The organism is Actinoplanes palleronii (assembly GCF_016862315.1).
GTDB classification, from domain to species: domain Bacteria; phylum Actinomycetota; class Actinomycetes; order Mycobacteriales; family Micromonosporaceae; genus Actinoplanes; species Actinoplanes palleronii.
On record NZ_BOMS01000014.1, the window covers coordinates 287,023 to 452,198 of the forward strand.

Below are 165,176 nucleotides of genomic sequence, written 5' to 3' on the forward strand. Positions count from 1 at the left end.
TCAGTCGCGTCGAGCCCGTTGTCCCGTCGCCCGCGACGAGCGCCGCCCGTTGTCACCGATGCACACCCCCCTTGCCGACCGTGCCTTGAATGGTGACACGGCAGACGCCTGTTGCGGGAGTGCGTTGTGGCGTGCCGCCCGCGCTTCGTACGCTTCTGTTCGCCCCGGGACGCCGGTGGCCTCCGCTGAAAGGACCGCAGTGTTCTACTGGCTGCTCAAGTTGGTGGTTCTCGGACCCGTGCTGAAGCTCTTCTTCCGTCCCAAGGTCGAGGGGCTGGAGAATGTTCCGCGTTCCGGCCCGGTGATCCTGGCCTGCAACCATCTCTCCTTCTCCGACTCGATCTTCACCCCATTGGTGATGAATCGGAAAGTGACCTTCGTCGCCAAAGCCGAATACTTCACCGGCAAGGGGATCAAGGGCTGGCTCTCCCGGATGTTCTTCGTCGGCGCCGGGACGATCCCGGTGGACCGTTCGGGCGGGGAGGCCGCCCAAGCGGCCCTGGACACCCTGCTGCGCGTGCTGAAGGAGGGGAACGTCGCCGGGATCTACCCGGAGGGCACCCGCTCGCCTGACGGCCGGCTGTACCGCGGCAAGACCGGGGTGGCCCGGCTGGCCATGGAGAGCGGCGCGGTGGTGGTGCCGGTGGCGCTGCTGAACACCGACGAGATCCAGCCGACCGGCACGCTGATCCCGACGGTCAAGCGGGTCCGGATGCGGATCGGCAAGCCGCTCGACTTCTCCCGGTACGCCGGCTCACGCGGCGACCGGTTCGTCGAGCGGGCCATCACCGACGAGGTGATGTTCGAGCTGATGGCCCTGTCCGGCCGCGAGTACGTCGACGTCTACGCCGCGAAGCTCAAGGAGCCCGCACCCGTGGCGCAGGCCGCCTAGCTCATCCCCGCCCGGCGACGCAGGGCCTGCACATCGGTCACGACGATGCGCCGGCCCTCGGTGCGCAGCCAGCCCCGGTTGGCGAACGAGCCGATCGCCTGGTTGACGCTCTGCCGCGAGCCGCCGGCCATCTCGGCCAGCTGGCTCTGGTTCAGCTCGATGGTGATCATCGGGGCCTGGCTCTCCCCGGAGAGCCGGACCAGCGTCTTGGCCACCCGCCCGGGCAGGTCGAGGAAGACGTGATCGGCGTTCTGCTCGGTGAGGCGGCGGATCAGCCCGCCCACCGAGCGCATCACCGCGTCCAGGATGCGCGGGTTCGAGTGCACCAGGTCCATGAAGGCCGCCCGGGACAGTGAGAGCGCCTGTGAGTCCTCGATGGCCTCGGCCGAGGCGCTACGGGTCGACGCGTCCAACAGGGACACCTCGCCCAGCACGTCGGGCGGACGGACCACGGTGAGCACGGCGCGCTCCCCGGTCGGCGCGGTGCGGAAGACCGCGACCGCGCCACGTTTCATGATGATCAGCGAATCCCCTGGGTCGTGCTCGACGAAGAGGATCTGTCCCTTGCGGTAGTGACGCGGAACCGCCGTGGCGATGACCCGCTGCCGCACATCCGGCTCGAGCCCGGCGAACATCTCCACGCCGGTTAGCGCGTCGCCGGAATCCGGCATGCGATGGTCCACGGCGTTATCCCTCCCCCGATGGGGACCCACGTCGACCCGGCCGGCGCCGGCCCCACGACGCGAACGATCACTAATAGCATGAAGCAGGCTCCGAGCGCCATTTCTACTACAGACATCGAAGCTTGCCCCGTACGATCATGTCCCTTCGGTTGCTATCTGTAAACACCCCATCGCCTTCTGTGATTGTCGCCCAGGGTGTCCGTCGGATTTGAGTGGTGTGCCGAGATAATCCCGCGGTGCCGGAAGACGACATTGTGCGAACTGTGCTGCGCGACCAGTGGCACCTCGCGACCTTCGAGATGATCGAGCTGCCGATGGCGTTGATGTCACGCGGCTGGGAGATCACCGCGGGGCGCGACCGCTACGTGGCCCGCTTGGCCGAGGCCACCGCGAGGCTGCCGGTCGAGGCCGGGCTGGCCGCCGCCGAGCATCTGCGCGGCGTGCGGATCGAGGCGGGTGAACCGGTCCGCACCCTGGCCGGTGCGCTCACCGTGGAGACGCCGCACGGCGCGCTCGCTGTGCTGCGGCGGCCGCCCGGGCGTCACCTGGACGGCGCGGACCCGGTCGACCAGCAGTGGTGGGGCGAGCGGCTGGGCGCCGTACACCGGGCTCTTGAAGGTTTTCGGCATCCGGGCCTGCGACCGTGGCAGCCGATCGATCTGGACGCCCAGCATCTTGATGCGGAGCCCTGGCTCCGCGGTGCGGTCGCCGCCGCGGTTGCCGCGGCGATCCGGCTCACCGTCACCGACCGGCTGACCTACGGCGTCCTGCACGGTGATCCCGCGCCCGAGGCGTTCGTGCTGGACGTAGCGACCGGCCGTGCCGGCCTGATGCACTGCGGCGCCTGCGGCACCGGCCCCCTGGTGTACGACGTGGCCGCCGCGATCATCTACGTGGGCGGCCCGGAGCACGCGGCCGAGATGCTCGACGGGTACCGCTCGGCCGGCCCGGTCGCGCCCGATGAACTGGAGGTCGCGCTGCCGGTCCTGCTGCGCCTGCGCTGGGCCGTGCTGGCCGAGCGATCGGCGCGTTGGGGCTGCGCGGAGGGCCTGGTGATGGCGAGGCAGGCCCTGGAGTCCATGCCCGGGTGACGATGAGTGAAAATGTAAGGAGAGTCTTCAGTCCGGTCTATGGGTGGTGGGTGGGGAGGTCGGATGGGGGTTTACCGGTATTTTTATGACTGCGAATTCATCGAGGACGGTCGGATCGTCGACCTGGTCTCGATCGGTGTCGTCGACGAGTTCGGCCGCGAGTTCTACGCGGTCAGCACCGAGTTCGACGACAGCCGCGCCGTGCCCTGGGTGCGCCGCAACGTCCTGGACAAACTCCCCTCGCCGGCCGACAAGTCCTGGCGCAGCCGGGAGCGGATCCGCACCGACCTCTACGAGTTCCTGATGGAGCCGCTGCGCGGGCGCAGCGAGCAGATGGAGCTCTGGGCCTGGTACGCCGCGTACGACCACGTGGCGCTCGCCCAGCTCTGGGGCGCCATGCCGGCCCTGCCCCGGGAGATCCCGCGGTTCACCAAGGACCTGCGGCAGCGCTGGGACGACCAGGGGCGCCCGCCGCTGCCGGAGATGAGCGGCCGCCACGACGCGCTCGTCGACGCGCGCCACAACCTGGCGCGGTGGAACACGATGACCTCGGAGAAGTCCTAGTTTCGCTTGCGGCCCTCGAACGGGGGCACGCAGTCGTGCACGATCGCCTCGACGTCGGCCTGGGTCAGTGACGGGCCGAGATCGCCGTTGGCCGGGTCGGCCCGCATGCCGTCGATGATCAGCTCCAGGAACCGCCGGTAGACGGCCGGCCGGTCGCCGCCGGTGTGCCGGGCCAGGTCGGTGACCGACGCCATGATCACCGGGAAGTCGTGCATCCCGATGTCGGCGCGCAACATGCCCTCGGCGTGCGCCCGGTCGATCAACTCCTGCAGCAGGGGCACCAGCTGCTCGCCGACCTTGGCGAAGTGGTGTTTCTCGACACCCACGCAGAGCGCGGCGTCGCGCAGCCCGCGGTCGACCGCGTGCATCTCGACCGAGCGCCGCAGCATCATGGTGAGCCCGTCCCAACCGGACGGGAGCGCCGCGGCGTCCTCGGCGAGGGACACCAGGTCCTCCAGCCGATCCGCGAAGAGCGCCTCGATCAGCGCCTCCTTGGTGGGGAAACGCCGGTAGACGGTGCCGACGCCGACCCCCGCGTGATGCGCCACGTCGTCGAGCGTGGCGGCGAACCCGCGGGCGGCGAAGACGTCACCCGCGGCGGCCAGGATCCGCTCCCGGTTGCGCTGGGCGTCACGGCGCAGGGGACGGGCGGTGGTCTCGGTCATGTGGCCAAGGGTACAAGAAAGTGGAGGTAGTTCCTCAACTTCCCCTGCTAGCCTGCCGAAGTGGAGGCTGTACCTCAACTTCTCGAAAGGCCATGATGAGCACCCTTACTGATCGACCCCGCGGTGCCGGACGTGAGGCGCCCGTCGTCTCCCCGCCATCCGACGGCCGCTGGTGGGCGCTGGTAGTGCTCGCGATGGCCCAGCTGATGGTGGTGCTGGACGCCACGATCGTGAACATCGCACTGCCCACCGCGCAGGCCGACCTCGGCTTCTCGGACGCCAGCCGCCAGTGGGTGGTCACCGGTTACGCCCTCGCCTTCGGCAGCCTGCTGCTGCTCGGCGGCCGGCTCTCGGACTTCTTCGGCCGCAAGCGGATGTTCCTCATCGGCTTGATCGGCTTCGCCCTGGCCTCGGCGCTCGGCGGCGCGGCCAACGGCCTGGAGATGCTGATCGTCGCCCGTGCGCTGCAGGGTGCCTTCGGCGCGGCGCTCGCCCCGGCGGCCCTCTCGCTGCTCTCCACGACGTTCACCCAGCCCGCTGAGCGCGGCAAGGCGTTCGGCATCTTCGGCGCCATCTCCGGTGCCGGCGGTGGCATCGGCCTGCTGCTCGGCGGCGTGCTCACCGAGTACGCGTCGTGGCGCTGGTGCCTCTACGTCAACCTGGTGATCGCCGCGCTGGCCGTGGTCGGCGCGATGTTCAAGCTGAAGGACGAGCCGGTCGGTGCGCACGGCAAGATCGACGTGCCGGGCACCATCGCCGCCGTCATCGGTCTGGTCGGCCTGGTCTACGGCCTCGGCAAGGCGGAGACCGACGGCTGGACCGCGGGCTGGACCCTCGGCCCGATCGCCGTCGGCGTGGTCTCGCTCGTCGCGTTCGTGCTGATCGAGCGCCGGGTGGACAACCCGCTGCTGCCGCTGCGCGTGGTCCTGGACCGCAACCGGGGTGGCTCGTACGCCTCGATCGCGATCGCCGGCGCCGGCATGTTCGGCCTCTTCCTCTTCCTGACCTACTTCCTGACCGCGGTGCTGCACTTCACCCCGGTCAAGACCGGTCTGGCCTTCCTGCCGATGCTCGGTTCGGTCATGCTCACCGCCACCACGGCCGGCTCGATGCTGACCCCGAAGATCGGCCCGCGTCCGCTGGTCCCGCTCGGCGCGCTGATCGCGGCCGGCGGCATGCTCTTCCTGACCCGCCTGCAGCTCGACTCCAGCTACGCCTCCGGCGTCCTGCCCGGTCTGATCATTGTCGGCCTCGGCCTCGGCCTGGTCTTCGCGCCGACCCAGAACGCCGCCACCTCGGGCGTCGAGCACCACGACGCGGGTGTCGCCTCCGCAATGATCAACACGGTCCAGCAGATCGGCGGCTCGATCGGCACGGCCCTGCTCAGCTCGTTCGCCGCCACCGCGGCCAGCGACTACCTGGTCGGCAAGGAGCCCACCGCGCAGGTCGTCGCCCAGGCCCAGCTGGCCAGCTATCACACCGTCTTCTGGTGGTCGACCGGCTTCTTCCTGCTGGCCGCCGTCGTCGCCGCGGTCCTGTTCCGCACCGGCCCGCTCGACGTCGACCCGGACGCCCCGCCCGCCATGGCCCACTGACCCCGTTCCTGTAGCCGAGAGCCAGCCGGTCCGTCCGGCTGGCTCTCGCCATGTCCGGACCTCGCCGAGGCCGCTGCCGCTCCGGACCGCGGCGCGTCTCCCGGCACCGCCCGGCGCAGCGCGCGCTGCTGGACGCCGGTCGCCTGATCGGGCGAACCGTGACGGTGGTCTGCGACGTGCTGAACCCGGCCGTGGTGGTGGTCGGCGGGCGCTTCACCGAGCCCGGGGCGTACGTGATCGACGGCGTCCGGGAGGCGTTGCAGCGGCACCGCGCACCGCGCGCCGCGGCGGGCCTGACCGTGGTCCGCGCCCAACTGGGTGCCGAGGCCGAAGCGCTCGGGGCGGTCGAGTCGTTCCTTTGACCGGAAGGGGCGCTTTCAGCAGCCCCGGGGACGGAGACTAGAGTTCGGCCTGCGGCTCTCCCCGGGCCGGCAACGCTGCCGATGAGGACGTTCCCGGGGATTCTTCGAGCTATCTGCATCTCGCTACCCGTTCAGGGGAAGGACGAGGAGAAACATGCGTATCGGCGTGCTCACCGGCGGCGGCGACTGCCCCGGTCTCAACGCGGTCATCCGGGCCGTTGTCCGCAAGGGCGTCACCGCTTACGGCCACGAGTTCGTCGGGTTCCGCGACGGCTGGAAGGGCCCGCTGGAGGGTCTGACGAAGCCGCTGGGCATCGCGGAGGTCCGTGGCATCCTGCCGCGCGGCGGCACGATCCTGGGCTCCTCCCGCACCAACCCCTTCAAGATCGAGGGTGGCGTCGAGCGGATCAAGGCCAACCTGGCCGAGCAGGGCGTCGACGCTCTGGTCGCGATCGGCGGCGAGGACACCCTCGGCGTCGCGACCAAGCTGAACGACCTCGGCGTGAACGTCGTCGGCGTGCCGAAGACGATCGACAACGACCTCAACGCGACCGACTTCACCTTCGGTTTCGACACCGCGGTGAACATCGCGATGGAGGCCATCGACCGGCTGCACACCACCGCCGAGTCGCACCACCGCACCCTGGTCGTCGAGGTCATGGGCCGGCACGCCGGCTGGATCGCGCTGCACGCCGGCCTCGCCGGTGGCGCGAACGTGATCCTCCTGCCGGAGCGCAAGTTCGACGTCGACCAGGTCGCGACGTACGTGACCAAGCGCTTCCAGGTCGAGTACGCGCCGATCGTCGTGGTCGCCGAGGGCGCCCAGCCGCTGGACGGCCAGATGGTCACGCACAACCAGGAGCTCGACAGCTTCGGCCACGTCCGCCTCGGCGGCATCGGCCAGTGGCTGGCGCAGCAGTTGGAGGAGAAGACCGGCAAGGAGGCCCGCACGGTCGTCCTCGGTCACATCCAGCGCGGTGGCACCCCGACCGCGTTCGACCGGGTGCTCTCCACCCGCTTCGGCCTGCAGGCGATCGACGCGGTGCACGAGGGCGACTTCGGCAAGATGATGGCGCTGCGCGGCACCGACATCGTCCGAGTCCCGCTGATCGACGGCACCGGCGAGCTCAAGACCGTTCCGCTGGAGCGGTACCAAGAGGCCGAGGTCTTCTTCGGCAACTGATCGTGCTGTGATGAATGCCGGGGGCGGCTCGCCCCCGGCATTCATTTTTGTGAACGGAGCTTCGCGTTGACCAAGCACACCGTCGCGGTCCTCGGCACCGGCAAGATGGGCGAGGTCGTCCTCGCCGGCCTGCTGCGATCCGGCTGGCCGGTCGACCGGCTGCTGATCACCGCCCGTCGTCCGGAGCGTGGCGCGGAGCTGTCCGGAAAATACGGTGTTGCGGTGGTCGGCAACGTGGAGGCGGCCGCCCGTGCCGACATCCTGGCGATCGGGGTCAAGCCTCAGGACGCCGGGAAGCTGCTGGACGAAATCGGTCCCGCGCTCCCCGCCGGGAAGCTCGTCGTCTCGCTCTGCGCCGGCCTGCCGACCGGGTTCTTCGCGGCCCGGCTGCCCGAGGGCACCCCGGTGATCCGGGTGATGACCAATACCCCGGCGCTCGTCGACCAGGGGATGACCGCGATCTCCGCGGGTCCGCACGCCACCGAGGAGCACCTGGCGCTCGCCGAGGAGATGTTCCGGCCGGTCGGTTCGACCGTCCGGGTCCCGGAGTCCCAGCAGGACGCGGTCACCGCGCTCTCCGGCTCCGGCCCGGCCTACTTCTATCTCCTGGTCGAAGCCATGATCGACGCAGGTGTCCTGCTCGGTCTGCCTCGCCCGGTCGCACACGAGCTGATCGTCCAGACCGCGATCGGCTCCGCGACGATGCTCCGCGACGCCGGCGAACACCCCGTCAAACTCCGCGAAGCGGTCACCTCACCGGCCGGCACCACGGCCGCCGCGCTCCGCCAACTGGAGATCCACGGCGTCCGCGCCGCGATGTCCGCCGCCCTCGAGGCCGCCCGGGACCGTGCCCGCGAGATCGCCGCGCAAGCCGTCTGATCAACCCCTATTCGGTACGAACAACGGAGCTCCCGCCGGAGGCTACGAGCCACGCCCCGGGGGAGGGGCCGCGCGACGCCGCGGCCGGTCGGGACCGCAGCGCGGCTGCTGGCCGCGAGCGTGTGGAGTTCGGGCGCGCAGCGCGCCCGAACTCCACACGCAGCGCCAGACGGCGGCCCGCTCCGGAGAGCGGCGCGGTGAGGGGTTCCGGCTGGTTCTCAGGGGTGTCTCCGCGCTGCGGAGACACCCCTGAGAACCAGCCAAAGTCTGTGGGCGCGGCCGGGCGGTGCGTGGCTGCGGTCCGGCGTGCGCGGAATCTTCTGGGGGGCGAGGCTGGGCCGGGAGCAGCCGCGGTCTGGCGCGGGTGTGCACAGCTGGTTCTGAGGGCCGTTATCCCGGTCTGATAAGGGCGCTGGGAGCCAGCCGAAGTCTGGGGGCGCGGCTGGGCGGTGCGTGGCTGCGGTCTCGCGTGGCCGCTGCCCGGGGGCGTGGCTGGTAGCCTCCGGCGGGGACTCCTTTATTCGTACAAAATAGGGTTTAGTACCAAATAGCGATCTGGCTGTCGCCGTCTTCCTCGGGTGGGGAGGGGTAGGACAGGGCGGTGCCGGTGGCGACGCGGTGGGCGGTCCAGGCGACCGCGGCGGCGTCCAGGATGTCGTCGGGCGGGGCCTGGCCGGCCGGGCCGAGCTGGTCGGGCAGGACGATGCCGTGGCGGGCCAGGAGTTCGCGGCGGCGGGCCTGACCGGCCCAGGTCTTCTTGGCGAACGGGAGCGTCTCGCCGGCCATGGTCCGGAACGACACCTCCGGGTGGGCCTCGAAGAGCAGCTTGGGGTGACGTTCCCAGAGCGCGTTGGCCTCGAGCAGCTTGGGCCGCAGCGCCCAGGACTGGCGGCTGAGGCCGGCGCCGGTGAGTTCACGGCACAGGCGGTTGGCGGTGGCGAAGTCCGGTTCCATCCAGACCGCGCGTGGCGGCACCCGGAACACGCTGCCGCGGCGGGGGCCGAGCTGGTCGGCGGCGAGCGTGTCGGCGCTGCGCCAGCGGTCGGGCAGCATGCCGAGCGGGATGTCGACACCGATCACCGCGGCGCCGGAGCTGCCCGCGACGATCTCGTAGAGCGTGGAGGCGAGCACCGCACGGCCGAAGGCGCCGTCGCGGAGCTCGACGCCTACCCAGCCGAGGGCGTAGGCGTCGACGCCGATCACGTGAAGGCTCATCGGCAGCTCAGCGGAGCAGCGGCCGCACGACGGCCGGGACCGGCTCGCGACCGGGCCGGACCGGCTCGGAAACGTCGATTTCCGCGGCGGGGCCGGGCTGCCGGTGGGCAGACTGGGTGCCGGACCGCGGGGTCGGTCCGTGGTGCGAGGCCACATTGACCACCGGCGGGACCGGGCCGCGGTGGCGGTCCAAATCGGTCACGCCACCGGTGGGGGCGTCAATGCTGACGTCGAAGATGGTCATGACCGAAGACTACTGGGTGTGGTGGGTTGAATGCACGCCGTGTTTGCGCCCAAGCGTCTGTTAAAGAGACCTTAAAGCTGTTCACCTCGCTTGACTGTTGTTAATCGATGTGACTACGGTCTCTGCATCCCTCCCTCTGGAAAGTTTCTTAAATAAAACTGAGGAGACCGTAGTGGGCAAAACCCTCCGCCGGGCGCTGCTCGTCAGCGCGGTCGTGATCGGGGCCTCCGCCTCGGTCCCGCTCGTGCAGGCGAACGCCGCGACCGCGTGTGCCACCGCCTGGTCTGCCACGGCCACCTATGTGAAGGACAACACCGCCTCACAGAGTGGCCACAACTACACCGCCAAGTGGTGGACCCAGAACGAGTCCCCGGCCACCCACAGTGGTGCCTGGGACGTCTGGATCGACAGCGGCGTGTGTGGCGGTACGACCACCCCGACCACCGCTCCGACCACCACCCCGCCCACCACCACCCCGACGACGGCACCCACCACGACGCCGCCGACCACCACCCCGACCACGGCACCGACCACGACGCCGCCGGGAACCTCGGGCAAGAACGTCGTCGGCTACTTCGCCGAGTGGGGCGTGTACGGCCGCAACTACCACGTCAAGAACCTGGTCACCTCGGGTTCGGCCGCGAAGCTCACGCACATCCTGTACGCCTTCGGCAACACCACCGGCGGCCAGTGCTCGATCGGTGACTCGTACGCCGACTACGACCGCGCGTACTCCGCGGCCGAGAGCGTCGACGGCGTCGCCGACACCTGGGACGCGGGCGCGCTGCGCGGCTCGTTCAACCAGCTGCGCAAGCTGAAGAAGCAGTACCCGAACATCAAGATCATCTGGTCGTTCGGTGGCTGGACCTGGTCCGGTGGCTTCACCCAGGCCGCCGCGAACCCGACCGCGTTCGCGAACTCCTGCTACAACCTGGTCAAGGACTCCCGCTGGTCCGATGTCTTCGACGGCATCGACGTGGACTGGGAGTACCCGAACGCCTGTGGCCTGAGCTGCGACGCGAGCGGCCCGGACTCCTACAACAAGGTGATCTCGGCGCTGCGCACCAAGTTCGGCTCGAGCTTCCTGATCACCTCGGCCATCTCCGCGGACGGCTCCAACGGCGGCAAGCTCGACGTCGCCGACTACGCCTCCGGCATCGCGAAGCTGAACCTGGTCTTCCCGATGACGTACGACTACTTCGGCGCGTTCGCCGCGCAGGGCCCGACCGCCCCGCACTCGCCGCTGACCTCGTACACCGGTATCCCGCAGGCCGGGTTCTACTCGGACGCCGCGATTCAGAAGCTGAAGAGCAAGGGCGTTCCGGCCAGCAAGATCCTGCTCGGCATCGGCTTCTACGGCCGTGGCTGGACCGGGGTCACCCAGGCCGCTCCGGGTGGCAGCGCGACCGGCGCCGCTCCCGGCACGTACGAGGCGGGCATCGAGGACTACAAGGTCCTCAAGTCCAGCTGCCCGGCCAACGGCACGGTGGCCGGCACCGCGTACGCGTACTGCGGCACCAACTGGTGGAGCTACGACACCCCGTCGACGATCGCCGGCAAGATGACCTACGCCAAGAACCAGGGTCTCGGCGGCGCGTTCTTCTGGGAGTTCTCCGGCGACACCAGCAACGGTGAGCTGATCAGCGCCATCAAGGGCAACCTGTAGATTTTTGAGAATGCGGGGCACCGGGTCCAGGCCCGGTGCCCCGTTTTCGTAGGCTCTTACCATGCGCCGTGAGTGGCACCAGCTCAGTCATCCGGGAGTGGCGACCTCCCGCCCGTCCACCGACTCCGCCGAGGACGAGGCCCTGGGCCTCGATCGCTGGCGGGACCTGCCCCGGGTGCAGATGCCCCCCTGGCCGGACATGGGTGAGGTCGCCTCGGTCTGCAAGGTCCTGGAGAACGTCCCGTCGATCGTCGCGCCGTACGAGGTCGACCAGCTCCGCGCCCGGCTCGCCGAGGTGTGCGAGGGCAAGGCGTTCCTGCTCCAGGGCGGCGACTGCGCCGAGACGTTCGCCGACAACACCGAGAGTCACCTGCTCGCCAACGCGCGCACGCTGCTGCAGATGGCGGTGGTGCTGACGTACGGCGCGTCGATGCCGGTGGTCAAGGTGGCCCGGGTGGCCGGTCAGTACACCAAGCCCCGGTCGTCGCTGACCGACTCGCTCGGGCTGGCGGCCTACCGCGGCGACATGATCAACTCGCTGGATCCGGATGACGCGGCCCGGGTGTCCGACCCGCAGCGGATGATCCGGGCGTACGCGAACTCCGCGGCCGCGATGAACATGCTCCGGGCGTACCTGGCCGGTGGCCTCGCCGACCTGCACGGGCTGCACGACTGGAACAAGGACTTCGTCCGGGCCTCGCCGGCCGGTGAGCGCTACGAGGCGATCGCCCGCGAGATCGACCGGGCGCTGGACTTCATCCGCGCCTGCGGGATGACCGACGCCGAGGCCCTGCGTACGGTCAGCCTGTACTGCTCGCACGAGGCCCTGGCACTGGAGTACGACCGGGCGCTCACCCGGGTCTCCGGCGACAAGGCGTACGGGCTCTCCGGCCACTTCCTCTGGATCGGCGAGCGCACCCGCCAGCTCGACCACGCGCACATCGACTTCATCAGCCGGATCGCCAACCCGATCGGCGTGAAGCTGGGCCCGTCCACCAGCCCGGAGACCGCGATCGAGCTGTGCGAGAAGCTCAACCCGGAGAACATCCCGGGCCGGCTCACCCTGATCAGCCGGATGGGCAACGGCAAGGTGCGCGACGCACTCCCGCCGATCGTGGAGAAGGTGCACGCCACCGGCGCCAAGGTGGTCTGGCAGTGCGACCCGATGCACGGCAACACCCACGAGTCCTCGAACGGGTACAAGACCCGGCACTTCGACCGGATCGTCGACGAGGTGCTCGGCTACTTCGAGGTGCACCGCGGCCTCGGCACCCACCCGGGTGGCATCCACATCGAACTGACCGGCGAGGACGTCACCGAATGCCTCGGCGGCGCACAGGGCATCGAGGACCTCGACCTGCCCGACCGGTACGAGACCGCCTGTGACCCCCGCCTGAACACCCAGCAGAGTCTGGAACTGGCCTTCCTGGTGGCGGAGATGCTCCGTGGTTGATCTGCGATCCGACACCGTCACCCGGCCCACCCCGGCGATGCGCGAGGCGATGGCGTCCGCCGAGGTGGGCGACGACGTGTTCGGCGACGACCCGACCGTCAACGCGCTGGAGCGGCACGTCGCCGACCTGTTCGGGCACGAGGCGGCACTGTTCGCCCCGTCCGGCACGATGGCCAACCAGATCGCCCTGCAGCTGATCGCCCCGCCCGGCGGTGAGCTGCTCGCCGGTGCGGACGCGCACGTGGTGACGTACGAGCTCGGCGCGGCCGCGCTGCTCGGCGGGATCTCCACCCGGACCTGGGGGTCGACCGGCGCCACGCTGAACGTGGACCGGATCGCCGACATGATCCGCCCGGCCGGCTTCCCGTCGGTGCCGACCGCGGCGATCGCCGTCGAGCAGACCCACAACCTGGGCGGCGGCGGAGTGATCCCGCTGGCCACCCTGCGGGACCTGCGCGCGGTCGCCGACGCCAACCGGGTCGCGCTGCACTGCGACGGCGCCCGGATCTGGCACGCGCACGTCGCCGACGGGGTGCCGCTGGCCAGCTACGGCGCGCTCTTCGACACCCTCGCGGTGTGCCTGTCCAAGGGCCTCGGTGCCCCGGTCGGCTCGCTCGTGGTGGGCAGCCGGGAGCACATCGCCCGGGCCCGGGTGATCCGCAAGCGGATGGGCGGGGGCATGCGGCAGTCAGGCATCCTGGCCGCCGCCGGCCGGTACGCCCTGGACCACCACGTGGAGCGGCTCGCCGAGGACCACGCCCGGGCCCGCCGGCTCGCCGAGGGCCTGGCGCCGCTCGGTGTGGTCGACCCGGCCAAGGTGCGGACCAACCTGGTGCCGCTCGACCTGACCAAGTCCCCGCTGGACGCCGTCGAGCTGGCCGCCGCGGCGGCCGAGCGTGGTGTGCTGATCGCGGCGATGCTGCCCCGCCTGGCCCGCCTGGTGGTGCACCTGGACGTGGACGACGCGGACATCGACGAGGCGACCTCGGTGCTAACCGTTCTGCTCTCGTAATTTCCCACAGGCGTGGCCCGGCGGTCCCGATGAATCCTTCGTGATGGCGAAGACTTCTCGGGCCCGCAGGGCCACTACCGCATTCGCGGCCACCGCTGTTGTCGTAGCCGGCAGCGTGGCAGTGACCCTTGCCGAGCCGGCCGCGGCCTTCTCGGCGACCGGAGCCTTCCAGGCCGTTGTCTCGACGGCACCCACGATCTCCAGCAGCTCGCCGACGGTGGGCGAGACCGAGGGCGGCACGGCTGTCGTCCTGCTGGGGACGGGCTTCAAGAAGGTCGACACCACCGACCCCGAGTCGGTCCTCTTCGGGGTGATCCCGGCGACCCGGATCGAGGTCGTCTCCGACACCAAGATGATCGCGGTCAGCCCCCCGGGCACCGGCACGGTCGTGATCACGGTGAAGACCAGCGGCGGCACCAGCCGCTCCGCCCCGAAGTTCGGGTACCGGATGCTGCTGACCGCCACCTTCGACAGTGTCGCTGCCAAGGCGATCGGCGGCACCGAGATCCCGGTCGAGGTCGGCGGGGGCTCGGTCGGCGTGTCGGCGACCGCGTTCGCGTCCATGAAGATCACCGCGACCGTCGGCGGCCTGGCCGCGAAGGTCAAATGGGTGGACGAGACGCACGTCAAGGTGGTCACCCCGGTGTCGATGAAGACCGGCCCGGCCGTCATCCAGTTCAACCACGACGGTTACGCCGGCACCCCGTCCACCTCGGTGGTCAACGTCTTCCCCTGGGTCAGCTCGACCGCGCCGACCGCGGCCAACGTCATCGGCGGCGACACCATCAAGATCGCTGGGGCCGGCTTCCTCAGCGTGGACGAGACGAACGCCGACGCGGTCACCATCGGCGGCGCCCCGGCGACCTCCTTCGAGGTCACCTCCGGAACCCTGATCACGGCCGTCGTACCGGCCACCAGCACCATCGGGACCGCAGTGGTCAAGGTGACCACACCGGACGCGTCCAGCGCGGACGACGGGCCGCTGCTCAGCTACCGCGGACCGCTCGCCGTCGACATCGCCGACGACCAGTTCCTCCGGGCCGGCGGCGGCACGCACGTGCTGGCCGTCACCGGCGGCTCGCTCGGCGACAGCACCAAGGACTTCGCCGCCGCGCAGATCACCGTGCAGCTCGGCAAGACCAAGCTCACCCCGACCTACGTGGACGCCACCCACCTGCGGGTCACCGTGCCGGCCTCGAACGCGGAGTCGGCCGAGGTGCGCCTGTTGCAGGGTGTCGTCCCCGGACCGGCGGTGACCGTGCCGATCGCGCCGGTGGTGACCGCTCTCTCGCTGATCGCCTCACCGATCACCGGTGGCAAGAGCATTCAGGTCAAGGTGGCCGGCCTGGGCGCCGCCACCGCGACCGACTTCACCTTCGGTTCGAACGCGGCGACCTGCCAGAAGGGCAGCGCCAGCGCGACCGTGACGTACGTCTGCACCGTCCCGTCGGCGACCGATGCCGGTCCGGTGCAGGTGCGCTTCACCTCGGGTAGCGGTGCCGCGAGCCGGTACAGCGCTGCCGCCACGTTCAGCTACACGGACCTCGACTGACGATGGAGATGGCCATGACGCACTCGAAGAAGTCCCGTCGTGCCGCCGGTATCGCCGTGGCGGCCGTGGTCGTGGTCGGCGGCGTGTCGGCGGCCGGCAGTGCCTTCGCGGCGCCGGCCCGGGTCCTCCCGTCCGGCACGGTGTCGGTGCTCGCCGAGAGCGACGCGCTGACCGTGGAGTTCGAGGACAAGGTCTCGGCCAAGCTGGCCGGTGGCACGGTCATCCCGGTGACCGTCGGCGGCGGCACGGTGGGCGCCACGGCGGCCGCGTTCGGCGCCCTGAAGATCACCGCCAAGGTCGGTGGCACCGCCGCCAAGATCGCCTGGGTGGACGAGACCCACCTCAAGGTCATCGCGCCGTCGTACTCCAAGGCTGCCGCGGTGTCGATCCAGCTGTTCGTCAAGGGTGTCGCGCAGACCGAGTCGACCACGCTGGTGGCGTACCGCCCGACCGTCGCGACGGTGGCGCCCGCCAAGGTCAGCGCGGCCGGCGGCGCGCTCGTGACGATCAACGGCGCGGGCTTCCTCGCCGTCGACCCCGACGACCCGGACGCGGTCACCTTCGGCGACACCGCGGCGACCTCGTTCACCGTGCTCTCCGGCACCCGGATCACCGCCATCGCCCCGGCCGGGGTGGCCGGCGCCGCCGCGGTGACGATCAAGACCGACGGCGGCAGCAGCGAGGCCGGCGCCAAGACCAGCGTCACCTACGCGACCCCGCTGGGTGTCGACGTCAGCGACGAGCCGGCGTTCAAGGCCAGTGGCGGACCGCTGGTCCTCACCGTCACCGACGGGACGCTGGGCGACACCGCCAAGGAGTTCGCCACCCAGAAGCTCACCGTGCTGGTGGACAAGCGGGCGTTCAGCGCGACCTACGTCGACGCCACCCACCTGAAGATCGTCACCGGGGCCAGCGCGGCGGACACCGCGCAGGTCGCGGTCGCCCGGGACGGCATCGTCGGCGCGGAGGCCACCGTGTCGGTCGTGCCGGTGGTGACCGCCCTCTCGGCGAACACCTCCACGCTGGCCGGCGGCGTCAAGGTCACCGTCAAGGTGGCCGGCACGAGCATCGGCGACTCGACCGGCATCATGTTCGGCGAGAACGAGGCGGTCTGCCTGAAGCAGGGCGCCGGCGCGACGACGACGTTCGCCTGCGTCGCGCCGCCGGCCACCGCGGCCGGGCCGGTCTGGGTCAGCTTCACCTCCGGTTCCGGCAAGGCCAGCCGGTTCACCAGCGCGGCGGCGTTCAGCTACACCGACAACTGACGGCCCGCCGCGGCGGCGGCGGAGCACGACAAGGGGTGGCCGATCTTCGGCCACCCCTTCTCAGCGTGACAGGTTCGCGATGGTGTCGATCTCCGCAGCCGGCACGACCTCCTGGTACGCCCGCACGTCGGCGATCGCGCCGGCGAAGCGGTCGGTCCAGGCGCCGTCGTACCAGGAGCGGGCGACCTGCACCGGGCCGGTGGCGTTCCAGGACTGCGGGTGCGCGACGGTGTCCTCGGCGGTGCCGTCGACGTAGAGGGTGATCTGCCGCGCGCCGGCGTCGTAGACCGCGGCCAGGTGGGTCCAGGCGCCGACCACCGGTTTGGTGGTCGAGGACGGGCCGTCCACCACCGGCGACGCGACGTCGGTGCGCGGCATGATCAGCCGCCAGGAGTCGGTCCGCTTCTCGTACTTGAGGATGAAACCGCTGCTCGTCGAGCCGGGCTGGGACAGCACGCCGTGCGTGGCGTCGGTGTCGGTCAGGAAGACCCGGGCCATCACGGTGAAACTCTGGTCGGTGCGGACCGCGGGCGCGGAGCCGGAGGCGTAACTGCCGGCGGTGTCCGCGGTCAGCCGCAGCGCGGTGGGTACGACCGTGCGCCAGCCCGCGCCGGCGCTCAGCGTGGCGGTGTCACTGCCGGCGGCGTCGCAGCCGACAGTGCCGGTGCCCTCGTCGAACGGCCACCACAGGGTGGCCGGGCGGCTTCCGTCGGCGACCTCGGTGGTGGCCGGCGGGCAGGTCGGGGTGACGGCCGCGCCGCCGGTTCCGGTGGCGGGCGCGGTGGCGGGCAGCGCACTGGGCGTTTCGGTGCCACCCGAGGCGAGGTGGACCGCGCCGACGGCGCCGGCGACCGCCACGACCAGCCCGACGGCGGTGAGGCCGGCGCGGCGGCGGCCGGTGGCCGGGCGCTTCCGGGCGTACAGAAGCGGATTCTCCTGGGTCGGCGCGCGATGCGTCGCGGTCGGGACCGTGAGGCGGGCGGACGTCGCGGACGGCGCGGTGAGAGCCGGGTAGGCGCCCGAGGGCGCGGTCAGCGCGGGGTAGGCGCCGGACGGGGCGGACAGCGCGGGTTGCTGCAGGCGGGCGGCGATGTCGCGGAGACGGTACGCGAACTCGGCGGCCGACGCCGGCACCTGCCCGTCGGCGAGCAACCTGATCAGGCCCGGTACGGCGGCCAGCCCGGGATACCGGGCCAGCTCCGGTGTCGTGGTGCCGGGCCGGCCGGTCAGCAGGTGCACCAGCAGCACGGCCAGCGCGGACACGTCGGCACGCGGCGACTGCTCGGCCGCGGCGAGGGCGAAACCGGTCAGCATCGGTTGCCCGTCCGCGGCCAGCAGCACGTGGTCGGCATCCAGTCGCCCGTGCGTCACCGGTGTCGCATGCGCCCAGGCCAGCGCGTCGGCCAGCACCGCGGCCAGGGCGAGCGCCCGTTCGGGCGGGAACGGGCCGGACCGCAACGCGTCGGCCAGGGTGCCGCCCCGGACCAGGTCGGTGGCCAGCCAGGCGCGACCAGTAGCGGTCACTCCGCCGGAACGCACCCCGACGATGCCCGGGTGGGCGCCGAGCCGGGCGGCCGACTCGTACCGATCGGCGAAGTCGGCCTCCTGGCGGCGGCCGGACACGTAGCCGTGGAAGATCCGCAGCACCACCCACTCCTGGGCGTGCTCCTCCCAGGCCTGGAAGACGTCCGCCTCGGCACCCGCGCCGATCCGGCGCAGCCGGGTGTAGCCGGCCGGAGTGTCGATCCCCGGTCCGCGCGCGCCATCCACCTTCGCCGGCCTCCCTCGGTCCCGCCGGGGACGGGCCCCAGGCTCCCACGAGGTAACGCGACGAACAGCGGTCCGGCCAACCCCCGTCCGGCCACTTCAAGATCACCGAACGGGGCTGTTGTCAGACCTTCCGCAGGCCCTTGAGCAGCGCGATGTCGGCCGCGTGACCCTCGTGCTCGACCGACGGGGTCTCCACGATGATCGGCACCCCGGCGGTGGCCGGGTGCTGGAACAGCTCGGCGAACGGCGCCGAACCGATCTTGCCGGCGCCGATCGTCTCGTGCCGGTCCCGGGTCGACCCGCAGTCGTCCTTCGAGTCGTTCGCGTGGATCAGCTGCAACCGGCCCGGGCCGGCCGCGGTGACCAGCGCGTCGAGCGTCGCGGTCATCCCGCCCGGGGTGGCCAGGTCGTGACCGGCCGCCCAGGCGTGGCAGGTGTCGAAGCAGACGCCCAGCCAGGGGTGCCCGTCGACGGCGGCCAGGTAGGCCTCCAGATCCTGGACCTTGGAGGCCAGGCTGCGGCCACCCCCGGCGCTCGGCTCGACCAGCAGCCGCGGCAGACCCTCGGCGGCGGCCGTCTCGAGCAGCGGCAGCAGCTGCTCGTGCAGCTGGTGCATGGCCTTCTCGGCGTGCGCCTCGTCGACCGAGCTGCCGGCGTGGTAGACCACCGCGGTCGCGCCGATCGCCTTGCCCCGCCGCAGCGCGTGCTCCAGCGTGGCGATCGAGCGCTCCACCGTCAGCTCGGTCGGCGAACCGAGGTTCACCAGCAGCGACGCGTGGATGTAGGCGGGCATCTCGCGCTCGCCGATGCCGTCGCGGAACAGCACGTCCTGCTTCGGGTCACCGGCCGGCAGCGCCCAGCCACGCGAGTTGGACACGTACACCTGCAGCGTTTCCGAGCCCGCCGCGTCGACGTACGGGAGGGCGGCCTTGGCCAGCCCACCCGACGTCTTCGTGTGCGACCCGATCCGGCGGTCTAGAAGCACTGCAACTGCACCGGTGACTGCGGGGCGACCTGCGCGTTCGGCTGCGGGTTCTGCGCGAACACGGTGCCGTTCGGGTTGAGGCCGCCGATCTGCACGGTCAGGCCGGCGCCCTCCAGCGTGGCCTTCGCCTGCTGGCACGGCTGCTGGGTCACGGCGGGCACGGTGACCAGCGGCGGGCCCTTGCTGATGTCGAGGGTGATCTCGGCGTTCTTCTCCACCCCGGAGCCCGGTTTCGGCGTCTGGGCGAGCACCTGGTCGGTCGGCTGGTCGCTGTCCTTCGAGCGTTCCAGCGCGGTCAGACCGAGCGCCTGCAGCTTGCCGCGGGCCTCGTTGATGTTCAACCCGACCAGGTTGGGCACGGTGATCGGCGCGCGACCCTTGCTCAGCACCACGGTGACCGTGTCGCCGGGCTTGAGCTCGGTGCCGGCCTTCGGGCTGGTGGAGATCACCACGCCTTCCGGCACGGTGTCGCTGTACTGGCCCTTGCCTTCCTTGTATTTCAGGTTGAGCTCTTCGAGGGAGCCCTTGGCGTTCGCCGCCTCCTGGCCGCCCAGGTCCGGGACCGCGTGCACCTCGGGACCGAGGGACAGGATCAGGGTCAGCGTCTCGCCCTTCACCACGCTCTCGCCGGGCGCCGGGTTCTGGCTGACCACCGAGTCCTTGGCGACCGTGTCGCTGTAGGCGCCCGCGTCGGCGTAGAGGACACCGAAGCCGGCGTCCTTGGCGGTCGCCTCGGCCTGCGCCTTGGGCAGGTTCACCAGGCTCGGCGCGTCGGTGTACCGGCCCAGGGTCAGCCACCAGGTGCTGCCCAGCACGACCACGGCCATCAGCGCGATCAGCGCGGTCAGGGTGACCCGGCGCCGGTCGGCGAAGAAGCCCTCCCGGCGGGGTTCGGGCATGGACCGCCCGTACGACGTGGGCCGCGCGCCACCACCCTGCTCGGGCAGCCGCGCCCAGGACGGGCGCTGGCCGGCGCCGTGCTGCTGATAACCACCGGGGACCGGCGGGACCAGCGCGGTGGCGTCCGCGGACGGCACGGTGGGGACGATCGTGGTGGCGTCGGTGACGCCGGGCCGGCCGGGGACCGGGCGCAGCAGCGCGGTCTCCACGTTGGCCGCGGTGCCCAGGGTGTCGCGGACCGCCTGGACCTCGGTGAGCAGCCGGCCGGCGTCGGTCGGGCGCTCGCTCGGGTTGCGGCGGGTGGCCCGGGCGACCAGGTCGTCGAGGGCCCGCGGCAGGCCGGGGGTGAGCGACGACGGGGCCGGCACGTCGTTGTCGACGTGCTGCCAGGCGACCTCGACCGGGTCCTTAGCGTCGTACGGCACCCGGCCGGTGAGCATCTCGAAGAGCACGATGCCGGCCGAGTAGACGTCGGTGCGCGCGTCGGCCTGGCCGGCCTGCACCAGCTCCGGCGCGACATACGCCACGGTCGCCATCAGCTGGCCGGACTCGTCGACGGTGCTCGCCTCGATGGCCCGCGCCAGACCGAAGTCGGCGACCTTGACCACCGCGTCCACCAGGTCGCTGGTGCCGCCGCTGGGCGCCTCGGCGACCAGCACGTTCTCCGGCTTGACGTCGCGGTGGACCAGCCCGGCGCGGTGCGCGGCGGCGATCGCGGCGAGCATCTGCTCGAGGATCGCCAGCGCCTCCACCGGACTCAGCCGCTTGCGCTGGGCCAGCAGGTCACGCAGGGTGCGGCCCTGCACGAACTCCATCACCAGGTAGGGCAGGCCCTCGTGACGACCCTGGTCGTAAACGGCCACGACGTTCGGGTGGGTCAGCCGGGCGATCGTCTTCGCCTCGTCGGTGAACCGGTCGACGAAGTGGACGTTCGTAGCCTGGGAGGGGTGGATGATCTTCAGTGCGACGGGACGCCCGAGTCGCTCGTCGGTGGCCCGGTACACCGTTGCCATGCCACCACGGGCCACGCGACCGGTGATCCGGTAGCGCCCGTCAATCGTTGTGCCGATCAACGTATCGGCGACTGTGGTGTCCATCGGCGTGAAGTGTATGTGTCTTTCCGGTGGGGGTGACCCAGGATGTCACAGCTGAGTCCAAACGGGTACCTGAACGGTGATGACCTGCACCGATTCGCCGAGGGTCGGTCCCACATTCCGGTTTTATCCGGCCCGCTGCCATTGCCGGTGACGGTGTCGTCGCTCACCGGGTGCGTTGTCGGGGGTGTCGTCCGGCCCGGGATCGGCCGATGCGCTGGGCTCCGCGGGCGAGGTGGAGCCGCTCGGCGCCGGGCTGCCCGGGTCCGGGTCGCTGCCGGCCGGGGACGGCGCGGTCGGCGTGGGCACCGGCGGGGTGACGCAGTCACACGGGGGAGTGGTCGTCCTCGGTTGCGGGGGAGCGGCGGGGGCGGTGGTCCGGTGCGCGGCGGGCCGGGGCGCGGTGGTCCGCGGGCCGGCGGGTGATCCCATCCGCGAGGTGGGCCCGCCGGTCGCCGGGGTGACCGGCGGGGCTTCGGCGGTGGTTTTTGTCGTCTTTTTCACGGCGGCCGGGGTGGGTGCCGTGGTGGGTGCCTCGTCCGCTTCCGGCTCGGCGGGCGCGGCGGCCACGGCCGGCGGCTCGTCGGTGAAGGCCGCGCTCAGGCTGCGGGTGACCACGAGGTACGACCCGATCGCGCCGACCAGCGCCACGAGACAGAACGCCGTAACCGCGACAAATCGCCGTGGTGGCCGGGCGTCCGTCTCCGGTGGCACGGTGCGCCACTCCATCAGCGAGCCGGGGAACGTGCTCAGCCCGGTCGAGGTGACGTCCGGCCCGTCGGTGTGTTCGGCCGGGCGCCGGCCCAGGTCGTACTTGACCGAACGCCAGGCACCGCGCAGCTCGGCGCGGATCCTTCGCCACAGGCTCATCAACTGTTCTCCGTTCTGGTCTGGCACGCTGTACGGCGTGAGCGAACCTGTCATCACCGAACCGACCGGATGGATCAACCTGCCGGACGTGTCCGAGAAGCTCGGCGTCTCGATCAGCAAGGTGCACCAGATGATCAAGGACGGTGACCTGCTGTCCGTGCGCCGTGACGGGATCCGTCTGGTGCCCGAGGAGCTGGTCGCCAACGACACCGTCCGGCAGCATCTGCCCGGTGTGCTGACCGTGCTCCGCGACGCCGGGTACAACGACGAAGAGGCGTTCCGGTGGCTGTACGCGGCCGACCCGGAGGTCGGCGGCAGCGCGGCGGCCGCGCTCGGCACCTGGCAGGCCCGTGAGGTCAAGCGGCGCGCGCAGGCGCTGGGTTTCTGAGCCGATGCGGCATCTGGCGTACGTCGCCGTGCTCGCCGGATGCCTGGCCGGCGCCCTCTGGCTGGAGCCGATCCTGCGGGTCAACGTGCTCCGGCGGTGGCGCCGGCTGCTGCTGACCGTGCTGCCGGTGGCGGTCGTGTTCGTCCTCTGGGACCTGGCCGCGATCGCCGCCGGGCACTGGACCTTCGATCCGGCGCAGATCACCGGGATCTTCCTGGGTGGCGGCCTGCCGCTGGACGAGGTGCTGTTCTTCCTGGTCGTGCCGATTTGTGCCATTCTCGGCTTCGAGGCGGTGCGGGCGGTGCTGCGACGCCCGGCCGGCGACGAGTGAGTTACACCACGGCGGCGCTGCTCGGCGTCGTCGCCGCGGTGCTCGTCGACCTGCTGATCCTGCGGACCCGCCTGGTCACCCGCCGGGTGTTCTGGGCGACCTACCCGATCATCTTCACGTTCCAGCTGATCTCGAACGGCATCCTCACCGGCCGGAACATCGTCCGGTACGACCCGGACGCGATCATCGGCTGGCGGCTGGTCTACGCGCCGGTCGAGGACCTGCTGTTCGGGTTCGCGCTGGTGCTGCTCACGCTGTCGATCTGGGTGGCGCTGGGCCGGCGCGGCATCCAGCGCACCCCGGCGGCTGGTGAGGGCAGCCGGCTGCTGAAGAGACTCAGACGGAACGGCGGGTAGCCGCGTCGGCGAGCCGCCGCAGCGCGTCCCGCGCCTCCTCGTCGATCGGCGCCGCGGCCAGCGCGGCCAGCGACCCGGTCATCAGCTCGTCGATGCGCGCCTCGGTCGCCGCCAGGGCCCCGCTGTCCCGGATCAGCACGCGCAGCCGCTCCACCCCGGCGTCGTCCAGCGCCGGATCGCCGAGCGCCACGTCCAGCTCGGCCCGATCGGCCTCGCCGAGCGCGCCGAACGCGGAGGCCACCAGGTACGTCCGCTTGCCCTCCCGCAGGTCGTCCCCGGCCGGCTTGCCGGTCTGCGCCGGGTCGCCGAACACCCCGAGTACGTCGTCGCGCAGCTGGAACGCCTCGCCCAGCGGCAGCCCGAACCCGGTGTACGCGTCCGGCACCTCCGGACCGGCCCCGGCCAGTGCCGCGCCGAGCAGCAGCGGCCGCTCGACGGTGTACTTCGCCGACTTGTACCGGGCGACCTTGCCGGCCCGCTCCAGCGAGGTGTCCCCGGTCGCCTGGGTGAGCACGTCCAGGTACTGACCGACGGTCACCTCGGTGCGCATGTCGTCGAAGACCGGCCGGGCCCGCGCCAGATCGGCCCACGGCATCCCGGAGCGGTGCAGCAGCTCGTCCGACCAGACCAGCGCCAGGTCGCCGAGCAGCACCGCGGCGCAGTCGCCGAACCCGGCCGCGCTGCCCCGCCAGCCCGCGCCGGCGTGCAGCTTCTCGAACCGGCGGTGCACCGACGGCTCCCCGCGCCGGGTGTCCGACCGGTCCATCAGGTCGTCGTGGATCAGCGCGCTGGCCTGCACCAGCTCCAGCGCCGCGACCGCCGCGACGACCTCCTCCGAGTCGGTGCCGCCGGCACCGCGGAAACCCCAGTACGCGAACGCCGGCCGCAGCCGCTTCCCGCCGCCCAGCACGAACTCGGACACCGTGCCGGACATGTCGGCCAGCGCCGGATCGATCGCCAGCAGCCGGTCGCGCTGCCCGGCCAGGAACACGGTCAGCGCCTTGTCGACACGCGGCCGCAGCCCGGCCAGTTCGAGCGGGGAGTTCGTCACACCCGCGACGCTACTTGTTCGAGAAGGTCGGCCCGCAGACCGGCCCGGTAGAGTTCCGGTGTGTCTCTCGGACTTCCCTCAAAGCTGCCCGGCACCCCGGCGATCGGCGAGCTGATCCGTGGCGCGGCGCCGACGTTCTCGTTCGAGTTCTTCCCACCCAAGACCCCGGACGGCGAGCGGCTGCTCTGGCAGGCGATCCGTGAGCTGGAGTCGTTGCGGCCAAGCTTCGTGTCGATCACCTACGGCGCGGGCGGCACCACCCGGGAGACCACCGTCGCGGTCACCGAGCGGGTCGCCACCGAGACCACCCTGCTGGCGATGGCCCACCTCACCGCGGTCGACCACTCGGTCGCCGAGCTGCGCAACGTGATCGGGCGGCTGGCCGGGGCCGGCATCCGCAACGTGCTGGCGCTGCGCGGCGACCCGCCGGGCGACCCGATGGGCGAGTGGGTGCGGCACCCCGAGGGCGTGCGCTACGCCGAGGACCTGGTCCGGCTGATCCGCGAGTCGGGGGACTTCAGCGTCGGGGTGGCGGCGTTCCCGTACAAACATCCCCGCTCGGCCGACGTCGAGAGCGACACGCTCAACCTGATCCGCAAGTGCCGGGCCGGCGCCGACTACGCGATCACCCAGATGTTCTTCGACGCCGAGGACTACCTGCGGCTGCGCGACCGGGTGGCGGCGGCCGGCTGCGAGACCCCGATCGTGGCCGGGGTGATGCCGGTGACCCGGATGGCCACCATCGCGCGGTCCAGTCAGCTCTCCGGTGCGCCGTTCCCGGCGGAGCTGCTGCGCCGTTTCGACCGGGTCGCCGACGACGAGTCCGCGGTGCGGGAGCTGGGCGTCGAGGTCTGCTCGGAGATGTGCGCGCGGCTGCTCGACGAGGGGGTGCCGGGCATCCACTTCATCACCATGAACCGTTCGACCGCGACCCGTGAGGTCTGGCAGCGGCTGGCCCCGTCGGACGTCGCCGCAGCGGCGTGACCTGGGACGACTACGCCGAGGCCTGGTCCGGGCTGCACGGCGGGTTCGACCCTCGGCGGGCGTCGCCGGTGGTGCGGGGGTGGGTGCTCACCGCGTACACGATCGGGGTGTGGCTCGGCCGCCGCCGGGTGTCGCCGATGACGGTGACCACTATCGGTCTGCTGGTCTGTGTCGCGGTGCCGTTCGCGGCCCGCGGCAGCCTGCTCCTCGCCGCGTTCCTGATCCTGGTGGCGGCGGCCGCGGACGGCCTCGACGGCGCGGTCGCGGTGATCACCGATCGCGTGACAAAAATCGGATTTGTGTACGACTCGGTCGCCGACCGGATCGGCGAGCTGGCCTGGCTCGCCGCGTTCTGGGTCGCCGGCGCCCCGGGCTGGCTGGTGACCGCGGCCGGCGCGGCCAGCTGGCTGCACGAGTACGTGCGGGCCCGCGCCTCGGCCGCCGGGATGTCCGAGATCGGCGTGGTGACCGTCGGGGAGCGGCCGACCCGTGCCCTGATCGCCGGCCTCGGACTGGTTCTGATCACCGTGATCGACCGGCCGTGGCTGCCCGCCGCGCTCTGGCTCGCGCTGCAATTCGCCGGTCTGGCGCAATTGTCGGTGGCGGTCCGCCGCGCCCTGCGCTGACCGTTTATTCGGTTGTCGGGCGTCGATGCCGCGCCTATTTTCTTTCTCAGCAGGAACGCCATCTGACCTGCTGATTCGGGATGAAAATAGAGTTGACGGAGGTGAAACCCCAATGAGCGCGGTTCTGGTTCTGAACGCCGACTGCGGGCCGCTGCACCGGGTCAGCCTCCGGCACGCGATCCGGATGCTGTTCCGTCAGGTGGCGGTCGTGCACGAGGCGCAGCCGGACGCGACCATCGGTGTCTTCCCGGTGCCGACCGTGGTCCGGCTGGTCAGTTATGTGGTGACCCGCTGGCGGTTCGGCCGCGGCCCGGGCTGGTCCCGGGCCGGCGTGCTGGCGCGCGACAAGCGGACCTGCGCCTACTGCGGGGCCCCGGCCACCACCATCGACCACGTTTTCCCCCGCTCGCGCGGTGGCGGCAACGAATGGCTCAACACCGTCGCGGCTTGCGGCCGATGCAACAACCGCAAGGGCGACCGGACGCCCGCGGAAGCCCGCATGCCGCTGCGCGTGACGCCGTACGCGCCGGCCTGGGTGTCTTTCGCCTGATACCGGGGGCCGGCGGGTTAACACGGGGATTCGCCGGTCGCCCCTCGGCTGTCTCCGGATCGTCCGCTACTGGACGATCCGGAGATAGCCTTGTTTCATGTCCGCTCCGGAACGCACCCAGCTCGACGTCAGCCGCCTGCTCAACGAGGCCGGTCACGCGCTGACCAACCGGCTCGCCGCCGCGCTCGCCGAGGTCGACCTGACACCCCGGGCGCAGTGCGTGCTGATCCACGCGCTGGAGGAGGACCGCACCCAGATCCAGCTCGCCGCGCTCGCCGGCCTGGACAAGACCACCATGGTCGGGACCGTCGACGAGCTGGAGAAACGCGGCCTGGCCGAGCGCCGGGCGTCGGCCACCGACCGGCGTGCCCGGATCATCGCGGTCACCGAGAAGGGCCGGCTGGCCGCCGAAGAGGGCCAGCGGATCGTGGACCGGGTGCACGGGGACGCGCTGGCGGCCTTCCCGGCGGAGTCGCGCGCGGTCTTCCTCGATCTGCTCGGCGCGCTGGCGCTTTCTCGCGACGAGGTCGCCGGTCCGCATGCGGTCCGCCGGCCGCGCGGTGCTTGATAGATCCCTTCGGGATAGTCCGCTTGCGGATTATCTGCTACGGTCGGATCATGAGTCCTTCCCGTGGCGCAACGCTGGCCGTGCTCTGCACCGTCGCGCTGATGATCGTTCTGGACAGCACCATCGTCGCCGTGGCCATCCCCGCCATCCAGCGGGATCTCGGCTTCACCCCGGCCGGCGTCGCCTGGGTGGTCAACGGCTACCTGGTCGCCTTCGCCGGCCTGCTGCTGCTCGCCGGCCGGCTCGGTGATCTCCTCGGCGCCCGCCGGGTCTTCCTGACCGGCCTGACCGTCTTCACCGCGGCCAGCCTGCTCTGCGGCGTCGCCCCGAACGCCGGCCTGCTGGTCGCCGGCCGCTTCGTGCAGGGCGCCGGCGGGGCGCTGGCCTCCGCCGTCATCCTCGGCATGATCGTCCGGCTCTTCCCGGAACCCGGCCCGCAGGCCCGCGCCATGGGCATCTTCAGCTTCACCCAGGCCGGCGGCGCGGCGATCGGCTTCGTGGCCGGCGGCGTGCTCACCGACCTGGCCGGCTGGCCCGCGATCTTCCTGATCAACGTCCCGTTCGGGGTGGCCGCCTGGTTCTTCGGTCGGCGGTTCATTCTTGACGGTGACCGCTTCGCCGGTCGGGTCGACGTCCTCGGTGCGCTGCTGATCACCGCGGGTCTGTCGCTCGGCGTTTATGCCATCGTCGCGGTCGGCGAGCCGACCTCGCCGGCTCCTGCCTGGTCACTGGCCGCTGCCGCGTTCCTGCTTGTCGTCCTTTTTCTGGTACGACAGGGAAAGGCGCCCGAACCGCTCATCCCGCTCCGCCTGCTCCGCCGCCCGTGGCTGCTGGCCGCGAGCGCCACCATGGTGCTGATCATGGCGGCCGGGATGGGCTTCCAGTTCGTGAACACGCTCTTCCTGCAGCGGGTGATGGGCTTCGACACGCTGCGGACCGGTCTGGGCTTCCTGCCCACCCCGATCGTCATCGGCCTGGTGTCCCTCGTCGTGGCGGCCCGGCTGACCGCCCGCTTCGGCCCGCGCCGGGTGCTGCTGACCGGCCTGCTGCTGCTCGCGGCCGGGCTGGCGCTGCTCTCCCGGATTCCGGCGGCTCCGTCATATGTGGTCGACCTGCTGCCCGCCCTGATCATCATGGGCCTGGGCGTCGGCATCACCGTCCCGGCGATCATGATGCTGGCCATGGCCGGCGCGTCCTCCGAGGACACCGGCCTGGTGTCCGGCCTGAACAACACCGCACAGCAGGCCGGCGCGGCGCTGGGCCTGGCGGTCCTGGCCGCGGTCGCCGCCAGCCGCACATCCTCCCGTCTGGCCGCCGGTGTGGCGGAGCCGCTGGCGCTGCGGGACGGGTACAGCTCGGCTTTCCTGGTGGGCGCCGCTTTCGTGGCGGCCGCCGCCCTGATCACCGCCACCGCCCTCCGCCACCCACCGACCACCCCGGCCGTTCCTGGCGCCGCCGCCTCTGCTTCGGTTGCCGCCGGCTCTGTCGGTTCTGGTGCGGCCCCGAGCGCCTCCAGGCCGCCCGCTGCTGCTGAGCCGGGCAATTGAGCGTGTGAAGCTGGGCGCGGTCCGCACCCATATCTCCCGAGCGCTCCGTCGTCGTGCGGCCCGAGATCGGTGGGGCGGCGGGGGTACACGCACCGCGCCAGCAGGGCGGCAGAGGCACTCACTGGGCGTTCATGGGGCGGTGGGGTCCCGCACTTCGCACTCGCGGGGCGGTAGCAGTCCGCGATGGGCCGGGGCGCGGGGGCGGCAACTGCCCGCGATCGGGTGATGCGTGCGATTCCCTCCCAGACAAGGGCGGTGACAGGCCGCGATCCGATAGTGCGTGCGCGCCCCGCCCCCCTGTGGGCTGTGCGCGCACGCAATCGGTCATCGCGGACCCGCACCGCCCCCCAGCGGCCGGGGCGGGCAGGTCGAAGCCTGCCGACATCACGTCTTCACCCGCCGCCGTGCGGGTCCGCTGTCCCGTGCGGGCCCACCGCCGTGCGGGTCCGCTGTCCCGTGCGGCCGTAGGTCTGTCGCCCGCGGCCGTCGCGGCGGCTCGTTGTTGTGCGCTGACCTCCGCTGGCGCTATGACGCGAACCCGCAGCGCCGTCAGTAATGTCAACAGAACATTGACATTTGGTAGCCTGGTCTGGTGTCCACTCATCATGGCTTCGCTTCGTCGGAACCTGCCGCTCAAGGTGCCGAGCCCGTGACCGCGCAGTCCGATGACGAGTCATCCGGTGCCGCGGAGGCGTTCAGGCGGCATGGCGGGGCGTCTGGCCTCATGGAACTCCGTGAGATCCAGGCACGGCGGGCACAGCTCGACGCCGACGAACTGGCGCTGATCGACCGAGCCAGGCGCGCCGGATCCACCTGGCCGGCGATCGCCGCGGCGTTGGGTCTGTCCAGCCGTCAGGCGGCGGAGCAACGTAGGCACCGCCTGGCGCAGGCCGCCGAGCGCGACTCCCGGCCGCAGCGGGCCGAGCTCGATCAGGGCTACGGCGAGACCCTGGCCGCCCTGCGCAAATCCGCCGTCGACCTGCACCTGCGCATCGGCGCCGACCGCCGCTGGGATGCCCGCTTCCCCCGCGCCGCCCTGGTCCGCGAAACCTTGTCAGCCGCTCCGGACGCCCCACCCGGCGCCCTCTACGACCTGGTCGCCGAAGCCCTCGCCGACCTGTCCACCCATCCCCTCCCTCACCCGCCCACGATGCCCACCGGCTCGGCCGCGCTGCCCGCGGACCCGGCCGCCGGCTCGACTGTGTCGCCCGCCGGCTCGGCCGCGCGGTCCGCGGGGGCGGGTGGGACACGCGGCGGGCGAGTTCAGGGGCTTCCGGTGCCGCTGCGGGCCGCGGTGGGTCGGCTGCGTGCCAGGTTTGAGGAGGCAAGGCCGGGTTGACAGTGAGGCGCTCAACTCCGCAGAATGTGAGTCCAGCTGACTCAATTCTGGAGTGGACGCATGCGCCGGAACGCCGTGTTGTTCGTCTTGATCTCCCTCTGTTCCGGTTTTGGCAGCACCGCGATGAGTCTCGCGGCGGGGCTGTGGATCCTCGACCTCACCGGTTCAGCGAGCCTGGCCGCGCTGGCGGGCCTCGGGACCTACGCACCGGCGCTGGCCGCGCCCTGGCTCGGCGCCCTGGTCGACAGGTTCCCGCGCCGGCCTCTGGTGATCACGGTCGACCTGGTGATCAGCGCCGCGATCCTGGCCCTGCTCGCGGCACCCGACGCGAGCTGGATCTACCTGGTGTTGCTGGTCCGTGGATTCAGCTACGTCCTGCTCGACGCGGGCGAGACCGCTCTGCTCCCGGCCGCTCTGCCGCCGCGCCTGCTCGGGGACGTCAACGGCTGGCGTTCCAGCGCCCAGGAAGGCATGAAACTCCTGGCCCCACTGGCCGGCGCGGCCCTCTACGCCTGGCGGGGCCCCCATGCGGTGGTCCTTGTCTGCGCCGCCCTCCCGCTTCTCACCGCCTTCCTGTACGCCCTGGTCCACCTCCACCCACCCAACCCGGCACGCCTGCCAAGCCCCGCCGTCGGCGCGGATGCCGTCGGGCCGCGACGGGAACTGTCTGATCCGGCATCACCGGCCGATGACGCGTATGCCGTAGCCACGGAGCAGGGGACTCCTCATCCGCCGTCCGCAGGGCCGATACCCGCCTCAGCCCGTGACGGCGCCGCGCGCCGCGCCTCCGATGACCGCGGCGGCTCCGAGCCGGGCGACGGCAGTGACAGCGCAGGCCGGGAGTCGTCTGCCACGCCCGCCGACCCCGATGCCGAGCGGCCGGTGACTCTGGGCTGGACCAGCGTTCGTGCCGGGTTGACGGCTCTGTGGCGGGAGCCGTTGCGGACGCCAGTCCTGGTCGCCGCCGTGGCGATCGCGGTCTCCGGCATGACCAACGCCGCGGTGCTGCTCCACCTCGTCGAAGACCTGCATCATCCCGCCACTCACTTGGGCATTCTCTCCAGCGCGCAGGGCGCCGGGTCGATCGTCGGCGGACTGCTGGTGGGCCGGCTGCTCGCCCGCCTCGCGGCGGTCCGGGTCGCCGCGCTCGGTGCGGCGCTGTTCGCCGTCGCCTGTGTCGCCTGGTCGCTGCCGTGGTGGCCCGCGATGATCGTCGGTAGCGTCCTGGCCGGCCTGGGTCTGCCCTGGACCCTGATCGCCGGAATCACCGTGATCCAGACCCGCACTCCCGATCACCTCCTCGGCCGGGTGGCCGCCACCGGCAACATGGTCATGTTCGGCCCGATCACCCTGGCCATCCCGCTCGGCGCCGCCCTGGCCCAGCTGGGCGCCCGCCCGCCGCTGCTCCTCGGCGCCACCCTGGCCTTGACCGCCGCCGCGGCCTCCACCCACCGCCGCGCCACCCCGGCCCTTTGAAGCCACCTGCTCTCCATCAGACCGAGGCCGTGCCAGCGGTCCGAGGCCGTGCCAGCGGTCCGAGGCCGTGCCAGCGGTCCGAGGCCGTGCCGGCGGCCCGAAGCCAGCCCATGGGTGAAGCCAAGCCGGAGATCCGCAAGCCTCACGGCGTTCCAGGGCAGGTGCTACTGGTCCATCCGAAGCGGCCGGCCGGCCGCCGCGGGTGGCGTCGCTGAAGTGGGCGGGATGACCGAGGTCGAGGCGTGACCGGGACCGATGCGGAGGTGTCATTCGAGGTGGTTGGGCAGGAGCGGCGGCGAAGCGCGGCGGTCGATGCCGTCGTTGGTGGCGCCGGCGGCGGTGTGTCGCGGCCGGGCTGATTCGGTCAATTGCTGGCGTGAAGCTGCTGTCAAGCGACCTGAAGCCAAGCCGGAGAGCCGCGACCCTGACGGTCGCCTGCGCTCAAGCCATCTGCAGGAGGGCGCCAGCCGATGGCTCTGGTGGTCGCCTGGTTTCCCACGCTGGCTGCCCGAGGGGACGGCGGCCCGTGACTCTGGCGGTCGTCTGCTTCTTGAGGCGGCTGTGGTCGAGCCGGAGATTCTGGGGGACGTGACCGGGCATGCGCGCCGGGCCTGGGGGCCGGCGGGGCTTACTGGGCGATCTGTTTGAGGTAGTTGATGACGTCCTGGGGGTTGTGGGTGGCGCAGCCTACGTAGTTGTCGGGGCGGATCAGGAACAAGGTGGGGGTCTGGGTGTCGTAGGCGTGCCAGGCCTGCTTCTCCGCCGCGGGGAGGTGATGGACCGGGACTGACTCTGGCAGGTGGGGCAGAGTGTCCGGCCGGCCGAAGGCCAGGAGGGTGGGGTGGGCGCCGCGCAGCAGGTCGAAGAGCCGGCGGCCGGTGGTGAGGGGAGCGTCCGGGGCGCGGTCGCCGGCCTGGACCCGGCCGGGGGTGGGGCGGTGCTCGGCGGTCAGTGGGCCGCCGCGGTAGTTGAGGGTGAGCTGGCGTAGGGCGGGGTCGTCGCGGCGCATCGCGTCGGGGTCGGCGGCGACGTGGCGGCGGTGCAGGGTGGTGCTGATGCCGAGCACGTCGGCGGCGACCGGGAGGCGCTCGGCCTCGTAGGTGTCCAGGATCGTGGTGTTGCCGGTGGCGATCTTCCAGCCGAGGTTGTAGCCGTCCTGGATGCCGGTGTTGAGGCCCTGGCCGCCGGCCGGGGAGTGCACGTGGGCGGCGTCGCCGGCGAGGAAGACGTTGCCGACGCGGAACCGGTCAGCCATCCGGATGTTGGCCCGGAACTGCGACGTCCAGCCGACCTCGGTGATCGTGATGGCGGGGTCGGTCACGGCGACCAGCTCCGCGACGGGGGTGTCGGTGGGCGGCGCGGTCAGCTGCCACCAGTCGCCGCCGGGCAGCGGGCACAGGCCCAGCCGGAACCCGGGGTCGCCGGGCCAGACGTGCCAATGCGCACGATCCAAGCCGGACAGTTTCACGTCGGCGATCAGCATCCGCTCGTCCTCGTGGGTGGAGCCGAGGAACTCCACGCCGAGCGCCTGCCGGACCGTGCTGCGGCCGCCGTCGGCGCCGACCAGGTAACGCGCGGTGACCACCTCGCCGGTGTCCAGGGTGACCCGGACTCCGTCGGCGTCCTGCTCCAGCGACGTGACGCCGACACCGAACTCGATCGGCACCCCCTCGGCGAGCAGCTCGGACGTGCGCCACTGCGGGACCATCAGCAGATTGGGATAGGGCACCTCGGGGGTGGGCTCGTGCAGCTCGTCCATCCGCCACTCGACGGTCGCGCCGTCAGGCCGGTGGACCAGCAACGCCGGGTAGTCACTGCCGGACTCCTGGAACCGGTTGATCAGGCCGAGGTCGTCGAGCACCTCGAGGGTGCGCGGCTGCAGACCCTTGCCGCGGGAGCCGTCGAACGGGCGGGCGGATTTTTCCACGATGCGGAACGGCACGCCATGCCGTTGCAGTTGGCGGGCGACGGCGAGCCCGGTCGGGCCGGCGCCGGCGATCACAGTGAACCCGGCGAGTGGAGTGAATCTTGATTCAGTGAACATGGATTCACCGTAGAGCGCTGATAGTCTCCGGTCAAGAGGAATGGCGGTGACAGGACGTTGGTGACCGGGTTGGGCAGGCCGCAGGACGAGGCGGCGCAGGGTCAGGCTGAGGGGCGCGATACCTGGCACGGCACTCGGCCGGGCGCTCAGGCGGGGCTCCGCAAGCAGCAGGCCGCGCAGACCGAGGCGGAGCTCAAGGCCGCCGCGATCCGGGTCTTCGAGCGCTCCGGCTACCTGACCGCCAAGATCACGGACATCACCGCGGAGGCGGGGCGGGCCACCGGCTCGTTCTACAAGCATTTCGCCAGCAAGGAGGCGCTGCTCGAGGCGCTGCTGGCGGACCTGCTGGCCGAGGGTGACGCGAGCGCCGAGATGGCCGGCCACGGCACGGATTTCCGCGATCGGGCGGCGGTGCGCTGGCACGTCGCGGCGTTCTGGGGCTTCTACCGCCGGCATCGCGCGATCATGGTGGCGCTGGAGCAGGCGGCGCTCGTCGACGAGACGTTCGCCCAGCGCAGCCGCGACATGCTCGCACCCGACCTGGGCCATATCGCGGATCATCTGGCGGCGCTCGACCTGCCCGGCGACCGGCTCGTCTCCGCGTCGCTGTTCACCGTGACGATCAGCGGGTTCGCTGCCACCTGGCTCTCCGCGGCCAACCGCCCCGATCTGGGCCGCGAGCTGAGCGACGACGAGGCGATCGAGACGCTGACGACGTTCCTGCACGCCGGGCTGGGCGGCGCGAGCTAGGCGCTCACTCCCGGTGACTGCCGCGGCGCAGGGCACGCTCATTTTTCCTTCGGTACGACGTACCGAAGGAAAAATCGGCGGTCAGTGACCGCGCAGACCTCCGAAGATCACGCCCAGCGTGCGTTCCTGGAGCCCAGCGTCCCAGCCGCCGTGCAGCGCGCCCTGACACACGCTGATCAGCAGGGCCATCACCTCGGGCAGGCGTACCGCGGTCGCCACCGTCCCGGCCTCCTGGGCCTGCCGCAGCAGCTCGCCCACCGCCTGCTCGAGGTGACCCACCGTGTCCGGCAGCCGGATCTCCACCCCGGCCCGGGCCAGCAGGTCCACCACGGAGCGTTTGCCGGCCGCCTGTGCCACCAGCCGGCTGAAGAACGTGAACAGCCCGTCGCCGCCGCCGAGCTCGCCGGCCTCCGCGACCAGCCGGGCCAGCAGCCGCTTCATGATCGCCGCGAGCAGGTCGTTCTTGGTGGGGAAGTGGCGGAACACCGTCCCGATGGCCACCCCGGCCCGCCGCGCCACCTCCTCGGTCGACGCACCCGCGCCGAGCTCGGCGAACACCGCCTCGGCCGCGTCCAGGATGCGCGCGCGGTTCCGCTGGGCGTCGGCGCGCAGCGGCGGACCGTCGTCGTCGGAGGGGGAGAGGGGTGACAAGCTGAGTCTCCACTCACTATTCTCGGGGGCGCTAAGTCGAGTACTCACTCACCTTAACGGAGGTGCCGAGTGACACCGCAGCAGATCTTCGCCCGGATGCGGGAGCGATGGCTGGCCGGGGAGCCGACCTACGACGGGGACATGCTCGCTGAGGACGTGGTGGTGGAGACGCCGTTCGCCGCGCCCGGCCGGGCGACCCGGACTGAGGGGCGGGAGCGCGTTCTGGAACAGACCCGGGTGGGGCGGGCGGGTTTTCCGGTTCGCTTCGATGACTGCCGCAACGTGGTCGTCCACGAGACCGCCGACCCTGACGTGATCATCGTGGAGTACGAGCTGGCCGGCACCCATCTGGGCACCGGGGTGCGGGCTTCGGCGCCGTTCATCGGGGTGCTGCGGACGCGGGACGGGCTGCTCGTGGGCTGGCGGGAGTATCAGCACACGATGGCGATCGCGGCGGCGCTGGCGTCGGGCTGAGCCCGGGGTCGTCGCGACAAACCCGCAGCAAACCCGCAGCAAACCGTCGCAGGACCAGGACCAGGACCGGGTGCCCGGCACGCCGTTGTGCCGGACACCTGGAGTACCTCGGTGAGCCTCTCAGCTCTTCGCGATCGCCTTGCGGTAATCGCTGTTCAGTCGCCCGATCAGGCTGAGCGGGATGCCCTTCGGGCAGACCTCGGTGCACTCGCCCATGTTGGTGCAGCCGCCGAAACCGGCGTCGTCCTGCGCCTGCAGCATGTCGATCACCCGGCTGTCGCGCTCCGGCTGGCCCTGCGGCATCAGCCCGAGGTGGGTGATCTTCGCGGCGGTGAACAGCATCGACGAGCCGTTCGGGCAGGCCGCCACGCAGGCGCCGCACCCGATGCAGGTGGCCGCCTCGAACGCGGCGTCCGCGTCCTTCTTCGGCACCGGCGCGGCGTGGGCGTCCGGCGCGGTGCCGGTCGAGGCGCTGATGTAACCGCCGGCCTGGATGATCAGGTCGAACGCGGTGCGGTCGACCACCAGGTCCTTGATCACCGGGAAGGCGGCGGCGCGCCACGGCTCGACGTCGATGACGTCGCCGTCCTTGAAGTGCCGCATGTGCAGCTGGCACGTGGTGGTGGCCTTCTCCGGGCCGTGTGCCACCCCGTTGATGACCATGCTGCACGCGCCGCAGATGCCTTCGCGGCAGTCGTGGTCGAACGCGATCGGGTCGTCACCGCCGAGAATCAGCGTCTCGTTGAGCACGTCGATCATTTCGAGGAACGACGCGTCCGGGGAGATGTCCTTGACGTCGTAGGTGACCATCCGGCCCTTGTCCGAGGGGCCGGACTGACGCCACACCCTGACCTTGATGTTCATTACTTGTAGCTCCGCGTGCTCGGGTGGACGTACTCGAATTCGAGCTCTTCCTTGTGCAGGGTCGGCTTGCCGTCGGCGCCGAAGTACTCCCACGCCGCGGCGTAGCCGAACTCGTCGTCGTGGCGCAGCGCCTCGCCGTCCGGGGTCTGGCTCTCGGCCCGGAAGTGACCGCCGCAGGACTCCCGCCGGTGCAGCGCGTCGATGCACATCAGCTCACCGAGCTCGATGAAGTCGGCCACCCGGCCGGCCTTCTCCAGGTTCTGGTTGAGCTCCTCGCCCTTGCCCGGCACCTTGACCCGGGTCCAGAACTCCTCCTTGAGCGCCCGGATCAGGCCGATCGCCTTGGTCAGGCCCTCCTCGGTGCGCTCCATGCCGCAGTACTCCCACATGATGTGGCCGAGTTCGCGGTGGAAGGAGTCCACGGTCCGGTCGCCGTCGATCGAGAGGAACTTCTCGATCTGGTCCTCGACCTGCCTGCGGGCCTCGACGACCTCGGCGCTGGCCGCGGTCACCTTCGGGAAGGGGCCGGACGCGAGGTAGTTGTTGATCGTGTTCGGCAGCACGAAGTAGCCGTCCGCCAGGCCCTGCATCAGCGCGGACGCGCCGAGCCGGTTGGCGCCGTGGTCGGAGAAGTTGGCCTCGCCGACCACGAACAGGCCGGGGATGGTGGACTGCAGGTCGTAGTCGACCCAGAGGCCACCCATCGTGTAGTGCACGGCCGGGTAGATCCGCATCGGCGTCTCGTACGGGTCGTCGCCGGTGATCCGCTGGTACATCTCGAACAGGTTGCCGTACTTGGCCTCGACCGCCTTCTGGCCGAGGCGCTTGATGGCGTCCGCGAAGTCCAGGTAGACGCCGAGACCGCCGGGGCCGACGCCACGGCCCTCGTCGCAGACGTTCTTGGCGGCGCGGGACGCGATGTCCCGGGGCACCAGGTTGCCGAACGCCGGGTAGATGCGCTCCAGGTAGTAGTCGCGTTCGTCCTCGGGGATGTCCGCGGCCTTGCGGGTGTCCTTCTGCGCCTTGGGCACCCACACCCGGCCGTCGTTGCGCAGCGACTCGGACATCAGGGTCAGCTTCGACTGGTGCGAGCCGGACTCCGGGATGCAGGTCGGGTGGATCTGCGTGTAGCAGGGGTTCGCGAACAGCGCGCCCTTGCGATGCGCCCGCCACGACGCCGTGACGTTGCAGCCCTTGGCGTTGGTGGACAGGAAGAACACGTTGCCGTACCCGCCGGAGGCGAGCACCACGGCGTCCGCGAACTCGGTGGTGATCTCGCCGGTGATCATGTCCCGGACGACGATGCCGCGGGCCTTGCCGTCCACGATGATCAGCTCGAGCATCTCGTGCCGGGTGTTCATCTCGACGTTGCCGAGGCCGATCTGCCGCTCGAGCGCCTGGTACGCGCCGAGCAGCAGCTGCTGACCGGTTTGGCCCCGGGCGTAGAACGTCCGGGACACCTGGGTGCCGCCGAACGAGCGGTTGTCCAGCAGGCCGCCGTACTCGCGGGCGAACGGGACACCCTGCGCCACGGCCTGGTCGATGATGTTCACCGACTCCTGGGCGAGCCGGTACACGTTGGACTCGCGGGCGCGGAAGTCGCCGCCCTTGACCGTGTCGTAGAACAGCCGGTAGACGGAGTCACCGTCGTTGCGGTAGTTCTTCGCGGCGTTGATGCCACCCTGCGCGGCGATCGAGTGCGCGCGCCGGGGGCTGTCCTGGTAGCAGTACGACTTGACGTGGTAACCCTGCTCGGCCAGCGTCGCGGCCGCGGAGCCACCGGCCAGGCCGGTGCCCACCACGATCACGGTCAGCTTGCGGCGGTTCGCCGGGTTGACCAGCTTGGCGGCGAACTTGCGCCGTTCCCAGCGGGTCTCGATCGGTCCGTCCGGGGCGGCCTTGTCGACGACCGGTTCGCCCTCGGTCCAGAAGTCCGTGTTCGTCATGTTCAGTCCACCAATCCGACCAGCACCGCGAACGGCACCGAGAGGTACCCGACGACCAGCACCAGGGACAGCGCCAGTGCGATGGCCTTGGCCCGCCGCTGCCCCTTCATGGTCTGCTGGCCCAGCGTCCGGGCCGCGCTGAAGATGCCGTGCCACAGGTGGAACCCGACCGAGATGATCGCCAGCGCGTAGAAGAGCGTCACGTACCAGCGCTCGGGCGCGAAGTCGGCGACCACGTTGGCGTACGGGTGCTCGTGGTCCCCGACCGGGTTCAGGTTGCCCGTGGTCAGGTCGAGGATGTGGAACACGATGAACAGCAGGACGATCACGCCGCCCCAGCGCATGGTCCGGGCGGCGTAACTGCCCTGGACCTTGGGCCGGTGCGCGTACTTGACCGGGCGGGCCTTCTTGGCCCGGATGGTCAGCACGGCCGCCGTGTAGATGTGCGCGAGCACGGCGAGCGTCAGGACGGCCCGCTGGATCCACAGGTACCACATGGTCGGCAGCAGGGGCGTGCCGAGCGCCCGCAGCCAGTGCGCGTAGTGGTCGAAGTCGACAGCGCCCAAGAAGATCTTGAGGTTGCCGATCATATGTACGTAAAGGAAGAGGACCAGCAGGATGCCACTGACCGCCATGGTGATCTTGAGGATCACCGACGAGGGCCGGACCACCTGACGAGCGGGGGGCGTTGCCGGCGCCCCCGCCGCGTGCTTGGTCTGGGGAATTGGAGTGTCTACCGCCACAACCTGGACGGTAGAAAGTCCTGAACGATTCGTCTAATGCATGATCGGGCAGGTCCCCATAGCGATAAGCTATTACGGTGCAGCTGCAACAACTCCGATACTTCCTGGCAGTAGTCGAGACCAGGCATTTCACCCAAGCTGCGGACATTGTGGGTGTCTCGCAGCCCACGTTGAGTAAGCAGATTCACACCCTGGAGACCTCGTTGGGCGCCCCGCTGTTCGAGCGGATGCGTGGCGCGGTCGGCCTCACCGTGGCCGGTGAGACCCTCCTGCCGATGGCACGGCGGATCGTGGCCGACGCGGACGCGGCGATCGAGGCCGTGCAGGACATCGTCGGCCTGCGCCGGGGCGAGATCCGGCTGGGCGCCACCCCGAGCCTGTGTTCCTCCCTGGTGCCGGCCGTGCTGCGGACGTTTCGCGCCGACCACCCCGGGGTGACCCTGCACATCAGCGAGGGCAGCTCGCAGGACCTCACCTCCGGCCTGCTCGCGCACGCCCTCGACCTGGCCCTGATCATCCAGCCCGAGCAGGGTGTCGACCCGGCGCTGGAGGCCACCGAGCTGGTCCGGGAGAGCCTGGTGGTGGCGTCGGTCGCGGACGGCCCGCCGCCCACCGTGGCCCGGCAGCTCGAGCTGGCCGAGCTGCGGCACACCCCGATGGTGATGTTCCGGGAGGGCTACGACATCCGCGAGGTCACCCTGCACGCCTGCGAGCGGGCCGGGTTCACGCCGAAGTTCGCCGTCGAGGGCGGTGAGATGGACGCGGTGCTGGCCTTCGTCGAGGCCGGCCTCGGTGTCGCGCTGGTGCCCAGCATGGTGCTGGCCAACCGGCCGCTGCTGCGGGCGACCCCGCTGGCGCCACCCGGCATGCGCCGGACGATCGCGCTCGCCCAGCGTCGCGGGGTGGTGCTGCCGCACGCCGCCGCCGCGCTGCGCGAGGTGGTTCTCGAGCACATCACCTCCGGCCGGCTGCCGTTCGGGGTGCGCGCTCTCTGATCGACTGTCCACATCGGGTAGTCAAGTGTCTACACTCCGTTTACAGTCCTGGGTGTGTGGCATGGCGAGTTTCGTGACCCGCGGCTGGTCGATGTCTACGACGCCGAGTGTCCCTGGGGCTGGGACGACGACTTCTTCATGGCCGTGCTCGCCGAGCGCTCGGCGCACCGGGTGATCGACCTGGGCTGTGGCACCGGCCGGCTCGCGATCGCGATGGCCGAGGCCGGGCACGAGGTCACCGCGATCGACCCGGCGCCCGCCGCGCTGGCGGCGGCCCGGCGCAAGCCCGGCAGCGAGCGCGTCCAGTGGGTGCACGGCTCGGTCGAGCAGCTGCCGGTGCGGTCGTACGACGCGGCGTTCATGACCAGTCACGTCGCGCAGTCGTTCGTGGACGACGAGGAGTGGGACGCGGTGCTGCGCGGGTTGCGCCGGGCGCTGATCCCGGAGGGCCGCCTGGTCTTCGACAGCCGGGACCCGGCCGACGAGCCGTGGGAGCTGTGGAACCCGGAGGACTCGTGGCGCACCGTGGTGCTCGACGGCGGCGCCGCGGTCGAGGCGTGGAGCGAGGCCGAGGAGACCGCACCGAACACCGTGCACGTCACCCAGCGCTACCGGTTCGACGATGGACGGGACCTGGCGAACTCGGCCACGCTGCGTTTCCGCACCGAGCCGGAGCTGCGAGATTCGTTGCGGGAGGCGGGTTTCCGGGTGGATCGGATCTACGGAGGCTGGGGGCGTGAACCGGTCGGGCTCAGCGGGGACGGCGAGTTCATCGTGATCGCGGTGGCGACCCCGCGATTGATGTCCTGACGGTCACGGATGTGCCTAGATGTTGTCGGGAACCTTAGGAGCCATTGCGAGACATAAATCCCGGACTACCATCCGCTCCATCGGTGGTGACCGTTACGCGAGGTAAGGTGCATGTCCGACAACGAGTGGTCCGACCCACGCCTGCCCGACCGGATGGAGTGGAGCCAGCCGCATCACGAACCGCCGCCCAGCCGGGGCCGTGCCCTGCTGGCGGCCGTGGTCGTCGTGCTGGTTCTGCTGGCCGCCGGCGGGCTCGCCTGGCGTCTGATGAGCAACCGGGGCACCCCGGTGGCCGAACCCAGCGCCGCCCCGCTGCCCTCACCGCAGCAGACCGCGCCGCCCTGTCCCGACCCGAAACTGCGGGTCGCCGCCGCGCCGGAGATCGCCCCGGTGATCGAGCAGGCGGCCGCGACGCTCAGCAAGGCGGGGCAGCGCTGCTCGGAGGTTCAGGTGCAGGCCGTCGAGCCGGGTCTGGTGCTGGCCGCCAAGCCGCAGCCGGACGTCTGGGTGCCGTCCAGCAGCGGCTGGCTGGCGATCGCGAAGGCACAGGGCCGCACCTGGGCCACCAGCGGCACGCCGCTCGCCTGGTCACCGGTGGTGATCGCCGGGCCGGAGGCGATCAGCACGCTGTTCGCCCCGGAGGGCAAGACGTCCTGGAGCGGGCTGATGCAGGCCGCGGTCCAGGAGCGGCTGCCGGCCGTGCGGATGTCCGATCCGACGGTCACCACGACCGGCCTGCTCGGCGTGTACGCGCTGAACCAGGCGACCGCCAAGGTCACCCCGGATGCCGGCATCGCCAAGCTGCAGGCGCTCACCCTGCGCAGCCGGTTGGAGAACGCGGCCGTCAACCAGGCCGAGATCTTCCGGCAGATGGCGGCCGAGTCCGACTCGAACACCGCGACCTACGACGTGGGTGTCTTCCCGACCACCGAGCAGCAGCTCACCACGTACCAGAAGACCGAACACCGGGTCCGGATGTCCGGCTCGGCGCCCGCTGACGTCCAGGTGGATGCGGACTATCCGTACGCCTCGCGCAAGGGCGCACCGGCTGACCTGGTCAAGCGCCTGCGCGCGGCGATCACCACGGAGTCGGTCACCGGCGCCGGGTTCCGCGTCGCGGCCACCAAGGGCGCGTTGCGGCCGCCGGCCGACGTGCGGCTGCTGCTCGGCCCGGCCAAGCAGTGGTCCGACTACAAGGCGGTGGCGTTCCAGGTGCTGCTGCTGATCGACGCGTCCGGCTCGATGAACGAGAAGATCACCGACCGGGCCGGGCGGACCGCCACCAAGGCGTCGCTGCTGCGCGAGTCCGGTGCGTCGGCGGCACAGCTGTTCGGCGCGGAGACCAGCATCGGGATGTGGTATTTCGGCACGTCCCGGGCGAGCGAACCGGCGCACACCGAGGAGGTGTCGTTCGGGCGGATCACCGACGCGACCGACGGCAAGTCCCGGCGTCTCCAGCTGGCCGCGAAGATCGGCTCGTACCGGCCGGTGGCGACGTCCGGTACCCCGCTCTACCAGACCGTGCTGGACGGGGTCGACGAGATGCGCGGCCGGGTCAAGCCGAACACCGCCACCGTGGTGGTGGTGCTCACCGACGGCGCGGACGGCGGGACGCGGTTCGCGATGACCAACGCGGACTTCCTGAAGAAGCTGACCGCCGGCGTGGACCCGGCGCGGCCGGTCCCGGTGATCGCGGTCGGCTACGGACCGGACGCGAACATGCCCGCGCTGCAGGGGATGGCCAAGGCGACCGGCGGCCGCACGATAGCCGCCACGAACCCGGCCGACCTCGCGTCCGGAATAGCCCAGGCGTTCCTGGCCGCGCATGCCACCTCGTAACGGCTAGGCGGTGCCGATCTGGTCGGCGACGATCCGGGCGGAGAGGGTGACCATCGGTAGCCCGCCGCCCGGGTGCGCCGACCCGCCGACCAGGAACAACCCGGCGATCGGGGAGCGGTTGGCCGGGCGGAGCAGTCCGCCGGCGGTGCCGTAGATCGCGCCGCCCGGCGCCCCGGTCGCCTCGGCCAGGTCGGCCGGGGTCCGGGTCTCCGCGAACACCAGGCGATCCCGCACGTCCAGACCGCGCGCCGCCAGCACATCGAGGATCCGATCCCGGTACGCGGTGGCCAGCCCCGGCCGCCGCCAGTCCACAGCGGACCAGTCGGTGCCGTGCCGCGCCGCGTTGACCAGCACGAACCACGCCTCGTGCCCGGCCGGCCGGACGGCGGGGTCCGGTGCCCGGGTGACGAAGACCGCCGGGTCGCCGGCCGGTCGCGCCCGCCGGCCCGGCCCGCCGAACACCGCGTCGAACTCGGCGTCGTAGTGCCGCGGGAAGAACACGGTGTGATGGGCCAGCTCCGGGGTCTCCCCGCGGACGCCGAGCAGCAGCACGAACCCGGCCAGGCTGCGGTCGGCCAGCCCGGCGAGGGGCTTCGGCGCGGGCAGCAGGTCCCGGTAGAGCGTCACCGCGTCCACGTCGGACACCACGACATCCGCCGGGACGTGCCGGCCGTCGGCCAGGCGGACGCCGTGCACCCGCCGGTCCGCGTCGATGGCGGCGACCGGTGCGCCCAGCTCTATTCGTACATTTAAATCGGTGCACCGAGCGCGCAGCGCCTCGGCGAGAGTGACCAGACCACCCGGCAGGTACCAGCCACCGAAAGCCAGCTCGGCGTAGGGGATCGCGGCGAGCGCCGCAGGCGCGCGGCGCGGATCGGCCCCGGCATACGTCGCGTAGCGGTCCAGCAGCATCCGCAACCGCGGATCCCGCAGGTAACGGCGGCCCAGCGAGCGCAGCGACCGGCCCGGCGCGATCGCGGCCAGGTCACCGACCCGCCAGGAGAGCCGGGCCAGCGTCGCCGCGGTGACCGGGCGCTGCAGCACGGAGTCCCAGGAGGCGTGCCAGATCCTTTCGGCCCGCCGCCAGAGCCGGGCCCAGTCGTGTGCCGCGTCCGGGCCGAGCGTTGCGGCGATCCGATCGAGGAACGTCGCGTGGTCGGACGAGGAGTCGAGGACCGTGCCGTCCGGGAAGACGTGCCGGACCACCGGGTCGAGCGGTTCCGGACGCAGGCCCAGGCCGAGCGGGGTGAAGACGTCCGGGAGGGTGAGCAGGCTCGGACCGGTGTCGAAGCGGAAACCGTCGCGTTCGTAGCCGGCCAGTTTGCCGCCGGCCTGCCCGGACTGCTCGAAGACGGTGACCCGGTGCCCGGCCTCGGCCAGCTGGATCGCCGCGGCCAATCCACCGACGCCGGCACCGACCACCACGATGTCACTCATCCCCAGGATGATCCGCGATGACCGGCCGTCGTGGTGCACCGGGCCGGTGCGGATCAGGGGAGAGCGCGCCCGCGCCAGGTGAGGCGGCGCAGGCGGCGCATCCGGAACGACCGGGCGATCAGGTGGCCGAACAGCACGACCGACACCGGGTGGGCCAGGGCGTCCGGGAGCACCCGGCCGCCGGTGGCCCGGGCGCTGATCGCGCGGCCGGTGACGCCCAGCAGGTAGGCGGCCACGGCGATCGGCGCGAACGCCGGCACAGCGGCCGCGGTCAGGAGCGGGACGACGTACAGAAGAAGAAGCAGGACCACGACGGCGGCCGCGCCGGGAGCGGACCCGAAGGACGCCCACATCGATTTGGCGTAGCCGTCGGCGAGCTCGGCCCAGGAGTCGTACATCCGGCAGGTGGCCAGGCGCGATCCGTCGGCGAGCGCGATCCGCCCGCCGGAGCGTTTGACCGCGCGGGCCAGCGCGATGTCCTCGAGGATCTCGTCGCGGACCGCGGCGTGCCCGCCGGCCTTGCGGTAGCCGGCCCGGTCCAGGACCAGCCACTGACCGCCGGCCGCCGCCAGCGACGGCCGCGCGGAGCGTTCCATGCCGCGCAGCGGCAGGAAGGTGAGCCAGGACCACTGCAGCAGAGGTTGCACCAGCCGTCCGGCGCCGACGATTTTCGGGTACGGACTGAGCAGCACCACCCCGCCCCGCCGCAGCAACCGCACCGCCCCGGCCACCGCGTCCGGCTCCAGCACCACGTCGGCGTCCACGAACATCAGCACGTCCGCGTCCCCGGCCCACCCGGCCAGCTGATGGCAGGCGTGCGGCTTGCCCAGCCACCCGGCCGGCGGCGCCACCCCGGCGTGCAACCGGACCCGGTCACCGGCCACCGCCCGCACCACCTCGGCGGTGCCGTCGGCCGAGCCGTCGTCGAGCACGTGCACGGTCAGTCCCGGCACCCCACGCTGATCCAGCAGCGACCGCAGGCACGGCGTGACCCGCTCCGCCTCGTTGCGGAGCGGAAGGAGCACCGCGACGCGCTCGTCAACCGTCGCGTCCCGGTCCGGCCGGCGCAGCAGCAGCGCGTTCACCGCGGTGTGCGCGGTGAGCAGCAGCACCGGCAGCAGCGTGAGCCAGGCCAGGGTCATCGGGCGGCGCGCAGGCGGGGGAGCAGAGGCAGCACCGCGGCGCCCATCAGCACGGCACCCCAGGTCGCCGAGGCCGGCAGACCGAGGAAGACGGCATGGGCGAGCACCGAGGACGCGTAGGTCCACAGCCAGAGCGCCAGCGCGGGCGTGTCGGCCGGCATCGGCAGCGCCACCGACCGGGCGGTGGCGGCGGCGAGCGCGGTCATCAGCAGCACCGCGAAACCGGCCCAGCCCAGGTAGTTGCCGATCGGGATGCCGGGCACGCCGGGCAGCGCCGGAATCGGGTCCAGCCACCGCCAGTAGTCCTCGGCGACCATCTGCGGATCCAGGAACAGGTCCCAGGCGGCCAGCCCGGCCGCGGCGACCAGGATCCGCGACACCCGGCGCCGGGCGACGCGCAGCGCGGCGAGCCAGGCCGGCCAGGCCATCCAGGTCCAGGCCAGCGGGATGATCAGCGGTACGTCGAGCAGCCGCGGGCCGAGCCGCCCGGAGTATGCATAGGTCCCGAACGGGAAGCCGGTGGCCACCCCGATGGCCTCGACCGCGAAACCACCCAGCGTCGCGGTCAGCACCAGCGCGCCGGCCGCCCGCATCCCCCGGGTGAGCAGGGCGTGCGTCACCGAGAAGGTCACACCGAGCAGCACGGTGAGCACGGTCAGCCGGGCCCGGGTGTCACCGCCGGTGAGCGGATAGCAGATCTGGGCCAGGACCAGCGTGCCGAGCAGGACCCAGGGCAGCGAACGGCGCACGGATCAGGCGCCGGCCGCGCCGGAGGCGTCTTCGAGGGGCCGTTCGACGAGCGGCAACTCCCGCCCGAGCACGGCGAACGCGCGCTCGTCACCCGGGAAGTAGAAGTCGCGCAGCACGTCGTCGAAACCGTAGCGGCGGTACAGCCGCCAGGCCCGGGACGCCTGCTCGTCGGCCTCCGGAGTGGAGAGCAGCACGGTCTTGCCCTTGGCCATGGCGAGCAGGGCGCGCAGCTGCCGGGCGCCGACACCGTGGCCCTGAGCGGCCGGGCGGACGTGCAGCTCGACCACCTCGAAGCAGTCGGTCAGCCACTGCCGGCGGGAGTCCTCGCCCAGGGCGTACCGGACCTGGTCGTGCCACCACTGGCCGGCGGCGGAGGTGTAGCCGTAGCCGAAACCGGCCACCCGGCCCTCGGTGGTCAGGGTGGCCACCGCCCGGAAGCCTGGCCGGCGCACGTGCGAGCCGATGTAACCCCGGCGGGTCTGCAGCAGCTCCGGGCGGTAGCCCATCGCCTCGCCGTAGACCGTGACCACGTCGTCGAGCCGCCGCAGGAGGTCGTCCGGCTGCCACGCTACGAGCCTCATCGCTTGCACCCTCATCTCCCGGCGGACCAGCCCAGCACGGTCCGGTCGCCGCTGATGTCGTGCACCGCGAACCGGGCGAACAGCTCCTCGGCGTACCAGCGATCGGCCGGGGTGCGGGCGATCGCCGCGCGGTGCTCCGGCTGACGGTACGCGAACGCGGTGAGGTCCGTCGCGTCGCGCCATACGCTGACCGTGCCCTGCCAGCCGATCGGCGCCTCACCGACCCCGAACCGGGCGAGCAGGCCGGGCGCGGCGGCGATCTCCCGTGCCACGCCCGGTACCGCCCGCCAGAACCGCAGCGCCCGGGCCGGTCGCAGCCGGGCCCGGGTCAGCGCCAGCACCATGCCCTCGGACTTGCGGCCGGTCGGCGCGAACGGGCTCCGCCCCGACCAGGTACCCCGGCTGATCAGCGGTTCCAGCTCGATCCGGGCCTGGCTCGTGGCGATCTTGTCCCAGGTCGGGAACCGGACCGGCGCGTCGCTCACGGTGATCGCGGCCCACCGGGTCAGGTCCGAGTCGCCGGGCCCGAACGTCTCGCCGGTGCCGGTGCCGAGGAACTTGCCGAACCGCAGCCCGGCCAGGTGTCTCCGGGCGAAGGCCATCCGCAGCATGGCCGAGCCGATCGCGTGCCGGGGCACCCGCCAGACGTGCAGCGTGACGCTTGCTCGGCTCACGTGTCGAGACCGGTCGCGGCCGCGCTGGCCTCCCACAGGTCGGCGGCCAGCTTCGGGTCGCGGGCGTGCGCGGCCGGGCGGGCCACCTCACGGCCGACGTAGTAGGCGCCGTTCGACAGCTCCACGGCCGGTGCGGTGCACAGCCAGGTCAGCAGCGCGCCGGCCGCCTCCGGGGTGACCAGGCCGGGGGCGTGCTTGTAGAAGAACCGGGTGAGGCGCCCGGCCCCGAAGTTGGTGCGGACCACACCCGGGTGGAACGACAGGCTGAGCACTTCCGGCCAGCGGCGGGCCGCCTCGGCCGCGAAGAGGATGTTCGCCGACTTGCTGGCGCCGTAGGCCCGCCACGAGTTGTAGCCGCGCGGGTCGTCGGTGAAGTCGGTGCCGGGCTGACCCCGCATGTGCGCGCGGGAGGCGGTGTTCACCACCCGGCCGCCGGTCAGCCGGTCCCGCAGCAGGTGGGTGAGCAGGAACGGCGCCAGGTGGTTGCCCTGCATCGTGGACTCGTAGCCGTCCACGGTCGCCTTGTACCCGCCGATGATCCCGCCGGCGTTGTTGGCCAGCACGTCGATCTTCGGGCAGTCGGCGAGCAGCCGGTCGGCCAGCTCCCGCACGTCACCGAGCCGATCAAAATCGGCCTGGAAATGGCGTGGCTCGCGTCCGCCGCCGGCCTCGCGGACCTTCTGCACCGCCGCCGCCAGGCGCCCCGGGTCCCGACCGACCAGCACCACCTCATTGCCCAGGGCGGTCAGCTGCTGGGCCGCGGCCAGCCCGACACCGGAGCTCGCCCCGGTGATCACGATCGTCTGCGTCATGCCGCCTCTTTACCCAAGGTCCGCCGATCCTGCCCAAACCCATAGGGTACGAATACTCCAGCGCCCGTCCGCAGGCTACGAGCCGAGCCCCGCCCGTGAGGCCGCCCCCGCCCCGGGCCGCAGCACGCCTCCCGATCTGCGGGGGCTCCGCGACACCGTAGCCGGTCCGGACCGCACCGCGCCTCCCGTTGTCGGCTGGCTTCCAGGGGTGTCTCCGCGCGGTCAAGACACCTCTGAGCGCCAGCCGGCCGCCTCGGGGGCCGGCTCCCGCAGGAACGGCGCCAGCGCCAGGGTGACCACCACCGACGCCGCGGCGAGCACGGTGATCGTGGTGGCCGGCGAGAGCAGCTCGGCCAGCGCGCCGGCCACCGCCGCGCACACCGCCTGCATGGTGAGCATGCCGGCCGAGTGCAGGCCGAGCGCCTGCCCGCGGTTCTCCGCCGGGGCGATCGCGACCAGCCGCTCCTGCAGCAGCAGCGTGGAGCAGTACCCGACGGCCGCCACCACGGCGAGCGCCACCGCGGTGCGCAGCGACGGGTGCAGGGCGAACGGCAGGAACGGCACGGCCAGCAGCAGCCGCAGCCACGGCGCCAGCCGGTGCCGCCAGAGCGGCGGCAGGAACCGGCCGGCCAGCACGTCCCCGGCGAGCATGCCGACCGCGGAACCGGCCAGCAGCAGCCCGGCCCCGGACGGTGCGAACGGCACGAACAGCGCCTCGCACCCGACGATCAGGCCGTTGGGCAGCCAGAGCGCGACGTAGACCGGCCGTACCCCGGGAATCGCCCACAACCGCGCGTTGACCCGCCACGTCGCCGCGACCGAGGGCCGGCCCGCGGAGCGGGCGGCGCGCCGGGCCAGACCCACCCGGACCACCAGCGCCGCGACCAGATGCAGCCCGGCACCGGTCAGCAGCGTCCCGGCCGGCGACAGCACGGTCACCAGCAGGCCACCGGCCGCGAACCCGACGATCTGCATGACCCCGTTCGCGATGTTCAGCGTCGAACGCCCGAGCAGATACGCGTCCGGGACCACGTCGGTGAGCAGCCCGGCACGCACCCCGCCGCTCACCGAGGCGGCCAGGCCGATCGCCAGCAGCACCGCGAACATCCCGGCCAGCGGCAGTCCGGGCAGCGCCAGCAGGGCGGTCAGGGCCGCGGTGAGCAGCGCCAGCGCGGTGATCGCGGCGCGCGGCGGCCACCGGTCGGCCGCGGACATCAACAGCGTCGCACCGGCCAGCTGCGCCAGTGACGGACCGAACATGCTCACCGCCGCCAGAAAAGACGATCCGGTACGGGCGTAGACGCCGGTGGCCAGCGCCAGGCCGATCACGGTGACCGCGGCGCACTGCAGGCAGGTGGCGAGGAACAGCGCGGTGAACTCCGGGGCACGGAAGAGCTGGCGATAGGTCCGCATGGCTCGCAGTCTTCGGCCCGCCGCCGGGTGACCGTTAATGTTTCGGTCAGCCGCGAAAGGTGGTGCCGATGGGCTGGTGGCGGGTGGACGCCGACACGCTCGCGACCAGCCGGTTCGTCGTCTCCGGGCTGGCCGAGGCGACCGCCGGGCTGCTCCGGCTGCGCTGGGACACCGCGGAGCTCCCGTCCGACCGGGAGTGGCTGCGGGCACACCGGCCGGCGTACCTGGCCCGGCTGGCCGCGGACCCGATCACCGCCCGGCTGGTCGAGGCGGCGCTGCGGCCGCGCTGGATCGCCGACTTCGTCGCACCCCCGCCGACCGAGGTGGAACGGCCGTTCGCGGAGGAGGTCGCGGCGGTCCGGGACATCCCGTCCGCGGCGGCCCGGGGCCACGTCGCGGAGGGACTGGCCGGCCGGCTGCCGCCGGAACTGGACCGGGACGACCTCGGCGAGCGGATGGCCGGCCTGCTGACCTGGATCTGGCACGAGGCGATCGAGCCGGACTGGCCGCGGCGCCGGCGGATCCTGGAGGCCGACGTACTGGCCCGGACCCGGCAGCTCAGCCTGGGCGGCTGGCAGTCGGCGCTGGACGGGATGCGCGGCGGGATGCGGTGGCTCGGCGGCGGGCGGTTGCAGATCAACGCGTACGACTACCCGCCGCGGGACATCTCCGGCGCTCGGCTGCTCTTCGTACCGACGACGCTGGCGAGCGGCTGGGCGGCGTGGCTGGAGCCGGACCCGTCGCGGTACGCGCTGACGTACCGGTGTTCCGGGATGCTCGCGGAGCCGGGGCGGGTGGTGCCCGGTGCGCTGGAGCGGCTGCTGGGCGCCGGGCGGGCGCGGGTGCTGGTCGAGCTGGAACAGCCACGGAGCACCAGCCAGCTGGTCGCGATCACCGGGGCGGGGCTCGGGTCGGTGGGCGGGCACCTGCGGGTGCTGCTGGACGCCGGTCTGGTGGCGCGGCGCCGGGCCGGGCGGAGCGTGCTCTACACGCGGACCGCGGCGGGGGAGGCGGTGGTACGCGCCGCGCGGGGCACTTGATCCGCTTTTCGGGTGATTTGCCGACCAAAGAAAGTCGATCATCTGTTCGAAAAAGTGGGTGGCGCGGGGCCGTGAAGGTTGCCTTTTTGTCGTAGGCGGGTGTTAGTCTCTGCAGTAGTTAGAACGGATGTTCGAAAGACTTCCGCTCTGGCCCCGGGAGCGCGTTTCGCGGCGCGTCGACCGGGTGCGGCGCCCGCGAAGTGCCGCATGCGAGGTCCGGGCATTCGCGGGTTCGGGCCTCGTGACAAGGCAGGCCGCCGCTCGTTGCCCCCGACCCCCGGTGGCGAGCGGCGGACCAGCCGGCAGTGGCCGGCCGGGTGTGGTGTGGGGAAGCTTCACATCCGGCCGGTCTGCAGCCGGGGCTCCCACTGCCCGTGGAGCCCCGGCACCACCGGCCGCTCCTGCGGGGGCGGCCCCGGTATGGCCCGTTGCGTCTTCCTCCGCGGCGGTCCGGTTCGGCCACCATGTCGGATGCGGAACAGGCGAGGAGAAACGACGATGGCGAGCACCACGGCCCGCGGCCTGATGCCGGCTCCCGATCCGGCGCAGACGCCCGGCGCGACCGCCCGGGCCGAAGCGCCCACGGTCCCGGCGCACATGCTGCCCCACCGGACCCCCACCCAGCTGCTGGCGATCGCCCGTCAGGGACTGACCGAGGCGACGCACACCACCCCCGACGGCCTGCGGTATGCGACGGCCCACCTGGCCGCCCTGCGCGCGGCCGCGGCCCTGCTCGCCGCCCGGGCTCGCCCGGCCGCACCCGGGCGGCGCACCAGAGCGACGAGCGTCTGGTCGCTGCTGGCGATGGTGGCGCCGGAGTTCAGTGACTGGGCCGGCTATTTCGCACTCGGCGCCGGCAAACGCGCGGCCGCCGAGGCCGGCATCCCGCACGTGGTGAGCGCCCGCGAGGCAGACGACCTGCTCCGCGCGGCCGAACAGTTCGTGACGGTCGCGGAGTCCTCGATCGGGGTGTCCTACCAGCCGCCGCTGGCAGCCTGACCTGCCCTGCGGCCCGCGGCGACCGGTCGCGTTCATCAGCTGACCGCCCTCCCCGGTCCGCGGCGATGGACCGTGCTCATCGGCTGACTGGCCGCTCCGGAGGCGCGCCGGCAACGCCGGTTCCCGCCGGTCCGCAAGGGCCTGATCGAGTTCGTCGGCCAACGCGATCGACGCTGTCCTGACCGGATCGGATCAGCCCGTGCGGGTCGTTGCCGCGCGGTCGCGGATCGGCAGGTTTCACGCGGTCCCGGGTGGCATGGGGCTCGCGGTCTCAGCGGCGCGGTGTCGCCGCGGTGGGAAATACACAGGGAACAGGCGGGGCACGATGGCAGGGCGCATGATCAGCGGGACGGCCGCCCTCGCGGACCTGGTCCGGCCGGCGAGCGAGGTGGACGCGCCGGGCGCGCACCGGATGCTGCCGGTAGCGGACGAGCTGGGCAAACTCCTGCCCGGCGGCGGCTTGCGCCGGGGCAGCACGGTGGCGGTCGCCGGTGGCCGGGCCGGGCGGGCCAGTGGCGGGACCTCGCTGATGCTGGCGTTGCTCGCGGCCGCGTCCCGGGCCGGTTCGTGGTGTGCGGTCGTCGGGCTGCCCGCGCTGGGTGCGCTCGCCGCGGCGGAGACCGGCATCGCCCTGGAACGCCTGGCGCTGATCCCCGACCCCGGACCGGACTGGCCGACCGTGGTGGCCGCGCTGATCGACGGTGTCGACGTGGTGGTCACGGCGGTGCCCGGGCCGGTGTCCGCGTCCATCGCGAGCCGGCTGGGTGCCCGGGCCCGGCAGCGGGGCAGTGTGCTGATGCCGTTCGGCGCCTGGTCCGGCGCGGACGTGACCCTGCAGGTCAGTCGCGGCCAGTGGGAGGGCCTCGGTGACGGTCGCGGCCGCCTGCGCCGCCGGGAGGTCACCGTGGTCGCCAACGGCCGGGGCGCGGCGGCCCGACCCAGGGAACTCACCTTCTGGATGCCGGGCCTGACCGCCCTCCCCGGATCGACTCCGGCGGCTCGCCCCGGCACACCCCGCCCCGGCTCGGACGCCGCGCCCCGCCCTGGTTCGGGCGCCGCGCCCCGCCCTGGTTCGGGCGCCGTGCCCGTCCGTTCGGGTTTGTCCCGGTCCGCTGCGGACGCCGCGCCTGTCCGTTCGGGTTCGCCTCGGTCCGGGGTGGATGTTGCGCTTGTCCGGTCGGGTTTGTCTCGATCTGGTGCGGATGCTGCGGTGATTCGGTCGGGTCTATCACGGTCTGGTGCCGGAAAGGCCGGATTTTCTGCTGAGGAGCGGGCGCGGGATGAGGCCAGGCCCGGCCGGGCCGGTGGCTCAGGGCCTTGGCCGATGGGTGGGCGGGGCGGTGGCTCGGTGGCTCGGCCGGCGGGTGGGCGGAAGCGGTGTGAAGTAGCGGCGGCGGAATCGGTGGTGGGCATTCGCGTCGCGGAGGTGTGGGCGGCGGGGGCGCCGGTGCCGGTGACGTCGGGTGAGGGCTGACGTGGAGGGCGGGTTGCGGACCCTGCTGCTCTGGTGCCCGGACTGGCCGGTGGTCGCCGCGGAGATCGTGCTCGGGGTGCCGGCCGCGGAGCCGATCGCGGTGTTCGCGAACAACCGGGTGCTGGCCTGCTCGGAGGCGGCGCGGCGGGAGACCGTGCGGCGGGGGCTCCGGCGCCGGGACGCGCAGGGGCGGTGCCCGCAGCTGGTCGTGGTGGAGCACGATCCGGGGCGGGACGCGCGGGCGTTCGAGCCGGTGGTGGCCGCGGTCGAGGAGGTCGCGGCCGGGGTCGAGGTGATCCGGCCGGGAGCGTGCGCGCTCGCCGCGCGCGGGCCGTCCCGGTACTACGGCGGTGAGGAGACCGCGGCCGAGCGCATCGTCGAGCACGTCGGGCAGACCTGTGCGGTGGAGAGCCAGGTGGGTATCGCGGACGGGGTGTTCGCGGCCGGGATCGCGGCCCGCGCCGGGCGGATCGTGGCGCCCGGCGGGACCCCGGCGTTCCTGGCGGACGTGCCGGTCGGCGCGCTGGACCGGCCCGAGCTCAACGACTTGCTGCGCCGGCTCGGGGTGACGACGCTGGGGGAGTTCGCGGCGTTGCCGGCCGGGGACGTGCTGACCCGGTTCGGGTTCGACGGGGCGCTGGCGCACCGGCTGGCCTGCGGGTCCGATCACCGGCCGCTCGCGGTCCGGCAGCCGCCGCCCGACCTGGCCGTCTCGGACACCTACGACGAACCGCTGGACCGGGTGGACACCGCCGCCTTCGCCGGCCGGGTGCTGGCCGAGCGGCTGCACGAGCGGCTGGCCGGATACGGGCTGGCCTGCACCCGGCTCGGTGTCGAAGCGGTCACCGCGGACGGCCAGGAGCTGCACCGGGTGTGGCGGCACGACGGCCTGCTCACCGCGGCCGCGATCGCCGAACGGGTGCGCTGGCAGCTGGACGGCTGGCTGACCGGCGCGCGCCGGTCCGGTCCGGCGCGCCCGACCGCGGGCCTGGTCAAGCTGAGCCTGATCCCGGACGGGATCCTGGTCCACGCCGGCCTGCAACCCGGCCTGTGGGGCGACGCGGGCGCCGAACGGGACCGCGCGCACCGGGCGTTCAGCCGGGTGCAGGGCCTGCTCGGCCCGGAAGCGGTGGTGACACCGGTGATCGGTGGCGGCCGCTCCGGCGACGACCAGATCCGGCTGGTGCCGTGGGGCGACGAACGCTCACCGGCCCATCCGGCCGCGGCACACGCCGACCCGATTCCGGGCCTGATCACCGTCCCGGTGCTGGACCGCACCATCGCCCCGGAGCTGCCCGCGTCGCCGGCCACCCTCAGCACCCGCCACTTCCCCGTCCCGATCACACCGGCCCGCCCGCCCCTGACCGCGCCCGCAAGCCCGGCCCCGCCTGCGACCCCGGCCACCCCGGCCCGCCCACTCCTGGCCACGCCCGCGCCCGCGCCTCCGGTCCCGGCCCCGGCCGTGAGTCAGGCTGCGGCCGTGAGCCCGGCCTCGGTCTCGGCCGTGAGTCAGGCTGCGGCCGTGAGCCCGGCCTCGGTCTCGGCCGTGAGCCGGGCTGCGGCCGTGAGCCCGGCCCCGGTCTCGGCCCCGGCCGTGAGTCAGGCTGCGGCCGTGAGTCCGGTCCCGGCCGCGGCCGTGAGTCCGGTCTCGGCTGTGAGTCGGGCTGTTGCTGTGGGCCGGGTTGATGCCGTGAACTCCGGTCCGATCGCGAGCCGGGCCGAGGCTGTGAGCCCGGCACCGGCTGTGGCGGCGGGCCGGAAGGTGGCGGAGAAGCCCGGGGAACGGCTGGCCTCGGTCTCCCACCTGCGGCCGATCGTCAGACAAGACGTGCCTGAGCCGGAGGGGGAAGACCGGGAGGGGCCGGGCCCGCAGGATGTAGTTGCCGGCGGACCGGTTGCCGGCCGACCGGAGGTAACCCCGGCGCCGGGGCAGCCGGCCGTGGTGCGGGGGCGTAAAGCGCGCTGGCCTCCGCTGCTGCCGCCCTGGCCCGGACGTCTGCCGCGGCCGTCGCCCGCGATGGTGCTTCCGCAGCCGCTCCCGGCGGTCGTCCATGACGAGACCGGGCTGCCGATCGGGGTCTCGGCCCGTCTCGAGCTGACCGGGGTTCCGGCCGCCCTGACCGTCGACCGCTCCGGGCCGCTGGTGATCACCGGCTGGGCCGGGCCGTGGCCGATCGACGAGCGCTGGTGGACGCCCGAGGAAGGGCGGCGGCGGGCCCGGTTCCAGATGTCCCTGGCCGACGGCCGGGCGTTGCTGCTCTCGCTGGCCGCCGGCCAGTGGACCGTGGAGGCGATCTATGACTGACCGGGTGGCCCGATGAGCTTCCACAACCCCGACGTCCCCTGGGCCGAACTGGAGCGCAAACTCTCCGGCCGACCGGAAAAACGCCAGCCGGACGAGCGCCGCCAGGGCGAGCACCAGCCGGGTGAGCGCGGCCCGGGTGAGCGCGGCCCGGGTGAGCGCGGCCAGGACGAGCGCGGCCCGGGCGAGCAGCGCCCGGACGAACACCGGCCTGACGACCGCCACCCGGAAAAGCACGCCCTCTGGGCGGACCTCCCGCCCGCACCGGTCGTCGATCCGCTGGCGATCGACGGGGACGGCGGGGACTCGCCGGCCTGGAGCCGCAAGCGCGAACCGTACCGGCGCGCCGCCGGCCTGGTGCGGACCGAGACCGATATTGACTACGCCGAGCTGCACTGCCACACCAACTTCAGCTTCCTGGACGGCGCCAGCCACCCGGAAGAGCTGGCCGAGGAGGCCGCCCGGCTCGGCCTGAGCGGCCTGGCGGTCACCGACCACGACGGGTTCTACGGCGTGGTCCGCTTCTCCCAGGCGGCCGGTGAGCTGGGCCTGCCCACGATCTTCGGCGCCGAGTTGTCGCTCGGCCTGACCCGGCCGCAGAACGGCGAGGCCGACCCGGAGGGCGCCCACCTGCTGGCCCTGGCGCACGGGCACGAGGGCTACGCCCGGCTGGCCCGGGTGATCTCCGAGGCCCAGCTGATCGGCGGGGAGAAGGGCCGGCCCGACTACCGCGGCCTGGAGCACGTCGCGGAGACCCTGCGGGATCACGTGCTGGTGCTGACCGGCTGCCGCAAGGGCCCGGTCCCGCTGGCCCTGGCCACCGAGGGGGTCGACGCGGCGGCCTGGGAACTGGACCGCCTGATCGACCTGTTCGGCGCCCCAAACGTGGCGGTCGAGCTGACCGATCACGGCGACCCGTACGACGGTGACCGCAACGACGCCCTGTTCGCCCTGGCGCACCGGCGCGGCCTCGAGGTGGTGGCGACCGGAAACGTCCACTACGCGACGCCGGCCCGCCGTCGGCTGGCCACCGCGCTCGCCGCCGTCCGGGCCCGTCGCAGCCTGGACGAGATGGACGGCTGGCTGCCCGCGGCGGGCACCGCCCACCTGCGCAGCGGCGCCGAGATGGCCCGCCGTTTCGCGGACTACCCGGGCGCGGTGGAGAACGCCGCGATGTACGGCCACGGCCTCGCCTTCGACCTGAACCTGGTCGCCCCCCGGCTGCCGGACTACGACGTGCCGCCCGGTCACACCGAGATGAGCTGGCTGCGCGAGCTGACCATGCGCGGCGCCCGGGACCGCTACGGCGACCACCACCCGAAGGCGTACGCCCAGCTGGAGCACGAGCTGCGGATGATCGAGGAGCTCGGCTTCCCCGGCTACTTCCTGGTCGTCTACGACATCGTGCGGTTCTGCGTCCAGGAGAAGATCTACTGCCAGGGCCGGGGCTCGGCGGCCAACTCGGCGGTCTGTTACGCGCTGCGGATCACCAACGTCGACGCGGTGCGCTACAACCTGCTCTTCGAACGGTTCCTCGCCCCGGAGCGGGACGGCCCGCCGGACATCGACGTGGACATCGAGTCGGACCGCCGCGAGGAGGTGATCCAGCACGTCTATACGAAGTACGGCCGGGAGCACACCGCCCAGGTCGCCAACGTGATCTCCTACCGGCCGCGGTCGGCGGTGCGGGACATGGCCCGGGCGTTCGGTTTCTCGGCGGGCCAGCAGGACGCCTGGAGCAAGCAGATCGACCGCTGGGGTGACGTGGCCACCGGCGACGGCGACATGCCCGAGCAAGTGATCGAATTCGCCAACGCGGTCCAGAACTTCCCCCGCCACCTGGGCATCCACTCCGGCGGCATGGTGATCTGCGACCGGCCGATCATCGAGGTCTGCCCGGTCGAGTGGGGCCGGATGCCGGGTCGCAGCGTGCTGCAGTGGGACAAGGACGACTGCGCCGCCGTCGACCTGGTCAAGTTCGACCTGCTCGGGCTCGGCATGCTGTCCGCGCTGCACTACGCGTACGACATGATCGACGACGAGCTGGACATCGGGACGATGCCGCTCGACGACCCCGAGGTCTACGCGATGCTCTGCCGGGCCGACTCGGTCGGGGTGTTCCAGGTGGAGAGCCGGGCCCAGATGGCGACGCTGCCCCGGCTCAAGCCGGACACCTTCTACGACCTGGTGATCGAGGTGGCGCTGATCCGGCCGGGGCCGATCCAGGGCGGGTCGGTGCACCCGTACATCCGGCGCAAGAACGGCCTGGAGAAACCGAGCGTGCCGCACCCGCTGATGGAGAACGCGCTGGCCAAGACGCTGGGTGTGCCGCTCTTCCAGGAGCAGCTGATGCAGCTGGCGATCGACGTGGCCGGTTTTGATCCGTCCGAGGCCGATCAGCTGCGGCGCGCGATGGGCTCCAAACGCTCCGTGGAGAAGATGGAGCGGATCCGGCAGCGGCTCTACGCGGGCATGGCCGGCAACGGGATCACCGGGGAACTGGCCGACGACCTGTTCCACAAGCTCTCCGCGTTCGCCAGCTACGGCTTCCCGGAGAGCCACGCGATGAGCTTCGCCTACCTGGTCTACGCGAGCGCCTGGCTGAAGCGGTACCACCCGGCGGCGTTCTGCGCGGCGCTGCTGAACGCGCAGCCGATGGGCTTCTACTCGCCGCAGACCCTGGTCGACGACGCGCGCCGGCACGGGGTCGAGGTGCGCCGCCCGGACATCAACCGCAGCGACGCGACGGCCACGCTGGAGACCACACCGGAGAGCCGGCTCAAGGCGGGCGCCGGTGAGTCGCCGCAGGTGTGGGGCCTGGGCGGTCCGGCGGTGCGCCAGGGGCTGTGCTCCGTTCGTACCATCGGAATGGAACTTGCCGAGCGGATCGAGAGCGAACGGCGAACCCATGGGTCGTATCGGTCGATGACCGATCTCGCACGGCGGACCGGATGTTCGACCGCCCACCTGGAGGCCCTCGCCACCGCGGACGCCTTCGCGGCCTTCGGCCTGTCCCGCCGCGAGGCGCTCTGGGCCGCCGGAGCGGCCTCGCAGGACAAACCGGACCGGCTGCCGGGGACGGTGACCGGCACCGAGGCGCCGATGCTGCCCGGGATGAGCGAGGTGGACGTGCTGATCGCGGACGTCTGGGCGACCGGGCTGTCGCCGGAGACGCATCCGGCACGGTTCATCCGCGACCGGATGGAGCGGGCCGGTGCGGTGACCATCGCCTCGCTGCCGGAGGTGGAGGCGGGTTCCCGGGTGCTGGTCGGCGGGATCGTCACGCACCGGCAGCGGCCGGCGACCGCGGGCGGGGTGACGTTCGTGAACCTGGAGGACGAGACCGGGATGCTGAACGTGACCTGCTCGCCGGGGTTGTGGGCACGGTACCGGCGGGTGGCGCGGAGCAGTGCGGCGCTGCTGGTGCGGGGGAAGCTGGAGAAGGTGGAGGGTGTGGTGAACCTGGTGGCCGACCGGCTGGAGGCGATCACCCCGCCGGTGACTCCGGCGTCGCGGGACTTCCGCTGAAGTGGCTTTTTCGGAAATGCCGGATATTGGGGTCTTAGTGGCATAGGGTGCGCAACCGAGCAACCATCGGGGGAGCGCATCATGTTGTTCCGGATCTGCACCGGTCTGGCCGCCGCCACCGCGGTCCTGGCCACCGGTTCACCTGTCCTGGCCGCCGCCGGCGGTTCACGCGTTGTACTCACCTACACGGCCGAAGCCGGATACGCGACGGCGGTCAAACTCACCTGCGACCCGGCCGGCGGCGCCCACCCGCAACCGGTGCAGGCCTGCGCCGCGCTCACCCGGACCGGGGCGAACCCTGCCCGGCTCAAGCCGGCCGACCGCTACTGCTTCCTGCTCTACAAGCCGATCACCGCGCGGCTCAGCGGCACCTGGCGCGGACGCACGGTGAAATGGACGCACACCTACGGCAACAGCTGCGAGATGAACCGCGCCACCGGCGTCCTGTTCGCGTTCTGAGGATGCCGTTCCGGGTCAGGACTCGACCCGGCCGATAGGCTGCCCGGGTGGACACCGCAATGGCACGAACCGGCCGCCCGCACGTCACCGCCCGCACCGCGGCGGTCTGGGCGGTACTGCGCCGCGAGCTGGACCGGAACGCCGGCCGGACGCTGACCGTCCTCGACGTGGGCGGTGGCACCGGCGGGTTCGCCGTGCCGCTGGCCGAGGCCGGGCACACCGTCACCGTGATCGACGCCAGCCCGGACGCGCTTGCCGCATTGACCCGCCGCGCCGCCGACGCGGGCGTGGCCGAGCGGGTGCACGCCGTGCAGGGCGACGGCGACGCGCTCGCCGGCCTGGTCGAGCCGGGCAGCGCCGACCTGATCCTGTGCCACGCCGTGCTCGAGGTGGTGGACGACCCGTCCGGGGTGGTCGCCGCGATCGCCACCGCGCTCCGGCCCGGCGGCGCGGTCAGCGTGCTGGTCGCCAGCCGCGCGGCCGCGATCCTGGCGCGAGCCGTCAACGGCCACCTTCGGGCGGCGTCCGCGCTGGTCACCGATCCGGAGGGCCGCTCAGGGCCGCGCGACACGCTGCGCCGACGATACGACGCGGAGACCGCCGCTGACCTGCTCAGCGCCGCCGGGCTCCAGGTCGAGGAGACCCATGGGGTACGAGTGGTGGCCGACCTGCTGCCGGCCACCGTCGTCGAGCAGGACCCGCAGGCGGTGCTCGACCTGGAGCTCGCGCTGAGCGCACAGCTCCCGTTCCGGGACATCGCCTCCCAGCTGCACCTGTTCGCCCGCCGCCCATGACCGCGGCGTCCCCGTCCCCTTCTCCGGCTGGCGGCCCGGTCCCGTCGCCGTCCTCGGCGAGCGGCTCGGTTTCGTTTCCGGATGATCGCCTGCACCCGGACGCGTTTCATCGGGTGCACCCCGCCTATGGCGCCGGCAGCCTGGCCGACCTGCTGCCCAGCGCGAGCGCGGTGCTCGGCGTCCCGGGCGCGGCCGACGTGCTCGGCCTGGGCGCCCGCCTCGGCGGCGTCGACAAGATCGCGGTGCTGCTGGTCGACGGGCTCGGCGCGTACCAGCTGCCGGTGGCCGCGCCGCACGCCCCGGTCCTCGCCGACCTGGCCTCCGGTGGCCGCGGGCACGCCGGCACGCTGACCGCCGGGTTCCCGTCCACCACCCCGGTCAGCCTGGTCACCCTGGGCGCCGGGGTGCCGCCCGGCGCGCACGGCGTGCTCGGTTTCACCGTGCGCCGCCCGGACGGCCGGCCGCTCACCCACATCTCCTGGGGCGACGACCCGGACCCGCGCGAGTGGCAGCCGGTGCCGACCCGGCTGGAGCTGGCGGCCGCGGCCGGGGTGCGCACCACGGTGGTCAGCCGTCCGCAGTTCGAGGGCAGTGGCCTCTCGCTCGCCGCGAACCGCGGTGGCACGTACCGCGGCGCCGCGGACGGCGCGGCGGTCGCCGACGGGATGCTGGCCGCGCTGCGCGAGGCGGACGGCAGGGCGCTGGTCTACGGCTACCACCCGGACCTCGACCACTTCGGCCACGAGGACGGTGTCGACTCGGAGAGCTGGCGGGAGGCCGCCCGCGGGGTCGACAAGCTGCTCGACCGGGTGGTGCACGGGCTGCCGCCGCGGTCCGCGCTGCTGGTGGTCGCCGACCACGGGCAGCTCAACGTGCCGCTCGAGGGCCGCCGGGACATGGCCGAGATCGCTGAGCTGCGCGACGGCGTGATCGGGGTGGCCGGCGAGCCGCGGGTCCGCTATCTCTACGCCGAGGACGGCGCCCGGGACGACGTGCTGGCCAACTGGCGGGGTGTGTTCGGCGACGAGGCCTCGGTGCTGACCCGCGAGGACGCGATCGACGCGGGCTGGTTCGGGCCGGTGCCGGCCGGGCACGCCGACCGCATCGGTGACGTGGTGGTGATCTGCTGGGGTCGTACGATATCGGTTGCTTCTGGTTGGGAACCGGTCAAGGCGGGACAGCTGGTGGCATATCATGGTTCGGCGACCGCGGCCGAGATGACCGTGCCGCTGCTGATCGCCCGCTGACCGACGCGCATCCGGATCCTTCGATGTTTTCTTCGCTGTGCGCGCGCTGTGTTCGAATGTTCTACCAGGGGTAACTGGCCTGGTGAGCCGGGCTTTTCGGACGAAACGATCTTCCGGACATGGAAAATCACCCGCACTCAGCCGTCGTCCCGCTTTCCGACCCGCCGACCCCCTCGTAGACTTGCGTGGTAAGGCAGCCGACGGCTGCCCCGGCCCCACGTGGGTCGGACATGCGCCCGGGGAGGAAAGCCGTGCCGCTCTCGGACCACGAGCAGCGGCTGTTCGATCAGATCGAGCGGTCGCTTGCCGAGGACCCCAAATTCGCCTCGGCTGTGCGGGCCAGCGACCCGCGTTTCCATGCACGGCGCCGGCTCATCATCGCCGCGTTCGTGATCGTGCTTGGTCTGGCTCTCGTCGTGTACGGGACGGTGGCGAGCAACACGCTGCTCGGCGTCGCCGGTTTCGTCGTGATGCTCGGATCGGCAGCCTTCGCGATGCAGTCACGAAAGCGCGGTCAGGCCCCCGACCTCAGGTCGGTCGGCGGGACCGCCGCACGGCGGACACGTCAGGGGCGCCGCGGTAACGGCGGTTTCCTGGACCGCCTGGAAGACCGCTGGAAGCAGCGGCCGGAAGGGCATCGCTGACGGCCCCGGCCGACGCGGAGACGAACGGCGGCCGACGGCCGCCGTCGTCGTTTGTCTGACGCGGCCGCGACAGCGGTCGCGCGTTCTCTCGTGCTGCCCTCCCACCGTTCTTGCGCGCCCGTTCCCGGCGTGCGCGGAGCGCTCGGATCGCGGCTGGCTCTCAGGGGTGCCTCAACCGGGTTGAGGCACCCCTGAGAACCAGCCACCATGCCTGTCGTCGCGCTGCGGCCTCGCGTCGCGGCACGCCGCGGGCCGTTGCGCCGCGCTCCGCGCGGGCCGTTGCTCCGCGCGGGGGCCGGGTTCTGCGGACAGGGAAAGGGCCGCTGTTCCTCGGTGTCGAGGAGCAGCGGCCCTTTCGTCTGATCAGCGGCTCTTGGTCAGCAGCCGGCGCGGGTTGAACCGGGTCATGCCGTCCCGGAGCCGGGTCGCCGCCTCCATCACCCGGGTGGACGCCTCGGCGATCGCCAGCCGCCACTCGAGCAGGATCGACGGCGGGAACAGCACGGCCCGCAGCCGGTTGCGCATCGTCGCCGAGTGGGACAGCCCGGCCCGGACCTGATGCAGCGCCGAGGTCAGCTCGGCGCCCTGCATCGGCTGCCGGGCATATCGGGCGCGCTCCTCGGCGGTGCCGAGCAACTCGACCGCCGTGGCCGGCTCCGGACCCAGCAGGGCCTCCTTGACCAGACGCTGCGCGGTGACCCGCGGGGTCTCCGTCGGATCGATCGTGATCCGATAGTCGACCATCGTGTCGACCAGCTCGTCCCAGGCCGCGTGCGCATCCGCGCGGGCCTGCACGGTCTCGGTGCTCACCGCGATCGCGGTGATCGCGCCGGCCGGCCCCGGTTCGGTCGGGTCGGCCGTGGCCAGGACCGGTGGCGGACCTGCTGTCGCCGCGTGCCGACGGCGGCGCAGCAGGACCCGGCGCAGCGCCGGGACCAGCAGCAACGCGATCAACGTGGCGATCACGCCGAAGATCAGCAGGCCGGTCCAGTTCTGCGTGTCGGCGCTTGCCGGGTCGGCCAGCGCCGAGTTGTCCCCGTCGTTCCCCGCCTCGGGCCGGTTGTTCAGGCCCGGTGCGGCGGAGGAGCCGGTACCGGGAGCGGCGGCGGCCGAGGACGAGGCGGTCGGCGTCGTGGCCCGGTCGGTGTCCGGCGCCCAGTCCGAGTTGCCGCGGGCCGAACCGGCCACCCCGGTGGTCGGCGTGGCGTCGAACGGCACCCAGCCGAAGCCCTGCAGGTAGACCTCGGTCCAGGCGTGCGCGTTGCGGTTGGTGATCACGTACGAGTCACCGTCCGCGGTGCCCCGGGTGAAGCCGAACGCCACCCGGGCCGGAACACCGGCGACCCGGGCCATCCACGCCATCGCGGCCGCGTACTGCTGGCAGTACCCGATCTTGTTCCGCAGGAACGACTCGATGGCGGAGAGACCGCCGTCGGACTGGGTCGACAGGCTGTACGCGAAGTTGTTCTTCACCGAGAAGAAGTCGTAGATCGCTCGCACCTTGTCGTAATCGGTGCGCTTGCCCTTGATCAGTTTGGCGACCTGGGTCTCGACGTAGGCGTTGTCCGGGACGCTGGTGTACATCTGCCGGACCGGGTCGTCCTTCGGCAGCGACGGGGCGCTGCGCAGCTCGGTCGGCGTGTACTGCGGCCGCAGATAGTCGATCGAGTACTTCTGCTTGCGGGTGGTGCTCCGGCTGGAGAACAGCACCAGCTGGTTCGGGTCGTACGCCCAGCTGCCGGAGATGTTGTCGATCCCGACCAGGTACGAGTAGACCGGCGCCATGTTCTGCCGCAGCGCGTCGGAGACCTGGATGTCGGCGTGGTACCGCTGGTACCGGGCCTGGCTGCTGGCGGCCTCGCGCTGCGGGTCCGGCAGGCTGCCCCGGTTGAGCGGGGTCCCGCCCGGCGGCTGGTTGCCGAAACCCTCGGAGGTGAGCAGGTCGGCGACACCGAACCGCAGGTAGAACGGGTCCTTCTCGGTGGTCTTCACGGTCAGCAGGTTGACCGTCGCGGTCTGGTTCAGCTGACCGCTCAGCGAGGCGAACAGGTTGATCTTCCCGCCGCCACCGGTGCCCAGCCCGCCACCGGCGCCGGGGCCGTTCTGGGTCAGCTGGGACAGCAGGCCGCCGGTGACGGTCGGCACGGCCAGCGGCAGCAGCACGGCCACGATCACGCCGGCCAGGCCGAGCCGCCGGCCCGCCGCGGCCAGCGGGGACGGCTCCCAGACGTCCACGTCCCGGCCGTCGCCGGTGAACCGGCGGCCGAACCGGCGGACCCGGTCGACGTTGTCGGCGACCAGGAGCCAGAGGTAGCCGCAGGCGGCCACGACGAACGGGGTCACCGGCACGCTGTCCAGGTAGACCGCGACCGGGATGGAGTAGATCGCCAGCAGCGGCAGACCGGCCAGCGCCGGCCGCCGGAACACCGCGGTGAGCAGGTCGATCACGATGGCCACCACGCCCAGCCCGAGGGCCGCGACGAAGAGCAGGCCGTCCCGGTCCGGCACCGGCACCGCGTACGCCCGGGTGTCCTCGCCGGCCTGCTTGATCAGCTCGGCGAAGTGGGCGAAGGTGGCCGGCATCGGCACCAGCGTCTCGTGCCCGCTCGGGAAGATCCAGGTCAGCGTGACGACCAGGGCCACCACCATGCCCAGCGCCTGCGCCCAGCTCGGGAACCGCAGCGTCCGGGTGAGCACCGCCGCCCCGGCGATCATGACGATGGTGAGCAGCACCTGCAGCAGCCAGGTCCACGAGTCGAAGATCGCGGTCAGCGGCGCCGAGCCGAGCAGCGTGGCGCCGGCCGCGACCATACCGAGACGACGGCGGCCGGTCATCGGGTCACCCCGCTGACCGTCTCGGCCATCGCCGCGCGGTACGCGAAGCCCTGCGCCCCGCGGCCCACCGTGGGCCAGAGCGCCGGCAACGTCTCACCGTGCGACACCCGCACCGACCGCCAGCCGCTGCGGACCAGGGCCAGCGACGCGGCCGCGTGCTCCTGATCGGAGTCCTGCCGGTCGCCGGCCGTCATCGGCACCCAGGTGGCGCTGTCGACGGCGAACGCCAGGCAGGTCGCGCCGTTGCCGCGCAGCCCGCTGAGCAGGTGCGCCTCGGCGGTGGTGAGCGAGCCGAACAGGCCGATCACCAGGCCGCCGTCGGACCGCCGCCGGACGTGCTCGACCAGGGCCGCCACGTCGCTGGTGGCGGCGAGTTTCACGTCGGCCAGGGTGTCCAGGATCAGGCCCTCGCCGCCGCCCTCGGACGCGTCGATGTCGGTGCCGCCGCCGGTCACCAGGCGCACCTTGTACCCGGCCTCGCGCAGGTGCACCGCGATGCTGGCGGCTGCCGAGACCGCCCACTCGAAGCTGGCCGTCGGGCCCTCGCCGCGGTGCGCGTTCAGCCGGGTGTCCAGGACCACGGTGGCCCGGCTCTCCCAGGGCTGCTCCTCGCGGCGGACCATCAGCTCACCGGTACGGGCGGTGGACCGCCAGTGCACCCGGCGCAGGTCGTCGCCGCGCCGGTACTCCCGGGTCGCCGCGTCGTCCTCGCCGTGCACCGCCACCGAGCGGGCCCGGCTGTCGCCGGAACCGGCGTACTCCCCGGCCAGCCGCACCCGGGGGAGCGGCAGGACCTGCGGGATCACGGTGAGCTGGTCGACGCTGGGGAACGAGCGGGTCAGCTCGCACAGCCCGAACGGGTCGGTCAGCCGGATCACCAGCGGGCCGATCGGGTACCGGCCGCGCACGTCGGCGCGCACCGTGTACGCCACCGAACTGGCCTGGTGCGCGCCGAGCCGCTCCAGCACCACCCGGGGCCGGCTGCCCAGCGCGTACGGCAGCCGGTCCTCGAGCAGCATGGTGCCGGTGGGCAGCCGGGACAGGTTCTGCAGGCGCAGGATGACCCGCGCGCTGGAACCGACCGGCGCCCGGCCCGGCTCCAGCGAACGGGTGCACGCCAGCTTGTAGCGGCTCCGGCCGACGTACGCCGCGGCCAGCAACGGCAGCGCGGCCAGCAGCACGGCGACCCGCAGCAGGTCCCGCTCGCCCAGGATGAGCGCGGAGATGCCGGCGGCGATCGCGGCGGCCAGGAACGAGCGCCCGCGCGTGGTGAGACCCCGAAGCGCCTCCCGCATGGTCACCGCCCCCGGGACTCGTACGGCGCGCGGCCGTCCCGGGGTGCGTCGTACGGATTGCGGTTCGCGACCGGGAGTGGCAGCCGGTGAACGATCTCGGACACGATGGTGTCGGTGGTCCGGCGCGCCAGCTGCGCGTCCGCGGTCGGGATGATCCGGTGGGCGAACACCGGCACCGCCAGGGCCTGCAGGTCGTCCGGGAGCACGTAGTCCCGGCCCTCCAGCGCGGCGACCGCCTTGGCGGTGCGCATCAGCTGCAGCGTGGACCGCGGTGACGCGCCGAGGCGGATCTCCGGGGACTCCCGGGTCGCGGTGACCAGGGCGATCGCGTACTGCTGGACGGCGTCGGCGGCGTGTACGGCGCGCGCCGTCTCGATCAGCCGGCGGACCATCGCGGCGTCGGCCACCGCACGCAGGTCGTTCAGCGGGTCGTGGTCGCTCTGGCCGCTCAGCATCGCGAGCTCGGCCCTGGGGTCCGGGTATCCCATCGCGATCCGGGCGGTGAACCGGTCGCGCTGCGCCTCCGGCAGCGGATAGGTCCCCTCCATCTCGATCGGGTTCTGCGTGGCCACCACCATGAACGGCGCCTGCAGCTCGTAGGTCGTCCCGTCGACGGTGACCTGCCGCTCCTCCATGCACTCCAGGAGGGCGGACTGGGTCTTCGGCGAGGCCCGGTTGATCTCGTCGCCGACCACCAGGTTGGCGAACACGGCACCCGGCTTGAACTCGAAGTCGCGGGTCTCCTGGTTGTAGACGCTCACCCCGGTGACGTCGCTGGGCAACAGGTCGGGGGTGAACTGGATCCGGCGCACCGAGCAGTCGATCGAGCGGGCCAGCGCCTTGGCGAGCTTGGTCTTGCCGACGCCTGGCACATCCTCGATGAGCAGGTGCCCCTCCGCCAGCAGTACGGCCACGGCCAGGCGTACCGTCGCGCTCTTGCCCTCGATGACCTGCTCGATGTTGGCCATGATGGCTTGTGTAGCGGCGCGGAATTCGGCGCTCGGCAGCGGCCCTGTCGGCTCGCCCCAGGTCGGCGTTGTCACGGGCTTCCTCCCAGTAATACGTACCCCCGGTGACGGCTTACCCACCGTCAGGGCACCCCAAGTTTGCGGGCGCCCAGCGGTCCGTGAACCTCCGGCGCTCGCCGCCCGTCCTGACAGGTTATCCCCGTCTGTACACCCCTCCGAAAGGCCGGAACGACCAAGGCTTTCGAGAAAACGGGACGAACATGGTCCATTTACCGACGGTGATCAGGTTCCGGACTCGATCGGTACTACGAGCGCATACCGGTCGCCGTGCGTGACGACGGCCGGGTATCATGGCGCGCATGGCTCGGCGTGTTCTGCTCCTTAACCGGCCGTGCTGATCACGCATCGGTGACAGCACGGCGCCCCCTCCTGCGTGAGGGGCTTTTTTATGCCCGGAGCGCGTGACCCCAGCCCACATGACGTAGACGAGATGGTGTTGAAGATGAGCGAGACCGAGAATCCGTTCCGCTACACCGCCGCGCTGGCCGGCGAGATGGAGCTGCGCTGGCAGCAGTACTGGGCGGAGAACGGGACGTTCCACGCGCCGAACCCGGTCGGCGAGCTGGCCGACCCGGACCACCCGCGCGCCGGCGCGCCGAAGCTGCACGTGCAGGACATGTTCCCGTACCCGTCCGGCGCCGGCCTGCACGTCGGTCACCCGCTGGGCTACATCGGCACCGACTGCTACACCCGCTTCCAGCGGATGAACGGCTTCAACGTCCTGCACCCGATGGGCTTCGACGCCTTCGGCCTGCCCGCCGAGCAGTACGCGGTGCAGACCGGCACCCACCCGGCCGTGACCACCGCGGCGAACGTGGAGCGCTACCGCCAGCAGCTGCGCCGACTGGGCCTGGCCTACGACGAGCGCCGCTCGTTCTCCACCACCGACCCGGAGTACTACCGCTGGACCCAGTGGATCTTCCTGCAGGTCTTCAACTCCTGGTTCGACCCGGAGCTGAAGAAGGCGCGGCCGATCAGCGAGCTGATCGCCGAGTTCGAGTCCGGTTCTCGTCCGACGAGTCCGGCATGGTCTGACATGTCGGCCAAGGAAAAACGCCAGCTGATCGACGACCACCGGCTGGCGTACATGAGCGAGGCCCCGGTCAACTGGTGCCCGGGCCTGGGCACTGTGCTGTCGAACGAGGAGGTCACCCCGGACGGCCGCTCCGAGCGGGGCAACTTCCCGGTCTTCAAGCGCAGCCTGAAGCAGTGGATGATGCGGATCACCTCGTACTGTGACCGTCTGGTCGAGGACCTGGACACGCTGGAGTGGCCGGATCCGGTCAAGCTGATGCAGCGCAACTGGATCGGCCGCTCGCAGGGCGCGCACGTCGACTTCCCGATCGGCGACGACCACATCCGGGTCTTCACCACCCGCCCGGACACGCTGTTCGGCGCGACCTACATGGTGCTGGCACCGGAGCACGAGCTGGTCGCCCGGATCACGGCAGAGCAGTGGCCGGCCGGCGTGGCGGCGACGTGGACGGGTGGTCATGACACCCCGGCCAAGGCGATCGACGCCTATAAAAAGGCCGCGGCGGCCAAGACCGAGGAGGAGCGGACCGCCGACGGCAAGGTGAAGACCGGTGTCTTCACCGGCGCCTACGCGACCAACCCGGTCAACGGCGAGCGCGTCCCGGTCTTCATCGCCGACTACGTGCTGGCCGGGTACGGCACCGGCGCGATCATGGCGGTGCCCGCGCACGACGAGCGGGACTACGACTTCGCCACCGCGTTCGCGCTGCCGGTGGTTCGCACCATCGAGACGCCCGAGGGCTTCGAGGGCGCGTACACCGGCGACGGGGCTGTGATCAACAGCGCTGATCCTGAAAGCGGGTTCAGCCTGGACGGGCTGACCAAGGTCGACGCCAAGGCCGCGATGATCACCTGGCTGGAGGAGCAGGGCAAGGGCTCCGGCGCCACCACCTACCGGCTGCGCGACTGGCTGTTCAGCCGGCAGCGGTACTGGGGCGAGCCGTTCCCGATCGTCTACGACGAGACCGGCCTGCCGATCGCGCTGCCCGACTCGATGCTGCCGGTGGTGCTGCCGGACACCGACGACTTCGCGCCGCGCACGTTCGACCCGGACGACGCCGAGTCCGACCCGGAGACCCCGCTGTCCCGCAAGAAGGACTGGGTCGAGGTCGAGCTGGACCTGGGCGACGGGCTGAAGACCTACACCCGCGAGACCAACACCATGCCGCAGTGGGCCGGTTCCTGCTGGTACGAGCTGCGCTACCTGGACCCGCACAACGAGCAGGAGCTGGTCGACCCGGCCAACGAGGCCTACTGGATGGGCCCCCGCGAGCCCGGCGGCTCCGGCGGCGTCGACCTGTACGTCGGCGGTGTCGAGCACGCCGTGCTGCACCTGCTGTACGCCCGCTTCTGGCACAAGGTGCTGTTCGACCTGGGCCACGTCTCGTCCTTCGAGCCGTTCCACAAGCTGTTCAACCAGGGCTACATCCAGGCGTACGCGTTCCGTGACGCCCGCGGTGTGATCGTCCCGGCCGAGGAGGTCGTCGAGCGTGACGGCGCCTGGTACCACGGCGACCAGAAGGTCAACCGTGAGTACGGCAAGATGGGCAAGTCGCTGAAGAACGTCGTCACCCCGGACGAGATGTGTGACCAGTACGGCGCCGACACGTTCCGGGTCTACGAGATGGCGATGGGCCCGCTGGACGTGTCCCGCCCCTGGGACACCCGCGCGGTGATCGGCTCGCAGCGCTTCCTGCAGCGCGCCTGGCGCCTGGTGGTCGACGAGGAGACCGGGCAGAACCGGGTCACCGACGAGCCGCTGGACCCGAAGTCCCGCAAGGTGCTGCACAAGGTCATCGCCGGGGTCCGCGAGGACATGGGCGAGCTGCGCTTCAACACCGCGATCGCCAAGCTGATCGAGCTGACCAACACGCTGACCCCGCTGCCCCGGGTGTCTCGCGAGGCGGTCGAGCCGCTGGTGCTGATGATGTCGCCGTTCGCGCCGCACCTGGCCGAGGAGCTGTGGGGCCGGCTGGGCCACCAGGGCACGCTGGCCTACGCCGACTTCCCGCAGGCCGATCCGGCCCAGCTGGTCGCCGACTCGATCACCTACCCGGTGCAGATCAACGGCAAGGTCCGCGGCCGGGTCGAGGTCAGCCCGGAGACCGGGGAGGCCGAGGTGCGCGAGGCCGCGCTGGCCGCTGTCGCCGACGCGCTGGACGGCCGCACCCCGAAGAAGGTCATCGTGGTGAAGGGCCGCCTGGTCAGCGTCGTCGTCTGACGCACGGGACACCGACGAGCCGCCGGTCCAGGCCGGCGGCTCCGTCCCGCTCACCCCTTTTTTGGTACGACGGGGAAGCCCCGGCCGCGCTCACCGGGTGGCGTCGGCTCACTAGCGTGCGCGGGCCGGCCCGGCTGGCTACACGCTTGCCGGGGTCAGGCCGCGGCCGGGACCAGCGCGGCAGCCGCGGCGCGGCGGGAGGTCTGGCGCCAGCGCAGGACGATCGCGGTGGAGAGCAGGAAGCCGATCACGGCGGGGGCCATGGTGACCGGGCTCATCTTGCCGGGGGAGGCGACCGCGGCACCGATCACGGCGTAGGTGACCGTCGACGGGATGGCGGCGATCGTGGTGCCGAGCAGGTAGCGCTTGCGGCACACGCTGGTGGTGCCGTAGGCGTAGCCGACCAGCCCGAACGGTGCCAGCGGGAGGAAGCGGACCAGCAGCACCGCGGCCAGCCCGCGGCGGTTCAGCCAGCCGTCCAGCCGGGCCAGCCGGCCACCGGCCTTGGCCTGCAGCGCACCGCGCCCGGCCCAGCGGCCCGCGTAGTAGGTGGCGATCGCGGCGATCACCGCGGCGGCCAGGGCGGCGGCCATACCGGTCGCGGCGCCCAGCAGGGCACCGCAGGCGACGGTCACCGCGGTCCGCGGGACCAGGACCGACAGGAGCAGACCACCCAGTACGGCGACGGCGACGGCCGCGCCGGGGCCGAGCGCGACCACGGCGTCACCGATGTCGCGCAGCGGGAGCGTGGCGGCGGCGACGGCGAGGCCGGTGATCGCCGCGGCCAGCAGACCGAGCCGGGCGAACCGGCGCTTCCGGCTGATCGGCGCGTGCGCCTCCAGGTCCGTCGCGACGGCCGGGGCGGACTGGCTGATCGCCGCAGCCTGAGGGTCCCGCTCGAGGGTGCACACGGGGTGATCAGGTTTGTCGGTCATGCAGGCCTACCGCCCCAACTGTCGTCGGTTCTGGACAAGGTCGTGCAGGTCTATTCCGCGCTCGTCGTCGTCTTCCGGCCGTGCTCTCCGCCGCCGGTCCTCAGGGTCAGGCCGGGGTCGCCGCGGCCAGCCGCTCGCCTCGCAGCCGCTCCGGCCACGAGTCGTCGAGGGGCGCAAGCCTATCCGCGCCGGTCGACCAACGCAGTAGCAGATCGGCTATCGCTGGGTTGCGAGCGAGCGCCGGACCGTGCGAATACGTCCCGATGACCTTGCCGGCCCAGGCGCCCTCGGTCTGGCCGTCGTTGCCGATGCCACCGGTGACCCGGGCCAGCGGCGCGGCGTGTTGGCCCAGGTGGGTGCGGCCGCCGTGGTTCTCGAAACCGGTCAGCGGGGGCAGGCCGAGTCGCGGGTCGATGTCGCCCCGCAGCTCGCCGACCGCCCGGGTCTCGCCCCGGTCCGAGAAGATGTCGAGCAGGCCGAGGCCCGCACATTTTGTCCCCTTGGCGAAGAACGAGTGGCCGAACAGTTGGTAACCCGCGCAGATGGCCAGGACCGAGGCGCCCTGGTTGACCGCGCGGTGCAGGCCGCCGTCGGTGATCAGGCGCTGGGCGGCCAGCGCCTGCGGGCCGTCCTCGCCGCCACCGATCAGATAGATGTCGGCCGAGGTCGGCATCTGCATGTCGGAACGGACTTCGTAGGTCTCCACCGGGATGCCGCGGGCGGCCGCCCGGTGCGCCAGGATCAGCATGTTGCCCCGGTCGCCGTACGTGCTCAGCAGATCGGGGTAGATCCAGACGATCCGCAGCGTGCTGTCGTTCATGCCTTGCCCTCTGTCGTTCCGCCTCGGGTGGACTCAGTTGACACGGTCGAGCACCGCCCGGATGTCCTGGAAAGCCGTGTAGTTGGCGATCACCTCGAGGCGGCCCGGCGGCACCGACGCCAGCGCCTCGTCAAAACTGTTTACGTGCCGGAACGGCACCTGGTTCACCTGGAGCCGGACCGCCAGGTCGAACGCCCGGTCGCCGGTGATCAGCACCGGACGGTCGCGCAGCGGGGCGAAGTCGACGTCCCACAGCCAGGAGGTGTCCAGGCCGTCGGGGTCCCGGGCGTTGATCGAGAGCAGGGTGGGGGCCTGGTCGGCCATGTCGAAGGCCTCCAGCCAGCTCGCCGGGTTCTTGGCGAGCAGCAGCCGGATGTTGCGGCCGTCCCGGTCCACCTGGGCGTAGCGGCCGGCGATCGACGACACCCGGGAGAGCCGGGGCAGCGCCTCGATCGGGCGGACCCCGAACTCGCCGGCGACGGCCAGCGCGGTCGCCGCGTTACCGAGGTTGACCTTGCCGGGCAGCTGCAGCTTGACCAGGTGCCAGTCGCCGCGGGGGTCGATGACGCCGTCCTCCTCGACCACCCACTGCGGGCGGGGGCGGCGCAGCGGGCAGCCGGAGCACCACCAGTCGCCGTTGGCGCGCTCGATCGGGTGGCCGCTCTCCGGGCAGACGAACGAGTCGTCGTGCCAGCGCTGGCCGGCGCTGAACCAGGTGACCTGGGTGCTGGCGGCCGCCGACCAGACGACGAGCGGGTCGTCGGCGTTGGCCACCACCCGGATGTCGGGGTGGCTCGCCAGCGTGGTCTTCCACAGCTGCGCCATCATCGCCACCTCCTTCGCCCGGTCGAGCTGGTCACGGGAGAGGTTGAGCAGCGCCACCACCTTGGGGCGGGTGGCCTCGATCACCTGCGGCAGGTAGTGCTCGTCCACCTCCAGCACCGCGAACGGGGTGTGCCCCTCCTTGGCCAGCGCCGAGGTGTGCCCGGAGGGCATGTTGGCGCCGAAGGAGTTGGTGGCCACCCGGCCGAGCACGCCGACCGCGGCCGCGGTGAGCCGGGTGGTGGTGGTTTTGCCGTTGGTGCCGGACACCAGGGCGACGGCACGCCCTGAGGCGAGGTGGGTCAGCAGGTCCGGATCGATCTTGAGGCCGATCCAGCCGCCGATCACCGACCCGTCGCCGCGTCCCGCGGCCCTGGAGAGAGCGGCCGCCGTCTTCGACGCGGTGGTCGCGACTATGGCCCGCAGGGGCATCTTCCCGTCCGTCACGCAGCGAGGGTACCGGAACCAAGGGTGACGTCGAGTTGCCGGAAGGCCCGGAACCCCTTTCGCCCGTACGGCTTATTGCGTTTGCGCCGCTGACCGGCGTGGTGGTGTCACGAACGGGTTACCACCTGAGTTTTTATGTGTTCTGGTTCACCGGCTTTCCTCGACGCAGCGTGGTTGATCGAACACTCTGCGCGATGACATTTGTCTCGCGGAGGTAACAAACTGGACAGGGCCTGATGTGCCAATCACTTTGTGTAACCGAATCGCACCTGACGATCATGGGTTCGTTCGGGTACCAAGGATCAGCCGGCAGCATCCGCTCGCCGGCCGCACCGGACGGTTCACGCCGAGCCCTGCCCCGATCCCGAGGGTGCGACGCCGCAACACCAGATCGACCAGACGAGGCAATCGGGGGCAGGGACGGGGGAACCAGAAACCCGGTCCGTACCGAGCCGCGCGACACCGGCGGCGCCATCGGTGGGGGCCTTGGGGTGAAGCCGCGAAAGCGGCCGGGCAACCTTCCCGCCCGAACCCGACAGCTAACCTCGCAGGCGTGCCGGAGGGATCTCCTTACCGTGCACCAACACAGTTCGAGCCGTAACCGCCGCATGTCCGGCGCCGGTACCGTCGCACTGTCCCTGGGCCTCTGCCTCTGTGCAGGTCAGCTCGTGGCCACGTCACCCGCTTCGGCGGCCACCGCCACGACGCCGGTCGCCGCCACCACGGTGACCACGACCACCACCGCCGCGGCGGTGAAGGTGAAGCCCAGGCTGAGCAACAAGCTCAGCACCCGGAAGCTCCCCTGGGGCTCCAGTCTCAAGGTCACCGCCAAGGTCATCAACCCGAACACCGGGAAGGTCGCCAAGGGCACCGTCCGCTTGCAGGGACTTCGCAACGGCAAGTGGGTGACCTGGGACACCGAGACCGTCCGCAACGCCAACGGGACGGTCACTCTCAAGGCCGCGCCGAAGACGTCCGCGTACGTCCGGACGCTCTTCACCGGGACCGGCTACAGCCAGGCGGCCACCAAGGGCGTCAAGGTCACGGTCAAGGCCAGTGGCGCCAAGATCCTCGCCGAGGCGAAGAAGCACAAGGGCGCGCTGTACAAGTTCGCGGCCGCCGGACCCAAGCGGTTCGACTGCTCCGGCTACACGCTGTACGTCTACAAGAAGGCCGCCGGCAAGAAGCTGCCGCACAAGGCCAACTCGCAGCAGCACTACGGCAAGTCGGTCAGCAAGTCCAACAAGAAGGTCGGCGACCTGATCGTCTTCCGGTCGGGCTCGTACGGCTACCACGCCGGCATCTACGCCGGCGGCGGCTACATGTACGACTCGCCGCACACCGGCGCCCGCGTCGGCAAGCACAAGATCTACGGCAGTAACTACGTCGTGCGCCGGCTGGTCGCCTGACCGTGCCCCGGCACGGGGAACGGTCAGTGGACTCGGCGCTCGGTCGCCCGCGGTGCTGCGGGTGTCCGGAAAGCCCTCGGCGCCGAGGGTGCTAGGTCGTTCGGCGGTGCCGAGGGTGCTCCGCTGCCCGACAGCACCTAGTAAGTAAGGAAACACCGCCAGTGGGGCGCGACCCGATTCCGGGCCGCGCCCCACTGGCGTTCCCGTCTCTCCCGCCGGGCCGCGATGCGCGCCGGTGCCGCGCCGAGACGGGACATCGCGCGGGCTGCGCCGCCCGGCCGTCCCCGGCGCTGCGGTCAGGTGCTCGCCAAGGGCAGTCGGCTGGTCCTGGTGGCCGTTATCCGGGTCGGGAAAGGGCAGTGAGGACCAGCCGGGGTGGGGCTGCCGCTGCGGGGCAGGTGGGTCTCCACATTCCTCCCCGATAGGGGGTTCGGGGCCTCCACTTCGCTCCACGGGTGGGGGTGAGGGGTGAGTTCGGGTGGACTTATCGACCTTCGTGGGCTGGATGTCGGAAACCGGACCTCGTGGATCATGCTCCGGCCCTCCACTCCGGCCCACCGCCTGTGAACTGGGATTACGTCCGCGAAAACGGTTTGCGGGAGGTCGCTTTCGGGTTGCAGGTGGAGGGAAGTGGAGTAGAGTGGGGCGCAGTGGCAGGACCGAGGGACTCAACCGGAGCCTGCCGGCCCGAGTTGACAGACGGTCCACTCCCTCCGCGAAGGAGCGGCCGTCCCGGCAAAGGGGTGGGGGCCGATGTTTCTCGGCACGCACACTCCTCGCCTCGACGAGAAGGGCCGGCTGATCCTCCCGGCGAAGTTCCGCGACGAGCTGGCGGGAGGTGTCGTGATCACGAAGGGGCAGGAACGCTGTCTTTACGTGTTCCCGATGCCGGAGTTCCAGCGCATCGCGGGTCAGCTGCGCGAGGCGCCGGTGACCAACAAGGCCGCCCGGGCGTACGGCCGGGTGTTCTTCGCCAGCGCGCACGACGAGGTCCCCGACAAGCAGGGCCGGGTCACCATCCCCGCACATCTGCGGGAGTACGCGAGTCTCGGCCGGGATCTCGTGGTGATCGGGGCCAGCACCCGGGTCGAGATCTGGGACAAGCAGGCGTGGGACGACTACCTCTCGGCGAGCGAGCAAGAGTTCGCCGACATCGAGGAGGGGGTGCTGCCCGGCGGACTGTAGGCGTGGCACTCGGTGGGCCGCTGGGAGTGCGGCCCGGACGCCACTGCTGCCGTACTGCGAGATCTCCAGCCGCTCCCGCTCCTGGCGCCTCTTCCCCGGCGCCAGGCGCGTGTCCGGGGCCGGGTAAAACCGGCACGGGACTGAGCGGATGGGGATCTGGCGGTACGGATGGGCGACCGGGCCGGTACGGAAACGGCCGGCAGGCAACACGGGTAACAACCGGGTGAGACGTGAACGGGTGGGTTTTATGGGGGTCGTCATGGGGGAGCCGCGCGGTGCGCACGTTCCGGTACTGCTGGAACGCTGCCTCGAGCTGCTCGATCCGGCTCTCGCCCGGCCCGGCGCCGTGCACGTCGACTTCACGCTGGGCCTGGGTGGCCACGCCGAGGCGGTGCTGGAGCGGTACCCCGAGGCCGTCCTGATCGGACTGGACCGGGACACCGAGGCGCTGGCCCACTCGCGGCACCGGCTGGCCCGGTTCGCCGAGCGGATCCACCTGGTGCACGCGGTCTACCACGAGCTGCCCCGGGTGCTGACCGAGCTGAAGATCCCGGCGATCGACAGCGGGTTGTTCGACCTCGGTGTCTCCTCGCTGCAGCTGGACGAGGCGGACCGCGGTTTCGCGTACGCGCAGGACGCCCCGCTGGACATGCGGATGGACCAGTCGCAGGGGATCACCGCGGAAGAGGTCGTCAACTCGTACGAGCCGGGCGAGCTGGTGCGGATCCTCCGGCAGTACGGCGAGGAGAAGTTCGCGACCCGGGTGGTCTCGTCGATCGTCAAGGAGCGGGCCAAGGCGCGGATCGTCTCGACGTCCAAGCTGGCCGACCTGATCAAGGAAGCGATCCCGGCCGCCGCGCGCCGAACGGGTGGAAATCCCGCGAAAAGGTCCTTCCAAGCACTACGCATTGAGGTCAACGGCGAGCTGGCGGTGCTCGACTCCGCTGTCCCGGCGGCTTTGGACGCGTTGTCGCCCGGCGGGCGACTTGTGGTGATGAGTTATCAATCTCTGGAGGACAGGATCGTCAAGCGCGCCCTCACCGCGAGGTCGCGCAGCACCGGGCCGATCGACCTGCCGGTCGAGCTTCCCGGTACCGGTCCGACGCTGCGGCTGCTGACCCGGGGGTCGGAGTTGCCCAGCGAGGCGGAGGTGGCGGAGAACCCGCGCGCGGCTTCGGTGAAATTGCGCGCGGTGGAACGGATTAGCGAGCAGGGGGTTACGGGCAAGCAGGCGCCGCGGTCCGCACGCGAACGGACACGGTGACTGCTTTCACCCGAGAGGGACAAGGGCGACACCGGGATACAACGCACGGGGGACAAGGGCGGATACGCCCGGGGGCGAACCAGGAGGGGGAGGGGGAAGCATGAGCGAGCGAAGCAACGCGCCGCGGTCGGGGGGCCGTCCGGGGGAACGTGGGCGTGGGGCGAGCCGCGATGCCGAGGTCGCGGGGGGTGGCGCCCGGGGGGTGCGCCAGTCCGGCGGGCGATCCGACACGCGCCGATCCGGGATGCGCGGCGACGAGGGTCGCGAGCAGCCCGAGACGGTGATCGAGGTCGACGGCACCGCCGCCAAGCAGCTGAAGACGGACGGGATCTCGCTGCCGTTCCTGCCGCGCCTGCGGGTGGCGCCGCCGCTGCCGATCCGGGCGCCGCGGCCGACGTTCGCGGCCGGCGTGATCGCGCTGGTGCTGGTCGGCGTGGTGGGCATCCTGCTGATCAACACGAAGACCATGGAGCAGTCGTTCCGGCTCGACGCGCTGCGCGAGAACCAGACCAGTCTGGACGAGCAGCAGCAGGAGCTGGAGCAGCAGCTGATCCAGGTGTCCGGCCCGGGCAACCTGGAGGCCGCCGCGCGCCAGCTGGGCCTGGTGCCGGCCGGCGCCCCGGCCAAGATCCGGCTGCCGGACGGCAAGTACATCGGTACGCCCCGGCCGGGCCAGGGGCAGACCGCGCCGACCGCGCAGGACTCGCTGACCACCGGTGGCGCCACGACCGGGGCCGGCGCTGATCCGGCCGCCGCCGACCAGAACGCTGTGGGAACGGGGCAGTAGGCCGTGTCACCGCGAGCCGATGACGAGACACCGCGCCGGGGCACTCCGCCCCGGCGCGGTGCGTCCCGTGCCGTCCCCGCCGAGGGGACCGAGGACGCCGAGCGCACCGAGCGGCGCGGCTTCTCCAGCATCGGCGAGGCGCGGGCGTACACGCCGCGCGGGCGCACGGTGGCCGAGCGCGGCCGGTCGCCGCGGACCGGGCGCAACACCGGTGATCCGTTCCGGCCCGCGCTGCAGGTGGTCGAGGACGGCGAGAGCGCTCCGCGGGCGCGTCAGCGCGGCGGGCGCACGACCGAGCCGCCGGCCACGAGCCGGGAGTCCGGGGAGGCCGGCGCGACGAGCCGGGAGCCCCGCGAGCCCCGTGAGGCGGCCGGTAAGAGCCGGGAGGGTGCGGGCCGGGGCCGGGCGCCGCGGGAGGCCGCCGGCCGGACCAGGGAACCCCGCGAGGCCGCGGGGCGGGAGCGCGATCTGCGCGACCGGCGGTCCGTGGAGCGTGACGACGAGCGCGTACGCCGTACGCCGGAGCCGTCCCGGACGTCCTCACGTCGTACCGGAAAGGAAGAACCCGGACCACGGCGGCGGGTGACCGGGGGGCAGGGTCGTGGCCCGGTCCGGGAATCGGCCCGCAGGCCGCGGCCGGTGCCCGCCGAGCCGCCCAAGCTCGCGAACAGCAGCCGCCGTCTGCGCCTCGGCACGGTCCTGGCGCTGTCGCTGTTCACGATGATCGGGATCCGGCTGGTGGTGCTGCAGGTGGGCACGTCGCCGGCCGAGGTGGAGAGCCTGGTCAAGCTGCGCGAGAAGCGGCTCAGCACGGTGGAGCTGCCGGCCGCGCGCGGCGCGATCCTGGACCGCAGCGGCGCGATCCTGGCGAACAGCGTCGAGGCGCGGTACATCTACGCCGACCCGGAGAACGAGAAGCTGCGCGAGGACGTCGCCGGGACGGCCGCCAAGCTGTCCCCGCTGGTCGGCGTGCCGGCCTCCGAGCTCGCCGAGAACATGCAGCGCAAGCAGTCGTTCGGCACCTGGCTGCGGTTCCGCTACCTGGCCCGCGGGGTGGACATCTCGGTCGCCAACAAGATCAAGGCGATGGAGCTGCCCGGCATCTACACCCACAGCGACGAGCGGCGCGACGTGCCCGGCCGGGACCTGGCCGCGAACCTGATCGGCTTCACCAGCTCGGACGGGCACGGCCTGGAGGGTCTCGAGGCGCGCTACGACGACCTGCTGCACGGCACCGACGGCAAGCGGGTCTTCGAGACCGGCAAGGGCAACTCGCTGAACATCCCGATCACCGGCGGGTACGAGCTGAACACCCCGGCCAAGCCGGGCAGCTCGCTGAAGCTCACCATCGACCGCTGGGTGCAGTACCAGGCGCAGCAGATCCTGGACGCCGAGGCGAAGCGCAACAACGCCACGGTGGCCGGTGCGGTGATCCTGGACGTGAAGACCGGCGAGGTGCTGGCGCAGGCGAGCTATCCGTACTACAACGCCGCCCAGCCGCTGAAGGCCGACGCCTCCGACCGGATCGACGTGCCGACCAGTGTGGTCACCGACCCGGGCTCCAGCCACAAGGCGTTTGTGCTCGGCGCGGCCCTGCAGGAGGGCCTGATCACGCCGGAGTCGACGCAGACGGTCGCCCCGTCGATCGTCCGCGGCGGCGTGCCCTTCAACGACGGTCACCCGCAGAAGAAGGGCACCAAGCTGACCATGGCCGGGGTGCTGGCCTACTCGTCGAACGTGGGCACGATCCTGATCGGCGAGAAGCTCGGCAAGGAGAAGCTCTACGAGTACCAGCAGAAGTTCGGGCTGGGCCACGCGACCGGTGAGGGCATGCCGGCCGAGGCCGAGGGCATGCTGCTGGCGCCGAAGGACTGGAGCGGCTCGGCGTACGGGTCGGTGCCGATCGGGCACAGCGTCTCGGCGACCCTGGTCCAGATGGCCGCTGGGTACGGCGCGATCGCCAACGACGGCGTCTACATCCAGCCGCACCTGATCAAGTCGACGGTCTCCGGGATCGACGACAAGGAGACCCCGGTCGCCCCGTCGGAGACCCACCGGGTGCTGGACGCCAAGGTCGCCTCGGAGCTGCGCACCATGATGGAGGCGGTGGTCGAGGACAACGAGGGCACCGGCACCAAGGCGCAGGTGCAGGGTTACCGGGTGGCGGGCAAGACCGGCACCGGCAAGATGGTCGTCGACGGGCAGTACACCAGTCACAACGCCAGCTCGTTCGTCGGCATGGCGCCGGCCGAGAACCCGCGGTACGTCATCGCGATCTCGATGGATGTCGCGAAGGGCACCGGCGGCGAGGTCGCCGCCCCGGCCTTCGCCCAGATGATGTCCTACACGCTCTCCCATTACTTTGTGCCACCGTCGACGACGAAACCGCCGACCTTCAAGATCCATGGATGAATTCAGGTCGCATGGCGTTGACAGGAACACCTGACCAACCGGGTAGGGTCTGACGCCGTGTCCGGCATTCCACGACCTGAGTCCGTCGCGTCGTTTTCGTTGAGGCAGCTCGCCGAGTTGCTTCCGGCTGCGCTGCACGGCGATGACATCGACGTCACGGGGGTCACTCACAGTAGCGGCGCGGTGCGCCCCGGAGATCTCTACGCGGCGCTGCCCGGCGCGAACCGGCACGGCGCCGAGTTCGCCGTCGCGGCGGCACAGGCCGGAGCGGTGGCGGTGCTGACCGACCCGGCCGGTCGGGAGGCCGCGCTCGCCGCCGGGTTGCCGGTGCTCGTCGCCGACGATCCGCGAGCGGTGCTCGGCGCGGCCGCCTCGGCGATCTACGGCGAGCCGTCCCGGCGCCTCACCATGATCGGGATAACCGGCACGGCCGGGAAGACCTCGACGTCCTACCTGGTCGAGGCGGGTCTGCGGGCCGCCGGCCGGGTCACCGGGCTGGTCGGCACGGTGGAGACCCGGCTCGGCGACTTCGTGGTGAAGAGCGTCCGGACCACGCCCGAGGCCACCGATCTGCAGGCGATCCTGGCCGCCGGCCTGGAGCGCGGGGTGACCGCGGTGGTCATGGAGGTCTCCAGCCACGCGCTGGTGATGGGCCGGGCCGACGGGATCCGGTTCGCGGCCGGCGGGTACACCAACTTCGGCCAGGACCACCTGGACTTCCACCCGACGTCGGAGGAGTACTTCGCGGCGAAGGCGCGGCTCTTCGACGGCCGCTCGCTCGTCGAGGTCCTGAACTTCGACGACCCGGCACTGCGCCCGCTCTTCCGTCCGGAAACGATCAGCTATTCCGCGGCCGGGGACACCGCCGCCACCTGGTGGGCCTCGGACCTGCGCCCCTCCGACTTCGGGCAACGGTTCGTCGCGCACGGGCCTGATGGTGTCGCCGTCGAGACCGGGGTGGCCCTGCCCGGCCTGCACAACGTGGCGAACGCCCTGCTGGCGATCGCGCTGCTGGTCGGGGTGGGTATCGACCCCGCGGTGGCCGGGACCGGGGTGCGCGAGTGCCGCGGCGTGCCGGGCCGGCTCGAACTGGTGCCGGCCGAGAGCCCGGTGCTCGGCGTGGTCGACTACGCGCACAAGCCGAACGCGATCGTGGCGGCGCTGGCCGCGCTGCGCGAACTGGCCACCGCCCGGGGCGGACGGCTGATCTGCGTGCTCGGCGCCGGCGGCGACCGGGACAAGGGCAAACGGCCGCTGATGGGCGAGGCCGCGGCCCAGGGCGCCGACTTGGTGATCATCACGGACGACAACCCCAGGACCGAAGACCCCGATTTCGTACGGGCGGCAGTGCGCCAGGGCGCCGAACACGCGCACACGGCGGCCAAGGTGATCGAGGTGGCCGGCCGGCGCGCCGCGATCGACGAGGCGGTCCGCCTGGCCGGCCCGGGTGACGTGATCGCCGTGCTCGGCAAGGGCAACGAGCAGGGTCAGGAGGTGAACGGCCAGGTGTTGCCGTTCGACGACCGGGTGGAACTGGCCGCCGCTCTGAAGGGACCCGCATGATCAACCTTTCGCTCGGCGAGATCGCCGCGATCACCGGTGGCCGCCTGGTCAACAGCGACGGCTCGGAGACGGTCAGCGGGGGCGTCGAGTACGACTCCCGCAAGGTCGGACCCGGTGGCCTGTTCGTGGCGTTCGCCGGTGAGAAGCAGGACGGCCACGACTTCGGCCCGGCCGTGGTCGGCGCCGGAGCGGCCGGCGTGCTCGGCACCCGCGACGCGGGCGTGCCCGGGATCGTGGTCGCCGACCAGCTGGACGCGCTGGCGAAACTGGCACACGAGGTGCTCGGGCGGCTGCCGGAGCTGACCGTGGTCGGGCTGACCGGCTCCTCGGGCAAGACGACGACGAAGGACTACATCGGGCAGCTGCTGTCCCGGCTGGGCCCGACCGTGGCGCTGCCCGGGTCGCTCAACAACGAGCTGGGCTTCCCGTACACGGTGCTGCAGGCCGGCGAGAAGACCCGGTTCCTGGTGCTGGAGATGGGCGCCCGGGGGGTCGGGCACCTGCGGTACCTGACCGGGATCGCCCGGCCGTCGATCGGGGTGGTGCTGAACATCGGTGCGGCACACATCGGCGAGTTCGGGTCGGTGGAGGGCACCGCGCTGGCCAAGGGCGAGCTGGTCGAGGCGCTGCCGGAGTCCGGTGTCGCGGTGCTCAACGCGGACGACCCGCTGGTGGCCGGGATGGCGCCGCGGACCGGCGCGCGGGTGCTGCTGGTCGGTGAGGCCGAGGGGGCCGAGCTGCGGGCGAGCGAGGTCGTGGTGGATGCCGCCGGGCGCGCGTCGTACGTACTGAAAAACGGGTCTTCGGTGGGGACCGTCCACCTGAACGTCGCCGGGCGGCATCAGGTCGCCAACAGCCTGGCGGCGGCCGCGGTCGCGCTGACCGCCGGACTGCCCTTCGACGAGCTGGTCACCGCGCTCGGCGAGGTCGGGATCGTCTCCGGCCGGCGGATGGACGTGTTCGCGCGCCCGGACGGCGTGACCGTCATCGACGACTCCTACAACGCCAACCCGTCGTCGACCGCCGCGGCGCTGCACGCGCTGGCCGCGATGGGCGCCGGCAAACGCACCACGGCCGTGCTCGGCTACATGGCCGAGCTGGGCGACCACGAAGTGTCCGGTCACGCCGAGGTGGGCCGCCTGGCCGCCGAGCTCGGTGTGGACCGGCTGATCGCGGTGGCGGACGACGCCCGCCCGATCCTGGACGGCGCCGCGGAGGTGGGCGCGTGGCGGGGCACCGCCCGGCTCGCCGCCGACCAGGCCGCCGCGATCGCGATTCTGCACGATGACCTGCGCGCCGACGACGTCGTGCTGGTCAAGGGTTCCCGGTACCGCACATGGGACGTCGCCGACTGGCTGCGGCGTTCCGAGGAGGTTCAGCCCACGTGAGGGCAGTCATCGTCGCGGCCGCGGTCGCCTTTCTCATCTCGCTCTTCGGCACCCCGATCGCGATCCGGGTCTTCTCGGCGCTCAAGGCCGGACAGCCGATCCGGACCCTCGGCCCCGCTTCCCACATGGGCAAGAAGGGCACCCCGACCATGGGCGGGGTGGCCTTCATCATCGCCACGGTCTTCGCCTACGTGGCCGGGCACCTCGCCCTGACCACGCTTCCGGAGCGGCAGATCGCCCAGGAACGGCCGACCATGACCGCCCTGGTCCTGCTCGGGCTGTTCGTGTTCTGCGGCGCGGTCGGCTTCATGGACGACTTCCTGAAGATCCGCAAGCGCAACTCGGACGGCCTCTCCGCCAAGGGCAAGCTGCTCGGCCAGCTGCTGGTCGGCACCGGCTTCGGCATCGCCGCGCTCTACTTCCCGAGCACCAACGGCGAGACCGTGGTCAGCGAGCACATCTCGTTCATCCGGGACGTGAGCTGGCTGGACGTCGGCAAGGTCGGCTCGGTGATGGTCTTCGTCTTCGTGATCATGGCGATGTCGAACGGCGTGAACCTGACCGACGGCCTGGACGGCCTGGCCACCGGCGCCTCGATCCTGGTCCTCGGCGCGTACTCGCTGATCGGCTTCTGGCAGTACCGGCACTGGTGCGGTGACGACAACTACCGGCTCACCAACCAGCTCACCCAGGAGCACTGTTACCAGGTCCGGGACCCCCTGGAGATCGCGCTGATCGCGGCGGCGGCCGCCGCGGCCTGCGTCGGTTTCCTCTGGTGGAACACCAACCCGGCCCGGATCTTCATGGGCGACACCGGCGCGCTCGGCCTGGGCGGCCTGATCGGCGGCCTCGCCGTGGCCACCCGGACCACGCTGCTCTCGGTGATCATCGGCGGCCTGTTCGTGATCGTCACGATGTCCGTGGTGATCCAGATCATCTCGTTCAAGACCACCGGCAAGCGGGTGTTCCGGATGTCGCCGCTGCAGCACCACTTCGAGCTGGCCGGCTGGAGCGAGGTCAACATCGTGGTGCGGTTCTGGATCATCGCGGGCATCTGCGCCGCGATCGGCCTGGGCCTGTTCTACAGCGACCACCTGGCGGTCATGGGTTAGGGCCTGTCCCGATCATGGGCTAACTCTCATGCGACACGCCATCGACGTGTGCGTCGATGGCGTGTCGTCCGGACGATGATGAGGGCATGGCGGACGACCGTACCGAGAAGGACCGCCCGTCACTGAGCCGGCAGTTCCTGCCCGCCGTGCACGGGTTGCTGGCCCGTCCGCTCTCGTCGTACTACCTGCTGATCGCGAGCGCCGGCCTGCTGCTGCTGATCGGGTTGACCATGGTCTTCTCGGCGACCAGCGTGAAGGCGTACGCGGCGAACGGCAACGCGTTCTCGGCGATCTCCAGCCAGGCGGTGTACGCCCTGCTCGGCCTGGTCGCCTTCTGGATCTGCCAGCGGCTGCCCGCCATCACCCTGCGCTCGGTGGGCAAGTACGTGCTCGGCGGCGCGGGCCTCCTGCTCGCCTTCCAGAACCTGATCGTGGTGATCGAGGACGTCGGCCCACAGGAGAGCGCCAAGGTCGGCCCGTTCCTGGTCAGCCTGCTCTCGATCTCGTTCGGCGGGGTCAGCATCCAGCCCTCCGAGGTGGCCAAGCTCGGCCTGGTGCTGTGGGGCGCCGACGTGATCGCCCGCAAGGGACCGGCCCTGGGGCACTGGCGCGAGCTGGCCATGCCGCTCTTCCCGGTGATCGGCCTGCTCTTCGTCCTGGTCGGCTACAACGACGTGGGCACCATGCTGGTGCTGCTGGCGCTGACCGTCGGCCTGCTCTGGGCGGCCGGGGTGCGCCTGCGGGTGTTCGGCGCGCTGGGCGTGCTCGGGCTGACCGGCATCGGCCTGCTGATCGCCGCCGCGTCCCGGGGGGCCGGCTCCGGCACGGACGGCGCCGAGAACTACCGCGTGCAGCGCCTCACCGCGTTCCTCACGCCGTTGGAGAAGTGTGACCCGGGCGGGGTCTGCTACCAGCTCATCCAGGGCCGCTCGGCGATCTTCGAGGGCGGCTGGTTCGGGGTCGGGCTGGGCAAGGGCGCGCTGAAGTGGGGCTGGGTGCCCGAGGCGGAGAACGACTTCATCTACGCGATCGTGGCCGAGGAGCTCGGCGTGGTCGGCTGCACGGTGGTGCTGGCGCTGTTCTCGGTGCTGGCGTACACCGGGTTCCGGATCGCCCGCCGGTCCACCGACCCGTTCCGCCGCCTCGCGGCCGCCGCGATCACCACCTGGCTGGTCGCCCAGGCCGTGATCAACATGGGCGGGGTGGTCGGTCTGCTGCCCATCACCGGACTTCCGCTACCGTTCATTTCCGCAGGTGGCAGTGCCCTCGTGGTGGCGATGGCGGCGATCGGCATGCTCGCCTCGTTCGCCCGCGCGGAGCCGGACGCGGCGCGTGCCCTGAACGCTCGTCCGACGCCTCGATGGGTGCGACTAGTCTGGGCCCCGCTGCCGCCGCTTCCCCCGCCGCGGCGGCCGGTCCAGCCGCGTCCGCCGTCCCCGAAGAAGCCGGGTTCCCGGTCATCCGTGGGTGGGACGAAGGACCGTCTCTAGCCCGCTCTAGGGTGGCGGGCGAAACGGTAGGAACGGAGAGGAGACGGTGATGGTTCCGCTGCGGTCGGTCGTGCTCGCCGGAGGAGGCACCGGTGGTCACATCTATCCGCTGCTGGCCTTCGCCGACGCTCTGCGACGCCATTTCCCGCAGATCCGGATCACGACGCTGGGCAGCCCCAAGGGGATGGAGAACCAGCTCATCCCGGCGGCCGGCTACGACCTGCGGGTGATCCCGGCCTACCAGCTGCCCCGGTCGCTGAACCTGGACCTGCTGCGTACCCCGGACCGGATGTACAAGTCTGCGGCCGCCGCCGGTGAGATCATCGACGAGGTGCAGGCCGAGGTGGTCGTCGGGTTCGGCGGTTACGTCTCGACCCCGGCCTACCTGGCCGCCTGGCGCCGGGAGCTGCCGATCGTGATCCACGAGGTGAACGTGCCGCCGGGGGTCGCCAACCGGATGGGCATGAAGTTCACCAAACGGATCGCCGTCGGTTTCCCGCACCAGCTGGAGCAGGCCGAGTCGCTGCGCAACGCGCGCCTGGTCGGTGTGCCGCTGCGGACCGGGATCACCCAGATGGACCGCCCGGCGCTGCGCCCGCAGGCGCTCTACCACTTCGGGCTGCGCCCGGACCTGCCGGTGCTGTTCGTCTCCGGCGGCTCGTCCGGCGCGCGGACGATCAACCTGGCGGTGGCCGCGGCGGCCAAGCGGCTGGCCCACGCCGGCATCCAGGTGCTGCACGTGCAGGGCGGGCGCAACGACCCGTTCGAGGTGCCGGGCGACCTGCCGGTGCCGTATGTCGTCGTGCCCTACCTGTCGGACATGCAGCTCGGATACGCTGCCGCCGACCTGATGCTCTGCCGGGGCGGGGCGATCACGGTGGCCGAGACCACCGCGCTCGGCATGCCGGCGGTCTACGTGCCGTACCCGTTCAGCAACCAGGAGCAGCGCCGCAACGCGCTGCCGGTGGTGGAGAACGGCGGCGGCATGCTTGTCGACAACAGTGAGCTGACCCCGGACTGGATCGAGCGGAACATCATCCCGCTGGCCCGGGACCGGCAGCGGCTGGCCGCCATGGGCCACGCCGCGGCGCAGTACGGCCGTCGTGACGGTGACGAGCAGCTCTTGCGGTTCGTCATGGAAGCGGCCGGCCGATGAACGCCGTCAACACAGTGACCGAGGGAGTTAAGTGGTGAACACGGCGGAGTTGACGCCAGCCGGTGAGATGACCGCCGAGGACCTCGGCAGCGTGCATCTGATCGGGATCGGTGGGGTCGGCATGGCCGGCCTGGCCCGGCTCCTGCTGACCCGGGGCGTACCGGTCTCCGGCAGCGAGCTGCGCGAGTGGCCGGCCCTGGCGGCGCTGCGCGCGCTCGGCGGGACGGTGCACATGGCGCACGTGCCGTCGAACCTCGACGGCGTGGACACGGTCGTCTACTCCACCGCGATCCCGGCCGATCACGTGGAGATGGTCGAGGCGCGCCGGCGGGGCCTGCGGGTCCTGCACCGCTCCGAGGCGCTCGCTGCGGCGATGACCGGCCGGCAGACCATCGCGGTGGCCGGCACCCACGGCAAGACCACCACCACGTCGATCATGACGGTGATCCTGCAGCACGCCGGGCAGGACCCGTCCTTCGTGATCGGCGGGGAGATGTCCGCGGCCGGCTCCAACGGCCACCACGGCACCGGCCCGCACTTCGTGGCCGAGGCGGACGAGCACGACCGGTCGTTCCTGATCTACCGGCCGCACGTCGCGATCATCACGAACATCGAGGGCGACCACCTCAACAACTGGGGTGACCTGGAGACGCTCAAGGCGGGCTTCCTCCAGTTCGGCGGGCTGGCCGACGGGTTCGTGGTGACCTGCGCGGACGGCCCCGGCACCGACGAGCTGATCGCCGGGCTGCGGGCCGCGGGCAAGACGGTTTACACGTACGGCGAGGCCGAGGGCGCCGACCTGCGGATCAGCGACGTGGTGTCGACGGTCAGCGGGGTGCGGTACTCCGCGGAGCTGCACGGCGAGTCGCTGGGTGACCTGAAGCTCGCGATGCCCGGCCGGCTGATGGGCCTGAACAGCGCCGCGACCGTGCTCACCGCGCTCAAGCTGGGCGTGCCGCTGGACAAGATCCGCGAGGCGCTGGAGTCGTTCCCCGGTGTGCGCCGTCGCTTCGAGCGCAAGGGCATCGCGGCCGGCGTCCGGGTCTACGACGAGTACGCGTACCACCCGACCTCGGTGATGGCCGCGCTGCGCACGCTGCGCGAGGTGGCCGGGGACGGCCGCCTGCTGGTGGTCTTCCAGCCGTACCGGGTCTACCGGACCCGGGACCTGCAGGCCGAACTGGCCGAGGGGCTGGCCGTCGCGGACCAGGTGATCGTGATGGAGGTGTTCGGCCCGGGGGAGACCCGCGGACCGGGCGAGGGCGGTCTCGCCCTGACCGCCGCGATCGATCTGCCCGCCGACCGCAAGGTCTTCGTGCCGGACTGGGCCGACGTGCCGGCCGAGGTGGTCAGCCGCAGCCGCCCCGGCGACGTGGTGGTGACGATGGGCGCGCCGCCGATCTCGCTGATGGGCGACGAGCTGCTGGCCGCGCTCACCGACGCGGACCTCCGGCCGGATCTCGCGGGCTGATCCGTGGCGGGCTCGGGCACACGCAACTGGCGGCTGGTGCGGGCGGACACCGACGCGGTGCCGCCGTCCGCGCGCCGGTTCATGGCCCGGGCCCGGCAGCGCAAGCTGCAGGCCGCGTTGCCCTGGCTGGCCGGGGCCGGCGTGCTGCTGGTGGCCACCGGCCTGGTCTGGCTGTTCTACGGCACCTCGGTGTTCGGCGTGAAGACCGTCGACGTGGCCGGCGCCCAGGTGCTCGACCAGGAGCAGGTGCGTGCCGCGGCCGCGGTGCCGGCCGACCGTCCGCTGGCCCGGGTCGACCTGGACGACGTCGAGGCCCGGGTGCGCGGCCTGGCGCCGGTGGACCGGGTGACGGTCACCCGGAGCTGGCCGTCCACCCTGCGGATCGAGGTGGTCGAGCGGGTCGCGGTGGCCGCCGTGCCGGTCCGTGACCAGTTCACCCTGATCGACGACGACGGTGTGCCGTTCCGGGCGGTCGCCACGGCGCCGGCCGGTCTGCCGCTGGCCCGCCTGGCGACGCCCGGCCCGGGTGACCCGAGCACCGGCTCGGCGCTGACCGTGCTGGACGCGCTCACCGACGATCTGCGCGAGCAGCTGGTGGCCATCTCGGTGGCCTCGCCGGTGCAGATCCGGCTGGAGTTGCGCAAGGGTCGCGTGGTGATCTGGGGCGACGACACCGCGAGCGAGCAGAAGAGCAAGGTGACCTTGGCGCTGCTGAAGCGTAAGGGCAACGAGATCGACGTCAGCGCGCAACCGATCGTGACCATTCGGTGACGATTTGGCTAAACCGACAAAAACGTACGAACGGAATATTACCGTCGAGGTTACGGGTGACTCGCATACTCACCTCGTAAGCGGACGCGACACGCCGTCCCGGTTCTTTGGCTGGGGCGCGATGTCCGCATACGTTGCGTCGAGAGGTTTGAGTAGTTGACATAACTCTAAACCTCTAGTAGAGGGTGAGGGTTTCCTCGCCCTCCCTTGCACGGCAGTGGATGTCGAAGTGCGGTTCCGCCTTGGAACCGCAGGGGCCCTCGACATTCGCCAACCCCGGAAGGGAAGGCTGAGCCCGATGACACCTCCGCACAACTACCTTGCGGTCATCAAGGTCGTAGGCATCGGCGGCGGCGGCGTGAACGCCGTGAACCGCATGATCGAGGTTGGGCTCAAAGGCGTCGAGTTCATCGCGATCAACACCGATGCCCAGGCCCTGCTGATGAGCGACGCCGACGTCAAGCTCGACGTCGGCCGGGAACTGACCCGTGGACTGGGCGCCGGCGCCCAGCCCGAGGTCGGTAAGAACGCCGCCGAGGACCACCGCGACGAGATCGAGGAGGTCCTCAAGGGGGCCGACATGGTCTTCGTGACGTGTGGCGAGGGCGGCGGCACCGGCACCGGCGGCGCGCCGGTGGTGGCCAACATCGCCCGTAAGCTCGGCGCGCTGACCATCGGCGTGGTGACCCGCCCGTTCTCGTTCGAGGGCAAGCGGCGTCAGGTCCAGGCCGAGACCGGCATCGACGAGCTGCGCAACCAGTGCGACACCCTGATCGTGATCCCGAACGACCGGCTGCTCGCACTCGGCGACCGCGGGATCAGCATGATGGACGCGTTCCGTCAGGCCGACCAGGTGCTGCTCTCCGGTGTTCAGGGCATCACCGACCTGATCACCACCCCGGGTCTGATCAACCTGGACTTCGCCGACGTCAAGAGCGTGATGAGCAACGCGGGCAGCGCGCTCATGGGCATCGGCAGCGCGCGCGGCGACAACCGCGCGGTCGAGGCGGCCGAGCGGGCCATCTCCAGCCCGCTGCTGGAGCAGAGCATGGACGGTGCGCGCGGCGTGCTGCTCTCCATCGCCGGTGGCTCCGACCTGGGCCTGTTCGAGATCAACGACGCGGCGCAGCTGGTCACCGACGCGGCACACCCGGACGCGAACATCATCTTCGGCGCGGTCATCGACGACGCGCTCGGCGATGAGGTGCGGGTGACCGTGATCGCGGCCGGGTTCGACGGGGGTTCGCCCTCGTACAAGCCGGCCGAGCCGATGCGCAGCAAGGTGCACCCTCCGGTGCAGTCGCACCAGAGCGGCAACTCGCCGTCGCCGATCTCGTCGACGTCGCTGACCCCGCACCAGTCCACGCCGGCACCGGCCACGCCGACGCCGCGCAAGCACGTCCTCTTCGACGACGTGGACGTGCCGGACTTCCTGAAGAACGGTTCCTGACCGCGTTCCTGGCTCATGACTGATCAGACGAGTGACGACGGGCGGCGGGCCGAGCTCGCCGCCAACCTCCGGCAGGTACGCGACAGGATCGAGCGTGCCTGCGTGGCGGCCGGGCGGCCGCCGGAGGCGGTCACCCTGACCGCGGTGACCAAGACGTACCCGGCGAGCGACGTGCTGCTGCTCGCCGGGCTCGGCGTCCTCGACGTCGCCGAGAACAAGGACCAGGAGGCGGCCGCCAAAGCCGCCGAGGCGCGCGCCGCGGGCGTCCGCCTGCGCTGGCACTTCGTCGGCCAGCTGCAACGCAACAAGGCGAAGTCGGTTGCCGCGTACGCCGACGTGATCGAGTCCGTGGACTCGCTGCGCCTGACCACCGCGCTGGACCGGGCCGTGGCCGCGGTCCGCGACGAACCCCTCGAGGTGCTGGTCCAGGTGAGCCTGGACGGCGACCCGGACCGCGGCGGTGCGGCCGGCGACGACCTCTGGCGGGTGACCGACGCGGTGGCCTCATCGGACGGTCTGCGGCTGGGCGGGCTGATGGCCGTCGCTCCACTGGGGTGGGAGTCCGGGCGGGCTTTCGAGCGACTGGCCGAACTGGCCGGTCGTCTGACCACGGCGCATCCGGGCGCCACCACGGTCTCCGCGGGGATGAGCGGCGACCTGGAAGCGGCCGTTCTGCACGGGGCGACACACGTACGGATCGGTACATCTTTACTCGGGATGCGAAACTCGCTGCGGTAGCCTTGCGGCGGGCAGCAAACTACATAGGTGTTGTTTTGCGCGACGCGCCACCGCCGGCGGCCGTTGCGTCTGACGACGCAGCGTCGCAGCAGGTCACAGGTCCGAATCGGACCAGGTGTCCGGCTCGCCAGGGGGGACGCGGCACGCCAGGGGGGCGCGGGCCGCAACAGCGGACGGAGGTGGGGGCATGAGTACTTTCCGTAAGGCGGCCGTCTGGCTGGGGCTGGCCGAGGAAGAGGACGAGCGCGACTACGAGGAGCGGGGTTACCAGGAGCGCTCCTACCGGTCGACCCGGGATCGGGACCGGGACCGCTACTCCTCCGGTGACCGGTACTCCGACGGCGGCTTCGAGGACGAAGAGGTCGAGGAGGAGCGGGCGGTGCCGCGGTCGCGTCCCGACCGGGAACGGCCCGAGCGGTCCGAGCGCGCTGAGCGGTCCGACCGCTCCGAGCGGTCCGAGCGCAGCAGCCGGCTCAGCGACCGGGTCTCCTCGGTGCGCGCCGAGATGGACCGGGACGACGACGACCGGATCGAGCGGGCCAGTGTCCGTTCCATCACCCGGCCCTCGGTGGCGCCCGAGCAGTCCTCGGCGCTGACGTACTCCACCCGGGAGAATCTGGCACTGGCGCCGCAGCCGGTTCCGCAGGTGCACAAGCGCCCGATCGAGGAGGAGCAGCGGTACCAGATCACCACGCTGCACCCGACCACGTACCGGGAAGCACGGACGATCGGCGAGCACTTCCGCGACGGCGTCCCGGTGATCATCAACCTCACCGAGATGGACGAGTCGGACGCTCGCAGGCTCGTCGACTTCGCGGCGGGTCTGGCGTTCGGTCTGCGGGGTACGATCGAGCGCGTGACCAACCGGGTTTTCCTGCTCTCTCCGGCGAACGTCCAGGTCACCGCAGAAGACAAGGCCAAGATCGCTGAGGGCGGGTTCTTCGCCCAGAGTTGACCCGAACGAGGGATCCGCCGGACGTGCTGTCGATCGTGTTTCAGATTATCTATCTGTTGGTGTACCTCTTCTTCCTGGTGCTGCTGAGCAGGTTCGTCATGGGAGCCGTGCTCCAGTACGGACGTCGCTGGCAGCCGGGCCGGGGCGCATCCGCCGCACTCGAATTGGTGTGGAGCGTCACGGATCCACCTCTCAAGGCGTTGAGGCGTGTGATCCCACCGCTGCGCATTGGTAACGTGAGTTTGGACCTGGCTTCCATCGTGCTGCTGGTTATCCTGTTCGTGCTCATGGAGTTAGTGCTAGTTCGCCTCATCTCGACCTACAGATAGACAGCAGCCCCAACCGCGGCCGCGACTGACCCGAGGAGTTTCGATGCCGCTGACCCCGGCCGACGTGCATAACGTCGCCTTCAAGAAGCCCCCGATCGGCAAGCGGGGGTACGACGAGGAGGAGGTCGACGCCTTCCTGGACGAGGTCGAGCGCGAACTCGCCCGTCTGATCGAGGAGAACAACGAGCTGCGCGCCCAGGTGGAACGCGGCGGTCGGGGTGGCGCACCAGCCGGCCCGAGTGCCGACCCCCGCCTCGCGGCCGAGCTCAACGACCTGAAGGCCCAGCTCGACCGTGTGCAGCGGGACAAGTCCTCGGCCGAGCAGGCAGCCCGGCAGATGCAGGCTGAGCTGGAGCAGGTGCGCGCACAGGGCCCCGGCCCCGGTGGTGCCGGAGCGGCCGGCGCCGACGGTGAGCAGCAGGCTCTCCGGGTGCTGATGATGGCCCAGCGCACGGCCGACGACCACGTGTCGGACGCCCGCCGCGAGGCCGACAAGCTCCTCTCCGACGCCCGTTCCAAGGCGGAGGAGGTCACCCGCGAGGCCCGCGCCAAGGCGGACGCCCTCGAGCGCGACGCGCGTCAGCGGCACCAGGAGGCCATGGGCGGCCTGGACGCCAAGCGGACCGCGCTGCAGAAGCACATCGAGGAGCTCAAGCAGTTCGAGCGGGAGTACCGGACCCGCCTGAAGGCTTACCTCGAGAGCCAGCTGCGTGACCTCGATGGCCGTGGCCAGGGCCTGGAGGCCGAGATGGCGCGCGCTGACGCGAACCGTTCGGTCGGTGGCTCCGGCGGTCTCGCCGCGGCCGGCCTGGCCGGTTCGTACGGCGGCCGGTCGAACGCCATCGAATCGGGCCGCTGACCAAAAGCCCCAGCACCCCGACGAGGATGAGCCATGATTCCTGCTAGTTTCCCGCTCATCCTTGTCGCGGTGGTGTGTCTCGCGATCGGCCTGGTCCGCGGGTCGAGCAGCCTTCTCATAGCCTCGATCGTGGCCAGTCTGCTGGCCGCGGTCGCCCTGGTCATCGGCGCGCGTCAGAACGCTGCGGCTCGCCGCCCGGGTGCGCCGGACGACTCCGTGCCGCCGGGGTCGGCCCCGCGCCGCACCACCGGGGCGCCGTCCGACGCCCACGATTCTGCCCCGGCGGGCGCCGCGTTCGCAGCCGATTCCGGCTACCCCGGCGACTCTCCGCACACCGCCGGCGTGTCCTATGCCTCCGACTCTCCCGAGCCCGCTGAGTCCTTCGCGGCGACCGGGGGAACCGACCCGAACGGCTATCCCGCAGCCACCGCTGAACCGGTATACGCAGATCAGCCGCCAGCGGATCAAGGTGACACCGCTGATCTTCCCCGGGCTGCCGATTCGGGTGCTGGTGCGCCTGCTGCGGGAACACACCTGACGGACGAATCGGCGGCCGGTGCGGACTACCAGGCCGCCTCGTCGACCATCGGCGCGGCCCGCGGCCGCGACGGGGACGATCAGTCCTGGCGCCGCCCGTCCGCCGCGGGCGGATATCCGGATCACGGCGACGGGTCCGGGTATGCCGGTCCGGGGTCGCCGGGGCTGCACTCCTCGGATCTGGACTCCTCGGTGCTGGATGCGCCGGGGCCGGCTTCGTCCGGCTCGGGTCCGGGCTTCTCGGGTCCGGGTTTCTCCGGGATGGATTCTTCGGGGCTGGACTCCTCGGGGTTGGGCGACGAGTTCGGTGAGCCGGACGCGGACGATCCCGACGACGAGCCGCTGCCGCAGTCGGTCCGGCCGACGGACGCCGTGCAGGTGGCCCGGCTGGACACCGAGGTGCTGGTGGTGGACGGACGGCCGCGCTACCACATGGCGGACTGCCCGCACCTGGTCGGCCGCCTGACCGAGCCGTTGCCCGCCGACGAGGCCGTGGAGCTGGGGTTCAGCCCGTGCGGGCTGTGCCGCCCGGTCGACCGGCTGCTCGCGGCGAACGCGCGCCGCTGACGGCGGCCGTGGCGAAGCGGGACGTGCCGTCCGGGGTGTCGGTGCCGGTGCGGGTCCGGCCGGGGGCCGGTCGCACCCGGGTCGGCGGGCGTTACGCCGGGCCGCACGGGCCGGCGCTGATCGTCGCGGTGGGCGCGCCCGCGGTGGACGGCCGGGCGACCGAGGCGGTTCGCCGGGCGCTGGCGGAGGCGCTCGGGGTGCGTGCCGCGGCCGTGGCGCTGCGGATCGGCGCGACCAGCCGGGACAAGGTCTTCACCGTCGACGCCCCGGCCGGCGATCTGGAATCCCGCCTGGCCGGCTTGCTCGGCGACTGACCGTCGCTGTTCCCGGCCGCCTGACACGCGGTGAGGGTGGGGTGACTCGAGGTGTATCGTCGAGTATCCGAAATGGGGCTCGGCGCGGTCGCCGGGGCATCTCATGCTCCGTGTCGTTGCCGGCCTCCGGTGTGCGCGGCGCTTTCCAGCCGCGCCATTTCTACAGGTGGGGCCGGATTCGCGGCGACAGCCGGTCGGCCCGGGGTAACGGGGGGAAGACAGCGGGACCGGCGTGCCGGGGCGAGTGCGGCCGACCGGTTCCGAGGACCGCTGATCGCCGCGCCGGGTGCGCGGCCGAGGGAGCGATGATGGCCAAGGCAACCGAATCCCGTTCCGCGGCGAGTGGTGCGGCCGCTACCGAGCGGAGCCGGACCGCAGCGGAGACCGAGCAGATCCGGAACGCGCTGGTGGCGCGGCTCCACGAGCTGCAGGCCGAGTACGATCAGGCGCTCAGTGCGATCACCGAGCTCTCGCGCGTACGGCTCGCGGATTCGGCCGGGGATGACCAGGCCGACACCGGGACCAAGACGTTCGAGCGGGAGCAGGAGATCACGCTGGCCAACAACCTGCTCGAACGGATCACACAGGTGGAACGCGCCATCGAGCGGCTCGGCCAGGGCAACTACGGTTGGTGTGAGCGGTGCGGCACCCAGATCCCGGTGGAGCGGCTCGCCGCCTTCCCATCCGCGACGCTCTGTGTGTCCTGTAAGCAACTGGAGGAAAGACGCTGAACGCCGACAAGGCCGCCCGTTTCACCCCGCGCGCCGTGGTGGTGCTGGGCGCCACCGCGCTCATCGCGCTGGCGCTGGACCAGTGGGTGAAGCACCTCTCCACCGAGAACCTGGAAGAGCACCACCCGGTCCGGATCCTCGGTGGCCTGATCTATCTCTCGCTGCTGCGCAACGGCGGTGCGGCGTTCAGCTTCGGCACCGGGTTCACCTGGGTGTTCCCGCTGATCACGCTGGTCGTGGTCGGCTGGATCGTCTGGATGGCGACCAAGCTCCGGTCGGTGCCGTGGGCGCTCTCGCTCGGGCTGGTGCTCGGCGGCGCGCTGGGCAACCTGGGCGACCGGCTGTTCCGGGCACCCGGGCCGTTCCAGGGCCACGTGGTCGACATGATCAGCGTGTTCGCGCCGGAAGGGGGCAAGTTCGCGGTCTTCAACATCGCGGACGCCTGCCTGACCGTCGGCGTCTGCCTCGCGGTGCTCCTGGAACTGACCGGCCGGCAGCGCGACGGCAGCCGGCTGTCCGGCAAGGCCGGCAAGAACACCACGACCGAGGCCGGTACGGCCGAGGCGGGCAAGACCGATGCGACGACCGGAACTGAGGAGCGGGCATGAGCGGGACACGTTCTCTTCCGGTACCGGACGGACTCGACGGGATGCGGCTGGACCAGGCGGTCTCCCGGCTGTTCGGGCTGTCCCGGACCGCCGCGGCGACCCTGGTCGAGGCCGGTGACGCGCTCGTCGACGGCATTCCCCGGCCGAAGTCGGACAAGGTGGCCGCGGGCTCGTGGCTCGAGGTGACGCTGCCCGCGCCGATCACCGCGCCGGTCCTGGTGGCCCAGCCGGTGCACGGCATGACGGTGATCTTCAGCGATGACGACATCGTGGTGGTGGACAAGCCGGTCGGCGTGGCCGCCCACCCGAGCCCGGGCTGGACCGGCCCGACCGTGCTGAGCGGCCTGGCCGCGATGGGTCACAACGTGGCGACCAGCGGCGCGGCCGAACGCCAGGGCATCGTGCACCGCCTGGACGTCGGCACCACCGGTCTGATGGTGGTGGCCAAGTCCGAGATCGCGTACACCGCGCTGAAGCGGGCGTTCAAGGAGCGCGAGGTGGAGAAGCGCTACCACGCGGTGGTGCAGGGTCACCTCGACCCGCTGCGCGGCACGATCGACGCCCCGATCGACCGGCACCCGACCGCCGACTGGAAGTTCGCGGTGATGTCCGACGGCAAGCCGAGCGTCACGCACTACGACACGCTGGAGGCGTTCCGCTCCGCGAGTCTGGTCGACGTGCGGCTGGAGACCGGGCGCACCCACCAGATCCGGGTGCATTTCTCGGCGATGCGGCACCCGTGCGCCGGTGACATCACGTACGGTGCGGATCCCACCCTGGCGGCGCGGCTGAAGCTGAACCGGCAGTGGTTGCACGCCAAGGAACTGGCCTTCGCGCACCCGCGTACGTACGACGAGGTGCGGTTCGTCAGCGAGTACCCGGACGACCTGAAAATCGCGCTGGACGTCCTCCAGGACGTCGGCTGACCTGATGGAGTGACACCGTGGGCCCGCATCGACTGCGCGCGGTCCTCGTCAGGTTCGGGGGCGGCTCACTCCGGTTGCAGATCATGACCGGAGTGGCGCTGGCCGCTACCGCCGTGCTGGTGCTCGCCGTCGCCTGGGCCGGTCACTCCGGCGGCCCGGCCGGCGAGGACCCGGGCGACGTGGTGCGGGTCGGTGTGGTCGAGGGCCAGTCGGTCGCCGGGTACCTGGACTCCGCCCAGCGCGAGCTGAGCATGCTCGCCGACCCGTCCGGCCCGGCCGCCGGGGACACCTGGGCCCTGATCAGCCTGCGTGACTACGCGGCACCGGACCGGTTGCCGGCGCTGCTGGACGGCGCGCTGGTGGCCCAGGTGTACGCCCGGGTGCCGCTGCCGGACACCCGCACCCAGGTGTCGCTGATCCCGGTCTACCGGTGGCCCGGCGACGTGACCGCCGGGATGCTCGACGCGGCGCTGGTCCGTGATCAGGAGCAGGCCGACTATCTGCGGCTGGAACGGTCGCTGACCGGAGACGATCAGCGCCAGACCCGGCTGCGGGCGACGTACGCGAATGCCGCCCGGACCGCGGCTCAGGAGGCCGCCGCGTACCGATCAGGGTGTTCCTGTGTGTTCGCGGCCGTGGTCCGCGCCACCCCCGCGACCCTCGACGACATCGCGTCCCGCGCCGCGGTCCGGGCGGTCGACCCGGCGCCCGAGGTACGCACCCTGGACCGGACGGAATTCCGCCCGCCGTTGCCCGAGGAACGTGGCACCGTCTCCGCCGAGCCGTCGGCCGTGCCTGTGCCAACGGTGGCGCCGGAGGTTGCCTCGACGTCACCGGCACGGTTACCGTCGTCGATCGGGATCACTGTGACTTCGGCCTCACCGGATCGCCGGGTGGCCGGGTCGCCGGCTGTCGTCACGTCGTCACCGGAACCGCTTGCCGTACCCTCGGAGGCGGAAGTGAGTGCTGCTCACGACGGATCAAGCGCGTCTGCCGAAGCCTCCGGTACCGAACCGGAGCGCTAGTTTTTCCGTATTAAGAAACGTTCGGGCGGATGCACGTGCACGACCAGCGTGCCGCTATGTGATCAAGAACGACCGGGGGATGGGCGCTCGGTCGGTGGCCCGAATAGGGTTCTCATCCGTAGCCTGTCTTGGCGAGAACCCCTCGCCGCAACACGACGTCGGGTAGGCGCAGAAGGGACAAGCCGTGGACGGGACCGAGACCGGCTGGGGCCGGCCTGCGGAACCAGCCCCGCGCTGGCGGGCCTTGCTGGATCGTGCCCGGCATGGTCATCGCGCCGAGGAGCCCGCCGAGGAGCCGAAGCCGGAGACGGCGGACGTTCCGCAGCAGTGGGGTCAGCAGGCACCATCAGCACGCGCGTCGGCCAGGCCGGCGAATCCGCTGGACAGCGGGCCGCCGCCGCGCCGTGGCGCCGAACCGGACGCGCAGCGGGCCATGCCGCAGCGCCCGATCAACCCGCTCGACCCGCGGTGGCAGTCCCGGTCGGAGCAGCAGCAGCACAGCTTCTTCGACCCGACGCCACGGTCACCGCAGCCGGCTCCGCAGGCCGCGCCGCCGCCGGCGGCGCCACCGAGCCGGGGCGCGTACCCACCGGCGCCCGGCTATCCGCCGGCCCCGCCGCAGCCCGGCGCGTACCCGCAGCCCAACGGCTACCCGCAGCCCAACGGCTATCAGCAGCCGAACGGGGCTCCGCAGCCGAACGGCTACCCGCAGCCGAACGGCTATCAGCCGCCGCCGGCCGCCTATCCGCAGGCGTACGCCCCGGCCGCGCCCCCGGTGGCTCCGCCGGTCGCCCCGCGGCCGGTGTCCCCGCCACCTGCGCCGGCCGCCCGACCGGCCCCGGTCGCGCCGCCGGGCATCCGGCTCGACGCGCCCGCAGCCCCGCCGGGGATCCGGCTCGACGCCCCCGCAGCCCCGCCCGGCATCCGGCTCGACGCCCCCGGTGCCCGGGCCGAGCCGGCGCTCCGGCCGGAGACGACCGGCGCCCGGATCGAGTGGCGGCAGACCCGCGGCGACGAGGGCCTGGACCGCTCGGCCGCGGTGATGCGGCGCAAGCTCGGCAAGCCCCGGGTGCTGGCGTTCGCCAACCCCAAGGGCGGCGTGCACAAGACCACCGCGACCGTGCTGGCCGCGGCCACCATCGGCAGCGTCCGCGGCCGTGGCGTGCTGGCCTGGGACGACAACGAGCTGCGGGGCACACTCGGCCTGCGGGCCGGCAGCGCCCGGCACGCCCGGACGATCAAGCACCTGCTGGCCGACCTGATGCGGATCGAGAACCTGCACGGCGACGCGCTGCTGCAGGAGCTCGACGCGTACCTGCGGCACGCCTCGGACGGGTCCTACGACGTGCTGGCCGGCGAGGAGAACCCGCGCTTCGCCCAGCGGCTGGACCAGGACACCGTGCGCCGGGTGATGGATCTGCTGCGCCGCACCCACGACGTGATCTGCGTGGACACCGGCAACAACGTGGAGAGCGTCAACTGGCAGACGGTGATGCGGACCGCCGACCAGCTGGTGATCACCACGGTGCCCCGCGAGGACGCCGCGTTCACCGCGGACTGGATGCTCGACGTGCTCGAGGAGAGCGGGATGGGCGAGATGGTGGCCAACGCCGTGACGCTCATCTCGTGCCCGTCGCCGGGCGCCCTGCCGCTGCTGGAGGACTTCAAGAAGCACTTCGCCACGCGGACCCGCGCGGTCGCCGTGGTGCCCTACGACCCGGCGCTCGAGGTGGGTTCCTCGATCGAGTACGCGGACCTGCAGCCGGAGACCCGGCAGGCCTGGCTGCGTGCCGCGTCGGTGATGCTGGAGCCCTTCGCCGAGTAGTATTCCGGGGCGCTGCCAAACGAAGAGGGGGTCCCGGGTGTCCGACTCGTTCGTGCATCTGCACGTTCACACCGAGTATTCGATGCTCGACGGAGCGGCCCGGGTCAAGGAACTGATCGCCGAGGCGAAACGCCTCGGCATGCCGGCCGCCGCGATCACCGATCACGGCAACATGCACGGTGCCTATGAGATGTACAAGCAGTCGAAAGACGCGGGCATCACGCCGGTCATCGGTGTCGAGGCGTACGTGGCCCCGGAGTCGCGGCTGACCAAGAGCCGGATCAAGTGGGGTCGTCCGGAGCAGAAGTCGGACGACATCTCCGGTAACGGTGCGTATACCCACATGACCATGTGGGCGCGCAACGCGGTCGGCCTGAAGAACCTGTTCCGGCTCAACTCGCGGGGCTCCATCGAGGGCCAGCTCGGCAAGTACCCGCGGATGGACTTCGAGATCATCGCGGAGCACGCCGAGGGCATCATGGGCACCACCGGCTGCCCGTCCGGCGCGGTGCAGACCCGCCTGCGGCTGGGGCAGTTCGACGAGGCGCTCAAGTCCGCGGCGAAATACCAGGAAGCGCTCGGCAAGGACAACTACTTCCTCGAGATCATGGACCACGGTCTGTCGATCGAGAAGCGGGTCCGGGACGGGCTGCTGGAGATCGGCAAGAAGCTCTCCATCCCGACCCTGGTCACCAACGACTCGCACTACACCCACGAGGAGCAGTCCGCGGCGCACGACGTGCTGCTCTGCGTGCAGACCGGCAGCAACGTGGCCGACCCGAACCGGTTCCGGTTCGACGGCTCGGGCTACTTCGTGAAGTCGGCCGACCAGATGCGCGCGGTCGACTCCTCGGACGCCTGGCAGGAGGGGTGCCGGAACACCCTGCTGGTGGCCGAGAAGGTGGACATCGACGGGATGTTCACGTTCAAGAACCTGATGCCGCGGTTCCCGATCCCGGACGGTTTCTCCGAGGAGGAGTATTTCCGGCACGTGGCGTACGAGGGGCTGCGCAAGCGGTTCCCGGCCGGCATCCCGGAGACCCACGTCACCCAGGCCGAGTACGAGCTCGGCGTGATCATCAGCATGGGCTTCCCGGCGTACTTCCTGGTGGTCGCGGACTTCATCCAGTGGGCGAAGGACAACGGCATCGCCGTGGGTCCGGGCCGCGGGTCCGCCGCCGGCTCCCTGATCGCGTACGCCATGGCCATCACCGACCTGGACCCGATCCAGCACGGGCTGATCTTCGAGCGGTTCCTCAACCCCGAGCGCGTCTCGATGCCCGACGTCGACATCGACTTCGACGAGCGCCGGCGCGCCGAGGTCATCCGGTACGTGACCGAGAAGTGGGGCGACGACAAGGTCGCCCAGATCGCCACGTTCGGCACGATCAAGGCGAAGGCCGCGGTGAAGGACTCGGCCCGGGTGCTCGGGTTCCCGTTCGCGGTCGGCGACCGGATCACCAAGGCGATGCCGCCGGACGTGATGGGCAAGGGCATCACCCTGGGCGGCATCTTCAACAAGGACGACAAGCGGTACAACGAGGCCGGTGAGGTCCGCACGCTGTACGAGACCGACCCGGACGTCAAGAAGGTGATCGACACCGCGCGCGGCATCGAGGGCCTGATCCGGCAGACCGGCGTGCACGCGGCCGGCGTGATCATGTCCGCCGAGCCGATCATCGATCACATCCCGCTGATGCGCCGGGCCGCCGACGGCGTGATCATCACGCAGTTCGACTACCCGACCTGCGAGAACCTCGGCCTGCTGAAGATGGACTTCCTGGGCCTGCGGAACCTGACGATCATCGACGACGCGAACAAGAACATCGAGCTCAACCACGGCGCGCCGCTCGACCTGCTGGCCCTGCCGCTCGACGACAAGGGCGCGTACGAGCTGCTGGCCCGCGGTGACACGCTCGGCGTGTTCCAGCTCGACGGTGGCCCGATGCGGTCGCTGCTGCGGCTGATGAAACCGGACAACTTCGAGGACATCTCGGCCGTCCTGGCGCTGTACCGGCCCGGCCCGATGGGCGTCGACTCGCACACCAACTACGCGCTGCGCAAGAACAAGCTCCAGGAGATCACCCCGATCCACCCGGAGCTGGAGGAGCCGCTGCGCGAGATCCTCGAGCCGACCTACGGCCTGATCGTCTATCAGGAGCAGGTGCAGCGCGCCGCGCAGATCCTCGCCGGGTACACGCTGGGCCAGGCCGACCTGCTGCGCCGGGCGATGGGCAAGAAGAAGAAGGAGATCCTCGACAAGGAGTTCATCCCGTTCCGCGACGGCTGTGTCGCGAACGGGTACTCCCTCGAGGCGATCCAGGCGGTGTGGGACGTGCTGGTCCCGTTCGCCGGCTACGCGTTCAACAAGGCGCACTCCGCGGCGTACGGGCTGGTGTCCTACTGGACGGCGTACCTCAAGGCGCACTACCCGGCCGAGTACATGGCCGGTCTGCTGACCAGTGTCGGCGACGACAAGGACAAGATGGCGGTCTACCTGGCCGAGTGCCGGCGGATGGGCATCCAGGTGCTGCCGCCGGACGTGAACCAGTCGGCCGGTCCGTTCACCCCGATCGGCACCGACATCCGGTTCGGCCTGGGCGCGGTCCGCAACGTCGGCGGCAACGTGGTCGAGGCGATCGCCCGCTGCCGCAAGGACAAAGGTGAGTACACCGAGTTCTACGACTTCCTCGCCAAGGTGGACGCGGTGGCCTGCAACAAGCGGACCATCGAGTCGCTGATCAAGGCGGGCGCGTTCGACTCGATGGGGCACACCCGCAAGGGCCTGCTGGCCGTGCACGCCGAGGCGATCGACGCGTACGCCGGGGTCAAGCGGAACGAGGCGGCCGGCCAGTTCGACCTGTTCGGCGCGTTCGGCGACTCGGTCGGCGGCTCCTCGGCCACGGTCGCGATGCCGACCATCGGCGAGAGCGAGTGGGACAAGCGCGACAAGCTCGTCTTCGAGCGCGAGATGCTCGGCCTCTACGTCTCCGACCACCCGCTGGCCGGGCTGGAGCAGGTGCTGCAGAGCAACGCCGACGTCAGCATCGCCGCGCTCAGCGAGGACGGCTCGGTCCAGGACGGTCAGGTGGTGACGATCGCCGGCATCCTCACCGGGGTGCAGCGGCGGATCACCAAGCAGGGCCGCGCCTGGGCCTCGGCCACCGTCGAGGACCTGGCCGGTGGCGTCGAGACGCTGTTCTTCCCGAACACCTACGAGGTGATCGGCCAGTACATCGCCGAGGACGCCATCGTGGTGGTCAAGGGCCGGGTGGACCGGCGTGACGACACCCCGCGGATCATGGCGATGGACATGTCCATCCCGGATATCTCCCACAACCCGGACAGCAAGCCGGTGGTCCTGACGATGCCGATCACCAGGTGCACCCCGCCGCTCGTCGACGAGCTCAAGGAGATCCTGGTGAGCCACCCGGGCGACACCGAGGTGCACGTCCACCTGCAGAACGGCAAGCGGACCACGATCTGGCGACTGGTCGCGGTCCGGGTCGCGCCGACGCCCGCGTTGCGTGCCGACCTCAAGATGATCCTCGGCCCGGCGGCCGTCGCCTGACGCCGCGGCGGGATCTGGAAGGATCACAGGGTGCACCCAGAGGAAGTCCCGGAAGTGGTGGAGCACCCGGCGGCGCGGCCGCCGTGGTGGCAGATCCAGCAGGGCAGCCGCCGTTCGTGGCGGCGCGCGCTCACCGTCGCGGCCGGCAGTTTCGCCGTGGTCACGGCGCTCGGCGTCCCGTTCGGGCTGCTCTGGCACGCGCTCGCGCCGACCGTGCCGGTGATCGACGCCGGTGACAACGGCATCGTGGTCAACGACCCGTCGCCCGAGCAGTACATCGCCGCCGACGGCTGGCTGACCCTGCTCGGGATCGGTTTCGGACTGCTGGTGGCGATCGTCGCCTGGCTGCTGCTGCGCCGCGACCGTGGCCCGGCGCTGCTGCTCGGCGTGGTGGCCGGCGCCGGGGTGGGCGTGCACTGGGTCGCGGTCCCGATCGGCGAGATGATCGGCAAGGACGCGTACGAGCAGTGGCGGGCGTCCGCCGCGCAGGGCGCGACCTACCTGGCGCCGCCGGAGGTGCACTCGGTGGGGCCCACGCTGATCCCGGCGTTCGTCGCGGCGATCGTGCTGACCCTGCTGGCCGGCTGGTCGAACGATCCGGACCTCGACCACCCGGGCGCGCAGCCCGGATACGGCCCGAACCACGGGCAGTACGACGAGCCGTACCCGTCCTACAACAGCACCCCGGCGTCGCAGCCGGTCGCCGGGGACCCGCTCAGTTCGGGCTGGCCGGTCGGGCCAGATCCGACAGCGGCACCGGCACCGCCCGCACCCGGGCCAGCAGACCAGCCTCGCGGCTGAGGATCCGCAACTCGGCGCGCAGCCGGGTCGCGGTGTCCGGGGCGGACAGCAGCAGGTGGCGTTCGTCCAGAGTGAGCTGGGCGGTCGCGGCGACCAGGTGGGACAGCACGGTCGCGTCGTCCGGCACCTGATCGATGATGTCGGCGTTCGGCCTCAGCAGTTCCAGGTATTGCTGGAAGGCGGCCAGGACCCGGGGCTTGAGCAGCTCGGCCAGCGGGTCCGGCGTGTCCTTGTCGGGCAGCCACTCGACGTTCGCGGTCAGGTACGGCTCGGAGCCCTGCTCGACGTCGAGGATCCGGAATCGGCGGCGGCCGACCGTCATGATGTCGAACCGGCCGTCCGGCAGCTCGGTGACGTGCCGCAGCTCGGCGGTGCAGCCCACGTCGTACAGGTCGCCGGCGTTGACCGGCGCGGGCGCCGGGTCCGGGCCGTCGCCGGTCTCCGGCGGCACCTCGGTGCCACGCCGGAGGGTGACCACGCCGAACTCGCTCGGCGGCTCAGCCGGCCTCGCGGCCAGCTCCCGCACGAGAGCGCGATAACGCTCCTCGAAGATGTGCAGGGGCAGCACCAAGCCGGGAAAGAGCACCGTGCTCATCGGGAAGACCGGTAGCCGATCGCTCACGCGTTCAGCCTAGCCGTCCGCTGACCTTGGTCAACCCACCGTGTCCCAACGGCCGGGCTGGGGTATTGCGCTCGCGGTGCACCCTGGGCGGCCGCCTAGACTGGTCCCGTGCTGAATCGGATCGACCTGCGCGGCTCCCGCCGGGACCCGCGCGGTCTGCTGCCTCGTGCCCAGCTTGACGTCTCCGTGGCTGTCGAGAGGATTCGTCCCGTTGTCGAGGCGGTCCATCAGCATGGGTTCAGTGCGATCCGGGAGGCGACCGAGAAGTTCGACGGCGTCACGCTGGAGCGCCTGCGGGTGCCCGCCGAGGCCATCGAGGCCGCGGCCGCGACGCTCGACCCGGACGTCCGGGCCGCCCTGCTCGAGGTGATCAAGCGGGCCCGCAAGGTGCACGCCGACCAGAGCCGCACCGACACCACCACGACGGTGGTCGACGGTGGCACGGTCACCGAGCGCTGGATCCCGGTCCGCCGGGTCGGCCTCTACGTGCCCGGTGGCCTCGCCGTCTATCCGTCCACCGTGGTGATGAACGTGGTGCCGGCGCAGGTGGCCGGCGTCGAGGGCCTGGTCGTGGCGAGCCCGCCGCAGGCCACGAACGGCGGCCTGCCGGATTCCCGGGTGCTTGCCGCGTGCGCGCTGCTCGGGGTGACCGAGGTCTACGCGGTCGGCGGCGCGCAGGCGATCGCCATGCTGGGGTATGGCGCCGACGGCGTCGACGAGGGTGACCGCTGCGAGCCGGTCGATGTGATCACCGGGCCGGGCAACATCTGGGTGACCGCGGCCAAGCGGCTGCTGCGCGGCACGGTCGGCATCGACGCCGAGGCCGGCCCCACCGAGATCGCCGTGCTGGCCGACGAGACCGCCGACCCGCGGCACGTCGCCGCCGACCTGATCAGTCAGGCCGAGCACGACCCGCTCGCGGCGAGTGTGCTGGTCACCGACTCGCCCGCGCTGATCGAGGCGGTGGAGGCCGAGCTGGTGATCCAGGTCGCGGCGACCAAGCACGAGGAGCGGGTGCGGACAGCGCTGACCGGCGAGCAGTCCGGTGTGGTGCTTGTCGACGACCTGGAGCAGGGGCTCGCGGTGGTCGACGCGTACGCGGCCGAGCACCTGGAGATCCAGACCCGGGACGCCCGGGAGTGGGCGATGCGGGTGCGCAACGCCGGCGCGATCTTCGTGGGCGCCTGGTCGCCGGTGTCGCTCGGCGACTACGCGGCCGGTTCCAACCACGTGCTGCCGACCGGTGGCTGCGCGCGGCACTCGTCCGGGCTGTCGGTGCAGTCGTTCCTGCGCGGCATCCACGTGATCGAGTACGACGAGGCGGCGCTGCGCGACGTGGCCGGTCACGTGGTGACCCTGGCCGACGCGGAGGACCTGCCGGCGCACGGCGACGCGGTGAAAGCGCGGTTTCAGTCCGATTTAGGGTGGCGGGCGGGGCGGTCGGACGGACGGTTCGGCTCATGACCACTATCGACGATCTGCCGATCCGGGACGATCTGCGGGGGAAGTCGCCGTACGGCGCGCCGCAGCTCGACGTCGCGGTCCGGCTGAACACCAACGAGAACTCGTACCCGGTGCCCGAGGACGTGGTCGAGGCGATCGGCAAGGCCGTGCAGGCCGAGCTGCGCGACCTCAACCGCTACCCGGACCGGGACGCGGTCGCGCTGCGCACCGAGCTGGCGTCCTACCTGGGCCACGGCCTGTCCACGACGAACGTGTGGGCCGCGAACGGGTCGAACGAGGTGCAGCAGCAGCTGCTCCAGACGTTCGCCGGGCCGGGGCGGAAGGCGCTCGGGTTCGGACCGTCCTACTCGATGCACCCGCTGCTCGCGGCGGGGACGGGCACCGAGTGGATCGGCGCGCTGCGTGACCCGGATTTCGGTCTGGATCCGGCGCGAGCCGTCGCCGAGATCGAGAAGCACGACCCGGACGTGATCTTCCTGTGCTCGCCGAACAACCCGACCGGCACGGCCCTCGACCCGGCCGTGGTCGACGCGGTGCTCGGCGCGGCGAAGGGCATGGTGATCGTCGACGAGGCGTACACCGAGTTCGCCCGTCCGGGCACCCCGAGCGCGCTCACCCTGCTGCCCGAGCACCCGCGCCTGGTGGTGAGCCGGACGATGAGCAAGGCGTTCGGCTTCGCCGGTGGGCGGCTGGGTTATCTGGCCGCCGACCCGGCCGTGGTCGACGCGGTGCAGCTGGTCCGGCTGCCCTACCACCTCTCCGCGATCACCCAGGCCGCCGCCCGCGCGGCCGTCGTGCACCGGGACTCGCTGCTGGTGACCGTCGAGGCGATCAAGGAGCAGCGCGACCGGATCGTCACCACGCTGCGGTCGCGCGGTGTGAAGGTGGCCGACTCCGACGCGAACTTCGTGCTCTTCGCGACGGCCGACGACCAGAAGGCCGCGTGGCAGGCGTTCCTCGACCGGGGTGTGCTGATCCGCGACGTGGGCCTGACCGGCTGGCTGCGGGTCACCGCCGGCACCGAATCCGAGACGTCCGCATTCCTGAACGCCGCTGAGGAGATCCTTTCGTGAGTCGCACCGGGCGGATTGACCGCGTCACCAACGAGACCAAGGTGCTCGTCGAGATCGACCTCGACGGCACCGGCAAGGGCGACCTGAGCACCGGCGTGGGCTTCTACGACCACATGCTCAACCAGCTCGCCAAGCACGGCGGGTTCGACCTGACCGTGCGTACCGAGGGCGACCTCGAGATCGACTCGCACCACACCATCGAGGACACCGCGATCGCCCTGGGTGAGGCGTTCGCCCAGGCGCTCGGCGACAAGCGGGGCATCCGGCGGTACGGCTCGGCCACCATCCCGATGGACGAGGTGCTGGTCCGGGCGGCCGTGGACCTGTCCGGCCGGTCCTACGTGGTGCACGACGAGCCGCTGCTCACGCCGTACATCGGGCCGGTCTACGCGACGAGCATGACCCGGCACATCTTCGAGGCGTTCGGGCACGCGGCCCGGGTGACCCTGCACGTGGACGTGCTGCGGGCCTGCCGCCCGGGCGGTCACCCGGACGCGCACCACGTGGTGGAGGCCCAGTTCAAGGCGTTCTCCCGGGCGCTGCGCGAGGCCGTCGAGATCGACCCGCGCAACGCCGGAGCGCTGCCGTCCACCAAGGGCGTGCTCTGAGATGACCACGAGCGTGGTGATCCTCGACTACGGGTCGGGGAACCTGCGGAGCGCCGAGCGCGCGGTGGCGCGCACCGGTGTGGACGTCACCGTGACCAGCGACCTGCGCGCGGCCGCCGAGGCCGACGGGCTGGTCGTGCCCGGGGTCGGCGCCTACGCCGCCTGCATGGCCGGGATCAACGAGCTGGGTGCCGGGCCGGTGATCGCCGAGCGGGTCGCCGCCGGGCGTCCGGTGCTCGGCATCTGCGTGGGCATGCAGATCATGTTCGACTCCGGGGTGGAGCACGGCGTGCAGACCGCGGGGCTGGGGCTGCTGCCCGGCTCGGTGACCCGGCTGCAGGCCCGGCGGATCCCGCACATGGGCTGGAACACGGTCACCGTCCCGGACGGCTCACGGCTGCTCGCCGGGCTGGCCGGGGACACCCGGTTCTACTTCGTCCACTCGTACGCGGCGCAGGACCTCGGCGCGCTGAGCCATGCCGAGGTCACCACCGCGGCGCACGACGAGCCGTTCGCGGCCGTGGTGGAGGCCGGCGCGCTGAGCGTCGCGCAGTTCCACCCCGAGAAGTCGGCCGACGCGGGGTATGCGCTGCTGGCCAACTGGGTGAAAACACTGTCGTGAGCAAGGAACGCGCGAAACGACGGGCCGAACGGCTCGTCGTCCTCGAACGGGAGAAGGCCGTCCGCGCCCGGAAGGTCGCCCGGCGGCAGTGGCGTCGCACGCTGCTCAGGTCCGTCCGGCCGAACGTCCGGCTGGGCCGGGACGGCCGTCTCTACAGCCGCAGCCGGCGCCAGCGGATCGGCATCGTGGTCGTCGCGCTGGTGGCCATCGGCCTGGTCTGGTTCTTCATCCCGGACCCGGCACTCCGTGTCCTGCTCACCGTCCTGCTCGTCCTCGCCGCGCCGGCCCTCGTCGTCGTCGCGCTGGGCCGCCGTCCTTAGCTTCTCAAGGGGAAAACGTGACACTGCAACTGCTGCCCGCCGTTGACGTCGCCGACGGCCAGGCGGTTCGCCTGGTCCAGGGTGCCGCCGGCTCGGAGACCTCCTACGGCGACCCGCTCGACGCCGCGCTGGCCTGGCAGAACGACGGCGCCGAGTGGGTGCACCTGGTCGACCTGGACGCCGCGTTCGGCCGGGGCTCGAACGCCGAGCTGCTCGCCGACGTGGTCCGCCGGCTGGACGTCAAGGTGGAGCTCTCCGGTGGCATCCGCGACGACGAGTCGCTGACCCGGGCGCTGGCCACCGGTGCCCAGCGGGTCAACATCGGCACCGCCGCGCTGGAGGACCCGGAGTGGTGCGACCGGATCTGCGCCGAGTACGGCGACCGCGTCGCCATCGGCCTGGACGTGCGCGGCCGCACCCTGTCCGCGCGCGGCTGGACCCGCGACGGCGGTGACCTCTACGAGGTGCTGGCCCGCCTGGACAAGGCCGGCGCGGCCCGCTACGTCGTCACCGACATCACCAAGGACGGCACCATGCGCGGCCCGAACCTGGAGCTGCTGCGCGAGGTCTGCGCCGCCACCGACAAGCCGGTGATCGCCAGCGGTGGCGTCTCCACCCTGGACGACCTGCGCGCCCTGGCCACCCTGGAACCGGTCGGGGTGGAGGGTGTGATCGCCGGCAAGGCGCTCTACGCCGGCGCGTTCACCGTCCGCGAGGCCCTGGACGTCCTGGGATGACGGTCGCCGTGCGGGTGATCCCGTGCCTGGACGTGGACGCCGGCCGGGTGGTCAAGGGGGTCAACTTCGTCGACCTCCGGGACGCCGGTGACCCGGTGGAACTGGCCGCGGCGTATGACGCGGCCGGCGCCGACGAGCTGACCTTCCTCGACGTGACCGCCTCCTCGGACGACCGCGGCACCATGCTGGACGTGGTGCGGCGGACCGCGGAGACGGTGTTCATCCCGCTCACGGTGGGTGGCGGGGTGCGCTCGCCGGCGAACGTGGACGTGCTGCTGCGGGCCGGCGCGGACAAGGTCGGCGTGAACACCGCGGCGATCAACCGACCGGAACTGATCAGCGAGATCGCGGAGCGTTTCGGCAACCAGGTGCTGGTGCTGTCGCTGGACGTCCGCCGGGCCGCGGATCAGCCGTCCGGCTGGGAGGTCACCACGCACGGCGGGCGTCGCAGCGCCGGTCTGGACGCGGTCGCATGGGCGGCCCGGGTGGCCGAGCTGGGCGCCGGCGAGATCCTGCTGAACTCGATGGACGCCGACGGCACCAAGGCCGGTTTCGATCTGGAGCTGATCCGCGCGGTGCGCGCCGTGGTGGACATCCCGGTGATCGCCAGCGGTGGCGCCGGCCTCGTCGAGCACTTCCCGCCGGCGGTCGAGGCGGGCGCCGACGCGGTCCTGGCCGCGAGCGTCTTCCACTTCGGCGACCTCACGATCGGCCAGGTCAAGGACACCCTGCGCGGCGCCGGGCACCCGGTCCGCTGACCGTTTTTCTCCGGTACGACCTGAAGGTCCCGTCCGTAGGCTACGAGCCGAGTCCCGAGCGCACGGGGTCGCGACACCGTGGCGACGCGCGGCCCGGCCGCGGCTGCGGGTTTTCGGCTGGCTGTCAGGGGTGTCTCCGCAGCGCGGAGACACCCCTGACGCCCAGCCAGAGTCTGGGGGCGCGCTGCGGCCCGGACCGGCGCGGGTGTCGCGTGGCCGCAGCCAGGTGACGTGGCTCGTAGCCTACGGACGGGACCCGGTATTCGTACCGAACAGGTTTTATCGGTCGTCGGCGAGACGCATGCTGTACTCGCGGACCGCGGTGTTGTAGGCGGTGTCGCCGAGCGTCCAGTCGGTGTACCCGGGCTCGGCGACCCGGTTGAGCTGGGTCTGCAAGGTCATCACGGCGGAGGACAGGCCGCTGAACGGGCGGGTCCGCCAGAGCTGCTCGCCGGCCGGGGCCACCTCGATCACCTCGTCCTCCACGGTGATCAGTCCGGCGCCGGCCAGCCGGCGGACGGACTCCTCCAGATCGGCGCGGCTCGGCACGCTGTGGTGCAGAAAGTCGGCCGCGGCCAGCAGATCCGTGATCGTCGCGCCGGCCACCGGCAGGGCCGCGTGCAGCGCCCTGTCGCGTTCCAGGCGCTCAGCGATGACCGCGGAGACGAAGATCCACGCGTCGTTCCAGTTCCAGCCGCCGGCCCCCATGTCGCCATGATGCCGTGCCGGTGGCATGGCGGGAAGCGAATGTGTCCGGATGATCACCGGCTTGTGACCCGCCCCGGGAACATCGGGGTTCGTCTGTCTCAGTGTGCGGGCACCGCGGACCGGTCCGGATCGGGGACCGTCAGCCGGGGCAGGAACAGGTGCACCAGCGGGCCGATCGCCAGGGCATAGACGATCGTTCCCACCCCGACGGTGCCGCCGAGCAGGAAACCGGTGCCCAGCACGAACAACTCGATCCCGGTGCGGATCACCCGCACCGACAGCTTCGGGAACCGGCCGGCCAGCCCGGTCATCAGGCCGTCGCGCGGGCCCGGACCCATCCGGCTGCCGATGTAGAGACCTGTCGCGAACCCGTTCAGCAGAATCCCGGCGACCAGGTAGCCGACCCGGGCCGGGATGGTGACGCCGGCCGGCAGCAGGGCCAGCGCGCCGTCCGCGGCGAACCCGACGATCACCAGATTGGCCACCGTGCCGATGCCGGGCCGCTGCCGCAGCGGGATCCAGAGCAGCAGCACCGGGATGCCGACCAGCAGCACCACCAGACCGAAACTGATCCCGGTGACCTTTGTCATCCCCTGGTGGAACACGTCCCACGGGTTGAGGCCGAGGCCGGACTCCACCATCAGCGCCATGCTGACGCCGTACAGGACCAGGCCGAGCAGGAGTTGTGGCACGCGACGAACCAGGCTCATAGTGCCACTCTCGATGCCAATTCCCCGGTGTTAAAGTGCCAATCCTCGGGAGGTGGCTATGACAACGTCGGTTCGAGGCGACCAATTGGCTCGTCTGCTCGGCCGGTGGCATTCGCTGCCGGGCCGGCACCGAAGCCCGGACTACGCCGCGCTGGCGGCCGCGGTGCGCGGGCTGCTCGCCGACGGACGGCTCGCCCTCGGGGTGCGGCTGCCCGCCGAACGGGAGCTGGCCGAGTCCCTGGCGGTCAGCCGGACCACGGTGTCCGCGTCGTACCGGGCGCTCCGCGAGACCGGTCACCTGACCAGCCGGCGCGGCGCCGGCAGCTGGACCACGCTGCCGAACGGCCACCGGGTGGCCACCTCCGGCCTGTGGACGCCGGACGACGACCTCGACATGATCGACATGGGGGTGGCCGCCTCGGCCGCGCCGGTCGAGCTGGTGCCGGCCGCCCGGGCCGCCGCCGACGACCTGCCGCGCTACCTGGGCAGCGCCGGATACCACCCGACCGGGCTCGCCGAGCTGCGCGACGCGGTGGCCCAGATCTACACGGCCCGGGGCGTGCCCACCTCGACCGAGCAGGTGCTGATCACCAGCGGCACCCAGCAGGCGCTCGACCTGGTGCTCCGGCTCTCCGTGCCGGCCGGCGCACCGGTGCTGGTGGAGACGCCGACCTACCCGAACGCGCTGGCCGCGCTCTCCGCCCGGCGGGCCCGGATCACCACGCACGGGCTGGACACCGCGACCGGCTGGGACGGCGAGATGCTGCTCGGCGCGCTCCGGCAGACCCGGCCCCGGCTGGCGTACATGATCCCCGAGTTCCACAACCCGACCGGGCACCTGATGCCGGTCGAGCTGCGCGAGCGGATGGTCGCCACCGCGCACTCCACCGGCACCGAGCTGGTCGTCGACGAGTCGTTCGTGGACCTGCCGCTGGACGATCCGCAGATGCCCCCGCCGGTCGCGGTCTTCGACCGGCACTCCCGGGTGATGTCGATCGGCGGGATGAGCAAGCCGTACTGGGGTGGCCTGCGGATCGGCTGGGTGCGCGCGTCGGCGCCGATGGTGCAGCGGCTCGCCGCGATCCGGGTCGGTGTGGACATGGCCAGCCCGGTGCTGGAGCAACTGGTCGCCGTGCACCTGCTGCGCGACGCGCCGTCGATCGTCGAGGCGCGCCGCGCGCAGCTGCGCTTCCGCCGGGACGCCCTGGTCACCGCGCTGCGCGAGCAGCTGCCGGAGTGGCGGTTCTTCGTGCCCGGCGGGGGTGTGACGCTCTGGGTCGAGCTGGACGGCCCGATCTCCAGCGCGCTGTCCCGGGCCGCCGAGGACGTCGGGGTGCGGCTCGCGCCGGGGCCCCGGTTCGGGCTGGACGGCACCCTGGAACGGTTCCTGCGGCTGCCGTTCACGCTCGCGGCCGACGACCTGGTCGAGGCGGTCCGGCGGATCGCCTCGGTCCGCCACGACCTGGACCGGACACCGTCCCGGTCGGGCTGGCGCACCCCGGCGGTCATCGCCTGACCCCGGGCCGGCTCGCCGCGCGCCGGCGGTCTCGCCTGGCGCCGGGCTAGCTCGCCGCGCCCTGGTGCAGGCCGAAGCGGTTGCCGTCGGCGTCGCGCAGGGTGGCGATCAGCGTGCCGCCGCCGACGTCGTGCACCCCGCGTTCCTCGGTGGCGCCCGCCGCGATCAGGGCGGTCACCTCGGCGTTGATGTCCTCGACGTGCCAGTAGGTGATCGGCCCGGCGGTCACGTCGCCGTGCGGGTCGAGGCCGAGCTCCGGCCCGCCCTCCGGGCGGTAGCCCACGTAGTACGGTGCGTCGGCGTACGGTTCGACACCGAGCAGCCGGGTGTACAGAGCCTTCGCGGCGTCCAGGTCCTTGACCGGGACGGTGATCGTACGGATCGGCATGGCTTTTCCCTTCGTCACGTCGGACTCCCGTGGTCCGTCAAACGTATGACGGACCCCGAGCGGAGAGTGTGACGATGAGCGAATCCGAGTTCCTGGCCCGACGGTTCGAGGACGCCCGGCCGCACCTGCGCACGGTGGCGCAGCGGATCCTCGGCTCCGCGCACGAGGCCGACGACGCGGTCCAGGAGGCCTGGGTACGCGTCAGCCGCGCGGACACCGGCGACGTCGGCAACCTGACCGGCTGGCTGACCACCGTGGTGTCCCGGATCTGCCTGGACATGCTCCGGTCCCGGGCAGCCCGCCGCGAGGACCCGGCCGAGCTGCCGGTGGCCGTGCCCGCCGCGGCGGCCGGCCCGGAGGACGAGGTGCTGCTGACCGACGCGCTCGGCCCGGCGCTGCTGCTGGTGCTGGACACGCTGAGCCCGGGGGAGCGGCTGGCGTTCGTGCTGCACGACCTGTTCGGGGTGCCGTTCGCGGAGATCGCCGAGGTGGTCGGCTGCACACCGGAGGCGGCGCGGCAGCTGGCCAGCCGGGCCCGGCGGCGGGTCCGCGGCGCGGAGGGCCCGGCCGAGCACGACGTGAACCGGCGGCGGGCCGTGGTGGACGCGTTCCTGGCCGCGTCCCGGAGCGGGGACTTCGGCGCGCTGCTGGAGCTGCTCGACCCGGAGGTGGTGCTGCGGGCCGACCCGGCGGCGGTGGCGATGGGCTCCGACGAGCGGGTCACCGGGGCCGACCTGGTCGCGCGGACGTTCGCCGGCCGGGCGCAGGCAGCCCGGCTCGCGCTCATCGACGGGCAGCCGGGCGCCGCGTGGATGCACCGGGGCGAACCGCGGGTGCTGTTCGTGTTCACGATCGGTGCCACCGGGCTGGTGGCCGGGATCGAGCTGCTGGCCGAGCCGGGTGGTCGTACCGTCGACATGGTGTGAAAAGAAGCCGCCTCCCTGTCAGGAGGCGGCTTCGGTGACCAGAAGCGGTCAGATCTGGGCCAGGGAACCCGCGTACATCTTGTCGATCTGCTCGGCGAAGTTCGTCTCGACACTGCGCCGCTTGATCTTCATGGACGGGGTGATCTCGCCGGCCTCGATGCTCAGGTCGCGCGGCAGGATGGTGAACTTCTTGACCGTCTCCCACCGGTTGAGCTTGCTGTTCAGCTCGGCGAGATAGCCCTCGACCAGCGCGTGCGTCTCGGGCGCGGCGACGATCTCGGCATAGCTCTTGCCCGCGAGGGGTCCCTCGGCGGCCCAGCCCGCGATGGCGTCCTCGTCCAGCGAGATCAGCATCGTCACGAAGTTGCGCGACTGGCCGACCACGATCGCCTGCGAGGTGTAGGGACAGACCGCCTTGAACGCGCCCTCGATCGCACTCGGCGCGATGAACTTGCCGCCGGACGTCTTGACCAGGTCTTTCTTCCGGTCAGTGATCTTGAGGAAGCCCTCGGCGTCGAGCTCGCCGATGTCGCCGGTGCGCAGGAAGCCGTCCTCGGTGAACGCCTCCGCGGTGGCCTCCGGCAGGTTGTGGTAGCCCCGCATCACCGGCGCGCCGCGCAGCAGCACCTCGCCGTCGGTGTCGATCCGGACCTCGAGGTCGCCGAGCGCCTCGCCCACCGAGCCGATCTTGAGGCGGCCGTGCCGGTTCACGAAGTTCGCCGCGGAGGCCTCGGTCATCCCGTAGCCCTCCAGGATCGGCAGGTTCGCCGCCGCGAAGAACTCGGAGATGTCCCGGCTCAGCGCGGCCGAGCCGCTGACCAGCACCCGCAGGTTGCCGCCGAGCTTGGCCTGCAGCTTGGAGAAGACCAGCTTCTCGGCGATCGCGTACTGCGCCTTGAGCGCCGCCGGGACCGGCTTGCCGGCCTGCTCCAGCACGACCTTCTTCTTGCCGGTCGCCACGGCCCAGGTGAAGATCTTCGGCTTGAGTCCGCCGCCGGAGAGGCCGCTGGTGACGGTCTTGTTGTAGACCTTCTCGAAGATCCGCGGCGGGGCGCACATCAGCGTCGGCCGGATCACCGCGAGCAGGTCGATCAGCTTGTCCACCCGGCCGTCGACGTAGGTCGGCACGCCCACGTGCACGATGCCGCAGAGCAGCGTCTTGCCGAACGCGTGCGACATCGGCAGCCACAGGTAGTGCAGGTCGGTCGGGGAGAACAGGCCGGTGGTCTCCTGCGCCACGCCCTCCCAGGTCCAGGCCCGGTGCAGCAGCTCGACGCCCTTGGGGCGGCCGGTGGTGCCGGAGGTGTAGATCAGGGTGGCGATGTGGTCGGGCGTCAGCTCGGCGACGACGTCGTCGATCAGGCCCGGGTTCCGCTGGATCGCGGCGGTGCCACGCGCCTCCAGCTCGGCCAGGGTGATCTGCGGCGGGGTGGCACCGGCGTCGGCCGCGCCGTCGATCAGCACCACCTGGGTGACGCTCGTCGTCGCGCCGGCGATCTTCAGCGCCTGCTTCGGGTTTTCCGCGATCAGCACCCGCGAACCGGAGTCGGACACGATGAACGCGGTGTCCTCCGGCTCGGTGGTCGGGTAGACCGTGGTGGCGGCCGCGCCGGCCACGTTGATGCCGAGATCGGCCAGGACCCACTCGAGGCGGGTGCTGGACAGGATCGCGACCCGGTCCTCCAGCCCGACACCGAGCTCGCGCAACCCGGCCCCGATGGCCTTGGCGCGTTCACCGACCTGGCGCCAGGTCAGCCAGTCCATCCCGGTGTCGTCCGCGTTGGGCCCGGCGAACGCCCGCGCGTCCGGAGTCTTGGCCACACGCTGGAACAACATGTCCGGAATTGACCGGTAGGGAACGTCGAGAGCCATCAGGCGCCGCCTTAAAAACCTCAAACGGGGGGTACGTAACGTGGGTGTTACCGCAGAGTAATGCGAGGGCGGTTACACGGCTAGAGTGCCCCGGCAACTGGTCAATCCTAGTCGTTACCGTGACCTCATGGTTTTCCTGGTGATCGGCGGTACCGGCATCGACACGGTGGTCCCGGTGGCGGACCTGCCGGTGCTCGCCGCCGACTCGGCCCGGCCCCGCGGCCCGATCGAGGATCACGTCTCGCACACCGGCACCTGCGTCGCGCTCGGGCTGGCCGCGCTGGGCGCGTCGGTGCAGATGATCGACACCGTGGGTGACGACGAACCGGGGCGCCGGGTGACGGCAGCGTTCCAGCGCTGGGGGATCCCGCTGCGTACCGCGACGGCGCCGGGCGGGACCCGGCGGGCGGTCAACCTGATGAGCCCGGACGGGCGGCGCCTCTCCCTCTACGACGGGCGCGACGTCCCCGGCTACCGGCTGCCGGAACAGCTCTACCAGCCGCTGCCGGACGGCATCCGGCACGTGCACGTCACGATCGTGGACTGGGCCCGGCACCTGCTGCCCTCGCTGCGCGCCGCCGGGGTCACCGTCTCCACCGACCTGCACGACTGGGACGGCACCGACCCGTACCACCGGGACTTCGCGCTCGGCGCCGACCTGGTCTTCGTCAGCGGGGTACGCCTCGCCTCCGGCGCCGCGGAGCGGATCCTGGCCGAGGGCGCGGCCTCCCGGGTGGTGGTCACCCGGGGCGCGGACGGCGCGGACCTCTACACCCGGGACGGGGTGACGCATCTCGACGCGGCCGACCCGGGCGCGCCGATCGTGGACACCAACGGGGCCGGAGACGCGTTCGCCGCCGCTTTCCTGACCGGTTGGACGGCGGGGAAGAGCGACGGCGACTGCCTGAGGGACGGGGTGATCGCAGGGGCTTACGCCTGCACCCGCGCGGTCGGCGCGGACTCCTTCATCACCCGGCCCGGCCTGATCAGCCGGCGCCACCACTGAGCAGGGACACGCCGCTGCCCGGGGTCAGCAACGACACGCCGGCGCCGGGGATCAGCAGCGAGACGCCACCGCCCGGGGTCAGCAACGACACGTCGGGGTCTTTCGTCGAGGCCGCAGCCGGCCCCGCGGTCAGGACTGCTGCACCTACTGCCAGGGCCAGCACAACCGCTGCCCGGAATCCGCCACGTCGGATCTCCATGCCCATGCCTCCGGTTTGCTGTAGAACGTTCCTGGGCTGAGCGTAAGCGTTCGGTTACGGGCACCGGGTATACCGGATTGTCTATACCGTCCTGGCGTGGATCTCGTGATCGAGGGCAGGACGACGGCGGCGGTGTACCGGGCGCTGCGCGAGGCCGTCACCGACGGGCGGCTGCCGGCCGGGCACCGGCTGCCGGCCAGCCGGGTGCTCGCCGCCGACCTGGGAGTCTCCCGGGGGAGTGTGGCCGGGGCGTACGAGCGGCTGGTGGCCGAGGGGCACCTCACCGCGCGGGTCGGCGCCGGGACGTTCGTGGCCCCGGTACGTGTCCCGCGGCGGCCGCCCCGCTCGGTGCCGGACCCGCTGCGGCCGCGCGCCGGGTGGGAGTCCGGCCCGGCGCCGAGCAGTGGCGCGGCACCGCCGCCGCGGTACGACTTCCGGGCCGGCATCCCGGACGCCTCGCTCTTCCCGTTCGACACGTGGCGGCGGATGGTCGGCGCCGAGCTGCGGCTGCGGGCCAACGGACCCGGGACGTACGCCGAGCCGTACGGTCATCCCGCCCTGCGCGCCGCGATCGCCCGCTACCTGGGTTTCGCCCGCTCGATCCCGGTCACCGCGGACGAGGTGCTGGTCACCAACGGGGCGCAGCACGCGTTCGACCTGATCGGCCGGGTGCTGCTGCGGCCCGGTGACGTGGTGGCGATGGAGGAGCCCGGCTACCCGCCGGCCCGGGCGCTGTTCACCTCGCTCGGCGCCCGGGTGATCGGCGTACCGGTGGACGGCGAGGGCCTGGTCGTGGACGCGGTGCCGGCGCAGGCCCGGCTCGTCCACGTCACCCCGTCGCACCAGTTCCCGCTCGGCCCGGTGCTGAGCCTGGACCGGCGCCGGCAGCTCCTGGAGTGGGCGCGGCGGCGGCAGAGCGCGATCGTCGAGGACGACTACGACAGCGAGTTCCGGTTCGGGACCCGCCCGCTCGAACCGCTGCGGGCGATGGACCGGTCCGGCCGGGTGCTCTACGTCGGGACGTTCTCCAAGAGCATGCTGCCCGCCGTCCGGACCGGTTTTGTGCTCACCCCGCCCGGGCTGCGCCCCGCCCTGGCCGCGGCCCGGCAGCTCGGCGACGGGTACGGGCAGATCGCGACGCAGGCGGCGCTGGCCCGGTTCATCGAGGACGGCGAGCTGGCCCGGCACGTGCGGCGGGCGCGCCGGGAGTACGCCGCCCGGCACGCCCGGATCGTTGCGTTCCTGGCCGGGGTGCCGGGGCTGGAGGTGGTGCCGTCGGCCGCGGGGTTGCACGTGACCGCGCTGTCCCACGGTCTGCCGGATATTTCCGACAAGGCGCGGTCGAAGGGGCTGGCGGTCGAGGACCTGACCCGGTACGGCGGCGACCGCACCGGGATCGTCCTCGGCTTCGGCGCCGTCGACCCGGCCCGCATCGACGAGGGGCTGGCCCTGCTGGCGGGCCTGCTCTGACGCCGTGAGCACCACGCGGCCACCGCGGTGATCGCCCTGACCGGCCCGCCTGCGCCGATCGCCGGCGGGTCGGCGAGCGGCGCCCGGCTGCCGACCGTTTGACGGGCCGACCGTCAGAAACCCAGCTTCGCCCCGCGCAGTCGCTCGGCCACCGCCGGGTCGCCCTCGATCTGGACCCGGGCCACCTGCTGACGGCCGGAGAAGAACAGCGCCAGCTCGCCGACGTCCCCGGTGATCCGCACCACCGGCGCCGGCGCGGTGCGCACCGGCGGGAAGCCGGTCGCGATCACCTCGGCCGGCACGCCCGCCTTACGCAGGGCCAGCCGGGAGGTGAGCTTGGCGCTGCGCCAGAGCGCGGCCTGCTGACCGGCCTCCAGCACCCGCGGCTCCCACTGCGGTGCGGCCCGGCGCACGTCCTCGTGGTGGATGAAGAACTCCAGCGTGTTGGCCAGGCCGTCCACCAGCGGGTTGCTGACCGGGCTCCACACCGGCGGGGTGCGCACCTCGTCGATCAGCTGCGGGTAGGGCAGCGCCGCCCGGGCCAGCCGGATCTTCTCCCCGTAGGCGGCGAGCGCGGGGATCAGCGTCCCGGCCGAGGCGTCCGGGCGGCGGTCCCGGATCACCAGGTGCGCGGCCAGGTCGCGGGTGGTCCATCCGGCGCACAGGGTCGGCACGTCCGGGCCCACGTGCAGCAGCAGGTCGGCGAGCAGCTGGCGTTCCCGGCGTGCGTAGTCGTTCATCAGTCGATGGTATGCAGAGTGACGCGCTCCCCGGTAACCGGCGCGAGGCAGGACCTGGTGCTGCACGCGGCGTATCCGACGGTCACCTCGTACCTGTCGCTCCCGGTGGCCCGGACCGGAACGGTCAGCGTGACCGGCCCGTCCGGGTAGACCGGCAGGGTCAGGTCGATCCCGGTGACGTGCAGCTCGGTCACCTCGCGGTCGGCGGTGGCCGGGCCGACCGCGGTCAGGGCGGCGCCCGGCTGGGCCACGGTGGGAAAGCCGATGCCGTCGACGCCGTCGTCCGGCATGTCCTTGCTGTAGAGGTGGTAGCCCTCGAGTGGGGTGAAGGTGGCGGTGAGCGTGCCGGCCCGGACGCTGAGGTCCACGGTCACCCCGCCGGCCTGGTGCCGCCCGGTCAGTTCGCCGGGCAGCGCCGGCTCGCCGCACGCGCCCAGCGCCAGCAGCAGCGGAACGATTCTGGCAACCCGCCTCATTCTGCGGCCGGGGCCCACTTGGTGAGGAACGCGCTGACCTCGGGGGCGGTCATCGACCGTGCGCTGGAGAAGGCGCCGTCGTTCGTCGCCACCCGGACCTTGCCGGCCGGGCTGAGCACGACGAGCGCCGGGATGCCGCTGGTGTTCAGGTCCACGCCCAGGTCCTGTGCCACCTCCAGGTTGCGGTCGAACTCGCCGACGTCGACGCTGACCACCTCGAAACCTTCGGCCAGCTGAGCGCTGACCGCCGGGTCCTGGGTGAGCTCGGTGAGCACCCGGCAGTCCAGGCACCAGTCGGCGCCGAAGTCGATCAGCACGTGTTATGGCCGGATTTCTTCGCGGTGGCGAGGGCCCGCTTGATGTCGACCCCCGCATCGGCCTTCGGGCCGTAGTCGCCCAGAGCCACGACCGCCGCCGCGGGAACGGCGGATGCCGAGGTGGCCGGGGATACCGCCGGGGCCGGGGCGCCGGCCGGGGCCGCGCCCCCGTCGCAACCGGCCAGGGTCAGGACCGCGATCACGGCCGGGAACAGCACACGCCGCATGGAAAGCCTCTAACCGATGATCTTGCGGCGGGGAGCCTAGCGGTCCGGTCCGGCGTTCGCTGCCCTCGTCAGCGGGGGAAACGGGGACCCGGTGTAATCGTGGCCACAATGTAAACAGTGGGGCTGGCGGGCACCGGTTCGGCAGGATGGGATCGGTAAGGTCGGATTCGCCGGCCAACGCTTACCAGTCAGGTAGGGATTTTGAGCAGCGGAGCCAGCCGCGACGTGCTGGGACGGGGTCTGCGGGTGCTCGGCCACGCGATCCGCACGGAGCCACGACTCTTCATCGTCGGTGCGATCGGCAGCAGCCTGTTCGGGCTGCTGATCATTGCGAACTCGTACGTCGTGGGCTGGGTGATCGGCCACGTGGTGGTCCCGTCGTTCGCCTCGCACCAGGTGGACACGGGCCGGCTCTGGCTGGTCGCGGCGATCTTCCTGGGGATCAGCGGCCTGCGCGTCGCCAGCATTTTCGGCCGGCGTCTCGGCGCCGGTTTCATGCAGTTCCGGCTCCAGGCGCGGTATCGGCGCGCGGTCACCGGCCGTTACCTGTCGCTGCCGCCGGCCTGGCACCAGCGGCACGCCACCGGCACGCTGCTCTCCAACGCGAACTCGGACGTGGAGGCGGCCTGGGGGCCGATCGCCCCGCTGCCGTTCGCGGTCGGCACCATCGTGATGCTGATCGCCGCGATGATCTCGCTGTTCCTGACCGACTGGGTGCTCGCGCTGGTCGGCGCGACGCTGTTCCCGGCGCTGTTCGGGCTCAACCTGGTCTATTCGCGGCGGATGTCGCCGCGGCAGATCCGGGCCCAGCAGATGCGCGGCAAGGTCAGCGCGGTCGCGCACGAGAGCTTCGACGGCGCGCTGGTGGTCAAGACGATGGGCCGGGAGGCCGACGAGTCCCGCCGGTTCGGCGTCTTCGTCGACGAGCTGCGCGACTCGCTGATCGCGGTCGGCCGGCTGCGTGGCCTGTTCGACCCGCTGATGGACAGCCTGCCCAGCCTCGGCACCCTCGCGGTGCTGCTGCTCGGCGCGTGGCGGCTGCGGTCCGGCGCGATCGGGGTGGCCGACGTGGTCAGCGTCGCGTTCCTGTTCACCGTGCTGGCGTTCCCGGTCCGCGCGATCGGCTGGGTGGTCGGCGAGCTGCCGCGCAGCGTCGCCGGGTGGGACCGGGTGCGGGCGGTGCTCGACGCCGAGGGCGATCTCGCCTACGGCGACGGTTCGCTGCCCGGTGCGGGTCCGGCCGAGTTGCGGTTCGATCAAGTGCGTTTTTCGTACGGCGAGGGGCCGCAGATCCTGCACGACGTCAGCTTCACGGTGCCCTCCGGGCGGACCGTGGCGCTGGTCGGCGCGACCGGTTCGGGCAAGTCGACGATCGCCTCGCTGGCGGTGCGGCTGGTCGACCCGGAGTCCGGCTCGATCGGGATCGACGGGGTGAAGCTGCCCGACCTGGCGCTCTCCGCCCTGGCCGGCGCGGCCGCCCTGGTACCGCAGGTGCCGTTCGTGTTCGACGACACGGTCCGCGGCAACATCGCGCTGGACCGGCCCGGTGTCGACGACGAAGCGGTCCGGGACGCGCTGGCCCTGGCGCAGGCCGACCGGTTCGTGGCCGGGCTGCCGGACGGGCTGGACACCGCGGTCGGCGAGCGCGGCACCTCGCTCTCCGGCGGGCAGCGGCAGCGGCTCACGCTGGCCCGGGCACTGGCCGGCAAGCCCCGGCTGCTGGTGCTCGACGACGCCACCAGCGCTGTCGACCCGCGGGTGGAGGCGGCCATCCTCGGCGCGCTGCGAGCCTCCGACGCGCGCGCGTCGGTGCTGGTGGTGGCGTACCGGCGTGCCACCATCGCACTCGCCGACCAGGTGGTCTACCTGGAACGCGGGCGGGTGGTGGCGACCGGCACGCACGCCGAGTTGATGACGTTCCACGCGGGCTATCAGGACCTGGTCACGGCGTACGAGAAAGCGGAGCACCAAGAGTGAGCGGCGAAGGAACCCTGGCCACCGTCAAGCGTGGCCTGGCCTTGTCGCCGGAGCTGCGGACCGGTCTGGGCGGCACGATCGTCCTGGCGGTGCTGCAGATGGCCGGCCGGGTGGCCGTGCCGATCGCCGTGCAGCAGGGCATCGACCACGGCATCCGCGCGCCGGGCGGCCCGGACCTCGGCGTGGTGGTCCGGATCGTCGCGATCACCCTTGGCGCGCTGATGATCTCCACGCTCTGCGGGTACCTGATGACCCGCCGGCTGTTCACGGTCAGTGAGACCGCGCTGAGCGGGCTGCGGCAGCGGACGTTCCGGCACATCCACGACCTGTCCATGCTGCACCAGCAGTCCGAGCGGCGCGGCTCGATGGTGTCCCGGGTGACCAGCGACGTCGACCAGATCTCCCAGTTCCTGCAGACCGGCGGGGTGCAGCTGCTGCTCGCCACCGGACAGCTGCTGGTCTCGGCCGTGGTGATGTTCGTCTACTCCTGGCAGCTCGCCCTCGTGGTGCTGCTCGCGTTCGGCCCGGCGGTCGGTGTGATCCGGCTGTTCCAGAAGCGGCTGGCCGAGGTCTACCGCGCGGTCCGCGAGCGCACCGGCGTGATGCTCGGCGCGGTCGCCGAGAGCGTCGTCGGCGCCACGGTGATCCGGTCGTACGGGGTGGCCGGCCGCACCCAGGCCCGGCTGGACTCCTCGATCGAGGATCTCCGGGTGGCCCAGCAGCGGGCCATGCGGACCAGCGTGACCAGCTTCTCCAGCGGCGAGATCGGCGCCGGCCTGGCGCTGGCCGGCGTGGTCGTGGTCGGTGTCTGGCTGGGCGCCGACGGCGCGCTCACCGTCGGGCAGCTGACCGCGTTCCTGTTCCTGGTCACGCTGTTCATCCAACCGGTGCAGATCGCCACCGACATGCTGAACGAGGCGCAGAACGCGGTGGCCGGCTGGCGCCGGATCCTGGACGTGCTGGACGTCGAGCCGGACGTGGCCGACCCCGACGACCAGGGGGTGGAGCTGCCGGTCGGCCCGCTCTCGGTGCGCTTCGCCGACGTGTCGTTCCGCTATCCGGGCGGCCCGATCGTGCTGTCCGGCGTGGATCTGACCCTCGACGCCCGGCGCAAGTACGCGGTGGTCGGGGAGACCGGCAGTGGCAAGACCACGTTCGCCAAGCTGCTCACCCGGCTGATGGACCCGGCGCAGGGCGAGGTGCTGCTCTCCGGGACGCCGCTGACCTCGGTGCGCTTCGCGTCGCTGCGGTCGCGGGTGGTGATGGTGCCGCAGGACGGTTTCCTCTTCGACGCCACGGTGGCGGAGAACATCCGCTTCGCCGAGCCGTCGCTCACCGGCGAGCAGTTGCGCGCGGCCTTCGTCGAGCTGGGGCTCGTCGACTGGCTGGACGGGCTGCCGCAGGGTCTGGAGACCGAGGTCGGCGAGCGCGGGGAGGCGCTCAGCGTGGGGGAGCGGCAGCTGGTGGCGCTGGTCCGGGCGTACGTCGCCGACCCGGATCTGCTGGTGCTGGACGAGGCGACCAGCGCTGTCGACCCGGCCACCGAGGTACGCCTGCAGCACGCCCTGGACCTGGTCACCCGCGGCCGGACCACGGTGGCGATCGCGCACCGGCTGTCCACCGCGCAGTCCGCGGACGAGGTGATCGTGGTGGACGCGGGCCGCGTCGTGCAACGCGGCCCGCACGCCCGTCTCGTCGCCGAGGAAGGTTCGATCTACGCCAAGCTCTACGCCAGCTGGTTGGAACAGACACGGAGCTAGCACGGCTTCGCTGCGCTCCGCGGAAGATCGCCTGTTAACCGGTGAGATGGCAGGCGGTCTTCCGCCACCCGCAAACCCCGCGGGCGTCGGAAAACCGCGTGCCATCTCACCGGCGGCGATCTTCGGGGTCGAACAGCCCCTGGAGCACGGGGTTATCGGGCGTAGTACTCCACGACCAGCTGCTCGTCGCAGAGGACCGGGACCTCGGTGCGCAGCGGCACCCGGATCACCGTGGTGCGCAAGTCCTCCAGCACCGTGGAGAGGTACGGCGCGGTCGGTCCGTCCAGGTGCGCGCCGGTCGCCGCGATCTGGAACGGCGGCTTCTGCCGGCTCGACTCACGGACCTCGATGACCTGACCCGGCTTGAGCTTGTAGCCCGGCCGGTCGACCTTCTTGCCGTCCACGGTGAAGTGACCGTGCACGACGAGCTGACGGGCCTGGTAGATCGTCCGGGCCAGACCGGCCCGGGCCACCGTCGCGTCCAGACGACGCTCGAGCAGCGTGACCATGGCCTCGCCGGTCTTGCCCTCGGCCTTGTGGGCGGCGTCGTACGCGGCCCGCATCTGGACCTCGCTGATGTTGTACTGGTGCCGCAGGCGCTGCTTCTCCAGCAGACGGACCTGGTAGTCCGAGCTCTTGCGCCGGCCACGGCCGTGCACGCCCGGCGGGAACGGCCGCCGCTCGAAGTACTTCACACATTTACGGGTGAGAGGGATGCCGAGCGCCCGAGAGAGCTTGGCTTTGGGTCGAGAGTTGTTCACGCCGGATCTCCTGTTACGGTTAGCCTTGCCTAACTTAGGTAAGCCTAACCGGTGCCCGGAGGTGCTCGTCATGCAACCCAGTCCCGCCGAGATCGGACGTACCCTCGCCGCCGGTCACCTGCCCGCAGTCGCCCACATCGCCTGCCACCCCGGACCGCTTCCGATCAGGCATGTGACCGACGCGCAGGGCCGCCCGCTGCTGCTCGTGCCGTCCGACGGAACGCTGTCCACCGCGCTGCGGCCGCAGCCCGGCAACGACGACGCCGCGCTGGTCCTGGACATCCGGGACGTGCCGCCGATGGCCTCGTCGCCGTCGATCGGCCGGGTCTGGGTCTCCGGGTGGGCGGCCAAGCTCACCGGCGAACAGGCGCGGACCGCCGCGCTGGACTACGCCGACACCGACGCCTGCGGTGACCTGCTGGACATCGGGGGGAGCCAGTCGCTCTACCGGATGGACGTGGCCGAGGTGCGCTTCGAGCGCAACGAGAAGCTGGTCGAGATCGACCCGGACGACTACGCCGAGGCCTCGCCGGACCCGCTGCGCGCGGTGGAGTTCGACCTGATCGCCGACCTGGCCGACCACCACGTGTCCGAGATGAGCGACTACGTGCGCCGCCAGCTCGGCCCGGCCGCGAAGCCCGGCGACGACCCGCGGGTGGTGCGCCTGGACCGGTACGGCTTCGTGGTCCGGATGGGTTCCCGCAGCGCCCGGCTGGCCTTCCCGCGCCCGGTCACCGACCGCCACGACCTGGCCCACCTGCTGCATCCGATCCTCTGCCACCGGTGCGCGGCTTGACGGTCTGAAGAGTCTCGGGATCCCAGCGCCCCCTTCTGCCGCCGTCGGGTGGTGGGATCCCGTTCGCCCTGCTCGCCGGTGCCGCGGTGAGCGGGGTAGCAAAAAAGATGGGCGGCCCCGTGCCGGGGGCCGCCCATCTTTTGCGTCTCACCTAATGGTCAGTTCACTGCGCGAATCCCTAGAGCGAGAGAATCCGGTCCAGGAACTCGCGGTAGCCGCGCATCGCCATCCGCATGCTCTCGGTGTCCGGCGTGCCGGTGCCGCGCAGCGGGTCCAGGTCGTCCCGCTCGGCCAGCAGGACCTCGGTCAGCTCGTTCACCGCGTCGGTGAGCAGGTCGTGCGCCCGGGTCAGCGCGGTCACCGGGTCGTCGACGAACTCCGCCTTGACCTCGTGCCAGGCGGCCCGGAAGTGCCGGGCGGCGTCCTCGTCCCAGACCGTGGCCCGGATGATCGTCCCTTCCTCGCCGGACGGGGCCGACAGGTTGGTGATCTCCGACTCGTCCTCGTCACGGGCGGCGCGGCGGCCCGGGCGGCGGACCGGCTCGGCGTCCTCCAGGCTGGCCGAGCGGCGCGCGGACGGACGCAGGTCCTCGTCCGGCAGGCCGCGGCCGGCGAGGTTGCCCACCGACACACCGGTCAGACCGGACTCCGGGTACGGCTGGAAGTCGAGCGGCGGCGGCGTGACCGAACCCGTCTGCGGCGCGGTCGGCCCGGCCGGGGTGACCGAGGCGACCCCGTACGTCTCGCCGGAACGGCCCAGGCTGTACCCGGTGGTGGCCGGCGAGCCGAAGGCGAACCCGGTGTCCGGGGCGGCCGGCAGGTCGATCGGCGCGCGGGTGGCCGGGATCTGCGGGACGGGCAGCGGCGGCATCGCCGGGAACTGCAGGTCCGGCATCGGCACCGAGGCGGAACCGGTGGCCGGTCCGGAGGTCGGCGCCGGAGCCGGGGCGGGGGAGACCGGAGCGGCCGAGGCGGCCGGGTCGGCGGGCACGGCCGGGAGTGACTGCTCCGGGGCCTGCTCGGGCAGACCGGAGACCGGCTCCAGGCTGACCGCCGGGTGGTCAGGGGTGAAGTCGGTGGGCAGGTACGGCGCCGGGGCGTACCCCGGCGAGACCGGCGCACCGGAGACCGAACCGACCGGTCCACCCGAGGTGGGCGGCTGCATCTGCACCGGCACCGAGGCCCAGCCCGAGGCCGGGCGGTTCTCCAGTGCCGGGTCGGGTGCCTCGCCGAGCGGACCGTCCACCACGGGCGTCCCGTCCGGGCCCGGCGATTCGCCGGCCTGCGCGTACCCGGGGGCTCCTGCCCGTCCGTTCATGTCTTCACGTCCGTTCTCGTCGCGTGGTTCCGCCTCATCGGCGGCGTCCTGGCCGGCCTCCGGCGACGCGTCGTCCGCCGGTTCGTCCGCCGGCTTCGCACCGGTGGACTCCTCGTCGGCCGATTGCCCGGCGACTTGAGCGTCGCCGGTCCCGGCGATCTCGGTCTCCTCCGCGGCCGATGGTTCCGCTTCGGCGGCGTGTCCGTTGACGCCCGGTTGCGGGCCCGGTTCGGCCCGCCCCCCGAAGAGGAATCGCCCGCTGCCGCCGAGCCGGAATCCCCCGAAAGAGTTGTCCCGGCCCGGTGTTTCGGTCTCGGGCCCCTGGGACTCTACGTCCTGTCCGGCCTGCGGTTCCTGGTCCGAAGGGACCGAGTGATCAGAATCGCCGTGCCGGGACCGCCCGGCCGGGCGGGGGCCGGCGCCGTCGCCGCGGGACGGGCCGGGGACGCGTCCGGCGGCACGATTCAACCCGAACGGGTCACTCGGCGGCAGATCGCCCGGGTCGCCGTGGAAGCCGTTGGAGCCGGCCGGTCCGCCCGGGCCCTGTGCCGAGGCCCGCGGCGTGAACGGCGGGGCCGAGCGCGGGCCGAATGCCATCGACGAGCCGGTCAGCAGGTCAGCGGGCAGCGACGGGAGGGCGAACTCCAGGGGATCGCCGGCCCGGCGGGAGCCGAGCGACACCATCTCCGGCTCGGGCAGGGCCGCCGGTTCCCGCGCCGGATCCTCCGCGGCGGGCAGATAGGCGGAAGGCAAGTAGCTCGCATCCGGATCCGCATCCGAATCCGCACGAACCTGCCAAAAACGGGCGAGTCCGGGCGCGGGCCGGGCGTTGTCGGGGCTGGACGTCGGCTCCATCGGTAAACCACTCCCGTCGCGAGGCGCGCCCACCGGGGCTGCCTGGAGCTGCGCAGACACATCGGCGGCGGGCGCCGGGCATCTCAGGCTGGTACGGCGCCCCGCCGACGGTACCGTCCCGATCGGCCGGGCACATCCCCTGTGACCGGATCGTGGGGCTTCCTGCGCGAAGCCCGGCGACGCCCCCGCAAATGTTCCGCAACGATGGGAGAGAATCGGACTCGTGCCCGTATCAGATGCAGAGACGTCCCTCGACGCGGCGATCGCCGCCCGGCTCAAGCGCACCACGGACGGACTGGTCGCCGCGATCGTCCAGGAGCACGGCACCAACGAGGTGCTGATGCTGGCCTGGATGGACGCCGAGGCGCTGCACCGCACCCTGACCACCGGCCGGGCCACCTACTGGTCCCGCAGCCGGCAGGAGTACTGGGTGAAGGGCGCCACCTCCGGCCACCACCAGCTCGTCAGGAAGGTCGCGCTGGACTGCGACGGCGACGCGCTGCTGGTGACCGTCGAGCAGACCGGGGCGGCCTGCCACACCGGCACACACACCTGCTTCTCCGCGGAACTCCCGGTATCGGCTCTGGAGGCGCTGTGACAAGCGGCATCGTCAGCCCGGACGAGGCGACGTTCGTCGCATCGGGCAAGCGCGTCGTCCCGGTCACCCGCAAGCTGCTCGCCGACGGCGAGACTCCGGTCGGCGTCTACACCAAACTGGCCGGTGGCCCCGGCACCTTCCTGCTGGAGTCGGCCGAGCAGGGCCTGGCCTGGTCGCGCTACTCGTTCATCGGTGTCCGCAGCGCCGCCACCCTGGTCGAGAAGGACGGGCAGGCCGCGTGGCTCGGCACGCCCCCGGACGGCGTGCCGCTGGACGGCGATCCGGTGGTGGCCCTGCGCGAGACGGTGGCCGCGCTGACCGGCGGCGCCGCGCCCGACGCCGACCTGCCCCCGCTCACCGGTGGCATGGTCGGCTACCTCAGCTACGACCTGGTCCGCCGGTTCGAGCGGTTGCCGTCCACCGCCGCCGTCGACGTGCCGTTGCCCGAGCTGGGCATGATGCTCGCCACCGACCTGGTGGTGCTCGACCACCACGACGGCTCGGCGCTGCTGGTCGCGAACGCGGTGCTGGCCGAGGACGCCGACGACGCGGCCCGCCGCGCGGCCTACCACCACGCGGTCGGCCGGCTGGACGCGATGACCACCGCGCTGTCCCGGCCCACCCCGCCGATGATCTCCACGGTGGAGCGCCGACCGGCCGGCGAGCCGGTCAGCCGTACCGTCCCGGGCGACTACCAGAAGGCGGTCGAGCAGGCCAAGGAGGCGATCCGGGCCGGCGAGTGCTTCCAGATCGTGGTGGCCCAGCGGTTCGAGCGGCCCACCGACGCCAACGCGCTGGACATCTACCGGGTGCTGCGGGCCACCAACCCGAGCCCGTACATGTACCTGCTCCGGTTCGACGACTTCGACATCGTCGGGTCCTCGCCGGAGGCGCACCTCAAGGTCAGTGCGAACCGGACGGCGCTGCTGCACCCGATCGCCGGCACCCGCTGGCGGGGCGCCACCCCGGAGCAGGACGCCGCGCTCGCCGCCGAGCTGCTGGCCGACCCGAAGGAGCGCTCCGAGCACGTCATGCTCGTCGACCTGGGCCGCAACGACCTGGGCCGGGTCTGCGAGCCGGGCAGTGTCGAGGTGCCGGAGTTCGCCCGGATCGAGCGGTACAGCCACGTCATGCACATCGTGTCGACAGTGGTCGGCCGGCTCCGCGAGGACCGGACCGCGTTCGACGCGCTGGCCGCGACGTTCCCGGCCGGCACGCTCTCCGGCGCGCCCAAGGTCCGGGCCATGGAGATCATCGAGGAGCTGGAGCCGACCCGGCGCGGTCTCTACGGCGGCACGGTCGGCTATTTCGGCTTCGCCGGTGACATGGACATGGCGATCGCCATCCGGACCGCGCTGGTCAAGGACGGCGTCGCGTACGTCGGCGCGGGCGCCGGCATCGTCGCCGACTCCGACCCGGTGGCCGAGGAGCAGGAGACCCGGAACAAGGCCGCCGCGGTGCTCGCCGCGATCGCCGCCGCCGAGACCCTGCGCCCGGCGCGATGAACCGCCGTTCGCACCTCGCCGCGATCGCCGCCTGCCTGGCCGGCGCCGGACTGACCCTCTACGCGGTCACCCGGACGTGGTCGCTGACCGTCGAGCACCGCACCGGGCTGACCGACCTGAGCTCCGCGCGCACCGGCGCCGACGCGCAGCCGTGGCTGATCGGTCTCGCGGTGGTCGCCCTGGCCGGTGCCGGCGCGCTGCTGGCCACCCGGGGCCTGGCGCGGCGGGTGCTGGGCGGGCTGCTCACGCTGGCCGGGATCGGCGTCGTGGCCGGCGCTATTTTGGCCCGGACCGGGACGGACGCCGGTGAGGCCGGTGCCGGAGCGGTGTTCTGGCCGGTCGCCGCGGTGCTGGGCGGCGCGGCGATCACGCTGGGCGGGCTGCTCGCCGCGCGGCACGGCCACCGCTGGGCGGCGATGTCCGCCCGGTACGACCGCCCGGCCGCACCCGCTCCCGTGCCGGTGACGACCCGGCCGGAGAGCGCGGAGCTGGCGCCGGCCGACAACCGCGCGGCGTGGGACGCTCTGGACCGCGGTGACGATCCGACCGCTTGAGGCGGTTAAGGGTTTTGTCGCGGGGTAAGTAAGGGATCAGCCGTGGACCGTCGTGGCCACCGTGCGGGACCGGCGGTGTGCCGCGGCCACCGTGCGGCGCGGGTGGGTGGCGACGATGGCGGCAACCGCCCGGCTGGTCTCGGCGCGGGCGACGGCCCGGGCCCGGTCGGCCTCGATCGCGGACCAGGCGTTGTCCCGCGCGGTCCGCACGTTGTCCGAGCCCACCACGGCGCGCTGCACGCCGGTGACGACTTCGGCGGCGATGGCGACCAGCGTCCGGGAGACCTCGGCGAAACCTACGGGAGGGTGCTGATCAGTGGCCATTGGTCGACTCCGCATCATCGTCCGGGTGGCGGCGCCGTCGACGCCGTGGACCAGTCTGCCCGAGACATACGATGCCGGAGCCGTATTTCCGCACGGTGACACGAACGTCAACGCATCGTGGTGTCGGCCGTTCGGAGGAAGTGCCCCTGCACAACGGGGGATGGCTGCTCAACCGGTGTGAGCGAGAAGACAGCCGGACCGGGGCAGCCTGGCATTATGCCCCAGCCCACCTCGTGAGGCGCGCCATACCCCGGAGGGCCGGGGACCGGCCGGACCTCCTAGCATCGGGCGGAAGACACCCGGAGAGGGGAGTCATTACGTGACATCCGATCAGGCGGACGCGGGCACTGGCGGCCCCGCACGGCCGCAGAACGTACTCGAGGAGATCCTCGCAGGTGTACGCGAGGACGTAGCGGCGCGTCAGGCGACGACGCCGCTGGAGAAGGTGCGCGACCTCGCCGCGGCCGCGCCGCCGGCGATCGACGCGTACGCGGCGCTGCGCAAGCCGGGCGTGGCGGTGATCGCCGAGGTGAAGCGGTCGTCCCCGTCCAAGGGTGCGCTCGCCGACATCCCGGATCCGGCCGAGCTGGCCGGTGAGTACGCGGCCGGCGGTGCCCGGTGCATCAGCGTGCTCACCGAGGGCCGCTGGTTCGGCGGATCGCTGGACGACCTGGTCGCGGTGCGAGCCGCGGTCAAGGTGCCGGTCCTGCGCAAGGACTTCGTGGTCTCCAGCTATCAGGTGCACGAGGCCCGTGCGCACGGCGCCGACCTGGTGCTGCTGATCGTCGCCGCGCTGGAGCAGAACGCTCTCGTCGGCCTTCTCGAGCGGATCGAGTCGCTGGGCATGACCGCCCTCGTCGAGGTGCACAACGAGGAGGAGGCGGACCGGGCGCTCGAGGCGAACGCGAAGGTCATCGGGGTCAACGCCCGGGACCTGCGCACCCTCGAGGTGGATCGGTCGGTCTTCGAGCGGATCGCGCCCGGGCTGCCGAACAACGTCGTGAAGATCGCCGAGTCCGGCGTCCGTGGCCCGCACGACCTGATCCGCTACGCCTCGGCCGGTGCCGACGCGGTGCTGGTCGGCGAGGGCCTGGTGACGCAGAAGTCGCCGCGCGACGCGGTGGCCGAGCTGGTCAACGCCGGTAACCACCCGGCGACGCCCAGGCCGGTTCGGTGAGCGCGCCCACTTTTCCGGATCTGGCCGGCCACTTCGGTAAGTACGGTGGCCGGTTCGTTCCGGAGGCGCTGATCAAGGCGCTCGACGAGCTTGAGGCGGCGTACCGGTCGGCCAAGGTCGACCCGGAGTTCCAGGCGACCTTCAAGGACCTGCTGCTCAACTACGCCGGCACGCCCTCGCTGCTCTACCGGGCGAACCGGCTGTCCGAGAAGCTCGGCGCGGAGATCCTGCTCAAGCGGGAGGACCTCAACCACACCGGCGCCCACAAGGTGCGCAACGTGCTCGGTCAGGCGCTGCTCGCCAAGCGGATGGGCAAGCCCCGGGTGATCGCCGAGACCGGCGCCGGCCAGCACGGCGTGGCCAGCGCGACCGCCGCCGCTCTGCTCGACCTCGAGTGCGTGGTCTACATGGGCGAGATGGACACCGAGCGCCAGGCGCTGAACGTGGCCCGGATGCGGATGCTCGGCGCCACCGTGATCCCGGTGACGAACGGGTCCCGGACGCTGAAGGACGCCTTGAACGAGGCGCTGCGCGACTGGGTCTCCACCGTCGACACCACGCACTACCTGCTCGGCACCGCGGCCGGTCCGCACCCGTTCCCGGAGATCGTCCGCGACTTCGTCAGCGGCATCGGGATCGAGGCCCGGCAGCAGTGCCTGGACCAGCTCGGCAAGCTGCCGGACGCGGTCGCGGCCTGTGTCGGCGGCGGTTCCAACGCGATCGGCATCTTCCACGCGTTCGTCCCCGACGAGGGCGTCCGGCTGTACGGCTTCGAGGCCGGCGGCGACGGCGTGGAGACCGGCCGGCATGCGGCGTCGATCACCGGCGGGACGGTCGGCGTCCTGCACGGCAACCGCACCTACCTGCTGCAGGACGAGGACGGCCAGACCATCGAGTCGCACTCGATCTCGGCCGGCCTGGACTACCCGGGTGTCGGCCCGGAGCACGCCTGGCTGCACGACACCGGCCGGGCCAGCTACGAGCCGATCACCGACACCGAGGCGATGGCGGCGTTCCAGCTGCTCTGCCGGACCGAGGGGATCATCCCGGCGATCGAGAGCTCGCACGCGCTGGCCGGCGTCGCGAAACTCGCGCCGCGGCTGCGCGAGGAGCTGGGCCGGACCCCGACCATCGTGGTGAACCTGTCCGGGCGCGGTGACAAGGACGTGCACACCGCCGGCGCCTACTTCGGCATCCTCGACCAGGTCGAGAAGGTCGTCCCGGGGGAGAACACGTGAGCATCGCGGAGACTTTCGCCGCGGCGAAAAAAGAAGACCGCGCGGTGCTGGTCGGCTGCATGCCGGCCGGCTTCCCGACGGTCGACCACAGCATCGAGCAGATGATCGCGATGCACGAGGCCGGCTGCGACGTCATCGAGGTCGAGCTGCCGTACTCCGACCCGGTGATGGACGGCCCGGTGATCCAGAAGGCCAGCGACATCGCGCTGGCCAACGGGGTCCGTACCCGGGACACCCTGAAGATCATCGAGGCGGTGGCGTCGGCCGGCGCCACGGTGGTGCTGATGACCTACTGGAACCCGATCGAGAAGTACGGCATCGACGCGTTCGCCCGCGACCTCGCCGCCGCCGGGGCCACCGGGCTGATCACGCCCGACCTGATCCCGGACGAGGCACAGGAGTGGATCGCCGCCTCGGAGAAGCACCGGATCGACCGGACGTTCCTGGTCGCGCCGAGCTCGACCGACGAGCGGCTGGCGATGACCCTGGGCAACTGCCGGGGATTCGTCTACGCCACCGCGCTGATGGGTGTCACCGGCGCCCGCACCTCGGTCTCCTCGCAGGCGCCCGACCTGGTCGCCCGGATCCGCGCGATCGACCCGGAGCTGCCGATCGGCGTGGGGCTGGGCGTCGGCAACGGTGCGCAGGCCGCCGAGGTGGCCGCGTTCGCCGACGGTGTGATCGTCGGCAGCGCGCTGATCCGCTGCATGCTCGACGCGCCGGACCGGGCCACCGGGCTCCAGCGACTCCGTGCGCTCAGTGCGGAGCTGGCGGAGGGTGTGCGCCGCCGCTGATGGACGGCATCAGCTGGCTGCTGCGTGGCCTCCCGGTGATGACCGGCGAGCTGCCCGGCTTCGACCTCGACGACACTCCGGCCGAGCCGCGTGAGCTGTTCCTGCGCTGGCTCGGCGAGGCGGTCGCGGCCGGCGTGCGCGAACCGCACGTGATGAGCGTGGCGACGGTGGATCAGGACGCGCTGCCGGACGTGCGGGTGCTGGTCCTGCGGGATCTGGACGCCCGTGGCTGGCAGTTCGTCACCGACCGGACCAGCGCCAAGGGCCGTCACCTCACCGCGCACCCGGCCGCCGCTCTCGGCTTCCACTGGCGGGAGCAGGGGCGGCAGATCCGCGTACGAGGACATGTTTTTGATCTTGGGGTGTCGGTCGCGGCCGACGACTTCCTGGCGCGGTCCCCGGCGGCCCGTCTCGCGTCGTTGAGCAGCGCGCAGAGTGACGTGATCACCGATCCGGAGAACGAGGGTCTGGCCCGGTCCGAGGCGCAGCGCCTGATCGACGAGGATCCCGGCTTCGTGCCCGCCGGCCACGTCGTCTACGCGCTCGACCCGGTCAGTGTGGAGTTCTGGCAGGGCGACGCGTCCCGCCGGCACGTGCGCCTGCGGTACCGCCGCTCCGCCGATGAATGGATCAAGGAACGGCTCTGGCCCTGACCGGCCGATCGAGCCGAAATCATCGGCTCACCCGGGGCATTGCCAACCGGCGCGACGACGGTAGCGTGTGCACCCGTGAACTACGCCCTCATCCCCAGTCCCGCCACGTCGGTGTGGCACCTGGGCCCGTTCCCGGTCCGGGCCTACGCGCTCTGCATCATCGCCGGCATGGTCGTCGCCACGCTCCTGATGGAGCAGCGGTTGCGGCACCGGGGCGTGGCCCCGTGGGTGTCGCTGGACATGGTGGTGTGGGCGGTGCCGTTCGGCATCGTCGGCGCCCGGATCTACCACCTGATCACCTCGCCGCAGGACTACTTCGGCTCCGGCGGTGACCCGATCCGTGCGCTCTACATCTGGGAGGGCGGCCTAGGCATCTGGGGCGCGGTCGCCGGTGGCGCGCTCGGCGCCTGGATCGCGGCCCGCCAGATCGGCCTGCCGCTGAGCGTGTTCGCCGAGGCCCTCGCCCCGGCGCTGCCGGTCGCCCAGGCCATCGGCCGGTTCGGCAACTGGTTCAACAACGAGCTGTACGGCAAGGTCACCACGCTGCCGTGGGGCCTGCAGGTGCACGAGATGGACTCGGCCAACCCGGGCCACGCCACGATGATCGACGGCGAGGCGACCACCCTGCCCGACCTGTACCACCCGACCTTCCTCTACGAGGCGGTCTGGGACCTCGGCGTCGCCGGGCTGGTCTGGCTGCTCGACCGGAAGTACAAGTTCGGTCGCGGGCGGGCGTTCGCGCTGTACGTGATGGCCTACACGGCCGGCCGGGTGTGGATCGAGATGCTCCGCACCGACGAGGCGAACCACTTCTTCGGCATCCGGATCAACGTCTTCGTCTCGCTGGTGGTCTTCATCGGCGCGGCGATCTACTTCATCGTCAATCGCGGCCCGCGCGAGTACGTGGTGCCGATCGACGCACCGGAGACCGCACCGGAGCCGGCCGCCGAGAGCGACATCTCCTCGGTGGACGTGTCCGCGGAGTCGAGCACCCCGAAGCTGCCGACCGCGTACCAGGTGGTCAGTGAAGAGCGGTTCCGGGCCTACCAGAAGACCGGCGTGCTGCCACCGGCCGACGTCGACGCTTCCGTCGAGGATGCGGATGCGGTGCCGGATGCCGAGGACACCGAGTCGGTGACCAGCCCGGCCGGGCCGGTGGTCACGGCCGAGAGCGACGACGAGGCCGCCGACCGGCCCGCCGGCGAGCGCTGACCGGCGAGTCCCGGACGAGGGCGGCGGGCATGCGTACGGCCGTGGTGGTGGGCGCGGGAATGGCGGGTCTGGCCGCGGCCGGCGCGCTGTCCCGGTCCGGATGGCAGGTGACGCTCCTGGAGCGCGCCGAACGGATCGCCGCGGCGCCCACCGCCGTGGTGCTCTGGCCGAACGGCCGCCGCGCCCTGGACGCGCTGCACCCGGACGGCGGCTGGTCGGCGATCGCGTCCCCGCTGCCGGACGGCGGAGTGCGCCGCCCGGACGGTCAGTGGCTGGTCCCGCCGCGCGCCCGGCCCGGCGCGGGCGGCCCGGCCCCGGCCGTCGCCCACCTGGAGGACATGTACGACGCGCTGGTCGCGGGCCTCGGCGACACCGAGGTCCGCACCGGTTTCGAGGTCACCACGGTGCGGACCGGCCGCCGGATCCGCCCGGCCTGCGGTGACGGCCGCACCATGATCGAGGCGGATCTGATCGTCGCCGCGGACGGCATCGACAGCCGGGTGCGCGCGGTGCTGGCCCCCGAGTCGGTCGCCGTCGGCTCCGGCTTCTCCGCCTGGCAGGCCGTCATCCCGGGGTACCGGATGCCGCGTCTCACCGAGGACCGTGCGCTGGGCGGCGAGACGCTCGGCGCCGGATACCGGTTCGTGGCTCTCCCGCTCGGCGCGCACGCGGCCGGCAAGGGCGGCATCTACTGGGTGGCCACCGCGGCCGGCGCGCCGCGCCCGGAACCGGCCGCCACCCAGCTGGCGCTGCTGCAGCGCTGGTTCGCCGGGTGGCACGAGCCGGTCGCCGAACTGCTCGCGCTGACCCGCCCGGAGGAGCTGATCCCGCAGGGCGTCCGGGAGTTGCGGCCGCTGCCGCGGACGTACGCCTACCCGTCCGGCCCCGGTGGCGTGCTGCTGATCGGTGACGCCGCGCACGCCATGCCGCACCACCTCGGCCAGGGCGCCTGCCTGGCGTTCGAGGACGCCGCCACGTTGCGCTCGCTGCTCGCCGACGCGGCGCCGGGCGACGCGCTGACCGGCGCGCTGGAGAGCTACACCCGGCTCCGGCAGCCGCGCACCACCACGGTGGTCCGGCAGAACCGGCGGATGTCCGCTGTGGTGCAGGCCCGGGGGCGGCTCGCGCTGCGGGCCCGGGACGCGGCGCTGAACCACATGCGCCCACGCATCCTCGGCCGCACGCTGGACCCGGTCTCCGACTGGTCCCCGCCGGAGTAGCCGGCGCCGCCGGGTGCCGGGCTGGTCCCCAGGGGTGTGTCGGGGCCCGCGAGGCACCCCTGACGGCCAGCCGGGGGACTGCTGCTTTCGGTCACATCATGGGACGGACGGGTTCGTCATCGTGATTTCACTCGTTCGATACAGGTGACCACTCCCGGCGGAAACCGCGGGTCCGCTCTCGATCGGTAATGAGCGGAAACGGTTTCGGCACTTACGTCGTACCAGATGATGGGAAGTGTGAGGGATTCGCGTGAGCCGGTCAGAGCGGGAGAGCGGCCGGCTCCGCGACGCAGGCGGTGCCGATCCGGCGGAATCCGACCCGGGTGTAGAGCCGGGCCACGTCGTCGTCGCCGGCGGACAGGAAGATCAGGTGGACCCCGCGGTCCAGCAGCCGGCGGGCCAGGGTGGCGGTGAGCTGGGAGGCATAGCCTCGCCCGCGCGCCGTCGGCAGCGTCGCCACGCCGGCGATCTCGGCCACCTCGCCGACCCGCATGCTGGTGCCGGTCGCCACGATGCCCTCGCCGTCGGCCTCGACCACCACGGTCTCGTAGTCGCCGCTGTCCAGCGTCAGGCGGGTGTGCCGGATCACCTCGTCGCTGAGCCCGAGACCGGCCGTGGCATCCCGCTCGGACGGCCCGGCACCCTCGATGAGCAGGGTTTTCTCGGCGGATTCCAAGGCTGATCGGTACGCCGGAGCGGCGAACGCGAGCTGCGCCACGGCACGGGAGGCGCTGAGGTCGGCGGCGAATCCGGCACCGGCCGGGTCGAGCGTGCGGATCTCCCCGCCGGGCACCGGCAGGTCCGGGACCAGGGCCTGCGGGTCGAGCCGGAGCAGTGGCGCGAGCAGCGCGTCCAGGCCGGCCGAGCGGGCCACCGCGAGCAGGTCGGGGGTGGTCTCGTGCACCCATTCGAGCGTCTCCGGCACGCCCAGGTCGCGCTGCCGGCGGCGGACGTCGAGCAGGTCGCCGGTCGTCGGGGCCGGTGCGCCGAGCCGGGGCCGGGCGTAATACGGCCAGCCCTCGCCCTCGCGGACGAAGAGCACCAGCGACCCGATCTCCTCGATCCGGGCCCAGGGGCGGGGCAAAGCGTCGTAGAACTGTTCGAGCCGGTCGAAGAGGTCGGAATCCGCTCGCGCCATCGCGCGAGACTACCGGTCGCCGGTTGGGCTGTGCTATTCAGTTCGTCCACGCAGAGCCGAGTCTGCGTTAAGCAGAGCCCTCCCCGGAGCCAGGTGTGATCAATCCGCACCTGGCGGAGATCGGTGTCTCTTACCGTAGACTCGAGAGACTTTGCAGGGCCGACGTCGTCCCGACCTTGATGTGAAACACCAGAGACGACAGGAGGCCCGGTGGCATATCCGCACCCCCAGGGGTTGTACGACCCGGCGTACGAGCGTGACGCCTGTGGCGTGGCCTTTGTTGCTGACATTCACGGACGTCGTAGTCACGACGTGGTGGCCAAGGGTTTGTCGGCACTGATCCGCCTCGATCACCGGGGCGCGCGTGGCGCCGAGCAGAACACCGGCGACGGCGCCGGGATCATGATTCAGGTCCCGGACGAGTACTACCGCGCGATCACCGATTTCGAGCTGCCGGCGGCCGGCCACTACGCGACCGGTCTGGTCTTCCTGCCGACCGACCCCGCCGAGGCCGCCCGCGCGATCAAGGTCTTCGAGAAGTACGCCCTCGTCGAGGGCGGCGACGTGCTCGGCTGGCGCGACGTGCCGGTGGACCCGGCCGACCTGGGCGCCACCGCCGAGGACGCGCGCCCCGGGATCCGTCAGGTCTTCCTCTCCGCCGAGCGGCTCGTCGACTCGGCCGCCGGCAAGGCCGGTGAGCTGCTGTCCGGCATCGAGCTGGACCGGGTGGCGTTCTGCATCCGCAAGCAGGCCGAGCGGGAGTCCTCGCAGCGCGGTGTCGCGGCGTACTTCCCCTCGCTGTCGTCGCGGACCATCACGTACAAGGGCATGCTCACCCCCGAGCAGTTGCCGGCGTTCTTCCCCGACCTGACCGACGAGCGGGTGAGCAGCGCGATCGCGCTGGTGCACTCCCGCTTCTCGACGAACACGTTCCCGTCGTGGCCGCTGGCGCACCCGTACCGGCTGATCGCCCACAACGGTGAGATCAACACCATCCGGGGCAACAAGAACTGGATGGCGGCCCGCGAGGCGCTGCTGGCGACGCCGAACCTGCCCGGCAACATCAAGCGGCTGTTCCCGATCAACTCGCCGGAGGCGTCCGACTCGGCCAGCTTCGACGAGGTGCTGGAGCTGCTGCACCTGAGTGGCCGCAGCCTGCCGCACGCGGTGCTGATGATGATCCCGGAGGCTTGGGAGAACGACACCGGGATGGACCCGGCGCGTCGTGCCTTCTACCGCTTCCACGCCAGCCTGATGGAGCCGTGGGACGGCCCCGCCGCCGTCGCGTTCACCGACGGCACGGTCATCGGCGCGGTGCTGGACCGCAACGGCCTGCGCCCCGGCCGCTGGTGGCACACCCGGGACGGCCTGGTCGTGCTCGGCTCCGAGGCCGGCGTGATCGACCTGGACCCGGCCGAGGTGGTCGCCAAGGGCCGGCTGCAGCCCGGCAAGATGTTCCTGGTCGACACGGCGGCCGGGCGGATCGCGCACGACGACGAGATCAAGGCCGACCTGGCTGCCGCCGAGCCGTACGCGGAGTGGCTGCACGCCGGGCTGATCGAGCTCGCCGACCTGCCGCCGCGCGAGCACGTGATCTACACGCACGACTCGGTGCTGCGTCGCCAGCAGGTCTTCGGCTACTCCGAGGAGGAGCTGAAGATCCTGGTCGCGCCGATGGCCCGGACCGGCGCCGAGCCACTCGGCTCGATGGGCACGGACACCCCGATCTCACCGCTGTCCAGCCGTCCGCGGCTGCTCTTCGACTACTTCCACCAGCTGTTCGCGCAGGTCACCAACCCGCCGCTGGACGCCATCCGGGAAGAGCTGGTCACCAGCCTCGGCGCGACCATCGGGCCGGAGTCCAACCTGCTCAAGCCGGGTCCGGTGAGCTGCCGCCAGGTCGTCCTGCCCTACCCGGTGATCGACAACGACGAGCTGGCCAAGCTGCTCTCCATCGACGAGGACGGCGACCTGCCCGGGTTCAAGGCGGTCCGGGTCTCCGGGCTCTACCCGCTGCGGGACGGCGCGGCCGGCATCAAGGCCCGGCTCACCCAGATCTGCCGGCACGTGTCCGAGGCGATCGAGGACGGGGTGCGCATCCTGGTGCTCTCCGACCGGGACTCCAACGCCGACCTGGCGCCGATCCCGTCGCTGCTGCTCACCGCGGCGGTGCACCAGCACCTGGTGCGGGAGCAGACCCGTACCCAGGTGGCCCTGGTCGTCGAGTCCGGTGACTGCCGCGAGGTGCACCACGCGGCGGTGCTGATCGGCTTCGGCGCGGCGGCGGTCAACCCGTACCTGGCGTTCGAGAGCGTCGAGGACCTGATCGCCACCGGCGCGCTGGTCGGCATCGAGCCGCGCACGGCGATCCGCAACTACGTCAAGGCGCTCGGCAAGGGCGTCCTGAAGATCATGTCGAAGATGGGCATCTCCACGGTGTCCTCGTACTGCGGCGCGCAGGTGTTCGAGGCGGTCGGCCTGGACAACAAGCTGCTCCAGCGCTATTTCGCGGGCACCTCGGGCCGGATCGGCGGTGTCGGCCTGACCGGCATCCACGCCGAGGTCAAGGTGCGGCACGAGAAGGCGTACCCGGCGAACCCGGCCGAGCGGGCACACCGCCGGCTCGAGGTCGGCGGCGAGTACCAGTGGCGTCGCGAGGGCGAGATCCACCTGTTCAACCCGGAGACCGTCTTCCTGCTGCAGCACGCCACCCGCAGCAAGCAGTACGACGTCTTCAAGCGCTACACCAGCAAGGTCGACGAGCTGGCCGGCCAGGCCGGTTCGCTGCGTGGCCTGTTCCGCTTCGACACCGACCGGACCCCGGTCCCGATCGACGAGGTGGAGCCGGCGACCGAGATCGTCAAGCGGTTCGCGACCGGCGCGATGAGCTACGGCTCGATCTCCGCCGAGTCGCACGAGACGCTGGCGATCGCGATGAACCGGATCGGCGGCAAGTCCAACACCGGTGAGGGCGGCGAGGACGTCGAGCGCCTGTACGACCCGGAGCGCCGCTCCGCGGTCAAGCAGATCGCCTCCGGCCGGTTCGGCGTGACCAGCGAATACCTGGTGAACGCGGACGACCTGCAGATCAAGATGGCGCAGGGCGCGAAGCCCGGCGAGGGCGGCCAGCTGCCCGGCAACAAGGTGTGGCCGTGGATCGCCAAGACCCGGCACGCCACCCCGGGCGTCGGCCTGATCTCCCCGCCGCCGCACCACGACATCTACTCGATCGAGGACCTCGCGCAGCTGGTCCACGACCTGAAGATGGTCAACCCGGCCTCCCGGGTGCACGTCAAGCTGGTCTCCGAGATCGGCGTGGGCACGGTGGCGGCGGGTGTCGCCAAGCTGAAGGCCGACGTCATCCTGATCTCCGGCCACGACGGCGGCACCGGCGCGTCCCCGCTGAACTCGCTCAAGCACGCCGGCACCCCGTGGGAGCTGGGCCTGGCCGAGGCACAGCAGACGCTGCTGCTGAACAAGCTGCGGGACCGGGTCACCGTGCAGGTCGACGGTCAGCTCAAGACCGGCCGGGACGTGGTGATCGCGGCCCTGCTGGGCGCCGAGGAGTTCGGCTTCGCGACCGCGCCGCTGATCGTCTCGGGCTGCGTCATGATGCGGGTCTGTCACCTGGACACCTGCCCGGTCGGCATCGCCACGCAGAACCCGGTGCTGCGCGAGCGGTTCACCGGCAAGCCGGAGTTCGTCGAGAACTTCTTCATGTTCCTCGCCGAGGAGGTCCGCGAGCTCCTCGCCGAGCTGGGCTTCCGCACCATCGAGGAGGCCATCGGCCACGCCGAGGTGCTGAACGTGGTCGAGGCGATCGACCACTGGAAGGCCAAGGGCCTCGACCTGGCGCCGGTGCTCTACGTCCCGGACCTGCCCGAGGGCGCGGCCCGCCGCGGCATCGTGAAGCAGGACCACGGGCTGGAGAAGGCCCTGGACAACGAGCTGATCGCGCTCGCGCAGCCGGCGCTGACCGAGGGCACCCCGGTGCGCGCCGAGGTGCGCACCCGCAACGACCAGCGCAGCGTCGGCGCGATGCTGGGCGGCGAGGTCAGCCGGCGGTACGGCGGCAACGGCCTGCCCGACGACACCATCGAGTTCACCCTGCGCGGCACCGGTGGCCAGTCGTTCGGCGCGTTCCTGCCGCGCGGCGTCACGCTGCGGCTGATCGGCGACACCAACGACTACGTCGCCAAGGGCCTCTCCGGCGGCCGGGTGATCGTGCGGCCGGCCGAGGAGGCGTCGTTCGTCGCCGAGGACAACACCATCGCCGGGAACACCATTCTGTACGGGGCGACGGCCGGCGAGGTGTTCCTGCGCGGCCGGGTCGGCGAGCGGTTCGCGGTCCGCAACTCGGGCGCCGCGACCGTCGTCGAGGGTGTCGGCGACCACGGCTGCGAGTACATGACCGGTGGCACGGTCGTGGTGCTCGGCCCGATCGGGCGCAACTTCGCGGCCGGTATGAGCGGTGGCAAGGCGTTTGTGCTCGGGCTGAACCAGGACCTGGTCAACCCGGAGCTGGTCGACCTGGCGCCGCTCACCGAGGAGGAGCGCGACCTGCTGCGCTCGCTGGTGGAGAAGCACCACGCGGAGACCTCCTCGGCGGTGGCCGAGCGGCTGCTGAAGGACTGGCCGGCCGCGGTCGAGCAGTTCACCGCGGTGGTGCCGCGGGACTACAAGCGTGTGATGGAGCTGATCAGGACCGCCGAAGCCGCCGGTCGGAATGTCGACGAGGCGGTCATGGGGGTCACCAGTGCCTGATCCGAACGGTTTCCTTCGGTACGAGCGACAGCTGCCGAAGCGGCGGCCCGTCCCGGTGCGGCTGATGGACTTCAAGGAGGTCTATCCGCCGGCCGGCGAGGAGCTGATCCGCGACCAGGCGACCCGCTGCATGGACTGCGGTATCCCGTTCTGTCACGACGGTTGCCCGCTGGGCAACCGGATCCCGGACTGGAACGACCTGGTCCGCACCGGGAACTGGGAGTCGGCGGCGGAGTCGCTGCACGCCACCAACAACTTCCCGGAGTTCACCGGGCGGCTCTGCCCGGCGCCCTGCGAGGCGGCCTGCGTGCTGGGCATCGGCGGCGACGCGGTGACCATCAAGCAGGTCGAGGTGGAGATCGCGAACCACGCGTTCGACCTGGGCTTTGTCCGGCCGCAGCCGGCTCCGGTGGCGTCCGGCAAGTCGGTCGCGGTGGTCGGTTCCGGACCGGCCGGCCTGGCCGCCGCGCAGCAGCTGGCCCGGGCCGGGCACGCGGTCACCGTCTACGAGCGCGACGACCGGATCGGTGGTCTGCTCCGCTACGGCATCCCGGACTTCAAGATCGAGAAGCACGTGATCGACGCCCGGCTCGCCCAGATGTCCGCCGAGGGCGTCGTCTTCCAGGCCGGGGTCGAGGTGGGCGCCGACCTCACCGCCGACGATCTTCGTGATCGGTACGACGCGGTGCTGCTGGCCGCGGGCGCGCTGGCCGGCCGGGACGTCCCCGAGACGCCGGGACGGCACCTCAACGGCGTGCACCTGGCGATGGAGCACCTGGTCCCGGCGAACCGGATGGTGGCCGGCCTGCAGGACAGCACGCCGATCGACGCCAAGGGCAAGCACGTGATCATCATCGGCGGCGGTGACACCGGTGCGGACTGCCTCGGCGTCGCGCACCGCCAGGGCGCCGCCTCGGTCACCCAGCTGGACCAGTACCCGCTGCCGCCGGAGGCCCGGACCGGGCTGAACGACCCGTGGCCGACCTGGCCGCTGATCCTGCGCAACTACGCCGCGCACGAGGAGGGTGGCGACCGCGTCTTCGGCGTGGCCGTCCGCGAGTTCGTCGGCGACGAGAACGGCAACCTGGTCGCGATCCGGCTGGCCGAGGTCTCGGTGCAGCGGGTCGACGGCGTCCGCACGGTCGTGGTGACACCGGGCTCGGAGCGCGAGCTGAAGGCCGACCTGGTGCTGCTGGCGATCGGCTTCGAGGGCACCGAGGACCAGCCGCTGCTGGCCCAGTTCGGCCTGACCCGGAACCGGCGCAACGTGCTGGACGCGACGAGTGACTGGCAGACCGGTGCCGAGGGTGTCTTCGTCGCCGGTGACATGCACAAGGGCGCGTCGCTGATCGTCTGGGCGATCGCCGAGGGGCGGGCCGCCGCCGCGGCGATCCACACCTACCTGGGCGCGGCCGGCGAGCTGCCGGCACCGGTCCGGGCGGATCAGCAGCCGCTCTCCGTCTGAGTCATCGTTCACCGGAGCCCGTCGCCCTTTCCGGGGTGGCGGGCTCCGTTTGTGCTGGTCAGCGCTTTCATCGTCGTACCGTGAAAGGGTTTGCGGCATGTGGCGCCGGTCGCCGTGAGGCGACCGATAAGCTGGCCCGGCGGTCGTTGACGCCCGCGGACGACGCAGCGAACCCGTGACTTTCCGGGCAGACCTCGCCGTCGACACCCGCAGTTCATACTGATGACGGGGGTCGGCCGCCGAGCCGCCCCAGAAGAAGGACTAGCCTGATGGCCGTGACACGCCGCGTAAAGATCGTCTGCACGATGGGCCCCGCCACCAAGTCGCCTGAGCGGATGCTCGGCCTGGTGGAAGCGGGCATGGACGTGGCCCGGATGAACTTCAGCCACGACACCCGGGAAAACCACAAGGAGATGTACGACCTGGTCCGCTCCGCCGCGGAGCAGACCGGCCGTGCGGTCGCGATCCTCGCCGACCTCCAGGGCCCGAAGATCCGGCTGGGCAAGTTCGCCGACGGCCCGCACCGCTGGGAGACCGGCGACCGCGTGGTCATCACCAGCGACGACATCCTGGGCACGCGGGAGCGGGTCTCCTGCACCTATACGAAGCTGCCGCAGGAGGTCAAGGCCGGTGACCGGCTCCTGATCGACGACGGCAAGGTCGCCGTCGAGGTGACCGGTGTCGTCGACAGCAAGGACATCCAGGTCCTGGTCACCGAGGGTGGCCCGGTCAGCAACAACAAGGGCGTCTCGCTGCCGAACGTCGCGGTGAGCGTGCCCGCGATGAGCGAGAAGGACGAGCTGGACCTGCGGTTCGCGCTGAAGCTCGGCGTCGACCTGGTCGCGCTCTCGTTCGTCCGCTCGCCCGAGGACATCAAGATGGTCCACAAGGTGATGGACGAGGAGGGCGTGCGCGTCCCGGTCATCGCCAAGGTGGAGAAGCCGGAGGCGGTCGACTGCCTCGAGGCGATCGTGCTGGCCTTCGACGGTGTCATGGTCGCCCGTGGTGACCTGGGCGTCGAGCTCCCGCTGGACCAGGTCCCGCTGGTGCAGAAGCGCGCCGTGCAGCTGTGCCGGGAGAACGCGAAGCCGGTCATCGTCGCGACCCAGATGCTCGACTCGATGATCGAGAACTCGCGCCCGACCCGGGCCGAGGCCTCGGACGTCGCCAACGCGGTGCTCGACGGCGCGGACGCGGTCATGCTCTCCGGCGAGACCTCGGTCGGCAAGTACCCGGTTCTCACGGTCAGCACGATGGCCAAGATCGTCACCACCACCGAGGGTGGCGGCCTGGGTGTGGCCCGGCTGCAGCACGACCCGCGGACCCACGCCGGCGCGCTGACCATCGCCGCGTCGAACATCGCGCGCAACATCGGCGCCAAGGCGCTGGTGGCGTTCTCGCAGACCGGTGACACCGTGCGTCGGCTCGCCCGGCTGCACTGCGACCTGCCGCTCTACGCGTTCACCCCGGTCGACCACGTCCGCAGCACGCTCGCGCTGAGCTGGGGTGTCGAGGCGTTCCTGACCGACTTCGTGGAGCACACCGACGACATGTTCCGTCAGGTGGACGCGAAGATGCTCGGCCTCGGCCTGGCCAAGCCCGGTGACTACGTGGTCGTCGTGGCCGGCTCCCCGCCGAACGCGCCCGGCTCCACCAACACCCTGCGTGTGCACCAGCTCGGCTCCCTCGTGGACCCGTCCGCGGTATGACGCCGCTGCAGGGCCAAGCCGCTGTCGACCAGCTTCTGGAGATCCTCGATCTGAAGCAGGTCGACGCGGCCACCTTCACCGGTGACAGCCCGCAGACCGGTGCCCAGCGCGTGTTCGGCGGCCAGGTCGCCGGGCAGGCGCTGGTCGCCGCCGGTCGCACGGTCGACCCGTCCCGGCTGGTCCACTCGCTGCACGGCTACTTCGTGCGCCCGGGTGACCCGACCGAGCCGATCACGTTCCACGTGGAGACGATCCGGGACGGGCGGTCCTTCTCGGTCCGCCGGTCCACCGCCAAGCAGCACGGCAAGACGATCTTCTTCATGTCGGCGTCGTTCCAGGTGCTCGAGGAGGGTCTCGACCACCACGAGCCGGCGCCGACCGGGGTGCCCGCGCCGGAGGACGTCCCCACCATGCGCGACTGGGTGGAGAAGTACCCGAACCGCAGGACCGTGTTCAACGCCAGCCCGCAGGCGGTCGACGTGCGCTACATCGGCCAGCCCGGCTGGGTGCCGCCGGGCGACCGGGACGCCGATCCGAAGCAACGGGTGTGGATGCGGGTCGACGGCAAGCTGCCGGACGATCCGCTGATCCACGCGTGCGCGCTGACCTACGCGTCCGACCTGTCGTTGCTCGACGCGGTGCTGTCGTACCACGGTGAGGTGTGGGGGCCGGGCGGTGTGGTCGGCGCCAGCCTCGACCACGCGCTCTGGTTCCACCGGACGTTCCGGGCCGACGAGTGGTTCCTCTACGACAGCGTGAGCCCCTCGGCCAGCCGTTCCCGCGGCCTGGCCAACGGGCGGATGTTCACCCGGGACGGCCGGCACATCGCCAGCGCCGTCCAAGAGGGTCTGCTGCGCCGCGTGGGCGCCTGACACTCCTGTTGACCCCGCCGGGGTGGATCCTCGGCCTGGCGACTGGCCAGGGATCCACACCCGACGGGGCCGGGGACAGGACTTTCTAGTGCCCGCCGGCCGAACGTTCCGGCTTGGCGGAGTTTCCGGCCGCGGTGCCCTCGATACCTGCCGGGCTGTCCGGCACCGGCGGCAGGTCCTTGGCGTCCGGCGGGGTGGGTGCGCCCGCCCGGGGTCCGGAGATCCCGGCCTGGGCCAGCATCGCGTCCAGGTCGGCGGTGGTCCGCAGCACCCGCTCGTGGAACGACTCCTCGTGCGTCTCGCCGCCGGCCGGCACACCGTCCCGGGCCCGGTGCTTGGCGATCTTCCGGCCCTCGAAGTCGGTGTGCCCGGCCGAGTAGCCGGCCAGTCCGGTGGCTCGTTCCGGCGGCAGTTCCAGCAGGTCACGACCCTTCGACGCGACCTCGCGCAGCCGCAGCGCGGTCACCAGGTCGGCCACCGCGCGCAGCACACCCAGCCCGCCGAGGATCATCAGGACGGTCTCGGCGCCGCGGGCCATCGGGCTGGCGGCCAGGAAGCCCGTCGCGGTCTCCAGCACGCCGATCGTGACGACGAGGCTCCACACCCGGTCCGAGCCCCGTGTCATGATCCCGACGGAGACGTCGACGGCGCCGCGGACCAGCAGGTACCAGCCGATCAGTGAGGCCGTGGTGGTGTAGCCGGAGTCGCCGCCGGTCAGCATGACCACGCCGGTCGCGGTGAACAGCACGGCCAGACCGGCGTTCAGCCACCAGGTGCGGGTGCCGGCCAGCGCGCGCAGGCCCTCACAGACCGCGCCGAACAGCACGATCGGACCGGCCACGGCGGTGACCGCGGTCGGCTCCAGCCGCAGCACACTCCAGCCGATCACCAGCCAGGCGGCACCCGCGAACAACAGGAATCCCCACACACCTCCACGCGTGACGGTCAGTGGCGAAGAACCGGACCACAACATGAGGCCTCCCGCTGATGCTGTCCCTGCCATGACAGCACCCGGGGCACGCGGCGGCGGGGCGTTCGCTCAGATTGCCCGGCGCGGGGAGACGCTTGTGAGACGCTTTTTTTCGTACGCCGTAAAGGTCGTACCGGAAATGCTCGATCTTGGTGATGGGCGCGCCGCCGCAGGCGGTGCGGACGCCCCCGCCGCGCGATCAGCCGGAAGCGGGCTGACGTGGGTGAATGTTTCCGGCGTGTGTGGCCCACGTCACCGTATGGTTATCGATGAATGTGGCTCTCGCCAGCCGCGGCGCGGAGTGATATTCCTGGTGTCCCCGGTGGGATTCGAACCCACACTGAATGGATTTTGAGTCCATCGACTCTGCCGGTTGGTCTACGGGGACATCTGGATCGGTAACACCGTTGAAAGCGGTGATGCCAACCTCAGCGAGAGACAGCCTACCCACTACGCTGAGGAGGGTGACACCCAGATACCGGGGTGTCGCGACGAGAGGGTTGGGGGAAGAGGTTCCGTGGCCGACACGCAGGCTGGTGCCGAGCGCAAACGGGTGATCATCGCCGAGGACGAGGCCCTGATCCGGTTGGACCTCGCGGAGATGCTCGTCGAGGAGGGCTACGACGTCGTCGGCGAGGCGGGCGACGGCGAGACCGCCGTCCGGCTGGCCGAGGAGCTGAAGCCGGATCTGGTCATCCTGGACATCAAGATGCCGATCATGGACGGGCTGGCGGCCGCCGAGCGGATCGCCGGCGGACGGATCGCACCGGTGGTGATCCTGACCGCGTTCAGTCAGCGCGATCTGGTGGAGCGCGCCCGGGCGGCGGGCGCGATGGCCTACCTGGTGAAGCCGTTCCAGAAATCGGATCTGGTCCCGGCCATCGAGATCGCGCTGTCGCGATACTCCGAGATCGCCACGTTGGAGTCCGAGGTCGCCGGTCTGACCGAGCGCCTGGAGACGCGCAAATCCGTCGAGCGCGCCAAGGGCGAGCTGATGACGAAGTACGCGATGACCGAGCCGCAGGCGTTCAAGTGGATCCAGCGGACCGCGATGGACCACCGGATGACCATGCGCGAGGTGGCCGACCGGATCCTCGCCGAGGGCCAGGAGCCGGGGAGCGTGCCGGAGGTGCCCTGAGCGGATCAGAGCCGGTCAGGGTCGCCGAAGGCGACCGATCTGATCTTGACAGAACGACGTTGGAAACACTCTCCCCGCGTGCGGCGTCACTGCTGGTAACGGTTCGGTCAAAGCCTGACCGGCCTCTATCGTCCGGCTCGGAATGTGGGATAGCGTCCGGCCCCATGACGGGCGAAGTGCTCCGTGTGGAGGCACGCAAGTGCCAATTGGAGCATGGTGGCCCGGTGGGTTCGGTTATGAGGAGGGTTCCAACCTTGAAGCAGGCTCTCGCGCGGGCGATCGGCGGTGTGGCCATGATCGGTCTGCTGGCCGTTTCGGCTGCTTGTGCTGACGATTCTTCCGGTAGCGGCGACACGGCCACGGGTTCGACCTGCGATCTCAAGATCGCATTCTTTGGCGCGCTCACCGGCGGTAACGCCCAGTTGGGTATCAACATCCGTGACGGCGCCAAGCTGGCCGTCGACCAGTACAACACCAAGAACGCCGACTGCAAGGTCGGCCTGGTCGAGAAGGACTCCGCCGGCGACCCGGCGCAGGCCTCCGGCCTCGCGACCTCGCTGGTCGCGGACACCAAGCTGCTCGGCGTGGTCGGCCCGGCCTTCTCCGGTGAGTCGAAGGTCGCCAACCCGATCCTGAGCAAGGAAGGCGTCGTGATCATCACGCCGTCGGCCACCAACCCGGCGCTGGCGACGCAGGGCGACAAGACCTTCCACCGCGGCCTCGGCAACGACGCCTCGCAGGGTCCGGGCGCCGCCAACTACATCAAGACCGTGCTCAAGTCGCAGAAGGTGTTCGTCGTCGACGACGCCTCCGAGTACGGCAAGGGCCTGGCCGACCAGGTCAAGCAGGTCCTCGGCGCGACCGTCGTCGACTCTGCCGTGGTCAAGGAGCAGCAGGTCGACTTCGGTGCGGTCATCGACCAGGTCAAGGGCTCGGCCGCGGACGCCATCTTCTGGGGTGGCTACTACCGCGAGGCGTCGCCGTTCCTGAAGCAGTACCGGGACGCGGGCGGCAAGGCCAAGTTCATCGCCGGTGACGGTGTCAAGGACCAGGCGTTCGTGGACGGCGCCGGTGCGGCCAACGCCGAGGGCGCGATCCTGACCTGCCCGTGTGTTCCGCCGGAGAAGGCCGGTGGCACCTTCGCCGCCGACTACAAGGCGGCGACCGGTCGCGAGGCCGGCACCTACAGCGCCGAGGCGTTCGACGCGGCCAACATCATGCTCGAGGGCATCAAGGCCGGTAACACCACGCGTGACAAGCTCGAGACCTTCGTCGACTCGTACCAGGGCCAGGGTGTGACGACGAAGTTCAAGTTCCAGGAGAACGGCGAGATCGACCCGGCTTCGGTTGCGGTCTGGGCCTACAAGGTCGAGGGCGGCAAGGTCATTGCCGAGCAGGAGACCCCGAAGTAATTGACCCGCGGGGTCAACTGGATCTAAACGCTGCAGGATCGTGCGGCCGGGAAGGGCATTCCCGGCCGCACGACCTGTATCCCCGTCCCTGGAGCATCTTTTGAACTTTCAGTTCCTGGGCGACCACTTTGTGTCGCTGACCGTCACCGGGCTCACCCAGGGAGCCATTTACGCGCTGGTGGCGCTGGGGTACACCCTTGTCTATGGCGTGCTGCGGCTGATCAATTTCGCGCACTCCGAAGTTTTCATGATCGGTACGTTCGTCACCACGATCATCTGGGCCGGTCTGGGCTTCAGTGTCGGCGATGCCGCACCGGGCACCCTCGGCGTGATCGGGCTGATCGTGATCGCGATGATCGCGGCAGGTGCGGCCTCCGGCGCTACCGCGCTGGTGGTCGAACGGGTGGCGTACCGGCCACTGCGTAAGCGCAACGCCCCCAGCCTGATCTTCCTGATCAGCGCGATCGGCGCCTCGGTGGCGCTGTCCGAGGCGGTGGGTGCTCTCACCGACCGTCAACCGCGTGGCATGCCGACCCTGGTCGTGCCGAAGGTGCAGTTCTCCTTCCTGGGCGCCGACGTCACGAACCTCCAGCTCGGCATCTTCTTCAGCGCGCTGGCGATGATGATCGGCCTGGACATCTTCATCAACCGGACCCGGCTGGGCCGTGGTGTCCGCGCTGTCGCGCAGAACCCGGACGTGGCCGCGCTGATGGGGGTGAACAAGGACCGCATCATCATGCTGATCTTCATCCTGGGCGGCGCGATGGCCGGTGCCGCCGCGGTGCTCTACGACATCAAGGTCGGCCTGACCACGTACTCGGTGGGCTTCCTGCTCGGCATCAAGGCCTTCACCGCGGCGGTCCTCGGTGGCATCGGCAACCTGCGGGGCGCCCTGCTGGGCGGTCTGCTGCTGGGCGTCGTGGAGAACTACGGCGCCGGCGTCTTCGGCAATCAGTGGATGGACGTGGTCGCCTTCATGATGTTGGTCGTGGTGCTGCTGTTCCGGCCGACGGGTCTGCTGGGCGAATCCCTCGGGAGGGCCCGCGCATGAGCACGATCATGTCTTCGCTCCGGCGTGCCGACGAGGGCCGGGCACGCGCGATGACCGGACTGCGGTCCCGGTGGTCGTCGCTGCCCCGGGCCTGGCGGATCGGCGCGATCGGCGCCTTCATGGTGCTGCTGTACTCGCTGCCGGGCCTGAACATCCCGCTGATCAAGACGCCGGACACGGACTTCACCTCGGTGCTGTTCCTGTGCGCGGTGTACGTCCTGGTGGCCGTCGGGTTGAACGTGGTGATCGGCCTGGCCGGTCTGCTCGACCTCGGCTACATCGGCTTCTACGCGGTCGGTGCGTACACGGTGGCCATCCTCGGCTCACCGAACTCGCCGGTCGTGGTGAAGTTCCCGTGGATCGTCTGTGTGCCGATCGCGATCGCGGTGGCGATGCTCTCCGGGGTGCTCCTCGGCTGGCCGACACTGCGGCTGCGGGGTGACTACCTGGCCATCGTGACGCTCGGCTTCGGCGAGATCATCCGGGTGTTCGCGCTGAACTCGAACATCACGAACGGCAACCGGGGCATCAACGGCGTTCCCGTTCCGTCGGAGGCGAACTGGCCGTCGTGGATGACCTGGTTCCCGTACGTGTCGTCGGAGAAACAGATCTTCAGCGTCTCGAACGTGATCGGCTTCTACTGGCTGGCGCTGACCCTGGTGGTGCTCTGCATCCTCGGTGTCCGCCGGCTGGAGCGCAGCCGGGTCGGCCGGTCCTGGCTGGCGATCCGGGAGGACGAGGAGGCCGCCGAGGTGATGGGCGTCCCCACGTTCAAGTACAAGCTGTGGGCGTTCGCCATCGGCGCGGCGCTGGGCGGCCTGTCCGGCGCTCTGTTCTTCAGCAAGCAGACGTTCATCAACGCGCAGGGCTTCGACCTGTTCACGTCGATCCTGTGGGTGGCGGCCGTGGTCATCGGCGGCGCCGGCAACCAGCTCGGTGTGGCCGTCGGTGCGATCCTGCTGGCGTACCTCCCGGAGCGGTTCCGGGAATTCGCCGACTACCGCCTGCTGATCTTCGGTGTGGCGCTGATCGTGATGACCATCTTCCGGCCGCAGGGTCTGCTGCCCAGCCGGCGGCGGTCGGTTGAACTCGAGGATCGGGCGAAGGAGGCGAGCGTCGTTGAGTGAGCAGCTCGCGGAGCGGGAACCTCTGCTTGAGGTGGACGACGTCACCATCAAGTTCGGTGGGGTGGTAGCGCTCAACGGTGTCGACTTCACCCTGTACAAGGGGGAGATCCTCGGTCTGATCGGCCCGAACGGTGCCGGCAAGACCACGTGCTTCAACACCATCACCGGTGTGGCCCGCCCGACCACCGGCACGATCCGCTTCCGCGGTGAGAAGGTCGTCGGGAAGAAGCGGTTCCAGATCACCCGGATGGGCATCGCCCGGACGTTCCAGAACATCCGGCTGTTCCCGGAGATGACAGCGCTGGAGAACGTGCTGGTGGGCGCGGACGCCCGGCACAAGACCAGCGTGGTGGGCGCGCTCTTCCGGCTGTACCGGGTCCGGGTCAAGCCCGAGGAACTGACCGAGGTGACCGCCACCGGCGGGATGACCCGGTTGGCTCAGCAGCTCAGCCGTACCGGTCAGAGGTTCTTCGGTCTGTCCCGGCACATCCTGGAGGAGCGGGCGGCCCGGGCCAAGGGCATGGAGTTGCTGCAGTTGGTCGGCATCGAGGGCCGGGCCGGCGAACTGGCCCGCAACCTCGCCTACGGCGAGCAGCGGCGCCTGGAGATCGCGCGGGCGCTGGCCACCGAGCCGCACCTGCTCTGCCTGGACGAGCCGGCCGCCGGCTTCAACCCGGCCGAGAAGGAGTCCCTGCTCGCGCTGATCCGCAAGATCCGCGACACCGGGGTGAGCATCCTGCTGATCGAGCACGACATGCGTCTGGTGATGGGTGTGACGGACCGGATCGTGGTCCTGGAGTTCGGCAAGAAGATCGCGGAGGGCTCGCCTTCCGAGGTGCGCGACAACCCGGCGGTCATCGCCGCCTACCTGGGGGTGCCGACCGATGCTGCTTGAGCTGAAGGACCTCACCCTGCTCTACGGGCGGATCCAGGCGCTGCACGGCATCAGCCTGACCGTCGGTGAGGGCGAGATCGTGGCCCTGATCGGCGCGAACGGCGCCGGCAAGAGCACCACGATGCGGGCGATCTCCGGGCTGCGCGCGGTGGCCCAGGGGTCGATCCTCTTCGACGGCGAGGACATCACCAAGCTGCGTGCCGACCTGCGGGTGGTACGCGGTGTCTCCCAGTCACCCGAGGGCCGGGGCGTCTTCCCCGGCATGTCGGTGCGGGAGAACCTGGAGATGGGTGCGTACACCCGTCGCAACCGGGCCGAGATCGACGAGGATCTCGACCGGGTCTTCACCCTCTTCCCGCGGCTCAAGGAACGGGAGAAGCAGGCCGGCGGCACGATGTCCGGCGGCGAGCAGCAGATGCTCGCGGTCGGCCGGGCGCTGATGAGCCGGCCCAAGCTGCTGCTGCTCGACGAGCCCTCGATGGGTCTCGCGCCGATGCTGATCCAGCAGATCTTCGACATCATCGTCGAGATCAACCAGCAGGGCACCACGGTGCTGCTGGTGGAGCAGAACGCGCAGCAGGCCCTGTCCCGGGCGCACCGGGCGTACGTTCTGGAGACCGGCCGGATCGTCAAGGAAGGCACCGGCCAGGAGCTCCTGCACGACCCCGCGGTCAAGGACGCGTACCTCGGCGTCGCCTGATTCTCCCTGGTAACCCCTCCTCCTTTTGTCACCCCTTAGGAGTACCCATGTTCCGCATCACCCCCGGCCGGCGGGCGATCCTCGGCGCGGCCGTCGCGGCGGCGCTGACCGTGTCGCTGTCCGCTTGTGGCAAGGAGTCCGACACCACGAGCAACACCGGTGCGGCGCCGAGCGCGGCTGCTGACACCTCGCTGGCCGACAAGGTTCCGGCCGACATCAAGGCCGGCGGCAAGCTGGTCATCGGTGTCGACTCGACCTACGCGCCGAACGAGTTCATCGACACCGACGGCAAGACCGTCGTCGGCTTCGACGTGGACCTGTTCGACGCGGTCGGCCAGAAGCTGGGCCTGACCACCGAGTGGCAGAGCGCGACGTTCGACAGCATCATCCCGGGCGTCAGCACCGGCAAGTACAACGTCGGCGTCTCGTCCTTCACGATCAACGCGGACCGGATGAAGGAGGTCAACATGGTCTCCTACTTCTCGGCGGGCACCCAGTGGGCCGCCAAGACCGGCGCCACGATCAACCCGGACGACGCCTGTGGCAAGAAGATCGCGGTGCAGACCGCGACCGTGCAGGCCGACGACATCGCGGCGCGCTCGAAGAAGTGCACCGAGGCCGGCAAGGCGAAGATCACCGTCGACCAGTACCAGAAGCAGTCGGACGCCACCAACGCCGTGGTGACCGGCAAGGACGAGGCCATGCTGGCCGACTCCCCGATCGTGGCGTACGCGGTGAAGCAGACCAGCGGCCAGCTCGCCCTGCTCGGCGACATCTACGACTCCGCCCCGTACGGCTACGCGGTGGACAAGAAGCAGACCGAGTTCGCCGGCCTCCTCGCCGAGGCGGTCAAGGCGCTGATCACCGACGGCACCTACAAGACCATCCTCGACAAGTGGGGTGTCGCCGCCGGTGCGATCGACGCGCCCGCGGTGAACCCGGCAGCTTGATCGCCGTCCGGGCATGACACAACCGACACAGACCGAGCGGGCACGGCCGGAAGCAATCAAGGCCGTGCCCGTCCGGCACCCCGGCAGGTGGGTGGCGATCGCCGTTCTCGCGGTGCTCGGCGCGATGTTCCTGCACCTGATCTTCACGAACTCCGGCTTCCGCTGGTCGTTCATCTTCCTCGAGTACGCCGAGGGCAAGCGCGGCGTGATGTTCACCGAGCCGGTCCTGGAGGGCCTGCGCGGGACCATCCTGCTCACGCTGTTCTCGATGGTGATCGGCATCGTGCTGGGCATCATCATCGCGATCATGCGGCTCTCGCCGAACAAGGTGCTCTCCTCGGTGGCCTGGGCGTACACCTGGTTCTTCCGGGCCGTGCCGCGCCTGGTGCTGGCGATCATCTTCGGTAACCTCAACATCCTCTGGACGAGGATCGGTTTTGGATTGCCGTTCGATAAACAGATCGGCGCCCTGTTCGGCATCGACAACTTCGACGGCCAGATCTTCAGCATCCGGTCGACCGACCTGCTCGCCGGGTTCGTGGCCGGCATGATCGCGCTGGGCCTCTCCGAGGCGGCCTACATGGCCGAGATCGTCCGGGCCGGCATCCAGTCGATCGACGAGGGTCAGTCCGAGGCGGCCGTGGCCCTGGGCATGTCCCGCAGCCAGGTGCTGCGCCGGGTGGTGCTGCCGCAGGCGATGCGGGTGATCGTGCCGCCGACCGGCAACGAGGTCATCGCGATGGTCAAGGACACCTCCCTGGTGGCCTACGTCCCGGTCACCACCGAGCTGTTCTTCCAGCTCCAACAGGTGCAGGCCCGCACGTTCGTGGTGCTGCCCTGCCTGGTGGCCGCGCTGATCTGGTATCTGATCATCTGCAGCGTGCTGATGGTGGTCCAGCACTTCGTGGAACGGCACTTCGGCAAGGGGTACGGTGCGGCCGGCAAGGCCCGGCAGCGGCTCCGTGCCATCCAGGTCGAGCAGGGTGGGCGGGTCACCCCGACCGACACCGGGGAGGGGACACCGTGACCGAGATGGTCCGTGCCGAGAACGTGCACAAGTCCTTCGGCTCGCTCGAGGTGCTCAAGGGCGTCGACCTGACCGTGCCGGAGGGCGGGGTGAGCTGCGTGCTCGGCCCGTCCGGCTCCGGCAAGTCGACGTTCCTGCGCTGCATCAACCACCTGGAGAAGCTCAACGCCGGCCGGATCCTGGTCGACGGCGATCTGGTCGGGTACCGCGAGCGCGGCGGCAAGCTCCACGAGATGAGCGAGCGGGACGTCGCCAAGCAGCGCCAGTCGATCGGCATGGTGTTCCAGCGGTTCAACCTCTTCCCGCACATGACGGTGCTGGACAACGTCATGGAGGCGCCCAGCCGCGTCAAGCGGGAGAACAAGGGCGAGGTGCGGGAACGGGCGCGGGCGCTGCTCGACCGGGTCGGCCTGGCCGAGAAGATGAGCAACTACCCGGGCCAGCTCTCCGGTGGGCAGCAGCAGCGGGTGGCGATCGCCCGGGCCCTGGCCATGCGGCCCAAGGTGATGCTCTTCGACGAGCCCACCAGCGCGCTCGACCCGGAACTGGTCGGCGAGGTGCTCGAGGTGATGAAGGGCCTGGCCCGGGACGGGATGACGATGATCGTGGTGACCCACGAGATCGGCTTCGCCCGGGAGGTGGCGGACGAGGTGGTCTTCATGGACGGCGGTGTCGTCGTCGAGAAGGGTTCGCCCAGCGAGATCATCGCGAATCCGCAGCAGGAACGCACCAAGGCATTCCTCAGCAAAGTGCTGTGAAGCGGGCGGGGTGGTCGGCGTTTCTGTCGTACGGCGCGACTAGAGTTCCTGGACGTGAGCGACGACGTTACGACCCCCCGCCTGCTGCTGCTCGACGGCCACTCGTTGGCGTACCGGGCGTATTTCGCGCTGCCCGTGGACAACTTCTCCACCCACACCGGTCAGGCGACGAACGCGGTGTTCGGTTTCACGTCGATGCTCATCAACATGCTGCGCGACGAGAAGCCGACGCACATCGTGGTCGCCTTCGACGTCTCCCGGCACTCCTTCCGCACCGACAAGTACGCGGATTACAAGGCCACCCGCTCGGAGAGCCCGCAGCCGTTCCAGGGTCAGGTCAGCCTGATCAAGGAGGTGCTGGAGGCGCTGCGCATCCCGGTGGTGGAGAAGCCCGGCTACGAGGCCGACGACGTCATCGCCACCCTGGCCACCCAGGCCCGCGAGGGCGGCATGGACGTGCTGATCTCCAGCGGTGACCGGGACGCGTTCCAGCTGGCCACCGACAAGGTCACCATCCTCTACCCGGGCCGGGGCGTCTCCGACGTCCGCCGGATGACGCCGGCGGCGATCGAGGAGAAGTATTTCGTGCCCCCGTCGCGGTACCGCGACAAGGCCGCCCTGGTCGGCGAGACCAGCGACAACCTGACCGGTGTGCCCGGCGTCGGCGATAAGACCGCGGCCAAGTGGATCAATGAGTACGGCGGGCTGGACGGTGTCGTCGCCCAGGCCGACAAGATCAAGGGCAAGGCCGGCGAGAGCCTGCGCGCCCACCTCGCCGAGGTGCTGCGCAACTACGACCTCAACGCGCTGGTCTGCGACCTGGAGCTGCCGCTGCGGCCCGAGGACGCCCGCTGGGCCGGGTGGGACCGCGAGGCGGTGCACCAGCTCTTCGACGCGCTGGAGTTCCGGGTGCTGCGCGAGCGGCTCTATTCGTACCTCGAGGCGGTCGAGCCCGAGGCCGAGTCCGGTTTCGACCTGGAGGCTCAGGTCCTGCCGACCGGCGGGGTGGCCGCCTGGCTGACCGAGCACGCGGCCGCGGCGCCGGTCGGCGTCGCCGTCACCGGCACGTTCGGTCGTGGCACCGGCCAGGTCAGCGGCATCGCGGTGGCCACCGGTGGCGGCCCGGCCGCCTGGTTCGACCCGGCCGCGCTGGACGAGACCGACGAGCGCGCCGTCGCGGCCTGGCTCGCCGACCCGGCCCGGCCCAAGGTGTTCCACGACGCCAAGCCGATCCTGCTCGCCTTCCGCGCGCACGGCTGGACGCTCGCCGGCGTCACCACCGACACCGCCCTCGCGGCCTATCTGGCCAAACCCGACCAGCGGGGTTACGACCTGACCGACCTCGCCCTGCGCTATCTCAAGCGCGAGCTGAAGGTCGACGCGCCGGACGACGGCCAGCTCACCCTCTCCTTCGAGGGCGTCGACGAGGACACCGCGGCCGAGGAGAGCGTGATGCTGCGCGCCCGGGCCACTCTGGACCTGGCCGACGTGCTGATCGCCGAGCTGTCCCAGGACGGCGGCGAGTCGCAGCGCCTGCTCGCCGAGCTGGAGCAGCCGCTGTCGGCGGTGCTGGCCGAGATGGAGAGCCAGGGCATCGCCGCCGACACCGACTACCTCTCCGAGCTCGAGTCGAATTTCGCCGCCGAGGTGAAATCGGCGCAGCAGGGCGCGCACGAGGTGGTCGGCCGGGAGTTCAACCTGGGCTCGCCCAAGCAGCTCCAGGAGATCCTCTTCGTCGAGCGCGGGCTGCCCAAGACCAAGAAGATCAAGTCCGGGTACACCACCGACGCGGACGCGTTGCAGAAGCTGTTCACCGACACCGGCGACCCGGTGCTGGCCCACCTGCTGCGCCACCGCGACGTCGCCAAGCTCAAGTCGACGGTGGACGGCCTGCTCAAGTCGACCTCCGACGACGGGCGGATCCACACCACGTTCAACCAGACGGTGGCCGCCACCGGCCGGCTGTCGTCCACCGACCCGAACCTGCAGAACATCCCGATCCGCACCGAGGAGGGCCGGCGGATCCGCCGGGCCTTCGTGGTCGGCGCCGGGTTCGAGCAGCTGATGACGGCCGACTACAGCCAGATCGAGATGCGGATCATGGCGCACCTCTCCGAGGACGTGGCGCTGATCGAGGCGTTCAACTCCGGCGAGGACTTCCATGCCGTCACCGCGTCGTCGGTCTTCCACGTGCCGCTCGGCGAGGTCAACGCCGACCAGCGCCGCAAGATCAAGGCGATGAACTACGGCCTGGCCTACGGGTTGAGCGCGTTCGGCCTGTCGAACCAGCTCACCATCTCCACCACCGAGGCGAACGCGCTGATGGAGGAGTATTTCCTGCGCTTCGGCGGCGTGCGGGACTACCTCCAGACGGTGGTCAACCAGGCGACCAAGGACGGGTACACCGCGACCGTCCTCGGCCGCCGGCGTTACCTCCCCGACCTGACCAGCGACAACCGGCAGCGGCAGGAGATGGCCAAGCGGATGGCGCTGAACGCGCCGATCCAGGGCTCCGCGGCCGACATCATGAAGCTCGCGATGCTGAAGGTGGACGCGGCACTGACCTCGTCCGGGCTGACCTCCCGGATGCTGCTGCAGGTGCACGACGAGCTGGTCTTCGAGGTGGCGCCGGGGGAGAAGGAGCCGCTGGAGGAGCTGGTCCGCCGGGAGATGGGCGCGGCCTATCCGCTCGCCGTCCCGCTGGAGGTCTCGGTCGGCACCGGCCGCGACTGGAACGGCGCCGACCACTGACCCGCCGCACCGCCGCGCGCTGACCCGCGACCACCGCCGGGCCCGCGCCCGGCGGTGGCCCGACCGGGTGACGGTTGGCGGGGTTTTGGGGTCGTTCGGGCGTCTCGACGCTCTTTCGGGCACCCCGGGGCCTTCGTGACTTGCTCAGATCTGCGAGGCTGGACCGATGTCGAGCCGATCGATGTCGATGGAGCAGACCATGAATCCGTCCGCTCCGCCGCTGTCCTCCGAAAAAGCCCGGTTCGGCGGCCCGCCGCTGTCGCCACTCTCCTCGGCAGGTGTCGGCCTCGAGGCCGTTCCGGTCGACGGGATCGGGCTGGGCACGGCGCCGTTGGAGGCGTCCAGCGCCAGCACCTTCGCCGCGATGTTCAAGGCGCTCGGCGACCCGGTCCGGCTCCGGCTGCTCTCGATGATCGCGTCCGCGCCGGACGGTGAGATCTGCGTCTGCGACCTGAGCAGCGCGTTCCACCTGACCGGCCCGACCATCTCGCACCACCTGCGGATCCTGCGCGAGGCCGGTCTGGTGGACAGCGACCGGCGCGGCACCTGGGTCTACTACCGCGCCGTCCCGGCCACGCTGATCCTGCTGGCGAGCCTGCTGAACACCACGCCCTGGCCCCCTGGCCAGCGCTGATCCCGCGCCGCGCCGAGCAAGATCAGCGACCGGACGGGGTCAGCGGGCCGGCAGGTCGCTGACGAAGATGGCGGTGCCGGGGAAGAGCCGGCCGCGCAGCGGGCTCCACTGCCCCCAGGTCTCCTCGTGACCCTCCGGCCACTCCGGCTCGATCAGGTCACGGAGCACGAAGCCGGCCGCCACCAGCTCCCGGATCCGGTCGCCGACGGTGCGGTGCTGCTCCAGGTAGCTGACCCGGCCCCGGTCGTCCCGCTCGACGTAGGGCGACCGGTCGAAGTACGAGTTCCGGGCCAGCAGGCCGCTCTCGTCCGGCTCGTCCCAGAAGACCCAGCGCATCGGGTGGGTGACCGAGAACACCCAGCTCCCGCCGGGCCGCAGCACCCGGGCCACCTCACGCATGGCGGCGGCCGAGTCGGCCACGAACGGGATCGCGCCGAAGGCCGTGCAGACGATGTCGAACGCGTCGTCGCGGAACGGCAGCGCGAGCGCGTCCGACTGGACCAGCGGCACGCGCACGCGGCTGCGGGTGGCCGCGTCGCGGGCGTGCTTCAGCATGCCCGCGGAGAGGTCCTGTGCGACCACGTGGGCGCCCTGCCGGTTCAGCCACCGGGCTCCGGCCGCGGCGCCGGCTCCGACTTCCAGGACCCGCTTTCCGCGTACGTCGCCGAGCAGCCGGGCATCCGCCTCCCGGAGTCGCTCCGGGCACCAGACGAAATCCACGTCGCCGAGGAAGGCGCCGTGCTCGTCCTGATACTCGTCGGCGTCGAGATCCCACCAGGCGCGGTTGGCGTGGCGCGTCTCATCCTCGGTCACCCGGGGGTGCGCGGACGGCTCTTTTTTGGGGATCTCGATCACCCGGCAACGGTACGGCAGGCGTGTCAGGCGTCCCTATTCGGCATAAAACAGTCATGCTGACGGGTTGTTGCCTAACAATGTGCCTCGGTACTCAGGAGGGCTTGCAACCTGTGGTAATGCGCACGGTAAGCTAGTCGATGCGCTCGCGGAACGTGTGCCTCGGCAGGGAGCAGGTTCCGTGGCCGCCGGTCTCGACATGATCGACTGGCAATGATCAAACTGCTTCTCTGGGTTGGGTCGTCTCGTTCGTGTTACACCGGCGGCAGTTCCGCTGAGTGCGAGAGACACCACAAATCCATCCGTTCGGAGCAACTGTCCACATGACGAGCAGCATCGAGGCCACCTCGAGCGCCAACCGTGTCACCGTCGACGACCTCGGCTCTGAGGAAGCTTTCCTCGCAGCCATCGACGAGACCATCAAGTACTTCAACGACGGCGACATTGTCGAGGGCACCGTCGTCAAGGTCGATCGGGACGAGGTCCTGCTCGACATCGGCTACAAGACCGAGGGCGTCATCCCCTCGCGCGAGTTGTCGATCAAGCACGACGTGGACCCCGCGGAAGTGGTGTCGGTCGGTGACCACATCGAAGCCCTCGTCCTCACCAAGGAGGACAAGGAAGGCCGCCTGATCCTCTCGAAGAAGCGCGCTCAGTACGAGCGGGCTTGGGGCACGATCGAGAAGATCAAGGAAGACGACGGTGTCGTCCGCGGTTCGGTCATCGAGGTCGTCAAGGGTGGTCTCATCCTGGACATCGGCCTCCGTGGCTTCCTTCCGGCCTCGCTGGTCGAGATGCGGCGCGTCCGTGACCTGCAGCCCTACGTCGGCCGCGAGCTCGAGGCGAAGATCATCGAGCTGGACAAGAACCGCAACAACGTGGTTCTGTCCCGCCGCGCCTGGCTCGAGCAGACGCAGTCCGAGGTTCGCACCGAGTTCCTCAACAAGCTGCAGAAGGGCCAGGTCCGCAAGGGCGTCGTGTCCTCCATCGTCAACTTCGGTGCCTTCGTGGACCTGGGTGGCGTCGACGGCCTGGTGCACGTCTCCGAGCTGTCGTGGAAGCACATCGACCACCCCTCCGAGGTCGTCGAGGTCGGCCAGGAGGTCGAGGTCGAGGTCCTGGACGTCGACCTGGACCGCGAGCGCGTCTCGCTGTCGCTGAAGGCGACCCAGGAAGACCCGTGGCGCCAGTTCGCCCGGACCCACGCGATCAACCAGATCGTGCCGGGCAAGGTCACCAAGCTGGTTCCGTTCGGCGCCTTCGTCCGCGTGGACGACGGCATCGAGGGTCTGGTGCACATCTCCGAGCTGGCCGAGCGGCACGTCGAGCTGCCCGAGCAGGTCGTCCAGGTGGGCTCCGACGTCCTCGTCAAGGTCATCGACATCGACCTTGAGCGTCGCCGGATCTCGCTGTCGCTCAAGCAGGCCAACGAGGGCTTCGTCGAGGGTGAAGAGCACTTCGACCCGACCCTCTACGGCATGGCCGCGACGTACGACGCCGAGGGTAACTACATTTACCCGGAGGGCTTCGACCCCGAGACGGGCGAGTGGCTCGAGGGCTTCGACAAGCAGCGCGAGACGTGGGAGAAGCAGTACGCCGACGCCCGCGAGCGCTGGGAGGCCCACACCAAGCAGGTGCAGGCGTCCCGCGACGCCGACGCCGAGGCTGCGCTCAACCCGGCTCCGGTCGGTGGCGTGACCACGTCGTCCTCGTCCTCCTCGTCGAGCTCGTCGGCCCCGACGCGCTCTGCCGAGGAGCCCGCGGGCACGCTGGCCACCGACGAGGCTCTCGCCGCCCTGCGCGAGAAGCTGGCCGGCGGCAAGAGCTGACCCACCCGGTTGCTCCGGTGAGAATGCTCCGGTAACAACGTGAAGGGCCGTCCCGACTCCGGTCGGGGCGGTCTTTTCGCATCCCGGGGCGCCCGGTTTTCCGCCACGTGCCCTTCGCCGCGTCGTGACCGGTCCTCGCCGCGCCGTCCGGTCGCCGGACCGGGATACTGATCCCATGCTGATGGTCGGTCTCACGGGTGGCATCGGCGCCGGCAAGAGCGCCGTCTCGGCACGGCTCGCGGAGCGCGGCGCGGTGATCATCGACGCCGACCGGCTGGCCCGCGAGGTGGTCGAGCCGGGCACCGACGGGCTCGCCGAGATCGTCGCCGAGTTCGGTGCGGGTGTGCTCACCGCGGACGGCGCGCTGGACCGTCCGGCGCTGGGGACGAAGGTCTTCGGCGACGAACAGGCCCGCCGCCGCCTCGAACGGATCATCCACCCCCGGGTCCGGGCGCGCACCGCCGAGCTGGTCCGGGCCGCACCGCCCGACGCGATCGTGGTCAATGACGTGCCGCTGCTGGTGGAGACCGGGCTGGCGCCGACGTACCAGATGGTGATCGTGGTGGCGGCGGACCGGGACGTGCGGATCCAGCGGTTGATCCGCGATCGTGGCATGTCGGCGGCGGAGGCCGCCGCCCGGATCGGCGCGCAGGCCGACGACGCCACCCGGAGGGCCGCGGCCGACGTGGTCCTGCCCAACGAGGAGGACCTCGCGGCGCTGCACGCCCGGGTCGATGAGTTGTGGCGCGATCGCCTTGTCGACTTCGAGCGCAACGTGCGCCTGCGGACCGCCGCACGCAAGGCCCCTGAGCTGTGTATCGTGCCGCCGGACCCGGATTGGGCGCCGTCCGCCGCGCGGTTGATCGCCCGCCTCCGGCAGCACCTCGGCTCCGCCGACGTGCACCACATCGGATCGACCGCGGTGCCAGGTCTGCCGGCCAAGGACATCATTGATTTGATGCTTTCGGTACGGACGTTGGACGCCGCCGACGCGCTCACCGAGCGGCTCGCCGCGGCCGGGTTCCCGGCTCGGCGGGGGGAGTGGGCGGACAACGCGCGCCGGCTGCCGGGGCACACCTGGCCGAAGCGGATGTACGGCTCGGCCGATCCCGGACGGCCGGTGATCCTGCACGTGCGGGTGGCCGGGTCGCCGGGGTGGCGGTTCGCGCTGCTGATGCGCGACCACCTGCGCGCGGTGCCGGCGGCCCGGGACGCGTACGCGGCGGCGAAGGCGTCGCTGGCGCTGCGGTTCGCGGATCGTGCGGGGTATGCGGCGGCGAAGGAGCCGTGGTTCGACGAGGAGGCGCGGGCGGCTGACGACTGGGCGCTCAGCACGGGGTGGCAGCCGCCGGAGCTCGTGTCGGGTTGAGCGGTTGCTAGCGG

General features: G+C 71.4%; 145 protein-coding genes, 1 tRNA gene, 2 pseudogenes and 1 riboswitch (1 of these 149 running past the window's edge). Of the genes and pseudogenes, 103 read left to right on the forward strand and 45 right to left on the reverse strand.

What is annotated here, in order from left to right; all coding sequences use genetic code 11:
• Window positions 1-56, reverse strand: partial view of a DUF308 domain-containing protein gene (locus Apa02nite_RS05095; RefSeq protein WP_067704637.1) — the beginning only. It extends 745 nt beyond the left edge of the window; only the first 56 of its 801 coding nucleotides appear in the window; its start codon is at window positions 54-56; its stop codon lies beyond the left edge, outside the window.
• A 143-nt stretch (window positions 57-199) separates the two neighbouring features.
• Here Apa02nite_RS05095 and Apa02nite_RS05100 point away from each other — a divergent pair, with 143 nt between their 5' ends.
• Window positions 200-892: a lysophospholipid acyltransferase family protein gene (locus Apa02nite_RS05100; protein ID WP_067704634.1), complete on the forward strand. Its 693-nt coding sequence runs from the start codon at window positions 200-202 to the stop codon at window positions 890-892.
• Here Apa02nite_RS05100 and Apa02nite_RS05105 read toward each other — a convergent pair.
• Window positions 889-1,563: a Crp/Fnr family transcriptional regulator gene (locus Apa02nite_RS05105; RefSeq protein WP_373872839.1), complete on the reverse strand. Its 675-nt coding sequence runs from the start codon at window positions 1,561-1,563 to the stop codon at window positions 889-891. The two genes, Apa02nite_RS05100 and Apa02nite_RS05105, sit on opposite strands and share 4 nt — an antisense overlap.
• A 248-nt stretch (window positions 1,564-1,811) precedes the next feature.
• Here Apa02nite_RS05105 and Apa02nite_RS05110 point away from each other — a divergent pair, with 248 nt between their 5' ends.
• Window positions 1,812-2,666: a phosphotransferase enzyme family protein gene (locus tag Apa02nite_RS05110; protein WP_203824037.1), complete on the forward strand. Its 855-nt coding sequence runs from the start codon at window positions 1,812-1,814 to the stop codon at window positions 2,664-2,666.
• 63 nt (window positions 2,667-2,729) lie between these two features.
• Window positions 2,730-3,230 carry a polyadenylate-specific 3'-exoribonuclease AS gene (locus Apa02nite_RS05115; RefSeq protein WP_203824038.1) on the forward strand — a complete coding sequence of 167 codons (501 nt, stop codon included), beginning with the start codon at window positions 2,730-2,732 and terminating at the stop codon, window positions 3,228-3,230.
• On the opposite strand, the gene Apa02nite_RS05120 is transcribed toward Apa02nite_RS05115, so the two are convergent.
• Window positions 3,227-3,895, reverse strand: coding sequence for a TetR/AcrR family transcriptional regulator (locus tag Apa02nite_RS05120; RefSeq protein WP_067704622.1), 669 nt, complete (start codon window positions 3,893-3,895; stop codon window positions 3,227-3,229). The genes Apa02nite_RS05115 and Apa02nite_RS05120 overlap by 4 nt on opposite strands.
• A 95-nt stretch (window positions 3,896-3,990) precedes the next feature.
• Here Apa02nite_RS05120 and Apa02nite_RS05125 point away from each other — a divergent pair, with 95 nt between their 5' ends.
• The 4 genes from Apa02nite_RS05125 to proC all read left to right on the forward strand — a co-directional run bounded on the left by Apa02nite_RS05125 (window position 3,991) and on the right by proC (window position 7,914).
• A complete protein-coding gene (locus Apa02nite_RS05125) occupies window positions 3,991-5,490 on the forward strand; it encodes a DHA2 family efflux MFS transporter permease subunit (RefSeq protein ID WP_067704945.1) in 1,500 nt (499 codons plus the stop codon).
• A 50-nt stretch (window positions 5,491-5,540) separates the two neighbouring features.
• Complete coding sequence (locus Apa02nite_RS05130) at window positions 5,541-5,852, forward strand: ROK family protein (RefSeq protein ID WP_203824039.1); 312 nt, start codon at window positions 5,541-5,543, stop codon at window positions 5,850-5,852.
• A 154-nt stretch (window positions 5,853-6,006) separates the two neighbouring features.
• The gene (locus Apa02nite_RS05135) at window positions 6,007-7,035 is read left to right on the forward strand and encodes a 6-phosphofructokinase (RefSeq protein WP_067704615.1); all 1,029 of its coding nucleotides are present in this window, start codon (window positions 6,007-6,009) and stop codon (window positions 7,033-7,035) included.
• A gap of 66 nt (window positions 7,036-7,101) precedes the next feature.
• Entirely contained in the window at window positions 7,102-7,914 is an 813-nt protein-coding gene (gene proC / locus Apa02nite_RS05140) for a pyrroline-5-carboxylate reductase (RefSeq protein ID WP_203824040.1), read from the forward strand.
• Between the two features lie 537 nt (window positions 7,915-8,451).
• Here the strand turns inward: proC and Apa02nite_RS05145 are convergent.
• Together Apa02nite_RS05145 and Apa02nite_RS05150 are read right to left on the reverse strand one after the other, a co-directional pair.
• Window positions 8,452-9,129, reverse strand: a complete 678-nt coding sequence (locus tag Apa02nite_RS05145; RefSeq protein ID WP_203824041.1) for a DUF429 domain-containing protein — start codon at window positions 9,127-9,129, stop codon at window positions 8,452-8,454.
• A 7-nt stretch (window positions 9,130-9,136) separates the two neighbouring features.
• A complete protein-coding gene (locus Apa02nite_RS05150; RefSeq protein ID WP_203824042.1) occupies window positions 9,137-9,373 on the reverse strand; it encodes a hypothetical protein in 237 nt (78 codons plus the stop codon).
• 172 nt (window positions 9,374-9,545) lie between these two features.
• Here Apa02nite_RS05150 and Apa02nite_RS05155 point away from each other — a divergent pair, with 172 nt between their 5' ends.
• The 5 genes from Apa02nite_RS05155 (at window position 9,546) to Apa02nite_RS05175 (ending at window position 16,321) form a co-directional block, all read left to right on the forward strand.
• A complete protein-coding gene (locus Apa02nite_RS05155; protein ID WP_203824043.1) occupies window positions 9,546-11,039 on the forward strand; it encodes a glycosyl hydrolase family 18 protein in 1,494 nt (497 codons plus the stop codon).
• Between the two features lie 61 nt (window positions 11,040-11,100).
• On the forward strand, window positions 11,101-12,492 hold the full coding sequence (locus Apa02nite_RS05160; protein ID WP_067704595.1) for a class II 3-deoxy-7-phosphoheptulonate synthase: 1,392 nt from the start codon (window positions 11,101-11,103) through the stop codon (window positions 12,490-12,492).
• Window positions 12,485-13,504, forward strand: coding sequence for a threonine aldolase family protein (locus tag Apa02nite_RS05165; RefSeq protein ID WP_067704592.1), 1,020 nt, complete (start codon window positions 12,485-12,487; stop codon window positions 13,502-13,504). The genes Apa02nite_RS05160 and Apa02nite_RS05165 overlap by 8 nt, the downstream gene beginning before the upstream one ends.
• 115 nt (window positions 13,505-13,619) lie before the next feature.
• Complete coding sequence (locus tag Apa02nite_RS05170; RefSeq protein WP_203824044.1) at window positions 13,620-15,056, forward strand: IPT/TIG domain-containing protein; 1,437 nt, start codon at window positions 13,620-13,622, stop codon at window positions 15,054-15,056.
• 14 nt (window positions 15,057-15,070) lie between these two features.
• Window positions 15,071-16,321, forward strand: a complete 1,251-nt coding sequence (locus tag Apa02nite_RS05175; protein ID WP_203824045.1) for an IPT/TIG domain-containing protein — start codon at window positions 15,071-15,073, stop codon at window positions 16,319-16,321.
• A 60-nt stretch (window positions 16,322-16,381) separates the two neighbouring features.
• Here Apa02nite_RS05175 and Apa02nite_RS05180 read toward each other — a convergent pair whose 3' ends face one another.
• The 4 genes from Apa02nite_RS05180 to Apa02nite_RS05195 all read right to left on the reverse strand — a co-directional run bounded on the left by Apa02nite_RS05180 (window position 16,382) and on the right by Apa02nite_RS05195 (window position 21,940).
• The gene (locus Apa02nite_RS05180; RefSeq protein WP_203824046.1) at window positions 16,382-18,091 is read right to left on the reverse strand and encodes a LamG-like jellyroll fold domain-containing protein; all 1,710 of its coding nucleotides are present in this window, start codon (window positions 18,089-18,091) and stop codon (window positions 16,382-16,384) included.
• Between the two features lie 121 nt (window positions 18,092-18,212).
• The gene (locus Apa02nite_RS05185) at window positions 18,213-19,076 is read right to left on the reverse strand and encodes a deoxyribonuclease IV (protein ID WP_198171259.1); all 864 of its coding nucleotides are present in this window, start codon (window positions 19,074-19,076) and stop codon (window positions 18,213-18,215) included.
• Window positions 19,067-21,073 carry a Stk1 family PASTA domain-containing Ser/Thr kinase gene (gene pknB, locus Apa02nite_RS05190; protein ID WP_203824047.1) on the reverse strand — a complete coding sequence of 669 codons (2,007 nt, stop codon included), beginning with the start codon at window positions 21,071-21,073 and terminating at the stop codon, window positions 19,067-19,069. Before pknB ends, Apa02nite_RS05185 begins: the two co-directional genes overlap by 10 nt.
• A gap of 123 nt (window positions 21,074-21,196) precedes the next feature.
• Entirely contained in the window at window positions 21,197-21,940 is a 744-nt protein-coding gene (locus Apa02nite_RS05195; protein ID WP_203824048.1) for a hypothetical protein, read from the reverse strand.
• Window positions 21,941-21,977: 37 nt separating this feature from the next.
• Between Apa02nite_RS05195 and Apa02nite_RS05200 the strand changes: the two genes are divergently transcribed.
• The 3 genes from Apa02nite_RS05200 to Apa02nite_RS05210 are packed head-to-tail and all read left to right on the forward strand — an operon-like array spanning window position 21,978 to window position 23,015.
• Window positions 21,978-22,328 carry an Rv2175c family DNA-binding protein gene (locus tag Apa02nite_RS05200; protein ID WP_203824049.1) on the forward strand — a complete coding sequence of 117 codons (351 nt, stop codon included), beginning with the start codon at window positions 21,978-21,980 and terminating at the stop codon, window positions 22,326-22,328.
• A 4-nt stretch (window positions 22,329-22,332) separates the two neighbouring features.
• Window positions 22,333-22,659, forward strand: a complete 327-nt coding sequence (locus Apa02nite_RS05205) for a lycopene cyclase domain-containing protein (RefSeq protein WP_067704576.1) — start codon at window positions 22,333-22,335, stop codon at window positions 22,657-22,659.
• Window positions 22,656-23,015 carry a lycopene cyclase domain-containing protein gene (locus tag Apa02nite_RS05210; RefSeq protein WP_203824050.1) on the forward strand — a complete coding sequence of 120 codons (360 nt, stop codon included), beginning with the start codon at window positions 22,656-22,658 and terminating at the stop codon, window positions 23,013-23,015. The genes Apa02nite_RS05205 and Apa02nite_RS05210 overlap by 4 nt, the downstream gene beginning before the upstream one ends.
• Here the strand turns inward: Apa02nite_RS05210 and Apa02nite_RS05215 are convergent.
• A complete protein-coding gene (locus Apa02nite_RS05215; protein ID WP_203824051.1) occupies window positions 22,996-24,066 on the reverse strand; it encodes a polyprenyl synthetase family protein in 1,071 nt (356 codons plus the stop codon). The two genes, Apa02nite_RS05210 and Apa02nite_RS05215, sit on opposite strands and share 20 nt — an antisense overlap.
• Before the next feature lie 60 nt (window positions 24,067-24,126).
• Here Apa02nite_RS05215 and metF point away from each other — a divergent pair, with 60 nt between their 5' ends.
• The 7 genes from metF to Apa02nite_RS05250 all read left to right on the forward strand — a co-directional run bounded on the left by metF (window position 24,127) and on the right by Apa02nite_RS05250 (window position 31,156).
• Complete coding sequence (gene metF, locus Apa02nite_RS05220) at window positions 24,127-25,050, forward strand: methylenetetrahydrofolate reductase [NAD(P)H] (protein ID WP_203824052.1); 924 nt, start codon at window positions 24,127-24,129, stop codon at window positions 25,048-25,050.
• Complete coding sequence (locus Apa02nite_RS05225) at window positions 25,047-25,676, forward strand: CDP-alcohol phosphatidyltransferase family protein (RefSeq protein WP_203824053.1); 630 nt, start codon at window positions 25,047-25,049, stop codon at window positions 25,674-25,676. The genes metF and Apa02nite_RS05225 overlap by 4 nt, the downstream gene beginning before the upstream one ends.
• Window positions 25,677-25,788: 112 nt before the next feature.
• Window positions 25,789-26,226 (forward strand): HNH endonuclease, encoded by a 438-nt coding sequence (locus Apa02nite_RS05230; RefSeq protein ID WP_203824054.1) that lies wholly within the window; start codon window positions 25,789-25,791, stop codon window positions 26,224-26,226.
• Between the two features lie 97 nt (window positions 26,227-26,323).
• Window positions 26,324-26,794 (forward strand): MarR family winged helix-turn-helix transcriptional regulator, encoded by a 471-nt coding sequence (locus Apa02nite_RS05235; RefSeq protein WP_203824055.1) that lies wholly within the window; start codon window positions 26,324-26,326, stop codon window positions 26,792-26,794.
• Between the two features lie 50 nt (window positions 26,795-26,844).
• Window positions 26,845-28,341 carry an MFS transporter gene (locus Apa02nite_RS05240; protein WP_203824056.1) on the forward strand — a complete coding sequence of 499 codons (1,497 nt, stop codon included), beginning with the start codon at window positions 26,845-26,847 and terminating at the stop codon, window positions 28,339-28,341.
• 649 nt (window positions 28,342-28,990) lie between these two features.
• Window positions 28,991-29,680, forward strand: a complete 690-nt coding sequence (locus tag Apa02nite_RS05245) for a hypothetical protein (protein ID WP_203824057.1) — start codon at window positions 28,991-28,993, stop codon at window positions 29,678-29,680.
• 123 nt (window positions 29,681-29,803) lie between these two features.
• On the forward strand, window positions 29,804-31,156 hold the full coding sequence (locus Apa02nite_RS05250) for an MFS transporter (protein ID WP_373872831.1): 1,353 nt from the start codon (window positions 29,804-29,806) through the stop codon (window positions 31,154-31,156).
• Between the two features lie 628 nt (window positions 31,157-31,784).
• Here the strand turns inward: Apa02nite_RS05250 and Apa02nite_RS05255 are convergent.
• Window positions 31,785-33,200 carry an FAD-dependent monooxygenase gene (locus Apa02nite_RS05255; RefSeq protein WP_203824059.1) on the reverse strand — a complete coding sequence of 472 codons (1,416 nt, stop codon included), beginning with the start codon at window positions 33,198-33,200 and terminating at the stop codon, window positions 31,785-31,787.
• Between the two features lie 69 nt (window positions 33,201-33,269).
• Here Apa02nite_RS05255 and Apa02nite_RS05260 point away from each other — a divergent pair, with 69 nt between their 5' ends.
• Window positions 33,270-33,950 (forward strand): TetR/AcrR family transcriptional regulator, encoded by a 681-nt coding sequence (locus Apa02nite_RS05260; RefSeq protein WP_203824060.1) that lies wholly within the window; start codon window positions 33,270-33,272, stop codon window positions 33,948-33,950.
• Window positions 33,951-34,031: 81 nt separating this feature from the next.
• On the opposite strand, the gene Apa02nite_RS05265 is transcribed toward Apa02nite_RS05260, so the two are convergent.
• Window positions 34,032-34,601, reverse strand: a complete 570-nt coding sequence (locus Apa02nite_RS05265; protein ID WP_239164131.1) for a TetR/AcrR family transcriptional regulator — start codon at window positions 34,599-34,601, stop codon at window positions 34,032-34,034.
• A gap of 69 nt (window positions 34,602-34,670) precedes the next feature.
• Here Apa02nite_RS05265 and Apa02nite_RS05270 point away from each other — a divergent pair, with 69 nt between their 5' ends.
• The gene (locus Apa02nite_RS05270) at window positions 34,671-35,075 is read left to right on the forward strand and encodes a nuclear transport factor 2 family protein (protein ID WP_203824061.1); all 405 of its coding nucleotides are present in this window, start codon (window positions 34,671-34,673) and stop codon (window positions 35,073-35,075) included.
• Between the two features lie 120 nt (window positions 35,076-35,195).
• Here Apa02nite_RS05270 and Apa02nite_RS05275 read toward each other — a convergent pair whose 3' ends face one another.
• Genes Apa02nite_RS05275 through Apa02nite_RS05285 form a run of 3 tightly spaced genes read right to left on the reverse strand, consistent with a single transcriptional unit; the run spans window position 35,196 to window position 38,556 of the window.
• Window positions 35,196-35,939 carry a succinate dehydrogenase/fumarate reductase iron-sulfur subunit gene (locus Apa02nite_RS05275; RefSeq protein WP_067704538.1) on the reverse strand — a complete coding sequence of 248 codons (744 nt, stop codon included), beginning with the start codon at window positions 35,937-35,939 and terminating at the stop codon, window positions 35,196-35,198.
• Window positions 35,939-37,885: a fumarate reductase/succinate dehydrogenase flavoprotein subunit gene (locus Apa02nite_RS05280; RefSeq protein WP_067704536.1), complete on the reverse strand. Its 1,947-nt coding sequence runs from the start codon at window positions 37,883-37,885 to the stop codon at window positions 35,939-35,941. Before Apa02nite_RS05280 ends, Apa02nite_RS05275 begins: the two co-directional genes overlap by 1 nt.
• 2 nt (window positions 37,886-37,887) lie before the next feature.
• The gene (locus Apa02nite_RS05285; protein WP_275412430.1) at window positions 37,888-38,556 is read right to left on the reverse strand and encodes a succinate dehydrogenase cytochrome b subunit; all 669 of its coding nucleotides are present in this window, start codon (window positions 38,554-38,556) and stop codon (window positions 37,888-37,890) included.
• A gap of 143 nt (window positions 38,557-38,699) precedes the next feature.
• Between Apa02nite_RS05285 and Apa02nite_RS05290 the strand changes: the two genes are divergently transcribed.
• From Apa02nite_RS05290 to Apa02nite_RS05300, 3 genes are all read left to right on the forward strand, one after another.
• Window positions 38,700-39,623: a LysR family transcriptional regulator gene (locus Apa02nite_RS05290; protein WP_083972439.1), complete on the forward strand. Its 924-nt coding sequence runs from the start codon at window positions 38,700-38,702 to the stop codon at window positions 39,621-39,623.
• A 54-nt stretch (window positions 39,624-39,677) separates the two neighbouring features.
• Window positions 39,678-40,433, forward strand: coding sequence for a class I SAM-dependent methyltransferase (locus tag Apa02nite_RS05295; RefSeq protein ID WP_203824063.1), 756 nt, complete (start codon window positions 39,678-39,680; stop codon window positions 40,431-40,433).
• 111 nt (window positions 40,434-40,544) lie between these two features.
• Window positions 40,545-42,272, forward strand: a complete 1,728-nt coding sequence (locus Apa02nite_RS05300; RefSeq protein WP_203824064.1) for a substrate-binding and VWA domain-containing protein — start codon at window positions 40,545-40,547, stop codon at window positions 42,270-42,272.
• A 3-nt stretch (window positions 42,273-42,275) separates the two neighbouring features.
• Here Apa02nite_RS05300 and Apa02nite_RS05305 read toward each other — a convergent pair whose 3' ends face one another.
• From Apa02nite_RS05305 to Apa02nite_RS05335, 7 genes are all read right to left on the reverse strand, one after another.
• Window positions 42,276-43,709 carry a phytoene desaturase family protein gene (locus Apa02nite_RS05305; RefSeq protein ID WP_203824065.1) on the reverse strand — a complete coding sequence of 478 codons (1,434 nt, stop codon included), beginning with the start codon at window positions 43,707-43,709 and terminating at the stop codon, window positions 42,276-42,278.
• Window positions 43,710-43,762: 53 nt separating this feature from the next.
• A complete protein-coding gene (locus tag Apa02nite_RS05310; protein ID WP_203824066.1) occupies window positions 43,763-44,851 on the reverse strand; it encodes a glycosyltransferase family 2 protein in 1,089 nt (362 codons plus the stop codon).
• Entirely contained in the window at window positions 44,848-45,600 is a 753-nt protein-coding gene (locus Apa02nite_RS05315; protein ID WP_203824067.1) for a carotenoid biosynthesis protein, read from the reverse strand. Before Apa02nite_RS05315 ends, Apa02nite_RS05310 begins: the two co-directional genes overlap by 4 nt.
• Before the next feature lie 3 nt (window positions 45,601-45,603).
• A complete protein-coding gene (locus tag Apa02nite_RS05320; protein ID WP_067704520.1) occupies window positions 45,604-46,182 on the reverse strand; it encodes a GNAT family N-acetyltransferase in 579 nt (192 codons plus the stop codon).
• An 11-nt stretch (window positions 46,183-46,193) separates the two neighbouring features.
• Entirely contained in the window at window positions 46,194-46,793 is a 600-nt protein-coding gene (locus tag Apa02nite_RS05325) for a monooxygenase (RefSeq protein WP_239164147.1), read from the reverse strand.
• Between the two features lie 59 nt (window positions 46,794-46,852).
• Entirely contained in the window at window positions 46,853-47,668 is an 816-nt protein-coding gene (locus Apa02nite_RS05330; RefSeq protein ID WP_203824068.1) for an SDR family NAD(P)-dependent oxidoreductase, read from the reverse strand.
• A gap of 222 nt (window positions 47,669-47,890) precedes the next feature.
• The gene (locus tag Apa02nite_RS05335) at window positions 47,891-49,081 is read right to left on the reverse strand and encodes an MFS transporter (protein WP_203824069.1); all 1,191 of its coding nucleotides are present in this window, start codon (window positions 49,079-49,081) and stop codon (window positions 47,891-47,893) included.
• A 68-nt stretch (window positions 49,082-49,149) separates the two neighbouring features.
• Between Apa02nite_RS05335 and Apa02nite_RS05340 the strand changes: the two genes are divergently transcribed.
• The 9 genes and pseudogenes from Apa02nite_RS05340 to Apa02nite_RS05385 all read left to right on the forward strand — a co-directional run bounded on the left by Apa02nite_RS05340 (window position 49,150) and on the right by Apa02nite_RS05385 (window position 61,568).
• The gene (locus tag Apa02nite_RS05340; RefSeq protein ID WP_203824070.1) at window positions 49,150-50,121 is read left to right on the forward strand and encodes an ArsR/SmtB family transcription factor; all 972 of its coding nucleotides are present in this window, start codon (window positions 49,150-49,152) and stop codon (window positions 50,119-50,121) included.
• A 525-nt stretch (window positions 50,122-50,646) separates the two neighbouring features.
• The gene (locus Apa02nite_RS05345; protein WP_067704930.1) at window positions 50,647-51,120 is read left to right on the forward strand and encodes an SAV_6107 family HEPN domain-containing protein; all 474 of its coding nucleotides are present in this window, start codon (window positions 50,647-50,649) and stop codon (window positions 51,118-51,120) included.
• A 325-nt stretch (window positions 51,121-51,445) separates the two neighbouring features.
• Window positions 51,446-52,127, forward strand: a pseudogene (imuA', locus tag Apa02nite_RS05350) (DnaE2-dependent mutagenesis accessory factor ImuA'); the annotation flags it as partial.
• A gap of 456 nt (window positions 52,128-52,583) precedes the next feature.
• Window positions 52,584-54,899 (forward strand): DNA polymerase Y family protein, encoded by a 2,316-nt coding sequence (locus Apa02nite_RS52540; RefSeq protein ID WP_239164132.1) that lies wholly within the window; start codon window positions 52,584-52,586, stop codon window positions 54,897-54,899.
• A 12-nt stretch (window positions 54,900-54,911) separates the two neighbouring features.
• On the forward strand, window positions 54,912-58,424 hold the full coding sequence (locus tag Apa02nite_RS05365; RefSeq protein ID WP_239164133.1) for an error-prone DNA polymerase: 3,513 nt from the start codon (window positions 54,912-54,914) through the stop codon (window positions 58,422-58,424).
• An 81-nt stretch (window positions 58,425-58,505) separates the two neighbouring features.
• On the forward strand, window positions 58,506-58,883 hold the full coding sequence (locus tag Apa02nite_RS05370; RefSeq protein ID WP_067704510.1) for an SSI family serine proteinase inhibitor: 378 nt from the start codon (window positions 58,506-58,508) through the stop codon (window positions 58,881-58,883).
• A gap of 59 nt (window positions 58,884-58,942) precedes the next feature.
• On the forward strand, window positions 58,943-59,677 hold the full coding sequence (locus Apa02nite_RS05375; RefSeq protein ID WP_203824151.1) for a methyltransferase domain-containing protein: 735 nt from the start codon (window positions 58,943-58,945) through the stop codon (window positions 59,675-59,677).
• Entirely contained in the window at window positions 59,674-60,924 is a 1,251-nt protein-coding gene (locus Apa02nite_RS05380) for an alkaline phosphatase family protein (protein WP_203824071.1), read from the forward strand. Before Apa02nite_RS05375 ends, Apa02nite_RS05380 begins: the two co-directional genes overlap by 4 nt.
• Window positions 60,925-61,175: 251 nt before the next feature.
• A complete protein-coding gene (locus Apa02nite_RS05385; RefSeq protein WP_067704505.1) occupies window positions 61,176-61,568 on the forward strand; it encodes an SCO2097 family morphological protein in 393 nt (130 codons plus the stop codon).
• A 363-nt stretch (window positions 61,569-61,931) separates the two neighbouring features.
• Here the strand turns inward: Apa02nite_RS05385 and Apa02nite_RS05390 are convergent, their stop codons facing one another.
• The 3 genes from Apa02nite_RS05390 to Apa02nite_RS05400 are packed head-to-tail and all read right to left on the reverse strand — an operon-like array spanning window position 61,932 to window position 66,741.
• Entirely contained in the window at window positions 61,932-64,403 is a 2,472-nt protein-coding gene (locus Apa02nite_RS05390; RefSeq protein ID WP_203824072.1) for a transglutaminase TgpA family protein, read from the reverse strand.
• Window positions 64,400-65,698: a DUF58 domain-containing protein gene (locus Apa02nite_RS05395; protein WP_067704499.1), complete on the reverse strand. Its 1,299-nt coding sequence runs from the start codon at window positions 65,696-65,698 to the stop codon at window positions 64,400-64,402. Before Apa02nite_RS05395 ends, Apa02nite_RS05390 begins: the two co-directional genes overlap by 4 nt.
• Before the next feature lie 2 nt (window positions 65,699-65,700).
• The gene (locus Apa02nite_RS05400) at window positions 65,701-66,741 is read right to left on the reverse strand and encodes an AAA family ATPase (RefSeq protein ID WP_067704497.1); all 1,041 of its coding nucleotides are present in this window, start codon (window positions 66,739-66,741) and stop codon (window positions 65,701-65,703) included.
• Between the two features lie 427 nt (window positions 66,742-67,168).
• On the opposite strand from Apa02nite_RS05400, the gene leuS reads away from it, so the two are divergent.
• Window positions 67,169-69,982 carry a leucine--tRNA ligase gene (gene leuS / locus Apa02nite_RS05405; protein ID WP_203824073.1) on the forward strand — a complete coding sequence of 938 codons (2,814 nt, stop codon included), beginning with the start codon at window positions 67,169-67,171 and terminating at the stop codon, window positions 69,980-69,982.
• A gap of 155 nt (window positions 69,983-70,137) precedes the next feature.
• Here the strand turns inward: leuS and Apa02nite_RS05410 are convergent, their stop codons facing one another.
• The 3 genes from Apa02nite_RS05410 to Apa02nite_RS05420 all read right to left on the reverse strand — a co-directional run bounded on the left by Apa02nite_RS05410 (window position 70,138) and on the right by Apa02nite_RS05420 (window position 72,991).
• Window positions 70,138-70,917: a TVP38/TMEM64 family protein gene (locus Apa02nite_RS05410; RefSeq protein WP_203824074.1), complete on the reverse strand. Its 780-nt coding sequence runs from the start codon at window positions 70,915-70,917 to the stop codon at window positions 70,138-70,140.
• Between the two features lie 106 nt (window positions 70,918-71,023).
• A complete protein-coding gene (locus Apa02nite_RS05415; RefSeq protein ID WP_067704491.1) occupies window positions 71,024-71,737 on the reverse strand; it encodes a type 1 glutamine amidotransferase in 714 nt (237 codons plus the stop codon).
• A 33-nt stretch (window positions 71,738-71,770) separates the two neighbouring features.
• Window positions 71,771-72,991 (reverse strand): Mur ligase family protein, encoded by a 1,221-nt coding sequence (locus tag Apa02nite_RS05420; protein ID WP_203824152.1) that lies wholly within the window; start codon window positions 72,989-72,991, stop codon window positions 71,771-71,773.
• A gap of 455 nt (window positions 72,992-73,446) precedes the next feature.
• Window positions 73,447-73,575, forward strand: a riboswitch (cyclic di-AMP (ydaO/yuaA leader).
• 99 nt (window positions 73,576-73,674) lie between these two features.
• On the opposite strand from Apa02nite_RS05420, the gene Apa02nite_RS05425 reads away from it, so the two are divergent.
• From Apa02nite_RS05425 to Apa02nite_RS05550, 26 genes and pseudogenes are all read left to right on the forward strand, one after another.
• Window positions 73,675-74,415: a C40 family peptidase gene (locus Apa02nite_RS05425; protein WP_239164134.1), complete on the forward strand. Its 741-nt coding sequence runs from the start codon at window positions 73,675-73,677 to the stop codon at window positions 74,413-74,415.
• 753 nt (window positions 74,416-75,168) lie between these two features.
• Window positions 75,169-75,600, forward strand: a complete 432-nt coding sequence (gene mraZ, locus Apa02nite_RS05430; RefSeq protein ID WP_106316969.1) for a division/cell wall cluster transcriptional repressor MraZ — start codon at window positions 75,169-75,171, stop codon at window positions 75,598-75,600.
• 247 nt (window positions 75,601-75,847) lie between these two features.
• Window positions 75,848-76,968: pseudogene (rsmH, locus tag Apa02nite_RS05435) on the forward strand (16S rRNA (cytosine(1402)-N(4))-methyltransferase RsmH).
• A 140-nt stretch (window positions 76,969-77,108) separates the two neighbouring features.
• Entirely contained in the window at window positions 77,109-77,651 is a 543-nt protein-coding gene (ftsL, locus tag Apa02nite_RS05440; protein WP_067704479.1) for a cell division protein FtsL, read from the forward strand.
• 237 nt (window positions 77,652-77,888) lie between these two features.
• Window positions 77,889-80,063: a peptidoglycan D,D-transpeptidase FtsI family protein gene (locus Apa02nite_RS05445; RefSeq protein ID WP_425548352.1), complete on the forward strand. Its 2,175-nt coding sequence runs from the start codon at window positions 77,889-77,891 to the stop codon at window positions 80,061-80,063.
• 57 nt (window positions 80,064-80,120) lie between these two features.
• The gene (locus Apa02nite_RS05450; RefSeq protein ID WP_203824078.1) at window positions 80,121-81,626 is read left to right on the forward strand and encodes a UDP-N-acetylmuramoyl-L-alanyl-D-glutamate--2,6-diaminopimelate ligase; all 1,506 of its coding nucleotides are present in this window, start codon (window positions 80,121-80,123) and stop codon (window positions 81,624-81,626) included.
• Window positions 81,623-83,014 (forward strand): UDP-N-acetylmuramoyl-tripeptide--D-alanyl-D-alanine ligase, encoded by a 1,392-nt coding sequence (locus tag Apa02nite_RS05455; protein WP_203824079.1) that lies wholly within the window; start codon window positions 81,623-81,625, stop codon window positions 83,012-83,014. The genes Apa02nite_RS05450 and Apa02nite_RS05455 overlap by 4 nt, the downstream gene beginning before the upstream one ends.
• On the forward strand, window positions 83,011-84,126 hold the full coding sequence (mraY, locus tag Apa02nite_RS05460; protein WP_067704469.1) for a phospho-N-acetylmuramoyl-pentapeptide-transferase: 1,116 nt from the start codon (window positions 83,011-83,013) through the stop codon (window positions 84,124-84,126). The genes Apa02nite_RS05455 and mraY overlap by 4 nt, the downstream gene beginning before the upstream one ends.
• A gap of 86 nt (window positions 84,127-84,212) precedes the next feature.
• Window positions 84,213-85,616 carry an FtsW/RodA/SpoVE family cell cycle protein gene (locus Apa02nite_RS05465; RefSeq protein ID WP_203824080.1) on the forward strand — a complete coding sequence of 468 codons (1,404 nt, stop codon included), beginning with the start codon at window positions 84,213-84,215 and terminating at the stop codon, window positions 85,614-85,616.
• Window positions 85,617-85,665: 49 nt separating this feature from the next.
• Window positions 85,666-86,772: an undecaprenyldiphospho-muramoylpentapeptide beta-N-acetylglucosaminyltransferase gene (gene murG, locus Apa02nite_RS05470; RefSeq protein ID WP_203824081.1), complete on the forward strand. Its 1,107-nt coding sequence runs from the start codon at window positions 85,666-85,668 to the stop codon at window positions 86,770-86,772.
• A 34-nt stretch (window positions 86,773-86,806) separates the two neighbouring features.
• On the forward strand, window positions 86,807-88,243 hold the full coding sequence (murC, locus tag Apa02nite_RS05475; protein ID WP_203824082.1) for a UDP-N-acetylmuramate--L-alanine ligase: 1,437 nt from the start codon (window positions 86,807-86,809) through the stop codon (window positions 88,241-88,243).
• A gap of 36 nt (window positions 88,244-88,279) precedes the next feature.
• Window positions 88,280-89,014 carry a cell division protein FtsQ/DivIB gene (locus tag Apa02nite_RS05480; protein ID WP_232344888.1) on the forward strand — a complete coding sequence of 245 codons (735 nt, stop codon included), beginning with the start codon at window positions 88,280-88,282 and terminating at the stop codon, window positions 89,012-89,014.
• Window positions 89,015-89,312: 298 nt separating this feature from the next.
• Window positions 89,313-90,464 carry a cell division protein FtsZ gene (gene ftsZ / locus Apa02nite_RS05485; protein ID WP_203824083.1) on the forward strand — a complete coding sequence of 384 codons (1,152 nt, stop codon included), beginning with the start codon at window positions 89,313-89,315 and terminating at the stop codon, window positions 90,462-90,464.
• Window positions 90,465-90,479: 15 nt separating this feature from the next.
• Window positions 90,480-91,202, forward strand: coding sequence for a YggS family pyridoxal phosphate-dependent enzyme (locus Apa02nite_RS05490; protein WP_203824084.1), 723 nt, complete (start codon window positions 90,480-90,482; stop codon window positions 91,200-91,202).
• Between the two features lie 187 nt (window positions 91,203-91,389).
• The gene (locus Apa02nite_RS05495; RefSeq protein WP_067704450.1) at window positions 91,390-92,157 is read left to right on the forward strand and encodes a cell division protein SepF; all 768 of its coding nucleotides are present in this window, start codon (window positions 91,390-91,392) and stop codon (window positions 92,155-92,157) included.
• A 23-nt stretch (window positions 92,158-92,180) separates the two neighbouring features.
• Window positions 92,181-92,486, forward strand: a complete 306-nt coding sequence (locus tag Apa02nite_RS05500) for a YggT family protein (RefSeq protein WP_067704447.1) — start codon at window positions 92,181-92,183, stop codon at window positions 92,484-92,486.
• A gap of 43 nt (window positions 92,487-92,529) precedes the next feature.
• Window positions 92,530-93,345: a DivIVA domain-containing protein gene (locus Apa02nite_RS05505; RefSeq protein WP_067704444.1), complete on the forward strand. Its 816-nt coding sequence runs from the start codon at window positions 92,530-92,532 to the stop codon at window positions 93,343-93,345.
• 33 nt (window positions 93,346-93,378) lie between these two features.
• Window positions 93,379-94,449: a hypothetical protein gene (locus Apa02nite_RS05510; RefSeq protein WP_203824156.1), complete on the forward strand. Its 1,071-nt coding sequence runs from the start codon at window positions 93,379-93,381 to the stop codon at window positions 94,447-94,449.
• 8 nt (window positions 94,450-94,457) lie between these two features.
• Complete coding sequence (locus tag Apa02nite_RS05515; protein WP_239164136.1) at window positions 94,458-94,763, forward strand: DUF167 domain-containing protein; 306 nt, start codon at window positions 94,458-94,460, stop codon at window positions 94,761-94,763.
• A 308-nt stretch (window positions 94,764-95,071) separates the two neighbouring features.
• A complete protein-coding gene (locus Apa02nite_RS05520) occupies window positions 95,072-95,494 on the forward strand; it encodes a TraR/DksA family transcriptional regulator (protein WP_203824085.1) in 423 nt (140 codons plus the stop codon).
• On the forward strand, window positions 95,491-96,102 hold the full coding sequence (lspA, locus tag Apa02nite_RS05525; protein ID WP_203824154.1) for a signal peptidase II: 612 nt from the start codon (window positions 95,491-95,493) through the stop codon (window positions 96,100-96,102). Before Apa02nite_RS05520 ends, lspA begins: the two co-directional genes overlap by 4 nt.
• Window positions 96,099-97,028, forward strand: a complete 930-nt coding sequence (locus tag Apa02nite_RS05530; protein ID WP_203824086.1) for an RluA family pseudouridine synthase — start codon at window positions 96,099-96,101, stop codon at window positions 97,026-97,028. Before lspA ends, Apa02nite_RS05530 begins: the two co-directional genes overlap by 4 nt.
• An 83-nt stretch (window positions 97,029-97,111) precedes the next feature.
• Entirely contained in the window at window positions 97,112-98,053 is a 942-nt protein-coding gene (locus Apa02nite_RS05535; protein ID WP_203824087.1) for a hypothetical protein, read from the forward strand.
• A 184-nt stretch (window positions 98,054-98,237) separates the two neighbouring features.
• Window positions 98,238-99,878, forward strand: a complete 1,641-nt coding sequence (locus Apa02nite_RS05540) for a MinD/ParA family ATP-binding protein (RefSeq protein WP_203824088.1) — start codon at window positions 98,238-98,240, stop codon at window positions 99,876-99,878.
• 37 nt (window positions 99,879-99,915) lie between these two features.
• Window positions 99,916-103,449, forward strand: coding sequence for a DNA polymerase III subunit alpha (gene dnaE, locus Apa02nite_RS05545; RefSeq protein WP_203824089.1), 3,534 nt, complete (start codon window positions 99,916-99,918; stop codon window positions 103,447-103,449).
• 30 nt (window positions 103,450-103,479) lie between these two features.
• Complete coding sequence (locus Apa02nite_RS05550; RefSeq protein WP_239164138.1) at window positions 103,480-104,250, forward strand: hypothetical protein; 771 nt, start codon at window positions 103,480-103,482, stop codon at window positions 104,248-104,250.
• On the opposite strand, the gene Apa02nite_RS05555 is transcribed toward Apa02nite_RS05550, so the two are convergent.
• Window positions 104,165-104,872 (reverse strand): LON peptidase substrate-binding domain-containing protein, encoded by a 708-nt coding sequence (locus Apa02nite_RS05555; RefSeq protein WP_067704420.1) that lies wholly within the window; start codon window positions 104,870-104,872, stop codon window positions 104,165-104,167. The genes Apa02nite_RS05550 and Apa02nite_RS05555 overlap by 86 nt on opposite strands.
• Before the next feature lie 108 nt (window positions 104,873-104,980).
• On the opposite strand from Apa02nite_RS05555, the gene hisD reads away from it, so the two are divergent.
• From hisD to hisF, 7 genes are read left to right on the forward strand one after another with little or no spacing between them, the layout of a single operon-like run.
• Window positions 104,981-106,336 carry a histidinol dehydrogenase gene (hisD, locus tag Apa02nite_RS05560; protein ID WP_203824090.1) on the forward strand — a complete coding sequence of 452 codons (1,356 nt, stop codon included), beginning with the start codon at window positions 104,981-104,983 and terminating at the stop codon, window positions 106,334-106,336.
• Entirely contained in the window at window positions 106,333-107,409 is a 1,077-nt protein-coding gene (locus Apa02nite_RS05565) for a histidinol-phosphate transaminase (RefSeq protein ID WP_203824091.1), read from the forward strand. The genes hisD and Apa02nite_RS05565 overlap by 4 nt, the downstream gene beginning before the upstream one ends.
• Window positions 107,406-108,017 carry an imidazoleglycerol-phosphate dehydratase HisB gene (gene hisB, locus Apa02nite_RS05570; RefSeq protein WP_067704411.1) on the forward strand — a complete coding sequence of 204 codons (612 nt, stop codon included), beginning with the start codon at window positions 107,406-107,408 and terminating at the stop codon, window positions 108,015-108,017. Before Apa02nite_RS05565 ends, hisB begins: the two co-directional genes overlap by 4 nt.
• 1 nt (window position 108,018) lies before the next feature.
• A complete protein-coding gene (gene hisH, locus Apa02nite_RS05575; protein WP_203824092.1) occupies window positions 108,019-108,639 on the forward strand; it encodes an imidazole glycerol phosphate synthase subunit HisH in 621 nt (206 codons plus the stop codon).
• On the forward strand, window positions 108,636-108,959 hold the full coding sequence (locus tag Apa02nite_RS05580; protein WP_067704408.1) for a hypothetical protein: 324 nt from the start codon (window positions 108,636-108,638) through the stop codon (window positions 108,957-108,959). Before hisH ends, Apa02nite_RS05580 begins: the two co-directional genes overlap by 4 nt.
• 17 nt (window positions 108,960-108,976) lie before the next feature.
• Window positions 108,977-109,696: a bifunctional 1-(5-phosphoribosyl)-5-((5-phosphoribosylamino)methylideneamino)imidazole-4-carboxamide isomerase/phosphoribosylanthranilate isomerase PriA gene (gene priA, locus Apa02nite_RS05585; RefSeq protein WP_067704404.1), complete on the forward strand. Its 720-nt coding sequence runs from the start codon at window positions 108,977-108,979 to the stop codon at window positions 109,694-109,696.
• Window positions 109,693-110,454, forward strand: a complete 762-nt coding sequence (gene hisF / locus Apa02nite_RS05590) for an imidazole glycerol phosphate synthase subunit HisF (RefSeq protein ID WP_203824093.1) — start codon at window positions 109,693-109,695, stop codon at window positions 110,452-110,454. The genes priA and hisF overlap by 4 nt, the downstream gene beginning before the upstream one ends.
• A gap of 279 nt (window positions 110,455-110,733) precedes the next feature.
• Here the strand turns inward: hisF and Apa02nite_RS05595 are convergent, their stop codons facing one another.
• A complete protein-coding gene (locus Apa02nite_RS05595) occupies window positions 110,734-111,162 on the reverse strand; it encodes a hypothetical protein (RefSeq protein ID WP_067704399.1) in 429 nt (142 codons plus the stop codon).
• A gap of 98 nt (window positions 111,163-111,260) precedes the next feature.
• A complete protein-coding gene (gene yczE, locus Apa02nite_RS05600) occupies window positions 111,261-111,872 on the reverse strand; it encodes a membrane protein YczE (RefSeq protein ID WP_067704397.1) in 612 nt (203 codons plus the stop codon).
• Window positions 111,873-111,930: 58 nt separating this feature from the next.
• Here yczE and yczR point away from each other — a divergent pair, with 58 nt between their 5' ends.
• Window positions 111,931-113,388, forward strand: coding sequence for a MocR-like transcription factor YczR (gene yczR, locus Apa02nite_RS05605; RefSeq protein WP_203824094.1), 1,458 nt, complete (start codon window positions 111,931-111,933; stop codon window positions 113,386-113,388).
• 46 nt (window positions 113,389-113,434) lie between these two features.
• Here the strand turns inward: yczR and Apa02nite_RS05610 are convergent, their stop codons facing one another.
• Window positions 113,435-113,794, reverse strand: coding sequence for a VOC family protein (locus Apa02nite_RS05610; RefSeq protein ID WP_239164139.1), 360 nt, complete (start codon window positions 113,792-113,794; stop codon window positions 113,435-113,437).
• Window positions 113,795-113,850: 56 nt separating this feature from the next.
• On the opposite strand from Apa02nite_RS05610, the gene Apa02nite_RS05615 reads away from it, so the two are divergent.
• A complete protein-coding gene (locus Apa02nite_RS05615; RefSeq protein WP_203824095.1) occupies window positions 113,851-114,702 on the forward strand; it encodes a sigma-70 family RNA polymerase sigma factor in 852 nt (283 codons plus the stop codon).
• Window positions 114,703-114,750: 48 nt separating this feature from the next.
• Here Apa02nite_RS05615 and Apa02nite_RS05620 read toward each other — a convergent pair whose 3' ends face one another.
• Entirely contained in the window at window positions 114,751-116,574 is a 1,824-nt protein-coding gene (locus Apa02nite_RS05620) for an AMP-dependent synthetase/ligase (RefSeq protein WP_203824096.1), read from the reverse strand.
• Between the two features lie 127 nt (window positions 116,575-116,701).
• Between Apa02nite_RS05620 and Apa02nite_RS05625 the strand changes: the two genes are divergently transcribed.
• Window positions 116,702-117,580, forward strand: a complete 879-nt coding sequence (locus Apa02nite_RS05625; RefSeq protein WP_203824097.1) for a carbohydrate kinase family protein — start codon at window positions 116,702-116,704, stop codon at window positions 117,578-117,580.
• Here Apa02nite_RS05625 and Apa02nite_RS05630 read toward each other — a convergent pair.
• Window positions 117,561-117,779, reverse strand: coding sequence for a hypothetical protein (locus Apa02nite_RS05630; protein ID WP_203824098.1), 219 nt, complete (start codon window positions 117,777-117,779; stop codon window positions 117,561-117,563). The two genes, Apa02nite_RS05625 and Apa02nite_RS05630, sit on opposite strands and share 20 nt — an antisense overlap.
• A gap of 96 nt (window positions 117,780-117,875) precedes the next feature.
• On the opposite strand from Apa02nite_RS05630, the gene pdxR reads away from it, so the two are divergent.
• Window positions 117,876-119,249, forward strand: coding sequence for a MocR-like pyridoxine biosynthesis transcription factor PdxR (gene pdxR / locus Apa02nite_RS05635; RefSeq protein ID WP_203824099.1), 1,374 nt, complete (start codon window positions 117,876-117,878; stop codon window positions 119,247-119,249).
• Window positions 119,250-119,362: 113 nt separating this feature from the next.
• On the opposite strand, the gene Apa02nite_RS05640 is transcribed toward pdxR, so the two are convergent.
• From Apa02nite_RS05640 to Apa02nite_RS05655, 4 genes are read right to left on the reverse strand one after another with little or no spacing between them, the layout of a single operon-like run.
• On the reverse strand, window positions 119,363-119,989 hold the full coding sequence (locus Apa02nite_RS05640; RefSeq protein WP_203824100.1) for a TIGR03085 family metal-binding protein: 627 nt from the start codon (window positions 119,987-119,989) through the stop codon (window positions 119,363-119,365).
• Window positions 119,989-120,465, reverse strand: a complete 477-nt coding sequence (locus tag Apa02nite_RS05645; RefSeq protein ID WP_203824101.1) for a protein-disulfide reductase DsbD domain-containing protein — start codon at window positions 120,463-120,465, stop codon at window positions 119,989-119,991. Before Apa02nite_RS05645 ends, Apa02nite_RS05640 begins: the two co-directional genes overlap by 1 nt.
• On the reverse strand, window positions 120,462-120,782 hold the full coding sequence (locus tag Apa02nite_RS05650; RefSeq protein WP_203824102.1) for a thioredoxin family protein: 321 nt from the start codon (window positions 120,780-120,782) through the stop codon (window positions 120,462-120,464). The genes Apa02nite_RS05645 and Apa02nite_RS05650 overlap by 4 nt, the downstream gene beginning before the upstream one ends.
• On the reverse strand, window positions 120,776-121,009 hold the full coding sequence (locus tag Apa02nite_RS05655; protein WP_203824103.1) for a hypothetical protein: 234 nt from the start codon (window positions 121,007-121,009) through the stop codon (window positions 120,776-120,778). The genes Apa02nite_RS05650 and Apa02nite_RS05655 overlap by 7 nt, the downstream gene beginning before the upstream one ends.
• Before the next feature lie 201 nt (window positions 121,010-121,210).
• Between Apa02nite_RS05655 and Apa02nite_RS05660 the strand changes: the two genes are divergently transcribed.
• Window positions 121,211-122,986, forward strand: coding sequence for an ABC transporter ATP-binding protein (locus Apa02nite_RS05660; RefSeq protein WP_203824104.1), 1,776 nt, complete (start codon window positions 121,211-121,213; stop codon window positions 122,984-122,986).
• Window positions 122,983-124,746, forward strand: a complete 1,764-nt coding sequence (locus Apa02nite_RS05665; protein ID WP_203824105.1) for an ABC transporter ATP-binding protein — start codon at window positions 122,983-122,985, stop codon at window positions 124,744-124,746. The genes Apa02nite_RS05660 and Apa02nite_RS05665 overlap by 4 nt, the downstream gene beginning before the upstream one ends.
• Window positions 124,747-124,898: 152 nt before the next feature.
• Here Apa02nite_RS05665 and rpsD read toward each other — a convergent pair whose 3' ends face one another.
• Complete coding sequence (gene rpsD / locus Apa02nite_RS05670; RefSeq protein WP_067704372.1) at window positions 124,899-125,507, reverse strand: 30S ribosomal protein S4; 609 nt, start codon at window positions 125,505-125,507, stop codon at window positions 124,899-124,901.
• Between the two features lie 70 nt (window positions 125,508-125,577).
• On the opposite strand from rpsD, the gene Apa02nite_RS05675 reads away from it, so the two are divergent.
• Window positions 125,578-126,303: a DUF2470 domain-containing protein gene (locus tag Apa02nite_RS05675; RefSeq protein WP_203824106.1), complete on the forward strand. Its 726-nt coding sequence runs from the start codon at window positions 125,578-125,580 to the stop codon at window positions 126,301-126,303.
• Between the two features lie 178 nt (window positions 126,304-126,481).
• Here the strand turns inward: Apa02nite_RS05675 and Apa02nite_RS05680 are convergent, their stop codons facing one another.
• The gene (locus Apa02nite_RS05680) at window positions 126,482-128,374 is read right to left on the reverse strand and encodes a hypothetical protein (protein ID WP_203824107.1); all 1,893 of its coding nucleotides are present in this window, start codon (window positions 128,372-128,374) and stop codon (window positions 126,482-126,484) included.
• 325 nt (window positions 128,375-128,699) lie between these two features.
• Between Apa02nite_RS05680 and hisI the strand changes: the two genes are divergently transcribed.
• The 3 genes from hisI to Apa02nite_RS05695 are packed head-to-tail and all read left to right on the forward strand — an operon-like array spanning window position 128,700 to window position 131,133.
• Window positions 128,700-129,074, forward strand: coding sequence for a phosphoribosyl-AMP cyclohydrolase (hisI, locus tag Apa02nite_RS05685; RefSeq protein WP_067704365.1), 375 nt, complete (start codon window positions 128,700-128,702; stop codon window positions 129,072-129,074).
• Entirely contained in the window at window positions 129,071-130,579 is a 1,509-nt protein-coding gene (locus Apa02nite_RS05690; protein WP_203824108.1) for an anthranilate synthase component I, read from the forward strand. The genes hisI and Apa02nite_RS05690 overlap by 4 nt, the downstream gene beginning before the upstream one ends.
• Window positions 130,576-131,133, forward strand: coding sequence for a Trp biosynthesis-associated membrane protein (locus tag Apa02nite_RS05695; RefSeq protein ID WP_203824109.1), 558 nt, complete (start codon window positions 130,576-130,578; stop codon window positions 131,131-131,133). The genes Apa02nite_RS05690 and Apa02nite_RS05695 overlap by 4 nt, the downstream gene beginning before the upstream one ends.
• Before the next feature lie 36 nt (window positions 131,134-131,169).
• Here the strand turns inward: Apa02nite_RS05695 and Apa02nite_RS05700 are convergent, their stop codons facing one another.
• A complete protein-coding gene (locus Apa02nite_RS05700) occupies window positions 131,170-131,457 on the reverse strand; it encodes a hypothetical protein (RefSeq protein ID WP_203824110.1) in 288 nt (95 codons plus the stop codon).
• Window positions 131,458-131,776: 319 nt separating this feature from the next.
• Here Apa02nite_RS05700 and trpC point away from each other — a divergent pair, with 319 nt between their 5' ends.
• From trpC to Apa02nite_RS05730, 6 genes are all read left to right on the forward strand, one after another.
• The gene (trpC, locus tag Apa02nite_RS05705; RefSeq protein WP_067704354.1) at window positions 131,777-132,634 is read left to right on the forward strand and encodes an indole-3-glycerol phosphate synthase TrpC; all 858 of its coding nucleotides are present in this window, start codon (window positions 131,777-131,779) and stop codon (window positions 132,632-132,634) included.
• Window positions 132,631-133,872, forward strand: coding sequence for a tryptophan synthase subunit beta (gene trpB / locus Apa02nite_RS05710; RefSeq protein WP_203824111.1), 1,242 nt, complete (start codon window positions 132,631-132,633; stop codon window positions 133,870-133,872). The genes trpC and trpB overlap by 4 nt, the downstream gene beginning before the upstream one ends.
• Entirely contained in the window at window positions 133,869-134,666 is a 798-nt protein-coding gene (trpA, locus tag Apa02nite_RS05715) for a tryptophan synthase subunit alpha (protein ID WP_203824112.1), read from the forward strand. The genes trpB and trpA overlap by 4 nt, the downstream gene beginning before the upstream one ends.
• A complete protein-coding gene (locus Apa02nite_RS05720) occupies window positions 134,666-135,319 on the forward strand; it encodes a pyridoxine/pyridoxamine 5'-phosphate oxidase (RefSeq protein WP_203824113.1) in 654 nt (217 codons plus the stop codon). The genes trpA and Apa02nite_RS05720 overlap by 1 nt, the downstream gene beginning before the upstream one ends.
• A gap of 75 nt (window positions 135,320-135,394) precedes the next feature.
• Entirely contained in the window at window positions 135,395-136,531 is a 1,137-nt protein-coding gene (gene lgt, locus Apa02nite_RS05725; protein WP_203824114.1) for a prolipoprotein diacylglyceryl transferase, read from the forward strand.
• Window positions 136,532-136,560: 29 nt separating this feature from the next.
• Complete coding sequence (locus tag Apa02nite_RS05730) at window positions 136,561-137,751, forward strand: FAD-dependent oxidoreductase (protein WP_067704344.1); 1,191 nt, start codon at window positions 136,561-136,563, stop codon at window positions 137,749-137,751.
• 259 nt (window positions 137,752-138,010) lie between these two features.
• On the opposite strand, the gene Apa02nite_RS05735 is transcribed toward Apa02nite_RS05730, so the two are convergent.
• Window positions 138,011-138,889 (reverse strand): GNAT family N-acetyltransferase, encoded by an 879-nt coding sequence (locus tag Apa02nite_RS05735; RefSeq protein ID WP_203824115.1) that lies wholly within the window; start codon window positions 138,887-138,889, stop codon window positions 138,011-138,013.
• A 210-nt stretch (window positions 138,890-139,099) separates the two neighbouring features.
• On the opposite strand from Apa02nite_RS05735, the gene gltB reads away from it, so the two are divergent.
• The 4 genes from gltB to Apa02nite_RS05755 all read left to right on the forward strand — a co-directional run bounded on the left by gltB (window position 139,100) and on the right by Apa02nite_RS05755 (window position 147,699).
• Window positions 139,100-143,653: a glutamate synthase large subunit gene (gene gltB / locus Apa02nite_RS05740; protein ID WP_203824116.1), complete on the forward strand. Its 4,554-nt coding sequence runs from the start codon at window positions 139,100-139,102 to the stop codon at window positions 143,651-143,653.
• Window positions 143,646-145,118: a glutamate synthase subunit beta gene (locus Apa02nite_RS05745; RefSeq protein ID WP_203824117.1), complete on the forward strand. Its 1,473-nt coding sequence runs from the start codon at window positions 143,646-143,648 to the stop codon at window positions 145,116-145,118. The genes gltB and Apa02nite_RS05745 overlap by 8 nt, the downstream gene beginning before the upstream one ends.
• A 269-nt stretch (window positions 145,119-145,387) precedes the next feature.
• Window positions 145,388-146,827, forward strand: coding sequence for a pyruvate kinase (pyk, locus tag Apa02nite_RS05750; RefSeq protein ID WP_203824118.1), 1,440 nt, complete (start codon window positions 145,388-145,390; stop codon window positions 146,825-146,827).
• Window positions 146,824-147,699 carry an acyl-CoA thioesterase gene (locus Apa02nite_RS05755; RefSeq protein ID WP_067704336.1) on the forward strand — a complete coding sequence of 292 codons (876 nt, stop codon included), beginning with the start codon at window positions 146,824-146,826 and terminating at the stop codon, window positions 147,697-147,699. The genes pyk and Apa02nite_RS05755 overlap by 4 nt, the downstream gene beginning before the upstream one ends.
• Before the next feature lie 85 nt (window positions 147,700-147,784).
• Here Apa02nite_RS05755 and Apa02nite_RS05760 read toward each other — a convergent pair whose 3' ends face one another.
• Together Apa02nite_RS05760 and Apa02nite_RS05765 are read right to left on the reverse strand one after the other, a co-directional pair.
• Entirely contained in the window at window positions 147,785-148,612 is an 828-nt protein-coding gene (locus Apa02nite_RS05760) for a hypothetical protein (protein ID WP_239164140.1), read from the reverse strand.
• 368 nt (window positions 148,613-148,980) lie between these two features.
• Window positions 148,981-149,057 (reverse strand) — tRNA-Leu (locus Apa02nite_RS05765).
• Between the two features lie 129 nt (window positions 149,058-149,186).
• On the opposite strand from Apa02nite_RS05765, the gene Apa02nite_RS05770 reads away from it, so the two are divergent.
• The 11 genes from Apa02nite_RS05770 (at window position 149,187) to Apa02nite_RS05820 (ending at window position 161,112) form a co-directional block, all read left to right on the forward strand.
• A complete protein-coding gene (locus Apa02nite_RS05770; protein WP_067704328.1) occupies window positions 149,187-149,807 on the forward strand; it encodes an ANTAR domain-containing response regulator in 621 nt (206 codons plus the stop codon).
• A 293-nt stretch (window positions 149,808-150,100) separates the two neighbouring features.
• Window positions 150,101-151,219, forward strand: a complete 1,119-nt coding sequence (locus tag Apa02nite_RS05775) for a branched-chain amino acid ABC transporter substrate-binding protein (protein ID WP_307871958.1) — start codon at window positions 150,101-150,103, stop codon at window positions 151,217-151,219.
• Window positions 151,220-151,319: 100 nt separating this feature from the next.
• A complete protein-coding gene (locus Apa02nite_RS05780; RefSeq protein ID WP_067704319.1) occupies window positions 151,320-152,270 on the forward strand; it encodes a branched-chain amino acid ABC transporter permease in 951 nt (316 codons plus the stop codon).
• Between the two features lie 8 nt (window positions 152,271-152,278).
• Window positions 152,279-153,397 carry a branched-chain amino acid ABC transporter permease gene (locus tag Apa02nite_RS05785; RefSeq protein WP_067704898.1) on the forward strand — a complete coding sequence of 373 codons (1,119 nt, stop codon included), beginning with the start codon at window positions 152,279-152,281 and terminating at the stop codon, window positions 153,395-153,397.
• Window positions 153,390-154,292, forward strand: coding sequence for an ABC transporter ATP-binding protein (locus Apa02nite_RS05790; RefSeq protein WP_157441952.1), 903 nt, complete (start codon window positions 153,390-153,392; stop codon window positions 154,290-154,292). Before Apa02nite_RS05785 ends, Apa02nite_RS05790 begins: the two co-directional genes overlap by 8 nt.
• Window positions 154,282-154,992 carry an ABC transporter ATP-binding protein gene (locus tag Apa02nite_RS05795; protein ID WP_203824121.1) on the forward strand — a complete coding sequence of 237 codons (711 nt, stop codon included), beginning with the start codon at window positions 154,282-154,284 and terminating at the stop codon, window positions 154,990-154,992. Before Apa02nite_RS05790 ends, Apa02nite_RS05795 begins: the two co-directional genes overlap by 11 nt.
• A 47-nt stretch (window positions 154,993-155,039) precedes the next feature.
• Window positions 155,040-155,942: an ABC transporter substrate-binding protein gene (locus Apa02nite_RS05800; protein WP_203824122.1), complete on the forward strand. Its 903-nt coding sequence runs from the start codon at window positions 155,040-155,042 to the stop codon at window positions 155,940-155,942.
• 13 nt (window positions 155,943-155,955) lie between these two features.
• Window positions 155,956-156,969 carry an amino acid ABC transporter permease gene (locus tag Apa02nite_RS05805; RefSeq protein ID WP_203824123.1) on the forward strand — a complete coding sequence of 338 codons (1,014 nt, stop codon included), beginning with the start codon at window positions 155,956-155,958 and terminating at the stop codon, window positions 156,967-156,969.
• Between the two features lie 5 nt (window positions 156,970-156,974).
• Window positions 156,975-157,727, forward strand: a complete 753-nt coding sequence (locus Apa02nite_RS05810) for an amino acid ABC transporter ATP-binding protein (RefSeq protein ID WP_067704307.1) — start codon at window positions 156,975-156,977, stop codon at window positions 157,725-157,727.
• A 54-nt stretch (window positions 157,728-157,781) separates the two neighbouring features.
• Window positions 157,782-160,478 carry a DNA polymerase I gene (gene polA / locus Apa02nite_RS05815; protein ID WP_203824124.1) on the forward strand — a complete coding sequence of 899 codons (2,697 nt, stop codon included), beginning with the start codon at window positions 157,782-157,784 and terminating at the stop codon, window positions 160,476-160,478.
• 256 nt (window positions 160,479-160,734) lie between these two features.
• Entirely contained in the window at window positions 160,735-161,112 is a 378-nt protein-coding gene (locus tag Apa02nite_RS05820) for an ArsR/SmtB family transcription factor (RefSeq protein ID WP_067704888.1), read from the forward strand.
• A 39-nt stretch (window positions 161,113-161,151) separates the two neighbouring features.
• Here Apa02nite_RS05820 and Apa02nite_RS05825 read toward each other — a convergent pair whose 3' ends face one another.
• Window positions 161,152-161,967: a class I SAM-dependent methyltransferase gene (locus tag Apa02nite_RS05825; RefSeq protein ID WP_203824125.1), complete on the reverse strand. Its 816-nt coding sequence runs from the start codon at window positions 161,965-161,967 to the stop codon at window positions 161,152-161,154.
• Between the two features lie 320 nt (window positions 161,968-162,287).
• Here Apa02nite_RS05825 and rpsA point away from each other — a divergent pair, with 320 nt between their 5' ends.
• Together rpsA and coaE are read left to right on the forward strand one after the other, a co-directional pair.
• Complete coding sequence (rpsA, locus tag Apa02nite_RS05830) at window positions 162,288-163,793, forward strand: 30S ribosomal protein S1 (protein ID WP_067704299.1); 1,506 nt, start codon at window positions 162,288-162,290, stop codon at window positions 163,791-163,793.
• Window positions 163,794-163,968: 175 nt separating this feature from the next.
• The gene (gene coaE, locus Apa02nite_RS05835; RefSeq protein WP_203824126.1) at window positions 163,969-165,162 is read left to right on the forward strand and encodes a dephospho-CoA kinase; all 1,194 of its coding nucleotides are present in this window, start codon (window positions 163,969-163,971) and stop codon (window positions 165,160-165,162) included.
• Window positions 165,163-165,176: the final 14 nt, after the last annotated feature.

Bases quoted from the DNA above. Each gene is read 5' to 3' on its own strand.
- Apa02nite_RS05105 (WP_373872839.1), bottom strand. From the start codon at position 1,563: ATGCCGGATTCCGGCGACGCGCTAACCGGCGTGGAGATGTTCGCCGGG.
- Apa02nite_RS05115 (WP_203824038.1), top strand. From the start codon at position 2,730: ATGGGGGTTTACCGGTATTTTTATGACTGCGAATTCATCGAGGACGGT.
- Apa02nite_RS05120 (WP_067704622.1), bottom strand. From the start codon at position 3,895: ATGACCGAGACCACCGCCCGTCCCCTGCGCCGTGACGCCCAGCGCAAC.
- Apa02nite_RS05125 (WP_067704945.1), top strand. From the start codon at position 3,991: ATGAGCACCCTTACTGATCGACCCCGCGGTGCCGGACGTGAGGCGCCC.
- Apa02nite_RS05130 (WP_203824039.1), top strand. From the start codon at position 5,541: ATGTCCGGACCTCGCCGAGGCCGCTGCCGCTCCGGACCGCGGCGCGTC.
- Apa02nite_RS05135 (WP_067704615.1), top strand. From the start codon at position 6,007: ATGCGTATCGGCGTGCTCACCGGCGGCGGCGACTGCCCCGGTCTCAAC.
- Apa02nite_RS05145 (WP_203824041.1), bottom strand. From the start codon at position 9,129: ATGAGCCTTCACGTGATCGGCGTCGACGCCTACGCCCTCGGCTGGGTA.
- Apa02nite_RS05150 (WP_203824042.1), bottom strand. From the start codon at position 9,373: ATGACCATCTTCGACGTCAGCATTGACGCCCCCACCGGTGGCGTGACC.
- Apa02nite_RS05160 (WP_067704595.1), top strand. From the start codon at position 11,101: ATGCGCCGTGAGTGGCACCAGCTCAGTCATCCGGGAGTGGCGACCTCC.
- Apa02nite_RS05175 (WP_203824045.1), top strand. From the start codon at position 15,071: ATGACGCACTCGAAGAAGTCCCGTCGTGCCGCCGGTATCGCCGTGGCG.
- pknB (WP_203824047.1), bottom strand. From the start codon at position 21,073: ATGGACACCACAGTCGCCGATACGTTGATCGGCACAACGATTGACGGG.
- Apa02nite_RS05195 (WP_203824048.1), bottom strand. From the start codon at position 21,940: ATGAGCCTGTGGCGAAGGATCCGCGCCGAGCTGCGCGGTGCCTGGCGT.
- Apa02nite_RS05205 (WP_067704576.1), top strand. From the start codon at position 22,333: ATGCGGCATCTGGCGTACGTCGCCGTGCTCGCCGGATGCCTGGCCGGC.
- Apa02nite_RS05230 (WP_203824054.1), top strand. From the start codon at position 25,789: ATGAGCGCGGTTCTGGTTCTGAACGCCGACTGCGGGCCGCTGCACCGG.
- Apa02nite_RS05235 (WP_203824055.1), top strand. From the start codon at position 26,324: ATGTCCGCTCCGGAACGCACCCAGCTCGACGTCAGCCGCCTGCTCAAC.
- Apa02nite_RS05240 (WP_203824056.1), top strand. From the start codon at position 26,845: ATGAGTCCTTCCCGTGGCGCAACGCTGGCCGTGCTCTGCACCGTCGCG.
- Apa02nite_RS05250 (WP_373872831.1), top strand. From the start codon at position 29,804: ATGAGTCTCGCGGCGGGGCTGTGGATCCTCGACCTCACCGGTTCAGCG.
- Apa02nite_RS05255 (WP_203824059.1), bottom strand. From the start codon at position 33,200: ATGTTCACTGAATCAAGATTCACTCCACTCGCCGGGTTCACTGTGATC.
- Apa02nite_RS05275 (WP_067704538.1), bottom strand. From the start codon at position 35,939: ATGAACATCAAGGTCAGGGTGTGGCGTCAGTCCGGCCCCTCGGACAAG.
- Apa02nite_RS05280 (WP_067704536.1), bottom strand. From the start codon at position 37,885: ATGACGAACACGGACTTCTGGACCGAGGGCGAACCGGTCGTCGACAAG.
- Apa02nite_RS05300 (WP_203824064.1), top strand. From the start codon at position 40,545: ATGTCCGACAACGAGTGGTCCGACCCACGCCTGCCCGACCGGATGGAG.
- Apa02nite_RS05305 (WP_203824065.1), bottom strand. From the start codon at position 43,709: ATGAGTGACATCGTGGTGGTCGGTGCCGGCGTCGGTGGATTGGCCGCG.
- Apa02nite_RS05310 (WP_203824066.1), bottom strand. From the start codon at position 44,851: ATGACCCTGGCCTGGCTCACGCTGCTGCCGGTGCTGCTGCTCACCGCG.
- Apa02nite_RS05320 (WP_067704520.1), bottom strand. From the start codon at position 46,182: ATGAGGCTCGTAGCGTGGCAGCCGGACGACCTCCTGCGGCGGCTCGAC.
- Apa02nite_RS05325 (WP_239164147.1), bottom strand. From the start codon at position 46,793: ATGCTGCGGATGGCCTTCGCCCGGAGACACCTGGCCGGGCTGCGGTTC.
- Apa02nite_RS05330 (WP_203824068.1), bottom strand. From the start codon at position 47,668: ATGACGCAGACGATCGTGATCACCGGGGCGAGCTCCGGTGTCGGGCTG.
- Apa02nite_RS05335 (WP_203824069.1), bottom strand. From the start codon at position 49,081: ATGCGGACCTATCGCCAGCTCTTCCGTGCCCCGGAGTTCACCGCGCTG.
- Apa02nite_RS05340 (WP_203824070.1), top strand. From the start codon at position 49,150: ATGGGCTGGTGGCGGGTGGACGCCGACACGCTCGCGACCAGCCGGTTC.
- Apa02nite_RS05345 (WP_067704930.1), top strand. From the start codon at position 50,647: ATGCCGGCTCCCGATCCGGCGCAGACGCCCGGCGCGACCGCCCGGGCC.
- Apa02nite_RS05365 (WP_239164133.1), top strand. From the start codon at position 54,912: ATGAGCTTCCACAACCCCGACGTCCCCTGGGCCGAACTGGAGCGCAAA.
- Apa02nite_RS05370 (WP_067704510.1), top strand. From the start codon at position 58,506: ATGTTGTTCCGGATCTGCACCGGTCTGGCCGCCGCCACCGCGGTCCTG.
- Apa02nite_RS05375 (WP_203824151.1), top strand. From the start codon at position 58,943: ATGGCACGAACCGGCCGCCCGCACGTCACCGCCCGCACCGCGGCGGTC.
- Apa02nite_RS05380 (WP_203824071.1), top strand. From the start codon at position 59,674: ATGACCGCGGCGTCCCCGTCCCCTTCTCCGGCTGGCGGCCCGGTCCCG.
- Apa02nite_RS05390 (WP_203824072.1), bottom strand. From the start codon at position 64,403: ATGACCGGCCGCCGTCGTCTCGGTATGGTCGCGGCCGGCGCCACGCTG.
- Apa02nite_RS05395 (WP_067704499.1), bottom strand. From the start codon at position 65,698: ATGCGGGAGGCGCTTCGGGGTCTCACCACGCGCGGGCGCTCGTTCCTG.
- leuS (WP_203824073.1), top strand. From the start codon at position 67,169: ATGAGCGAGACCGAGAATCCGTTCCGCTACACCGCCGCGCTGGCCGGC.
- Apa02nite_RS05410 (WP_203824074.1), bottom strand. From the start codon at position 70,917: ATGACCGACAAACCTGATCACCCCGTGTGCACCCTCGAGCGGGACCCT.
- Apa02nite_RS05415 (WP_067704491.1), bottom strand. From the start codon at position 71,737: ATGAACGACAGCACGCTGCGGATCGTCTGGATCTACCCCGATCTGCTG.
- Apa02nite_RS05420 (WP_203824152.1), bottom strand. From the start codon at position 72,991: ATGCCCCTGCGGGCCATAGTCGCGACCACCGCGTCGAAGACGGCGGCC.
- mraZ (WP_106316969.1), top strand. From the start codon at position 75,169: ATGTTTCTCGGCACGCACACTCCTCGCCTCGACGAGAAGGGCCGGCTG.
- ftsL (WP_067704479.1), top strand. From the start codon at position 77,109: ATGCGCGGCGACGAGGGTCGCGAGCAGCCCGAGACGGTGATCGAGGTC.
- Apa02nite_RS05455 (WP_203824079.1), top strand. From the start codon at position 81,623: ATGATCAACCTTTCGCTCGGCGAGATCGCCGCGATCACCGGTGGCCGC.
- Apa02nite_RS05465 (WP_203824080.1), top strand. From the start codon at position 84,213: ATGGCGGACGACCGTACCGAGAAGGACCGCCCGTCACTGAGCCGGCAG.
- murG (WP_203824081.1), top strand. From the start codon at position 85,666: ATGGTTCCGCTGCGGTCGGTCGTGCTCGCCGGAGGAGGCACCGGTGGT.
- ftsZ (WP_203824083.1), top strand. From the start codon at position 89,313: ATGACACCTCCGCACAACTACCTTGCGGTCATCAAGGTCGTAGGCATC.
- Apa02nite_RS05490 (WP_203824084.1), top strand. From the start codon at position 90,480: ATGACTGATCAGACGAGTGACGACGGGCGGCGGGCCGAGCTCGCCGCC.
- Apa02nite_RS05495 (WP_067704450.1), top strand. From the start codon at position 91,390: ATGAGTACTTTCCGTAAGGCGGCCGTCTGGCTGGGGCTGGCCGAGGAA.
- Apa02nite_RS05505 (WP_067704444.1), top strand. From the start codon at position 92,530: ATGCCGCTGACCCCGGCCGACGTGCATAACGTCGCCTTCAAGAAGCCC.
- Apa02nite_RS05510 (WP_203824156.1), top strand. From the start codon at position 93,379: ATGATTCCTGCTAGTTTCCCGCTCATCCTTGTCGCGGTGGTGTGTCTC.
- Apa02nite_RS05520 (WP_203824085.1), top strand. From the start codon at position 95,072: ATGGCCAAGGCAACCGAATCCCGTTCCGCGGCGAGTGGTGCGGCCGCT.
- Apa02nite_RS05530 (WP_203824086.1), top strand. From the start codon at position 96,099: ATGAGCGGGACACGTTCTCTTCCGGTACCGGACGGACTCGACGGGATG.
- Apa02nite_RS05535 (WP_203824087.1), top strand. From the start codon at position 97,112: ATGACCGGAGTGGCGCTGGCCGCTACCGCCGTGCTGGTGCTCGCCGTC.
- Apa02nite_RS05565 (WP_203824091.1), top strand. From the start codon at position 106,333: ATGACCACTATCGACGATCTGCCGATCCGGGACGATCTGCGGGGGAAG.
- hisH (WP_203824092.1), top strand. From the start codon at position 108,019: ATGACCACGAGCGTGGTGATCCTCGACTACGGGTCGGGGAACCTGCGG.
- hisF (WP_203824093.1), top strand. From the start codon at position 109,693: ATGACGGTCGCCGTGCGGGTGATCCCGTGCCTGGACGTGGACGCCGGC.
- Apa02nite_RS05595 (WP_067704399.1), bottom strand. From the start codon at position 111,162: ATGGGGGCCGGCGGCTGGAACTGGAACGACGCGTGGATCTTCGTCTCC.
- yczE (WP_067704397.1), bottom strand. From the start codon at position 111,872: ATGAGCCTGGTTCGTCGCGTGCCACAACTCCTGCTCGGCCTGGTCCTG.
- yczR (WP_203824094.1), top strand. From the start codon at position 111,931: ATGACAACGTCGGTTCGAGGCGACCAATTGGCTCGTCTGCTCGGCCGG.
- Apa02nite_RS05615 (WP_203824095.1), top strand. From the start codon at position 113,851: ATGAGCGAATCCGAGTTCCTGGCCCGACGGTTCGAGGACGCCCGGCCG.
- Apa02nite_RS05620 (WP_203824096.1), bottom strand. From the start codon at position 116,574: ATGGCTCTCGACGTTCCCTACCGGTCAATTCCGGACATGTTGTTCCAG.
- Apa02nite_RS05625 (WP_203824097.1), top strand. From the start codon at position 116,702: ATGGTTTTCCTGGTGATCGGCGGTACCGGCATCGACACGGTGGTCCCG.
- Apa02nite_RS05630 (WP_203824098.1), bottom strand. From the start codon at position 117,779: ATGGAGATCCGACGTGGCGGATTCCGGGCAGCGGTTGTGCTGGCCCTG.
- Apa02nite_RS05640 (WP_203824100.1), bottom strand. From the start codon at position 119,989: ATGAACGACTACGCACGCCGGGAACGCCAGCTGCTCGCCGACCTGCTG.
- Apa02nite_RS05645 (WP_203824101.1), bottom strand. From the start codon at position 120,465: ATGAGGCGGGTTGCCAGAATCGTTCCGCTGCTGCTGGCGCTGGGCGCG.
- Apa02nite_RS05655 (WP_203824103.1), bottom strand. From the start codon at position 121,009: ATGCGGCGTGTGCTGTTCCCGGCCGTGATCGCGGTCCTGACCCTGGCC.
- Apa02nite_RS05675 (WP_203824106.1), top strand. From the start codon at position 125,578: ATGCAACCCAGTCCCGCCGAGATCGGACGTACCCTCGCCGCCGGTCAC.
- Apa02nite_RS05695 (WP_203824109.1), top strand. From the start codon at position 130,576: ATGAACCGCCGTTCGCACCTCGCCGCGATCGCCGCCTGCCTGGCCGGC.
- Apa02nite_RS05700 (WP_203824110.1), bottom strand. From the start codon at position 131,457: ATGGCCACTGATCAGCACCCTCCCGTAGGTTTCGCCGAGGTCTCCCGG.
- Apa02nite_RS05720 (WP_203824113.1), top strand. From the start codon at position 134,666: ATGGACGGCATCAGCTGGCTGCTGCGTGGCCTCCCGGTGATGACCGGC.
- Apa02nite_RS05730 (WP_067704344.1), top strand. From the start codon at position 136,561: ATGCGTACGGCCGTGGTGGTGGGCGCGGGAATGGCGGGTCTGGCCGCG.
- Apa02nite_RS05735 (WP_203824115.1), bottom strand. From the start codon at position 138,889: ATGGCGCGAGCGGATTCCGACCTCTTCGACCGGCTCGAACAGTTCTAC.
- pyk (WP_203824118.1), top strand. From the start codon at position 145,388: ATGGCCGTGACACGCCGCGTAAAGATCGTCTGCACGATGGGCCCCGCC.
- Apa02nite_RS05755 (WP_067704336.1), top strand. From the start codon at position 146,824: ATGACGCCGCTGCAGGGCCAAGCCGCTGTCGACCAGCTTCTGGAGATC.
- Apa02nite_RS05775 (WP_307871958.1), top strand. From the start codon at position 150,101: ATGATCGGTCTGCTGGCCGTTTCGGCTGCTTGTGCTGACGATTCTTCC.
- Apa02nite_RS05785 (WP_067704898.1), top strand. From the start codon at position 152,279: ATGTCTTCGCTCCGGCGTGCCGACGAGGGCCGGGCACGCGCGATGACC.
- Apa02nite_RS05795 (WP_203824121.1), top strand. From the start codon at position 154,282: ATGCTGCTTGAGCTGAAGGACCTCACCCTGCTCTACGGGCGGATCCAG.
- Apa02nite_RS05800 (WP_203824122.1), top strand. From the start codon at position 155,040: ATGTTCCGCATCACCCCCGGCCGGCGGGCGATCCTCGGCGCGGCCGTC.
- Apa02nite_RS05805 (WP_203824123.1), top strand. From the start codon at position 155,956: ATGACACAACCGACACAGACCGAGCGGGCACGGCCGGAAGCAATCAAG.
- Apa02nite_RS05810 (WP_067704307.1), top strand. From the start codon at position 156,975: ATGGTCCGTGCCGAGAACGTGCACAAGTCCTTCGGCTCGCTCGAGGTG.
- rpsA (WP_067704299.1), top strand. From the start codon at position 162,288: ATGACGAGCAGCATCGAGGCCACCTCGAGCGCCAACCGTGTCACCGTC.
- coaE (WP_203824126.1), top strand. From the start codon at position 163,969: ATGCTGATGGTCGGTCTCACGGGTGGCATCGGCGCCGGCAAGAGCGCC.